Genomic DNA, 230,686 nt, shown 5'->3' with positions numbered 1-230,686 from the left:
GGGCGGGCCGTGGAGACCGGCTTCCTGGAGGACATCTGGAACGCGCCGATCGAGGACGTCTACGAGTACACCGAGAACCCCGCCACTCCGCGGGAGGCCGACGAGGTCGTCATCACCTTCAAGGAAGGCGTGCCGGTCGCCCTGGACGGCAGGCCCGTCACCGTCCTCCAGGCCATCCAGCAGCTCAACGAGCGGGCCGGCGCCCAGGGCGTCGGCCGGATCGACATGGTCGAGGACCGGCTGGTCGGCATCAAGTCCCGCGAGGTGTACGAGGCGCCCGGCGCCCTCGCGCTGATCACCGCCCACCAGGAGCTGGAGAACGTCACCGTCGAGCGCGAACTGGCCCGCTACAAGCGGCAGGTCGAGCAGCGCTGGGGCGAACTGGTCTATGACGGCCTGTGGTTCTCACCGCTCAAGCGGGCCCTCGACGGCTTTATCGACGAGGCGAACCAGCAGGTCAGCGGGGACATCCGGATGACGCTGCACGGCGGCCGCGCGGTGGTCACCGGCCGGAAGTCGGACCAGTCGCTGTACGACTTCCACCTCGCCACCTACGACACCGGCGACACCTTCGACCAGTCGCTGTCGAAGGGCTTCATCGAGCTGTTCGGCATGTCGAGCAAGATCGCGGCGCGGCGTGACCTGGGTGCGGAGCACGACGGAGGCCTCGCATGACCGGCACCCAGGGCGGTGACGTCCGGCTCTGGGGCGGCCGGTTCGCCGACGGCCCCGCCGAGGCCCTCGCGAACCTGTCCGCGTCCGTCCACTTCGACTGGCGGCTGGCCCCGTACGACATCGCCGGCTCCCGCGCGCACGCCCGCGTGCTCCACACGGCGGGCCTGCTCACCGCCGGCGAACTGGAGCGCATGCTCGCCGGGCTCGACCAGCTGGAACGGGACGTCGCCGACGGCTCGTTCACCGGCACCGTCGCCGACGAGGATGTGCACACCGCCCTGGAGCGCGGGCTCCTGGAGCGGCTCGGCCCCGACCTCGGCGGCAAACTGCGGGCCGGCCGGTCGCGGAACGACCAGGTGGCGACCCTCTTCCGGATGTACCTGCGGGATCACGCGCGGATCATCGGCGGCCTGATCGCCGACCTCCAGGAGGCGCTGACCGGGCTGGCCGAGGCGCACCCGGACGTGGCGATGCCGGGCCGCACGCATCTCCAGCACGCCCAGCCGGTGCTCTTCGCCCACCATGTCCTGGCCCATGTGCAGTCGCTGTCGCGGGACGCGGAGCGGCTGCGGCAGTGGGACGCGCGGACGGCGGTGTCGCCGTACGGCTCGGGCGCGCTGGCCGGCTCCTCCCTCGGGCTCGACCCGGAGGCGGTCGCGCGGGACCTCGGCTTCGAGCACGGCTCGTCGGGCAACTCCATCGACGGCACCGCCTCGCGTGACTTCGTCGCGGAGTTCGCCTTCATCACGGCGATGATCGGGGTCGACCTCTCCCGTATCGCCGAGGAGGTCATCCTCTGGAACACGAAGGAGTTCTCCTTCGTGACCCTGCACGACGCCTTCTCCACCGGCTCGTCGATCATGCCGCAGAAGAAGAATCCGGACATCGCGGAGCTGGCCCGGGGCAAGTCGGGGCGGCTGATCGGCAATCTGACGGGGCTGCTGGCGACGCTCAAGGCGCTGCCGCTCGCGTACAACCGCGATCTGCAGGAGGACAAGGAGCCGGTCTTCGACTCCTGCGATCAGCTGGAGGTGCTGCTCCCGGCGTTCACCGGGATGATGGCCACGCTCACGGTCCACCGCGAGCGCATGGAGGAGCTGGCCCCCGCCGGGTTCTCCCTCGCCACCGACATCGCGGAGTGGCTGGTCAGGCAGGGCGTGCCGTTCCGGGTGGCGCACGAGGTCGCGGGCGGGTGCGTCAAGGAGTGCGAGGCGCACGGCATCGAGCTGGACGAGCTGACCGACGAGCAGTTCGCGAAGATCTCGCCGCATCTGACGCCGGAGGTCCGCAGCGTCCTGAACGTCCCGGGGGCGCTCGCCTCCCGCAGCGGCCGGGGCGGCACGGCTCCCTCAGCGGTGGCGGTCCAGCTCGCCGAGGTGCGGGCCGATCTGGTGCGGCAGCAGGAGTGGGCGGCGGCCGAGCGGCCGCACGCGGTGGCGCGGCGGTAGCCCGGCATCGGCGGTATCCGACGGCGGCCCGTACCCGGTCTCTCCGGGTGCGGGCCGCCGTCGTGCGGAGCGGGCGCGAGGGGCGCGCCAGATGTCGCGCATGAGACATGAACGTCTCATTCCGCTATCCTGTGTCTCATGGCCTTGGATCGTGAACGCGTGCTCAGAGAAGCCGCCGCGCTGCTCAGCCGCCGGGCGACGGCGTCGATGGACGAGATCGCCCGGACCGCCGGCATCAGCCGCGCCACCCTCCACCGGCACTTCGCCGGCCGGGACGCCCTGATCAGAGCGCTGGAGCAACACGGGATCGCCCGGTTCGGGCAGGCCATGGACGCCGCCCGGCTGGACGAGGGGGACGCGCCGGACGCGCTGCGCCGGCTGATCGAGGAGTCCGGACCGGTCGCCGCCGTGCTGGCCTTCCTCTTCACCGAGAACCAGCTCTTCGAGGGCGGCGAGATCAACGCCGGCTGGTCCGAGCTGGACGCCCGGATCACCGCGCTCTTCCGCCGCGGCCAGGAAGAGGGCCACTTCCGGATCGACCTGAGCCCCGCCTGGCTCACCGAAGCGCTCTACGGCCTGCTGGGCGCCGGCGCCTGGGCCGTCCACGAAGGGCGCGTCGCCCGCAACGACCTCAACCACTCGATCGCCGAGCTGCTGCTCGGCGGCGTTCGACGGAGCATGGAGAAATGACCGAGACCATAGCGTCGGGACGGGCCGGTGCGGCCCATGCGGACGACCAGCCCCGCCCGGGCCGCTGGCTCGCGCTCGCCGTCCTCGTCCTGGCCGTCCTGCTGGTCGGTGTCGATGCCACCGTCCTCGGCCTCGCCACCCCCTTCCTCAGCGAGGACCTGCGCCCCTCGGGCCCCCAGCTGCTGTGGATCGGTGACATCTACTCCTTCGTCATCGCCGGTCTCCTGGTCGCCATGGGCGGCCTCGGCGACCGCATCGGCCGGAAGAAGCTGCTGCTGCTGGGCTCCGTCGCGTTCGGCGCGATGTCGGCGCTCGCCGCGTACGCCACCAGCCCGGAGATGATGATCCTGGCCCGTGCGCTGCAGGGCGTGGCCGGTGCGACGCTGATGCCGTCCACCCTCGCGCTGATCCGCAACCTCTTCCACGACCCCAGGGAACGCAGCCTGGCCATCGGCATCTGGGGCGCGATGGCCTCGGCCGGTATGGCGGTCGGCCCGGTGCTCGGCGGCTTCCTGCTGGGGCACTTCTGGTGGGGGTCGGTGTTCCTGATCAACCTGCCGGTGATGGCGCTGCTGGTGGCCGTCGGCGCCAAGGTGATCCCGGAGTCCCGCAACCCGGACCCCGGCCCCTGGGACATCCCCAGCGTCCTGCTGGCCCTGGTGGGCATCGTCGGCGTCGTCTACGCCATCAAGGAAGCGGCGGTGGAGGGCTACCGCTGGGACATCGCGGCGGCCGCCGTCCTCGGTGTGCTGGCGCTGACCGTGTTCGTCCGCCGGCAGCTCACCCTGGACTCCCCGCTGCTGAACATGAAGCTCTTCCAGCACCGGGGCTTCAGTGGTGCGGTGCTGGCCGACCTGCTGACCATCCTCGGACTGTCCGGTCTGGTCTTCTTCCTCTCCCAGTTCCTCCAGATGGTGCAGCTGCGCTCGCCGCTCAACGCCGGGCTGGTCGAACTCCCGGCCGCGATCGGCGCGGTGGGTGCCGGCCTGGCCGCCGGCTGGGTCGCCCGCCGGCTCTCGGTACGGCTCGTGGTGGCCGGCGGCCTCGCCGTCGTCGGCCTCGCGCTCGTCGGCTGCACCACCCTGACCCGGGACACCGGCACCGCCGCGCTCGGCGTCATCCTCTTCGTCGTCGGGGTCGGCGCCGGCTTCGCGTTCACCGTCACCGCCGACGTGATCCTCTCCAGCGTGCCCAAGGAAGAGGCGGGCGCCGCCTCCGCGGTCTCCGAGACGGCCTACGAACTGGGCGCCGCACTCGGCATCGCCCTGCTCGGCTCCATCGTCACCGGCATCTACCGCGGGTTCGGCACACCGGCCGGCGTGCCCGAGCAGACCGCGGCCGCCGCCCGCGAATCGCTCGGCGGCGCGGTCGACGCGGCCGGCGGGCTCCCCGCCGACCGGGCCGCGGCACTGCTGACGTCCGCTCAGGACTCCTTCGTGGCCGGCCTGGAGGTCGCGGCCGGGGTGGGCGCCGCGGTGCTGCTCGCCGCGGCCGTCGCGTCCTGGTTCCTGCTGCGCGGTCAGTCCCTGGCCCACAGCCCGGCCCCGGCACCCGATACGACGTACCGCTGATACGCCGGACGGCGGGCGCACCGCCGTCCCAGGGCGTGTCCTGTGGAACGCCCCGGCCGCGAAGCGCCATGATCCACACGACACGCCCTGGGGGCGACTGTCCCCCGCCTGTACACGCCCGGTACCCGCTCCGGTGACCGGCCGTTCCGCGCGGCGCGTTTGACTCTCCGTCGTCCCCCCACGGACGGCCCGCTCAGGAGAGTGACGCAGTGCGCGACATCGGACGACGTTCCTTCTTCACCGCCGCAGGGGCCCTGGCCACCACGAGCGCCATCGGAAGCAACGCCTACGCCACGGGCCATGCCCGTGACGCCGCCACCGCCGACGAATACGTCGACGTCCAGCTCCTCAACATCACCGATCTGCACGGCTATCTGCAGGGCGCACCCGGCGCCCACTCCCAGATCACCGGCGCCGGCGGCAAGACCTACACCGTCGGCGGCGTCGCGTATCTGGCCGCCCATCTGGAGCGGCTGCGCGACGGCCGCCGCAACTCGGTCTTCTTCGCCCCCGGCGACCTCTTCTCCGGCTGGGAGTTCGACGCCGCCGCCTTCGCCGACGAACCCACCATCGAAGCCCTCAACGCCATGGGCATGGACTTCGCCTCGGCCGGCAACCACGAATTCGACAAGTCGGTCCGCTTCCTGACCGAGCACATGGAGAACGGTGACGGATATCCCGTCGTCGGATGGGACAACGACTTCGAGGACTCGGCCGGCCGCCAGTTCCGGGGCGCGGAATTCCCCTACTACAGCGCCAACATGGTGTGGGACTCGACCGGCGAACTCGTCCTCCCGCCCTACAACATCGTGTCGGTGGACGCCGGACGGGGCCGCCGGCTGCCGGTCGGCTTCATCCATCTGACCGCCATCGGCAGCGAGTCCTTCCCCGGCTCCTACCAGCCGGGCCTGCGCACCGTGGACGAGCTGGAGACCGCCAACCGCTGCGCCAAGGAGCTGAAGTCACGCGGCGTCAACGCGATCGTGCTCAGCATGCACGACGGCGCGGTGGCCGGCAGCGACTTCACCAGCGGAAAGAACCCCTCCGGACCGGCGTACGAACTGGCGCTGCGCGCCTCGCCGGACATCGACGCCATCGTCACCGGCCACTGGCACAAGGCCTTCACGATGATGCTGCCCGACCCCGCCGGAAGACCCCGCCCGTTCGTCGAGGCCGGCTGCTACGGCCAGCTCGTCAACGAGATCAGTCTGCGGCTCGACCCGGACACCGGAGCCGTCGTCCGGGAGCTGACCACCTCCGTCAACCACCCCAACACCCGGGACGTGGCGCCGCACCGGGAGCTGAAGTCGATCGCCGCCTACTGGGCCGACTACGGCTCCCGGCGCGCCCGCACCCGGATCGGGACCCAGACCGCCTCCTTCACCCGGCAGCGCAACGCGAGGGGGGAGAGCACCATGGGCAACCTCGTCGCCGACTGGGCCCTGTGGGCCGGCCGGCAGCCGGCCGGGCCGATGGACGACCCCGCGGACCACCCCGACAGTCCCGCGGAGCTCGCGGTGATCGCGGTCGCCCCGCGCGTCGGACAGGCGGTCATCGCCGGCGACCTGATCCACGACGCGTCCACGGGCGGCGCCGTCACCTTCGCCCAGGCCTGGAACGCCGTCGGCTTCGGCGACCCGATCATGACCGTCACCGTCACCGGCCGGCAGATCCACGACGCGCTGGAGGAGCAGTGGGCGCCGGCCCCCGGGGGCGGCCTCGGCTTCGCCCCGCTGGCGGTCTCCGGCAACGTCCGCTACACCTTCGACGCGGCCGGCCCGGTCGGCCGGCGAGTGGAACCCGCCGATGTGCTCATCGACGGCACCGCGCTCGACCTCGCACGCCCCTACCGCCTGGCAGCCCCCTCGTACACCCTCATCAACCAGGACGGTTTCAGCGCCTTCACCGGATTCACCGCGCCGGTCCGGCACGCCCGCGACTACGAGAGCTTCATCGCCTTCGTCCAGGCCACGAAGGAGCTGGTGCCGGCCCAGCTGAACCGGGTGGCGGTCAAGAACGCCAGCCTGCGCGGCGCCCGCACCGGCACCGTCATGCCGCGTCAGCAACTGCTCCAGGACAGCAACGGCATGGTGCCCCGGCCCGAGGTGGCACTGCGGACGGCACGGACCGGCGGCGCCGAGGGCCAGCGCGCGCCGGGCGGCTTCCGGGTCCCCTGCTGAGGGGAGCAGGCGGCCGTTGCCGAGGGGGTCAGGCGGCTGTCCGGGCCTTGGTGGCGTAGATGTCGACGTACTCCTGGCCGGACAGCTCCATCACCTCGCTCATCACCTCGTCGGTGACGGCCCGCAGGACGTAGCGGTCGCGGTCCATGCCCTCGTAGCGGGAGAAGTCCAGGGCCTCGCCGAAGCGGACGGTGACCGGTGCGATACGGGGGCGGCCCTTGCCGCCGGGCTGCACCTTGTCCGTACCGATCATGGCGAACGGGACGACCGGAGCCCCGGTCATCAGGGCGAGCCGGGCGATACCGGTCCGGCCGCGGTAGAGCCGGCCGTCGGGGGAGCGGGTGCCCTCCGGGTAGATGCCGAAGGCCTTGCCCTCCTCCAGGACCCGGCGGCCGGTCATCAGCGCCGCGACCCCGCCGTGACCTCCGTCACGGTCCACCGGGATCATGCCGGCGCTGGTGAAGAACCAGGCCATCAGGCGGCCCTTGACGCCGGTGCCGGTGACGTACTCGTCCTTGCCGATGAAGTACACCGGGCGCTTGACGATCAGACTCAGGAACAGCGAGTCGATGAACGTGACGTGGTTGCCGGCCAGGATCACCGCCCCGGTCGCCGGAATGCGCTCGGCGCCCTCGACCTTCGGACGGTAGAGGACACGCATGACGAATCCGAGAATCGCCTTCAGCACAATGCGGGACAACGGGCCCTCCGGGTCGTGACGGATCAACGTCGAGCGGGCGCAGCAGAACTCTGCAGCCCAGGACGATACTCGCGGGTCACTGCCGCGCGCACACCGGGTTGACATGATCGATACGCACCGTTGTGGTGCGTTACCTCCATGTTCCCCGGGTTGTCGTCGGGCGTCTCCCCGGCATGAGCCGTCCGTGCTTACCATCGGCGAGGTTCCTGGGGCAGGTGCGCAACACGCTGTGGCGCACCCGGGAAAACACCCGAAAGCACCTGGAAATACGGGGAAAGTCTCCGGAACACCTGGAAGACGCACACAAGGAGCAGAGGTATGCACAACGGGCAGCAGCCGGGACGACGGACGGTGCTGGGGGCCGCGGCCCTCGGCGCGGGAGCGGTGGTCCTCGGCGGGGCCGGCCAGGCGAGCGCCCGGGAGCGCGGCGGGGCGGACCGGCGGCTGCCGGTGCCGCTGGTCGTCGGCCACCGCGGCGCCAGCGGCTACCGTCCCGAGCACACCCTCGGCTCGTACCAACTCGCCCTCGACATGGGCGCGGACATCATCGAGCAGGACGTCGTCCCCACCAAGGACGGGCACCTGGTGTGCCGGCACGAGAACGACATCACCGGCACCACCGATGTCGCCGACCACCCCGAGTTCGCCGGCCGCAAGACCACCAAGACCGTCGACGGCAAGAAGCTCACCGGCTGGTTCACCGAGGACTTCACGCTCGCCGAGCTGAAGACCCTGCGCGCCACGGAGCGCATCCCCGACGTCCGCCGGCACAACACGCTCTACAACGGCCGCTGGGAGGTGCCCACCTTCGAAGAGGTCCTTAAGTGGGCCGAGCGCGAGGGGCGCAAGCGCGGCCGCCGGGTGTGGCTCTACATCGAGACCAAGCACCCCACCTACTTCCGCAAGCTGGGCCTGGGCACCGAGGAGACGCTCGCCAAGCTGCTGCGCCGGTACGGCCGGGACAAGGCGCACTCCCCGACCTTCCTGCAGTCCTTCGAGCCCAGCAGCCTCCAGCGGCTCGGCCGGCTGGGCCTGCGGTGCCCGAAGGTCGTCCTGCTCGACGAGCCCTCCGTCCGGCCCTGGGACTTCGTGGAGGCCGGCGACCCGCGCACCACGGCCGACCTGCTCAAGCCCGCGGGGCTCAAGTGGATCTCCGGCTTCGCCCAGGGCATCGGCCCCTGGACGCCGCAGGTCATCGCGGAGGACGACAAGGGGAAGCTCGGCGAGCCCACCAGCCTCGTCCGCGACGCGCACGCCGAGGGGCTGCTCGTCCACCCGTACACCCTGCGCAACGAGAACAGCTTCCTGCCGCTGGACTTCCGGGTCGGTGACGACCCCGCCGGGTACGGCGATGTCTTCGGCGCCCTGAAGGCGTACTTCGCCACCGGCATCGACGGGATCTTCTCCGACAACCCGGACACCGCGCTGCTGGCCGCCGCGGACTTCCGCAAGCGCTGAGCGGGTCCTGCCGCACGCGCTGAGCGGGCTCCGCCCCGAGCGCTGAGCGGTCTGCCGCACGGACCGGCCGCCGGCTCCTCCGGACACTCACCAGCCACTCATCTGAGTTGGGAATGTCACAGAAGAGCCGGCGGCCGGTCCGTTCCGTTTGTCCCGACCGCCTGCGCAGAATGCCCGTCGGCGGAGATTGCCTCCGCCGCATTCCGGGGAGTCCGGAAGTCAGGGCACCACGTCACTAGGGGAGGCATGCACGCATGGGCACGAGTGTGACCATCTCTGCGGCGACCGACCAGGATGCCGAGCAGATCCTCAAGCTGCAGTACCTCTGTTACCAGGAGGAGGCCGCGCGGTACGACGACTACGGCATCGAGCCCCTCACCCAGACCCTGGAGTCGCTCCGCGCCGAACTGGCGGAAGGCTGTGCGGTGGTGGCCAGACTCGGTGCGGAGGTGGTCGGTTCGGTACGCGGCACGGCCGAGGCCGACGGCACCGGGTGGATCGCCAAGCTCATCGTGCACCCGCGGCTGCAGCGGCACGGCCTGGGCGGCCGGCTGCTGACCGCTGTCGAGGACCGGCTGGCGGCCGAGCGGTCGGTCGAGCGCTTCCGGCTGCTCGCCGACCATCGCGGCGAAGGCCTGCCGCTCTACCGCAGCCACGGCTACGCGCCGGTGGGCACCGAGCGGAGCGGCACGCGGCTGAGCCTGGTGGCGCTGGAGAAGGGGCCGGCGAGCGAGCCGCGGGAGACGGCTACGCCGTGCGCGCCCGGCGCAGCCACAGCAGGCCGGTGACCGGCAGGAGCACCGGGATGAAGAGGTAGCCCATGCCGTAGTCCGACCAGACGGTGGCGTCCGGGAACGCGGCGGGCTCCACCCACGTCCAGGTGCCCACGGCCAGCACGCCCACCAGCTCGGCGGCGCAGCACACCAGGGCCGCCTTGCGGGCGGTCTCCCCGCCGCGGACGAGGGAGTAGGTGATGAAGCCGTAGACGACGCCCGCGAGCGCGGACAGGGTGTAGGCGAGCGGGGCCCGGCCGAAGTCCGTGGCGATCTGGACGACGGAGCGCGACACGGCGCCGACGACCATCACGCCGTACAGCCAGACCAGCAGGATGCCCGGGCCGCCGATCAGCCGCCGGCGGTCGCGCGGCGCACGTGCTCCGGCGGACTTCCCGGTCGTCGTCACCTCAGCCTCCCCAGATGTCGAACAGGCGCACTTCGAGGACGGCCAGCACCACACCGCCCGCGGAGACCGTCAGCGAACCCCAACGGGTGCGCTCCGAAAGGGACATGAAGCCCGCCGCGGGGAGACAGGCGAACGCGCCGAGCAGGTACGCCACGAAGATCATGGTGCCCTGCTCCGGCCGCTCGCCGCCCGCCAGCCGGACGATGCCGATGAGCAGCTGGACCAGTCCCAGCACCGCCACCACGCCCATACCGATGAAGTGCCAGTCCTTGGTCGGCTGGTTCCGGTAGGCGGCGAAACCGCACCAGGCGGCGAGCGCGAGCGCGGTGACGCCGATCGCGACCGTCAGGGCATCAAACATGCGGCAGACCCTATTACGGGCCAAAAGGCCCGATGCGCGCGGCCCCGGGCCCCGGCGCCCTCGTGCCCGGCAGGGCCGGCGGCGCCGGCGGCGGGCAAGGGGAGGGCGTGGCGTTGGCCACAACGCGGCGGTCCGGCGGGCGGTCCGCCGCGCTCCCCGCCCCGCTCCGCCGACGCCCGGCCGGCGGTATCCGCGCAGGCCACGGGTGCGGCGGTGGAGAGCACCGGGGCCGGCGGAGGCGCCGTCCACGAGCCGGCCGGCCATGTCCGGCATCCGGACAGGCTTGATCCGGCCGTACCGCTGTCTGGTTTACTGGCCGCCATGACCACGACGAGCTGCCGCACCCCTGCGACCGAGGCGAACCTCACGCCCGGTGCTCGTCGCATGTGTCGAATGTGTGACAGCTGAGGGCCCCCGACCGAGCCTCGCGCCCCGAAGCGAGCCTCCCCCGAGCTCTCCAGAGCAGGGGGACCCGCCATGAGCCGTACGCCGTCCCCCGGCACCCTCGGCCGCCCCGCGTCACCGGAACCCGGAGCCGGGCCCGCGCGTCCGCCGCCCCTCCCCGTTCCCCTCATGCCGCACTCGCAAAGAATGCCCCGTGCCCGGCGGGCGAGCCGCCGAGTACTCGACAGTGACGGAATTCCCTGTGATCACCACAACGGGCCTGACCAAGGTCTACCGCTCAGGAGACCGCCAAGTCACCGCCCTGGACGGCGTCGACCTGCACGTCCGGGAGGGCGAGGTCTACGGCGTCCTCGGACAGAGCGGCGCCGGCAAGTCCACCCTCATCCGCTGCCTCAACCTCCTGGAGCGCCCCACCTCCGGCACGGTCACCGTCGCCGGCCAGGACCTGACCGCCCTCGCCGGGCGGAGCCAGCGCGCCAACGCCGCGCTGCGCGCCGCCCGCAGCCACATCGGCATGGTCTTCCAGCACTTCAACCTGCTGTCCTCACGCACCGTCCAGGACAACGTCGAACTGCCGCTGGAGATCCTCAAGGTCGACCGGCGCGAGCGCTCCCGCAAGGCGCTGGAACTGCTGGACCTGGTCGGCCTCGCCGACAAGGCCAAGGCGTACCCCGCCCAGCTCTCCGGCGGTCAGAAGCAGCGGGTCGGCATCGCCCGCGCGCTGGCCGGCGACCCCAAGGTGCTGCTCTCCGACGAGGCCACCAGCGCCCTGGACCCGGAGACCACCCGCTCCATCCTGACGCTGTTGCGCGACCTCAACCGCCAGCTCGGCCTGACCATCGTGCTCATCACGCACGAGATGGACGTCGTCAAGACGATCTGCGACTCGGCCGCGCTGATGAAGAACGGCCGCGTGGTCGAACAGGGCACGGTCTCCGGACTGCTCGCCACGCCCGGCTCCGAGCTGGCCCGCGAGCTCTTCCCGGTCGGCGGCGAGCCCTCGTCCGACGACCACACCGTCGTCGACGTCACCTTCCACGGTGAGGCTGCCACCCGCCCGGTGATCTCCGAGCTGGCGCGCACCTACAACGTCGACATCTCGATCCTCGGGGCCGCCATGGACACCGTCGGCGGCAAGCAGATCGGCCGGATGCGGATCGAGCTGCCCGGCCGCTTCGAGGAGAACGTCGTGCCCATCGGCTTCCTGCGCGAGCAGGGACTCCAGGTCGACGTGGCCGCCGTCGCGGACGCGGCCGGAGCCGCCGACGCCACCGCCCCCGCCCCACGTCCGGAGACCCCGGCGCCCGCCGCCCCGCTGCAGAAGGAAAGTGCCCAGTGACCTGGAACGAGATGCGGCCGCTGCTGTACGACAACACCCTCGACACCCTCTTCATGGTGTGGTGGTCGACGTTCTACGCGGTCCTCATCGGCATCCCCGTCGGCATCCTGCTGCACCTCACGGGCCGCGGCGCCATGCTGCAGAACGCCGTGGTGTTCAAGGCCCTCGGCACGCTCGTGAACGTCGGACGGTCCTTCCCGTTCCTGATCCTGATCGTGGTGCTGATCCCCTTCACCCGGCTCGTGGTCGGGGTCTCCATCGGCCCGACCGGCGCGGTCGTCCCGCTGGTCATCGCCGCGATCCCGTTCTTCGCCCGGCTCGTCGAGTCCGCGCTCCGCGAGGTCGACCACGGTCTGGTCGAGGCCGCCCAGGCGATGGGCGGCGGCACCTGGACCATCGTCTTCAAGGTGCTGCTGCCGCAGGCGCTGCCCGCGCTGGTCGCGGCCGTCACCACCACCGTCATCACCCTGGTCGGCTACTCCGCGATCGCCGGCGCGGTCGGCGGCGGCGGGCTGGGCAACCTCGCCTACACCTACGGCTACCAGCAGTACGAGACCACCCTGATGATCACCACCGTGGTGGAGCTGATCGTCCTGGTGACCCTCGTCCAGCTCCTCGGCGACCTGGTCGTCCGCCGGCTCACCCGCCGCGGCACCCGCACCTCCTCCCCGCGCGTCGGCCTGCGCCGTGCCCGTACGGAGGAGCCGGCCGCCGCCACCGAGGCGGCCTGACCCCGGAGCCACCGGCTCCGCCATGAAGCCCGGACCCTTTGCCGGGCGGACACCACACGGGACCCCCGTGTGCACAGGAAAGAGGCACTCTTCGTGCGTAACACCGTCAAGATCACCGTGGCCGTCGCCGCCGCCTCCGCCGTCGTGCTCGGCGCGAGCGCCTGCTCGGCCCCCTCCGACGTCACCGCCGGCAGCGGCAAGGGCGACAAGGACGCGCCCCTCGTCGTCGCCGCGAGCCCCACTCCGCACGGCGTCATCCTGAACTTCGTCAAGAACGAGCTGGCCGCGAAGGCGGGCCTCAAGCTCGTGGTGAAGGAGTTCAACGACTACAAGATCCCCAACAAGGTCACCGACGACGGCCAGGTCGACGCGAACTTCTTCCAGCACAAGCCGTTCCTCGACACCTTCAACAAGGAGAACGGCACCCACGTCGTGCCCGTCCGGAACGTGCTCATCGAGCCGCTGGGCGTCTACTCCAAGAAGATCGACAAGCTCTCCCAGCTCAAGGCCGGCAGCACCGTCTCCGTCCCCAACGACCCGTCCAACGAGGGCCGCGCGCTCAAGCTGCTCGCCGACCACGGCGTGATCACCCTCAAGCCCGGCGTGGGCTCGGACGCCAAGCTGACCGACGTGGAGGACACCAAGGGCGTCAAGATCACCGAGCTGGAGGCCGCCCAGACCGCGCCGCGCCTCGCCGACGTCGACGCCGCCGTCATCAACGGCAACTTCGCCATCGGCGCCAAGCTCAAGCCCTCCGAGGACGCCCTGGCCCTGGAGAACGCCGAGAACAACCCCTACGCGAACTTTCTCGCCGTCAAGAAGGGCAACGAGGACGACCCGCGGATCAAGAAGCTCGCCGAGCTCCTGAACTCCCCCGAGGTCAAGAAGTTCCTCGAGGAGAAGTACCAGGACGGCTCGGTCATCCCCGCCTTCGGACCGGCGAAGGGCTGACCCCTCCGGAGCCGACGCCTCCAGAAGCCGCCCCGGGCCCCGGCCGAGCGCACCGCGCGGCCGGGGCCCGGCGCGTGGCACACCCACCGGCCCATGCTGCATGCTGGTGCATTCAAGACGGTCAAGATGCCCCTGACCTCCGGGTGTAACAGCCTGCGACGTCCTGGGCACCACGGTCAACGGCGTGGGAGCAGCGGTATGACATCCACCTTTCCGGACATCTCCATCAGCACGGACCGGTTGGTGCTGCGCCCCTTCGAGGAGGCCGACGTGCCCGCCCTCGCCGAGATGATGGCCGACGAACTGGTCACCGCCTGGACGGCGCTGCCGCACCCGTACACCACCGCCGACGCCCGCGCCTGGGCCACCGGCAAGGCCGCCGCCGTACGCACCGAAGGCCGCGGCATCGCACTGGCCGTCACCGAATTCCTCACCCAGCGCCTGGTCGGCAGCGTCCACCTCGACCACACCGACTGGCGGATCCGCAGCACCGAGCTCCGCTATGTCACCGCCTCCTGGGCCCGCGGCGAGGGGTACGCCTGCGAATCCGTTCTCGCGGTCGCGCAATGGCTCTTCCAGGACCAGAAGTTCGAACGCATCGAGCTGCGCACCGCCGCCGACAACACCGCCTCCCAGCAGGTCGCCCAGAAGGTCGGCGGCATCAGCGAGGGCGTCCTGCGCAACGCCTGGATAGCCCGCAGCCGCACGGAGGACGGCGGCTGGACCGACATCCGCACCGACCTGATCGTGTGGAGCCTGCTCCCCGAGGACCTCGACGGCCTCCCCGGCCCACCGGCCGACACCCACGGATTCGCCTACCCCGAGTGGAACTAGGGCCTGTCTCTCCGATCTCCGTGGGCCGCACAGGCCGGGTCTTCCGGGCCCAAGGCCGGGGCCACGCCGAGTGCCACAGGCGCCGGTCCGCCGTCGGGGCCGTACCTCGCGCGGTACTCTCGGCCTGCCGCGCCTGCCCGCGCGACCAGCGCCCACTCCGTACCCCGGCGGCACCACCACCGGCCCGCCGGCGCCCCGCAGCCAGGGGCACCTCCCGCTTGCCGGGGACACCCCGTCCGCGTATCCACAGCAGCCCCAGGAGACTGACGAGCATGGCCGACCGGGTCACGGTGATCGGATGGGACGGCTCCCCGCTGACCGACGCCGCCCGCTCCGCCCTCGGCGCCGCCACACTGGTGGCCGGCGCCGCCCACCACCTCGCGCTGCCCGAGGTCCCGCCGCACGCCGAGCGGATCCGGCTCGGCAGCGTGACCCTGGCCGCCCGCCGGATCGCCCAGCACCGCGGCACCGCCGTCGTACTCGCCGACGGCGACCCCGGCTTCTTCGGCGTGGTACGCACCCTGCGCGCGCCCGAGCACGGCCTGGAAGTCGAAGTGGTACCGGCCGTCTCGTCCGTCGCCGCTGCCTTCGCCCGGGCCGGTATGCCCTGGGACGACGCCCAGATCGTCGTCGCCCACAGCCGTGACCTGCGCCGCGCGGTCAACGTCTGCCGCGCCCACACCAAGGTCGCGGTGCTCACCTCGCCCGGCGCCGGCCCCGCCGAACTCGCCCTGCTGCTCGGTGGCGTCCACCGCACCTTCGTCATCTGCGAGGACCTCGGCACCGACCGGGAGCGGGTGACCGTCCTCACCTCCGACAAGGTCGCCGACCACGTCTGGCGCGACCCCAATGTCGTCATCGTCGTCGGCGGTTCACCGGGCGGCGCCGCGGCCCAGGAGACCGGCTGGATCGCCGGCCACGAGGTCGGGCACCCGGCCGGCCCGCGTGGCTGGGGACTTCCGGCCCGCGCCTACGGCGGTGCCCTGGGCGAAGGCGAGTCCGTCACCCTGCGCACCGCCCAACTCGCCCGCCTCGGGCCGCGGGTGGGCGACCTGGTCTGGGACATCGGCACGGGCAGCGGAGCCGCCGCGGCGGAGGCCGCGCGCTTCGGTGCCGCGGTCATCGCCGTGGACGCCGACCCGGACGCCTGCGAGCGCGCCGCCGCCGTCGCCCGCCGCCAGGGCGTCCAGCTCCAGGTCGTCCCCGGCCGGGCCCCGCAGATCCTGGAGGACCTGCCGGAGCCCGACGTGGTGCGGGTCGGTGGCGGGGGAGCCGAGGTGGTCACCGCCTGCGCGGCCCGTCGCCCCGAACGGATCGTCACCCATGCCGCGACCCGCGACGAGGCCGAAGCCCTCGGCCGGGCGCTGGCAGACGGCGGATACGACGTCGAGTGCGCCCTGCTGCAGTCGGTCGACCTCGATACCTCCGTCTGGGTCGAACGCGAGCGGTCCGTGGTCTTTCTGCTCAGCGGGTACCGGCTTTCTCACCCATGACCTGCCCTGCCGCACGCGCGAGGTAGGCTGGCGGATCGTTGCGCCGCCGTTCCGCATTCGGCTTCGTACGCCAATATCCGGAAAATGCCCTGGTTTTGGACGAGTATGAAGCTCTGGAGAGCGGACGTGCCGCGAGGCGTGCTCGCTCGTTCTAGCTATCGGGGCGTCGGCGCGCCCCGGTCGCGCGTGTCGCACGAGCGGTTGGAAGGAGCACTACCGATGGGCGAGGGGTACGCATGACCGACACCGGCCGGGTCCCGGGCGAGGGACAGCCGGAGAACGCAGGCGGACATCCCGGGCAGCCTCAGCAGGCCGCCTCCCCCAAGCTCGAAGGAGCAGGGGGGACCCCCACCGCCGCCGACGCCGGACCGACGGAACCGCCGGGCATGGTGCCTCCTCCGGGCGAATACCTTTACGTCGACCAGGCTCACGGGGTCGACCAGGCCCACCAGGCGGAACAGGCCCATCAGGTCGAACCGGCCGACGGCATCGTCGAGGACGACGATCTGCTGTTGATGCCGGGCGCCCAGGGTGCCTGGAGCGAGCAGCCCGCGCCGCCGCAGCCGCTGCCCCCGGCGCAGGAGGCCCACCAGGGCCCGGCCCAGCAGCCCCGGCCCGGTGCGCAGTTCGAGGCCCCGGCCCCGGCCGCCGGCTTCGAGCCGATGCCCGCACACGCCGGTGACCACGAGAGCGGCGGCCGGGACTCCGGTTCCGTCGACCTCAGCGCGGTACGCATCCCCCAGCCCGCGGCACCGCAGCCGCCCGAGCGCGCCCGGGCCGCCGCGCCGTCCCCCGCTCGCCGTCCGCTGCACCTCGGCCCGCCGGTACCCGACGCGACCGGCGGCGTCGTCCGTTCGCTCGCCGACCGCGGTCCCTCCCCGACGCCCGAACGGCGCGGGGGGACCCCCGTCGCCCCGACGCAGACCCCCTCGCGGCCCGTCGGCCCGCCGACCGGCAACCCCGAATACTTCGACGTTCCGGCCGATGTCCCGGTCGACGTTCCGGTCGACGTCCCGGTGGGGGCCGCGGCCGGTGCTCCGGCCGAAGGCGCCCAGGGCCCGGAAGCCGTGACGCCGGGACAGCCCGTGACGCCGGGACAGCCCGCGGTGTCCGGACCGCACATGACGCCTGACACGACGCCTGGACAGCCGGTGGCGGGTGCGCAGCCCCCTGCCGAGCAGCCTGCCGGTGACCCCGCGGTGGTCGCGCAGGCCTTCGCGACGTACGGGGAGCAGGCCTACGGCGGGCAGTTGTCCGCCGAGCAGGCCTACGGGGCCGCGGGCCAGGGTCCGTTGCCGGGCCCGCAGCTCGGTGAGATCCCGTCGCAGCAGCCGACGTGGGGTGCGCCCCCGGCCCAGGAGGCACCGGAAGCGGCTCCGGAATCGGTTCCGGCTCCGGAACCGGGATCGGCTCCGGGATCGGTGGCGGAGACGGAGGTGCCGGGCGAGCCCGACACCGAGCCCGCCGAGGCGGATGCGCAGGATGGCGCCGAGCCCGTGGCGCCTGAGCAGGAGCCCGTGGCGCAGAGTCAGGACGCTCCCGTGGCGCAGGATCAGGACGCGGCGGAGGCCGTCGCGGAGGCCGGGGACGGGGACGCCGCCGGTACCGCCACGGGTGCCGCGGCGGCCGTCGCTGGGCCCGAGGACGCCCCGGACGCGCCGGTTGACGCGGAGGCGCCCCGCGCCGAAGCGGTCGCTGCCGAGGCACCCGCGACGGAGCCCGTGGCCGCCCCGGCCCCCGAAGCCGCCTCGGAAGCGGACGCGGTCGAGGCCGCCGAGGCGGAGCCCGCTGTGGACGCCCCGTCGCCGGACGCCCCCGTCGCCGAGGTCCCCGAAGCCGCTCAGCCGGATGCGCCCGTCGCCGAGGAGCCCCGGCAGCAGCAGCCTGCGGCTCCGGCAACAGAGGCCGCCCCGGCCGAGCAGCCCGTACCGGCCGAGCAGCCCGCCACGGCCACCGTCCCGGAAGCCGCCGACGCGGCCCCGGCGCCGCAGGACCCGTCGGCCGCCGACCAGCCGCAACGTCAGCCGCAGCCGCAGTCCGCCCCGGCTGCCCCGGCTGCCCCGGCCGAGACCGTCGAGCCGCCCGCCGCAGAGCAGTCGGCCGCAGAGGGGCCGCAACCCGTCGAACCAGCCGCGTCCGCCGCCCCCGACGACGATGAGCGGCCGGAGACCGAGGCCGCCGCCCTGGCACCCGTGCCCGCCCCGCAGGGCCCGGTCGCCATGCCCCCGGCCGAGAGCGGCGGGCCCCAGGAGCAGGCCGTCATAGAGCCGTCCGCGGCACAGCAGCCGTCCGCCGAGCAGCCGCGGCCCGACGCCGCAGCGGAGACGGGGGAGGCCGCAGAGCCGGGGGAACCTCCCGCGCACGGGGAACAGCCCGCCGAGGCCGGCGACAACACCCCCGCGCCAGGGGATACCGGCGCCGCAGCGGACACCCAGGCGTCAGCGGACACGCAGGCGTCAGGGGACACGCAGGCGTCAGGGGACACCCCCACGTCAGGGGATGCCCCCGCCACAGTGGACACCCCCGCCCCGGCGGACACCCCTGCCACGCCGGACACCCCCGCCGCCGCAGCGAACCCGGACACCACGCCCACGCCCACCCCCGCGCCCGTCCCGCCCGCCGCGGACCACACGCCCGCCGAGCCGGAGCCGCACGCCGCCACGCCGGATCCGGCGTCGGCCGCCACCACGCCCGAACCGGCGCCGGACGCCGGTCCCGGCCCGGCCCAAGCCGCCGCCGAGCAGCCCGCCGAAGCACAGACCGTCGCCATCCACATCCCGGCCCAGGCGGCCGGCGACCGGCCCGTCGCCGAGCCCGCCAAGGAGCCGGCCGCCCCGTCGGCGGACTCCGCCGACAAGGCCGCCCAGCAGTCCGGCGAGACTGCCCAGCAGGCCGACGAGGCCCCCCAGCAGCAGGACGCCGCCGCACTCGTCCAGCTCGGCGAGGGGCATGAGGAGGACGAGCCGCAGGCCGAGGAGCCGCCGCGGGGCACGGACGGACCGCGGCCCACGGAGGAGGCCGAGGCCGCCGACGCGGCAGGCCTCCCGGTCGCCTCCCCGGCCACCGGGTACGACGACTCCGAGCGCGCCGCCGTCCACCGCGTGATGCGCGAGCGCCGCGACATCCGCAACGGCTTCCGCGGCGACCCGATCCCCCACGACGTGCTGCTGCGCGTCCTGGAGGCGGCCCACACCGCCCCCAGCGTCGGGCACTCCCAGCCCTGGGACTTCGTCGTGATCCGGTCGGCCGAGACCCGCGAGAAGATGCACCAGCTCGCCATGCAGCAGCGCGACGCGTACGCCAAGTCGCTGCCCAAGGCGCGGGCCAAGCAGTTCCGTGAGCTGAAGATCGAGGCGATCCTCGAAACCCCGGTCAACATCGTCGTCACCGCCGACGCCACCCGTGGCGGCCGGCACACCCTCGGACGGCACACCCAGCCGCAGATGGCCCCGTACTCCTCCGCGCTCGCCGTCGAGAACCTCTGGCTCGCGGCCCGTGCCGAGGGCCTGGGCGTCGGCTGGGTCAGCTTCTTCGACGAGCGGGAGATGGTCCGCGAGCTGGGCCTGCCCGAGCATCTCGAAGTCGTCGCGTACCTGTGCATCGGCTATGTCGACGAGTTCCCGGACGAGCCGGAGCTGCTGCAGGCCGGCTGGTCCAGGCGCCGGCCGCTGTCCTGGGTCGTCCACGAGGAGACGTACGGCCGCCGCGCACTGCCCGGGGAGAGCCCGCACGACCTCCTCCAGGAGACCCTGCAGGGCATCCGCCCGCTGGACGCCAAGGCGCTCGGCGAGGCCTGGGAGCGGCAGAAGCGGATGACCAAGCCCGCCGGGGCGCTGGGCATGCTGGAGATCATCTCCGCGCAGCTGTGCGGACTGTCCCGCAAGTGCCCGCCGCCGATCCCGGAGCCCGCCGCGGTCGCGATCTTCGCCGGTGACCACGGTGTGCACGCCCAGGGCGTGACCCCCTGGTCCCAGGAGGTCACCGGCCAGATGGTCGCCAACTTCCTGGGCGGCGGCGCGGTCTGCAACGCCTTCGCCAACCAGGTCGGCGCCGAGGTCTGTGTGGTGGACGTCGGCGTGGCCGGAGAACTCCCCGCCACCCCGGGGCTGCTGCCCCGCAAGGTCCGCGCCGGCACCGCCGACTTCACCACCGGCCCGGCGATGACCGAGGACGAGGTGCGGGCGGCGATCGAGGTGGGCATCGAGACCGCCCGCGACCTCGTGGCGGCCGGCAACAAGGCGCTGCTCACGGGCGAGATGGGCATCGCCAACACCACCACCTCCGCGGCGCTGATCGCCGTCTACACCGGCGCCGACCCGGTCGAGGTGACCGGCCGGGGCACCGGTATCAACGATGAGACCCACGCCCGCAAGGTCGAGGTGGTCCGCCGCGCCCTGGAGCTCCACCAGCCCGACCCGGCCGACCCGATCGGCGTGCTCGCCGCGGTCGGCGGCCTGGAGCACGCGGCCATGGCCGGTCTGATCCTCGGCGGCGCCTCGCTGCGTACGCCGGTGATCCTGGACGGGGTCAGCGCCGGCGCCGCCGCCCTGGTGGCCCGGGCCATCGCCCCCGAGGCGCTGGCCGCCTGTATCGCCGGTCACCGCAGCGCCGAGCCCGGCCATGTCGCGGCCCTCAACAAGCTCGGCCTGCGCCCGCTGGTCGACCTCGATCTGCGCCTCGGCGAGGGCACCGGCGCGCTGCTCGCCCTGCCCGTGGTGCAGAGCGCCGCCCGCGCCATGCACGAGGTCGCCACCTTCGACTCCGCCGGAGTCACGGAGAAGGGCTGACCGGTGGCGATGGGGGTCCCCCCTGCTCCTTCGAGCTTTGGGGGGCCGCCCCGTATGATCCCCGGCCCGCAGCCCCATAGGCTGTGGGCCGAGGCCGTACCGCCCCACGGTTCGTACCCCCTCATCAGCTCTCATCAGCCGCTCCGGAGCCGCAGCGGACTGAGCCGGTCGTCGCATCGCACCCCCGCCCTCGCCCCATCCGCACAAGGAGCCGTACCGCCATGGCCGATCACGTCGCCGAACACCCCGCCTACCCCGTCGGACTGCGGCTGTCCGGCCGCCGGGTGGTCGTCCTGGGTGCCGGGCAGGTCGCCCAGCGCCGGCTCCCCTCGCTCGTCGCCGCCGGCGCCGACGTCCTGCTGATCTCGCCGTCCGCCACCCCGTCCGTCGAGGCGATGGCCGACGCCGGCGAGATCCGCTGGGAGCGCCGCCGCTACCGGGACGGTGACCTCGCCGACGCCTGGTACGCGCTGATCTCCACCGATGACGCCGCGGCCAACGCCGCCGCCTCCCAGGAGGCCGAGGACCGCCGGGTGTGGTGCGTACGCGCCGACGACGCCGAGGCGGCCACCGCCTGGACCCCGGCCACCGGCCGCAGCGAGGGCGTCACCGTCGCCGTGCTGACCGGCCGGGACCCGCGCCGCTCCGCCGCCGTCCGCGACGCCATCGTCGAGGGCCTCCGGGACGGCAGCATCGCCGCCCCGCACCACCGGCGTTCGCGCACCGCGGGCGCCGTCGCGCTGGTCGGCGGCGGCCCGGGCGACCCCGACCTGATCACCGTCCGGGGACGGCGCCTGCTCGCCGAGGCGGATGTCGTCATCGCCGACCGGCTGGGCCCCCGCGACCTGCTCGCCGAACTCCCGCCGCACGTCGAGGTCATCGACGCCGCCAAGATCCCCTACGGGCGCTTCATGGCCCAGGAGGCGATCAACAACGCCCTCATCGAACACGCCAGGGCCGGCAAGGCGGTGGTCCGCCTCAAGGGCGGCGACCCGTTCGTCTTCGGCCGCGGCATGGAGGAGGCCCAGGCGCTCGCCGAGGCCGGCATCCCCTGCACGGTCGTCCCCGGCATCTCCAGCACCATCAGCGTTCCCGCCGCCGCGGGCATCCCCGTCACCCACCGCGGCGTCGCCCACGAATTCACCGTCATCAGCGGCCATGTCGCCCCCGACGACGACCGCTCCCTGGTCGACTGGCCGGCGCTGGCCAGGCTCCGCGGCACCCTCGTCGTCCTCATGGGCGTGGAGAACAGCGGCGCGATCGCCGCCGAGCTCATCGCGCACGGCCGCCCCGCCGACACCCCGGCCGCGGTCATCCAGGAGGGCACCACCGCCACCCAGCGCCGGGTCGACGCCACCCTCGCGACCCTCGGCGAGACCGTACGGAACGAAGGCGTCCGCCCGCCGGCGGTCATCGTCATCGGCGACGTGGTCGGCCTCTCCACCGCTCCCACCCCCAGGTAACCGATCCCCAGGCAACCGCCCACCAGGTAACCGGTCCCGTACGCGGCATGGGAACCCCGACACCGACAAGGCACGATCTCCCCGTGGCAGACATCATCACCATCGACGACCCGGACGACCCCCGGCTGGCCGACTACACCGGTCTCACCGACGTCGAACTGCGCCGCCGGCGCGAGCCCGCCGAAGGACTCTTCATCGCCGAGGGCGAGAAGGTCATCCGGCGCGCCCGCCACGCCGGTTACGAGATGCGCTCCATGCTCCTCTCTGCCAAGTGGGTCGACGTCATGCGCGACGTCATCGACGAGGTCCCGGCGCCGGTCTACGCCGTCAGCCCGGCCCTCGCCGAGCGGGTGACGGGCTATCACGTACACCGCGGCGCGCTCGCCTCCATGCAGCGCAAACCGCTGCCGGCGGCCACCGAACTCCTCGCCGACGCCCGCCGTGTCGTCGTCATGGAGGCCGTCAACGACCACACCAACATCGGCGCGATCTTCCGCAGCGCCGCCGCCCTCGGCATGGACGCGGTCCTGCTCTCCCCGGACTGCGCCGATCCGCTCTACCGACGCTCGGTGAAGGTCTCCATGGGTGCGGTGTTCTCCGTGCCGTACGCCCGCCTGGAGAGCTGGCCCCGCGACCTGGCCGCCGTACGGGAGGCCGGCTTCAAGCTGCTCGCGCTCACCCCGGCGGAACAGGCCACCCCCGTCGACGAGGCCGCCCCGCACACGCTGGAACGTGTCGCGCTCATGCTGGGCGCCGAGGGCGGCGGCCTCACCACCGGCGCCCTCCGTGCCGCCGACGAATGGATCCGCATTCCCATGGCCCACGGCGTCGACTCCCTCAATGTGGGTGCCGCCGCCGCGGTGGCCTTCTACGCGGCGACGACGGGCACGCGGTGATGGCCGGCGGGCACGCCGTGACCTGACGCCCGTACCTAACGCCCCTGCGTGTCCCCGTACGGAGCGACCGGATCGAGCGGGGCGGCCGGAGCGGCCGGAGCGACGAGAGTGAGCGGGGCGACCGGAACGTGTCGTTCCACTGCCCGCCCGCGGGCCGGTCCCTGGCAGCCCTGTGCCGCCGCGATGCCCAGCGCCACCAGCAGCGTCACCACGACGAAGACGATGACCCGCTGGCGGAGCAGCCGCCGGTCGGGGCCGGGCCGCCGGGCGCCCGCTGCCGGCCGCGCCGGGCCACGTGAACCGTTTCGCCCGGTGGGCCGTGACGCCGGTGCCGGGTGCGGAGCACGTCGCCCCCCATCGGTACGCGGGTGTGGACGTTTCCCCGCACCCGCACCTGAGGCCGGGCCGGCCGGCCGGGCCCCGGAGCCCCGGGGCGCCGGTGGACGGGACGGGTGCGGACGCGGCGCGGACGTGCCGGCCGTCCGCCGCTCGGTGCGCTGCCGCGCGTACTCCTCGGCCCGCTGCCCGGTCGGCCGCTCCGCGGGACGGCGCTCCGCGCGGCCCCAACCCGCCCCGGCTCCGGCCCCGTTCTCCGGCGGCCCGTCCGACAGGCCGTGCACCTCACGGGCCGCGATCTCCTTGAGCCGCAGCGACAGCGACAGGGTGCTGGGGCGGTCCGCCGGGTCCTTGGACAGACAGGTGGCGAGCAGCGGGGCGAGCGCGTCCGGTACGCCGGCGAGCTGTGCCTCCTCGTGGACCACCCGGTAGAGCATCACCTCCGAACTGCCCTGACCGAAGGGGGAGTCCGCGGTGCAGGCGTACGCCAGGGTGGCGCCCAGCGCGAAGATGTCGGTCGCCGGTGTCACCGCGGCCCCGCGCACCTGCTCGGGCGCCAGGAAGCCCGGCGAGCCGACCGCCGTACCGACATGCGTCAGCGTGCTGGCGCCGGTCGCCCAGGCGATACCGAAGTCGATGATCCGCGGGCCCTTGGGCGACAGCAGGATGTTGGACGGCTTGAGGTCGCGGTGCACCACGCCCGCGTCATGGACGGCCAGCAGCCCCTCGGACAGCGCGGCGCCGATGGCGGCGACCTGCGCCGGGGACAGCGGCCCCTCGTCGTTGACCTTGTCGTGCAGCGAGGGCCCCGGTACGTACTGCGTCGCGAACCAGGGGCGGTCCGCGTCCAGATCGGCGGCCACCAGCCGCGCCGTACAGCCGCCGCGGATGCGGCGGGCCGCCGAGACCTCGCGCGCGAACCGCGAGCGGAACTCCTGGTCCTCGGCCAGATCCGGCCGGATGACCTTCAGCGCCACCCGCTGCCCGCGCTTGTCCGAGCCGAGATAGACCACGCCCATCCCGCCCGCGCCGAGCCGGCGGTGCAGCCGGAACGTCCCGACGACACGCGGGTCCTCGCGTCGGAGCCGCATCATCGCCATGTCCGTCCCCTACCTGCGGTGGGGAGGCCCCTCCGCTGCCAACCGTCTGACGTGGCACAGCTTACGGATTGACGGCTCGGTGTGCTGAGAGGCCGCGCATGCGTCGGCGACCGGATGTCAGCGGAGGCTGCGATGCCCGGGACACGGGCCGGAATCGGCCGTCGTACGGGCCGACTTCCCGTTCCCGGGCCCAATGTTCCGCCGGGGAACGGGGATTGACGGGGCGGAAGACGGGTGCCGTCGGCCGGGCGAGGGCGGCGGGGGCCCGTCCCGGGCGCGGGCGAGGGGGAAATGGGGGCCGGCGGAAGGCGTCGCGGGGGCGGCGCGGGTTCCGCGGGGGGCGGGTTGACGTGAGCGAGGTCACTCCGAGAGGCCGTGGAGCGGTGGCCGGACGGCTTTTCTCGGGGATGTCCCCAGGTCTTCGGCGCCCTGTCTCCACCCAGGGGAGTAGACGGGGCTCCGCCCCGTCATCCTCCTGGAGGCCGACCAATCGGTACGACGGCATGACGCCCGGTGCCCGCCGGTTGCCTACTGTTGTTCTCAAGCGGCGGGTGCAGCACTCGTCCCCCGAGGTCAGACACCCGCCGCGCCAAGACGACAGGAGCGGGGCGATGGACCGGGTGCCAGGACGGACGGCCCTTCGGCCGCGGTGGCGCCGGCTCGACTCGGCGTTCGGCGGCCGGCCGTCCTCGGGTACCCGCCATCCGCTGGTCGCGGTGGCCATGGTGCTGCCGCTGGCCATCGTGCTCGCGGTGGTCTTCGGCGGCTTGGAAGCCGTCGTCACACAGGCGTCGTCCGTGGCCGGAATGCTGGGGCGCTGAATGGCACCCCAGGCCCGGGAGAGCGGCCCGGGAGGGACCTCCGGCTGAACCCCGTGGGGACGGGGGTGCGGCGGACGGCACGAAAGGCCGGGCATCTGGGGAGATGCCCGGCCTTCGAGCTCTTCACGAAGCGCAACTCGCACAAAGCCCGAGGGCCGGAGCGTAAGACTCCGGCCCTCGGGCTTCAGTGTGGACGATACTGGGATTGAACCAGTGACCTCTTCCGTGTCAGGGAAGCGCTCTCCCGCTGAGCTAATCGTCCTCGGGACCGCGGGCCACAAGGACCCGCAGCTGCGTGCGCGATACTGGGATTGAACCAGTGACCTCTTCCGTGTCAGGGAAGCGCTCTCCCGCTGAGCTAATCGCGCGGGGATCCGGAAGAACCGGATCAGTGGACGATACTGGGATTGAACCAGTGACCTCTTCCGTGTCAGGGAAGCGCTCTCCCGCTGAGCTAATCGTCCTTGGAGGTGGAGACGGGATTTGAACCCGTGTAGACGGCTTTGCAGGCCGTTGCCTCGCCTCTCGGCCACTCCACCAGGAGTGCGGGGGTTCGGGAAGATCCCCCACTTCGAGCGGACGACGAGACTCGAACTCGCGACATCCACCTTGGCAAGGTGGTGCTCTACCAACTGAGCTACGTCCGCAGTGTCTCTCCCAGACTACGTCCGGAAGCGACCCGGCCTCCGGGGCGCTTCCGCGTCCCGGCGACGTGTTGAACTTTAGCGGATTCCGGGGCCAGTACAAAAACGTGTTTGTGCAGCGTGCTGCGCCGCTCGCTCGGCACAGGCGGCCGAGGGGCCGCCGCCATAGACTCACTGACGTGCACGACTTCGCTCCTATGGCCCGCTTCGGTGGCCTGATAGCCACCGATCTGCGCGATGTGACCACCGATCCCGCGGCCCTGGACTCCACGGGCTGGTGGGCGGTGGCCGCCGACTTCGAGGGCTCGGTGGTCTGCGCCCGCTTCGGCGACGTACGCCCCGCCACCGCGGCGGACGCGCCCGTTCCCGACGGCTGGCGGGGCCCGGCGCGGGGCGCCTGGACCAGCTCCCTGGACCGCGCGGCCTATACCGCCGGCGTACGGCGGGTCCGCGAACACATCGCGGCGGGCGACGTGTACCAGGTGAATCTGTGCCGGGTGCTGACCGCACCGCTGCCCGACCCCGCCCGCGCCGACGTGGACGCGCTCTCCGCGGTGCTGGCCCACGGCAACCCGGCCCCGTACGCCGGCACGATCCGGCTGCCCGGCCAGGGCGTCGAGATCGCCAGTGCTTCCCCGGAGCTCTTCCTGCGGCGCGACGGCCGCACCGTCTCGTCCGGCCCGATCAAGGGCACCGGCCGGACCGCGGCCGACCTCTCGGAGAAGGACCGGGCGGAGAACGTGATGATCGTGGACCTGGTCCGCAACGACCTCGGCCGGGTCTGCGCCACCGGCACGGTCACCGTCCCGGCACTGTGCGCCGTCGAGGAGCACCCCGGCCTGGTCCACCTCGTCTCCACGGTGAGCGGGGAACTGGACCCGGCCGGCGAGAAGAGCGCCTGGGCGGACCTGCTGGACGCGACCTTCCCGCCCGGCTCGGTCTCCGGCGCCCCCAAGTCCAGCGCGCTGCGGATCATCGACGAGCTGGAGACCGCGCCCCGCGGCCCGTACTGCGGCGGCATCGGCTGGGTCGACGCCGACCGCCGCACCGGTGAGCTCAACGTCGGCATAAGGACGTTCTGGATCGACCGCACCCCGCCCGGGGGACCGGTGCTCCGCTTCGGCGCCGGCGCCGGGATCATCTGGGACTCCGATCCGGAGCGGGAGTGGGCGGAGACCGAGCTGAAGGCGAGCCGGCTGCTGGCGGTAGCGTCGGGGCCGTACGAGGAGAGCGGAGGAGAGCGATGAGGATCTGGCTCGACGGGGCACTGCGGGACACCGAGAGCGCCCGGGTCTCGGTCTTCGATCACGGCCTGACCGTCGGCGACGGGGTCTTCGAGACCGTCAAGGCCGTCCACGGACGCGCCTTCGCCCTCACCCGTCACCTCGAGCGCCTCACCACCTCGGCCCGCGGCCTCGGCCTGCCCGCCCCCGACCTCGACGAGGTACGGCGTGGCTGCGCGGCCGTCCTCGACGCCGTCCCGATGGCCCTCGGCCGGCTGCGGATCACCTACACCGGCGGCGTCTCCCCGCTCGGCTCGGACCGCGGCGAGGCCGGACCCACGCTGGTCGTCGCACTCTCCGAGACCTCCCGCCGCCCCGACACCACGGCCGCGGTCACCGTCCCCTGGACCCGTAACGAACGTGGTGCGCTGGCCGGCCTGAAGTCCACGTCGTACGGCGAGAACGTCGTCGCCCTGGCCCGGGCCCGTGAACGGGGCGCCTCCGAGGCGCTGTTCGGCAACTCCGTCGGCGCGCTCTGCGAGGGCACCGGCTCCAACGTCTTCGTCGTCCTGGACGGCGAACTGCACACCCCGCCGCTGCACTCGGGCTGCCTGGCGGGCATCACCCGCGCGCTGACCCTCGCCTGGGCCGGCGCCAAGGAGACCGATCTGCCGCTGGACGCCCTGGAGCGGGCCGAGGAGATCTTCCTGACCTCCTCGCTGCGCGACATCCAGGCGGTGACCCGGATCGACGGCCGCCAACTGGCCGACGCCCCGGGCCCGGTGACCGCCGAAGCCATGCGGATCTTCGCCGAGCGGGCCGCCGCCGACTTCGATCCGCGGTAAGGGAACGCGCTCCGCGGGATGTGATGCGCGGTCGATCCGCCGTGGGTGGTGCGCGGTCGATCCGGGGCAGGGCATCCGAGGTGATGACGGTGTCGCGCGGGCGGGTAGAGAGTCCTAGTGACCACTACGCTGCGCCCCGCCGGACCGGAAGAACGCCACGACGACGGCACCCGGGCCCGCCGGTACGACGTCTGTGACAACAGCCGCCGCGTCGGCGGGGTCCGGCTGGCGACCGACAGCCGGTCCGGCCCGGCCGCCGGCCGGATCGCCGATCTGCGCATCGACCCCGCGGACCGGCGGCGCGGCCGTGCCACGGTCGCCGCGCTCGCCGCCGAGGAGGTGCTGCGCGGCTGGGGCTGCCGGCGGATCGAGCTGACCGTCCCGGCCGAGGCCGCGGCCGCCGTACGGCTCGCGGCCGCGCTGGGCTACACCGAGCGCGGCAGGCTGCTGAGCAAGCCCCTGACCGAGGCGCCCCGCCTGCCCGAAGGCAGCGCGGACCGCCCGTTGAGCGCCGCGGAGTACCCGGCCTGGCGGGACGCGGCGGTCGCCGAGTACGTCCGGGCGCAGACGGCGCAGGGGATGTCCGGGGACCACGCGGAGAAGACCGCCCGGGCCGAGCACCGTGAGCTGCTGCCGGACGGCGCCGCGACGCCCGGCCAGGCGCTGCGCTTCCTGGTGCACGACGGTACGGACGTCGGCCACCTGTGGGTGGCCCTGCGCCGGCCCGGGCAGCCGGGCGGCTATGTCGTCGATGTGTGGGTGGCGCCGGACCACCGCGGGCGCGGCCACGGCCGCACCCTGATGCTGGTCGCCGAGCGGATCAGCCTCGCCGCGGGCCGTGCCGCCCTCGGGCTGAGCGTCCACGCGGACAACACGCCGGCGCGCCGCCTGTACGACTCACTGGGCTACCGGACCGCCGCGTACCGGCTGTGGAAGCCGATCCTCTGAACCGGCCGTGACGCCCCCTCCCGGGTCCGGCCGTGACGTCCCCGGGTCCGGCCGTGACGTCCCCGGGTCCGGCCGTGTCGTCACCGGGGCGGGGTGTGGCGGGTCCGGGGCGGGCTCAGCCCTGCTCGGCCAGCAGCCGGTCGGCGATCTCCTCGATGCGGGCGCGCAGTCCCTCCTGGCTCCTGCCGCCGTCGAGCCGCTCACCGCCGATCACATACGTCGGCGTGCCGGTCACCCCGATCGCCTTGCCCTCGGCCTGGTCCGCGTCGACGACCAGCAGATGCCGCCCGTCGATCAGCGCGGTGTCCAGCTCCTCGGCATCGAGGCCCAGCTCCCCGGCGATGTCCAGCAGCAGCTGCTCGCCGCGCCGGCCGAGCTCCTCGGTGCGCGCCAGCACCGCCTCGGCGTACGGCCGGCCCCGGCCCTGTTCGGCGGCCTCCTCGGCGGCCTGTGCGGCCGCGTAGGCGTGCTTGTTCTTCGGCAGCGGGAAGTGGCGCAGCCGGATCTCCAGCCGGTCGCCGTAGCGTTCCCGCAGCGCCCGCAGGTCCTCCTGGGCGGTGTGGCAGTCCGGGCACTGCAGGTCGCACCACACGTCCAGAACAGGACGGACGGGACGGGCGGCGGCGGGCGTGGTGGCGTCGTTCATGGGGCCAGTCTCCCAGTACCCCGTCGGCCGGCGCCGGGAGGTGCCCCGGCCCGGGGCCCTGCCCGGCACCCGGCCCGGCGCCCGAACCGGCGCCCGGACCGGGACCCGGGGAGGATCCCGACCCTGAGGCGACCCGGAGATGTCCCTGATCCCGTACCGGAACATGGCCTGCACGGGGCTGGACAGGGCAGGATGGAAGAGAGCAGCGCGCCGCCTGCTCGCCCCTCGACCGGCAGGAGGACCGGATGCTGACCTCGACTGTCTGTGCCGCACTGTCGGCAGCGGGCCTGGGCATCGCCGCGCTGACGGCGTACCGCAAGAAGTTTCTGGCCGCGACCCGTATCGCCGCCTACTCGCTGATTCCGGTCGGCCTGGTGATGACGGGCGTCATCGACTGGGTGACCAGTGTCGTCTTCAAGCCGACGGTCTGGGCCGGCTTCGGGCTGCTGGCGCTCTCCGCCGTGCTGTTCATGGTCAGCCGGGGTGTGGAGCGCCGCCGGGGGATCGGCGGCCGTAGGGAGCGCAAGGCCGCACGGGCCACCGCCGCGTCCGGCGCGGTGGCGCCGGCCGCCTCGGCACCGTCGCTCGGCGCGGGCCGGCCGGCCGCCGGGGGGAAGGCCCCGCAGGCCGCGGAGAGCGCACCGAAGGATGACTTCTCGGACATCGAAGCGATCCTGAAAAAGCACGGGATCTGATGAACTCCCGCTGCTGAGGGGCTATTTGGGCGTACTCGGACGATCATCTGCGTCATGATGCGCGCGAGATGAACGATGAGTGCGCCCTCACCCAGGACGACGCCCCGTCCCCCGAACCACGCGGTTGCCTGTTCGCGCTGTCCCAGCCGCCGCTGATGCTCTTCCTCGCCGTGATCGGCCTGCTGCTGCTCCTCGGGGCAGTACACGACCTCTTCATCCTGTGAGCCCGGTATGCGGCGCCGCCGCTCCGCGTCCTTCCGGCACGGGCCCTAGCCGGTGGCCTCCCGCCGCCGGGCCCGGTAGGCGGCGACATGCAGCCGGTTCCCGCAGGTGCGGCTGTCGCAGTAGCGCCGGGAGCGGTTGCGGGAGAGGTCGACGAAGGCGTGCCGGCAGTCGGGCGCCTCGCAGCGGCGCAGCCGCTCGCGCTCCCCGGCCACGACGAGGAAGGCCAGCGCCATCCCGCCGTCCGCGGCCAGATGGTCGGCGGCCGAGGCGCCGGGCGCGAAGTAGTGGACGTGCCAGTCGTAGTCGTCGTGATCGGTCAGCCGTGGTGTGGTGCCCGCGGAGGCGACCAGCGCGTTGAGCCGCTCGGCCGCGGTGCGGTCGTCCCCGGCCGAGAAGACCTCGGCGAACCGCTCGCGCACGGACCGCACCGCCGCCAGATCACCGGGGCCGAGCACGCCGAGATCGCTGAAGCTGTGCCGCCGTACGAAATCCTCCAGTGCCGCGACATCGGCCAGGCGGTCCGGGGCGTCGGGCGATCCGCCGCCCGGAGCCGTGTTCAGCAGGTCGACGACCACGTCCAGCGCGTACCGGGTGTCATGGGTGATCATCACGGTTCCGCTCCCTGGCCGGGTGGGGTCGGACGGGCGCCGCCCCGGTGTCGTTGCCGAATGGTCGCCGACTCTAGCGCGTCCCACGAGCTCCGGCGCCGTCTGTCGCGGGAGATACCGCGACGACGACGCCGAAGTGTGCCGTATGGACTTGTCGGTCCTGCGCCGTCTCCCCGAGTCGGACGGTCGCAAGTGAGCGGGTGGGTGCTTTCGGTAACCGGTCTGCGTCTCAGCTCTCCGCGAGAATGTGGGAAAGCTCGGTGTCGAGATCGAAATGCCGGTGCTCCGTACCGGGCGGTACGGCGGCGTCGGTCCTCTTGAGGAACGACTCGAGGGCCCGCGCGGGGGCCTCGAGCAGGGCTTCTCCTTCCGGGGAGCTCAGGGCGATGCAGACCACGCCCTGTCCGTGGCTCCGGGACGGCCATACCCGGACGTCTCCGGTGCCGGTGGGACGGTGCAGCCCCTCGGCGAGGAGATCGCGGGCGAAAACCCACTCGACGGTCTCCTCGGCTCCGGTGTGGAAGGTGGCGTGCACGGCATAGGGATCGGCCGTGTCATACCGCAGGCCCGCGGGTACAGGCAGTGAGGACTCGCTCGACACAACGAGGCGCAGGTGCAGCTCGCAGCTGACCGTGGTGTTCATAAGCGCCAGGGCCTTTCGCTCAGTGTGCGCTCGGGGATTCGCACGTCGGCGAAATCGACATGCCACCTACGGTGCCGTTGTAAACCCCTCTGACGGTTTTGGGTGGCTTCAGGTACCTCTTACGGCGGATTGCGAGATCGTCCTCACCGGTAATTCCGTGGACCCATCCCGTCCGGTAAGTTTGACGGTATGAATACGCAGAGTAACGGGGGGCCGGGAGTCGTCGAGGAGGACGCCGTGCCGCCTCCTGAGCAGCCCCTCGGTTCCCGGGCGCCGCGCTTCATCAAGCGTTCCCGGCCCCTGCACATGAGCTGGCAGGTCGGCGTCTTCGTGGTCGGCCTCGCGGTGGTGGTCACGGGCGTGATCATGCTGCCGCTGCCCGGCCCCGGCTGGTTGGTGATCTTCGCCGGTATGGCGATCTGGGCGACCGAATTCGTCTGGGCCCAGCTGGTGCTGCGCTGGACCAAACGCAAGGTCACCGAAGCGGCCCAGAAGGCACTCGACCCCCGGGTGCGGCGCCGCAACATCATTCTCACCACCATCGGCGTGGTCGTCATCGCGGTGGCCCTGGCGGTCTATGTGTGGAAGTTCGGCTTCGCGATGCCCTGGAACGTCACCGAGTGACCGCAGGTGGTCAACGTGCCCGCCGACGTGCGGTAATGTTGGCGGTGCGCCCGGGCGATTAGCTCAGCGGGAGAGCGCTTCGTTCACACCGAAGAGGTCACTGGTTCGATCCCAGTATCGCCCACCCGGACGACGGCCCGGAGACTCCAAGTCTCCGGGCCGTCGCGGTTGTTGGGCATTTCCGCGGCCGTGGGCGCACACTCGGAACATGCCCGACTGGCCGCGCCGACCGCACCACTACCGCTTCCGCAGCGTCTGGCTGCTGCCCGCCCCGCCGGCCGCCGTCTACGCCGCCCTGGCGGACGCCGAGGCCTACCCCCGATGGTGGCCACAGGTCCGCGAGGTGACCCCGTTCGACGACCGCAGCGGCACGGCCCGCTTCCGCTCGCTGCTGCCGTACGACCTGGAGGTCGTGGCGGCCGAGCGGGTACGGGACCCGGGCGCGGGGGTCCTGGAGATCGCGATGCGCGGGGACCTGGCGGGCTGGGCGCGCTGGACGGTCGGGCCCGCGCCCGGCGGCAGCCGCGCCGTGTTCGATCAGGAGGTCGAGGTGTGCAAGCCGCTGCTGCGGCGGTTCGCGCTGGTGGGCCGCCCGCTGTTCGTGGCCAATCACGCGCTGATGATGCGGTCCGGCCGGCGCGGGCTCGTCGCCTGGCTGGTTCGCGACTGAGCGAATTTGATGGATGGCCCGCGCGACCTGTATTGTTCAGGTCGTTCGCGAGGGAAACCTCGCCGACAACCCGGGCGATTAGCTCAGTGGGAGAGCGCTTCGTTCACACCGAAGAGGTCACTGGTTCGAACCCAGTATCGCCCACCGGGATCAAGGGCCGGGCCGCTGAAAGGCGGTCCGGCCCTTATTCGTTGCCGGATTCGTCGCCGTTCGTTACCGGCCGCGCCCCCGGCCGTCGTGCGGATAACCGGTGCGTTGCCGGGTTGCCGTACGGGGATTTGCCGGGAATTCCTCTCGCGCCGCGGCTTTGCCGGTGGTTTCCCGGCGGTCCGGAATTCCTGAGGGAACATCAGGCGGCGGCCGGGAGTTCCGGACGTATCGGCCAGTGCGGATCGACCGGCTCGGAACTGCCGGAACGGGCGAACCACGCCTCCAGCCCGCGGGCCTGGGCGGCGTGCCACACCGCCTGGCGGGTGTGCAGCTGCGCCGGGCGCAGCCCCCGCAGCCGGTCGGCGAAGCGCTGCCCCAGGGCCCGTACGACGTGCAGCGCGGCGAGCGCGTCGGCAGCCGCCTCGTGCGCGTCGGCCAGCTGGACCTCGTACTGCGCGCACAGATCGGTGAGCGTGCGGCGGCCCTTGCGGTAGCGGTCCAGATGCTTGTCCAGCACCCGGGGGTCCAGTACGCACAGCGGATGCGCGCCCAGGTAGGCGGCGAGCGAGCTGGCGCGGTGCCGCTTCAACTCGCGCTCCAGCAAGGTCAGATCGAACGGGGCGTTCATCACCACCAGCGGCCGCCCGGCCGCCGACTGGGCGGCCAGAGCCCGCCCGACCTCCTCCAGCACCGGCGCCGGCCAGCGGCCGTGCAGCGCGAGGTGGTCCGCCGTCAGCCCGTGCACCGCGGTCGCGGCCGGGGGGATCTCCACGCCCGGGTTGATCAGCCAGCGGGTGACGCGGGGCGTCGAGCGCGGGGTCTCCTGGACGACCAGGGCCGCGGAGACGATGCGGTCCCGCTCGACGTCGATGCCCGTCGTCTCGGTGTCGAAGGCGGCAAGTGGACCGTCGTACCAGCACGGCATCATCCCAACTCCTCCCGGCCGTAAGGGGGATGGCGCGGCGAACTATCCGACCTGGTGATACCCGGGCCGCCCGGTGGCCGAACCGCCCTTGTTTGCGGACCACTTGACGCGGAGACAACCACAGGGACGGGCGCGATCCGCCGCCTCCCGTCACCCCCTGTCCCTGCACGCACGGCAACTGGCACAGCCCGGAAGGCAGCTCCGCGATGACGCTCGCGCAGCCCGGACGGGGCGGGCTGTCCCCCGCGAGCGGGCGGGACCCCCGGCCCCCGCCGATCACCCCGCAGCGCGGTGGACTCGCCACCACGGCCTGCATGGAGACCCTCCAGGTGGCGTACCTGCACGCGGTCGCCGCCGCCTCCGGATGCTCACTGGCGCAGCCCTTCCCGGACAACGGGATCGACTGGCACGTCAGCCATGGCGCGCCCGGTCACACCGCCGACGACGAGGTCACCATCAAGGTGCAGCTCAAGTGCACCTACCAGACCGCCCCGCGCCCGCCGGGCCCCACCTTCGCCTTCACCCTCGACAACGACCACCTGGTGAAGCTGGCCCGTACACCGGTCGCCGTGCACAAGATCCTGGTCGTGATGCTGGTCCCGCGGACCCAGGAGGACTGGCTGCGGGCCTCCCACGACCGCCTCGAACTGCGGCACTGCTGCTACTGGACGAATCTGGCCGGCCATCCGGTGACCGGCCGGCGCAGGACCACTGTGCGGATCCCGACCTCGCGGATCTTCGACGACCGAGCGCTCTGCGAGATCATGACGCGGGTCGGGGCGGGAGGGAGACCCTGATGTACCGGCCGACCGACGAACCAGACGCGCGGCCCCCGGACCCCGCGCAGCTCGACCCGGCGGTGCTCGGCGCGCTGCTGGCCCGGCACGGCTGGCGGCGCCGGGGCGCGGCCACCGGCCCCTACGCCCGGTGGACGCCGCCCGGCGGGACGTACGGCACCAGCCTGCTGGTGCCCTGCGACCGCCGCTTCCCCGACAGCACCGAGCTGCTCGCCGAGGCGCTGGCGGCGCTCGACCGGAGCGCCGCGCCCTCCGCCCGCGAGGTGCTGACGGGGCTTGCGGTGCCCAGCGACGAGGTCCGCTGGGAGCGCGAGGTCCCCGACGGCGGCTCCGGCGCGGCCCGCTGGGTGGCGCAGGAACAGCTGCGCGGCGCCGCCCGCGCGATGCTGGTCGCCGGCGCCCTGGGCACGTACGGCCGGGCCGGCTACTACGGCGCCCGGCACAAACGGCGGGCCGAGGACTTCCTGAACGAGGTGCTGGTCGGCCCGGCGGCGGCCGGCCGCCGGCTGACCGCGTTCGTTCCGGTACGCGGCGGCCGCACGGCGGTCGCCGGGCTCCAGCAGGCACTGCACGCCGCCCGCGACGCCACCGACTACCAGCGGGCCACCGGCGGCATGGAAGCCTTCGACGCGGCCGTGGGACTGGGCGTCTGCCACGAGCTGACCCAGGCGCTGATCGCGCTCGTACGGGAGGCGGAGGGGGTACGGATCGCGATCGGGTGGTCACCGGCGGCGGGGACCCCGGCCGGCTGCCCGGCCCGGCCCGAACCGGTGGAGTTCTCGCCCGGCGACCTGCCCGCACTGCAGCGGGCGGCCCAGCGCTACGTCCGCGCCGAACCCTCGCTGCCGGTGCAGGTGACCGGCGCGGTCGTCCGGCTGCGCCGGGAGCGGCCGGACGGGCGCGGCACGGTGCGGCTGCGGGTGCTCGCCGGGGCCGACGTGGTGCGGGTACGGGTCGCGCTGGGGGAGGAGGACTACCGGATCGCCGGGCACGCCCACCTGGCCGGCCTGCCGATACGGGTCAGCGGACGGCTGGAGAGCCGGGGCGGCTTCCGGCGGATCACCGGCGGCCACGACGTCACCCCCGTACACGTCGACGAGGCGGAGCGGGACCGGCTGCTGAAGTCGCTGCAGGAGAACCCCGGCTTCTTCGAGGAGGCCTGCGGGGAGCCACTGGACGAGGAGTAGGACCGGCAGCGCTCCGGAGGAGGAACCCGCGGAGGCGGCACAGGGGCGGAACGACGGGGGCGGGGCAAACCGTTTCGCGGTCGGGCGCCGTGGCTCGGTACGATTCGGCTGCGCAGCAATCGCTGACGTGAGAGAGACATGAGTCAGGAGAGTCCGGTGTCAGACGTCCGTGTGACCATCCCACGCGATTCCGAGCGGGAAGAACGCGTGGTGACCACGGGCACTACGGCCGCCGACCTCTTCCAGGGCGACCGCGCCGTCGTCGCCGCGCGGGTGGCCGGGGAGCTCAAGGACCTGGCGTACGAGGTCGCCGACGGCGACACCGTCGAGCCCGTGGAGATCACCTCCGAGGACGGCCTGAACATTCTGCGGCACTCCACCGCGCATGTGATGGCGCAGGCCGTGCAGGAGCTGTTCCCGGAGGCGAAGCTGGGCATCGGCCCGCCCATCAAGGACGGCTTCTACTACGACTTCGACGTCGAGACCCCCTTCCACCCGGATGATCTCAAGCGCATCGAGAAGAAGATGCAGGAGATCCAGAAGCGCGGGCAGAAGTTCGTGCGCCGGGCGGTCAGCGACGACGCCGCGCGCGAGGAGCTGGCCGACGAGCCGTACAAGCTCGAGCTGATCGGGCTCAAGGGCTCCGCCGCGGACGCCGCCGAGGGTGCCTCCGCCGAGGTCGGCGCCGGCCAGCTGACCATGTACGACAACGTCGACGCCAAGACCGGCGACCTGTGCTGGAAGGACCTCTGCCGCGGTCCGCACCTGCCCAGCACCCGCGTCATCCCCGCGTTCAAGCTGATGCGCTCGGCCGCCGCGTACTGGCGCGGCAGCGAGAAGAACCCGCAGCTCCAGCGGATCTACGGCACCGCCTGGCCGACCAAGGACGAGCTCAAGGCGTATCTGGAGTTCCTCGCCGAGGCCGAGAAGCGCGACCACCGCAAGCTCGGCGCCGAGCTGGACCTCTTCTCCTTCCCCGAGGAGCTGGGCCCCGGCCTCGCGGTCTTCCACCCCAAGGGCGGCGTCGTCCGCAAGGTCATGGAGGACTACTCCCGCAAGCGGCACGAGGACGCGGACTACGAGTTCGTGAACACCCCGCACATCACCAAGGAGCAGCTCTTCGAGACGTCGGGGCACCTGCCCCACTACGCCGAGGGCATGTTCCCGCCCCTGGAGTTCGACGGGCAGAACTACCGCCTCAAGGCGATGAACTGCCCGATGCACAACCTGGTCTTCAAGTCGCGCGGCCGCTCGTACCGCGAACTGCCCCTGAGGCTGTTCGAGTTCGGCACGGTCTACCGGTACGAGAAGTCCGGTGTCGTGCACGGCCTGACCCGTTCGCGCGGTTTCACCCAGGACGACTCGCACATCTACTGCACCAAGGAGCAGATGCCGCAGGAGCTCGACACGCTCCTGACCTTCGTGCTCGACCTGCTGCGCGACTACGGCCTGCACGAGTTCGAGCTGGAGCTGTCCACCCGCGACGACTCCGACAAGTTCATCGGCTCGGACGAGGACTGGGAGGAGGCCACCGAGGCGCTGCGCCAGGCCGCCGAGAAGCAGGGCCTGCCGCTGGTCCCGGACCCGGGCGGCGCCGCGTACTACGGCCCGAAGATCTCGGTGCAGGCGCGCGACGCGATCGGCCGGTCCTGGCAGATGTCGACGCTCCAGGTGGACTTCAACCAGCCCAAGCGGTTCGGCCTGGAGTACACCGCGGCGGACGGCTCCAAGCAGCAGCCCGTGATGCTGCACCGCGCGCTCTTCGGCTCGATCGAGCGGTTCTTCGGTGTGCTTCTGGAGCACTACGCGGGCGCGTTCCCGGCGTGGCTGGCGCCGGTGCAGGCGACCTGCATCCCGATCGGCGACGCGCACGTCCCGTACCTGGAGGAGTTCGCCGCGCAGGCGAAGGCCAAGGGGCTGCGGGTCGAGGTGGACGCGTCGTCGGACCGGATGCAGAAGAAGATCCGCAACGCCCAGAAGTCCAAGGTCCCGTTCATGATCCTCGCTGGTGATGAGGACATGGCGAACGGTGCGGTGTCCTTCCGGTACCGGGACGGGTCGCAGGAGAACGGGATCGGCCGTGACGAGGCGATCGCCAAGCTCGTTGATGTGGTGGAGCGCCGCGTGCAGGTGTGATGCGGTCCCCGCACGTGCGGGGGTGCGAGGGGCGGCCCCGATCGGGGTCGCCCCTCGTCTCATCCGTTCTCCGGCCGGGGAATATGCTGGCCATCATGACGAGTGAGCCGGAGCAGCAGATCGGAGTCGGGACGCAGGACGCCTTTCAGCGCCTGTGGACGCCTCACCGGATGGCCTACATCCAGGGGGAGAACAAGCCGACCGGTCCGGGGGCCGACGGATGTCCGTTCTGCGTGATCCAGGCCAAGAGCGACGAGGACGGCCTGATCATCGCGCGCGGTGAGAAGGTCTACGCGGTGCTCAACCTGTACCCGTACAACGGCGGACACCTGATGGTCGTCCCTTACCGCCACATCGCCGACTACACCGAGCTGGACCCGGGGGAGACCTCGGAGCTCGCCGAGTTCACCAAGCAGGCGATGACTGCGCTGCGCAGCGCCTCCGGGGCGCATGGCTTCAACATCGGCCTCAACCAGGGCAGCGTGGCAGGCGCCGGGATCGCGGCGCATCTGCATCAGCACATCGTGCCCCGCTGGGGCGGGGACACCAATTTCCTTCCCGTCATCGGCCACACCAAGGTGCTGCCCCAGCTGCTCGCCGACACCCGGGCCATGCTCGCCGAGGCCTGGCCCGCGTAGGCGACACGAAACCGAACGAATCGGATATATCGCCGTTATTTGGGTGGGTTGCCTCTCTAATGGGGAGGTGACTTCGCTGGATCGCCGCTGTGTGCTGCGCGCGGCCACCTCGGCCGCGGCGGCCGGTGCGCTGGCGGCGGGCTGCGCCCCGCACCGGGACGAGGGCTCCGGCACCGTACGCACCACCGGCGGACCGAGCCCCTCCGGTGCCGCGCGGCGCCCGCCCGCCCCGGCGCGCGCCGCCCGGCCGCCCACCCGGGTGCCCGGCCTTCCCGTACAGATCGAGCACGGGCCCCGGGGCCGCCGCGCGGTCGCCCTGACCTTCCACGGCGCGGGCGACCCGAAACTGGCGACCGCGCTCCTGGGCGAGGCCGAGCGGGCCGGCGCCCACGTCACCGTGCTCGCCGTCGGCGCATGGCTCGACGCACAGCCCGCGATGGCCCGTCGGATCCTCGACGGCGGCCATGAGCTGGGCAATCACACCATGCACCACCGCGCCGTCTGCGCCCTGCCGGCCGCCGAGGCGTACGCCGAGATCAGGCGGTGCGCGGACCGGCTGCGCCGGCTCACCGGGACCATCGGCAGCTGGTTCCGCCCGTCGCGGACCCGGCGGGCCACGGACCTGGTGGTCCGGCTGGCCGGTGAGGCCGGCTATCCGCACGTCCTGTCGTACGACGTGGACTCCCTCGACGCGACCGACCCCGGCGCCCCGGCCGTCCAGCGCACGGTCCTGGACGCGGTCCGGCCCGGCTCGGTCGTGAGCCTCCATCTCGGGCACGCCGGCACGGTGGCCGCGCTGCCCCCGATCCTCGACGGCCTCCGCCGGCGCGGCCTGCGCGCGGTGACGACAACGGAGCTAGTGACCTGATGGCTGACCGGAACCGTTCCCACTCCCCGAGCCGCGCCGTTCCCCTGCCACGCGCCGCGGGCCGGAGCCTCGGCCGCCGGGCGGCCGCGCTGCTGGCCATGGCCTGTGCGCTGGCCGCGGCGGGCTGCGGTGGCGGCGGCACCGAGCCCGCCGGGCAGAGCCCGCGGCCGGTCGAGCGCGGGCCGGTCAAGGCGGCCAAGCCGGGACTGCCCGGAATGCCGCCGCTGCTCGACGCGCGCGATGTGTACGCGGCGGACCGGCCCGGGAAGCTGGTGCCCCAGGTCAGGAGCTACCCCGCGCGGATCTATGTGCCCAACACCGGCTCCGACACGGTCAGCGTGATCGACCCGAAGACGTACAAGGTCACCGAGACCATCCCCGTGGGCGTCCAGCCGCAGCATGTCGTGCCGTCCTGGGACATGAAGACGCTCTGGGTCAACAACAACCGCGGCCATGACCTCACCCCGATCGACCCCGCCACCGGCAAGGCCGGCAAGCGGGTCCAGGTCCACGACCCGTACAACCTCTACTTCACACCCAACGGGAAGTACGCGGTGGTGATGGCCTCGATGGACCGGCAGCTGGTCTTCCGGGACCCCCACACCATGGAGGTCCGCAAGACCGTCCCGGTCAGCTGCGCCGGGGTGAACCACGCGGACTTCTCGGCGGACGGCCGGTACTTCATCGTCTCCTGTGAGTTCTCCGGCGAGCTGCTGAAGGTCGACACCGCGCAGATGAAGGTCGTCGGGCAGCAGCGGCTGCCGTTCGACGGGGCGATGCCGCAGGACGTGAAGGTCTCCCCGGACGGCAGGACCTGGTACATCGCCGACATGATGGCCGACGGTGTCTGGGTCCTGAACGGCGACCGGTTCGGCCGGCCGAAGCTGATGCCGACCGGCAAGGGAGCCCACGGCCTCTACGTCAGCCGTGACTCGAAGGTTATGTACATCTCCAACCGCGGCGAGGGCACCATCTCGCTCCTCGACTTCAGGACCGGCAAGCTCGTCGACCGATGGCACATCCCGGGCGGCGGCAGTCCCGACATGGGCGGACTGTCCGCCGACGGCAAGGTGCTGTGGCTGTCCGGCCGGTACCACTCCGAGGTCTACGCACTCGACACCCGTACCGGCAAAACCCTGGCCAAGATCCCGGTCGGCCAGGGCCCGCACGGCCTGGCCGTCTACCCGCAGCCGGGCCGGTACTCCCTGGGCCACACGGGCATCTTCCGCTAGCGCCTGCAGGGCCTGCGCCGGCAGCCTTTGCTCTGCTTTCCCCCGAAGGAAGTAACGACGGTAGTGGCCCTGCGACTTGCAGCAATACGGCCGATACGACCCGATCAAGCCCCTTGGTGCCGGCCCTCTGCCCGCCGATGACATCGTGCGCGCCGTCCGCGAAACCTGCCTCCAGATCACCGGCGAGGACGCCGCCGCGTTCGTCGCGGCTGCCGACACCGACGGGGACCAACTCATCTCCCAGGTCGAGTTCGACGCCGTTCGCACCCAGGAGGTGCCGCAGGATGCGGATGAGTACGCGGACGCGTTCGCCGCGTTCGACGTGGACGAGAGCGGCTTCCTCTCGCTCGACGAGATGGAACGATTCGCGGCCCTGTGCGGGTGCCCCGAGGACAGCGCGGCCGAGCTGATGGCCGAGGCCGACAACGATGGCGACAGGAAGCTGTCGCGCACCGAGTTCACGGCGCTGATGAAGGCCCTCAACAACTAGTCCGCGTCGGCCATCGACACGTCCACCACATGAACAGGAGCTAGGACATGGCGTCCAGTACTGCGCTCAAGAACGTCAACGCGGTGGTCAACACGGCCAATGCGATCGGGGCAAAGGCGTCGAAACGACCGTTGAACGAGGTCGTGTTCCTGACGGTCGCGGAGGTCGCCGCTGTCATGCGGGTGTCGAAGATGACGGCCTATCGCCTGGTGCACAGCGGCCATCTGCCCGCGATCCGCGTGGGTCGGAGCTTCCGGGTCCCGGAGGCGGCCGTGCATGAGTACTTGAGGGAGTCGTTCGTCGGCGTCGAGACCGCTTGACACCGTACGGACGCCTGATCTGGACTCCCTCGCGACTGCACTCTACGTGGCAACCGATGACCTGCTGAAAAAATCGCCGCATCTGGTTCCGTGGCGGCCGGAGATCGGCATCGCGCCCAAGCTGAGCGACGCCGAGCTGGTCACGCTCGCGGTGATGCAAGCCTTGCTCGGCCACGTCTCCGAACGCCGCTGGATCCGCTACGCCCGCTCCCACCTGCGGCACCTGTTCCCGTACCTGCCCGGACAGTCCGGCTACAACCGGCGCCTGCGCAAGGCCGCCGACCTCATCGCCACAATGCGCGGCGAGGGGGCCGTATTCCGCGCGGCAATGGGGGCCGTATTCCCGTGACGCGTGCCTTGTTCGTGTGACGCAATGCGTGCCCAGTTCCTGTGGCTCGTGGTTATGCGCTGTACTCGTCGGCCTTCTGGGGTTCCACGCTCTGGATCATGCCGCTGAGGAACAGCGAGCGGTTGGTGAAGCGCTCGGTGTTCACGCCGTTGTCCTTGAGGACGCTCACCGCGGCGGTGTGGACCGCGCGCAGCACCGGGGTCGCGGTGCGCAGCGCGTCGTCGGCCATGAAGCGGTGCCGCCAGGGCTTGTCGGCCCAGACGTGCCGCAGGCCGAACGGCTCGGGGAGGGTCAGCTTGCCGCCGAGGAAGTCCAGGAGCGGCGGGAACCACGTCAGCGGCGCGCGGGCGGCGAGCCGGACCACCTCCCGCGGTTCGATCAGCGGCAGGGTCTGGGTCCTGGTCTCCCAGAACTTGACGACTTTGGCGACATCCTTGGTCTTCGGCTCGGGCTTCGTCGTGAACAGGCCGTTGACCGGGCCGAGGGCGTGGCCGGTCACCTCGATGCGCAGCGTCTCGTGCAGCACCGTGACCGTGATCATCAGGGTGATCACCAGCTGGCCGTCCCACAGGACGAACTGCACGCCGAGGTAGTGGCGGTTGCCGCTGCCGAACTGCTGCTCGTTGCAGATCCGCTCCATCTCGTGCCCGCGGATCTGGTACGCGTCCACATGGGTGCCCTCCGGGCGGCTGACGGCGGCGGCCTTCTCGCCGACCGGCGAGACGATCCAGTGGCGTACCGAGGGTGTGGGGAAGCCGCCGGTGTGCAGCGGGCTGCGCTCCAGCAGCCGCAGCCGGTCGTGGATCGCCCGGATCACGTCCCAGCTGCGGAACGGGTTGATCTCGGTGCCCTCCTGCGCGGGCGTCAGCTCCTCGGCGAGCTGCCAGCTGCCCCAGCGGGTGCCCATGCCGAGTATGCCCTTGGGGCCGGCGTAGAAGACGACGTTGCTGTTCTGCTCGGCGGAGACCTTCGCGAGGTTCTTCCGGAGGGTTTCGGCGGCGGTCTGGTTCGGGTCCTGCGGCACCGCCTCGGGGATCTTCGCGGCCACCCCGCCGCCCTCCAGCAGCCCCTTCCAGGCCCCCCGCATGGCCACCGCGGTCCGCTCACAGATCTGCTTGGCCCACCACCAGCCGATCACCGGCGCGACGACCATGGCCCGGGCGTACAGCGGCCAGAAGCCGTTCACCGGCAGCTTGACCATGAAGACCAGGGCGACGCCGGCGAGCACGGTCAGCAGCACCGCACCGGGCAACGAGACGCCCTTGCCGTCACCGCCCTTGGCGAACGTCCTGCGCAGCTGGAAGGCGCCCAGCCACAGCAGCACACCGGGCAGGAACAGCAGCCCGAACAGCACCATCAGCAGCGTCAGCCGGACATCCCGCTGCTTGCGGACGCGGCTGGCCGACAGGCAGTGCTCCACGACGGTCTGCGGTTCCGTACCGAAGGACTGGATCAGCGCCTTACGGCCGCCGCCGAGCATCCGTACCTGTACGGCGCGCGCGAACGCCTCGCCGAGATTGGGCTCGAACAGCGACAGTTTGGGCTTCTTGATCTCCGACTTGCCGGAGTCGGAGTCCGCCTTGGAGATGTCGGAGAGCGGGCTGTCGCGATAGGCGGCCGAGGCCAGTGCCTGGGTCGCCGCCGTCTGCCCGGCGCTCCCCGAGAGCGGCACCTGCGCCCCGGGACTGAAGTCAAAGCCGTCTGCCACTACCGCCCCCCACCCCTCGCATCCGATGATGCGGCTCTTCCCGACTTCCGCCGCCGGCACACCTGTTGAGCCCGGTGCGCCGGCGCCTCGCCGTCGCACAGCGTGTAACGGTGAGGACCTCAGCGTACAGCCGCCTTCCGGCCCAAGGGAGTTGGACCGGAAGGCGGGACGGTCCGGCGGGCGGCCGGGCGCCGGCTATCCGCCGTTGCCGTCCTGTTCGCGCAGCTTCCCGGCGAGCTGTGGCGGCATCGCCTCATGCCGCAGGTGACGGCGGGAGAACCGGCCGCTGCCGTGCGAGAGGGACCGCAGGTCGACCGCGTACCGGCCGATCTCGATCTCGGGCACCTCGGCGCGCACCACGGTGCGGCCCGCACCCGACTGTTCGGTGCCCACGACCCGGCCGCGGCGCCCCGACAGATCGCTCATCACCGGGCCGACGAATTCGTCCGGAACCATCACGCTGACCTCGCAGACCGGTTCGAGCAGATCGATCCGGACGTCCGCGGCCGCCTCGCGCAGCGCCAGCGCGCCCGCCGTCTGGAACGCGGCGTCCGACGAGTCGACCGAGTGCGCCTTCCCGTCGAGCAGGGTGACGCGGATGTCGACGAGCGGGTACCCGGCGGCGACCCCGCGTGCGGCCTGGGCGCGTACGCCCTTCTCGACGGACGGGATGAACTGCCGGGGCACCGCGCCGCCCACGACCTTGTCGACGAACTCGATGCCGGAGCCGCCGGGCAGCGGTTCCACCTCGATCTCGCAGATCGCGAACTGGCCGTGGCCACCGGACTGTTTGACATGCCGTCCGCGGCCCGCGGCGGCCTCACCGAAGGTCTCCCGCAGCGACACCTTGTGCGGGACGGTGTCGACCTGCACGCCGTACCGCGAGCGCAGCCGCTCCAGCGCCACCTCGACATGCGCCTCGCCCAGGCACCACAGCACCACCTGGCGGGTGTCCTGATTGTGCTCCAGCCGCATCGTCGGGTCCTCCGCCACCAGGCGGGACAGGCCCTGTGAGAGCTTGTCCTCGTCGGCCTTGCTGTGGGCCCGGATGGCGACCGGCAGCAGCGGATCCGGCATCGACCAGGGCTCCATCAGCAGCGGCGCGTCCTTGGCGGAGAGGGTGTCGCCCGTCTCGGCGCGGGTCAGCTTCGCCACACAGGCCAGATCGCCGGCGACCGCCTGGGACAGCGGGCGCTGCTGTTTGCCGAACGGGGTGGACAGCGCGCCGACCCGCTCGTCGACGTCATGGTCCTCATGGCCCCGGTCCGCCAGGCCGTGTCCCGACACGTGCACCGTCTCGTCGGGCCGCAGCGTGCCGGAGAACATCCGGACCAGCGAGATCCTGCCGACGTACGGGTCGGAGGAGGTCTTGACCACCTCGGCCGCCAGGGGGCCGGCCGGGTCGCAGCTCAGCGCCGCGCGCGGGGCGCCGTCCGGGCTGGTCACCTCGGGTGCCTCGCGCTCCGCCGGAGTGGGGAAACCACCGGTGATCAGCTCCAGCAGCTCGACGGTGCCCAGGCCCTGCCGGGCGCCGTCGGGGGGCGGGGCCGCGGCCAGGACGGGGTGGAAGGAACCGCGGGCGACCGCCGTCTCCAGGTCTCCGATCAGCGTCTTGATGTCGATGTCCTCGCCGCCGAGATAGCGGTCCATCAGGGTCTCGTCCTCGCTCTCGGCGATGATCCCCTCGATGAGGCGGTTCCGGGCCTCCGCGATCCGCGGCAGCTCCTCGGCGGCCGGGTCGCGTTCGGTGCGCTCACCGGAGGAGTAGTCGACGACCCGCTGGGAGAGCAGGCCGATCAGGCCGTGGACGGGGGAGTGGCCGTCGGCGCCCGGCCGCCCGTACAGGGGGAGGTAGAGCGGCAGCACCGCGTCGGGGTTCTCGCCGCCGAAGGCGGAGCGGCACACCTCGGTCATCTCGTCGAAGTCGGCGCGGGATGCCTCCAGGTGGGTGACGACCAGCGCCCGCGGCATCCCGACGGCCGCGCACTCGTCCCAGATCATCCGGGTCGCGCCGGCCACCCCGTCGGCCGCCGAGACGACGAAAAGAGCCGCGTCCGCGGCGCGCAGACCGGCTCTGAGTTCCCCGACGAAATCGGCGTATCCGGGGGTGTCCAGGATATTGATCTTGATTCCGCCCCAGTCCACCGGGACCAGGGAGAGCTGTACGGAGCGCTGCTGGCGGTGCTCGATCTCGTCGTAGTCCGACAGACAGCCGCCGTCCTCGACCCGTCCGGCCCGGTTGACCGCGCCGGACGCCAGTGCGAGGGCCTCCACCAGCGTGGTCTTGCCCGATCCGCTGTGGCCGACCAGCACCACATTGCGCAGGGCGGTGGGCTGGCCGGCCGCTGGAGCCCTGCCGGCGGCTCCCGGGTGGGTCGTCGTCTTCTCGCTCATGTGTCTCGCCTCCAGGTCGACACTTTGCGGTGATTCGAGCTTTCCACCGAGGTCATGCCGCGTCCATACATGGCGCACGCCCGGATCCCCCCAACGGCTCCCCGGCCGCCCCGCGCGCCGGGCGGCGCCGACCGCCGCGACCGGCCCTAGGGCGCTTCTGACGGATCTCCGCGGCGTCGCGGGGCCTGGCACGCACGCTCGCGGCGTTGCCGGGATGTCCCCATAGCTCCGCTATGAAGACATCCCGGCGCCTTGCGATCGCACGCACCAGGCCCCGCTCCTTCCTCCACGGAGATCCGTCAGAAGCGCCCTAGCCGCCGTACGCACCCCGTGCCGCGGTGCGTACGCTGAGGCCCGTGGCCCCGTGGCTACGATGGGCCAGCCGGTGGCCCCATGACCGCGCGGCCCGTTTCGACCCTCCGGGAAGGCCATGCTGAACAAGTACGCGCGTGCGTTCTTCACGCGTGTTCTCACGCCGTTCGCCGCCCTGCTCATCCGTCTCGGCGTCAGCCCGGACGCGGTCACCCTCGTCGGGACCGGAGGCGTGGTGGCCGGCGCCCTGGTCTTCTACCCGCGCGGCGAGTTCTTCTGGGGCACCCTCGTCATCACCCTGTTCGTCTTCTCCGACCTGGTCGACGGCAACATGGCACGGCAGCTGGGCCGCTCCAGCCGCTGGGGGGCCTTCCTCGACTCCACCCTCGACCGGGTCGCCGACTCGGCGATCTTCGGTGGACTGGCCCTCTGGTACGCGGGGCGCGGCGAGAGCCTGGTGCTCTGCGCCATCGCGATCTTCTGCCTCGCCAGCGGCCAGGTGGTCTCGTACACCAAGGCCCGCGGTGAGGCCATCGGCCTGCCGGTCGACGTCAACGGCCTGGTCGAACGCGCCGAGCGCCTGGTGATCACGCTCGTCGCCTGCGGTTTCTCCGGCCTGTCCGCGTTCGGTGTGCCCGGGATCGAGGTCCTGCTGCCGATCGCCCTGTGGATCGTCGCCATCGGCAGCGCCGTCACGCTCGGCCAGCGCGTGGTGACGGTACGCCGGGAGTCGGCCGAGGCCGACGCCGCTATCGCACAAGGGGGGAACCACGCATGATCCGCCTGCCGGAGATCAACACCGACAAACTCACCGACACGCTCTACGCACTGGGCTGGAGCACCGTCAAGAAACTGCCCGAAGGGGCCGCCACGGCCCTCGGCCGGTCTCTCGCCGACACCGCCTGGAAACGCCGCGGCACGGGCGTCCGCCAGCTGGAGGCGAACCTCGCCCGCGTCGTCCCCGACGCCTCCCCCCGGCGCCTGGCCGCACTGTCCCGGGCCGGTATGCGCTCGTACATGCGCTACTGGATGGAGTCCTTCCGCCTGCCCGCCTGGTCCCAGGAGCGGATAAGGACCGCCTTCGCCCCCGAGGACGTCCACCACCTCACCGACGGCCTCAAGAGCGACCGCGGCCTCATCCTCGCCCTGCCCCACATGGGCAACTACGACCTCGCCGGCGTCTGGGTCACCACCGCGCTGAACACCCCCTTCACCACCGTCGCCCAGCGCCTCAAGCCGGAGTCCCTCTACGACCGCTTCGTCGCCTACCGCGAGGGCCTGGGCATGGAGGTACTGCCGCACACCGGCGGCGCCGCCTTCGGCACCCTCGCCCGCCGGCTCCGGGCCGGCGGCCTGGTCTGCCTGGTCGCCGACCGCGACCTCTCCAGCTCCGGCATCCCCGTGAAGTTCTTCGGCGAGGAGACGAAGATGCCGGCCGGCCCCGCCATGCTCGCCGTCCAGACCGGTGCCATGCTGCTCCCCGTCACCCTCTGGTACGACGACACGCCCGTCATGCGCGGCCGGGTGTACCCGGAGATCGAGGTCCCCGAGACCGGCACCCGCGCCGAGAAGGCCGCCCGGATGACCCAGGAGCTCGCCGACGCCTTCGCCTCCGGCATCGCCGACCACCCCCAGGACTGGCACATGCTCCAGCGCCTGTGGCTGGCCGACCTCGAACGACCACGGGAGACGCCGTGAAGATCGGCATCGTCTGTCCCTACGCCTGGGACGTCCCCGGCGGCGTCCAGTTCCACATCCGTGACCTGGCCGACCACCTGATCCGTCGCGGCCACCAGGTCTCCGTCCTGGCTCCCGCCGACGACGAGACACCCGTGCCGCCCTACGTCGTCCCGGCCGGCCGCGCCGTCCCCGTCCCCTACAACGGCTCGGTGGCCCGTCTCAACTTCGGCTTCCTCTCCGCCGCCCGGGTACGCCGCTGGCTGCAGAACGGCGCCTTCGACGTCATCCACATCCACGAACCGGCCTCCCCGTCCCTCGGCCTGCTCTCCTGCTGGGCCGCCCAGGGCCCCATCGTGGCCACCTTCCACACCTCCAACCCCCGCTCCCGCGCCATGATCGCGGCCTATCCGATCCTCCAGCCCGCCCTGGAGAAGATCAGCGCCCGCATCGCGGTCAGCGAGTACGCCCGCCGCACGCTCGTCGAACACCTCGGCGGCGACGCGGTGGTCATCCCCAACGGCGTGGACGTCGACTTCTTCGCCCGGGCCGAGCCCAAGGCCGCCTGGCAGGGCCGGACCATCGGGTTCGTCGGCCGCATCGACGAACCCCGCAAGGGCCTGCCGGTCCTGATGAAGGCGCTGCCCAGGATCCTCGCCGAGGTCCCCGACGCCCGCCTCCTGGTCGCCGGCCGCGGCGACGAGCGGGAAGCCGTCGCCGGCCTCCCCGCCGACCTGCGCTCCCGGGTCGAATTCCTCGGCATGGTCAGCGACGAGGACAAGGCGCGCCTGCTCCGCAGCGTCGACCTCTACATCGCCCCCAACACGGGCGGCGAGTCCTTCGGCATCGTCCTCGTGGAGGCCATGTCGGCCGGCGCACCCGTACTCGCCAGCGACCTCGACGCGTTCGCCCAGGTCCTCGGCCAGGGCGAGGCCGGCGAACTCTTCACCAACGAGGACGCCGACGCCCTGGCCACCGCCGCCGTCCGCCTCCTGGGCGACCCCGCCCGCCTCGCGGAACTCCGCGCACGCGGCAGCCGTCACGTCCGCCGCTTCGACTGGTCGACGGTCGGCGCCGACATCCTCGCCGTCTACGAGACCGTCACCGCCGGCGCCGCCTCCGTGGCCACCGACGAACGCGTGGGCCTACGCACCCGCCGCCGCCTGGCAAAGGACTGACCGCCGCCCCCGTGGGGAACCACTCACACCCGCCCCCACCGGCCTGTTCTCCTCCCACCCACGGGAGGGGACGGGCCGGAGGGGCAGGGTGCCTGGACGTAAAGCGAAGCAGTCCAGGCACCCTGCCCCGGAGGACCGTCACCGCAGCCGACAAACTCACGCCCGCCGCAGGCGAAACAGCGGAACGGAAGGTACGGCGCCGCACCCGACAAACTCACGCCCGCCGCTGGGGGTACCTCCCACGCCTTTAGGGCAGTGGGGGAGCAACGGCGAAACGGAAGGTACGGCGCCGCACCCGACAACGTGGGAAACAAGCCAAGCGCAGCGGACCGGTAGCGTTCCTCCGCGTGACCACGTTCCTCTCCCTCGCCACCGCCCTCGTCCTCATCGCCCTCTACCTGAGCTGGACCGCCGGCCGTCTGGACCGCCTGCACGCGCGCATCGACGCGGCCAGGGCGGCTCTCGACGCCCAGCTCCTGCGGCGGGCCTCCGTCGCCCAGGAGATCGGTACGTCGGGCGTCCTGGATCCGGCCGCCTCGATCGTCCTATACCAGGCCGCGCACGAGGCCCGGCAGGCCGAGGAGGAGCACCGTGAGGTCGCGGAGAGCGAGCTGAGCCAGGCCCTGCGGGCCATCTTCGCCGAGGAGGCGCAGCTGGAGGCCGTACGGGAGGCACCGGGCGGTGAGCGCACGGTCACCGAACTCACCGCCGCGGTCCGCCGCGTCCCGATGGCCCGCCGCTTCCACAACGACGCCGTACGGGCCGCGCGGGCGGTCCGCCGCCACCGGGTGGTGCGGTACTTCCGGCTCGCCGGTCACGCGCCGTTCCCGCTGGCCTTCGAGATGGACGACGAGCCGCCGGCCGTGCTGGACGACCGTTCGGCCGGAGCCTGACGTCCGGTACCGGGACCCGGTGATCCGGGGCCCGATGATCCGGCCGGTACCGGGGCCCGATGATCCGGTGGGTCCGGTGCGGAGGCGGACACCCGCCACCTCCCGGCCCCGACGATCCACCGGCCTCGAATTGGCCCTTTTCCCGGACCGCCGGCGGACGGTTGGCTGGGCGTCACGCACCACCACCCCGCATCGAGTGAGGTCTAACCGTGTCCAGCACGCCCACCACGCCCCAGCACCCCGAGACCGGAACCGCCCGCGTCAAGCGCGGTATGGCCGAACAGCTCAAGGGCGGCGTGATCATGGACGTCGTCACGCCGGAAGAGGCGAAGATCGCCGAGGACGCCGGCGCCGTCGCCGTCATGGCCCTGGAGCGGGTCCCCGCCGACATCCGCAAGGACGGCGGCGTGGCCCGTATGTCGGACCCCGACATGATCGACGGCATCATCGACGCCGTCTCCATCCCGGTCATGGCCAAGTCCCGGATCGGCCACTTCGTCGAGGCCCAGGTCCTGCAGTCGCTCGGCGTCGACTACATCGACGAGTCCGAGGTCCTCACCCCCGCCGACGAGGTCAACCACTCCGACAAGTGGGCCTTCACCACCCCCTTCGTCTGCGGCGCCACCAACCTGGGCGAGGCGCTGCGCCGGATCGCCGAGGGCGCCGCGATGATCCGCTCCAAGGGCGAGGCCGGCACCGGCAACGTCGTCGAGGCGGTCCGTCACCTGCGCCAGATCAAGGGCGAGATCGCCAAGCTGCGCGGCTGCGACCACAACGAGCTGTACGCCGCCGCCAAGGAGCTGCGTGCCCCGTTCGAGCTGGTCAAGGAGGTCGCCGAGCTCGGCAAGCTGCCGGTGGTGCTGTTCTCCGCCGGCGGTGTGGCCACCCCGGCCGACGCGGCGCTGATGCGTCAGCTCGGCGCCGAGGGCGTGTTCGTCGGCTCCGGCATCTTCAAGTCCGGTGACCCGGCCAAGCGCGCCGCCGCGATCGTGAAGGCCACCACCTTCTACGACGACCCCAAGGTCATCGCGGACGTCTCCCGCAACCTGGGCGAGGCCATGGTCGGCATCAACTGCGACACCCTCCCCGAGGCCGAGCGCTACGCCAACCGCGGCTGGTGACGTAAGAGCATGACGGGCACCCCCACCATCGGTGTGCTGGCCCTCCAGGGCGACGTCCGCGAGCACCTCCGGGCGCTCGCGGACGCCGGTGCCCAGGCGCGGCCGGTACGCCGTCCCGAGGAGCTGGCCGAGATCTCCGGCCTGGTCATACCGGGCGGCGAATCCACGACCATGTCCAAGCTGGCGGTCGTCTTCGGCATGCTGGAGCCGCTGCGCGCCTTCGTCCGGGCCGGGAAGCCGGTCTACGGCACCTGCGCCGGCATGATCATGGTCGCGGACAAGCTGCTGGACGGCCGTGCGGACCAGGAGACGCTCGGCGGTATCGACATGATCGTGCGCCGTAACGCCTTCGGGCGGCAGAACGAGTCCTTCGAGGCGGCCATCGACGTCGCCGGGGTCCCCGGCGGGCCGGTCGAGGGCGTCTTCATCCGGGCGCCCTGGGTCGAGTCGGTCGGCGGCGGCGTCGAGGTCCTGGCGACGTACGACGGTCACACGGTGGCCGTGCGGCAGCGTAACGTCCTGGCCACCTCCTTCCACCCGGAGCTCACCGGTGACCACCGGGTCCACGCCCTGTTCGTGGACATGGTGCGCGCCTCGGGCCCCGGACAGGGGGCGGCCCCGGCGGAGTAACACCGGGTGATCCGGTCCCGGTAGGATCGAGGGCGTTCGTTTCGGAAAATTGGTGACGCGAAGGAGACAGGCGGATGTCCGGCCACTCTAAATGGGCTACGACGAAGCACAAGAAGGCCGTGATCGATGCCAAGCGCGGCAAGCTCTTCGCGAAGCTGATCAAGAACATCGAGGTCGCGGCCCGTATGGGCGGTGCCGACATCGACGGCAACCCGACCCTCTTCGACGCCATCCAGAAGGCGAAGAAGCAGTCGGTGCCGAACAAGAACATCGACTCCGCGGTCAAGCGCGGTGCCGGCCTGGAGGCCGGTGGCGCCGACTACGAGACGATCATGTACGAGGGTTACGGCCCGAACGGTGTCGCGGTGCTCATCGAGTGCCTCACCGACAACCGCAACCGCGCCGCCTCGGACGTCCGCGTGGCCATGACCCGCAACGGCGGTTCGATGGCCGACCCGGGCTCGGTGTCGTACCTCTTCAACCGCAAGGGCGTGGTGATCGTCCCCAAGGGTGAGCTGACCGAGGACGACGTGCTCGGCGCGGTCCTGGACGCGGGCGCCGAGGAGGTCAACGACCTGGGCGAGTCCTTCGAGGTGCTCAGTGAGGCGACGGACCTGGTCGCGGTCCGTACCGCCCTCCAGGAGGCCGGGATCGACTACGACTCGGCCGAGGCCAACTTCGTGCCGACCATGCAGGTCGAGCTGGAGGAAGAGGGCGCGCGCAAGATCTTCAAACTGATCGACGCGCTGGAGGACAGCGACGACGTGCAGAACGTCTTCGCCAACTTCGACGTGCCGGACGCGGTCATGGAGAAGGTCGACGCCTGAGCCGGACGGCCACCGCCGACACAGGACGGGCCGACGGGGAACACCCCCGTCGGCCCGTCGCGTTGCCGGTGCCGCGTTGTCAGTGGCACCGGATACTGTGCTGAGCAGGGGATCTCCGCTCCCCCCATGGGGAAGAGCCGGGCGAAACGGTCCGGCTGACACCCCCTCACGACAGGCAGACGCGCTACGGCGCACGACGCGCTACGGCACACGACACGGCAGAGGGAGGGGCGCCCGTGAAGGTGCTCGGGGTGGACCCGGGGCTGACGCGCTGCGGCGTCGGCGTGGTCGAAGGGGTGGCCGGCCGCCCGCTGACGATGGCCGGCGTCGGCGTCGTCCGCACGCCCGCGGACGCCGACATCGCCCACCGCCTCGTCCTCATCGAGCGCGGCATCGAGGAGTGGCTGGACGCCCACCGCCCCGAATACGTCGCCGTGGAGCGGGTGTTCAGTCAGCACAACGTCCGTACGGTCATGGGCACCGCCCAGGCCAGCGCGGTCGCCATGCTCTGTGCCGCCCGCCGCGGACTGCCGGTCGCCCTGCACACCCCCAGCGAGGTCAAGGCCGCCGTCACCGGCTCAGGACGGGCCGACAAGGCCCAGGTCGGCGCGATGGTCACCCGCCTGCTCCGGCTCGGCGCACCGCCGAAGCCGGCGGACGCCGCCGACGCCCTCGCCCTCGCCATCTGCCACATCTGGCGCGCGCCCGCGGTCAACCGCCTCCAGCAGGCGCAGGCCGCCGCCCGCCGCACCTCCGCTCCCGTCCGCACGCTGAAGGGCACCCGATGATCGCCTTTGTCTCCGGCCCGGTCGCGGCCCTGGCCCCCGATACCGCCGTCGTCGAGGTCGGCGGTGTCGGCATGGCCGTCCAGTGCACACCGAACACGCTCTCCGCGCTGCGCGTCGGACAGCAGGCCAGGCTCGCCACCTCCCTCGTCGTCCGAGAGGACTCGCTGACGCTCTACGGCTTCGCGGACGACGACGAACGGCAGACCTTCGAGCTGCTGCAGACCGCCAGCGGTGTCGGCCCCCGGCTCGCCCAGGCGATGCTCGCGGTGCACTCCCCGGACGCGCTCCGGCTGGCCGTCGCCACCGGCGACGAGAAGGCCCTCACGGCCGTGCCCGGCATCGGCAAGAAGGGCGCCCAGAAGCTGCTGCTGGAGCTCAAGGACCGGCTCGGCGAGCCGGTGGGCGGCAGCCGCGCGGGCGTCGGCAGCGCCGTCACGGCCGGCTGGCGCGATCAGCTGCAAGCCGCCCTGATCGGACTGGGCTACGCCACCCGCGAGGCGGACGAGGCGGTCGCCGCGGTCACCCCGCAGGCCGAGGCGGCCCTCGCCGCGGGCGGCGCGCCCCAGGTGCCGCAGCTGCTCAAGGCCGCCCTGCAGACCCTCAACCGCGCGCGGTGACCGCCGCCGCCCGGGCGCCCCGCCCCCGACCGAACGACCATGACGGCGGCCCGGCCGCCCCGACCCCGCGAGGCAATCCGCAGTGAACTGGGACGACACCGCACCGCCCACCGAGGACGCCGCCCCCGGCGGCCCCGACCGGCTGGTCGGCGCCGCCGCGGACGGCGAGGACACCGCCGTCGAGGCCGCGCTGCGGCCCAAGGACCTCGCCGAATTCGTGGGCCAGGAGCGGGTGCGCGAGCAGCTCGACCTGGTGCTGCGGGCCGCCCGGGCCCGCGGTGCCACCGCCGACCACGTCCTGCTGTCCGGCGCGCCCGGCCTCGGCAAGACCACCCTCTCGATGATCATCGCCGCCGAGATGGGCGCCCCGATCCGGATCACCTCCGGCCCCGCCATCCAGCACGCCGGCGACCTCGCCGCGATCCTCTCCTCCCTCCAGGAGGGCGAGGTCCTCTTCCTCGACGAGATCCACCGCATGTCCCGGCCCGCCGAGGAGATGCTGTACATGGCGATGGAGGACTTCCGCGTCGACGTGATCGTCGGCAAGGGCCCGGGCGCCACCGCCATCCCGCTGGAGCTGCCCCCGTTCACCCTGGTCGGCGCCACCACGCGCGCGGGCCTGCTGCCGCCCCCGCTGCGCGACCGCTTCGGCTTCACCGCCCATATGGAGTTCTACGGACCGGATGAGCTGCAGCGGGTGATCCACCGGTCGGCCGGGCTGCTGGAGGTGGAGGTGGAAGCGGACGGCGCCGCCGAGATCGCCGGCCGGTCCCGGGGGACGCCCCGTATCGCCAACCGCCTGCTGCGCCGGGTCCGCGACTACGCCCAGGTCAAGGCCGACGGCGTGATCACCCGCGAGGTCGCAGCCCGGGCCCTCGGGGTCTACGAGGTCGACGCCCGGGGCCTGGACCGCCTCGACCGGGCGGTGCTCACGGCGCTGCTCAAACTGTTCGGCGGCGGGCCGGTGGGCCTGTCCACCCTCGCGGTCGCGGTGGGGGAGGAGCGTGAGACGGTCGAGGAGGTCGCCGAGCCGTTCCTCGTACGGGAGGGACTGCTGGCCAGGACTCCCCGGGGACGGATCGCGACGCCGGCCGCCTGGACGCATCTGGGCCTGGTCCCGCCGCAGCACCAGGCGGGCGGCAGCGGGCAGCAGGGCCTGTTCGGACCCTGACGGCGCGGGGACTCGCCCGGGCAGGAACTGCGGTGGGATGCTGTGCGTTGTTCCACTGGTGGGGACTCGCTTAGACTCCGCCGATGCCGTCCGTAGGGGTCGGCATACCCACCCCCGTATATGAGGCCGCGGTTGCGCGGTCGTGTGAAGGATCTCCGTCCCGTGAAACAACTCGTGACCCTCCTCCCGTTCATCGTCCTCATCGGGGCCATGTTCCTGATGACCCGCTCCGCCAAGAAGAAGCAGCAGGCGGCCGCGGACATGCGCAACCAGATGCAGTCGGGCGCCGGCGTGCGCACCATCGGCGGCATGTACGCCACCGTCAAGGAGGTCCACGAGGACACCGTCCTCCTTGAGGTCGCCCCCGGCGTGCACGCCCTCTACGCCAAGAACGCGATCGGCGCGGTGCTCGCGGACGAGGAGTACAACCGCATCCTGGACGGTGCCGAGGCCGCGCACGGCGCCGGGCCGGTCGTCCCGGACGACGCCTCGTCGCTGACCGGCGAGGGCGCCGGCGCGGCCGACAAGATCGACCTGGGCAAGACCGAGGGCAAGACCGAGGGCGAGACCGGCAAGGACAGCGGGGACGCCACGGACGCCGCCAAGGCCGAGACGGAAGCCGCCGCGGACGAGAAGAAGACCGGCGGCGACGCGAAGTAATCCATCCCACGGAACCGCGGAGCACGCGTCGTGTCGTGCACCGCGGTTCCGGGACGGTTTAGGCTCCGGCGGGGGCAGTCCCCACAACATTCGTGGCCGCCCGGCCGATCACCCCGGGCCGAGGCGGTTGGACAGGGAGAAACGAGAAGGTGGCAGCACCGAAAAAGGGCCGCAGGGCGCCCACGGGCCAAGGGCATCCGGGCCGCACCCTGGTCCTGATTCTGGTCGTGATGGTGGGACTGATCGGAGGGATGTTCGCCTCCGGCACGCTGACGCCCCGCCTGGGCATCGACCTGGCGGGCGGTACGAGCTTCACGCTCCAGGCCCAGAACATGCCGGGCAAGCCCAACGCGATCAACGAGACCAACATGAAGACCGCCGCCGGGATCATGGAGCGGCGGGTCAACGGTCTGGGTGTGTCCGAGGCCGAGGTCCAGACCCAGGGCACGAACCACATCATCGTGAACATCCCGCGGGGGACGGACGCGAAGCAGGCCCGCCAGCAGGTCGGCACGACCGCCCAGCTCGGCTTCCGCCCGGTGCTGACCACGACCGTCGGTACCAAGAGCCCCGAGCCGGCGCCCAGCGCCTCGAAGGGCGCGAACGACAAGGACAAGGGCGACAAGGCCGACAAGGGCAAGGACGCCGAGGACAAGAGCGGCGACAAGGGGGACGGCAAGCCGAAGGGCGGCGAGGAGAACGAGGGCAAGAACGCCTCCTCGGACCCCAGCGCCACGCCCACGGCGCAGGGCCGCGCCGTCACCGACGCCCTGAAGAAGGCACCGTCCGACAAGCCCAGCCCGTCCGGCTCGAAGAAGCCGTCCGTGCCCCCGGCGCCGTCGCCCGGCGAGGGCGCGGGGATCGCGCCCGCCCTCCAGAAGCAGCTGGCCGCGCTCGACTGCTCCACGGACCGCAGCCGCGCCCTGGCCAGTGAGAAGGCCGCCGGCGCCAAGCCCTCCGACCCCGTGGTGGCCTGCAACGAGGACGGCTCGCAGAAGTACGTGCTCGGCCCGATCGCCGTCGAGGGCACCGACGTCAAGGGTGCCAAGGCGGTCTTCGAGAGCCAGCAGGGCCAGGGCTGGATCGTCCAGCTGGACTTCACCTCCGCTGGCGGCAAGAAGTTCGCCGATATCACCGGCAAGCTCGCCGGCAAGGTCCAGCCGCAGAACCAGTTCGCGATCGTCCTGGACGGCCACGTCGTCTCCGACCCGCGGGTCAACGAGCGGATCAACGGCGGCAACGCCACCATCTCCGGCGGCTTCACCCAGCAGACCGCCGAGGACCTGGCGAACATGCTGTCCTACGGCGCCCTGCCGCTCTCCTTCAAGATCGACGACGAGACCACGGTCACCGCGGCGCTCGGCGGCGAGCAGCTGCAGGGCGGTCTGATCGCCGGCGCCATCGGCCTCGCCCTCGTCGTGATCTACCTCGTCGCCTACTACCGGGGGCTGGCGCTGGTCGCGCTGGCGAGCCTCTGCGTCTCGGGCATCCTGACGTACGCGATCATGACGCTGCTGGGCCCGGCCATCCAGTTCGCCCTGAACCTCCCGGCGGTCTGCGGCGCCATCGTCGCCATCGGTATCACCGCCGACTCGTTCATCGTCTACTTCGAACGCATCCGGGACGAGATCCGCGAGGGACGCACCCTGCGCCCGTCCGTCGAGCGCGGCTGGCCGCGGGCCCGCCGGACGATCCTGGTCTCCGACTTCGTGTCGTTCCTGGCCGCCGCGGTGCTGTTCATCGTCACCGTCGGCAAGGTGCAGGGCTTCGCGTTCACGCTCGGCCTGACCACGCTCCTCGACGTCGTCGTGGTGTTCTTCTTCACCAAGCCCCTGATGACACTGCTGGCCCGGCGGAAGTTCTTCGCCGACGGCCACCCCTGGTCCGGACTCGACCCCAAGCGCCTGGGCGCCAAGCCGCCGCTGCGCCGCCGTCGTACCGCCCCCACCCAGACGAAGGAGGCGTGAGATGTCCAAGCTCGGAAACCTCGGCGCCCGGCTCTACCGCGGTGAGGTCGGCTACGACTTCATCGGCAAGCGGAAGATCTGGTACGGCATCTCGATCCTCATCACCATCACGGCCATCGTCGGCCTGGCGGTGCGCGGCCTGAACATGGGCATCGAGTTCTCCGGCGGTGCGGTCTTCAGCACCCCGAAGACCTCGGTGACCACGGCCCAGGCGCAGGAGTACGCCGAGTCGGCGTCCGGCGGCCATCAGGCGGTCGTCCAGCAGCTCGGCAACGGCGCGCTGCGCATCCAGATCTCCGATCTCGACACCAAGCAGGCGGTGCCGGTCCAGGAAGAGCTCGCCAAGGACCTGAAGATCCCGGCCAAGGATGTCAACACCCAGCTGGTCGGCCCGAGTTGGGGTGAGCAGATCGCCAACAAGGCCTGGCTGGGCCTGGGGATCTTCATGGTCCTCGTGGTGCTCTATCTGGCCATCGCCTTCGAGTGGCGGATGGCGCTGGCCGCGCTGATCGCCCTGATCCACGACCTCACGATCACCGTCGGCGTCTACGCCCTGGTCGGCTTCGAGGTCACCCCCGGCACGGTCATCGGTCTGCTGACGATCCTCGGCTACTCGCTGTACGACACGGTCGTCGTCTTCGACAGCCTCAAGGAATCCTCGAAGGACATCACCAAGCAGTCCCGCTTCACCTACAGCGAGATCGCCAACCGTTCGATCAACGGCACCCTGGTGCGGTCGATCAACACCACGGTCGTGGCGCTGCTCCCGGTCGCGGGTCTGCTGTTCGTCGGCGGCGGTGTGCTGGGCGCGGGCATGCTCAACGACATCTCGCTGGCCCTGTTCGTGGGCCTCGCCGCCGGTGCGTACTCGTCGATCTTCATCGCCACCCCGCTGGTGGCCGACTTCAAGAACCGTGAGCCGGAGATGAAGGCGCTGGCCAAGCGGGTGAAGGCGAAGCGCACCGCGGCCGCGGCCAAGGCCGCGAGCCAGGAGTCCGAGGACGTACCGGACGCGGCGGAGGCCGAGGACGCCGAGGACGGTGCCGAGGCCGGCGCCGCGGTCGTCGGCCAGCGCCGGCAGCCCGCCGCCCGCCCCCGCGGACGCGGCCGTACGTCGGGCAAGCGCCGATGAGCGGCGGCGCGGCTCTGCGCGAGCTGCTGCTCAGCCGGATCGCCGACGTCCCCGACTATCCCCAGCCGGGAGTGATGTTCAAGGACATCACCCCGCTCCTGGCCGACCCGGCCGCGTTCGGCGCGCTCACCGACGCCTTCGCCGAGCTGTGCGCGCGCCACCGCGCGGACAAGGTCGTCGGCCTGGAGGCGCGCGGCTTCATACTCGCCGCCCCGGTCGCGGTCCGCGCCGGTATCGGTTTCGTGCCCGTGCGCAAGGCCGGCAAGCTGCCCGGTGCCACCCTCGGCCAGGCGTACGAGCTGGAGTACGGCACCGCCGAGATCGAGATCCACGCCGACGCGCTGGGCCCGGGCGACCGGGTGCTGGTGATCGACGACGTCCTGGCCACCGGCGGCACGGCCGATGCGTCGATGCAGCTCATCCGGCGGGCGGGCGCCGAGGTCGCGGGCCTGGCGGTGCTGCTGGAGCTGAGCGTCCTCAACGGCCGGCAGCGGCTGGAGCCGGGGCTGGCGGGCGCTCCGCTGGAGGCCCTGATCACGGTCTGAGCCGCGGCGCGGGCCGGTCCGGCCCGGCCGTACGCACCCTCGTCGCAGCAGGGGTATCCGGAACAATCCGGGTGCCCCTGCTGCTGTGTCATGTACGGCCCATGGCCGCGCGGCAGCCGCGGCCCCAAGGTCGATACCATGGCACCCCGACCCGTTCGAGGTCCCGGGGTCCGGAACCGCTTGAGGAGTGCTCTTGCCAGACGAGGCCCAGCCGCTCTCCCCCGGACTGCGTCCGACGGGGTCCGATGCCGCGCGCCCGGACCAGCCGAAGCCGGCGGACACGGCGTCCTCGCCCGCGCCCGGGCCCGAGCGGAACGGCGCGTCCGACCGGACGGACACCTCCCCGTCGCCGGCCAGGACCCCCGCCGCGCCCCCGGCGGCCGGCGACCGCTCCCGTCCGGCGCCCGCGCCAGGGCCCGCCGCCTCCTCGCCCTCGCCCGCAGCCGCCCCGGCCCGCGCGCCCAAGCCGCCCGCCAAGGCCGACCAGCCCGCCGCGCCCCGACCGCTGCCGCCGGCCCCCGCCGGCCGCTCCGGCTCCCCCAACCGGGTACGGGCCCGCCTCGCCCGGCTGGGTGTCCAGCGCTCCAGCCCGTACAACCCGGTCCTGGAGCCGCTGCTGCGGGCCGTCCGCGGCAACGACCCCAAGATCGAGACCGCGACGCTGCGCCAGGTCGAGCGGGCCTACCAGGTCGCCGAGCGCTGGCACCGCGGCCAGAAGCGCAAGAGCGGCGACCCGTACATCACCCACCCGCTCGCGGTCACCACCATCCTCGCCGAGTTGGGCATGGACCCGGCCACGCTGATGGCCGGGCTGCTGCACGACACCGTCGAGGACACCGAGTACGGCCTGGAGCAGCTGCGCCGCGACTTCGGCGACCAGGTCGCGCTGCTCGTCGACGGCGTCACCAAACTCGACAAGGTCAAGTTCGGCGAGGCCGCGCAGGCCGAGACGGTCCGCAAGATGGTCGTCGCCATGGCCAAGGACCCGCGGGTGCTGGTCATCAAGCTCGCCGACCGCCTGCACAACATGCGCACCATGCGCTACCTCAAGCGGGAGAAGCAGGAGAAGAAGGCCCGCGAGACGCTGGAGATCTACGCCCCGCTCGCCCACCGGCTGGGCATGAACACCATCAAGTGGGAGCTGGAGGACCTCGCCTTCGCGATCCTCTACCCCAAGATGTACGACGAGATCGTGCGGCTGGTCGCCGAGCGGGCGCCCAAACGGGACGAGTACCTGGCGATAGTGACCGACGAGGTCCAGGCCGATCTGCGCGCCGCCCGGATCAAGGCCACCGTCACCGGCCGCCCCAAGCACTACTACAGCGTCTACCAGAAGATGATCGTGCGCGGCCGCGACTTCGCCGAGATCTACGACCTGGTGGGCATCCGCGTCCTGGTCGACACGGTCCGCGACTGCTACGCCGCCCTCGGCACCATCCACGCGCGGTGGAACCCGGTCCCCGGCCGGTTCAAGGACTACATCGCGATGCCGAAGTTCAACATGTACCAGTCGCTGCACACGACGGTCATCGGGCCCAACGGCAAGCCGGTGGAACTCCAGATCCGCACCTTCGACATGCACCGCCGGGCCGAGTACGGCATCGCCGCCCACTGGAAGTACAAGCAGGAAGCGGTGGCCGGCGCCTCCAAGATCCGTACGGACGTGCCGAAGAGCGCCGCCGGGAAGGCCGGCAAGGACAGCGCCGCCGTCAACGACATGGCCTGGCTGCGGCAGCTGCTCGACTGGCAGAAGGAGACCGAGGACCCGGGCGAGTTCCTGGAGTCGCTCCGCTTCGACCTGTCCCGCAACGAGGTCTTCGTCTTCACGCCGAAGGGCGATGTGATAGCGCTGCCGGCCGGCGCCACCCCCGTCGACTTCGCGTACGCGGTGCACACCGAGGTCGGCCACCGCACGATAGGGGCCCGGGTCAACGGACGTCTCGTACCGCTCGAATCGACCCTGGACAACGGCGACCTGGTGGAGGTCTTCACCTCCAAGGCGCCGGGCGCCGGACCGTCCCGCGACTGGCTCGGCTTCGTCAAGTCCCCCCGCGCCCGCAACAAGATCCGCGGCTGGTTCTCCAAGGAGCGCCGCGACGAGGCGATCGAGCAGGGCAAGGACGCCATCGCCCGGGCGATGCGCAAGCAGAACCTGCCGATCCAGCGGATCCTGACCGGCGACTCCCTGGTGACGCTGGCGCACGAGATGCGCTACCCCGACATCTCCTCCCTCTACGCGGCCATCGGCGAGGGCCATGTCGCGGCGCAGGGCGTCGTCCAGAAGCTGGTGCAGGCGCTCGGCGGCCAGGACGAGGCCACCGAGGACATCGCCGAGTCCACCCCGATCCGGCCGCGCTCCAAGCGCCGCTCCAGCGCGGACCCCGGTGTGGTCGTCAAGGGCGTCGACGACGTCTGGGTCAAGCTCGCCCGCTGCTGTACGCCGGTGCCGGGGGACCCGATCATCGGCTTCGTCACCCGCGGCAGCGGTGTCTCGGTGCACCGCGCCGACTGCGTCAACGTCGACTCGCTGTCCCGGCAGCCGGAGCGGATCCTGGACGTCGAGTGGGCACCCACCCAGTCCTCGGTGTTCCTGGTCGCCATCCAGGTCGAGGCGCTGGACCGCTCCCGGCTGCTGTCGGATGTCACCCGGGTCCTGTCCGACCAGCACGTCAACATCCTGTCCGCCGCCGTCCAGACCTCCCGCGACCGCGTGGCCACCTCCCGCTTCACCTTCGAGATGGGTGACCCGAAGCATCTGGGGCACGTCCTGAAGGCGGTGCGGGGTGTGGAGGGCGTGTACGACGTCTACCGGGTCACGTCGGCGCGCAGGCCGTAGCAGGCAGCCGAAGGGCCCGGTACGGATCCCCCCGTACCGGGCCCCTCACACTTCTCAGCCGCCGAACTCCTCCAGGCCCTTCAGCGCCTGGTCCAGCAGCGCCTTGCGGCCCTCCAGCTCGCGGCCGAGCTTGTCGGCCTTGGCGTCGTTGCCGGCCGCCCGGGCCGCGTCGATCTGCTTCTGCAGCTTGTCGACGGCGTCCTGGAGCTGGCCGGTCAGCCCCGCGGCGCGGGCCCGCGCCTCAGGGTTGGTACGCCGCCACTCGGCCTCCTCGGCCTCCTGGATGGCGCGCTCGACGGCGTGCATCCGGCCCTCGATCTTGGGGCGGGCGTCCCGCGGGACGTGGCCGATGGCCTCCCACCGCTCGTTGACCGACCGGAACGCGGCCCGTGCGGCCTTCAGGTCCGTGACCGGGAGGAGCTTCTCGGCCTCGATGACCAGCTCCTCCTTACGGGTCAGGTTCTCCCGCTGCTCGGCGTCGCGCTCCGCGAAGACCTCGCCGCGCGCCTGGAAGAAGACGTCCTGGGCGCCGCGGAAGCGGTTCCACAGGTCGTCCTCGTGCTCGCGCTGGGCGCGGCCCGCGGCCTTCCAGTCCGCCATCAGCTCGCGGTAGCGCGCCGCGGTGGCACCCCAGTCCGTCGAGCGCGACAGCGACTCGGCCTCGGCGACCAGCTTCTCCTTGGCCTTACGGGACTCCTCGCGCTGGGCGTCCAGCGACGCGAAGTGCGCCTTGCGCCGCTTGGAGAACGCCGAGCGGGCGTGCGAGAAGCGGTGCCACAGCTCGTCGTCCGTCTTGCGGTCCAGCCGCGGCAGGCCCTTCCAGGTGTCGACCAGGGACCGCAGCCGTTCGCCGGCCGCCCGCCACTGCTCACTGGCCGCCAGCTCCTCGGCCTCGGCGACCAGCTTCTCCTTGGCCTGCCGGGCCTGGTCGGCCTGCTTGGCCTTCTGCGCCCTGCGTTCCTCGCGGCGTGCCTCGACGGTCGCGACGAGCGCGTCCAGCCGCTTCCTCAGGGCGTCCAGGTCGCCGACCGCGTGGTGCTCGTCGACCTGCTGGCGCAGATGGTCGATCGCGGTCGTGGCGTCCTTCGTCGACAGGTCGGTGGTCCTGACCCGGCGCTCGAGGAGGCCGATCTCGACGACCAGGCCCTCATACTTGCGCTCGAAGTAGGCGAGGGCCTCCTCGGGAGTTCCCGCCTGCCACGATCCGACGACCTGCTCGCCGTCGGCGGTACGCACGTACACGGTCCCCGTCTCGTCGACGCGGCCCCATGGGTCGCTGCTCACAGCGCCTCCTCCACATGATGCCGACGAGGGCGTGCGGCCCCCCGGCATCGTCCACAGTTTCTGTCCGGCAGGGCCGCGCCCTGGCCGGTCCGACGGGCCGTTATGCCGTTATGCGGGTGAGGGTGGCAGCCGTCGGATCAGGCACCCTACACAACGCCAATCTAGGCGACCGGCGGGTCGGCTGTCCGCATCCAGCACGACCGAAATTCCGCGGTTCGCACGCGGGGGCGAACACCGCCGGCCCCGCGTGCCGGGCAGGTCAGGACTTCTTCACGGCCGCCTTGTCGATCACGACGGTGGCGTTCGGCGGGGTGTTGCGGGTCCGCGGGTCCGGCGGTGCGGCACCGGCGTCGGCGATCTTGCGCAGTACGTCCATCCCGCTGGTGATGGTGCCGAACGGCGTGTAGTTCGGGGGCAGCTCGCTGTCCTCGAAGACGAGGAAGAACTGACTGCCGCCGGTGTCGCGGGTCTTGTCGTCGCTGCCGTCGTACCTGTTGGCCATCGCGACGGTGCCCGCCGGGTAGACGTTGCCCTTGAGGCGCGGGTCCTTGAGGTTCTCGTCCGGGATCGTGTAGCCGGGCGTCCCGCTGCCGGTGGCCGTCGGGTCGCCGCACTGAAGGACATGGATGCCCTGGTCCACCAGACGGTGGCACCTGCTGTGGTCGAAGTAGCCCTGGTCGGCCAGGAAGGCGAAGGAGTTGACCGTGCGCGGCGCCTTCGCCGCGTCCAGCTTCAGGCCGATCGTGCCGCAGGTCGTGCTCAGCGTGGCGGAGTAGGAGGCCTTGGTGTCGACCGCCATCGCCGGCTCCTTCTTCCAGGTCTTCTTCGACGGGCTGCCCGGCGCGGGCTTGCCGCAGGGGTCCGTCACCTTGCGCGCGTCGGTCCGCTCGTCGCCGTCACCGCCGCCGGCGAGCCCGATGCCGGCGTAGGCGGCGGCGCCGGCGGCCAGGGCGACGGCGACCGCGGACGCGATGATCACGTTGCGGCGCTTGGCCTTGCGCCGCGTCTCGGCCCGCCGCTGCCGCTGCCGTTCGAACTTCTGCCGGGCGAGCTGCCGCCGCCGCTGATCCTTGCTGACCACCGGTCGTCTCCTTGTCCGATCGTCCGTTCGTCCGTCGCTGTCACCGTGGGCGTACCGTATACGGTCACCCGATACGGGTTCGCCCTGCGGGGAGTCCCGCCGGTAGGCTCTGGAGCTGCTGCGATGTCCGGGAGCGGTCCCGCGGACCGACCCTCCACACCGACCTTTAAGGACGAACGTGCTGATTGCCGGGTTCCCCGCCGGGGCCTGGGGCACCAACTGCTACCTGGTTGCCCCCGCCGCCGGCGAGGAGTGCGTCATCATCGACCCGGGCCACCAGGCGGCCCAGGGAGTCGAGGACGCGGTCAGGAAGCATCGGCTCAAGCCCGTCGCGGTCGTCCTCACACATGGTCATATCGACCATGTCGCCTCGGTCGTGCCGGTGTGCGGCGCACACGACGTACCGGCCTGGATCCACCCCGAGGACCGCTACATGATGAGCGACCCGGAGCGGGCCCTCGGCCGCTCCATCGGGCAGCAGCTCATGGGCGAACTGACGGTGGGGGAGCCGGACGACGTCAAGGAGCTGAGCGACGGCACCGCCCTGGAACTCGCCGGGATGGAGTTCTCCGTCGCGCACGCACCGGGCCATACCAAGGGGTCGGTGACGTTCCGGATGCCCGAGCAGGCGGACATTCCGCCCGTTTTCTTCTCGGGCGACCTGCTGTTCGCCGGCTCCATCGGACGCACCGACCTGCCCGGCGGTGACCACGCCGAGATCCTCCGGTCGCTGGAGCGCGTATGCCTCCCGCTGGACGACTCGACCGTGGTCCTCTCCGGCCACGGCCCCCAGACCACCATCGGCCGCGAGCGCGCCACCAACCCCTTCCTGCGGGAGGTGGCCGCCGGCCTCGGAGACGGCTTCAGTGCCGCTCCACGACGAGGAATGTGACGAGAAGCTTCCGTGAGCACCTTCAAGGCCCCCAAGGGCACGTACGACCTGACCCCGCCGCAGTCGGCCACCTACCTCGCGGTGCGCGAGGCGATCGCCGCGCCGCTGAAGAACTCCGGGTACGGCTACATCGAGACGCCCGGCTTCGAGAACGTCGAGCTGTTCGCGCGCGGTGTCGGTGAGTCCACCGACATCGTGACCAAGGAGATGTACGCCTTCGAGACCAAGGGCGGCGACCGGCTGGCGCTGCGCCCCGAGGGCACCGCGTCCGTCCTGCGCGCCGCACTGGAGGCCAACCTCCACAAGGCCGGCAACCTCCCGGTCAAGCTCTGGTACTCGGGCTCGTACTACCGCTACGAGCGTCCGCAGAAGGGCCGCTACCGCCACTTCTCCCAGGTGGGCGCCGAGGCCATCGGCTCCGAGGACCCGGCGCTGGACGCCGAGCTGATCATCCTGGCCGACCAGGCCTACCGCTCGCTGGGGCTCAGCGACTTCCGCATCCTGCTGAACTCCCTGGGCGACAAGGAGTGCCGCCCCGTCTACCGGGCCGCGCTCCAGGACTTCCTGCGCGGGCTGGAGCTGGACGAGGACACCCGCCGCCGGATCGAGATCAACCCGCTGCGGGTCCTGGACGACAAGCGCGAGTCGGTCCAGGAGCAGCTCATCGGCGCGCCGAAGCTGCGCGACTACCTCTGCGAGGCCTGCAAGGCGTACCACGAGCAGGTGCGCGAGCTGCTGACCGCGGCGGGCGTGGCCTTCGAGGACGACGAGAAGCTGGTCCGCGGCCTGGACTACTACACCCGCACCACCTTCGAGTTCGTCCACGACGGTCTCGGCTCGCAGTCCGCGGTGGGCGGCGGCGGCCGCTACGACGGCCTCTCGGAGATGATCGGCGGCCCCGCGCTGCCGTCCGTGGGCTGGGCGCTGGGCGTCGACCGCACGGTGCTGGCGCTGGAGGCGGAGGGCATCACGCTCGACCTGCCGGCCACCACCGCCGTGTACGCGGTCCCGCTGGGCGAGGAGGCCCGCCGGGTGCTGTTCGGCGTGGTCACCGAGCTGCGCCGGTCCGGTGTCGCCACCGACTTCGCCTACGGCGGCAAGGGGCTGAAGAACGCCATGAAGTCCGCCAACCGCTCCGGTGCGCGGCTCGCCGTGGTGGCCGGTGAGCGGGACCTGGCCGAGGGCGTCGTCCAGGTCAAGGACCTGGAGAGCGGCGAACAGACCCCGGTCGCGGTGGACGCGGTCGCCGACGAGGTCCGGCGGCGGCTGGGCTGAGGGCCGCCGTCAACGGGCGGCACGGGGATTCCCCCGCTTCGGTCGCCTGTCCTTATGCGCAGCGAACGGAGGCCGGACGGGGAGTTGGGGCACAATGAAGGGCGCGCTCGCCATCCCGCGGGCGCGCCCGGCTTCATCTCCCACCGACCGACGGAACGGCTCATGACGACGACAGCGGTTGACGACGTGTCCCTCGATGACGAGCAGGCGGGCGGCGCGGGCACCATCGGCGCGGGCCGCGGCTTCGCTCTGCTCCTGGTGATCACGGGTGCGCTCGGCGCGCTGGCGTCCTGGGTCATCACGCTGGACAAGATCGAGCTGCTGAAGGACCCGAACTTCAAGCCGGCCTGCAGCTTCAACCCGATCATCTCCTGCGGCAGCGTCATGCAGAGCAAGCAGGCGGAGGTCTTCGGCTTCCCCAATCCGATGGCGGGGCTGGTCGGCTTCGGCGTGGTCATCGCGATCGGTGTCGCCCTGCTGGCGGGTGCCCGATTCCGCGGCTGGTACTGGATCGGGCTGAACATCGGCACCGGCCTCGCCTCGGTGTTCTGCATGTGGCTGATGAGCCAGTCGCTGTACGAGATCAACGCGCTGTGCCTGTGGTGCACGCTGACCTGGTGCGTCACGATCCTGATGTTCTGGTACACCACCGTGCACAACATCAAGCACGGCATCATCCCGTCCCCCGCGGGGCTGCGGACGGCCGTGCTGGAGTTCCACTGGGTCGTGCCGGTGCTCTGGTACGGCGTGATCGCGCTGCTGATCCTCACCCGGTGGTGGTCGACGTACTGGAGCACGCTGCTCTGAGGCCCCGTGCGGTCCGGAGGCCCGGCACCGCCGCCCGGCGGCCGGACTCCCGAGGTCTTCCGACGCCCCTGGTCACCGCGGTGGCCGGGGGCGTTGTCAGTGGGGTGGCATAGGCTCGTGATCGTGGAACCCGACCTGTTCACCGCCGCTGCCGAAGACCGCCAGGAGAAGGACCCCGTGGGGTCCCCGCTCGCCGTGCGGATGCGTCCGCGCACCCTCGACGAAGTCGTGGGCCAGCAGCATCTGCTCAAGCCCGGCTCGCCGCTGCGGCGTCTGGTGGGGGAGGGCGCGGGAGGGCCGGCGGGGCCGTCCTCGGTGTTCCTGTGGGGGCCGCCCGGCATCGGCAAGACGACCCTCGCGTACGTCGTCAGCCAGGCGACGAACAAGCGCTTCGTCGAGCTCTCGGCGATCACCGCCGGGGTCAAAGAGGTCCGCGCGGTCATCGACGGCGCCCGGCGGGCCTCCGGCGGCTTCGGCAAGGAGACCGTCCTCTTCCTCGACGAGATCCACCGCTTCAGCAAGGCGCAGCAGGACTCCCTGCTGCCCGCCGTGGAGAACCGCTGGGTCACCCTGATCGCCGCGACGACCGAGAACCCGTACTTCTCGGTGATCTCCCCGCTGCTCTCCCGCTCACTGCTGCTCACCCTCGAACCGCTCACGGACGACGACCTGCGCGGTCTGCTGCGCCGTGCGCTCACGGACGCCCGCGGGCTGGCCGGGGCGGTCACCCTCCCCGAGGACGCCGAGGCGCATCTGCTCCGGATCGCCGGCGGTGACGCCCGGCGCGCGCTCACGGCCCTGGAGGCCGGGGCCGGGTCGGCGATAGCCAAGGGGGAGAAGGAGATCACCCTGGCGACGCTGGAGGAGTCCGTCGACCGGGCCGCGGTGAAGTACGACCGCAGCGGCGACCAGCACTACGACGTCGCCAGCGCGCTGATCAAGTCCATCCGCGGCTCGGACGTCGATGCCGCGCTGCACTACCTCGCGCGCATGATCGAGGCGGGGGAGGATCCGAGGTTCATCGCCCGCCGGCTGATGATCTCGGCGAGCGAGGACATCGGCCTGGCCGATCCGACGGCCCTGCCGACGGCGGTGGCGGCTGCCCAGGCCGTCGCGCTGATCGGCTTCCCGGAGGCGGCCCTCACCCTCAGCCACGCCACCATCGCGCTGGCCCTCGCGCCCAAGTCCAACTCCGCCACCACGGCCATCGGCGCCGCGCTGGAGGACGTCCGCAAGGGGCTCGCCGGACCGGTCCCGCCGCATCTGCGCGACGGCCACTACCAGGGAGCCAAGAAGCTCGGCCACGCCCAGGGCTATCTGTATCCGCACGACCTGCCCGGCGGCATCGCGGCCCAGCAGTACGCCCCGGACGCGCTGCACGGCAGGCAGTACTACACCCCCACCCGCTACGGCGCCGAGGCGAGGTACGCCGAGGTCGTCGAGCGGGTGCGCGCCCGGCTGCGCGGCGCCTCCGGCGAGGCCGCTGCGGAGTAGCGGGCCCACGCGGACCCATCGGACAGGCCCTAGCCGTCCGCCGCCTCGAACAGCACATGCATCGCCCGCCGCAGCTCCGCCACGTCCCCCACGGGCTCGGGGAAGTCGAAGCGGGCGTCGAAGGTCTGTCTGCGGGCGTCGGTGCCGTGGTCTCCCGGGGCACGCTCCCCGGACCCCGGGACGAAGCGCACGCGCAGGCCGAAGCGGTCCAGGGCCACCGGCACGGCGCGGTCGCGCAGCCCGCAGAGCCGACCGCGCTCGCCCAGCAGGGCGCACAGCCCGCGCACCTGCTCGCTGTGCGCCGCGTCCAGATGCTGGAGCAGCTCCGCCTCGTGGGCCACCAGCGGGTCGGGGGCCGCGGCGGCGAAGGCGTCCGGCTCGACGGCCTCGGCGCCCCACAGGTCGTCGACCGCGCCCTCGCCGACCTCCAGGCGCAGCATCATCCAGGCGGCCCGCCCGCACGGCCCGGTGCCCGGCTCCGGCTGGAGCGCCTCGCCGATGCCGAGCAGCTCGCCCACGGGGTGCCGCTCGGCGAGCAGCATCGCCGCCTGGGCGCGCTGCTCGTTGCGTACGGGGGTCAGCCAGCCGGCCACCCAGGCCCGTCCGCGGATGCGATGGGGCACCGAAACCGGCGCGACGTCCGTGATTTCCATCACGGCGGTGAGGTCGTCATCCTGGGCGTAGGCGGCCGCCCGGGCGGCCGCGGAGTCCCCAGGAACCAGCAACAGCACGTCTCCGTCGGGTGTGACGGTCCGGCAGACGGGTGCCGAGAGCCCCGTCTCGTCGGGGTCCTCGATTCCGGGCAGGTTCAGGGACGCCATACCATGGGACTCGACGAGGGTTCGTACGCGCTCGGCGGCACTGGGCCGCTGGGCGTTTTCCTTGGGACGCGGCTGACCCGCTTCGGTGCTCTGACCAGCACCGGGCAGGGGGATCCCAGGTCGAAACATGCGTTCTCCTCGCGCTAAGGTAAGCCTCACCTAACTTACATGGAGGAACGTTCCACGTGAACCAGTCGCGCCCCAAGGTCAAGAAGTCCCGTGCGCTCGGCATCGCGCTGACGCCCAAGGCCGTCAAGTACTTCGAGGCCCGCCCCTACCCGCCCGGCGAGCACGGCCGTGGCCGCAAGCAGAACAGTGACTACAAGGTCCGTCTGCTGGAGAAGCAGCGTCTGCGCGCTCAGTACGACATCAGCGAGCGCCAGATGGCCCGTGCCTACGACCGCGCTCGGAAGGTCGAAGGCAAGACGGGCGAGGCCCTGATCGTCGAGCTTGAGCGCCGTCTGGACGCGCTCGTCCTGCGTTCGGGCATCGCCCGGACCATCTACCAGGCCCGCCAGATGGTCGTCCACGGCCACATCGCGGTCAACGACCGCAAGGTCGACAAGCCGTCCTTCCGCGTCCGTCCCGGCGATGTCGTGATGGTCCGCGAGCGCAGCCGCGAGAAGCACCCCTTCCAGGTCGCGCGTGAGGGCGGCTACGCCCCCGACGGCGAGACCCCCCGCTACCTGGAGGTCAACCTGCAGGCTCTGGCGTTCCGCCTCGACCGGGACCCGAACCGCAAGGAGATCCCGGTGATCTGCGACGAGCAGCTCGTCGTCGAGTACTACGCCCGCTGATCACCAGCAGGCGCAGCACCACCCCGGCCCGCCGTCTCCCCACCGTTCGCGGTGGGGAGACGGCGGGCCTGCTCGTGCCCGTACCGGCCGTCCCCGGGCCGCTCCCGCACCGCGCATGAGGCCGGCACCGGGAACGGGGTACGGACGGACAGTCACGGCGCGATAAGGTCAAGGTTGCCGTCCGAGCAGGACGAGAGCAGATCAGAGCAGAGCAGCCAGACCAGTCAAGGGGTAGGTGCCATCGTGTCCGGTGGAGAGGTGGCCGGGATCCTCGTGGCCGTCTTCTGGGCGATTCTCGTATCGTTCCTCGCCCTTGTGCTGGTGAGGCTCGCGCAGACGCTGAAGGCGACCACGAAGCTGGTGGCCGAGGTGTCCGAGCAGGCCGTGCCGCTGCTCTCCGACGCCTCCGCGACGGTCCGCTCCGCGCACACCCAGCTCGCCCGCGTCGACGCCATCGCCGCCGATGTGCAGGAGGTCACCGCCAATGCCTCCGCGCTCTCCTCGACCGTCTCCTCCGCCTTCGGCGGACCGCTGGTCAAGGTGGCCGCGTTCGGCTACGGCGTGCGCCGCGCGATCGGCAAGAAGGGCGAACCGGGGCCGAAGCACACCGTCGTCGTCGGCCGTACCCTGCCCGGCGCCCGCCGCGGCGGGCGCCGCAACCGCCGCTCCAAGGACTGATCACCGCGATGTTCCGCCGCGCATTCTGGTTCACCACCGGCGCCGCCGCCGGGGTGTGGGCCACCAACAAGGTCCACCAAAAGCTGCGCAAGCTGCAGCCCGACAGCCTCGCCGCCCAGGCGGCGGAGAAGGCCGTCGAGACCGGCAACCGGCTGCGCCAATTTGCATTGGACGTACGGACCGGAATGGCGGACCGTGAAGAGCAGCTGCACGACGCCCTCGGGCTGGCTGCGCCGGACGAGGTGCGCCGGCTGCCCGCGCCGCGCCGCGCGGTGCTCGAACCGCAGAACCGAAGCACGAGAAGAACCGGACCGAACGGCCTGACCGGATCGGACGGTCCGGCCGGACCGACTGGAAAAGAGGACCACTGATGGAGTCGGCTGAAATCCGCCGCCGCTGGCTGCGCTTCTTCGAGGAGCGCGGGCACACCGTCGTGCCGTCGGCGTCGCTCATCGCGGACGACCCGACGCTGCTGCTCGTCAACGCGGGCATGGTCCCCTTCAAGCCGTACTTCCTCGGCGAGGTCAAGCCGCCCTACAAGACGGCCACCAGCGTCCAGAAGTGCGTCCGTACACCGGACATCGAAGAGGTCGGCAAGACCACCCGGCACGGCACGTTCTTCCAGATGTGCGGCAACTTCTCCTTCGGCGACTACTTCAAGGAAGGCGCCATCAAGCACGCCTGGGAGCTGCTGACCAGCTCGCAGGACGACGGCGGCTACGGCCTCGACCCCGAGCGCCTGTGGATCACCGTCTACCTCGACGACGACGAGGCCGAGCGCATCTGGCACGAGGTCGTCGGCGTGCCCAAGGAGCGCATCCAGCGCCTGGGCAAGAAGGAGAACTACTGGTCCATGGGCGTCCCGGGCCCCTGCGGCCCGTGCTCCGAGATCAACTACGACCGCGGCCCCGAGTTCGGCGTCGAGGGCGGCCCGGCCGTCAACGACGAGCGGTACGTGGAGATCTGGAACCTGGTCTTCATGCAGTACGAGCGCGGTGCGGGCACCGGCAAGGAGGACTTCGAGATCCTCGGCGAGCTGCCCAGCAAGAACATCGACACCGGCCTCGGCCTGGAGCGCCTGGCGATGATCCTCCAGGGTGTCCGGAACATGTACGAGACGGACACCCTCCGCGTCGTCATCGACAAGGCCACCGAGCTCACCGGCGTCCGCTACGGCGCCGACGCCGACTCCGACGTCTCGCTGCGCGTGGTCGCCGACCACCTCCGTACCTCGACGATGCTCATCGGCGACGGCGTCACCCCCGGCAACGAGGGCCGCGGCTACGTCCTGCGCCGCATCATGCGCCGCGCCATCCGCAACATGCGGCTGCTCGGCGCCACCGGCCCGGTCGTCGGCGAGCTGCTCGACGTGGTCATCCGGACCATGGGCCAGCAGTACCCCGAACTGCTGGCGGACCGCAGCCGCATCGAGACGGTCGCCCTCGCCGAGGAGGCCGCCTTCCTCAAGACGCTCAAGGCCGGCACCACCATCCTCGACACCGCGGTCACGGAGACCAAGGCCGCCGGTGGCACGGTCCTCGCCGGCGACAAGGCCTTCCTGCTCCACGACACCTGGGGCTTCCCGATCGACCTCACCCTCGAAATGGCCGCCGAGCAGGGCCTGTCGGTGGACGAGTCGGGCTTCCGCCGGCTGATGACGGAGCAGCGCGAGCGCGCCAAGGCCGACTCCCTGGCCAAGAAGACCGGCCACGCCGACCTCGGCGCCTACCGCGAGATCGCCGACGCCTCCGGCGCGACCGACTTCATCGGCTACGCCCGGACCGAGGGCGAGTCCCGCGTCGTGGGCATCCTCGTCAACGGCGGGTCCGCGCCCGCGGCCTCCGAGGGCGACGAGGTCGAGATCGTCCTCGACCGCACCCCGTTCTACGCCGAGGGCGGCGGCCAGATCGGCGACACCGGCCGGATCAGGCTGGACTCCGGAGCCGTCGTCGAGGTCCGCGACTGCCAGAAGCCGGTCCCGGGCGTGTACGTGCACAAGGGCGTCGTCCAGGTCGGCGAGGTCACCGTGGGCGCCGCCGCGCACGCCTCGATCGACGTGCGCCGCCGCAAGGCCATCGCCCGCGCCCACTCGGCCACCCACCTCACGCACCAGGCGCTGCGCGACGCTCTCGGCCCGACCGCCGCCCAGGCCGGTTCGGAGAACCAGCCCGGCCGCTTCCGCTTCGACTTCGGCTCCCCGTCCGCCGTACCGCAGACGGTCATGACCGACGTCGAGCAGAAGATCAACGAGGTGCTCGCCCGCGACCTGGACGTCCAGGCCGAGGTCATGAGCCTCGACGAGGCCAAGAAGCAGGGCGCCATCGCCGAGTTCGGCGAGAAGTACGGCGACCGGGTGCGGGTCGTCACCATCGGTGACTTCTCCAAGGAGCTCTGCGGCGGTACGCATGTGCACAACACCGCCCAGCTGGGCCTGGTGAAGCTGCTCGGCGAGTCCTCCATCGGCTCGGGCGTGCGCCGTATCGAGGCCCTGGTCGGGGTCGACGCGTACGGCTTCCTCGCCAAGGAGCACACGGTCGTCGCCCAGCTCCAGGAGCTGCTCAAGGGCCGCCCGGAGGAGCTGCCGGAGAAGGTCTCCGCGATGCTCGGCAAGCTGAAGGACGCCGAGAAGGAGATCGAGAAGTTCCGCGCCGAGAAGGTGCTCCAGGCCGCCGCCGGGCTCGCCGAGGGCGCCAAGGACGTGCGTGGCGTGGCGCTGGCCTCCGGCCAGGTCCCGGACGGCACCTCCGCCGACGACCTGCGCAAGCTCGTCCTCGACGTCCGCGGCCGGATCCAGGGCGGCCGCCCCGCCGTGGTGGCGCTCTTCTCGGTCGCCAACGGCCGCCCGGTGACCGTCATCGCCACCAACGAGGCCGCCCGCGAACGCGGCATCAAGGCCGGAGACCTGGTCCGTACGGCGGCCAAGACGCTCGGCGGCGGTGGCGGCGGCAAGCCGGACGTCGCCCAGGGCGGCGGCCAGAACCCGGCCGCGGTGCCCGAGGCCATCGAGGCTGTCGAGCGCCTGGTGGCCGAGGCGGTCTGAAGCGGTGAGTGAGATGCGACGCGGCCGGCGCATCGCGGTGGATGTCGGGGACGCCCGGATCGGGGTCGCCTCGTGCGACCCCGACGGGATCCTCGCCACCCCCGTCGAGACCGTCCCGGGACGTGACGTCCCGTCAGCTCACCGCCGGCTCAAGGCGATCGTCGAGGAGTACGAGCCGCTCGAAGTCGTGGTCGGCCTGCCCCGCTCCCTCCGTGGGGGAGAGGGGCCGGCCGCGGCCAAGGCCCGGGCCTTCGCCCAGGAACTGGCGAGGAACATCTCACCCGTAGGGGTCCGGCTGGTCGACGAGCGGATGTCGACGGTCACCGCGACCCACGGCCTGCGGGCCTCCGGAGTGCGCAGCAAGAAGGGCCGTTCGGTGGTCGACCAGGCCGCCGCGGTGGTCATTCTGCAGAGCGCGCTGGAGACCGAGCGCGTCTCGGGGGAGCCTCCGGGCGAGAGCGTCGAAGTGGTCATCTGATCGCGATACGGTAACGTGCCGCGCGATGCGGCGGCGGTTCGAACAGCCGCGCGTGCAAGAAGAGGCGGATCGGTACAGCAAGCGCGCTGCCGGAACGGAGCGCACCGTCTCTCGGCTCTAGGGGATCGATGACCGAGTATGGCCGGGGCTACGGCTCCGAACCGTGGCATCCCGACGACCCGCTCTACGGAGACCAGGGGTCCTACGGAAGCCAGGCGCAGCAGCCTCAGTGGGGCGGGCAGCCGTCCGTCCCGCAGCAGTACCGCGATCCCCAGCGGCATCCGCAGCAGCAGTACCACGGGGGCGGCGGCTGGGACGGCTCCCAGGGCGGGCACCCGACGCAGGGCGGGCAGCCGCCGTACGGCGGCCCGTACGACGCCTACGGCCGTCAGGTGCCGGCCGACCCGTACGCGGGAGCCGGCCAGGACTACCCGGGTCAGGGGTACGCCGGCCAGGACTACCCGGGCCAGGACTACTACGGTCACGGCCACCAGGACCCCTACCCGCCGCAGCACGCGCAGTCGGTGCCGCAGCAGATGCCGCCGCACCCGCGGCACGAGCAGCCGTACCCGCCGCAGCAGTACGAACAGCCCGCCCCCCCCTCGCCGCCGCACCAGCAGGACGCCATGGGCGACGACTGGCGGGACGGGCCGGAGCGCCCGCGGGATCCCGAACGCCCGCGGGAGCCGGGGCCGGAGCACGCGTTCTTCGCCGACGACGACGAGGACGGCCGCCCCGACGGCGATCCGCGCGAGCGGCGCGGCAAGCGGAACGGCACGGACCGCGAAGACGGCAAGGGCGGCAGGAAGACCGGCAGGGCCGGCAAGGGCGGCAAGAAGAAACGCCGCAGCGGCACCGCCTGTCTGATCGTGACGCTGCTCCTCGCCGGCACGGTCGGCGCCGTCGGCTATTTCGGCTACGACTTCCTCAAGGCCCGCTTCGGATCGGCGCCCGACTACGAGGGAGCGGGATCGGGCGATATCCAGATCGAGATCCCGAAGGATTCGCCGCTGGTGAAAATGGGGCAGATCCTCGCGGAAAAGGGCGTCATCAAGAGCGCCGGCGCCTTCACCGAGGCAGCCGAGGAGAACAGCAAGGCGAAGTCCCTGCAGCCCGGAACGTATTCGCTGCGCAAAGCGATGTCGGCGGCCGCGGCTATCGAGCTGATGCTGGACCCCAAGAGCCGTAACGGCCTCACGATCCGCGAGGGACTGCGGGCCGGCGCGGTCTACGAGCTCATCGACAAAAAGCTCAAGCTCAAGCCGGGCACGACCAAGGACGTGGCCAAGAGCGAGGTCAAGAGCTTCGGGCTGCCCGCGTGGGCCGTCGACGCCGCCAAGGTAAAGGACCCGCTGGAGGGCTTCCTCTACCCGTCCACGTACAGCGTGGGTGCGAACGCGAAGCCGGCGGCGGTCCTCACGGAGATGGTGGCGCGGGCGAAGCAGGTGTACGGGAGGTACGACCTGGAGGCGAACGCCCGCAAGCTCCGTCTCGACTCGCCGATACAGCTCCTCACCGTCGCCAGCCTCACGCAGGCCGAAGGCAAGTACAAGCACGACTTCGACAAGGTCGCGCGCGTCGTCTACAACCGTCTCAAGCCGGACAACACCGAGACGTACGGCCTGCTCGACTTCGACTCGACCGTCAATTACGCCAAGGCGCAGAGCACGCTGGACACCGGATCCGTCGATGATCTGCGGAAGTTCAACGACCCTTACAACACCTACAAGTTCAAGGGTCTGCCGCCGGGGCCGATAGGCAACCCGGGCGAGGAGGCCCTCAAGTCGGCCATCAACCCGGCCGAGGGCAACTGGTATTACTTCGTCTCGATCAATCCGGAGAAGACGCTCTTCGCCGCGACCAACGAAGAGCATGAGCGTAATCGGCGCATTTACGAACGGGAACGCGAGAAGGCCAAACAATGAGCCCCACCCATCGAGCCGCGGTACTCGGCTCCCCGATCGCTCATTCGCTCTCTCCGGATCTGCATCGCGCGGCATATGCGGAGTTCGGCCTGACCGACTGGACGTACGACCGCTTCGAGGTCGATGAAGCGGCCCTGCCCGGTTTCGTGGAAAAGCTCGGCCCCGAATGGGCGGGGCTCTCCCTGACCATGCCGCTCAAGCGCGCGGTGATCCCGCTGCTCGACGAGATCACCGACACCGCGGCCTCGGTCGAGGCGGTCAACACCGTCGTCTTCACGGCCGACGGGCGGCGCATCGGCGACAACACCGATATCCCGGGCATGCTCGCCGCGCTGCGCGAGCGCGGGGTCGAACGGGTCGAGCGGGCGTCCATCCTGGGCGCCGGCGCCACCGCCTCCTCCGCGCTGGCCGCGCTCTCGCGGATCTGCACCGGTGAGGTCACCGCGTACGTCCGCAGCGCCGCCCGCGCCGCCGAGATGCGCGGCTGGGGCGAGCGGCTGGGCGTCGCGGTCCGCACCGCCGCCTGGGAGGACGCGGCCGGGGCGTTCGACGCGCCGCTGACCGTCGCCACCACCCCGGCGGGCACCACCGACGCGCTCGCCGCCGCCGTCCCCGACCGCCCCGGCACCCTCTTCGACGTCCTCTACGAGCCCTGGCCGACGGCGCTGGCCGCCGCCTGGGCGGACCGCGGCGGCGCAGTGGTCGGCGGCCTCGATCTGCTGGTCCACCAGGCCGTTCTCCAGGTGGAGCGGATGACCGGCCGCGCGCCGGCCCCGCTGGCCGCGATGCGCCGGGCCGGTGCGGCGGCCCTGGCCGCCCGCTGAGCCGGCCGTCGCACCGCGGCGCTCCGGCCGGCCGCCGATCCGAGGGGCGGGCCGGGCGGTCCGCTCTGCGGACGGGGCGCCCGGCCCGCCCGTGTGACGTGGGAGGATCAGGGGGAGACCGTACGCGGATGAGCAGTACTGAGGAGCACCGTTGAGCAGGTTGCGCTGGCTGACGGCGGGGGAGTCGCACGGCCCCGCACTCGTGGCGACGCTGGAGGGCCTCCCGGCCGGCGTCCCGATCACCACCGACCTGGTGGCGGACGCGCTGGCCCGCCGTCGCCTGGGCTATGGCCGCGGCGCCCGGATGAAGTTCGAGCGGGACGAGGTCACGTTCCTGGGCGGCGTACGGCACGGCCGGTCGCTGGGCTCCCCGGTGGCGGTCATGGTCGGCAACACCGAGTGGCCCAAGTGGGAGCAGGTGATGGCGGCCGACCCCGTGGACGAGGCGGAGCTGGCCCAGCTGGCCCGTAACGCGCCGCTGACCCGCCCCCGTCCCGGCCACGCCGACCTGGCCGGCATGCAGAAGTACGGCTTCGACGAGGCCCGTCCGGTCCTGGAGCGCGCCTCGGCCCGGGAGACCGCGGCCCGGGTCGCGCTGGGCGCGGTGGCCCGCTCCTTCCTCAAGGAGACCGCCGGTATCGAGATCGTCTCGCACGTCGTGGAGCTGGCGTCGGCCAAGGCGCCGTACGGCGTGTACCCCACGCCGTCCGACGTGGCGCAGCTGGACGCGGACCCGGTCCGCTGCCTGGACGCGGACGCGTCGAAGGCGATGGTCGCGGAGATCGACCAGGCACACAAGGACGGTGACACCCTCGGCGGTGTGGTCGAGGTCCTGGCCTACGGCGTACCGGTGGGCCTGGGCTCGCACGTCCACTGGGACCGCCGCCTGGACGCCCGCCTGGCCGCCGCCCTGATGGGCATCCAGGCGATCAAGGGCGTCGAGGTCGGCGACGGCTTCGACCTGGCCCGGGTGCCCGGCTCGCAGGCGCATGACGAGATCGTCGCCACGAAGGACGGAGTCCGGCGCAGCACGGGCCGGTCCGGCGGCACCGAGGGCGGGCTGAGCACGGGTGAACTGCTGCGCGTCCGCGCGGCGATGAAGCCGATCGCGACGGTGCCGAAGGCGCTGGCCACGGTGGATGTGACCACCGGCGAGGCGGCCCGGGCGCACCACCAGCGCTCGGACGTCTGCGCGGTCCCGGCGGCCGGCATCGTCGCCGAGGCCATGGTGGCGCTGGTGCTCGCGGACGCCGTGCTGGAGAAGTTCGGCGGCGACAGCGTGGCCGAGACCCGCCGCAACGTCCAGGGCTTCCTCGACAACCTGGCGATCACGTGAGGTCCCCGGTCGTCGTCCTGATCGGCCCGCCCGGGGCCGGCAAGTCCACGGTGGGCGCGCTGCTTGCCGAGCGGCTGGGCGTCGGCTACCGGGACACCGACGCCGATGTCGTCGCCACGGCCGGCCGGCCGATCGCCGAGATCTTCATCGACCAGGGCGAGCCGCACTTCCGCGCGCTGGAGCGCGAGGCGGTGCGCGCCGCGCTCGACGAGCACCCCGGTGTGCTCTCGCTCGGCGGCGGGGCGATCCTGGACGAGGGCACCCGCACGCTGCTGACCGGGCTGCCGGTGGTCTTCCTCGACGTCGAACTCGCCGACGCCGTCAAGCGGGTGGGCCTGGATGCCCCCCGCCCGCTGCTGGCCGTCAACCCGCGCAGGCAGTGGCGCGATCTGATGGAGCACCGCCGCCCGCTGTACACGGAGGTGGCGCGCGCGGTGATCGCCACCGGGGAGCGCACCCCCGCCCAGGTCGCCGAGGCGGTCCTGGAGGCACTGGAGCTACACCCGGCGGCGGGCGGTGCCCCGCGCGCCGCCCACAGGGAGGAACAGGCATGACGGAGCAGGTCACCCGTATCCAGGTCGGCGGTACGGCGGGTACCGACCCGTACGAGGTGCTCGTCGGGCGGCAGCTGCTCGGGGAGCTGCCGGGGCTGATCGGTGACGGTGTGCAGCGGATCGCGGTGCTGCACCCGGAGGCGCTGGCCGCCACCGGGGAGGCGCTGCGCGCGGATCTGGCCTCCCAGGGCTACGAGGCGATCGCGATCCAGCTGCCGAACGCGGAAGAGGCCAAGACCGCCGAGGTGGCGGCGTACTGCTGGAAGGCGCTGGGGCAGTCCGGCTTCACCCGCAGTGACGTGATCGTCGGGGTCGGCGGGGGCGCCACCACCGACCTGGCCGGCTTCGTCGCCGCGACCTGGCTGCGCGGGGTCCGCTGGATCGCCGTGCCCACCACTGTGCTCGGCATGGTCGACGCCGCGGTCGGCGGCAAGACCGGCATCAACACCGCCGAGGGCAAGAACCTGGTCGGCGCCTTCCACCCGCCGGCCGGTGTGCTGTGCGATCTGGCCGCCCTCGACACCCTGCCCGTCCACGACTACGTGTCCGGCCTGGCCGAGGTGATCAAGGCGGGCTTCATCGCCGACCCGGCGATCCTCGATCTGATCGAGGCCGATCCGGAGGGCGCCCGGACGCCGGCCGGCCCGCACACCGCGGAGCTGATCGAGCGCGCCATCCGGGTCAAGGCCGAGGTGGTGTCCGCGGACCTCAAGGAGTCCGGTCTGCGGGAGATCCTCAACTACGGCCACACCCTGGCCCACGCGATCGAGAAGAACGAGCGGTACAAGTGGCGGCACGGCGCGGCGGTCTCCGTCGGGATGGTCTTCGCCGCCGAACTCGGGCGGATCGCCGGGCGCCTGGACGATGCCACCGCCGACCGGCACCGTGCCGTCCTGGAGTCCGTCGGGCTGCCGCTGACCTACCGCGGTGACCAGTGGCCCAAGCTGCTGGAGACCATGAAGGTCGACAAGAAGTCCCGGGGGGACCGGCTGCGCTTCATCGTCCTGGACGGCCTGGCCAGGCCGACCGTCCTGGAGGGCCCGGACCCGGCCATGCTGCTGGCCGCCCATGCGGAGATCGCCGCATGAGCCGCCGGGTGTTCGTGCTCAACGGGCCGAACCTGGGCCGCCTCGGCTCCCGCGAGCCGGACGTCTACGGCGCCACCTCGTACGCCGGGCTGGTCGAGGAGTGCACCCGGCTCGGCGGCGAGCTGGGTTTCACGGCCGAGGTGCGGGAGACCAACGACGAGGGGGAGATGGTCCGCTGGCTGCACGAGGCGGCCGACGGGGCGATCCCGGTCGTCATCAACCCCGGTGCCTTCACGCACTATTCGTACGCCGTGCGGGACGCGGCCGCCCAGCGCACCGCCCCGCTGATCGAGGTGCACATCTCCAATCCGTACGCGCGTGAGGAATTCCGCCACAATTCGGTCATCGCGGCCGTCGCCAGCGGGACGGTCGCCGGCTTCGGCATCGGCTCGTACCGGCTGGCACTCCGGGCGCTGGCCGAGGAGCTGGGCAACTGACGTAGCATCAGGCGCACTTCGGGGCCGTCTCCGGGCGTCCTCGCGGTGTGCGCCGGTGCCAGGGCGCGTCTTCGCCGGTCTCCCGGCCTTCCCGGTCTCCCGGTCTCCGTGAAGACGCCCCCTGGCGCCCCTCCGGCCGGGTCCGGGAGGGTACCGTTCGCAGCAGTACCACCCCGCCGGTGTCCGAGGGACGCAACGGCCCTTCGAGGCCGGCGGGTTATCGCACCACGTCGACCGCACGAGACGGAGAGCCGCCTGATGCAGTACGCAGTGGGGGCTCCGCTGCCGCCGCCCCGCGGGCAGGCATCAGGAACCGGGGCCGCCATGAACTGGTCGCCCCACCCGGGACAGCCCGTTCCGCCCGGGCCCCCGCCGGCCCCCGCGGCCCCGCCGCCCGGCTGGCACGGACCCGCGCCCCAGCAGGCGCCGCCCCCCGCCGGCCACAGCACCGCGGACCTCACCGGCCATGTACGGCTGCCCGCGGGCGCCCCGGTGCCGCTGCCCAGCCCGCCGGCCGGTGCCGCGGCGCCGGACGCCGCGCACGCGGCCGTCGCGGTGCTGCTGATCGGCCCGGCCGGCGCCGGCAAGACCAGCGTGGCGCGCCACTGGGCCGACACCCGGCGGGTGCCGACCGCGCACATCAGCCTCGACGACGTCCGCGAATGGGTCCGGGCCGGTTTCGCCGATCCGCAGTCCGGCTGGAACGACCACTCCGAGGCCCAGTACCGCCTCGCCCGCCGCACCTGCGGCTTCGCGGCCCGTAACTTCCTCGCCAACGGCATCTCCTGCATCCTCGACGACGCCGTCTTCCCGGACCGTCCGGTGGTCGGCCTGGGTGGCTGGAAGCGCCATGTGGGGCCCGGCCTGCTGCCGATCGTGCTGCTGCCCGGCCTGGAGATCGTCCTGGAGCGGAACGCCCGGCGGACCGGCAACCGCCGGCTCTCCGACGAGGAGGTCGCCAGGATCCACGGCCGGATGGCCGGCTGGTACGGCTCGGGACTGCCGATCATCGACAACTCCCAGCATGATGTCGCCACCACGGTCCAGGTCCTGGACGAGGTCGTGGCCCGTTCTCTCGCCAGCCCGCCCAGCTGGTAGCTCCGGCGGTCCCCCGGGCGGGGGCGCTCGACCGGCCGCCCCGGGGGAGCGGCCGTACGCTGACGATATGTCCGAGTTGTACGCGGTCCGTCGCACGCGGCTGCGCGACCGCGTAGCCGGAGCCGGAAGCGCCGGTGCCCTGATCTCGCGCCCGGCGAACGTCCGTTACCTCACCGGCTGCGCACCGCCGGGCGCCGCCCTGCTGATGAGCCCGGGCGAGGACGTGCTGCTGTGCGGCGGCCCGCTGAGCGGTGACCCGTCCGAGGGCCGGCCGGTCGACGACGTACGGATCTCGGTGCTGCCCGCCCGCGGCGGTGACCCGGTCGTGGCCGGCGCCGATCTGGCCGTACGGGCCGGCGCCGACACCCTGGCCGTCGAGGAGCACCATCTCACCGTCACCCGGCACCGGGCGCTCTCCCAGGTCGCTCCGCGGCTGCGGCTGACCGACCTGGCGTGCGCGGTCGAGGCGCAGCGGCTGGTCAAGGACGACGACGAGATCGCCTGCCTGCGGATCGCCGCCGAGATCGCCGACCAGGCGCTGGGCGAGCTGCTGGAGTCGATCCTGGTCGGCCGGACCGAGCGGCATCTCGCGCTGGAGCTGGAGCGCCGCCTGGTCGATCACGGCGCGGACGGCCCGGCCTTCCCCACCTCCGTGGCGACCGGGCCGAACGCCGGCCGCCCCGGGCATCTGCCCACCGACCGGCGGGTCGAGGAGGGCGATTTCCTCAGCGTCGGCCTGGGCGCGAACTACCGCGGCTACCGCTGCGAGATCGGCCGGACGTTCGTCATCGGGACCACTCCCTCGGACTGGCAGATCGAGCTGTACGACCTCGTCTTCGCAGCCCAGCGGGCCGGGCGGGAGGCGCTCGCGCCGGGTGTGGAGTGCCGCGAGGTGGACCGGGTGGCCCGCCATGTGCTGGACGCCGCGGGGTACGGTGAGCGGCTCGGCGCGTGGACCGGGCACGGCGTGGGACTCGAAATCGACGAGGACCCGCAGTTGTCCCCGGCCGCCATGGGTAAACTGGACGCTTGCGTGCCGGTCACCGTCGAGCCGGGGGTTCACATCCCGGGCCGTGGGGGTGTCCGGATCGACGACACACTCGTCGTCCGTCCCGATGCGGACGGCGGGCCCGAGCTACTCACGATCACGACCAAGGAGCTGCTCGCACTCTGAGCCTGAGCGGCTCGGTGGGCGTCGCCTCCCGGTCCCACCACCTGCAGTCCAGGAGATTCCGCAACCGTGGCATCCACGAACGACCTCAAGAACGGCATGGTGCTCAAGCTCGAAGGCGGCCAGCTGTGGTCCGTCGTCGAGTTCCAGCACGTCAAGCCCGGCAAGGGCCCGGCCTTCGTCCGCACCAAGCTCAAGAACGTGCTCTCCGGCAAGGTGGTGGACAAGACCTTCAACGCCGGCGTGAAGGTCGAGACGGCCACCGTCGACAAGCGCGACATGCAGTTCTCCTACATGGACGGCGACTACTTCGTCTTCATGGACATGGAGACCTACGACCAGCTGCACATCGACCGCAAGACGGTCGGCGACGCCGCCAACTTCCTGATCGAGGGCTTCGAGGCGACCGTCGCGCAGCACGAGGGCGCGGTCCTCTTCGTCGAGCTGCCCGCCGCCGTCGAGCTGACCATCCAGGAGACCGAGCCGGGCGTCCAGGGCGACCGCTCCACCGGCGGCACCAAGCCCGCCACCCTGGAGACCGGCTACCAGATCCAGGTGCCGCTCTTCATCACCACGGGCGAGAAGATCAAGGTCGACACCCGTACGAGCGACTACCTCGGCCGGGTGACCAGCTAACCGTGTCAGCCCGTAGCAAGGCCCGTAAGCGCGCCTTCCAGATCCTCTTCGAGGCTGATCAGCGCGGCGCCGACGTGCAGTCCGTGCTCGCGGACTGGATGCGTCACGCCCGGACCGACCCCCGGCAGCCGCCGGTGAACAAGTACACCCTCCAGCTGGTCGAGGGCTATGCGGAGCACATCGCCCGCATCGACGAGCTGATCTCCACCTACGCCGTCGACTGGGACCTGGACCGGATGCCGGCGGCCGACCGCTCGATCCTGCGGCTGGGTGCCTATGAGCTGATCTGGGTGGACGCCACACCGGACGCGGTGGCGATCGACGAGGCCGTGCAGCTCGCCAAGGAGTTCTCCACGGACGACTCCCCGGCGTTCGTCAACGGCCTCCTCGGCCGGCTCAAGGAGCTGAAGCCCGGTCTGCGGCGCGAGCCCGAAACGCGGTAGACGCCCGGCAGAGCGTGCGAACGGGCCCGGAGCGAGTTGTTCGCTCCGGGCCCGTTCGTATGCCCGCAGAGAGCCGCCGAGGGCCGTTGCGGTCCCTCCGTGCGTCCTCGCGCCCCTCGCGTGACGCCGTCCGCTCTTGACGTCCGCTCGTGACGGAGAGGGGTTGCCCGGGGGTGGCGGAGAAGTCCGTGGCAGGCGCAGCAGGTGAAGCAGACGAAACCGCCGCCCCGGAAGTCCGGGGCGGCGGTACGTTTCTGCAGTGATCTGCAGGCGGTCTTCAGCTGTTCCGCCGGTGCGGCGGGAGACCGGTCAGATCTCCTCGTGCGTCACCGCGCGGCGGGCGTCGGCGTCCAGCACGCCCCAGCTGATGAGCTGCTCGGTCAGCACCGAGGGCGACTGGTCGTAGATCACGGCCAGGGTGCGCAGGTCGTCCTGGCGGATCGACAGCACCTTGCCGTTGTAGTCACCGCGCTGGCTCTGGATCGTGGCGGCGTAGCGCTGCAGCGGGCCGGCCTTCTCCTGCGGGACGGTGGCCAGGCGCTCCAGGTCGAGCACCAGCTTCGGCGGCGGCTCGGCCGCACCACCAGGTGTCGTGCCCGGAAGCAGTTCCTGCACCGGAACGCCGTAGAAGTCAGCGAGCTCGGCGAGGCGCTGCACGGTCACGGCGCGGTCGCCGCGCTCGTACGAACCCACCACCACGGCCTTCCAGCGGCCCTGGGACTTCTCCTCGACGCCATGGAGGGAAAGGCCCTGCTGGGTGCGGATGGCGCGGAGCTTGGCCCCGAGCTGTTTGGCGTATTCGCTGGACATAAGGCTCCCCGGACGCTGTGTCGATAATGCGGCTCAGCCGCGGGCTGGTAACTCACTGTGAGGTTACGCAGCGTAATCTGACTTCGTCAAGCGGAATGGGCCAGACCCTCACCCGTCAGGGGTGCGGACGGGTCCTGACGGGGCTCCTGGTAACCTGACTGCGTAATTCCGACGTCCTTTAAGACCGTCCCGTGAGGCGGAGAAGGAGGTCCGTTCCGTATGGACACGAACAGTCCCAGCGGTTCCGACACGAGCGTTCAGCTCCCCCCGCGACCGGTGCTCGAGGGCCCGGATATCGCGCGCATGCTCACCCGGATCGCCCACGAGATCGTCGAGCGCGCCAAGGGCGCGGACGATGTGGTGCTCCTGGGGATCCCCACCCGCGGCGTCTTCCTCGCCCGGCGGCTGGCCGCCAAGCTGGCGGAGATCACCGGCCGTACGGTCCCGGTCGGCTCGCTCGACATCACCATGTACCGCGATGACCTGCGGCTGGGCCCGGCCCGTGCGCTCGCCCGCACGGAGATCCCCAGCGACGGCATCGAGGGCCGGCTCGTCCTGCTCGTCGACGACGTCCTGTTCTCCGGCCGCACGATCCGCGCCGCACTCGACGCCCTGAACGACATCGGCCGGCCGCGCGCCGTCCAGCTCGCCGTCCTCGTCGACCGGGGCCACCGCGAACTGCCGATCCGTGCCGACTACGTCGGCAAGAACCTCCCCACGTCGCTGCGGGAGGCGGTCAAGGTCCAGCTCACCGAGGAGGACGGCCGGGACGCCGTGCTGCTCGGCCACAGCTCCGCCGCGCTCCGCCCCGGCTCCGCGCCCGAGTCCTCGGCAGCCGAGCGGACCCGCTCCTCGGCCGACGGGCGCTAGCGCACACCCGGCGGACCCGGTGACCCCGGGCCCGCAGGCACGCCCGCCCGGCGGACAGCCCACCCCTCCTTCACCCTCGGAACCTTCACCCACGGAGAAAACCGGATGAAGCGTCATCTCATCTCGGCCGCCGACCTCACCCGTGACGACGCCGTCCTGATCCTCGACACCGCCGAGGAGATGGCCCGGGTCGCGGACCGGCCGATCAAGAAGCTCCCCACCCTGCGCGGACGCACCGTCTGCAACCTGTTCTTCGAGGACTCGACCCGGACCCGGATCTCGTTCGAGGCCGCCGAGAAGCGCCTGTCGGCGGACGTGATCAACTTCGCCGCCAAGGGGTCCAGCGTCTCCAAGGGCGAGTCCCTCAAGGACACCGCCCAGACCCTGGAGGCGATGGGCGTCGACGCCGTCGTCATCCGGCACGGCGCCTCCGGGGCCCCCTACCGGCTGGCCACCTCCGGCTGGATCGACGCCCCCGTCATCAACGCCGGCGACGGCACCCACCAGCACCCCACCCAGGCCCTGCTCGACGCCTTCACCATGCGCCGCCGCCTGATCGGCCCGGACGCCGGCCTCGGCCAGGACCTCGGCGGCCGGCGCATCACCGTGGTCGGCGATGTGCTCCACAGCCGCGTCGCCCGCTCCAACGTCGACCTGCTGCACACCCTCGGCGCCGAGGTCACCCTCGTCGCGCCGCCCACCCTGGTACCGGTCGGGGTGGAGACCTGGCCGTGCGAGGTGTCGTACGACCTCGACAGCGTGCTGCCCAAGTCCGACGCCGTGATGATGCTGCGGGTGCAGCGCGAGCGGATGAACGCCGCGTTCTTCCCCACCGAGCGCGAGTACTCGCGCCGCTACGGCCTGGACGGCGACCGGATGGCGCGGATGCCCGGGCACGCCGTGGTGATGCACCCCGGCCCGATGGTCCGCGGTATGGAGATCACCGCCGAGGTCGCCGACTCCGGCCGCTGCACGGCCGTCGAGCAGGTGGCCAACGGGGTGTCCATCCGGATGGCCGTCCTCTACCTGCTCCTGGGCGGCAACGAGCCCGCCGCCTCCCACCCCCGTACCGAGGAGAAGTAAAGAACCGATGAGCAAGATTCTGATCCGCGGTGCGAAGGTGCTCGGCGGCGAGCCGCAGGACGTACTGATCGACGGCGAGACGATCGACCGGGTCGGTACGGGGATCGAGGCCGGTGACGCGACCGTCGTCGAGGCCGATGGGAAGATCCTGCTGCCCGGGCTCGTCGACCTGCACACCCACCTGCGCGAGCCCGGCCGCGAGGACTCCGAGACCGTCCTCACCGGCACCCGCGCCGCGGCGAGCGGCGGCTACACCGCCGTGTTCGCCATGGCCAACACCTTCCCGGTCGCCGACACCGCGGGCGTCGTCGAGCAGGTCTACCGGCTCGGCAAGGAGTCCGGCTACTGCGATGTGCAGCCCATCGGCGCGGTGACGGTCGGCCTGGAGGGCAGGAAGCTCGCCGAACTGGGCGCCATGCACGAGTCCGCCGCCGGGGTCACCGTCTTCTCCGACGACGGCAAGTGCGTCGACGACGCCGTGATCATGCGCCGCGCCCTGGAGTACGTGAAGGCCTTCGGCGGTGTCGTCGCCCAGCACGCCCAGGAGCCGCGGCTCACCGAGGGCGCCCAGATGAACGAGGGCGTGGTCTCCGCCGAGCTGGGCCTGGGCGGCTGGCCGGCCGTCGCCGAGGAGTCGGTCATCGCCCGCGATGTGCTGCTCGCCGAGCATGTCGGCTCGCGGGTGCACATCTGCCACCTGTCCACCGCCGGCTCCGTCGAGATCGTCCGCTGGGCCAAGTCCCGCGGGATCGACGTGACCGCCGAGGCCACCCCGCACCACCTCCTCCTGACCGACGAGATGGTGCGCACCTACAACCCCGTCTACAAGGTCAACCCGCCGCTGCGCACCGAGCGCGACGTCATGGCCCTGCGCGAGGCGCTCGCCGACGGCACGATCGACATCGTCGCCACCGACCACGCCCCGCACCCGCACGAGGACAAGGACTGCGAGTGGGCCGCGGCCGCCATGGGCATGGTCGGCCTGGAGACCGCGCTGTCCGTCGTGCAGGCGACGATGGTCGAGACCGGCCTGCTGACCTGGGCGGACGTCGCCGACCGGATGTCCGTCAAGCCCGCGGAGATCGGCCGGGCCACCGGACACGGCCGTCCCGTCGCGGCCGGTGAGCCGGCCAACCTCACCCTGGTCGATTCCGCTTACCGTGGAGAGGTGGACCCCGCGGGCTTCGCCTCGCGCAGCCGCAACACCCCCTACGAGGGCCGTGAGCTGCCGGGCCGGGTCACCCACACCTTCCTGCGGGGCCGGGCAACGCTCGTCGACGGGAAGCTGGCGTGACGTCTCCACTCATCCTTCTGGCCGAAGCGCCGCAGTCCGCACCGGTCACCGACTGGGCCGCCCGCCTCGGCTGGGTCGCCGGCCTCCTGGTCTTCGTCGCCTTCGTCTACTGGCTGATGCGCCAGGGCTGGAAGTGGCGCGGCACCCTCCAGGGCGATCTGCCCGAGCTGCCCTCCACCCCCGATGACCCGGGCGAGCCCCGGCTCCGGCTCAGCGGCCGCTACCACGGCTCCACCACCGCCGGGCAGTGGCTCGACCGGATCGTCGCCCGCGGCCTGGGCATCCGCAGCCGCGTCGAGCTCACCCTCACCGACCAGGGCCTGGACGTGGTCCGGCCGGGCGCGGCCGACTTCTTCGTACCGGCCGCGCAGCTGCGCGAGGCGCGGCTCGACAAGGGCATCGCCGGCAAGGTCCTCACCGAGGGCGGCCTGCTGGTCGTGACCTGGGCGCACGGCGACAAGCTGATCGACTCCGGGTTCCGCTCCGACCGCGCGGCCGACCACACCGCATGGGCCGACGCCCTGAACCAGCTGATCCACACGACGGAAGGCGCACGATGACGACCTCCACCAGGGGAGCCGCCAGGGTTCCCGCCGTACTCGTCCTGGAGGACGGCCGGACCTTCCGCGGCCGCGCCTACGGGGCCACGGGCGTGACCTTCGGCGAGGCCGTGTTCAACACCGGCATGACCGGCTACCAGGAGACCCTCACCGACCCGTCGTACCACCGCCAGGTCGTGGTGATGACCGCCCCGCACATCGGCAACACCGGTGTGAACGACGAGGACCCCGAGTCGCGGCGGATCTGGGTCGCCGGCTACGTCGTCCGCGACCCCGCACGGGTGTCCTCCAACTGGCGCGCCGAGCGCTCGCTGGACGACGAGCTGCGCCACCAGGGCGTCGTCGGGATCTCCGGCATCGACACCCGGGCGCTCACCCGCCACCTGCGGGAACAGGGCGCCATGCGGGTCGGCATCTTCTCCGGCAACGCCCTGCCCGACGAGGGCACCATGCTCGCCGAGGTGCGCCAGGCCCCCGAGATGAAGGGCGCCGACCTCTCCGCCGAGGTGGCCACCGAGGAGGCGTACGTCGTCCCGGCGATCGGTACGAAGAAGTTCACCGTCGCCGCGATCGACCTGGGCATCAAGGGCATGACGCCGCACCGGATGGCGGAGCGCGGCATCGAGGTGCACGTGCTCCCCGCGACGGCGACCGCCGAGGAGGTCTACGCGGTCAACCCCGACGGCGTGTTCTTCTCCAACGGCCCGGGCGACCCGGCCACCGCCGATCACCCCGTCTCCGTCATGCGCGAGGTCCTCTCCCGCAGGACCCCGCTGTTCGGCATCTGCTTCGGCAACCAGATCCTGGGCCGCGCGCTGGGCTTCGGCACGTACAAGCTCAAGTACGGGCACCGGGGGATCAACCAGCCGGTGCAGGACCGCACCACCGGCAAGGTCGAGATCACCGCGCACAACCACGGCTTCGCCGTGGACGCCCCGCTCGACACGGTCTCCGAAACCCCCTACGGCCGCGCCGAGGTCTCCCACGTCTGCCTCAACGACGACGTGGTGGAGGGCCTCCAGCTGCTCGACCAGCCGGCCTTCAGCGTCCAGTACCACCCCGAGGCGGCCGCCGGCCCGCACGACGCCGCGTACCTCTTCGACCGCTTCGTACAGCTCATGGAGGGCCAGCGTGCCTAAGCGCACCGATATCCAGTCCGTCCTGGTCATCGGCTCCGGCCCGATCGTCATCGGGCAGGCCGCCGAGTTCGACTACTCCGGTACCCAGGCCTGCCGGGTCCTCAAGTCCGAGGGCCTGCGCGTCATCCTGGTGAACTCCAACCCGGCGACGATCATGACCGACCCGGAGATCGCCGACGCCACGTACGTCGAGCCGATCACTCCCGAGTTCGTCGAGAAGATCATCGCCAAGGAGCGCCCGGACGCGCTCCTGCCCACCCTCGGCGGTCAGACGGCCCTGAACACGGCCATTTCGCTGCACGAGGCCGGCACTCTCGCCAAGTACGGCGTGGAGCTGATCGGCGCCAATGTCGAGGCGATCCACAAGGGCGAGGACCGCGACCTGTTCAAGGAGGTCGTGGCGGCCGTCAACGCGCGCACCGGGCACGGTGAGTCCGCCCGCTCGGTGATCTGCCACTCCATGGACGACGTCCTCAAGGGCGTCGCGGAGCTCGGCGGCTACCCGGTCGTCGTCCGCCCGTCCTTCACGATGGGCGGCGCCGGTTCCGGCTTCGCCCACGACGAGGAGGAGCTGCGCCGGATCGCCGGCCAGGGCCTGACGCTCTCGCCGACCACCGAGGTGCTCCTGGAGGAGTCCATCCTCGGCTGGAAGGAGTACGAGCTGGAGCTGATGCGCGACAAGCACGACAACGTCGTGGTCGTCTGCTCCATCGAGAACTTCGACCCGATGGGCGTGCACACCGGCGACTCGATCACCGTCGCACCGGCCATGACGCTCACCGACCGTGAGTACCAGATCCTGCGGGACATCGGCATCGAGGTGATCCGCGAGGTCGGGGTGGACACCGGCGGCTGCAACATCCAGTTCGCGGTCAACCCCGAGGACGGCCGGGTCATCGTCATCGAGATGAACCCGCGTGTCTCGCGCTCCTCGGCGCTCGCCTCCAAGGCCACCGGCTTCCCGATCGCGAAGATCGCCGCCCGGCTCGCCATCGGCTACACCCTCGACGAGATCCCCAACGACATCACCGAGCAGACCCCGGCGTCCTTCGAGCCGACCCTCGACTACGTCGTCGTCAAGGTGCCGCGCTTCGCCTTCGAGAAGTTCCCGGCGGCCGACGCCACCCTCACCACCACCATGAAGTCGGTGGGCGAGGCGATGGCCATCGGCCGGAACTTCCCCGAGGCGCTGCAGAAGGCGCTGCGCTCGGTGGAGAAGAAGGGCAGCCAGTTCGACTTCGACGCCGCCCCGGGCGACAAGGCGGAGCTGCTGGAGCTCGCCCAGGTTCCCACCGACGGCCGGATCAACACCGTGATGCGGGCGATCCGGGCCGGCGCCACCCCGCAGGAGGTCTTCGCCGCCACGAAGATCGACCCGTGGTTCGTCGACCAGCTCTTCCTGATCAAGGAGATCGCCGACGAGATCGCCGGTGTCGACAAGCTCGGCCCGGAGATCCTTGCGGACGCAAAGCGCTACGGCTTCTCCGACGCCCAGATCGCGGCGATCCGGGGCCTGCGCGAGGACGTCGTCCGCGAGGTCCGGCACGCGCTGGGCATCCGCCCCGTCTACAAGACCGTCGACACCTGCGCCGCCGAGTTCGCCGCCCGCACCCCGTACTTCTACTCGTCGTACGACGAGGAGACCGAGGTCGCCCCGCGCGAGAAGCCGGCCGTGATCATCCTCGGCTCCGGCCCCAACCGCATCGGCCAGGGCATCGAGTTCGACTACTCCTGCGTCCATGCCTCGTTCGCGCTGAGCGATGCCGGCTACGAGACGGTGATGGTCAACTGCAACCCGGAGACCGTCTCCACCGACTACGACACCTCCGACCGGCTCTACTTCGAGCCGCTCACCCTGGAGGACGTCCTGGAGATCGTGCACGCCGAGACTCAGGCGGGCCCGGTCGCCGGCGTCATCGTCCAGCTCGGCGGGCAGACCCCGCTGGGCCTGGCGCAGGCGCTCAAGGACAACGGCGTACCGATCGTGGGCACCTCGCCCGAGGCGATCGACCTCGCCGAGGAGCGCGGCGCGTTCGGCCGGGTGCTGACCGAGGCCGGGCTGCCCGCCCCCAAGTACGGCACCGCCTTCTCCTTCGACGAGGCCAAGGCCATCGCCGCCGGGATCGGCTATCCGGTCATGGTCCGCCCGTCGTATGTGCTCGGCGGCCGCGGTATGGAGATCGTCTACGACGAGCCGTCGCTGGGGGAGTACCTCGAGCGGCACGCGGGGCTGATCTCCGAGCATCCGGTCCTGATCGACCGGTTCCTCGACGACGCCATCGAGATCGACGTGGACGCGCTCTACGACGGCCACGAGCTCTACCTCGGCGGCGTCATGGAGCACATCGAGGAGGCCGGCATCCACTCCGGCGACTCCGCCTGCGCGCTGCCCCCGATCACCCTCGGCGGCTTCGACATCAAGCGGCTGCGGGCCTCGACGGAGGCCATCGCCAAGGGCGTCGGCGTCCGCGGACTGATCAACATCCAGTTCGCGATGGCCGGCGACATCCTCTACGTCCTGGAGGCCAACCCGCGCGCCTCCCGCACGGTGCCCTTCACCTCCAAGGCCACCGCGGTGCCGCTGGCCAAGGCCGCCGCCCGGATCTCGCTCGGCGCCACCATCGCCGAGCTGCGCGCCGAGGGCCTGCTGCCGAAGACCGGCGACGGCGGCACGCTGCCGCTGGACGCGCCGATCTCGGTCAAGGAAGCCGTGCTGCCCTGGTCGCGGTTCCGCGACGCCTCCGGCCGCGGGGTCGACACCGTCCTCGGCCCGGAGATGCGCTCCACCGGCGAGGTCATGGGCATCGACTCGGTCTTCGGCACCGCCTACGCCAAGTCGCAGTCCGGCGCCTACGGGGCGCTGCCCACCAAGGGCCGCGCGTTCGTCTCCGTCGCCAACCGCGACAAGCGCTCGATGATCTTCCCGGCCCGGGAGCTGGTCGCGCACGGCTTCGAGCTGCTCGCCACCTCCGGCACCGCCGAGGTCCTGCGCCGCAACGGCATCAACGCCACCGTGGTGCGCAAGCAGTCCGAGGGCGAGGGCCCGAACGGCGAGAAGACCATCGTCCAGCTGATCCACGACGGTCAGGTCGACCTGATCGTCAACACCCCCTACGGCACCGGCGGCCGGCTGGACGGCTACGACATCCGCACCGCGGCGGTGGCCCGCTCCGTGCCCTGCCTGACCACGGTCCAGGCCCTCGCGGCCGCCGTGCAGGGCATCGAGGCCATGAACCGCGGCGATGTGGGCGTCCGGTCCCTCCAGGAACACGCGGAACACCTGACCGCGGCCCGCGACTAGCAGCCCACGAGCAGCCCACGAGAGAGGGGGACACCGGCACCGGTGTCCCCCTCCTCATGAGGACCGACCGAGGACCCACCGAGGACCCATCTATGTACCAGCTCTTCTTCCGGCTCGTCTTCCGGCGCATGGACCCCGAGCGCGCCCACCACCTGGCCTTCCGCTGGATCCGCCGCGCCGCCCGCGTCCCCGTGCTCCGCACGTTCCTCGCGGCGGTGCTCGCCCCCCGCCACCGCGCACTGCGCACCGAGGCACTCGGCCTGCGGATGCACGGCCCGTTCGGCCTGGCCGCCGGCTTCGACAAGAACGCCGCCGCGGTCGACGGGATGGCGATGCTCGGCTTCGACCACGTCGAGATCGGCACGGTCACCGGCGAACCGCAGCCCGGCAACCCCAAGAAGCGCCTCTTCCGGCTCGTACCGGACCGCGCGCTGATCAACCGCATGGGCTTCAACAACGAGGGCTCGGCCTCGGTCGCGGCCCGGCTGGCGGTCCGCAACCCGGTGTTCCGGACCGTCGTCGGGGTCAACATCGGCAAGACCAAGGTCGTCCCGGAGGCCGAGGCCGCCGCCGACTACGTGAAGTCCACCGAGCGGCTGGCCCGGCACGCCGACTACCTGGTCGTGAACGTCTCGTCGCCGAACACCCCCGGCCTGCGCAACCTCCAGGCCACCGAGGCGCTGCGGCCGCTGCTCACCGCCGTACGCGAGGCCGCCGACCGGACCGTCACCGACCGCCGCGTCCCGCTGCTGGTCAAGATCGCCCCCGACCTGGCCGACGAGGACGTGGACGCGGTCGCCGACCTCGCCGTCGAGCTCGGCCTGGACGGCATCATCGCCACCAACACCACCATCGCCCGCGACGGCCTCGGCCTGGTCTCCGGCCCGGAGCTGACCGCCGAGACCGGCGGCCTGTCCGGCGCGCCCCTCAAGGAGCGCTCCCTGGAGGTGCTGCGCCGCCTCTACGCCCGCGTCGGCGACCGGATCACCCTGATCGGCGTGGGCGGCATCGAGACCGCCGAGGACGCCTGGCAGCGCATCCTGGCCGGCGCCACCCTCGTCCAGGGCTACAGCGCCTTCATCTACCAGGGGCCGTTCTGGTGCCGGACGATCCATAAGGGCCTCGCCGCCCGGCTGCGCGACAGCCCGTACGCCACCCTCGCCGACGCGGTCGGTGCCGAGCACCGGAAGGTGACCCGATGACCCCTGTGGAGCCCTTCGGGGCGCGCCTGCGCCGCGCCATGGACGAGCGCGGCCCGCTCTGCGTCGGCATCGACCCGCACGCCTCGCTGCTGGCCGACTGGGGCCTGAACGACGACATCGCCGGCCTGGCCCGCTTCACCCGCACCGTCGTCGAGACGCTCGGCGAGCGGGTCGCGGTCTTCAAACCGCAGGCGGCGTTCTTCGAGCGCTTCGGCTCGCGCGGCCTGGCCGTCCTGGAGACCGCCGTCGCCGAGGCCCGCGAGCGCGGCGCCCTGATCGTGATGGACGCCAAGCGCGGCGACATCGGCTCGACCATGGCCGCGTACGCCGAGGCCTTCCTGCGCCCGGACTCCCCGCTGTTCTCGGACGCCCTGACGGTCTCCCCGTACCTCGGCTACGGCTCCCTGCGCCCGGCCGTCGAGCTGGCCCGGGAGAGCGGCGCCGGGCTGTTCGTCCTCGCCCTCACCTCCAACCCGGAGGGCGCGGAGGTGCAGCGGGCGGTGCGCGAGGACGGCCGGACCATCGGGGCGACCATGCTGGGCCACCTCGCCGCCGAGAACGCCGGCGCCGAGCCGCTGGGCTCCTTCGGCGCGGTCGTCGGCGCGACGCTCGGCGATCTCTCGTCGTTCGACCTGGCGATCAACGGCCCGCTGCTGGCACCCGGCATCGGCGCCCAGGGCGCCACCCCCGCCGACCTCCCCACCGTCTTCGGGAACGCCGTGCGCAACGTCGTCCCGAGCGTCAGCCGGGGGGTGCTGCGGCACGGTCCGGACGCCGCGGCGCTCCGTTCCGCGGCGGACCGATTCACCGCGGAGGTGCGCACCGCACTGGATCAGGCACCGTAAGGCGGGGCGTTTGGTCCCGAATTGTCCTGGTCAGCAGAGTCTGACCAGGACTTTTCCGCTGTTCTCGCTGACTCTGGCGCGATCGGCCGCTAGTCTCCGACGAGAGCACCGCGTGCAAGCGCGTTGCTCGTTGCTCCGCAGGTGTGGGGCGACTAGGTTCCACAACCGGTCCGTAATCCGACAGTTCGACATCCGAGGTGACGTAGGCGTGGCTCTTCCGCCCCTTACCCCTGAACAGCGCGCAGCCGCGCTCGAGAAGGCCGCCGCGGCTCGCCGGGAGCGCGCCGAGGTCAAGAATCGGCTCAAGCACTCCGGTGCCTCCCTGCACGAGGTCATCCAGCAGGGCCAGAAGAACGACGTCATCGGCAAGATGAAGGTCTCCGCCCTGCTGGAGTCCCTGCCGGGCGTCGGCAAGGTCCGCGCCAAGCAGATCATGGAGCGGCTCGGGATCTCCGAGAGCCGCCGCGTCCGGGGCCTCGGCTCCAACCAGATCGCGTCGCTGGAGAAGGAGTTCGGCAGCACAGGTTCCTGAATTTTCCGGCATCGCCGGGAAGCTGGAATAATCGCTGCATGAGTTCAGCAGTCTCCCGGGGGACGACCCCCGCGCCCCCGGCCAGACGACCGCGACTGACCGTGCTCTCCGGCCCCTCCGGGGTCGGCAAGAGCACGGTCGTCGCGCATATGCGCAAGGTCCACCCCGAGGTCTGGCTCTCGGTCTCGGCGACCACCCGCAAGCCGCGGCCCGGGGAGCGGCACGGCGTCCAGTACTTCTTCGTCGACGACGAGGAGTTCGACAAGCTCGTCGCCAACGGTGAGCTGCTCGAATGGGCCGAGTTCGCGGGCAACCGCTACGGCACGCCCCGCAAGGCGGTGCTGGACCGGCTGGAGGCCGGCGAGCCCGTCCTGCTGGAGATCGACCTGCAGGGTGCCCGTCAGGTCCGTGAGTCCATGGACGACGCCCACCTGGTCTTCCTCGCGCCGCCGAGCTGGGAGGAGCTGGTCCGCCGGCTCACCGGCCGGGGCACCGAGGCGCCCGAGGTCATCGAGCGCCGTCTGGAGGCCGCCCGGGTCGAGCTGGCCGCGGAGAAGGAGTTCGACGTGACACTCGTCAACACCTCCGTCGAGGACGTCAGCCGTGAACTGCTAGCCTTGATGCTGGATCGGTCTGGGGGCCAGGACATCAGCGGCTGACGCGGCGACGTCCCCCACGGCTCCCGGATCTTCGACGACCGACGCGCATCGGCGCGTCGTCGTGGGATCACAACGGATCACAACGATCGCGAGATCGCAACGGAAGGCAGAGAGTGTCCTCTTCCATCACCGCGCCTGAGGGCATCATCAACCCGCCCATTGATGAGCTTCTCGAGGCCACCGACTCGAAGTACAGCCTTGTGATCTACGCCGCCAAGCGCGCGCGCCAGATCAACGCGTACTACTCGCAGCTCGGCGAGGGCCTGCTCGAGTACGTCGGTCCGCTCGTCGACACCCACGTCCACGAGAAGCCCCTCTCGATCGCGCTCCGCGAGATCAACGCGGGCCTGCTGACCTCCGAGTCCATCGAGGGCCCGGCTCACTGACCGGTACGGCATGCATCAAGGGCCCGGCGGAGCTTCCGCCGGGCCCTTGGTGTGTCATAGGGGCAGGCGTGCCATCGGGGCACACCGGCGTACGGACCTGAGCTCGGGGAGCGGGGAAGCGATGGACAAGCGGGAACAGGAGCGGGACCGGCGGCCCAGGGTCGTCCTGGGGGTCAGCGGCGGTATCGCCGCGTACAAGGCATGCGAGCTGCTGCGCCGGCTGACCGAGTCCGGGCACGACGTACGGGTCGTCCCCACCGCCGCCGCCCTCCACTTCGTCGGCGAGGCCACCTGGTCGGCGCTGTCCGGCAACCCGGCCGGCACCGAGGTCTGGGAGTCCGTCCACGAGGTTCCGCACGTCCGTATCGGCCAGGCCGCCGACCTGGTGGTCGTGGCCCCGGCCACCGCCGACATCCTGGCGAAGGCCGCCCACGGCCTCGCCGACGACCTGCTGACCAACACCCTGCTCACCGCGCGCTGTCCGGTGGTCTTCGCCCCCGCGATGCACACCGAGATGTGGGAGCACCCGGCCACTCAGGAGAACGTGGCCACCGTGCGCCGCCGCGGCGCGATCGTCGTCGAGCCCGCGGTCGGCCGGCTGACCGGCGCCGACACCGGCAAGGGCCGCTTCCCCGACCCCGTCGGGATCTTCGCGCTCTGCCGCCACATCCTGCGGAGAAGCGACCCGGCCGGTGGCGCCGCGGGGGCCCTGGTACCGGACCTCGCCGGCCGTCATGTCGTGGTCACCGCCGGCGGCACCCGTGAACCGCTGGATCCCGTGCGCTACCTGGGCAACCGCTCCTCCGGCCGACAGGGCTACGCGCTCGCCGCCACCGCGGCCGCGCGCGGCGCCCGGGTCACCCTGATCGCGGGCAACACCGAGCTGCCCGACCCGGCCGGCGTGGACGTGGTCCCGGTCGGCACCGCCCGGCAGCTCCGGGAGGCCGTGCTGAAGGCCGCCGCGGACGCGGACGCGGTGGTCATGGCCGCGGCCGTGGCCGACTTCCGGCCCGCCGTCTACACCGCCGGCAAGATCAAGAAGATCGACGGGCAGGAGCCCGAGCCGATCATGCTCGTCCGGAATCCGGACATCCTCGCCGAGCTCTCCGCCGACCGGGCCCGCCCCGGGCAGGTCGTGGTGGGCTTCGCCGCCGAGACCGACGACGTGCTCGCCAACGGCCGGGCCAAACTCGCCCGCAAGGGCTGCGACCTGCTGGTCGTCAACGAGGTCGGCGAGCACAAGGCGTTCGGCTCGGCCGAGAACGAGGCGGTCGTCCTGGCGGCCGACGGCACCGAGACGCCAGTCCCGTACGGCCCCAAGGACGCGCTCGCCGACCGGGTGTGGGACCTGGTGGTGCCCCGTATGGCCGAGACTCGCCCCTGAACCTCGTCGTCCCGCGCCCATTTCACCCGGACGGCGCCGTAAAAAGCGGCGCGCCCCCTTGACCCCGTCCCATGATCAAGGTGATCGTCCTACCGTAACGCGTGGTGTCCCAGGTCACGGGGGGTCGATAAATCGAGACCGTGTGCCCGAATGCCACAGACGACCGATAAACTGGCGAGTGGATCGGGCCGAGCGCAGCTCTCGGCCCTTCCGTCAATGATCAGCCAGCAGCCGCTGCAACCCCAGGGAGCGATGTGTCCCGCCGCCTGTTCACCTCGGAGTCCGTCACCGAGGGCCACCCCGACAAGATCGCTGACCAGATCAGCGACACCATTCTCGACGCGCTCCTGAAGGAGGACCCGACGTCCCGGGTCGCCGTCGAGACGCTGATCACCACCGGCCTGGTCCATGTGGCCGGTGAGGTGACGACCAAGGCATACGCCGACATCCCCAACCTCGTCCGTAACAAGATCCTGGAGATCGGTTACGACTCGTCCAAGAAGGGCTTCGACGGCGCGTCCTGCGGTGTCTCGGTCTCCATCGGTGCGCAGTCCCCGGACATCGCCCAGGGCGTCGACACCGCCCACGAGTACCGCGTCGACGGTGCCGCCGCAGGTGAGGACGCGGACGAGCTCGACCGGCAGGGCGCGGGCGACCAGGGCCTGATGTTCGGCTACGCGTGCGACGAGACCCCGGAGCTGATGCCGCTCCCGATCAACCTCGCGCACCGGCTCTCCCGCCGCCTCTCCGAGGTCCGGAAGAACGGCACCATCCCCTACCTCCGCCCCGACGGCAAGACCCAGGTCACCATCGAGTACGACGGCCACAAGGCCGTCCGCCTCGACACCGTCGTCGTCTCGTCGCAGCACGCCTCCGACATCGACCTCGACTCCCTGCTCGCGCCCGACATCCGCGAGTTCGTCGTCGAGCACGTCCTCAACCAGCTCGTCGAGGACGGCATCAAGCTGGACACCGACGGCTACCGCCTGCTGGTCAACCCGACCGGACGCTTCGAGATCGGCGGCCCGATGGGCGACGCCGGCCTCACCGGCCGCAAGATCATCATCGACACCTACGGCGGTATGGCCCGCCACGGCGGCGGCGCCTTCTCCGGCAAGGACCCGTCCAAGGTCGACCGCTCGGCCGCCTACGCCATGCGCTGGGTCGCCAAGAACGTCGTCGCGGCCGGCCTCGCCTCGCGCTGCGAGGTCCAGGTCGCCTACGCGATCGGCAAGGCCGAGCCGGTCGGCCTCTTCGTCGAGACCTTCGGCACCAACGCCGTCGACACCGACAAGATCGAGCAGGCCATCTCCGAGGTCTTCGACCTCCGCCCGGCCGCGATCATCCGCGACCTCGACCTGCTCCGCCCGATCTACGCCCAGACCGCCGCCTACGGCCACTTCGGCCGCGAGCTGGAGGACTTCACCTGGGAGCGCACCGACCGCGTGGACGCCCTGAAGAAGGCCGCGGGGCTGTAAGCAGCCGCGTACCGCCGCCTGATCCGACCCGGCCCCGGACCGCTCGACGGTCCGGGGCCGTGGGCTGTCCACAGCGCCCCGGCCGCTGTCAGTCCCGTCTGCTAAGACTGAAGCTGTGAGCAGGGAGAACGGGCGGGCGGAGGCATCGGAGGCCGGGGAGCAGCTGGCGCTGATCCGGGAGGCCGTGCGGGAACGGAAGGAGGACCGGGCCAGACCGCGGACGTGGCGGGGCGCGGAGCTGGCGGCGGAGCTGCCGGTGGCGCGGGTGCTGGTGGACAAGGGCCTGGTGCACCTGGACCGGTTCTTCGACTACGCCGTGCCCGCGGCGATGGACGCCGAGGCGCAGCCCGGGGTGCGGGTGCGGGTGCGGTTCGGGGCCGGGGAGAAGGGGGGCCGGCGGGAAGGGGGCAAGCTGGTCAGCGGGTTCATCGTGGAGCGGGCGGCACGGAGCGACTACCGGGGAGTGCTGGCGCCGGTCGCGCAGGTGCTGTCGCCGGAGCGGGTGCTGTCGCCGGAGCTGCTGGCGCTGTGCCGGGCGGTGGCGGACCGCTATGCCGGGACGTTGGCCGATGTGGTGCAGCTGGCGGTGCCGCCGCGCCGGGCGCGCGCCGAGGCCAAGCCGTCACCGGCCCCGTTGCCGCCCAACCCGCCCCCCGAAGCGGGGAGTTGGGCGCGTTACGGGGCGGGGGCCGGATTCCTGGCGGCGCTGACGCGCGGGGACGCGCCACGGGCGGTGTGGACGGCGCTGCCGGGGCCGACCTGGCCGCAGGAGCTGGCGCGGGCGGCGGCCGCGGCGCTGGCGGGCGGCCGCGGGGCGCTGGTGGTGGTGCCGGACGGCCGGGCCGCGGCACGCGTCGACACCGCGCTCCGCGAGCTGATCGGGGAGGGCCGCCATGTGCTGCTGACCGCCGATGCCGGGCCCGAGGAGCGGTACCGGCGCTGGCTGGCGGTGAGCCGGGGTGCGGTGCGCGGCGTCGTCGGGACCCGGGCGGCGATGTTCGCGCCGGTCGCCGGCCTCGGACTGGTGGCGCTGTGGGACGACGGCGACGCCAGCCACAGCGATCCGCACGCACCGCAGCCGCATGCCAGAGAAGTGCTCATCCAGCGGGCGGTGACCGAGCGGTCCGGGTTCCTGCTCGGCGGACTGAGCTGCACGGTCGAGGCGGCCCAGCTGGTCGAGTCGGGCTGGGCGCGCCCGCTGGCGGCGGACCGGGAACAGGTCCGGGCCGCCGCCCCGCTGGTCCGTACGGTCGGCGACGGCGACGAGGCACGGGACGCCGCCGCGCGGGCCGCCCGGCTGCCGACGATGGCCTGGCAGACGGTGCGGGACGGGCTCCGGCGCGGGCCGGTCCTGGTCCAGGTGCCGCGCCGTGGCTATGCGCCCCGGCTGGCGTGCGAGCGGTGCCGTACGCCGGCCCGCTGCCGGGCCTGCGCCGGACCGCTCCAGGCGCCGGCGGCGGGCGAGTTGAGCTGTGTGTGGTGCGGACGGCCGGAGCCCGGCTGGCACTGCGCCGAGTGCGGCGGCGGGCGGCTGCGGGCCCAGGTCGTGGGCGCCCGGCGGACGGCGGAGGAGCTGGGCCGGGCGTTCCCGGCGGTCCCGGTGCGCACGTCGGGGCGGGACCATGTCCTGACGACGGTGCCCGACGCGCCCGCCCTCGTGGTGAGCACGCCCGGAGCCGAGCCGGTGGCCGAGGGCGAGGGCTACGCGGCCGCGCTGCTGCTGGACGGCTGGGCGCTGCTCGGACGGCCGGACCTGCGGGCCGGGGAGGAGGCGCTGCGCCGCTGGCTGGCCGCCGCGGCGCTGGTCCGGGGCCAGCCGGCGGGCGGCGCGGTCGCGGTGATCGCGGAACCGACACTCCGTCCGGTGCAGGCGCTGGTGCGCTGGGATCCGGCCGGCCACGCGGTCCGCGAACTGGCCGAGCGGGCCGAGCTGGGGTTCCCCCCGGTGTCCCGGATGGCGTCGGTGGCCGGCCGCGGCGAGGACGTGGCCGAGCTGTTGCGGACCGCGGAACTCCCGGCCGGAGCAGAGGTGCTGGGGCCGGTTCCGCTGCCGGCCCCCGACCCCGGGCGGCCGCGCCGTCCGGGCGACCCTGCCCCGGCCTCCGGCCGGGGGCACCCCCGGCCCGGCGAGGAGTGGGAACGCGCGCTCGTACGGGTCCGCCCCGGCCAGGGGGCGGCCCTTGCCGCGGCGCTCAAGGCGGCACGCGTGGCGCGGCTGGTCAAGCGGGAGGGGGAGGCGGTACGGGTACGGATCGATCCGCTGGATCTGGGCTGAGCCCGCGGGCGCCGGGCAGCGGGTACGGCGCAGCGGGCACGGCGCCGCCCCGGGCCCGGAACGGCAAAGCGGTCCCGGGGCGCTGGCGAGCGGTGCGAGGAGCCGCGCCCGGCAGGCCGGTGCGAGGAGCCGTGCGCGGTAGGCCGTGTGAGGGGCCGCGGCCAGTGGGGGAGTGGTCAGCCGTGGCGGGGGCCGGGGAAGGCGCCCGGGCGGGCCGGTTCGTCGCGGGACGCCCCCGAGGGCTGGGTGGGCATGGAACGGGCGGCGGGCACGGACGGGGTGCCCGGCAGCCCCGAGGCCATGGTCACCGCGCGGGGCGAGGGCGAGGCCGAGGAGGCGGGAGGTTCCGCTGTCCGTACCGCCGACTCGCCGCCGCTGTTGTCGGCAGCCGGCTGCGCGGCCGCCCTGCGGGCACCGTAACGGCGGTGCACCGCCTGCTTCGTGACGCCGAGCGCCGAGCCCACCGCGTCCCAGGAGAACCCCAGCGAGCGGTCGAAGTCGACCGCGGCGGTGACGAGCGTCTCGACGCTGTCCCGTAGCTCCTGGGCAAGACGCACGGTCGGCGCGGGCGCGCGCCCGTAGACGACGAAGCCCGCGGAGGGGCCCGTACGCCGCGGCCGGTAGACGTTGCCGAGCTGAGCGGTCAGTGTGCGCAGCGCGTCCACCTGCCGGCGGACCCGCTCGATGTCCCGCACCAGGAGATGCAGGCTGGCGCGCGCCTGGGCGTCGTGGGTTGCGTGGTCGGCCATGAGCAAGCCTCTCGAACCGGCGTGGAAAAGGTATCGGTGAAAGCGAGCGGGCCGCCAAAGCGGCCCGGTCGTAGGTCAATGCTGTTTGACCAACGCGACAGCAGCGGCTCTGGTCACGGTATGGGGGCGTGCGAGATCCCATACGGGGCGCGGGAATTCTCGTACGCCCCCTGGGCGCACCGCCGGAGCCTGGACCGAGGACCCTAGACTGGTCCGTCGTTCCGCTGCGTGTGAGAGGTAGACCGCCACCCATGAGGCTTGTCTTCGCCGGCACCCCCGAGGTCGCCGTACCCGCCCTCGATGCCCTGATCGCCTCCGACCGGCACGAGGTCGTGGCCGTCGTGACCCGGCCCGACGCGCCCGCCGGGCGTGGCCGGCGGCTGGTCGCCAGCCCCGTCGCGGAGCGCGCCGAGGAGGCCGGCATCGAGGTGCTCAAGCCCGCCCGGCCGCGCGACGAGGACTTCCTCGACCGGCTGCGGGAGATCGCGCCGGACTGCTGCCCGGTGGTCGCCTACGGCGCGCTGCTGCCGAAGGCCGCGCTCGACATCCCCGCGAAGGGGTGGGTGAATCTGCACTTCTCGCTGCTGCCCGCGTGGCGGGGCGCGGCGCCCGTGCAGCACTCGGTGCTCGCGGGCGACGAGGTGACCGGAGCCTCGACCTTCCGGATCGAGGAGGGGCTGGACTCCGGCCCGGTCTACGGGGTGTTGACGGAGGAGGTCCGGCCGACGGACACCAGCGGCGATCTGCTCACCCGGCTGGCGTTCGCCGGCTCCGGGCTGCTCGTCGCGACGATGGACGGCATCGAGGACGGCACCCTTGAGGCCGTCCCGCAGCCGGCCGACGGCGTCACCCTCGCACCGAAGATCGAGGTCGAGGACGCCAAGGTGGACTGGACGGCGCCGGCGCTCCGCGTCGACCGGCTGATCCGCGCCTGCGCGCCCGCGCCCGGCGCCTGGACGCTCTTCCGTGGCGAGCGCCTCAAGCTGATGTCCGCCACCCCCGCCGCCGGCCACACCGGACCCGACCTCGCGCCCGGCGAACTCGCCGTCACGAAGAAGGCGGTGTACGTCGGCACCGGCAGCCACCCGGTCGAACCGCTCTGGGTCCAGCCGCAGGGCAAGAAGCCGATGAAGGCGGCGGACTGGGCACGCGGCGTCCGCATCACGGCGGGGGAGCGGCTGGGCGACCAGGGCGCGTGAGAAGTGCCGCCCGCTCCTCGCCGGGCCCCGGGCGCTCGCGTCTCCCGGCCCGCGTAGGCTGGGACGGAACCCCCCTCTCGTATCCGGAGCACCTTTTCTGTGAGCCAGCAGCCGCCCCGCCGTCACGGCACCCGTAAGCCCTATCGCCGCCCCAAGAAGGACCCGGTACGGATCCTCGCGTTCGAGGCGTTGCGGGCCGTCGACGAGCGGGACGCCTATGCGAACCTCGTCCTGCCGCCGCTGCTGCGCAAGGCGCGCGAGGGCGGCGACTTCGACAGCCGGGACGCCGCGCTGGCCACGGAGCTGGTGTACGGGTCGCTGCGGCGCCAGGGGACGTACGACGCGATCCTCGCGCGGTGCGTGGACCGGCCGTTGCGCGAGGTGGACCCGCCGGTCCTGGACGTGCTGACGCTCGGCGCGCACCAGCTGCTCGGCACCCGGATCCCCACCCACGCCGCGGTCAGCGCGACCGTCGAGCTGGCCCGGGTGGTGCTGGGCGACGGGCGGGCCAAGTTCGTCAACGCGGTGCTGCGCAAGGTCGCGGCCGAGGACCTGGACGGCTGGCTGGCGCGGGTCGCCCCGGACTACGACGAGGACCCCGAAGAGCACCTCGGCATCGTGCACGCCCACCCCCGCTGGATCGTCTCGGCGCTGTGGGACGCGCTCGGCGGCGGCCGGGCCGGGATCGAGGACCTGCTGGCGGCGGACAACGAGCGGCCCGAGGTGACCCTGGTGGCGCGCCCCGGCCGGGCCACCGCGCAGGAGCTGCTGGCCGCGGCCGGCGAGGACGGCGCGCTGCCCGGCAACTGGTCGCCGTACGCGGTGCGGCTCGCGGAGGGCGGCGAGCCCGGCGCGCTGGACGCGGTCCGTGAGGGGCGCGCCGGGGTCCAGGACGAGGGCAGCCAGCTGGTCGCGCTCGCGCTGGCGAACGCGCCCGTCGAGGGCCCGGACCGCACCTGGCTCGACGGCTGCGCGGGCCCCGGCGGCAAGGCGGCCCTGCTGGCCGCCCTCGCGGCGGAGCGCGGTGCCGCGCTGCTGGCGTCCGAGAAGCAGCCGCACCGGGCCCGGCTGGTGGCGCGGGCGCTGGCCGGCAACCCCGGCCCGTACGCGGTGATCGCCGCCGACGGCACCCGCCCCGCCTGGCGCCCCGCTGCCTTCGACCGGGTTCTGGTGGATGTGCCGTGCACCGGGCTGGGCGCGCTGCGCCGGCGGCCGGAGGCGCGCTGGCGCCGCCGCCCCGAGGACCTCGACGGCTTCGCCCCGCTGCAGCGCGCGCTGCTGCGGGAGGCGCTCGCCGCCGTACGGGTCGGCGGCGTGGTCGGCTATGCGACCTGCTCGCCGCACCCGGCCGAGACCCGGGCCGTGGTGGAGGACGTCGTCAAGGGCCGCGGCGGGCCGGCGGTGGACGTGGAGTGGGTCGACGCCCGGCCGCTGCTGCCCGGCGTGCCGGACCTCGGCGAAGGACCGGACGTCCAGCTGTGGCCGCATCTGCACGGCACCGACGCGATGTACCTGGCACTGCTGCGCCGCACCGGCTGAGTACGGCCGGCGCACCGGCTCCCGTCCTGGTCCCCTCCCGCCTCCGGCGGCGCCGGACCGGGACGCCATACTGGTGGCATGGCCTTGATCAACCCCAGCATCCTGTCCGCGGACTTCGCCCGCCTCGCCGAGGAGGCGAAGGCCGTCGAGGGCGCCGACTGGCTCCACGTCGACGTCATGGACAACCACTTCGTCCCCAACCTCACCCTCGGCGTGCCGGTCGTCGAATCGCTGAGCAGGGCGACGGACACCCCGCTCGATCTGCATCTGATGATCGAGGACCCGGACCGCTGGGCGCCGCAGTACATCGAGGCCGGGGCCGGGTCGGTGACCTTTCACGCGGAGGCGGCGGCCGCGCCGGTGCGGCTGGCGCGGGAGATCCGGGCCAAGGGCGCGCGGGCGTCGATGGCGCTCAAGCCGGCCACGCCGATCGAGCCGTACGAGGACCTGCTGCCCGAGCTCGACATGCTGCTGATCATGACGGTGGAGCCCGGCTTCGGCGGCCAGGCGTTCCTGGACATCATGCTGCCCAAGATCCGCCGCACCCGTGAGCTGATCTCCAAGCACGGCCTGGAGCTGTGGCTCCAGGTGGACGGCGGGGTCTCCGACGCCACCATCGAGCGGTGCGCCGAGGCGGGCGCCGATGTGTTCGTGGCCGGCTCCGCGGTCTACGGCGCGGACGACCCGGCCAAGGCGGTCCGCGACCTTCGTGCGAAGGCCGAATCGGCGACCGCGGCGGCGGGCTGGGGCTGCGCGCACTGATCCCGGGATCCGGGGCGGTGGAAACCAGGGGTGGCGGGTCGGCCGGGTCCGGCCACCGGTGGTCCTCTCGTGGCGGGGCCGTGCCACGGATTGTCCGTGGCGCCACCCAGTGTTCACGAGCGTCGGGGCGCCGTTGGTCCCCGTTGCCCTCGGGTTTCTGAAAGGATGAGCAAAGACTCGATCAGGTGCGCAAAAGGGGAGAATTTCGTGGTAGCCAGCCGCCCGCAGTCGGGTATGGGCCCTGCCGAGCTGGTGCAGGCTGCGGCCATGGCCCGCCGCTTCTATCTCGAGGGCAAGTCGAAGATCCAGATCGCGGAGGAGTTCGGCGTCAGCCGGTTCAAGGTCGCGCGGGTGCTGGAGACGGCGCTGGAGCGTGATCTCGTACGGATCGAGATCCGGGTGCCCTCCGAACTGGACGCCGAGCGCTCCGACGCCCTGCGGGCCCGCTACGGCCTGCGGCACGCCGTGGTCGTCGAATCGCCCGCGGACGCTCCCCCCGCCTTCGGCGGCCAGACGCCGCCCGAGGACGCCGCCGACCCCGAGAACCTCGGTGAGGTCGCCGCCGACCTGCTCGGCGAGCTGGTCACCGAGGGCGATGTGCTCGGGCTCGCCTGGGGCCGTTCGACCATCCACATGGCGGCCGCGCTGCACCGGCTGCCGCCGTGCACGGTCGTGCAGCTGACCGGCGTGTACGACGCCGGCACCGCCGACCGCGGCTCGGTCGAGGCGGTGCGCCGCGCCGCCGATGTCTCCGGAGGCGAGGCGCACCCGATCTACGCGCCGATGCTGCTGCCCGACCCGGCGACCGCCGAGGCGCTGCGCCGGCAGACCGGGATCGCCCGCGCCTTCGAGTACTTCGACAAGGTCACCGTCGCCTGTGTCTCCATCGGCTCCTGGGAGCCGGGCGTCTCGACCGTCTACGACATGCTGACGGAGGAGGAGCGGGAGCACTACGCCTCGCTGGGCGCCGCCGCCGAGATGTCCGCGCACCTCTTCGACGCCGAGGGCCGCCGGATCGGACGGGACCTGGGCGAGCGGTGCATCACCGTCGAAGCGGACCGGCTGCGCCGGATCCCCGAGGTCGTCGCCATCGCGGGCGGCCGGCGCAAGGCCGCGGCGATCGGCGCGGTGCTCCGCTCCGGCCTGGTGACGAGCCTGGTCACGGACACCGCGGCGGCCGATCACCTGCTGCTGGAGACCGGCCCCGGGCCGCGTCCCGCCCTGGACCGCGCGGACCCGGACGGATCGTGACGCCCGGGTGGCCGGGGCCGCCGCCCGGCCACCCCTCAGGCGCCCACCGGCGGGCAGCCGCCGCGGGCCTGTGACAGCATCGGCCCATGATGATCCACTCCGCCCCGCGGCGCACCGCCGCCGTCCTCGCCGCGCTGCTCGCCGGACTGCTCCTCGTCCTGAGCGGATGCACCACCGGCGGTGCGGACAAGGGGAGTTCGCCCCGGCCGCCGCGGGCCACCGCCACCGGCGGCAGCGCCGCGCCGGGCACCTCCGGTGTGCCGGACTGGGCGCGCGGCATACCGGTCATCCAGGCCGACCGGCTGCCCGTCCAGGCCCGCGAGACCCTCCGGCTGATCGATGCCAACGGGCCCTTTCCGTACCGGCAGGACGGGACCGTCTTCGGCAACCACGAGCGGCTGTTGCCCCGTCAGCCGCGCGGCTACTACCACGAGTACACGGTCCCCACGCCCGGCTCCCGGGACCGCGGCGCCCGCCGCCTCGTCACCGGCAAGAGCCACGAGACCTACTACACCGACGACCACTACCGATCGTTCAGGGCGGTGCTGCGATGACGGAGTCCGTTCCCCGGCCGCTGGCCGCGGTGCTGGCCGGGCGTACGCCGCCGGGCGTGCTGACCTGGCCCGCCGGCCGGCCGGTGGCGGATGCGCTGCAGGCCGCGCGGGACGCCGGCTGGCGCGGCGCGGCCCTGGATCTGGCGGGGACGGCCGACAAGGCCGCGTTCATGGAACGGTGCGCCCGCTCGCTGCGGCTGCCGGACTGGTTCGGCCGCAACTGGGACGCGCTCGCCGACTGCCTCACGGATCTGTCCTGGTGCCCGGCCGGCCGCGGCCGGCTGCTGGTCGTCACGGGCTGGCAGGACTACGCGGCCGCCGCACCCGACGACTGGAGCATCGTGGAGTCCGTACTGGCCGACGCGGTGGGCTACTGGCGCGACACCGACACCGGACTGGCCGTGATCATGGCCAGGGGAGGGGGCCGCCGGGGGGCGTAGGGCCTGTCCGATGGGCCCACGCGGACCCATCGGACAGGCCCTAGGGCCCTCCGGCCGCCCGGCCCCGGTGCCGGAGGCCCGCGTACCTCCTTGGCGGATCGCACACACGCCCCCGGGGCGGCTCGGACAATCGTATGAGCCCAAGGCAGGGCCCGTATCCTGGCCTTATGCGATTCCTCAATCCGAAGAACGGCGCGCTCGAAGAGAGTTCTTCGGTGCCCTACGACTTGACCTACGACGATGTGTTCATGGTGCCCAGCCGCTCCGCCGTGGGCTCCCGCCAGGGTGTGGACCTCTCCGCGCCCGACGGCACCGGCACCACCATCCCCCTCGTGGTCGCCAACATGACGGCGATCGCCGGCCGGCGGATGGCCGAGACCGTCGCCCGCCGTGGTGGCCTGGTCGTCATCCCGCAGGACATTCCGCTCGATGTCGTCACCGACGTCGTGACCTGGGTCAAGCGCCGTCACCTGGTACTGGACACGCCGATCGTGCTCTCCCCGGTCGCGACGGTCGCCGACGCGCTGGCGCTGCTGCCCAAGCGGGCACACGGCGCGGGCATCGTCGTGGAGGGCGGCCGCCCGGTCGGTGTCGTCACCGAGCACGACCTGGCCGGGGTGGACCGCTTCACCCAGGTCTCCGAGGTCATGTCGAAGGACCTGCTGGTCCTGGACGCGGACATCGACCCGCGTGAGGCGTTCAACCGCCTCGACGCCGCCAACCGCAAGCTCGCGCCCGCGGTCGACGAGAACGGCATGCTGGTCGGCATCCTCACCCGCAAGGGCGCCCTGCGCGCCACCCTGTACACCCCCGCCGTGGACGCCAACGGCAAGCTGCGGATCGCCGCCGCCGTCGGCATCAACGGCGATGTGGCCGGCAAGGCCCAGGCGCTGCTGGACGCCGGCGTGGACACCCTCGTCATCGACACCGCGCACGGTCATCAGGAGACGATGATCGAGGCGATCAAGAAGGTGCGGGCGCTGGACCCGCAGGTGCCGATCGTGGCCGGCAACATCGTCGCCGCCGAGGGCGTCCGCGACCTGATCGAAGCCGGTGCGGACATCATCAAGGTCGGCGTCGGACCGGGCGCGATGTGCACCACCCGCATGATGACCGGCGTCGGCCGGCCGCAGTTCTCCGCGGTGCTGGAGTGCGCCGCCGAGGCCAGGAAGTACGGCAAGCACGTCTGGGCCGACGGTGGGGTGCGCCACCCGCGCGACGTCGCCATGGCGCTGGCCGCCGGTGCGTCCAACGTCATGATCGGCTCCTGGTTCGCCGGCACGCTGGAGTCGCCCGGCGACCTCCAGCACACCGCCGACGGCCGCCCGTACAAGGAGAGCTTCGGTATGGCCTCCGCCCGTGCGGTGCAGCGCCGGACGAGCGAGGAGTCGGCGTACGACCGGGCCCGCAAGGCGCTGTTCGAGGAGGGCATCTCCACCTCGCGGATGTTCGTCGACCAGGCGCGCCCCGGCGTCGAGGACCTGATCGACTCGATCATCGCCGGTGTCCGCAGCTCCTGCACCTACGCGGGCGCGGCCTCCCTGGAGGAGTTCGCCGAGAAGGCCGTCGTCGGCGTGCAGAGCGCCGCCGGCTACGCCGAGGGCAAGCCGCTGCACGACAGCTGGAGCTAGTACTCCGACAGGCAGCAGCTGCCCCGGCAGGCAGCGCCCGCCCCGCCGGCCCCGCACCGACCACTCGGTGCGGGGCCGGTCGCGTATCCGGTCGTGTATCCGGTCCCGGACGCCGGGTGACCATGGCGTCCACCCCTTGGACGCGCCATCCGGGGGCCGTCCGGGCTCCGCCCGACCGGTGCCCGAAACGCAACGAACATCCGCTCTTCGCGCTGGTGCGCAACGATCGTCCGTGGTTGCGCAAGGAACCTGCATTACGGCAGCTCAGCGGCGCCCCGTAAGGTCTGCGCTAAGTACGTGGAGTGGCGGCGACCGCCTGCTCGGCGGTCATCGGCGTAGGCTGCCCCGGCATGCCCGCGTACGGATCGCTGCCGGTGGCCGTCATCCGACTGGCAGCGATTAAGGAGCCACCTCAGTGTTGGAGCACGGCGCAGCCCCGCCCCCAGGGGACACCAACACCGAACCGCCCGCCCCCGGAGCCGTCGGCACCGGGCTGATGCGGCGCAAGCCGGTCGAGCGGCTGGTCGCCGAGAGCGGCAAGGGGCAGGGGGGCTCGCTCCGCCGCACGATGGGCGTCTGGCAGCTGACCATGATCAGCATCGGCGCCACCCTCGGCACCGGAATCTTCGTCGTGCTCGGCAATGCCGTCCCGGTCGCCGGTCCCGCCGTCGTCATCTCCTTCGTCCTGGCCGGCGTCACCGCGCTGTTCTCGGCGCTGTCGTACGCGGAGCTGGCCGGCACCATCCCGGTCTCCGGATCCTCGTACTCCTACGCCTACGCCACCCTCGGTGAGCTGGTCGCCTGGGTCTGCGGCTGGTGTCTGATCCTCGAGTACGGCGTCTCGGTCGCGGCCGTCGCGGTGGGCTGGGGCGAGTACCTCAACGAGCTGCTGGACGGCGTCTTCGGCTTCACCATCCCCGATGCGCTGGCCGCGCCGCCCGGTGGCGGCGGCATCTTCAACCTGCCGGCGCTGCTGGTGGTGCTGCTGGCGATGGTCTTCCTGCTGGGCGGGGCCAAGGAGAGCGCCCGGGCCAACACGATCATGGTGGTCGTCAAGATCGCCGCGCTGCTGCTGTTCTGCGGCGTCGCCGTGCAGGGCGTGCGCTCCGGGAACTACGCCAACTTCATGCCGCTGGGCATCATGGGGGTCAGCGGCGCGGCCGCGACCCTGTTCTTCTCGTACATCGGCTTCGACGCGGCGTCCACGGCCGGCGAGGAGGCCAAGAACCCGCAGCGTGACCTGCCGCGCGCGATCATGCTGTCGCTGGTCATCGTCACCGCGCTGTACTGCCTGGTCGCGGCGGTGGCCGTGGGGGCGATGCCGTGGCAGAAGTTCGAGGGCTCGGAGGCCGCGCTCGCCGGGATCCTGAAGGCGGTCACCGGCCAGAGCTGGTGGGCGGTGCTGCTCGCGTTCGGTGCGGTGATCGCCATCGCCAGCGTCGTCCTCACCGTGCTCTACGGCCAGACCCGCATCCTCTTCGCGATGTCCCGGGACGGTCTGGTGCCCAGGGTGTTCTCCAAGGTGCACGCCAGGACCGGGGTGCCGCGCGTCAACACCGTGCTCGTCTCGCTGTTCTGCGGTGTGCTGGCCGCGGCGGTGCCGCTGGGCGAGCTGGCGGACGCCACCAGCATCGGTACGCTCTTCGCCTTCGCGCTGGTCAATGTGGCGGTCATCGTGCTGCGCCGCACCCGCCCCGACATGCCGCGGAGCTTCCGCACCCCGCTCGCCCCGCTCTTCCCGGCGGTCGGCTTCCTGCTCTGCCTCTACATGATGAGCAGCCTGCGCGTGGTCACCTGGGTGGTCTTCGGTGTCTGGATGGCGGTGGGCCTTGTGATCTACTTCGGTTACGGCTCGCGCCGCTCCCGATTGGCCACATCAGAGAAGTGATCCACCCGCAGTGCGACTGAACGATCTCGACGAACGCATCGTCCACGCCCTCGCCGAGGACGCCCGCCGCAGCTACGCCGACATCGGCCAGGAGGTCGGGCTCTCCGCCCCGGCCGTCAAACGGCGGGTGGACCGGCTGCGGGCCGACGGTGCCATCACCGGCTTCACCGTACGGGTGGACCCGGCGGCCCTCGGCTGGGAGACCGAGGGGTACATCGAGGTCTACTGCCGCCGCAACACCTCGCCCGAGGCGATCCACCGCGGCCTGTCGCGCTACCCGGAAGTGGCGTCCGCCTCCACCGTGACCGGTGAGGCGGACGCCCTCGTCCAGGTCTTCGCCTCCGATATGCGGCACTTCGAGCGGGTGCTGGAGCGGATCGCGGGCGAGCCGTTCGTCGAACGGACCAAGTCCGTCCTGGTGCTGTCGCCGCTGCTCCGCCGCTTCAGCTCGGGCGCGCCGGGCTGACCTCTCCGCCGCGCCCGGCCCGGCCGTCCGGCTCAGTCGGCCGGGCCCAGGCCGGCCGGCAGCCGCGGCGGTGTCCCCTGCGTCCAGACGATGCGCAGCGACGAGGCGGCGATCCGCCAGCCGTCCGCGGTCCGCACCAGCTCGTGATCGACGTGGCCGGCGGACACGAAGACCTCCCCGGATCCCCCCGTCCGCCTGGATCCTCCGGATCCCCCCGTCCGCCCGGATCCCCCGGATCCCCCGGAGCCGTCGGCGAGGACATGGGTGCTCAGCTGGGCGCCGCGGGCGGTGGCCCGGTCGCCGTCGATCTCGATGACCGCGTTGGTGCCCAGGTGGACGGTCCGGTCGAACAGGGCCATCCCCCGCCGGACGTGGTCCAGCAGGGCGTTGCGCCCGCGGACGGTACCGATCGGCATCTCGGCGGTGACGTCCTCCGTGTGGAAGGCGCGGGCCCAGCTCTCGTCGAACCGCCCCTCGTCCAGGGAGCGCAGATAGCGGTCCAGCAGATCGGCGATCTCGGCCCGGTCGGTCAGGTACCGCAGCTGGAGCCGCGTCGTTTCGGTGGTCATGGCGTTCATGGCGGAGAGCCTGCTGCCTCAAGCGCGCTTGAGGTCAAGGCCGGGTTCTGCGGATGAGGCCGGTGACCACGACGGTGCCCAGGACGAGCACCACGCCCGCCGCGATCCGGTAGCCCAGCGCCGCGGCGTCGGCGAAGGCGGCCGCCGCCGCGGTGCCGTCGCCGGTGCCCGCGGTGAAGCGCACGGACAGCACCGTGCCGACGACCGCGATCCCCAGCGCCGCGCCCAGCTCCCGGGCCGCGCCCTGGAGTCCGGACCCCATGCCCGCGCGCCGGGGCGGCACGGAGGCCACGATCGCCTGCGACAGGATCGGCATCGCCAGCCCCGCCCCGGCCGACAGCATCAGGAGGAACACCAGATAGCGCGGGTACGGGGTGCCGGCGTCGGCGGTCGACAGGAGCAGCAGTCCGGCCGCGATCAGCACCAGCCCCGCCCCCACGGCCGGGGCTTCACCGGCCCGCTGCGCCCAGCGCAGCCCGTACCGCGTCATCGCCATCATCCCGAAGGCCAGCGGCACGATCGCCCACCCGGTCTGCAGCGGTGAGTAGCCCTTGACGTACTGGAGGAACTGGGCGTTGACGTAGAACAGCGCGAACATCCCGAAGAACGTCACGGCGATACCGAGGGCGCCGGCCCGCAGCCGCGGCAGCCGGAACAGCCGGGGGTCGAGCACCGGGTGCGCGGCCCGCAGTCCGTGCCGTACGAACACCGCGAAGAGCACCAGGGCGAGGGCGAAGGCGCCGGTCACCGCGGCCGAGGTCCAGCCCAGGCCCGGGCCTTCGATGATGCCGAAGAGCAGCGCCCCCGCCCCGAGGACCAGCAGCGCCGAACCGGGCAGGTCGAGCACCGCCGTCTGCCGCGGCACCCGCGGCGCGGCCGAGGCGACCCAGACCAGCAGGACCGGACCGAGCAGGACGTACGCCCAGAACAGCCCCTGCCAGGGCAGGTACTGGAGGATCAGCGCACCGCCCGCGTTGCCCGCCATTCCGCCGATGCCCAGCGCCGCGCTCCAGGCGGCCACCGCCCCGGCCCTGCGGTCCGGCGGTGTGGTGTGCAGAAGGACGGACATGGTCGCCGGGACCAGCAGGGCGGCGCCCGCACCGGAGAGCGCGCGGCCCGCCAGCAGCACCGGAAGCGCCGGTGCCAGCGCGCTCAGCAGCGCACCTGCCGCGAAGACGCCGAGGCCGGTCAGCAGGACGCCCTTCCGCCCGAACCGGTCGCCGAGGGCGCCGGCCGGGATCAGCAGCCCCGCGAAGACCAGGACATAGCTGTCGACGATCCACAGCAGCTGGGAGGCGGACGGATGCAGTCCGCTCGCGGCGATCTTGGGTATCGCCAGGTTCATCGCGGCCACCAGCGACTGGGCGACCAGCACACAGGCGCACATCGCCGCCGTCACCGAGCGGCGTCCGGCGCGCGGGCCGGCGGCCAGGGCGGGGGAGGGAGTCATGGTCGAGGTCATGGCCGGGACGCTAGAGTCCGGGTTGAATAACCTCAAATGCAAGGTGTGCACTCCATGATTGCGCGAAACGCAAACATCGACCTCAACCTGCTGACGGCGCTGGACGCCCTGCTCGAGGAGGAGAGCGTGACCGCGGCGGCCGACCGGCTCGGGCTCTCCGGCCCGGCCATGAGCCGCGCCCTCGGCCGGATCCGCCGCACGGTCGGCGACCCGGTCCTGGTCCGTGCCGGCCGCCGGATGGTGCCCACCCCGCGCGCCCGGGAGATCCGGGCCGAGGTCCGCCGGCTGGTGGAAGCGGCACACGGCGTGCTGGCCCCCGCGGCGCCCGCCGACCCGGCCCGGCTGGCCCGGACCTTCACCCTCACCGCCAACGACCTCCTGGTCACCTCCCTCGGCCCGCGGCTGGTGGCCCTCGCCGCAGAGGAAGCGCCGCAGGTCGTCCTGCGCTTCCTCGGCGAGAGCCACGTCGATGTGCCGATGCTCCGCGAGGGCGCCGCGGACCTGGAGCTGGGCGTCATCGACAGCCCCGAACCGGAGATCCGCAGGGAGCTGCTGTTCACCGACCGCCCGGTGGCGGTGGTGCGCGCCGGCCACCCGCTGACCACGGGCAGGCTCACCCCGCGGCGCTACGCCGACGCCCCGCACATCAACTCCAGCCGCCGCGGCCGGCTGACCGGGCCCATCGACACCGCGCTCGGCGAACTCGGACTGCGCCGCAAGGTCATCGCCACCGCTGCCACGTTCGCCGCCGCCCTGCTGATGGTCCGCGACAGCGACGCGGTCGGCATGGCGAACGAGGTGACCGCGGCCACCACCGTCCGCAGCCTGGGCCTGTGCGTCCTGCCGATCCCGCTCGACCTGCCGCCGATGCCCATGGAGATGGCCTGGCACCCGCGTCAGGAGGCCGACGCCGGGCACCGCTGGCTGCGCGAGCTGGTCCGGCGGGCCGTCACCGAGCTGACGGGTGCCCGCCCGACCTGCGAGAACGCCGCGCGCAATGAATCGCCGCGGAGCCGCTTGAACGCGCAATGAATCGGCCGTCGGCACGCAACGGTGGCGCCTTGTCCGGCATCGGCGGCGCCCCGTACCGTCAATGCGTCCCGCCGCCCGCACCTGTTCCGCCGAGGGGTCCCATGACGTCGCTGCACACCGCCCTGCTCCAGAGTTCGGGGCAGCCCGGCGACGTCGCACACAATCTTCGGGTGCTCGACGACGCGGCCCGCACGGCCGCCGCGCACGGCGCCGGACTGCTGGTCACGCCCGAGATGTTCCTCACCGGGTACGCCATCGGCGACGACGTCCCCCGGCTCGCCGAGCCCGCCGACGGTGACGCGGCGCGCGCCGTCGCCGAGATCGCGGTACGCCACGGCCTCGCCGTCGCCTACGGCTTCCCCGAGCGCGACGGGGCGACGGTGTACAACGCGGTCCAGCTGATCGGCCCGGACGGGCAGCGCCTGGCCACGTACCGCAAGACGCACCTCTTCGGCTGCTTCGAGCGCGAGTGGTTCACCCCGGGCGACCGGCCCGTCGTCCAGGCCGAGCTGGGCGGCCTCCGCATCGGCCTGATGATCTGCTACGACGTGGAGTTCCCGGAGAACGTCCGCGCGCACGCCCTCGCCGGCACCGACCTGCTGCTGGTGCCCACCGCGCAGATGCACCCGTTCCAGTTCGTCGCCGAATCGCTGGTGCCGGTCCGCGCCTTCGAGAACCAGATGTACATCGCGTACGTCAACCGCACCGGCCCGGAAGGGGAGTTCGAGTTCGTCGGTCTCTCCACACTGGCCGGCCCGGACGGCGTCGCCCGGGCCCGGGCCGGCCGCGGCGAGGAACTCGTCTACGCCGACGCCGACCCCGAGTACCTCGCCGCCTCGCGCGCGCACAACCCCTACCTGCGCGACCGCCGCCCCGGCCTGTACGCGTCCCTCGCCTGACCCCTCCCCGCTCCCCGCCCCGCCTCCCCCTCTCCACGTCCCTCCCCCTCCCCACCAGCTCCACCGTCAGCTTCCCGCGCAAGGAGTCCCTGCCCCATGACGTCCACGGTGCCCCCCGCCGTCCCGCACACCGACGGCCAGCCGCCGATCACCATGTTCGGCCCGGACTTCCCCTACGCGTACGACGACTTCCTCGCCCACCCGGCGGGCCTCGGCCAGATACCGGCGACCGAGCACGGCGCCGAGGTGGCGGTCGTCGGCGGCGGCCTCTCCGGCATCATCACCGCGTACGAGCTGATGAAGATGGGCCTGAAGCCCGTCGTCTACGAGGCCGACCGGATCGGCGGCCGGCTGCGCACCGTCGGCTTCGACGGCTGTGCCGCCGCGGGTGACGAAACCGAGCTCAACTGCGAGCTGGGCGCGATGCGCTTCCCGCCGTCCTCCACCGCTCTCCAGCACTACATCGACCTGGTCGGCCTGGAGACGAAGCCCTTCCCCAACCCCCTTGCCGAGGCGACGCCTTCGACCGTCGTCGACCTCAAGGGCGAGTCGCACTACGCCGAGACCATCGACGACCTGCCGCAGGTCTACCGGGACGTCGCCGACGCGTGGAACAAGTGCCTCGACGAGGGCGCCGACTTCTCCGACATGAACCGGGCCATGCGCGAGCGCGACGTCCCGCGCATCCGGGAGATCTGGGCGAAGCTCGTCGAGAAGCTGGACAACCAGACCTTCTACGGCTTCCTCTGTGAATCCGAGGCCTTCACGTCCTTCCGGCACCGCGAGATCTTCGGCCAGGTCGGCTTCGGCACCGGCGGCTGGGACACCGACTTCCCCAACTCGATCCTGGAGATCCTGCGGGTCGTCTACACCGAGGCCGATGACCACCACCGCGGTATCGTCGGCGGCTCCCAGCAGCTGCCGCAGCGCCTGTGGGAGCGGGAGCCGCGGAAGATCGTGCACTGGGCGCCGGGCACCTCGCTGTCGTCGCTGCACGGCGGCGCGCCCCGCCCGGCCGTGACCCGGCTGCACCGCACCGCCGGCAACCGCGTCACCGTCACGGACGCCTCCGGCGACATCCGCTCGTACCGCGCGGTGGTCTTCACCGCCCAGTCGTGGATGCTGCTGTCCAAGATCGACTGCGATGACGAGCTGTTCCCGATCGACCACTGGACGGCGATCGAGCGCACCCACTACATGGAGTCCAGCAAGCTCTTCGTGCCGGTCGACCGGCCGTTCTGGCTGGACAAGTCCGTCGACGACAAGGGGGAGCCAACCGGGCGGGACGTCATGTCGATGACGCTGACCGACCGGATGACCCGCGGCACCTATCTGCTGGACAACGGACCGGACCGGCCCGCCGTCATCTGCCTGTCGTACACCTGGTGCGACGACAGCCTCAAGTGGCTTCCGCTGGACGCGAACGAGCGGATGGAGGTGATGCTGAAGTCGCTGGGCGAGATCTATCCGAAGGTCGACATCCGCAAGCACATCATCGGCAACCCGGTCACCGTGTCCTGGGAGAACGAGCCCTACTTCATGGGCGCGTTCAAGGCCAACCTGCCGGGCCACTACCGCTACCAGCGGCGCCTGTTCACCCACTTCATGCAGGACCGCCTCCCCGAGGACAAGCGCGGCATCTTCCTCGCCGGTGACGACATCTCCTGGACCGCGGGCTGGGCCGAGGGCGCCGTGCAGACCGCGCTCAACGCCGTATGGGGCGTGATGCACCAGCTCGGCGGCGCCACCGACCCGACCAACCCGGGTCCCGGCGATGTCTACGACGAGATCGCCCCGGTCGAGCTGCCCGAGGACTGAGCCCCGGAGAGATCAGACCCCGGCCGCCCGGGCCGCCGTGTACACCTCCGCCGCGAGATCCGTCAGCTCCGCGGCGTCCCGGGCCCGGCCCTGCAGATCGATGAGGATCTCCTCCACGCCCACCGCGGCGTGCGTGGCCAGGTCCTCGGAGATCTGCTCGGCACTGCCCTGGAACGGGCGGCGGCTGCCGCCCCGGTACGGGGCGTGGGTGTGCTGGGCGTTGGCCCGCACCACACACCGCACCGGCTCCTCGCGGCCCCGTTCGGCGGCCAGCTCCCGCAGCCGCCGCCACTGCTCGGCGAGCTGCTCGGCGCCAGCGCCGACCGGCATCCAGCCGTCCGCCCGGTCGACCAGGCGGCGCCGCGCCCGCGCGCTGGTGGCGGGCAGCAGGATGGGGATCGGCCGCTTCGGCTTGGGGCCGACGACGGACGGGGCGATGGCCGTCAGCGCCCCCTCGTACGCGACCGGGTCCGGGCCCCACACCGCGCGGCAGACGTCGATCACCTCGTCGAGGACCGCGCCGCGCCGCTCGAACGGGGCGACCGCGGCGGCCGCGTACTCGTCCAGCGACCAGCCCGTGCCCAGGCCCGCGACCACCCGGCCGCCGCTCGCCGCGTCCAGCGAGGCGAGGCCGCGGGCCAGCTGGAACGGGACATGCAGCGGGGCGATCAGGACGCTGGTGCCGAGCTGGGCCCGCTCGGTGGCCGTGGCGGCCAGCGCCAGCGTCACCAGCGGGTCGGCGACCGCGCGGTACTGGTCGGGCCAGGGCAGGCCCGGAATCCCGAACAGCCCCTGGGTGGCGGGCTCGGGGAACAGGATCCGCTCGAAGACCCAGAGGCTCTCGTAGCCGGTCCGCTCCGCGGCCCGCGCCACCTCGGGAACGTCCCGTCCGATGTCGTACTGCCGCGTCTGCGGAAGGCTCAGACCGAGTCGGATGGCCACGCCGCACTCCTTCGTCTCAGGTTTCCCCGGCTGTCCAGGGTGCCCTCTCCCTCGTCCGAGGTTCCCCTCGGCTGTCTCCGGCACCTCCAGGGCAACGTACCCTCGGCGTAGGGAAGTTCAGAGGTGACATGTCGGGGCGGCGGGCCGCACGGCGGCCCTGGTCACCCGGGCAGCGGCGTCAGCAGCATCCGGCCCACCAGGCCCACCCCGGCGTCCAGCCGCTCGGTGAACTCCTCCGTCACCTTCGGCAGGCCGCGCACGCACCACAGCGCCCGGGCCGCCACCCAGGCACCGTCCCGGGCCTTGTCCAGGCTCCAGGACCCGATCAGATGCGTCAGCGGATCGGCGACTTCCAGCACGTCGGGGCCGGGCATCAGCTGCTCGCGGATCCGCTCCTCCAGGCCGGTCAGTACCCCGCCCACCCGGTCGAAGTCGGTCTCCAGCGCGTCCGGTTCGCACTCCAGCGCCCGGCAGGTGTCCAGCACCGCCAGCGCCAGGTCATGGCCGATGTGGGCGTTGATCCCGGCCAGCGCGAACTGCAGCGGACGCACCCCCGGGTGGCGGCGCAGCTGGAACAGCGGCCGCCAGCAGGCGGGCGGCCGCCGCCCCGCCGTCGCGGCGTCCACCGCGTCGAAGTAGCGCCGCCCGAACCGGACGTCCAGCTCACCGGCGGCCCGCGCGTCCTCGAAGGCGCCGCGCTCGACGCGCCGCGCCACCTCCTCGGTGACGGTCAGATAGACGCTGTTGAAGACGGCCACTCCGTCCCCGGCGGGCAGCGCCGCGTCCAGCGCCCGCATCCGCGCCAGTACGTCCGCGATGCCGCGAGCGGGGGGAGAGGCGGGAGAGGGGGGAGCGGCAGCAGCGGCCATGGTGTCCGCCGGCCCGTGGCCGCCGTCGTCGTCACCGCGTTCCCGGTCCGTCGATTCCTGAGATGTCGTCATCCGCCCAGCGTGTCAGCGGGACGACGGGCATCCGCCGGTGGCCGGACGGCGTTGACCGGAACGGGGTAATGTCCGGCGTGCCCTCTTGTGGCCCGGAGTCCGTCAGAAGCGCCCTACGCCTTGTCGTACGACGAGGTGCCCTCGTCCAGCAGCGGCGGCTGGGTCTTCAGGTGCGCGGGGGCCAGGGCGCGCAGGACGTGGTAGCCGGTGAGCACCACGATCGTGCCGAGCGCGATACCGCTCAGCTCGAAGTGGTCGCCGAGGCGCAGGCTGACGCCGCCGATGCCGATGATGATGCCGGCGGCGACCGGGACGAGGTGCACCGGATTGCGCAGATCCACCTTGTTGTGCACCCAGATCTGGGCACCGAGGAGGCCGATCATGCCGTACAGGATGACGGTGATACCGCCCAGCACCCCGCCGGGTATCGCGGCCACCACCGCGCCGAACTTCGGGCACAGTCCGAAGAGCAGGGCGAAGCCGGCCGCCGCCCAGTAGGCCGCGGTGGAGTAGACCCGGGTCGCCGCCATCACGCCGATGTTCTCGGAGTAGGTGGTGTTGGGCGGGCCGCCGAGCGCCGTGGAGAGCACCGAGGCCGCACCGTCCGCGGAGATCGCGGTGCCGAGCTTGCCGTCCAGCCGGTCACCGGTCATCTCCCCGACCGCCTTGACGTGCCCGGCGTTCTCCGCGACCAGCGCGATCACCACGGGCAGTGCGACCAGGACCGCCGACCACTGGAAGCTCGGACCGTGGAGGTGCGGCAGGCCGATCCAGTCGGCCTGGCCGACGGCGGAGAAGTCCAGCCGCCAGTGGTCGGTGACCTTCCCCGCCCCGTCCACCGAGTGGATCATGCCGAAGACCCGGTCGAAGAGCCAGGAGACGGCGTAGCCGAAGACCAGTCCGAGGAAGATCGCGACACGGGACCAGAAACCGCGCAGACACACCACGGCACCCCCGGTGACCAGCATGGTCAGCAGCGCCACCCACTGGTCCTGCGGCCAGTACGTCCGCGCCGTCACCGGCGCCAGGTTGAAGCCGATCAGCATCACCACCGCGCCGGTGACCACCGGCGGCATCGCGGCGTGGATGATCCGCGCCCCGAACCGCTGCACGGCCAGCCCGACCAGGAACAGCGCCACACCGACCGCCAGCACCGCACCGGTCACCGTCGCACTGGTGCCGCCCTGCGCCCGGATCACCGCGGCGACCCCCACGAACGACAGCGAACAGCCCAGGTACGAGGGCACCCGGCCGCGCGTCGCCAGCAGGAAGATGACCGTCGCGACACCGGACATCATGATCGCGAGGTTGGGGTCGAGCCCCATCAGCACCGGGGCGACGAAGCTCGCGCCGAACATGGCCACGACATGCTGGGCGCCCAGGCCCACCGTCCGCGGCCACGACAGCCGCTCATCCGGTCTGACCACGGCCCCCGGGGCCGGGTTGCGCCCGTCGCCGTGCACGGTCCAGCGCACACCGAGGCCCATGACTGCTCCAGTTCTCCATGACGGTTGTCCAGGACGGCGGTGATCCGTCCGCACGAGGTATGACCGTCCACACGGGATGACCGGACACACGGGGATGACCGGGCAATGTTAGAGCGACGTCAGAACGCACTCGCGAGCTGTGAGGCAGCCCACAGCGGCTCGCTCGCATGGGCCGCGATCGGCCGTGGCAGACTGAGGCTGTACTGACATAAGAGCAGCAGCGCACTCCGGGGTCGGTGTAATTCCGAACCGGCGGTAACAGTCCGCGACCCGTCCGCCGCCAGCGGCCGGTTGAGCAGGTGGAATTCCTGCACCGACGGTGAAAGTCCGGATGGGAGGCAGTGCGCGGCGGGCGAGCTTCGGTACACCGCCGTCGGCGGCGCGTCCGGTCGTTCTCCGGGCGGGCCTCGCCGTACACCCGTGGTGTCCCCGTCGCTCCGTTTCCGCTTCTGTCGTATCCGACAGCCCCGGAGTCCGTGCCCGAAGAGGCAGGAGGACCCGGTGGCCGCCCGAGCCCCCGTCGAGACCGCGGCGATGCGCCGAGCCATCGAGCTCGCCGCGCGCGGCCTGGGACACACCAGCCCCAACCCCGTGGTCGGCTGTGTCGTCCTGGACCCCGGTGGCCGTACCGTCGGCGAGGGCTGGCACCAGCGCGCCGGCGGCCCGCACGCCGAGGTCCACGCCCTGCGTGCCGCGGGCGAACGCGCCCGGGGCGGCACCGCGGTGGTCACCCTCGAACCCTGCAACCACACCGGCCGCACCGGCCCCTGCGCCCGGGCGCTGATCGACGCCGGGATCGCCCGCGTCGTCTACGCCGTCTCCGACCCCACCCCGGCCGCCACCGGCGGCGCCGTCACCCTCGCCGAGGCCGGTGTCGACGTCGAGGGCGGACTGCTCGCCGACGAGGCGGCGGCCGGCAACGAGGCCTGGCTGACCGCCGTCCTGCGCCGCCGCCCCTTCGTGCTGTGGAAGTACGCCGCCACCCTCGACGGCCGGATCGCCGCCGCCGACGGCACCAGCCGCTGGATCTCCTCGCCCGAGTCACGCGCCGACGTGCACCGGCTGCGGGCCGCCGCGGACGCCGTGATCGTCGGCTCCGGCACCGCCCGCGCCGACGATCCGCAGCTCGGCGCCCGCATCAGCGGGCTGTCCGACGACGAGATCAGCCAGCCGCTGCGGGTCGTCGTCGACTCCGGCGCCACCGCCGTCAAGGCCGGCGCCCGCGTCCTGGACGGCACCGCGCCGACCCTCATCGCGGTCGCCGAGGACGCCGACGCCGCCCACCTCGAAGGCCTCGCCCCGCTGCTGCGGCTGCCGCGCGCCGCCGACGGGCGCGGCCTGTCCATCCCCGCCCTCCTCCAGGCCCTGTACGAGCGCGACGTCCGCTCCGTGCTCCTCGAAGGCGGGCCCACGCTCGCCGGGGCCTTCCTCGCCGCCCAGGCCGTCGACAAGGTCGTCGGCTACCTCGCGCCGGTGCTGCTCGGCGCCGGACCGGCCGCCGTCGGCGACGCCGGAATCACCACCATCGCCCAGGCGTTGCGGCTCGAAGTGACCGGCACCGAACGGCTCGGCCCCGATCTCCGCATCACCGCCACGCCTCTCCGCCACTCCCGCCACGAGGAGAACTGAAGTGTTCACCGGAATCGTCGAAGAACTGGGTGAGGTCGTCGCCGTCGAGAACCTCGGCGACAGCTCCCGGTTCCGGCTCCGCGGCCCCGTCGTCACCGAAGGCGCCAAGCACGGCGACTCGATCGCCGTCAACGGCGTCTGTCTGACCGTCGTGGACACCGCCGACGGGGAGTTCACCGCCGATGTGATGGCCGAGACCCTCAACCGCTCCAGCCTCGGCGCGCTGACCACCGGCTCGCGGGTCAACCTGGAGCGCCCCATGGCGCTCGGCGGGCGGCTCGGCGGCCACCTCGTCCAGGGCCACGTCGACGGCACCGGCACCCTCGTCGAACGGACCCCCGGCGAACACTGGGAGATCGTGAAGATCGCCCTGCCGGCCGCGCTGTCCCGCTACGTCGTCGAGAAGGGTTCCATCACCGTCGACGGGGTCAGCCTCACCGTCGTCGACGCCGGCGACGCCCACTTCACCGTCAGCCTCATCCCGACCACCCTCGCGCTCACCACCCTCGGCATCAAGAAGGCCGGCGACCCCGTGAACCTGGAGGTCGACGTCCTCGCCAAGTACGTCGAGCGGCTGCTGGGCCGGGGCGCCGAGGACCGCAAGGACCTCGACGAGATCACGGAGATGGACCGGTGAGCCTGCTCGCCCCGCTCAACGGGGTGGCCTTCACGGCCTTCGGGCAGCACGTCATCTGGTCGGACATGATCGGCAACACCGTCGGTCTGGCCGCCCTGGCGCTCGGCTGGCGGCGCTCGATCTGGACCTGGCCGGCCCAGCTCCTCTCCGGCCTGATCCTCGTCGCCGCGTACGCCTCCGCCCACCTCAGCGGCGGCGTCGGCAAGCAACTCCTGGTCATCGGCGTGGCGTTGTGGGGCTGGCGGCAGTGGCAGCGCGGCCGGCAGCAGGCGCAGGACGGCTCGATCGCCGTCCGCTTCGCGAGCTGGGGCGAGCGCGGTGTGCTGCTCGCCGGCACGGCCCTGGGCACCGTCGCCGTCGGCACGCTCTTCACGCTGCTCCCGCAGCTGTCCTGGAACCCCTGGCCGGACGCCTACATCTTCGTCGGCACGCTCGCCGCGATGGTGGCCCAGGCCCGCGGCCTGGTCGAGTTCTGGTTCGCCTGGCTGCTGGTCGACCTGGTCGGCGTCCCGCTCGCCTTCAGCAGCGGGCTCGCCTTCTCCGGTCTCGTCTACGTCGTCTACTTCGCCCTCGTCGTATGGGGCCTGCGCGACTGGTGGCTGCGCTCGCGCCGCGCCGCGGCCGCCGAGAGCCGGCCCGTCCTGGAAGGAGCAGCGGCATGACCGCACTGCAGAGCTGGTACGACGCGGGGGACACCGCATCCCTCGCGCTGGACCCCGTCGAGCAGGCCATCGCCGATATCGCCGCCGGCCGCCCCGTCGTGGTCGTGGACGACGAGAACCGCGAGAACGAGGGTGACCTCATCGTCGCCGCGGAGAAGGCCACCCCCGAGATCGTCGCCTTCATGATGAGCGAGTGCCGCGGCCTGATCTGCGCCCCCATGGCGGGCCCCGACCTGGACCGGCTCGAACTCCCGCAGATGGTCGAGCAGAACACCGAGTCGATGCGGACCGCCTTCACGGTCTCCGTCGACGCCTCCGCCGCGCACGGCGTGACCACCGGCATCTCCGCCGCCGACCGCGCCACCACCCTGCGGCTGCTCGCCTCCGGCGACACCGCCCCCGGCGACTTCGTCCGGCCCGGCCACATCTTCCCGCTGCGCGCCAGGCCCGGCGGCGTCCTCGTCCGCAACGGCCACACCGAGGCCGGCGTCGACCTCGCCCGGCTCGCCGGACTGCGCCCGGCCGCCGCCATCGTGGAGATCGCCGGCGAGGACGGCACCATGCTGCGGCTGCCCGAGCTGGTGCCGTTCGCCCGCAAGCACGGCTTGTCGATCATCTCCATCGAGGACCTGATCGCCTACCGGCGGTCGGCCGAACCGACCGTCCGCCGCGAGGCCGCCACCCGCCTGCCCACCGCGCACGGCGAATTCACCGCGTACGGCTACCGCTCCACGGCCGACGGCGTCGAGCACATCGCGCTGGTCGCCGGTGACCTCGGGGACGGCGAGGACGTCCTGGTCAGGGTCCACTCCGAGTGCCTGACCGGCGATATCTTCCACTCCCTGCGCTGCGACTGCGGCCCCCAGCTGGAGGCCTCGCTGCGGCGGATCAGCGAGGCCGGCCGCGGGGTGGTGATCTACCTCCGCGGCCACGAGGGACGCGGCATCGGGCTGCTGTCCAAACTGCGCGCCTACGAGCTCCAGGAGCGCGGCCGCGACACCCTCGACGCCAACCTCGAACTGGGGCTGCCGGCCGACTCCCGCGACTACGCGGCGGGCGCGCAGATGCTCCGGGACCTCGGCGTCCGCTCGCTGCGCCTGATGACCAACAACCCCGACAAGACCGCCGCCCTGGTGCGGCACGGCCTCGCGGTCACCGGCCGCGAACCGATGCCCGTCCAGGCGGGCGAGCACAATCTGCGCTACCTGCGCACCAAGCGGGACCGGATGGGCCACGACCTGCCGTGGCTCGACGGCGAGCACGCCACCACCTGCGGCAACCAGTAGCCACGACCGCAGGCATTCGGCCACCGGTACGGAAGAGCCGGTCCACCCACCACCCCACCATCACCCGTACGAGACGAGGAGAACCGTGAGCGGTAAGGGCGCACCCGAACTGACCGTGAAGAACTGTGGCGACCTGCGGGTGGCCGTGATCGCGGCGCAGTGGCACACCGAAGTCATGGACGGCCTGGTGAACGGCGCGCTGCGCGCCCTGGCCGACCTGGGCATCGACGAGCCGACCGTACTCCGGGTCCCCGGCAGCTTCGAGCTGCCGGTGGCCGCCAAGGTCCTCGCGGGCCGCGGCTACCACGCGGTGGTCGCCCTCGGCGTGGTCATCCGCGGCGGCACCCCGCACTTCGACTACGTCTGCCAGGGCGTCACCCAGGGCCTGACACAGGTCAGCGTGGACACCGGCGTCCCGGTCGGCTTCGGCGTGCTGACCTGCGACAACGATGAGCAGGCAAGGGACCGCGCCGGCCTTGAGGGCTCGACCGAGGACAAGGGGCACGAGGCGGTCACCGCCGCCGTCGCCACCGCCGTCACCCTCCGCTCGCTGTCCGAGCCCTGGCACTGAGCGGGCGGGGTGAGCGCGTAGGGTGGTGACCATCATGTCCAAGAAGACGTTCGAGGAGCTGTTCGCCGAGCTCCAGCAGAAGGCCGCCACCGGCGACCCCGCCACCTCCCGCACCGCCGAGCTGGTGCAGGCCGGCGTCCATACGATCGGCAAGAAGGTCGTCGAGGAGGCCGCCGAGGTCTGGATGGCCGCCGAGTACGAGTCCCACGAGGCGGCCGCGGAGGAGATCTCCCAGCTCCTCTACCACCTCCAGGTGATGATGGTCGCCAAGGGCATCTCCCTCGACGACGTCTACGCCCACCTCTGAGCCACCCCTCACCCCCACCCTCCCCAGCTCCTCATCCCTGCTTCAACTCGCCTCAGTCGCAAAGGAATTCGCTCTCATGCTGCGCATCGCTGTCCCCAACAAGGGTTCTCTGTCCGAGCCTGCGTCGGCGATGCTCCATGAGGCCGGCTACCGCCAGCGCAAGGACCGCCGGGAACTGGTCCTGGTCGACGCCGGGAACGAGGTCGAGTTCTTCTTCCTGCGTCCGCGCGACATCGCCGTCTACGTCGGCTCCGGCAAGCTCGACATCGGCATCACCGGCCGTGACCTGCTGCTGGATTCCGGAGCCGACGCCGAGGAGATCCTCCAGCTGGGCTTCGCCGGCTCGACCTTCCGCTACGCCACCCGCCCGGGCACGGCCAAGGACGTCACCGACTTCGGCGGGATGACCATCGCCACCTCCTTCTCCGGGCTGGTCGGCAAGCACCTCGCCGACAACGGCGTCGACGCCTCCGTCGTCCGCCTCGACGGCGCCGTGGAGACCGCGATCCAGCTCGGCGTCGCCGAGATCATCGCGGATGTCGTCGAGACCGGCACCACCCTGCGCAACGCCGGCCTGGAGATCATCGGCGAGCCCATCCTCAAGTCCGAGGCCGTCGTCATCCGCCGTACCGGCGCCCCGCAGGACGACCCGAAGGTGCGCCAGTTCCTCCGCCGAATGCAGGGCGTCCTGGTGGCCCGCCGGTACGTGATGATGGACTACGACATCCGGGTCGAGCACGTCGAGAAGGCCGTCGCCCTCACCCCCGGCCTGGAGTCGCCGACCGTCTCCCCGCTGCACCACGAGGGCTGGGTCGCGGTCCGCTCCATGGTCCCGTCCAAGGACGCCCAGCGCATCATGGACGAGCTCTACGAACTCGGCGCCCGCGCGATCCTCACCACCGGTATCCACGCCTGCCGGCTCTGACCGGCCGGCCCCTTCCGGCTCCGCCCGCTCCTGCTCCTTCTCCTCCGGGCCCCTCCGGCACTCCCTACGTACGACGGAAGGCGACGACGTGTCCGCGGTACCCCAGGCTTCGCTGCCCAGCCTCCCGGTGACCTTCCGGCCGACCCGTACCCGGGTGGTCCTCTACGCCGTCGCCCTCGCCCAGCTGGCCGCCCTCACGGCGATCGCGCTGGCGCTGCCGGAGCTGAGCGGCGGCGAGCGGCTCAGCTTCATCGTCACCGGACTGCTGGTGGGGGCCGTCCTCCTGCTGCTCAGCCGCCCCAAGGTGGTCGCGCGCCAGGACGGGGTCACCGTGGTCAACCTCACCACCAAGCGCGAGCTCGCCTGGGCCCAGGTCGTCCGGGTCAACCTCCGGCCCGGCGACCCCTGGGTCCACCTCGACCTCGCCGACGGCACCAGCCTGCCCGCCATGGGCATCCAGCCCGGGATCGCCCGGGACCAGGCCATCCGCGACGCCCGCGCGCTGCGCGACCTCACCGAGAAGCATGGTGTGCTGGACCACACGGCCCGGTGAGCCTGCCGTATCCCGGACCCTGATGTTTACTCTGTTCTCCGGGGCGCGCTCGTGTGCCCCGCCCCTCAGTGGGCCCACCGCGACCCGAGGAGTGAATCCCTCCGGCAATGGACGGATCGTCCTGTAGTACCTGCGCCGCCCCTCCGCATACGACGGGGGCGGCGGCATGACCGGCCCTCTGCTGCTGCTCGCGGCGGCCCTTGTGCTGATCCTGGCCAACGGTTTCTTCGTCGCCGCCGAGTTCGGCCTCGTCACCGTCGAGAAGGCGGACGCCGAACGCGCCGCGGCCGGCGGCGACCGCCGCGCCCGCACCGTCGTCTCCGCGCTGCGCGAACTCTCCTTCCAGCTCTCCGGCACCCAACTCGGCATCACGATCACCTCTTTGGTCGTCGGCATGCTCGCCGAGCCCGCGCTGGCCGAGCTGCTGTCCGGCCCGCTGCACGCGGCCGGTCTGCCCGCGGCCGTGGTGCCGGGCGTCGCCGTCGCGATCGGGATGCTGCTGGCGTCCGCCGTCCAGATGGTCATCGGCGAGCTGGTGCCCAAGAACTGGGCGGTCTCCCGGCCGCTGCCGGTCGCCCGCTTCGTGGCCGGCCCGCAGCGGGTCTTCTCCGGCTTCTTCCGCCCGGTGATCACCCTGCTGAACACCGTCGCCAACCGGCTCGTCCGCATGCTGGGCGTGCAGCCGACCGATGAGCTGGCCTCCGCCCGCACCCCCGGCGAACTGGTCTCGCTGGCCCGGCACTCGGCCCGGGCCGGCGCCATCGAGCAGGACACCGCCGACCTCTTCGTCCGCACCCTCTCGCTGGGCGAGCTGACCGCGGAGAACGTGATGACGCCCCGGGTACGGGTCAGCGCCCTGCAGGACACCGCGACCGCCGAGGACGTGGTGAACCTCACCCGCGCCACCGGCCTGTCCCGCTTCCCCGTCTACCGCACCCGCCTCGACGAGGTCGTCGGCATGGTGCACCTCAAGGACGCGCTGGCCGTCCCGGCGCACGACCGGCTGCGCACCCCGGCGGCCCGGATCGCGGTGCCGCCGCTGCTGGTGCCCGAGACGCTGCCGGTGCAGCCGCTGCTGGAACGGCTGCGCAGCGAACAGCCGATAGCGGTGGTCGTCGACGAGTACGGCGGCACCGCCGGTGTGGTCACGCTGGAGGACATCATCGAGGAACTGGTCGGTGAGGTCCGTGACGAGCACGACGGTGTGGACCTGCCGGAACTGGGCCAGGCCCCGCCCGAGGAAGGCCGCCCCGCCTGGGACGCCGACGGCGGCTGCCGGGTGGACACCCTGCGGAGGATCGGCCTGCAGGCCCCGGACGGGCCGTACGAGACGGTGGCCGGGCTGGTGGCCCACATACTCGGCCGGATCCCGGCCCCCGGCGACACCGCGGAACTCGACGGCTGGCGGCTGCGGGTGCGGCTGGTCTCGCACCACCGCGCCGAGCGGATAAGGCTCGTCCGGACCGCGACGGTCACCCCGTCCGCGCTGCGCGAGCCCGCCGCGGCCGCTGCGGAGGTGTCCCGATGACCCTGGCCCAGCTGCTCTTCGCAATACTCCTGGTCCTCGTCAACGGCTTCTTCGTCGGCGCCGAGTTCGCGCTGGTCTCGGTCCGCCGTTCGCAGATCGAACCGCTGGCGACGGAGGGTTCCGCCCGGGCCCGGCAGGTGCTGCACGGGCTGGAGAACCTCCCGCAGATGATGGCGGCCGCCCAGTTCGGCATCACCGTCTGCTCCCTGACACTGGGCGCGGTGGCCGAACCGACCGTCGCCCGCCTCCTGGAACCGCTCTTCGAGGCGGTGAGCCTGCCCGCCCCGCTGATCCACCCGCTCGGCTATGTCATCGCCCTGGCGCTGGTGGTCTTCCTCCACCTCCTCATCGGCGAGATGGTCCCCAAGAACCTGGCGATGGCCGCGCCGGAGAAAACCGCCCTGTGGTTCAGCCCGGGCCTGGTCGCCTTCGCCCGGCTGTGCCGCCCGGTCACGGCCCTGCTCGGGGCCTGCGCCCACGGGGTGCTGCGGCTCTTCCGCGTCGAACCGAAGGACGAGGTCGAGGCGGTCTTCACCAGCGAGCAGCTGACCCACCTCGTCGAGGACGCGGGGCAGGCGGGCCTGCTCGAACCGGCCGCCCAGGAGCGCCTCGCCGACGCCCTGGTGCTGGGCAGCCGCCCCGTCACCGACGTCCTCCTCGACCCGGCGGGCCTGATCACCGTCGAGCCGACGGTGACGCCCCGCCAGGTGGAGGAGCTGACCGTACGGACCGGCTACTCGCGCTTCCCGGTGTGTGCGCCCGGCGGGGCGTACATGGGCTATCTGCACGTCAAGGACGTCCTCGACCTCGAGGACCGGGACCGTGCGGTGCCCCAGCGGATCTGGCACCCGATGGCCACGCTGCGCGCCGAGCTCCCCCTGGACGACGCCCTGACGGCGATGCGCCGGGCCGCCTCCCACCTGGCGGCGGTCGCCGACGGGTCGGGCCGGGTGCTCGGGCTGGTCGCCCTGGAGGACGTGCTGGAGATGCTGGTCGGCGAGGTCCGCGATCCGTCCCACCGCCGGACGCCGGCCGTCCGCAGGGAGCGGCGGGGCCCGGGGGAGCGGATCACCGAGCCGCGCGGGGAGGCCATGCGCCCGGCGGAGGACCGCGCACTGGCCGGCTGAGATCGTGAACTACGGGGCCGCGGCAGCCCGAGGCGTCACCGCCCCGGGCTGTCCGGCCCCCGGCCCGACAGGACCTCGCCGTAGGCCTGTATCAGGTCCGGCAGCCGCAGGGTGGCCAGGTCGTCACGGGCCGGTGTGCCCCGCCAGGTGGACAGGCGCAGGTCGCGGTAGGCGCAGCTCTTTTCATAGAGGGTGCGCAGGAAGCGGCCGTTGCCGAGCTCGTCGATCCAGCCCTCCTCGACGACATGGGCGCTGATGCTGGCGAGTTCCTCCAGGGCCTCCTCGTCCCAGCGGTCGCCGTTCTCGGCGGCCAGTACCTCACCGATGGCGGTCAGCTCCGGCGGCCGGTAACTGGGGAAGTCCACCCGGCTGGTGAAGCGGGAGGACAGTCCGGGGTTGGCGGCCAGCAGCCGGTCCATTCCCTCCGGATAGCCCGCCAGGATCACCACCAGCCGGTCGCGGTTGTCCTCGGCGCGCTTGAGCAGCACCTGGAGCGCCTCGTCGCCGTACGCGTCGCCCTTGCTGTAGCCGGAGTTGGACAGGCTGTACGCCTCGTCGACGAAGAGCACCCCGCCCAGCGCGGAGTCGATCAGCTCATTCGCCTTCACCGCGGTCTGGCCGAGGAACTCGCCGACCAGGTCCGACCGTTGGGCCTCCACGAGATGGTCGCCGCCGAGCAGCCCCAGCGCGTAGAAGACCCGCCCCAATATCCTGGCCACGGTCGTCTTGCCGGTGCCGGACGGCCCGGAGAAGACGAAGTGCCGTTTCGGCGGCTGCACCGGCAGCCCCTGGCCCGCCCGCAGCCGTGCCATCCGCAACTGCGCCGACAGCGCCCGCACCTGACGCTTGACCGGCTCCATGCCGACCATCCGCTCCAGCTCCGCGAGCGCCTTCTCCAGCAGGACCGGGTCGGCGGGCCCGGCGGGCAGCCGCTCGGTGCCCCGCGGCCCCGGGACCGCGGCTCTGGCCCGGACCGTGGGGTCGCCGCAGGCCGGTGCGCCGCCGCTCGCCTCGGCGTTCGGCCCCTCCGCCTCGCCGGACGCCAGCAGCTCCCGGCCGTCGACCGGGTCGAGCGGTGCCAGCGGGTCCGGATCGCCGCCGGCCTCCTGGCCGAGCCCGGACGCGGAGACCGTCGCGAGGCCCGCGCCCTCGTCCAGCCCGTCCACGTCGGCGATCGCGGCGAGCCGGGCCGCGGTGTCCATGAAGGCCGGGTCCACGCGGTGCACCGCCCGGTAGAGGGGGAGGGCCGCGGCGCTGCGCCCCGTCCCCTCGTGCGCCCGGGCGAGCCAGTACCGCAGCTCCTTGCGCTGCGGCTGCTCGCTGCGGCACCGCATCAGCGCGGCCGACAGCAGCGGCTCGGCCTGCCCGTACATCTCCAGCCGCACCCGCGCCATCCCGCCGAACAGCCCGGCCTCGATGCCCAGTACGGGGTCGTTCAGCAGCGGCTCGGTGTGCCGTACGAGCTGCTCCCAGTCCTTGACGAGGTAGGCCCGGCAGGCGTGCAGAAAGCGCACCTGGGGGTCGGTGTCGACCGGCGGGCAGCCGGCCAGCGCCTGGTCCAGTTCGGCGACATGGCGGCCGTCGAGCCAGTGCGAGGCGTGCGCCAGCAGCAGGTCGCGGGGGGTCTCCAGCACCGGCTGGACCCACCAGCCCAGCCAGTACCAGGAATTGAGGGACCGTCGGTGGCGGGTGCGCATCTCGCCGAAGCGGTCGCGGTGCCGGTGCATCCGCAGCAGCGCGGTGGCGGTGTCGGCGCGCAGGGCGTGCAGCCCGAGCCAGGCGTCGGCCATCGACGGGTCGAGCCGCACCGCGGCCCGGAACTCCTCCTCCGCCTGCGGATACGCGCCGACCGTGTAGGCGTCGAGCGCACGCAGCCAGGCGAGCTCGGCCGGGGCGGGCGAACCCTGAGTTCCGAATTCCATCCGTCCCCCCACAACCGTCCCCCGTGTGTGCCGCCGGGCGCGCGCCGGCCGCGCCTTGGGAACGGGCGTGCGGCGTACGGGAGTTGACCTCGCCGCGCATGGGAGTCCCCTGGCCTGCGGTGGCACAGACTCGCATGGTACCCGCGGGATCGCCGCAGGCCGTAGAGGGCGGCACGGGGCAAGAGTGGACCGGGAGCAGATGTTTTGACGCAGCGCCACGGCGCGAAGAGTGCGGTGACCCAGGGTGAGGGGGAAGCGGCACGAGGCGGCGGCGCGAGATGGTTTTACACAGAACGAAGCCCCCGATCACGGGGGAACAACCGGGGGCTTCGCATCTGCGGGCGGTCCGTTGAACCGCACATTGAGAACGTAAGTCCTGTACGCCCCCCAGGTCAAGCCGAGTTGGAGCACTCGGCGGGTCCCTGTCGTCCGCAAGCGGGGTACTGGCCACTCTCTGCTACGGAGCGTGAACTGTGGGGCCGATCATGGCGTCGCGGAAGGCCTCATGCGTACCTCGTACCCCATCCGCCCCTGGCGCACCAGGAAATCGGCGTACGGGCGCGAAGGATCCACCGCGAAGTGCGCGCGCTCCGCCGGAATCCAGCCACTCCAGAACGCGGAGAGGTCCGGTCCATCCCGGAGTTGACCCCTTTCCCAGGAATGTTCGCGCGCCAGTTCCATCCACAACAGGCAGGCCAGATAGGGCCGGATGGCCCGCCGGCCCGTGCCGACGCCCTCGACCAGCACGACCGGCGCGGGCGCCAGCTCACGCGCCTCGTTGAACTCCCCGCGCGCCCAGTCGTAGATCTCGTACCGCGCGGTCTCCCCCCGGGACAGCGGCTCCAGCACCTGCGCCCCGAACCGGCCGCTCCACGCGAACAGCTCCTCATGGGTGGCGAGGTCATCGGTGTGCACCACCGGGGCGCCGCCCAGCGCCTCCGCCAGCCGCCCGGCGAAGGTGCTCTTGCCCGACCCGGCATGCCCGTCCACGGCGATCAGCCGCACCGGCCCGCAGGAGGGCGGCAGCGCGCGCAGCCGCGCGGCGAGCCAGGCCAGGTCACCCGTCATCCCGCCAGTCATCCCGCCAGCGTACGCCGCCGCCCCGCACCCCCGGCCGCGCGAGTGGCCCACACCCATCCACACCCCGCCACGCCGCTGTCACCGCGATACCGCCGCCGCGATCGCCGCGATACCGCCGTAGCGATCACCGTGATACCGCCGTCGGGATCAGCGCGATATTGCCGCCGCGACGCGCGCCGCACCCGCTTCCGAAGCACACCCCGACCGGCGATAGTTGACCCACGGCCCCTCCCACCCCTCTCCCGCCCCCGCCCCGCCCCTCGTCCCGCCATTCCCCTCCGCCGCCCACCCCGACCCCTCGCACCCGCCCCTCGCACCCGCCCCTCACACCCGATCACACGCATCCGACTGGGGGACTCCACCATGACCAGCTCCGCGCCCCGGCGCACCGTCCTGGCCGCCGCGCTCGCCGCCGCGGCGGGCGCCGCCGCACCGGCCTCCGCGGCCGCACCGGCCGCCACCGCACCCCACCCGAGCCGCCCGAGCCGCCCGGAGGGCCCCGTGGACCACGTGGACCAGCACACCTGGACCACCGCGGCCGACTGGACCAAGGGCACCGCCCGGGGCACCCGGGTCACCCACGGCCCCCGCCCCGGCGTCGTCCTCGCCCGGCCCGTGGGCACCACCACCTACCGGGACCCGCACACCGGCCGCACCACCACCTGGGAGTACGCCACCTGGACCTCCCCGGCCCACCGCCTCGGGGTCCCGTCCACCGAGGCCGTCGCCTCCTGGAACGCGCACACGCCGCCCGGTACCTGGATCACCGTCGAACTGCGCGGCAGGTACAGCGACGGCACCCGCACCCCCTGGTACGTCATGGGCCGCTGGACCGCCGACGACACCGACGCCGACATCCGCCGCACCTCCGTCGACAACCAGAAGGACGGCAAGAGCAGCATCTCCACCGACACCTTCGCCATCGACACCCCCTCCAGCGGCCTCCGCCTGACCTCGTACACCCTCCGCCTCACTCTCCACCGCAAGCCCGGCACCAGCCTCACCCCCACCGTCTGGCGGCTCGGCGCCATGGCCTCCGACGTCCCCGACCGCTTCGAGGTCCCGGCCTCCAAGCCCGCCCTGGTGGGCCGTGAACTGACCGTCCCCCGCTACTCGCAGGAGATCCACAAGGGCCAGTACCCGGAGTACGACAACGGCGGCGAGGCCTGGTGCAGCCCCACCTCGTCCCAGATGGTCATCGAGTACTGGGGCCGCAGGCCCACCCCCGCCGACCTCGCCTGGGTCAACCCCTCCTACGCCGACCCCCAGGTCTGCCACGCCGCCCGCCGCACCTTCGACTACCAGTACGACGGCTGCGGCAACTGGTCCTTCAACGCCGCCTACGCCGCCACCTACCGGGACCTCCAGGGCGTCGTCACCCGCCTGGCCTCCCTCAACGACGCCGAGCGCCTCATCCACGCCGGCATCCCGGTGATAACGTCCCAGTCCTTCCTCAAGACCGAACTCGACGGAGCCGGCTACGGTACCGCCGGCCACCTGATGGCCGTCATCGGCTTCACCTCCGCCGGCGACGTCATCGCCAACGACCCGGCCTCCCCCGACAACCACGCGGTCCGCCGTGTGTACCCCCGCCACCAATTCGAGAACATCTGGCTGCGCACCAAGCGCTACGACGCGGAAGGCAAGGTCAAGAGCGGTTCGGGAGGTGTCTGCTACCTCTACTTCCCGGTGCGGCCGGGGCCGGCTCGGCAGCGGGTTCTGAAGGAGCTCGGAATCCGGTAGCGGCTCACGCGGCCGATCCGGCCGGCAGCTCCTCCGGGAGGCAGTCGGCCCGTACTGTGCGCCGGCTGTGTCCGTAGTCCGCCAGGAGCCCGCGCGGGCGCGGGTGGTGCCCCTACGATGAGAAATGCCATGCCATGGACCAGGGTCGACGGTGGGGGGATCAGGGCGGATGGAGATTCGGCTGACGCTCGGGAGCAGTGCCGGCGAGGCGGGCGGGGGCGTCGACGGCCGCGACGGCGCCGAGGGGACGGCGTCGCTGTACCGCTGGCTGGTCGCGGATCCGGAACTGCGCGGCCGGGCCGAGGTATCCGCCGGGGCCGCCCCCACGGGCCAGGGAGAAATGGGCGGGGCGCTGGAGGTGGTGAACGTCGTGTTCGGCGACGTCATCGCCCTGGGGAATCTGCTGGTCGCCGTGGCGGCCTGGCGTGGATCGCGCCCCCGCCCGCCGCAAGTGCGGATCGAACGCGACGGCGTGTCGATCACCGTGCAGGACGGCTCGCCCGAGACGGTGGAGCGGATTCTCAAGGTCTGGGGAATGGGCGGTTCCGGTGACACCCCAGGGCCGGACCGCGAGGACACGGAGTAGCCGGTGGCCATGCTGGCGGACCCGGACCGTTCGGAAGCACTGCTGTTAGGGGTGCACTCCTATACAACTCTGCCGGATCTCCCCGCCGTTGCCCGCAATCTGGCCGGTCTGGAGAAGGTCCTGAACGACCCCGCGGTGTGGGGACTGCCCTCCGGCCGGTGCACGGTGCTCTCCCAGCCGCAGACCGGCGAGGAGGTCCTGGACACCGTCCAACAGGTCGCCCGCCGGGCCGAGGACACCTTGCTGGTCTATTACGCCGGCCACGGCCTGACCGACCCGCACACCGACGAGCTGTACCTGGCCCTGCCGGATTCGGACCGCGAACGCGAGTACACCGCGTTGCGGTACGAGTACCTGCGCCGGGCGGTGCTGGACCCGCGGGCCGGTGCCCGGCGCACCGTGGTGATCCTGGACTGCTGCTTCAGCGGGCGCGCACTGGTCGGCCGGATGAGCGCGGGTGATTACCTCGCCGACCACGCGATGGTCGAGGGTACGTGTCTGCTCACGGCCTCCGCCGAGACCCGCATGGCGCTCTCGCCACCGGGAGAGAAGTACACCGCGTTTACCGGGGCGTTGGTCACCGCGCTGGACGAAGGTATTCCGGACGGGCCCGATCCGATCGACATGAATACGCTGTACCGGCATCTGCACCGCACGTTGGCGGCCGGTTCGCGGCCGCTGCCCCAGCAGCGCAACCGCAACACGGGCGGCCTCATCGCCCTCGCCCGCAACCGCGCCACCGCCACCGCCCCCGAGCCCACGCCCACCCCCTCCACACCCACCTCTGCACCTGTACCGCCACCCACACCCGCCCCCACACCGGATCCGGCACTCACACCCACTCCCACAGCGGATCCGCCACCCACGCCCACACCGGGTCCGGCACCGGAGCCGGAGCCGGAGCCGAGTGCGGGACAGCGGTTCGAGCGGGCGCAGGCCGGCGCCGCCGTCCCGTCGGGAGGTCCGGAGCCGCTCGCCCGTCGCCTGGCCCGCAACAGTGTGGTCCGGTCATCGGCAGCACTCGGCGTCGCCGCCGCCTCGGCCGCGCTGTGGATCGCGCTCTCGTCCGACGGAGGGGACCCCCGCACACCAGGCGGCGGCGGAAACCCATCCGGCAGCCAGGTCGTCACCCTCGGTGTGGACGCCCCGCTCACCGGCGACGCCTCCGGCATCGGTGCCGGCATCAGAAACTCGGCCGACCTCGCCGTCAGACAGGCGAACCAGCAGAAGGTCGTCGACGGTGTCACCTTCAAGATCGCGGGGTTCGACGACCGTGCCCAGCCGTCTGCCGGCCGGCGGAACGCGGCCGCGTTGGCCGCCGACCGCAGCGTCCTGGGCGTTGTCGGCCCGCTGAACTCCGGCGTCGCCCAGGCGATGCAGAAGGTGTTCGACGACGCGAGGCTGGCCGTGGTCTCCCCCGGCGTCACCAGCCCCGTCCTGACCCAGGGCGACGGCTGGCAGAGCGGCCGGAAGTCCCGTCCGTTCACGTCGTCCTTCCGCACCATCCCCACGGATGTCGCGCAGGGCCGGCTCGCCGCGCGGTACCTCTACGACAGCGCCAAGAAGAAGCGGGTCTTCCTGATCGACGACAAGACGGCCTACGGTGCGGGACTCGTCAGCGTCTTCAAGGCCGAGTTCACCAAGCGCGGTGGCAAGGTTGTGGGCACCGAACATGTCACTCCCCTCGACAGGGACTTCTCCGCCGTCGCGCGCGAAGTACGAAGCTCCGGCGCCGATCTCGTCTACTACGGCGGCGATCTCGTCTACGACGGTGGTCCTCGCCTCGCGGCCGGCCAGCTCAGCGCACAGCTGAAGCAGGCCGGGGCCGCCATCCCGCTCGCCGGCGGTGACGGCATCCACAGCGACGCGTACATCAAGCAGGCGGGAGAGGCGGGCGAGGGGGCCTTCACCACCTCGTTCCCGTCGACGGAAGAACTCGCCTCCGCCAAGGAGTTCATCCGGAACTACCGGAAAGCCGGTTACAAAAACGCCTCCACCCTGTACGGCGGATACTCCTACGACGCGGCCTGGGCGATCATCCAGGCGGTCAAGAAGGTCGTCGACGCCCATGACGGCACGCTGCCGAAGGATGCCCGCGCCAAGGTCGTCAAGGCGCTCCAGCGCACGTCGTTCCACGGCGTGACAGGGAACGTCGCCTTCGACCCGTACGGAGACGCGGTCAACCAGCGGCTCGCCATGTACCGGGTCAAGGACGGCAAGTGGGTGCCCGTCAGCAATGACAGCAATGACAGCAAGGGCGGCACGGGCGGTAGGGACAGCAACGGCGCTTGAAGTGCGAAGACTCCAGGCGTCACGCGCTCACGCGCTCACGGCCTTACGCCCTCACGCCTTCACGAGCTCGAAGAGGCGGTGTTCGACGTGGGCGTCGGGCTCGCCCCGGGAGGCGGCGACCAGCTGCACCTGCCACCCGTGCTCCGCGGCGGCCTGCTCCATGGCGTCGCGGTCCCCGATGTCGCCGAGGCCGAGGAACAGCCGCCCGCCCGGTGCCAGTACCCGCGCGGCCCCGGCCACGTAGGCGCGACAGCCGGCCATCCCGGCGTCGAACACGGACCGGGTGAGCTGGTCCGGGTAGTGGTAGTCGGTGGAGATGGCCACGTACGGCAGGTTCCAGAAGACGCAGTCGAACCGGTCATGGCCGTCGAGCCCGTCGAAGACGTCGCTGACCACGGCGGTCACGCCGGACGTGCCATGCCGCTCGGCGTTGCGCGCGGTGTTGTCGACGGCCTGGGAGTTGACATCGGTCGCCGTCACCGTCGCGCACCCGGACAGGGCCGCGTGGACGGCCGTGACGCCGGCACCACACCCGATCTCGAGGAACGAGCCGTCCGGCGGGTACGGCAGATGCGTGGTGTAGAACTCGGTGGAATACGAGAGGGTCGGCAACCACACCTCCGGCAGCAGCTCCCAGGTGCGCCCGAGGAGCTGGAACTCGCCGGCGCCGTGCCGACGTGTCCGGTCCACCAGCGCCATGCTCTCGTCGTATCCGTCAACGGGCAACGGTTTCTCCTTGCTTCGACCGAACCTCAGGATCACCATCCGGTGGGCGCTGTTCAAGCAACGTGACCCGGCGCGCCTCGTCGGAGGGTGCGCCATTCGTGTTGATTGCGCTGTGCGACCTAGTGGGGCATGGTCACGGCCGTGTGGGGGACGACTACCGGGGCGCCGTCGCCGGGGGCCTGGAGGATGTCGGCGTTCAGCCCGTACAGCTCCTTGACGAGGGGTGCGTCGACCGTTTCGCGGGGAGGGCCCTGGGCGATGACCCGGCCGTCCTTCATGGCGACGATGGTGTCGGCGTAGCGGGCGGCGGCGGCCAGGTCGTGCTGGACCATGACGACGGTGCGGCCCGAGGCGGCGACGTGGCGGACGAGTTCCAGGACCTCGACGACATGGCCGAGGTCGAGGGCGCTGGTGGGTTCGTCGAGCAGGACGACGGGGGTGTGCTGGGCGAGGACCATCGCGAGCCAGCAGCGCTGGCGCTGGCCGCCCGAGAGCCGGTCGAGACGTTCCGTCGCCAGGCCGAGCATGCCGGTGGCCGCCAGCGCCTCGCGCACGGCCGCTTCGTCCTCGCGCGACCACTGGCGCAGCAGCCCCTGGTGGGGGTGGCGGCCGTAGCGGACGAGCCCGGCGACGGTCACGGCCTCGGGGGCGCGCGGCGACTGGGGGAGCAGGGCGATGAGGTGGGCGGCCTGCCGCTGCCGGAGGCGCCAGATGTCGGCGCCGCCGACGCGTACCGTGCCCGACGCGGGCCGGTGCAGGCGGGCGAGGGTGCGCAGCAGGGTCGACTTTCCGCAGCCGTTGGGGCCGACGATTGCCACGACCTGCCCGGCGGGGACCGTGAGGCCGACGTCCTGCACGACGGGGCGGCCGGGGTATCCGGCGTGGAGGGCGCGGACTTCGAGGTCGGGCGAGGGGATGGGGGAGGGGGAGGGGGCGGGCGAAGGGCCGGTCGACGGGGCGGATGCGGGGCCGGTTGAGGGGGCCGCTGTCGGGGCGTCGGTCGATGGGGCGGTCGACGGAGTGGTCAAGGGGGTGGTCGACGGGGCGGTTACGGGTGTGTCGGTCATGGTGGTCATGCCTTTCCGGCGGTCCGGTCCGGGCGGGATTCTCCGCGGAAGAGGACCCAGAGGAGGAAGGGCCCGCCGAGGACGCTGGTGACGACGCCGACGGGGAGTTCTACGGGGGCGACGACGCGGCCCAGCGCATCGGCCGCGGCGATGAGGGCGGCACCGATGAGGGCCGAGCCGGTGATCGGGACGCGGGTGGGTCCGGCCAGCCGCTGGGCCAGGATCGGGGCGGCGAGGGCGACGAACGCGATGGGCCCGCCGACGCCGACGGCGGTCCCGGCGAGGGCGACGGCGAGAGCGAGCGCGGCGGCCCGCACCCGCCGCAGGTCGGTGCCGAGGCAGGCGGCCACATCGTCGTCGAAGCGCAGGAGCTGGAGGCGGTGCCCGGCCGCCAGCGAGAGCGGGACCAGGAGCAGGAGGGCGATCAGCATCGGCGTCCCCGCGCTCCAGTCACGCCCGTTGAGGCTGCCGACGGCCCAGAGGAAGACGCCGCCCGCGGTGTTCTCGTTCTCGCGGGACATGATGAGGTCGCTCACGGCACCGATGAACGTGGAGACGCCGATGCCGACCACGAGCACCCGGTAGCCGCCCGCGCCCGCCCCGCCTGCGCACAGGACGACGAGGACCGCGGCGGCGACGGCGCCGAGCGGGCCGAGCCACCAGTCACCGACCATGCCGGTCGTCGAGCCGGCCGCGGCGGCCACGACGGCGGCGGTGGCACCCTCGTTGACGCCGACGAGGTCGGGAGTGGCGAGCCGGTTGCCGGCGAGGGTCTGGGTGAGGCATCCGGAGATGCCGAGCGCGGCGCCGGCCATCAGGCCCACGACGATGCGCGGCAGCCGGAAGTCCCGTACGACCATCACGGTCCCGGGGTCGCCGGTGCCGAGCAGCCCGGAGACGGTCTGCGGCAGGCTCATCCCGGTCGAACTCGCCACCGCCGCGAGGGCGATGAGGACGGCGAGCAGCGGTACGAGGAGTGCGGCGGCGAGCGCGCCGCGGCGCGGGAAGAGCCAGGAGAGGGCGCCGGTGCGCAGCACGGTGCTGTCGGGCGGGGTGACGTCCGGGGCGGGGGCCGAGGCGGCGTCCGGGGCGGCGTCCGGGGCGGCGTCCATGGCGTACGGCTTCTCCTTCAGGGGTTCGTGCGATGTCTCCTGCGGTTGCGTCCCCTGCGGTTGCGTCTCCTGCGGTTTTGTCTCCTGCGCGTTCTGGTTCGGCGTCCCCTTCATGTCCGCCATATCTGCCATGTCCGCCATATTCGTCCCGCCCGTCCTGTCCTTCATGCCGAGGCCCCCGCCGTGGACAGCCGGGAGGAGCGGGCGATCCAGATGAGCAGCGGTCCGCCCACGAAGGCGAGCAGCACGCTGACCGGGGTCTCCCAGGGGCGGATGACGATGCGGGCGAGGACATCGGCGAGGACCATGACGTCGGCCGCGATCAGCGCGGACAGGGCGAGTTGGGCCGTAAGGCGCGCTCCGGCCAGGGCCCGGGCGGCGTAGGGGGCGAGCAGTCCGAGGAAGGCGATGGGGCCGGCGACGGCGACCGCGCAGCCGGACAGCAGGGAGACGGCCGCCGCGGCGGCGAGCCGGATCCGGCCGGGGTGGTGGCCGAGCGAGCGGGCGCTGTCGTCGCCGAGTCCGAGCGCGGAGAGCGGACGCGCGCAGCCGAACGCGGTGAGCAGGCCGACGGCGGCGGGCGGCAGCAGGGGGAGGAGGTCGGAGGCCTCGACCCCGGCGAGCGAGCCGATCGTCCAGTAGCGGTAGGTGTCGTAGGTCGACTGGGTGCCGAGCAGGACGTACGAGGTGAGGCCGTGGAAGGTGGCGCCGAGCGCGGATCCCGCGAGGACGAGCCGGAGCGGGGATCCGGCGGCGCGCCCGGACCCGGCGAGCAGCAGTACGACCGCGCTCGCGGTCATACCGCCCAGCAGGGCCCACACCAGCAGCGCGGCGGGGGAGGAGGCGCCGAAGAAGGTCAGTCCGAGGACGACGGCGAAGGCGGCGCCGGAGTTGACGCCGAGCAGCCCGGTCTCGGCGAGCGGGTTGCGGGTGGCGGCCTGGAGGAGGCAGCCCGCGGCGCCGAGGCAGACACCGACGAATACCGCGGCCAGGGTGCGCGGCAGGCGTACGTCCTCGACGGCGAGCCGTAGTTGGGCGTCGGCGCGGGCGGCCGGAGCGCCGATGAGGTAGTCCCAGGCTTCGCCGACGGAGCTGGAACCGGTGCCGACGAGGAGGGACAGCAGGGCGAGGCCCAGGAGGAGGACGAGGAGCCCCGCGGCGGGCCGGCGAAGGGGACGGGGCTCCCGCGTGCGGCGTTCGCGTCGGCGGGGGCGGTGCCGCTCCGGCCGATTCGGCCGTTTCGGCCGTTTCGTTGCGCGTGTTGTCGCCATTGTCGTCCGTATCCATTGTGCCAGCATTGGCCATAGGTTAGCCTAACCTAAGTTTAGCGCCGACTCCGGCGATGCTGCGGGTTTCCGCATTCCTTAAATGCGCCCAGTGTCAGGGGTGTTCACGCGTACGATGCTGGAACCCCCTTCTGGGCAGCCCGCAGTCCCACCGACAGAGACAGAAGGTCATGGAGCCGAACCCGTCCCGTCCCTCCTCTCGCTGGGCCCGTGCCACCACCGTGGCCGCCTCCCTCGCCCTCGGCGCGTCGGCGCTCACCGCCTGTGGATCCTCCGCAGGGGGCGGCAGTTCAGCCGGCGCGGACACAGGGCGCACGGCCCAGGTCACCGACGCGACCGGCGCGAAGGTCGAGGTTCCGGTCTCGCCCCGGCGGGTCGTGACCCTCAGTGAGATGGACCTGGACTCGGCGCTCGCTCTCGGCGTGCGGCCGGTGGGGCTGACCGCCGGCCGTGGCCAGAAGGGCGCTCCCGCCTACCTCGCGGACCGGGCGAAGGGGATACCCGTGGTGGGTGCGGTGACCGGTCCGGACGTCGAGAAGGTCGTACAGGCCAAGCCGGATGTGATCCTCGCCGGGCAGCTCGCCGACAAGCAGGTCCTCCAGCAGCTGCGGACCATCGCCCCCACCGTCGTCACGGTCGACCGGACCAAGAACTGGAAGAAGTCCCTTGAGATCACCGGCCGGGTGCTCGGCAGGGGCGACGCCGCCGAGAAGTTCCTCGCCGGCTACGGCACCAAGGTCGCGGCCCTGAAGAAGGACCTCGGCGCCGAGGCCGGGGCCCGGGTGTCCGTGGCCCGTTACTCGGCGAAGGGCACCAACGTCATCCAGCAGGGTGTGTTCATCAGCGACGTCCTGAAGGACATCGGGTTCGCCCGGCCCGGCGTCCAGGCCCGCAAGGGCGAGGGCCACTCCACGCCGATCAGCGAGGAGAACCTCAAGGAGATCGACGGGGACTGGCTGTTCATCGGCACCCTGGACCCGGGCACCTCGCGCTCCGCCCTGCTCGGCAAGCTGGCCGACAAGCCCGCCTACCAGCAGCTGAGCGCCGTACGGGACAAGCACGCGACCGTGACCGACGGCTCCAAGTGGACGAGCCTGGGCGGCGCCGAGGCCGCCGTCTCGGTGCTCGACGACATCCGGAAGGCGATGGTCAAGTGAACGCCCACGGCCTGCCGGGAACTGCGGGAACCGACGGCCCGCTGATCACTGACGGCATTCCGGGAACCAACGGCCCGCTGCTCACCGACCGGCTTCCGGGAACGGACGGCCGGGCGGGCGTCGGCCAGGAGCTCGCCGGACGACTCGCCCTGGTGACCGGGGCGGGCCGGGGCATCGGCGAGGCCGTGGTCGCGGCGCTCGTCGAGCGCGGCGCCCGCGTCCTCGCCACCGACCTGGATCCCGGAGGCATCGACGCGCTCGCCGCCAAGTACGGCGATAGCGGCGAGACCGGGACGAAGGGGCGCGCGGAGCAGGAGAAGTACGGCGACCAGGTCACCGTCCGCTCGCTCGACGTCACGGACGCCGCCGCCGTCGAGGCCCTGATCGCCGAGGCCGAGGACACTCTCGGTCCGCTGGACATCGCGGTCAACGTCGCCGGGATCCTGCGCTGTTCGGACGTGGTGGACCTCACGGACGAGGACTGGGCCGCGGTCTTTGCCGTCAACACCACCGGTGTCTTCCATGTGTCGCGGTCCGCCGCCCGCCGGATGGCCGACCGCGGCCGCGGCAGCATCGTCACCGTCGCCTCGAACGCGGCGGGCATCCCGCGCGCCGGCATGTCCGCGTACGCCGCCTCCAAGGCCGCGGCCGTGATGTTCACCAAGTGCCTGGGCCTGGAGGTGGGTTCGCGGGGCGTACGCTGCAACACGGTCTGCCCCGGTTCCACCCGCACCGAGATGCAGCGCGCCATGTGGGCCGCGGCCGGCCTGCCCGACGAGGAAGGCGCGCGGCGCGTGATCGAGGGGGATCCCGCCACCCACCGCACCGGTATCCCGCTCGGCCGGATCGCCGACCCCGCCGATGTCGCCGACGCCGTCGCCTTCCTGGTCTCCGACCGCGCCCGCCATATCACCCTGCACGACCTGTACGTCGACGGCGGCGCCACCCTCCGGGCCTGAACCGGCGATGAACCGGCCGAGGGCCCAACGGTCCAGGGGCTGAACCGGCCCCGAGGCCGAACCGGCCCGGGGCCCGGACCCGCCCGGAGCCGCACCGCCCCGGAGCGGAACCGGCCCGCCCCGCACCCCACGCCGTCCACCCCACACCCCACACTTCACGCCGCCCACAGCGGCTCGTGCCCACGGGAGACCCCCATGCCACCACGCTGGAGACACTCATGTCCGTCTCGCTGACCGAAGCCACCGCTTCCCTCACCCCGCCCCCGGTCACCCCCGGTGCGGCGACCGCCCTGCTCGACGCCTACCGGCCCGCCACGGACCGGTTCCTCGCCACGCCCCGGCACACCCTGCTGGGCCGCGGCACCGCCGTCGAAATACCCCACGACTCCCGGCCGTTGACGCGACGGGTGCGCGAAGCCCTCGAGGCGCGCCGGTGCGCGGGCGAACCGGCACCGGTCGTCGTGGGCTCGCTGCCCTTCACCCCGGACGCCCCGCCCGCCCTGGCCGTCCCGGAGTCCGTACGGTGGGCGCCGCCGCTGCGCGAGGACCCGCTGATCGCCCTGCCCGGACCCGCCGCCGCGGGGCGGACCGGCTGGCAGGTCGAGGAGGTTCCGGCCCCGGAGGTGTACGGCGCGGCCGTCGCCGCCGCGGTCCGGCGGATGCGGGACGGGGAGTTCGACAAGGTCGTCCTCGCCCGCACACTGGAGCTGACCGCGCCGCGCGAGCCGGACCTGACGGCCATGCTGGGCCGCCTGGCGCGCCGCGACCCGGCCGGGTACACCTTCGCGGTGCCCAGCGGCCCGGGCCGTACCCTCATCGGCGCCAGCCCCGAACTCCTCGTCGCCCGGCACGGCGGCCGCCTGACGGCCAACCCGCTCGCCGGGTCCGCGCCGCGCAGCACTGACCTGGCCGAGGACGTACGGCGCGCCGCCGCACTCCTGGAGTCGGCGAAGGACCTGCACGAGCACGCCGTCGTCGTCGACGCCGTACGGGAGGCGCTCGCACCGTTCTGCACCCGCCTGGAGGTGCCCGGGCGCCCCACGCTGGTGCGCACCGCGGCCATGTGGCACCTGTCCACCACCGTCACCGGCGAGCTGGCCGGCCCGGACACCTCCGCCCTGGACCTGGCGCTGGCGCTGCACCCCACCCCGGCGGTGTGCGGCACCCCGACCGACGTGGCGCGCGCCGTCATCGCCGCGTCGGAACCCTTCGACCGCGGCCCCTACACCGGCATAGTCGGCTGGCAGGACGCGGACGGCGACGGCGAGTGGGTCGTCACGATCCGCTGCGCCGAGGCCGAGGGCCGCACCCTGCGGCTGTTCGCGGGCGCCGGTGTGGTGGCCGCCTCCTCGCCCGAGGCCGAGACCGCCGAGACCGGCGCCAAGTTCCGTACGTTCCTGGACGCCGTGGGAGCCGAGCTGTGAGCGAGCTCGCGAGGACCGCCGATCCCGCCGCCCCGGACGCCGACGCGCCCACCTGGCCCGCCGAGTTCGCCCGGCGCTACCGGGCGGCGGGCCACTGGCGCGGGGAGACCTTCGGCGGCATGCTGCGCGAGCGCGCCGCCGCCCACCCCGACCGGACCGCCCTCGTCGACCCGGCGCCCGAACGGCGCACCTGGACCTACCGCGAACTGGACGAGCGCGCCGACCGGCTGGCCGCCGGATTCACCGCCCGCGGCATCGCCAAGGGCGACCGGGTGGTCGTACAGCTGCCGAACATCGGCGAGTTCGCCGAGGTCGTCTTCGCCCTCTTCCGGATCGGCGCGCTGCCCGTGTACGCGCTGCCCGCCCACCGGGAGACCGAGATCGGGCACTTCTGTTCCCTCACCGAAGCCGTCGCGTACGTGATCCCCGACCGGCATGCGGGGTTCGACCACCGCGCGCTCGCCACCCGGATCGCGGCCCGCACCCCGAGCCTGCGGCACGTCTTCGTGGCCGGCGACCCGGGGGAGCACACCGCGCTCGCGGACGTGCCGTGCGACCCGGCGGAGCCGCTCACCGGCCCCGAACCGCACGAGCTGGCCTTCCTCCAGCTGTCGGGCGGTACGACGGGGGTGCCGAAGCTGATCCCCCGCACCCACGACGACTACCTCTACTCGCTGCGGGGCTCCAACGAGATCTGCGGTGTCGACGCGGACACCCGCTTCCTCGTCGTCCTGCCCGCCGCCCACAACTTCCCGATGAGCTCGCCCGGCTGGCTGGGCGTGCTGTACGCCGGGGGCACGGCCGTCCTCTGCCCGCACCCCGACCCGGAGACCGCCTTCCCCCTCGTCGAGCGGGAACGGATCACCATGACCGGGCTGGTCCCGCCGCTCGCCCTGGTGTGGACGGAGGCCGGTCCGGCGGCGGGCAGCGACCTGTCCAGCCTGGACCTGGTGCTGGTGGGCGGCGCCAAGTACAGCGCGGAGGCGGCGCGCCGCCTCGCCCCCGCCCTGGGCTGCCGCCTGATGCAGGTCTTCGGCATGGCCGAGGGGCTCGTCAACTACACCCGCCTGGACGACGACGAGGAGACCGTCCACACCACGCAGGGCCGGCCGATCTCCCCGGACGACGAGATCCGGGTCGTCGACGACGCCGGGAACGACGTCCCCGAAGGCGGCACCGGCCACCTGCTGACCCGCGGCCCCTACACGATCCGCGGATACTGGCGCGCGCCCGGGCACAACGCGACGGCCTTCACCGAGGACGGCTTCTACCGCACCGGCGACCTGGTGCGCCGTACCGCGACCGGCCACCTCGTCGTCGAGGGCCGGGCCAAGGACCAGATCAACCGCGGCGGCGAGAAGATCGCCCCGGAGGAGGTCGAGAACGTCATCCTCGCCCACCCGTCCGTGCACGACGTCTCCGTCGTCGCGGTGCCCGACGAGTACCTCGGCGAACGGTCCCTCGCCTACGTCGTCCTGCGCGCGGGCGCCGAACCGCTGAAGCCCGTCGCCGTCAAGCGGTTCGTCCGCGAGCGCGGCCTGGCCGCGTACAAGGTCCCCGACCTCGTCGAGTTCGTGACCGCGTTCCCGCGGACCGGCATCGGCAAGACCAGCAAGAAGGGGCTGCGGTCCGCCGCCGCCACCGTCGAGCAGCACTGAAAGGACCTCCCCACCATGGCACTTCCCGCCATCGCCCCGTACCCGCTGCCGGCCCGGGACGAGCTGCCCGCCAACCGCGTCGACTGGACCGTGGACCCCGCCCGCGCGGTGCTGCTCGTCCACGACCTCCAGAACCACTTCCTCGGCGCGTTCCCGGCCGGCGAGCAGCCGCTGACCGGCATGCTCGGCAACACCGCCCGGCTGCTGGCCGGCGCCCGCCGCCTCGGCGTACCGGTCGTCTACTCCACCCAGCGCGGCGGGCAGACGCCCCAGGAGCGCGGACTCCAGCTCGACTTCTGGGGCCCGGGCGTCGCCGACGACCCGCACGCGCTCGCCATCCCGGACCAGGTCGCGCCGCGGCCCGGCGACCGGATGCTGACCAAGTGGAAGTACAGCGCATTCGTCCGCACCCAGCTGGCGGAGCTGCTCCGCGACACCGGCCGCGACCAGCTGGTCGTCGTCGGCGTCTACGCGCACATCGGGGTGCTCATGACCGCCTGCGACGCGTGGATGCGGGACATCCAGGCCTTCGTCGTCGCCGACGCCGTCGCCGACTTCTCCCGCGAGGACCACGACCTGGCCCTCCGCTGGGCCGCCGGCCGCTGCGCGGTCGTGACCACCACCGACTCCCTCTTCCAGGAGGCCTGAGCACCATGGCCCTCACCCTCGACCAGATCCGCACGGACGTCGCCGACTGCCTCGGCGAGGACCCCGCGGACATCCCCGTCGACGACAACCTCGTGGACTGGGGCCTGGACTCGGTCCGGATCATGACGCTGCTCGGACGCTGGCGCCGCGAGCACGGCGTCCAGGCGGACTTCGCCGACCTCGCCGAGCAGCCGGCCATCGAGGCCTGGGCCCCGCTGCTGGGAGCCGGCGCGTGACCGCCCTGCTGACCGCCGGTCCCGGCGGCACCCGCTCCGGGCCCACCGGCACTCCCTCCGGGCCCGGCGGCACTCCCTCCGGGCCCGGCGCGCCGGACGCCGGTGCCGCCGTACTGCCGCTGACCGCGGCCCAGTCGGGCATGTGGTACGCGCAGGCCCTCGATCCGCTCAGCCCCGCACAGAACACCGCGGAGTGCCTGGAGATCGACGGGCCGCTCGACCCGGACCTGTTCGCCGCCGCCCTGCGGCAGGTCACCGCCGAGGCCGACGCCCTGCGCGTCCGGGTCACGGACACCCCGGACGGTCCGCGCCAGCACCTCGCGCCCACCGTCGAACCGCCCCTGACCGTGCACGACCTGACGGCCGCGGACGACGCCGAAGCGCAGGCCGAGGCCTGGATGCGCGCCGACCTCGCCGAGCCCTGCGACCTGGCGGCCGGACCGCCGTTCCGGCATGCCCTGTTCCGCACTGGCGAGCGGCGATGGCTGTGGTACCAGCGCATCCACCACCTCGTCATGGACGGGTACGGCTACTCGCTCCTCGTCCGGCGCACCGCCGAGGTCTACGCGGCGCTGGTACGCGGCGACGAGCCCGGCCCGCGCACCTTCGGGTCGCTCGCGGCCCTCGTCGCCGAGGACGCCGCGTACCGTTCCTCCGACGACTTCGCGGCCGACCGCGCCTACTGGACCGAGGCCTTCGCGGACCGCCCCGAGGCGCCCCGGCTGGCCGGCCGCGGCGCGCTGCCCGCCCGCACCTTCCGCCGCCGCACGGCGTACCTGCCGGAGGCGGACACCGAGCGGCTGCGCGAGCTCGCCGACCGGCTCCGCGCGACCTGGCCGGACGTCCTGATCGCCGCCCAGGCCCTCTACACCTCCCGGGCGACCGCCCGGTCCGAGGTGGTGCTCGGGCTGCCCATGATGGGCCGCATGGGGTCCGTCGCCCTGCGCGTACCGGGCATGGTCATGAACGTGCTGCCGCTGCGGCTGACCGTCACCCCCGACACGACCCTCGCGGGGCTGGTCCGCCAGGTCGTGCTCGGCATCCGCCGGGTGCGCCGCCACCAGCGCTACCGCTACGAGGACATCCGCCGCGAGCTCGGACTGCTCGGCGAGTCCCGGGGCCTGGTCGGCCCGCTCGTCAACGTCATGCCCTTCGACTACGGAGTGGACTTCGCGGGCGCGCCGGCCCGGGCCCGGAACCTGTCCGCCGGCCCGGTCGACGACCTGACGGTCAACATCTACGACCGCGCCGACGGCCGCGGCCTGCGCATCGACCACGACGGCAACCCCGCGCTCTACGAGGACGCCGGCCTCGCCGCACACCAGGAGCGGTTCCTGCACCTGCTGCGGCGGCTCGCCGAGGCCGACCCCGAGCAGCCGCTCGCCGTGCACACCATCGCGACACCCGCCGAACACGCCCTGGTCACCGAGGAGTTCAACCGCACCGGCCGCGTACTACCGCCGACGAACCTCATCGGCCCCATCGAGGCCCAGGCCGCCCGGACTCCGGACGCGACCGCGCTGGTCTTCGGGAACACCTCCCTGACCTACGCCGAGCTGAACGTGCGCGCCAACCGGCTGGCCCGGCACCTGCAGACCCTCGGTGCCCGGCCGGGAGCGCTGGTGGCGGTCTCGGTGCCACGCTCGGCCGACCTGGTCGTCTCCCTGCTCGCGGTGCTCAAGGCGGGAGCCGCGTACCTGCCGCTCGACCCCGACTACCCGGCCGAACGGCTCGCGTACATGCTCCAGGACGCGTCGCCGGTCTGTGCCCTCACCGACCGGGCCGGCCGGCTGCCGGAGGACACCGGCACCCCTGTCGTCGCGCTCGACGGACTCGACCTGTCCGGGTACCTGTGGGTGAACCCGCCGCGCCCGCTGACCCCCGCCCACCCCGCGTACGTCATCTACACCTCCGGCTCCACCGGCCGCCCCAAGGGGGTCGTGGTGTCGCACCGGGCGATCGACAACCGGCTCCGCTGGATGCAGCACACCTACCGGCTCACCCCCGGGGACCGGGTGCTGCAGAAGACCCCGTCCTCGTTCGACGTCTCCGTCTGGGAGTTCTTCTGGCCGCTGCGCGAGGGCGCGGCGCTCGTCGTCGCCGAGCCCGGCGGCCACAAGGACCCGGCCTACCTGGCCCGCCTGATCCGCGAACAGGCCGTCTCCACCTGCCACTTCGTCCCGTCGATGCTCCAGGTCTTCCTCGCCGAGCCGGGCGCCGCCGCCTGCGCGGGCGCGCTGCGCCGGGTCTTCTGCAGCGGTGAGGCCCTGCCCCGCGAGACCGTGAACGCCTTCGGGCGGGCGCTGCCGGGCGTGGAGCTGCACAACCTGTACGGCCCGACCGAGGCCGCCGTCGACGTCACGTACCACGCCTGCGCCCCGGACGGCACCGGCCCGGTACCGATCGGCCGCCCCGTGTGGAACACCCGCCTGTACGTGCTGGACGCCGCGGGCCGGCCCTGCCCGCCCGGCGTGCCCGGCGAGCTGTACCTGGCGGGGCGGCAGCTGGCCGACGGCTACCTCCACCGTGCCGAGCTGACCGCGTCCCGGTTCGTCGCCGACCCGTTCGGCCCGCCGGACACCCGGATGTACCGCACCGGCGACCTGGCGCGCTGGACGGCGGACGGTGAGGTGGAGTACCTGGGCCGCACCGACCACCAGGTGAAGCTGCGCGGCCAGCGCGTCGAACTGGGCGAGATCGAGGCCGCGCTGGCGGCCCAGGACGGGGTGGACGGCGCCTGCGCCGTGGTGTGGGAGGACCGGCTCGTCGGCTATGTGACGGGCCGCGCCGATCCCGCCGCGGTACGCGCCGCGCTCGCCCGCGCACTGCCCGAGCACATGGTCCCGGCGGCGGTCGTCGTCCTCGACGCGTTCCCGCTGAGCCCCAGCGGCAAGCTGGAGCGCCGCGAACTGCCCGACCCGGTGTTCGCGGGCGGCCAGGGCGCCAGGCGCCCGGCCGGCCCCCGCGAGGAGGCGCTGACCCGGCTCTTCGCGGAGGTGCTCGGGGTCGCGCACGCCGGTCCCGACGACGCGTTCTTCGACCTCGGCGGCACCTCGCTGCTCGCCGTGCGGCTGGTGGCACGGGTACGGGAGGAGTTCGGCACCGAGCTGACCATCGGCTCCCTCTTCGAGGCGCCGACCCCGGCCGCGCTCGCCGCCCGCATGGCGGCCGCGGGACCGGCCTCGGGGGACGCCCTCGACGTCGTCCTGCCGCTGCGCGCCGACGGGGACCGGCCGCCGCTGTTCGTGATCCACCCCGCGGGCGGCATCTCCTGGTGCTACGCGGGCCTGGCCGCCCGCCTCGGTCCCGGCCGGCCCGTGTACGGCATCCAGGCCCGCGGCCTGACCGGCGACGAGCCGCTGCCCCGCACCCTGGCCGAGGAGGCCGCCGACTACGCCGCACGCATCCGCGAGGTCCAGCCGCACGGCCCCTACCGGCTCGTGGGCTGGTCCGTCGGCGGCGTCCTCGCGCACACCGTCGCCACCCTCCTCCAGGACGACGCCCAGGAGGTCGGACTCCTCGCGCTGCTGGACGCGTTCCCGGCCGAGCAGTGGCGCGGACGGCCCGCGCCCGAGGAGGGCGACGCGCTCACCGCGGTGCTGCGCATGGCGGGTTTCGACCGCACCGGCGAACGCACCCGCGACGACGTCCTGGCCACCCTGCGCCGGGCGGGCAGCCCGCTGGCCGGACTCACCGACCACACCCTGTCGCGGATCGTCGACATCGTGCCCAACCACGCCCGCATGATGCGCGAGCACCGGCACCGCCGGTACGACGGCGACCTGCTGTTCTTCACCGCCGCCGCGCCGCGCGCCGAGGACTGGCTCACCCACGAGGCGTGGCGCCCCCATGTGACCGGCACGGTCGTCAACCACGACCTCGACTGCACCCACCCGCAGCTGATGCGGGACGGGCACCTGGACCACGTCGCCGCGGTGCTGGCCGCCCGGCTGAAGGAGCTCGACGACGCATAACCGGTACGGCCCGTCCGGCCCCGGGCTCCGGTGTCCTCACCGGAGCCCGGGGCCGGACGGGTGTCAGGCGCCGGACAGCAGGTCCACCAGGCCGTCGGCCAGTTCGGTGCGCCAGCACAGGTAGTCGTGTCCGCCGTTGAACTCGCGGTAGGAGGCGTCGTCGTAGCCGGCGGCCGCGAGGGTCTCGCGCAGGCGGCGGGCGGCGGGGAGATTCGCCCACTCCTGTTCGCCGAAGGAGAGCCAGAAGCGCACCGGCAGCCGCGGGCCGTCGGCGATACGGCCGGTGAGCCACTCCGCGTCCGGACCGACGGGCCACCAGAACGACCCCGACTGCGCCAGGACGTTGCCGAAGCGGTCCGGCGCGGTGAGCGCGGCATAGGCGGCCGTCAGCCCGCCCAGACTCTGCCCGGCGATCACGGTCCGGGCCGGGTCGGCGGTGACCGGCAGCCGCCCGGTCGCCCACGGCAGCAGCTCGTCGGTGAGGAAGGCGACGTACTCCGGACGGCAGGTCAGCTCGGTCCAGCGAGTGGACGCGTCCACGGACTCCGGCAGTACGGCGGCGAGCGGCGGGACGCGGCCGTCCGCGATGAGGTTGTCGAGGAGGCGGGCGAGGCCGAGCCGGGGCTGCCAGTGCTCGCCGTCCAGCAGGACCAGGAGCGGAAGCTCCGCCGGCGCCTCGGCCGCGGCGGCGGGCGGTTCGTACAGCCAGACGCGCCGGGGAGCGCCGAGGTGTCCGCTCGCCACCTCGTGCTCGGTCACGGTGCCGCGCGCGGCACCCGGCCTGGGTTCCCAGTCCACCGCGCGAGGGGCGGCCGGGAGTTCCGCGTACGGGACCGGACCGGCGTCCCAACGTCCGGGAAGCGTACGGGTGTTGAACGGGTCGGCGCGCCGCTGGGTGCGCAGCCACCCCCAGTACGCGGGGCTGCCGGGCGTGGGTCCGCCGGCCTCGGCGCCTTCGTCGACGTAGAGGTCGTACGTGCCGCGCCAGTCGTGGCGCAGCCGGAGCGTCCAGTGCCAGATGTCGGTACCGGGGAGGCGCTCCATGAGGTTGCCCTCGGGGGTCCGCGGGTCGCCGAGCTTGTTGGGCAGGACCATCACGGCGCGGGTGGCGGGGGTGCCGCGCCACAGGAACGTCACGGCCAGGTGGTCGGCGCGGCCCTGGGGGTCGGCCGAGACCAGCGGGGTGCCGCGCCTGCGGACGTCCGCCCAGAACTCGTCGCAGAACCCCTCGGCGGCACCGTCCGCGACGTCCTCCGGAGCGGGCAGGGAATGCCCCGGTTCCGTGAGCCGTGGCACCGCCTGGGGGCGGGCCAGGCGAGGGGGGTGGTGCGGGGCGCCCTCGGGCGGAACGGACACGGGCATGCGGAGAACTCCGATGACGGTGAGATCAACTTAGGCACACCTTACCTGTGGGTCCGGCGCTGGTGCGAAGCCCGGTAGGAGGAGTGATCCGCCCCTGGTCAGGCGGATTCCTGAGCAGGGCGGTCCTTGATCAGGACGGTCGGGGGATTACTGCGGTCCGCCCGTGACACCGGAGATCCTCCGTCCGGAGGGCGCCGGGGCCGGAGCATTCCCGGCGACTTGAACCAGGTCGCCCGGGCGGTGACCATGTGCTTCGGCCCGGCGACCTCGGGCACCGGCACGACGAGAGACGCACGATCCATGCACCGCAGCCCTGCCGCTCAGCACCCCGAGACCGGTCCTGACTCGCACACCCCGGCCAAGGCTCCCTTCCGGATGAGCCTGCTGACCGCCACCTGCCTGGTGATGGGCAACATCATCGGCGGCGGCATCTTCCTGCTCCCGGCCTCGGTGGCCCCGTTCGGCACCGTCAGCCTCGTCGCCTTCGGCGTGCTGACCATCGGCGCCGTGGCCCTCGCCCTGGTCTTCGGCCGGCTCGCCGAACGCCACCCGGACACCGGCGGCCCCTACGTCTACGCGCGCGAGGCGTTCGGCGACTTCGCCGGGTTCCTCTCCGCCTGGTCGTACTGGACCATGACCTGGGTCAGCAACGCGGCCCTCGCGGTCGCCGCCGTCGGCTATGTACACGTCCTCTTCCCCGGCGCCACGTCCGCCGGCACCGACCTCGTGGTGGCCCTGGGCGCGCTCTGGCTGCCGGCCCTCGCCAACCTCGCCGGCACCCGCTACGTGGGCGCCGTCCAGCTGGTCTCCACCGTCCTCAAGTTCGTCCCGCTGCTGTTCATCGCCGTCGTCGGCCTGTTCTTCTTCGACCCGGACAACCTCGGGCCGTTCCACACCGGAGGCGGCGGTACCGCGCTCGGCGGGATGTCAGCGGCCGCCGCAATACTGCTCTACTCGTACGTCGGCGTGGAGTCCGCCGCGATGAGCGCAGGTGAGGTCCGCGACCCGAAGCGCAACGTCGGACGGGCCACCGTCCTCGGCACCGTCGGCGCCGCCGTGGTCTACCTCCTGGGTACCCTCGCGGTCTTCGGCACCGTTGCACACGACAAGCTGGTCGACTCCAAGGCGCCGTTCTCGGACGCGGTCGACGCGATGTTCGGCGGCCACTGGGGCGGCACGATCGTCGCCTGCGCGGCCGTCGTCTCGATCATCGGCGCGCTGAACGGCTGGACCCTGATGAGCGCCCAGTCCCCGTACGCCGCCGCCAAGGACGGCCTGTTCCCCGCCGCGTTCGGCACCAAGCGGCGCGGGGTGCCGACCTTCGGTGTGCTGGCCGCGAGCGTGCTCGCCAGCGCCCTGACCGTGATCAACTACCTCATCGGCAGCGGCGGCGTCTTCGAGATCCTCGTTCTGATCACCACCTTCTCGGTGACCGTGCCGTACCTCCTCGCCGCCGCCGCCCAGGTCTACTTCCTGCTCAGCGGCCGCCGCGACAAGGTCCGCCCGGCCCGCTTCGCCCGCGACCTGACCCTCGCCCTCGTCGCCTTCGGCTTCACCTTCTGGCTCGTCGCGGGCGCCGGTTATGCCGCGATCTACCAGGGCGTGCTCTTCCTGTTCGCCGGCATCCTCGTCTACGCCTGGATGGCGGCCCGGCGCCGGAGCCGCCGGACCCCGGTGGCCGACGGCGCACAGACCGGCCAGGCAGAGGCCGAAGCCGCCCTGGTGGACCAGGAGGAACGCCAGCACCTTGCCGGGTGACAGGACGAGGAACAGCGCGCACAAGTAGAGCGTGAGGTGGGCCAGCAGGAGCGCCGCCTCCGTCCCCCAGTGCCGCAGGGCGGGGGAGCGGAGCGCCCTGATGCCCGCCAGCCGCAGCCGGACACCCTCCCGCAGGCGGCCACCCGGCGGCGGGCACGGCGAAAGGGCCGGCCACCGGCCGGCTCGGCGCCGGGGGCGCTGCTCCCGCCACCAGCCGTGCCCGGGGCGCTGCTCCCGCCACCAGCCGTGCCCGGGGCGCTGCTCCCGCCACCAGCCGTACGACATCCCCACGCCGAGATTGCCGCACAGCCGGCCGGCCGTCCCGCCCGTCCACCGGGCGCGGACCGCCGGCCGGCCCGCCGTCTCCCGGGTGACCAGCGCCGTCCGCCCGTACACCCAGGCCAGGAACCCGGCCACGGCCGGCTGCCACCAGCTGTCACCCAGCACGAAGAAGCCCGCCCAGCCCCCGGCGTACGCCGCACCCACCAGCGCGAACCGCATGACGGCGCGGCCGGCCCCGATCGGAACACCCCTCGTCATACCGTCGAGTCTCCGGGCCCGGCCCGGCCCGCGACAGCCGGTACGCCCCCGGACCGGTCGGGGGGCCGCCGGTGGCGGAGGGTGGGGCCGGCCCCACCCCGGGTACAGCTCACAGGGCACTGGCATCACAGGGCACTGGCACCGGTGAGAGGAGAACGCGATGGCCGCTCAGGCGGAACCGCTCACGGACAAGGAGATCGGCGACCGGCTGGCGGAGCTGCCCGGGTGGACCGCGGCGGACGGCAGGCTGCGCCGCGACTACCGCTTCGGCGGGCACCTCCCGGCCGCAGTGATGGTCATGCACATCGCCCGGATCCAGGAGGAACTCGGACACCACGCCGATCTGACGCTGGGCTACAACCGGCTCTCCGTCGCGGTCTGCACCCACAGCGCCGGCGGGCGGATCACCGACCTCGACTTCGGGCTGGCCCGCCGTATCGAGGAGATCGCGCCGGCGCACGGCGCGCGCTGACCGGGCGGGCCGGCAGCCCGCGCGTGGCCACCCGGCCCGCACACCGAGTGCGCCACGGGCCGGTCCGGCCCGGGCGGCCGCTCAGTCGCCGGTGCGCGGCTTCACCACCCGCCCCGCCCGCGCCAGCTCCACGTTGAACTGGGCGCCGCAGAGCAGCGACAGGTGGGAGAACCACAGCCAGATCAGGAAGACCAGGGGTCCGGCCAGCGAGCCGTACAAGCGGTTGAAGGTGCCGACGTACGACGTGTAGAGGGCGAAGCCCGCGGACGCCACCAGCCACAGGAGCACCGCGACCACTCCGCCGGGGACCATCCGCCGCACCCCGCGGGAGCCGCGCGGCCCGGAGCGGAACAGGACCATCGCCAGCACCGTGGCCAGCAGGAGCAGCAGTGGCCACCGCAGCAGGCTCCAGGTCGTCTCACCGGCGTCGCCCAGCCCCACCTCCCGGCCCGCCCAGGCCGCGATCGGCCCGCTGACCAGCAGCGCCACCGCGCTGCTGAGCAGCAGCGCCATCAGCAGCAGCGCCGTCGCCAGGATCCGCGGTGCCTTGTGCCACGGCGGCCGGTCGTCCTTCGTCCGGTGCATGGCGTGCAGCGCCCGGCGGAACACCGCCAGATAGCTGCACGACGACCACAGCGCGCTGGCCAGGGCACCGCCCACCACCACCCAGGCGGCGGTGCGCTGATGGGACATGGTCACCAGCGCACGGTGCACGGTCGGGGCCGACTCGGCCGGGGCGATCGCACTGATCTGCTCGATCAGCTGCTCGGTGGCCGAGGGGCCGGCGAGACCGATCAGCGAGACGGTCACGATCAGCGACGGCAGCAGCGCCAGCACCGAGTAGTACGTCAGGCTCGCGGCCCAGTCCGTCACATCGTCGCGCCACACGGACAGCGGCGTACGGCGCAGCGCGGTGCGGTAGTGGGCCCAGGCCGACGGCCGGGCGGGCGGCCGGGCGGGCGGCTGCCGGGGGACGGCCGTGCCGTCCGGCCTGGCCGCCCCCGCCTCTGCCGCCCCCGGCCCCGTCTGCGGCCCCGGCGGTCTGCCGCTGTCGCCCATGTCGTAGCTGTCCTCTCCGCCCATACGTCGTGCGTCATCCTCCCCGACGGATCCCCCCGACGGCTTCTCCCGAGCGATTCCCCCGACGGCGGGACCGTCGGCCGAAGGCCGTCAGGTGAACGGCAGCGCCCGCCAGGGAGAGGACGGGTCCTGGGTGAGGATCCGGTGGAGGTGCACGGCCTCCGCGTACTGGGGCCCGAACCAGCCGTTGTCGAACGCCAGCAGCCGGCCCAGCAGATAGCCCGCGGCGTACTCCTCCCACGAGCCGTACACCTCCCGGGCCCGTGCGCCGGCCTGCTGGACGGCGTGCTCGGCCTGCTGCGGAGTGCACAGCCGGGCGCTCAGGCCCCAGCGGACCAGGCCGACGGCGTGTGCGAGGTCCAGCGCGCGCAGGGACACCACCCGGCCGTCGGCCGGCAACAGCCCCTCCGTGCGGAGCCGTTGCTCGTAGGCGGTGACGAGCTCGGGGATCTCCGGGGCGTCTGTGGCGTCCGCCGCGTTCCGCGCGCGGAGCGCCGCCTCCGTGTCCGCCGGGACGAACTGCCCGCCGAACAGCTGGTCCAGACGCTGCTGCCACGTGGCCGGGTCGGTCACCGACCACTGCGCGCGGAGCGTCTCGGCGTCCGTGGCGGGGTCGAGGAAGGCGGTACCGAGCTCGTTCCACGGCACGCTGTGGTGCACCGCGACCGGTGCGCCGCACGCCAGCCCCTGCGCCACCGGGCCGTGCAGGGGGCCGCCGAAGAAGGTGACGAGCAGTCCGCCGGGCCGTACTCCGAACCGGGCGCGGGTCTGCTGCCAGGCGGCGCGCTGCGCGGGGAACGCGGACAGGTACGCCGCGCACGGCGTCCCGGGGTTGACGGCGAGCTTCCACTTGTCGTTGGGCCAGTCCTGCGCCAGCTCCTCCACCGAGACCCGGTCGAAGAACTGCTGTGGCTGCCACGGCGGCAGCATGCCGCGGGTCAGGACCGCGATGCAGGTGCTGCCGACCGCCGGATCGTCGTAGACCGGCAGCGGGTCCTGGCCCGGCAGCGGCGCCGCCAGGTACAGGTCCTCGCCGGCGATCGCCGCGATCTGCCCGTTGACGTCACCACGCGCCGTCGCTTCACACAGCCGCCGCTCGGTATCCGTCGGCGGCATCCAACCCGGAGTAGCCACGGGCCAAGACCCTACGGTGGTTCCGCCGCCGGCCGGAAACCGGGGTGGACGGCGACCGCGCCGGTACGCGCGCCCCGCGTCGGCCCGGCTTCACCCCTGTGCCACCGGCTGGGGACGGATGACGGCGAAGGTGGCCCCCTGGGGGTCGGTCACCACGGCCATCCGGCCGGCCATCATGTCGAACGGCCGCTGGAGCGCCGCACCGCCGGCCGCGGTCACCCTGTCCACGGTCTCGTCGGTGTCCGGCACCGAGAAGTACGGCAGCCAGTGTGACGGTGTATCGGGCGGCATCTGCTCCGACATGGGCTGCATCCCGCCCACCGGCCGGCCGTCCACATGGAGCGCGTAGTAGTGGTCGGCGCCCTCCACGGGGACGCTCTCGATACCGAAGACGGCCTGGTAGAAGGCGGAGGCGGCGGAGCGTTCGGTGGTGTTCAGCTCGTTCCAGATCAGCGCGCTGTGCTCGTTCACGACGCCGGCGCCGGGGAAGTCCACCGGCTGCCAGATGCCGAACACCGCTCCGGTGGGGTCGGCCGCGATGCACATGCGGCCGAGCGTCATCACGTCCATGACGGGCATCAGGACCGTGCCGCCGGCGTCGCGTACCGCCTGGGCGGTGGCGTCCGCGTCGGCGGAGGCCAGATAGGTGGTCCACACCGTCGGGGGCGGGGGCTGGCCGCCCATCGCCATGGCGGCCATGATGCCGGCCACCGGATTGCCGTGCAGCTCGCACACGGAGTAGCCGCCGGTCTCCGGGGGCCCGATCTCGCCGGTCCAACCGAAGACGTCGGAGTAGAAGTCGATGGCGGCCTTCTGGTCGGGGGCTGCGAGATCGACCCAGCAGGGGGTCCCGGGCGGATAGGGCGAGGTGACTTCGGGCATCGTGACCTCCTCGGCGGGGCGGCTCCCCGGCGCTCCTCCCACCCTTCCCGCCGTCCGCGGAGCCCGCCACTCGGGCCGCGGAGCCCGCCACTCGGGCCGGGGACACACCGCGCGGGCCGGGGACCCACCGCGCGGCGGCGCCCGTACGGGCCGGGGCGCCGCCGCGGCAGTGGCCGGACCGGAACGGTCAGGTCACTCGAAGGTGGCCGGGTCCGGGCCGAGGCGCGTACCGGAGTCCAGGCCGGCGAGGGCGGCCAGGTCCGCGTCGTCCAGCTCGAAGCCGAAGACGTCGAAGTTCTCGGCGATGCGCGACGGCGTGGCGGACTTGGGGATGACGACGTTGCCGAGCTGGAGGTGCCAGCGCAGCACCACCTGGGCGGGGGTCCTGCCGTGCTTGGCGGCCAGCTCGGCGATCGCGGGGTCCTCCAGGAGGCCCTTGCCCTGGCCCAGCGGCGACCAGGCCTCGGTGGCGATACCGTGCGAGGCGTGGAAGGCGCGGGCCTCGGCCTGCTGGAGCCGGGGGTGCAGCTCGATCTGGTTGACGGCCGGGACGACGGAGGTCTCACCCAGCAGCCGCTCCAGGTGGGCAGGCTGGAAGTTGGAGACACCGATCGCCTTGGCGCGGCCATCCGTGTAGATCTTCTCGAAGGCCTTGTAGGTGTCGACGTACGTGTCCCGGGCCGGGACCGGCCAGTGGATCAGGTAGAGGTCGACGTACTCCAGGCCGAGCTTGGCCAGCGAGGCGTCGAAGGCGCGCAGTGTGGAGTCGTAGCCCTGCTCGGAGTTCCACAGCTTGGTCGTGACGAAGAGCTCCTCGCGGGGGATGCCGGAGGCGGCCAGCGCCCGGCCGGTGCCCTCTTCGTTGCCGTAGACCGCCGCGGTGTCGATGCTGCGGTACCCGGTGTCCAGGGCGTGACCGATCACGGTCGCCGCCTCGTCATCGGGGATCTGGAAGACGCCGAAGCCGAGCTGGGGCATCGTGACGCCGTTGTTGAGCGTGATGGAAGGAACCTTGCTCACGGGGGATTCGATCCTTATGTCGACGTACGTGTTCGAGACCGTTCAACGATCATCTGCCCCGGCACATTCCCGCGCATCCCGACGGTGAGTTCGCTGAGGGCGAAGGCGCCGGCGCAGAGCACGGTGAGCCCGGCGAACAGCTCCAGCGCGCCGACCAGGCCGGGGAGCCCGGCGGTGGCCGTGGAGGCCCCGGAGGAGAGTCCCGCGGGGACCGCCTGCGCCAGCCACTGCCAGCCCCCGGAGGCGAATGCCGTGGCGCTGCCCGTCCAGGCCGCGGCGAGCGCCGTACGCACCCGTAGCCGGGACGGCGGACCGGGGAGCGCCAGAAGCAGCAGCCCCACGGCCCCGGCCAGCAGGAGCAGCCCCTCCGACCAGGCCGAGGCCGCGCTGACGACCGTCCGGGCGGCCACCTGGGCGGCATCCAGGCCCAGGTCCGAGCCCGCACCCCACAGCACGCAGACCGCCCCGAGCGCGGCCAGCAGCAGCCCGGCCGGCACCAGGAAGATCCGCTGCACCGCCCGGGTGCCGGTGTCCGGGAGCGCCCCCAGCGGGAGCCGCAGCAGGTCCCCCCAGCGCTGGTGGGCGTAGACCGCGAAGGCGCCGAGCAGCGTGACGGCCTCGACGGTGAAGCCGCCGTAGACCACCACGAAGACCCACGGCTGGAGGAAGTTGCCGGAGCCCATCGGGTGCGGGAGGTCGGTGAACACGCCGGCCAGGCTGCCGCCCAGAACGCCGGCGATCAGCGGGATGAGCAGCCCGGACGCCGCCCACAGCGGGAACAGCAGCAGCCAGGCGGGGGTCCGCCGGCCGGCCGGGCGGGTCAGGGTGTGCGCCACCACCGCGGCGATGGCGTCGAGCAGGAAGGTGAAGACATTGGCCGCCACCCAGGTGGTGCGGCTGAAGCGATGGGGGTCGACGACACCGATGTCGAAGCCCAGCACCCACAGCAGTTTGAGGGCGAGGTACGGCAGGCAGGCGAGCATCGCGAGCCGGCCGAGGAGAGTGAGACGACGGCTTTCCATGCCCCGCAGCCTTCCGGGGGCGGCAGCGGTGCACGTCGTGCCGGCGGACGATCCGGCTCCGCCGTACGGGGGAGCCGGTCTCGTGCCTGCGCGCGCTCAGCTCTGGTAGAGCGCGTCCACCTCCACCGAGTACGCCGCCTCGATCGCCTTGCGTTTGAGCTTCAGCGACGGTGTCAGCAGCCCGTGCTCCTCGGTGAACTGGTGGGCCAGTATCCGGAACGTACGGATCGACTCGGCCTGTGAGACCAGGGTGTTGGCGGCGACGACCGCGCGCCGGATCTCGGTCTCCAGATCCGGGTCGTGCACCAGGTCCGACGGCGGCAGCTCCGGCTTGCCGCGCATCGCCAGCCAGTGCGTGACCGCTTCCGGGTCCAGCGTCACCAGCGCGGCGATGAACGGCCGGTCGTTGCCGACGACGATGCACTGGGCGACCAGCGGATGCGCCCGCACCCGCTCCTCCAGCGCCACCGGCGAGACCGTCTTGCCGCCGGAGGTGACGAGGATCTCCTTCTTCCGGCCGGTGATCGTCAGATAGCCGTCCTCGTCGAGGGCGCCCAGGTCACCGGTGGCGAACCAGCCGTCGTGCAGGACGGCATCGGTCGCCTTGGCGTTGTTGTGGTACCCCTCGAAGACCTGGCCTCCGTAGAGCCAGACCTCGCCGTCCTCCGCGATGTGCACGGTGGTGCCGGGGATGGGGGTGCCGACCGTGCCGAAGCGGGTCTGCTCGGGCGGGTTGGCGGTGGCGGCCGCGGTGCTCTCCGTCAGGCCGTAGCCCTCGAAGATCCGCACACCGGCGCCGGCGAAGAACAGCCCCAGCCGGCGCTCCATCGCCGAGCCGCCGGACATCGCGTACCGCACCCGGCCGCCCAGTGCCGTACGGACCTTGCTGTACACCATCTTGTCGAAGACCTGATGCTGCATCCGCAGCGCGGCGCCGGGGCCGGCGCCGGTGCCGAACGCCCTGTTCTCCTGCGCCTCGGCATAACGGACCGCGACCTCCACGGCCTTGTCGAACGGTCCCGCCCTGCCCTCCGCCTCGGCCTTCCGCCGGGACGCGGCGAAGACCTTCTCGAAGATGTACGGCACCGCAAGGATGAAGGTGGGCCGGAAGGACTGCAGATCGGGCAGGAGGGCCTGGGCCGTCAGCGCGGGCTGGTGGCCCAGCTTCACCCGGCCGCGGACCGCGGCGACCTGCACCATGCGCCCGAAGACATGCGCCAGCGGCAGGAACAGCAGGGTCGCCGCCTCGTCACCGGGCTTCGAGGTGAAGACCGTCTCGTAGCGCATGACGACGTTGTCGGCCTCCGCCATGAAGTTGGCGTGGGTGATCACACACCCCTTGGGGCGCCCGGTGGTGCCGGAGGTGTAGATGATCGTCGCGATGGCGTCCGGGGTGACGGCCATCCGGTGACGGTGCACCACCTGGTCGTCGATGTGCGCACCGGCCGAGGTCAGTTCGGCCACCGGATCGGCGTCCAGCTGCCACAGCTTGCGCAGCTGCGGAAGCCGGTCGATGACCGAGCCGACCGTCATCGCGTGGTCCTCGTGCTCGACCAGGCAGGCCGAGACGCCCGAGTCGTGCAGCATCCAGAAGACCTGCTCGGCCGACGAGGTCGGATACAGCGGTACGGACTGGACGCCGATCGACCAGAGTGCGAAGTCGAACAGGGTCCACTCGTAGCGCGTACGGGACATGATGCCGACCCGGTCGCCGAACCGGACGCCCTGCGCGATCAGGCCCTTGGCCAGCGCGAGGACCTCGTCCCGGAACTGGCCGGAGGTGACGTCCCGCCAGTTTCCCGCGTCGTCCTTGCGCGCGAGGGCGACGCGGTCGGGGGCGGTCCGTGCGTGCTCGAAGACCGCATCCGCCAGCCCGCCGACCCGGGGCGCGGTCGCCAACGGTGGGACGGTGAACTCGCGCAATGGCTCAGCTCCTCGTGGTGTTGCTCACAAGGCCGCGACCGTACCCCAAGGCGATGACATCCGGCAGTGCCCTACCACGGCGCGAACGCACCCCCATGGGAACAGGCCAACGGAAGAATTCAGCCGACTCCGGGCGATCACGGACACGATCCGTGGGCCGCGCCGCCGCACGATCACGACGCCGGGACCATATCTGCACCAAATCTCTGCACATGACACCGAATCACGCGCCGGGGCGGACAATCCATCCGGTACCGGGGCATAGGGACCGCCCCTCCCCGGACGAGCCATTCCTCGCCAGAAGCGTCCTGGGTGTTCTATCCGGGAACTAGGTGTTCTGTCCGGGAAGCTGCAGCCGGTCGCCGCCCGCGAGGATCGCCTCGGCCAGGGCCTCCGCCGGGCCGCGCGCCGCGCCGTCGCGCTCCCCGTGGAGGAGGACGAAGTCCACCCCGCCCAGATCCGGCAGCCCGGTCCGCGGCGGAAGCTGGACCAGACCTGGCGGAATCATGCCCCTGGTATGCGCCATCACGCCCAGACCCGCCCGGGTTGCGGCGATCAGTCCGTTCAGGCTCCCGCTGGTACAGGCGATCCGCCACTTCCGGCCCTGCCGCTCCAACGCCGCCAACGCGCGCGCCCGGGTCACCGCCGGCGGCGGATAGACCACCAGCGGGACCGGCCGCTCCGGATCCAGCCGCAGGCGTTCGGTGCCCACCCACACCAGCCGGTCGCGCCACACCAGCCGCCCGTGGAACTCCTCCGGTCCCCGCTTGGCGAGGACGAGATCGAGCCGCCCGGCCGCCAGCAGCTTGTGCAGGGTGCCCGACAGCTCGACGGTCAGCTCCAGATCGACCTCGGGGTGCTCCCGCCGGAACTCCTCCAGGACCTCCGGCAACCGGGTCAGCACGAAGTCCTCGGAGGCGCCGAAGCGGAGTCGGCCGCGCAGCCGGGTGCCCGCGAAGAAACTCGCGGCCCGCTCGTTCGCCTCCAGGATCGAGCGCGCGAAGCCCAGCATCGCCTCCCCGTCCTCGGTCAGTTCCACGCCATGGGTGTCCCGCGCGAACAGCCGCCGCCCGGAGGCCTCCTCCAGCTTCCGTACGTGCTGGCTCACGGTCGACTGCCGCAGCCCCAGCCGCCGGGCGGCCTGCGTGAAGCTCAGGGTCTGCGCCACCGCGAGAAAGGTACGCAGCTGAACGGGCTCGAACACGATCGCCTCCGTACCCCGGCTGCCGGGGTTCATCATGAATGGTGATGACAGTGACCACGGTAAACGGGGTTCCCGATCGCCGCACCGCCCGGCACCCTTGGGAGAAGATCATCGTCCGCACACGCCCCATAGCCACCGACCGAGAGCCACCGACCGAGAGCCACCGACCCCGGATTCGCCGACCCGAGTTCCGCCGACCCAAGAGAGATCAAAGGAGACCATGCGCCGCCGTCCCTTGTTCAAGCTGCCCGCCTGGCTTCCCGTGGACGGCTACCTCCTCGCCCTGGTGGGCACGGTCGCCCTGGCCGCGCTGCTGCCCGCCCGCGCAGCGGCCGCCACCGCCGCCGACGGCGCCGCCACCGGAGCCGTCGCCCTGCTCTTCTTTCTCTACGGCGCCCGGCTCTCCACCCGCGAGGCGATGGCCGGCCTGCGCCACTGGCGGCTCCACCTCACCGTCCTGGCCTGCACCTTCGCCCTCTTCCCGGTGCTCGGGCTGGCGGCCCGGGTACTGGTCCCGCACGTCCTGCCGCCCACCCTCTACACCGGGCTGCTGTTCCTGTGCCTGGTGCCTTCGACGGTCCAGTCCTCGATCGCCTTCACCTCCATCGCCCGGGGCAATGTCGCGGCGGCCATCTGCGCCGGCTCGTTCTCCAGCATCGCCGGGATCGTCCTCACGCCACTGCTGGCCGGGCTCGTCCTGCACGGGGCGGGCGGCGGCTTCTCGGCCGGCTCGCTGCTCTCGATCGGCTGCCAGCTACTGCTGCCGTTCCTCGCCGGGCAGCTGCTGCGCCCCCGGATCGGCAGCCTGGTCGCACGCCACAGGAAGGCCCTCGGGTATGTGGACCGTGGCTCGATACTCCTCGTCGTCTACGCCGCCTTCAGCGCGGGCATGGTCCAGGGCATCTGGCACCAGGTCACCCCGCTGCGGCTGCTGTGCCTGCTGGGCGTGGAGGCCGTCCTCCTCGCCGTCATGCTGACGGCCACGTCCTACGGTTCCCGGCGGCTCGGTTTCCCCCGGGAGGACCGGATCGCCATCACCTTCGCCGGCTCCAAGAAGAGCCTGGCCGCCGGCCTGCCCATGGCCAGTGTCCTCTTCGGCGCCCAGGCCGGGCTGATGGTGCTGCCGCTGATGCTCTTCCACCAGATGCAGTTGATGGTGTGCGCGGTGCTGGCGAAGCGGTACGCGGCACGGACGGCGACGGCGACGGCGACAGTGACGGAAGAGGAAAAGGGAAAGGGGAAGGCTTGGGAGAGGGCGAGCGGGAGTCACCGCACATGGTGACCCCGGCTGTGCCCGCCCAGGCCACTGCTCGCAGCCGGTCCACCGCAGCCACTGCCGAGGGCGGCGGTGAGGGGCTCACCGGCCCGGCCGGCTGACCCGGTCCAGCGGCAGCCCCAGCACCATCGGCGCGCGCACCGTCGCGCCCCGCGTGCGTACACCGGCCAGCTCCTCATCGGTCAGCGACCGCCGGTAGACCCGTACTTCGTCGAGCGCACCGGTGAAATGGGCCCGGCCGTCCGGCCGTTGACCGAGATGGACGCCGAAGACCGAGCCCCGGCTGACCGAGCCGGGGACATCGCGGACCACGGTGGTTCCAGCACCGTCCACCGTGAGCAGCAGCCGGCCGCCCGTGCGGCGCAGTGCGAGGTGGTGCCACCTGCCGTCGTGGTACGCGTCGTGGGTCCCGACCCGGGCGGTGGCGGCTGGCCCGGCGCCGCCGACTGCCGTGACGCGGGCGGTGATCCGGTCGTTGCCGGGGTCCCCCGCCACCACGACCTGCGGAGCCGCGTTCCCCACACCGCCCATCCACAGCAGCGGCTGCTCGCCCGTGCCGGCGTCGTAGCGGAACCACAGACTGCAGGTGAAGTCGTGGCCGCCCAGAGGGAGGGAGGTACGGAACGGGAGGCGTACGGCGTCGTCCCGGCCGTCGAAGGCCAGCGCCTTGCCGAAGCGGCCGCCGGTGGGGCGCGCACCGCCCAGTACGAGGGCCGGCCGGGCCCGGGGCGCGCGGTCACGGGTCGTGGGGTCCGGGCCGCGCCGCGGGCCGAGCCAGTCCTCGGTGAAGCGGACGAAGCGGATCTCGTCCCGTGAGTCGGCCGCACCCCCCTCGTACAGCAGGCCGGTGACCTCGGAGGAGATCGCGACCAGATCCGAGTAGCCGGACCAGTCGGAGGTGACCCGGGCGCCCCGGTCGGCGTCCTCCCAGGTGCGGCCCTCGTCCCAGGAGGAGCGGATGGTCATCGTCCGGCGCCGGTCGGGATCGGCCGGCGCCGCGAGCAGGGTACGGCCGCGGCCGCCGGCGGCGCGCGAGCGTGGCAGTGGCAGGCGGAGCACCGAGGCCTGCACCATCGGGGTGGGGAGAGCGGGGAGGGCGCGGAACGGCGCGGCGAAGGAGTCGCCGCCGTCGCGGCTGACCGCCGCGGTGCGATGGCCCAGGTCGGTGCCGTCCTGCTCGCGGCCGTTGACGTAGACCGAGCCGTCGGAGCGTTCCAGGAGGGTCAGCTCCGAGGGCTTCTGGCGGAAGGTGCCCCCGGCGGCGACGGGCCAGCTGTCCAGCGCACCGATCCGCCAGGTGGCGCCGCCGTCGTCGCTGTGCACCAGGGCGGCGTGCGCGGCGGTGACCCGGTGGTCCGCGTAGCTCTCGGAGTTGACGCCGAAGACCAGCCGGCCCGCGTGCCGCCCGCGAGCGAGCTGGATGCCGTGCCCGGGCCCGGTGGCGTACCACGCGTTCCACCGCGCGGGGCGGATACCGGAGGCCAGGGTGCGGGGCGCGGACCACGTCACGCCGTCGTCGTCGCTGTACCGGAGGTGAGGGGTACGGTCACACGGAACAGCGCAGCCGAGGCCGTCGGTACGGCCTGCGTTGTGGGTCTCGGCGAGGACGATACGGCCGGTGCGGCGGTCCACGACGGGCGCGGGGTTGCCGTGGGTGTCCCCCTTGCCGCGGCTGACGACCTGGAGCGGGCCCCAGGTCCGGCCGCCGTCGGTGGAGCGCTTGAGGACCAGGTCGATATCGCCGGCGTCGCCGCAGTCGTGCCGGCGGCCCTCGGCGAAGGCGAGCAGGGTGCCGCGCGCGGACAACACGACGGCCGGTACCCGAAAGCAGAAGTAGCCCCGTTCCCGCGCGGCCTTGAACAGCACCTGCTGCTCAAAACCACCGGCCGGAGGCGGCGCCTCCGTGACCGCTGCGCGGCCGTCGTCCGACGTACCGTCAGGCATGGCGTGCGCGGGGACGGCGGGCGGCAGCCCGACGACCGCCGAGGCGAGCGCGGTGAGCAGGGCAGCGGCGCGCCGTCGCCGGGGGACGGGCCGGTGGGAACGGGGGCGCACGCGGTGAACTGACCTCATGGTCCGGCCTGCCCTTCGGGGAATCGGCGGTCGGGTCATCAGGACATCCGACGTTCCTGTGCATCCCAGACGGAAGCTACTGTCGCCGCCCCCTCGCACCAAGGAACCGGCCTCACTTCTCCGAGCCCCAGCCGTATTTCACCCACCCGGCCCGCACCTGCCACACAGCCTACCCACCAGACCCGCCACGCAGCCCACCCACCCGCACCTGCCACGCACCCGCACCTGCCACACCTGCCGTGCGCCGCGCACGCACATGCCCACGGTGGGATGGGAGGTGAGGTGCCCCACGAGGCCGATCCTCGACGGGCAAACGTTGTCCTGCCGGGGCGTAAGCGGCCTAGCTCGTGGCGCCGGCTGAGCGCAGCGCGATCCGGTGCTCGCCCGCGTACACGTTCATCGAGGCCCCGCGCAGGAATCCGACCAGGGTCAGCCCGGTCTCCTGGGCCAGATCGACGGCGAGCGAGGACGGCGCGGAGACCGCGGCCAGTACGGGAATGCCCGCCATCACGGCCTTCTGCGCCAGTTCGAACGACGCCCGCCCGGAGACCATCAGCACCGCCGACGAGAGCGGCAGCCGCCCCTGTTGCAGCGCCCGGCCGACGATCTTGTCGACCGCGTTGTGCCGCCCCACGTCCTCCCGGACGTCGAGCAGTTCCCCGTCCGCCGTGAAGAGCGCGGCGGCGTGCAGCCCCCCGGTCCGCTCGAACACCCGCTGAGCGGCGCGCAGCCGGTCGGGCAGGGCGGCGAGCGTCGCGGGCTCGAGACGGACCGGAGCGCCGGGGGAGGCGGCGGTGAGCGGCCAGCGCGTGGTGGCGCGTACCGCGTCCAGACTGGCCTTGCCGCACAGCCCGCACGACGACGTCGTATAGACGTTGCGCTCCAGGGTGATGTCCGGGATCACCACGTCGGGGGCGGTCTTCACGTCCACCACGTTGTACGTGTTGACCCCGTCCTCCGTGGCCCCCGCGCAGTAAAGGATGTTCCGCAGCTCTTCGGCCGCGCCCAGCACACCCTCACTGACCAGGAAGCCCGCGGCGAGTGCGAAGTCGTCACCGGGTGTACGCATCGTGATCGCCAGCGGCTTGCCGTTCAGCCGGATCTCCAGCGGCTCCTCGGCGACCAACGTGTCCGGGCGGGTGGAAACGACCCCGTCCCTGATGCGGATCACCTTGCGTCGTTCCGTGACTCGTCCCATGTCCCGTTCAGTCCCAGATTCGGCAGTCGGCGCTGCTCATGTGCCCGGCAGCTCTCGCGTTCATTGTCCTGCACGTGCGGTGTGCGGTGTGCGGGGCGTGCGGCCGCTGCCCACTCCGCAGCGGCCGTCCGAGCGTGTCATCGAGGCACGTCCTCCGCACGTGTCCGCGCCAGCGCGCGGCCGCCGAAGGCGCCCGAGCCATCGGCCGCCGCCCACGCCTTCGCCACCGCGTCCTGGTCCAGCGAGCGCCAGTCAGGGGTGTCCTGCACCAGGAACCGGCCCAGCCGCCGCCCCAGTTCGACCATCGTGCGACCGGTCGCGCCACGCTCGGCACCGTAATCCACCAGTGCGTCCGGGCGCTGGGGGAGTGAGCGCAGTGCGGTCTCCAGCGCCGCGGCATCCTGCAGCGCCTTGACCGCGCCGGCACCGGTATGCGGACGGACGACTGTGGCCGCGTCGCCCGCCAGCAGCAGCCTGCCCGCCGTGTAGCGCGGCGCCGTGAAGTCGTACATCGGTTGGATGAACCGTTCCTCGGACGGCGTCAGGCGCACCAGACCACCCCAGAAAGGAGGCAGCAACTCCCCGGTGACGTAGTCAAGATGGGCGTGCAGAGCATCGGCGAGGGTGCCCGGTGGCAGACTCGTGGGCGTATCCAGGTCCAGACCGAGACCGGCGGGCGGGGTGGTGTAGAGCACCCAGTTGACGTGATGTCCGCCGTGGCCGTCCGGAATGCGGTAGATGATGACGTGCCCGCCGGGGAAGACACCGTAGATACAGTCCTCCTCCAGCCACGGGTGTGCGGGAAGACCAGGGAAGTCGAGCTCCGCAAGCCGGCCGGCAGGGACCGCGCCGCGCCAGGCCAGGTAGCCGGCGTAGCGCGGCCGGATAGCGGGAAACGCTGCCTCGCGAACCACTGAGCGATAGCCGTCGGCACCGATGACCAGGTCGAAACGCGCCGTACGCGCTCCGTCCCCACCGCCGCCGCCATCCCGCCCCCGGCCCCCCTCCCTGCCACCCTCCCCGCCCCCGTTCCCCTCTCCGTCCCTGCCCACGCCTTCGTCGCTGACGTCCAGCGTGAGCCGCGCGCCATCCGGATCGTCATCGACCGCGCGGACCGTCACCCCGGACCGGAAGGAGGTGCCGGCGGGCAGCCGACGGCGTAACTCCTGCCAGAGTGGGCCCCAGCAGTACGAGCGGAACGGAAAGGGCAGGGCTGCGATCTGCCGGCCGAGCGGCGCGTTGCCGTCGCGGACGTACCAGCGGCGGGTGGTCAGCTGCACCCAAGGCGTGGCCGCGTCCAGGTATCCGGCAGCGGTCAGCTCGGCGTACCGGTCATTGTGCATGGCGAGCCCGACGCCACGGTCGGCGAGGTGACCGGCGGTGCGTTCGTGAACGGTGATCCGTGCGGCACCGGCGCGATGGGCGGCGAGCGCCGTGGCACAGCCGGCGATACTGCCGCCGACGACGGCGACATCGGCTCCCGTGATCGAGATACCGCCCGCGCCCACACCCACGCCCCCGCCCTTCCCCCTACGCCTGCCCATGCCCACGCCCCTGCTCATGCTTGTGTCGCCCCGCATCCGGCCCCTCCCTGTCCGTCTGACCCCTGTCCGTCTGACCGCCCGTCCGGTGGCGGGTGGCCGGCAGCCGTGATCGATGATCGGCCGTCCCAGCTCAACTGACCTCATCCTCCCAGTCGTTGAGGGCTGCGGGGATCTGGCATGGCACGCAAAGCCGCCGATGTGGCATTCGGCACTATGAGGAGTGCGGAGGGATGGATCGGTGGGCACCTGGGTATGGGCCTACGCCGAGGCCGAGCCCCGGGTGCGTGGGCGCGGTCCGCGTCAAGCGGCCCGGTGGTGGGTTCTGTGGGGGAGCCTGCCACCGGGCATCCCGGCCGCAGCTGACACGTCTCCGCCAACCGTCAGATGTCCGGTCCGCGAGACTGTGCCCGCCCGCCGGGCCCGGCCGGGTAGTGTGCACTCGATCACCGAACGAGCACGAATGGCGAGTGGCACATGAGCGAAGGCACAGCACCGGCGGCCGGTGAAGCGGCCTCCGTCGCCGACCAGGAGGCTCGCGAGCGGTTGCTCTACCTGCGCGGCAGCATCGACAATCTCGACGCCGCACTGGTGCATCTGCTCGCCGAGCGCTTCAAGTGCACCCAGCAGGTCGGGGAGCTCAAGGCCCGGCACAGCCTGCCGCCCGCCGACCCCGCCCGGGAGGCCGCCCAGATCGCGCGGCTGCGCCGGCTGGCCGAGGACGCCCGGCTGGACCCGGCATTCGCCGAGAAGTTCCTCAACTTCATCATCGACGAGGTGGTCCGCCACCACCGCGCGATCGCCGATCGTACGCAGGGCCAGGCCTGACCGCTGCGCTTGGCCTGATTCCCACGTTGTCGGCTTTCCCGCCGTGGCGCCTGGCGGCGGGCTGGATTCCGCTGCGCGGGGCTGTACGTCACGGGTGCGCCCCTCCGGACCGCAGGACGGCAGTCCGGAGGGGCGCACCCGCACCCGACAAACCCACGCCCGCCGCAGGCGCCACGGCGAGAAACCCCCGCGGCGGGAAAGCCGAAAACGTGCGGGGGCGCCACGACGGGCGCAACGGCGAAATCCCCCACGGCGGGACGGCCGACAACGTGGGAAGCCAGCCAAGCGCAGCGGACTGGCCCTGCAGCCCACGCCGAGTGACACTCTCTATACCTGCTGTCGCGCAGCCCCGTGCCACCCGGCCCGCCCCCGCTACCGACTGGTAACGGCTCCCCAGGGAGCCGGCCGATTCGTCACCACCCTGCCCTCCCGACCGTGCACCGAGAGTCAGAGCGGAGACACACGATGGCCCCCACCGCAGAAGCCGACGACATCACCCCGGCCGCCCTCACCCTCAAGCCCGGTACGTCCTGGCAGGACGCCTGGCAGCGCAGCCTCGCCGTCGCCCCCGAGGCGTTCCGTGACGATCAGGCCCTCAACCTCTGGGCCGCCGCCTGGCATGCGGACGGCCGCCCGCTGCCCGCCACCAGCCCCGTCGACGGCACCCCCATCGCCGGCCCGCCCCGCCTCGACGCGGATGCCGCCCGGCACGCCGTACGCGCCTCCCTCGATCAGCACCGTGCCTGGCGGCAGACCCCGCTCGCCGAGCGCAAGGCCCGGATCGGCGCCACCCTCGACGCCCTCACCGAACACCGTGAACTGCTCGCTCTCCTCCTCGTCTGGGAGATCGGCAAGCCCTGGAAGCTCGCCCGGGCCGATGTCGACCGCGCGATCGACGGCGTCCGCTGGTACCTCTCCGAGGTCGACCGAATGATCGACGGCCGCACTCCGCTGACCGGCCCGGTCAGCAACATCGCCAGCTGGAACTACCCCATGTCGGTGCTGATCCACGCGATGCTCGTCCAGGCACTGGCCGGCAACGCGGTGATCGCCAAGACGCCCACCGACGGTGGTCTGGCCTGCCTCACCCTCGCCTGCGCCCTGGCGGCCCGCGAGGGCGTCCCCGCCACGCTCGTCAGCGGCAGTGGCGGCGAACTCTCGCCCGCCCTCGTCCGCTCACCCGAGATCGGCTGTGTCTCCTTCGTCGGCGGCCGGGACACCGGCGCCCGCGTCGCCACCGCCGTCGCCGACCTCGGCAAACGCCACATCCTCGAACAAGAGGGCCTCAACACCTGGGGCATCTGGAACTACTCCGACTGGCCGACCCTCACCCCGCTCCTCCGCAAGACCTTCGACTACGCCAAGCAGCGCTGCACCGCCTACCCCCGCTTCGTCGTCCAGCGCGACGCCTTCGCCGACTTCCTCGCCGCCTACCTCCCGGCCGTACGCAGCGTCCGCTTCGGCCACCCCCTGGCCGTCCCCGACCCCGCCGCCCCGCTCCCCGAACTCGACTTCGGGCCCCTGATCAACACGGCCAAGGCCAAGGAGCTCGACGATCTCACCACCGAAGCGGTCTCCCGCGGTGCCGTCCCCCTCCACCGCGGAGCCCTCGCCGACGGCCACTTCCTCCCCGGCCAGGACACCTCCGCCTACCTACCCCCGACCACCCTTCTGGCCCCACCGCCGTCCTCCCCCCTCCACCACGCCGAGCCCTTCGGCCCTGTCGACACCATCGTCCTGGTCGACACCGAGGCGGAGCTGCTCGCCGCCATGAACGCCAGCAACGGTGCCCTGGTCGCCACGCTCTCCACCGACGATCCCGACACCTACGCCCGCCTGGCCCCCCAGATCCGCGCCTTCAAGGTCGGCCACGGCAAGCCCCGCTCCCGCGGCGACCGCGACGAGCTCTTCGGCGGCTTCGGCAATTCCTGGAGCGGCGCCTTCGTCGGCGGTGAGCTCCTCGTCCACGCCGTGACCGAGGGCCCGACCTCCGAACGCCTGCCGGGCAACTTCCCCGACTACCACCTCATGCCGTAGCCACCGGATCGCCTCTCCTCATGCTCCGGCACTACACATCACGACGCTCACCTGATCAACCCCACCTATTGCCCAGGAACGTGAAGCGGCCACAGGCCACCCACCCGTGCTGCGGAGGCACGACCGTCCAGACCCCATGACGCAGAACACCCCGAACGCCACCACCCACCTCGACGGCAACGCGGCCCGGCCACCACGCGAACCGCCCATCCCCGAACACAGCAAGGAACAGCAAGGAACAGCGAGGAACAGCGAGAACAAGCTCAAACTCGCCGCCGAGCGGCCGAGCAACCACCGCATCCGAGTGAACTCGGCCAGCCCCGGCCATATCGACACCGAACGCAGCAATAAGAGTGCATGTACGCATCGCTCCACGCGTTGCAGTAGTAGCTAGGTAGCACACGGCTACAGGCAACACCCTCGCCGGCCCTCGCCGACTCCATGCTCACTCGCGACTCGCTGGCCGCCCTGATCGGCCGCCGGCGAACATCCGCTGTGGGCGTGGCCCTCCGTAGAGCCGCACCCCTGGTGAGCGCGCTGGCCTCGGACGTCATCCTGCTCGGCGCCGTCGTCCGACTCGACCCTGGCGCACTCGTACCGAACTGCCAGGACGAGGGGCCGGCCGGCTTCCCCGCGTACCAGGGCAGCGCCACCAACCTGGCGAACGGCATGAACGCCGGTGCCCCGACCCGCCCGCCGGCCACCCTGCCCACCGAAGCCCGACCCCGTCTCTCCGACTTCGCCATCGACGGATTCCCCGGCTCCGGCAACCAGCGCTGTGGACCGGCGCCGCGATCTGCCTACTCTTCTCCGCGGCGACCCATACCATGCTCACCCGGCCCCACCCCTGGACCAGGTCAGCCCCGCCAACGCCACACAAACACCCCACACAAACACCCCCAGCCCCGGGAACCCCTGCCGCAAACCCCATCACCCCGCCAATGATCACCTCCCCGGAGGGCGGCCGCCCCGCCACTTGCCGGTCAGACCACGCGACGAACCGCCCCCGCACCGCCGGTCCGCCGCACCGCACACTCCACCCCGAGACGCCCCTGCTGCCCCACACGGATACGCAGGTGAAAGGCACTCCAAAACCTTGGTATTGTTATCCATGTCGCCGCGGGGAACACCCCGCGAAGATCACACCTAGTCCGGGTGGCGGAATGGCAGACGCGCTAGCTTGAGGTGCTAGTGCCCTTTATCGGGCGTGGGGGTTCAAGTCCCCCCTCGGACACACACCCTAAAATGCCTGGTCAGTGCGCTGACCAGGCATTTTGCGTGAGGAGGCCAGGTGGGTGGCCGAAATGGGTGTCGTGCGCTCTTGGCGGAGTAGTGTGCTGACCTGGGGTTTCTCCCGAGTGCGGGCGTGGGGGTTCGTGTCGGGTTCATGTGGAGATTGTGTGGATTCAGGGTTTGGTGCACGTAGCGTCAGGGCTGTGACCTGCACTGTTGTCCAAGTGTGGCGTGGGGGTTCATATCGGCTGAAGGGATACGAGTCGGATCCCGTCCTTGTCCTGCCGGGCGTGGTCGGTGCGGTGCACAGTCGCCGCCATGGAGAGATGTCTGCGGACTAAGCACTGTGGGCGCCAGGTGAAATGTGGCTCCAGCGCCAATAGCAATCCAGAGCTACTTTTCAGGCGGCGCCGACATGAGCCTGGCTACAGAGCAACGGGTAGGGATTTGAGGCCGCGCATCAGGCGCGTTTGCCGCCATTCCAGGTCTTCGCCGTTGGCGGCGAGGCGGATGTTGGGGAAGCGCTCGATGATCGCTCGGAGTGCGATCTCCGCCTCGGCTCGGGCGAGCGGCACCCCCAGACACCGGTGGATGCCGTGGCCGAAGGCCAGGTGGGCGCTGGCGTCTCGGCCGAGGTCGAGTTGATCGGGGTCGGGGAAGCGCGCAGGGTCACGGTTGGCGGCTCCGGGGGCGATGAGTACCGGCACGCCGGCGGGGATTTCGGTTCCGCCGAGGGTGAGTGGTTCGGTGCTGTAGCGGAATGTGGCGATGTTCATGGGGGAGTCGAAGCGCAGCAGTTCGTCGAGTGTGGTGCTCATCAGCCCTGGTTCGACTCGTAGTTGTGCGAGCGAGGCTGGGTGCTGGAGAAGTGCCAGGGTGGCGTTGCCGATGAGGTTGGTGGTGGTTTCGTGGCCGGCCACCACCAGGAGCACGGCCAGCGAGACGACTTCGTCCTGGGTGAGGGAGCCGTCGTCGCCGCTGCTGTGTGTGATGAGGTCGTGCAGGAGGCTTTGGTCGGGCCTCTTCTGTTTCGACGTGACGAGTTCGGTCATGTAGGTGGCGAGGGCATGGGAAGCGGCGTCGATGCGTTGGGGCTGTCCGGCGGCGAAGAGGTCGTTCGACCATTGGGACACCAGTGTGCGGTCGTCCTCGGGTACGCCCAGCATCTGGCAGATCACCGTGACGGGCAGAGGTACAGCGAGGTCAGCCACCAGATCCGCCTGCCCGCCCGGCCTCCATGCGTCGAGCAGGTTGCCGACCACTTCGGTGATGTACGGGCGCAGACGTGCGACGGCGCCCGTGGTGAACGCCTTCGCCGTCACCCGCCGCAGCCGCGTGTGCTGCGGCGGGTCGATGGCCAGCATGTTCTGAGCAACGGCGGGGTGCAGGTTGCGCCCCGAGGGCCGAGCAGCGAAGAAACGCGCGGTGTCCTTCGACAGCCGAGGGTCGGCGAACGCCGCCCGTGCCTCCGCGTAGCCGGTGACCAGGTAGCTGCAGCGTCCCTCGGAACCGGTGGATACCTTGTGCACGGGAGCTGTGCTGCGCAACCGGGTGTAGGTGGGGTAGGGGTTGGTGAAGAACTGCGGGTCGGTCAAGGGGTCGTTCATGATTCTGCCAATGAGTCGGTGACGTCGGTGACAGCGCGGCTGACTGTCTCGCTATGTGCATATGCGTGAGCGACGAGCAGGAGCCACTCGGTTTCGGTGCGCAGGCTGCCGTCGCGAGAGGCGCTGCACACGGCGGGCGGAGCCGTGCAGTCGGGCGGTGTCCCCCCGGCGACTCTGGTACGCACGGCTGCTGTGAGCACCGCTGCCTCTACGATCGCGGCGCCTTGAGGGGTGCCGACCTGGCACCTGCTGGCGTCAACCATTCGTTCTGCAGTTTGCTGGACGCGCACGGGCCGGTAGGGACGAAGTGCGAGGATGCCGTCGTTGATTTCGATGACACGACGGTGGAGGAGGAAGTCGAAATCATGTGCGCGCTTCTTCGTGTCCGATGTGCCGACGTCGAGGACGACCTCGGGGGCCGCTGTGGTGATGTCGTGCCACAGCGGCCCGAGCGTGGCGAATGACCGCCTTTCCCATCGGCGGCGGAGGAACTGGCTGACTGGCCAGATGACCGCGGGGAGAGTGAGCCCGACGGTGATGAAGAGTACGGCCAGGGCTGGTGAGGCCACGCTGAACGTGCAGCGAACGGGGGTAACGGGTGTCGTGCAGGAGGCGTGGGCGTGGGCCGGCAAGAGATTCAGGCCGAGCCCAAGGGAGATGGCGCCGAACACCTTGTACGCCGCGTACAGAAGGGCAAAGCCGCATCCCGCGGCCGTGATGCGAAGTCCGGTGCGCTGGCTCGCGCGCCGCGAACGCTTCGACTGTTCCCAGGTCTGCTGTAGGAAGTCCCTGGCGGTGTAGCCCAGGTACGTGATGTAGATCAGCACGTAGAGGGCATGGGGAGTCGGCGAGTGGTGCGTCATCTGTTCTGCGGTGAACAGCGCGGTCATTCCTGCGATCGCGCATGTGAGGAGGATTACGCGGCGACGGATGCGCCGCCGGGCCTCTTCCGCCTCCAGGTTGAGCTGGTACATGAAGGCCAGCACGGAGGTGGCCGCAGCTAGGGCGAATGAGTTGCTCAGTAATCGGGCGACTTGGGGAACGATTCTTTCGACGGTGCTTTGCACGATGGGCACATATGACGCGAAGGCCAAGGCGAAGCAGAGCAGCAGCGCGGCCATCGCCCAAGTGCCGGCCGGTCTGTGACCGCCGCGTCCCCGGATCCAGTATCCGGCGGCGAGGAGCAGGGCTATCGCCACGCCCGAGAAGAGTAAGTTGATCACGGTTGGTGGCGACCCTTCTTACGTGGTGGGGCGAAGAGAGCCTCCCAGCGTTCGGTGCCCCGGGCGGGCTGGCTTGGGGGGAGTTCACGTCCGTGGTAGATGCGCTGGCGGATGACGGTTGCCATCATCTCCGCCTCGCGTTCGTCTTGTGAGGTATAGCTCGTCCGTCCGGACATGCGTTGAACAAGCGTGGGATTGAAGCCGATGGCCCGAACGGCGTCCTGGTCCAGCTCCAGGCTGCCGGGGTGATCACAGATGATGTGGCTCACCTCGTGGGCGAGGATGTGGTTCTGATGAAGGGAGGATGTCCCTTCCTCGTAGAAGAGGAGATCGGCGTCCGGTGTCTCGAGCCGGATCCCGCAGGGGGCATCTATCAGCCCCAGTGTGCTCAGGGGCTTGAGGACGATAGGTCGACCCCGCAGGTCCGCTACGGCATCGCAAAGGTCGCGGGTGGTGAAGCGATGTGGGAGCCGAAGGGCTCGAACGCGTTGTTCGCACACGGCGCGGAGCTGCTCAGGATCCAAGGTCATTCCTGAAGATGCTGGGCCTGGCGCCCTGGACACAGCCGTGATGGCAGTCCAGGGTGGTTGCAGACTCTTCCCCGATTAGTCGAAAGTTTAGGCGATCCCCCGGGGTGATCCAAGAGGTCTCGATCAATCGTGCTGGAGGCGCATAATCGGGTGGCGCTCTAGTCGTCCAAGTCGAGGTTCTCGGTCATCGCGTCGCCCGGCAGTCCTTCGAGGCGCCGTGCCTGCTCGATCACGGTGGACAGCATTTTCAGACTGTCGACGCTCAGCCCATTTGCGCGAAGGGCGACTTTCCGCACGTCCTGGTCCCGCATGGCGGCAAGGAGTCTGATCTCGGCTTTGGCGCGTTCAGTTGTTGCTTCGTCGAAGAAGTAGCCCGCTGGTACACCGAAGAAGTCCGCCAGGGCCTTGATCGTGTGCCGTGTCGGGTTCTTCTTGACTCCGGTACGAAGCTGCTGGATCGCGCTCGCAGTCAGCCCCCTGCTCTCTCCCCCCGATGTCTTCTGGATCGCTTTGGCCACCTCGGCGTACGTATACGGTCCGCGCTCAGGCGGATGGACCTCTTTGAACAGGTGGTCCAGGAGCTCCGCGAAGGTGTGCATTTCTTCGTCTGTCACGTCTGGCGCTTCCTTGTCATGAACGAAAACTCGCCAACTTCAGTGTGTGGCGGGCTGGCGGATGGCGGCCTTCCGGTAACTGTAGTTGACGAAGATTCGCCACTGGGGTGTACGTTGGGGTGAGTGTGGCGCCACCAGAGTGTTCTTGGTGCTCAAGTGGCACAAGGTGGCGCAGGAGGACATGCGAACTGCTCGCGGTCAGGCGATGCCCTGTGTCGCAGGTCGGGGCGCCCATATCGGGCGGGGTGAACGGCATGCATGCGGTGGCGGAGCGGGCGCTCCTGAGGCCGGCCTCCTCTAGGGGCGCTGTCGGGGCTCGCGGGTATCGACATGAAGGGGGAACGCCAATGCCATGCCCGCCCGCGCTGCCTGCCGACCGAGGGTTGCCGCCCTCCTTGTTGAGCATCTGGCGACGCTGCTGCCGAGATTGGCCCATGTTCGAGCCGAAACTTGGCTAGATCGCATGTGCCTGGTATCGCGTCAACTGCCCACTGTGCGGAATGTCGGTGGACCACTGCTACTGCATGGTCTCCCACCGCGGCACTCTCTAGGCGTACCTGAAGGCATCGTCAACACCCTGAGGTGATGCCCGCACTTTCTGAGTACCGCGGCCGAGTCTGTACTGGATGCGCTTGGCGAAACAGAAATAGCCGCCCAGCGACGCGTGTTGCCATGTTGTGCGTCGCGTGAAGTTAGTCGAGGGGAAAATGGGAAGGCCAGAGACGCGTATAAATCCGGCCGATGGGCCATTGCAGAGTTTTGCCTACGAGTTACGGACGCTGAGAAAGTCGGTAGGGAATCCTTCCTACCGGTTACTGGCAAGTCGGGCCAATTACTCGGGGACCACGCTCTCGGAGGCTGCCCGCGGGATCAGCCTCCCCAGCCTGGAAGTTACCCTGGCCTACGTCAGTGCCTGTGGGGGCGACACTATCTCCTGGCGTAGGCGCTGGAAGGAGACCAACGCCGCGCTTCACGCGATTTCCGAAGACAGCGATGGTGACTTTCTTCCGAAGTCAACCGCGTCTCCGGAGTCGACCATGTCACCGCCTGCCACGGCGGACGACCATCCAACCCACGGCGGCGACACCTTTGACGTGCGAGTGAAGAGGGTTCCAGTGCTAACCAGTGCGGCTGGGCTGGTCCACAACAAGCACAAGGTGCTAACGCTCGCCGTTGCTGCCGGGGCCTGTGTCGCTTCGGGCTTCTGGCTCGGGAGAGGCCGCAGAAGTGTCTGACCGAGCCCTGCCCCCGGCACCATGCTGCACACCGTCTGCGCCTCAGCGGACGGCACGCCGGTGCGGATCACGGTTCTCGCGCCGCACGACACGACTCGGCATCCCCGCCCCACCCTCCTCTACGTATACGGCGGGTTCGGCCTGACCTACAAACCCTTGTACCAGCCAGAGGTTGTCGCGTGGGTTGAGGCGGGCGGTGTCTATGCGGTGGCCCATGTGAGGGGTGGGGGTGAGGAAGGGGCTGACTGGCACAGTGCGGGCGCACGCGCTCACAAGCAGAAGTCGATCGACGATCTCCACGCCGCAGCAGCAGCTCTGTGCCAGGAGGGGTGGACCACGCCGTCCCAACTGGTGATCCGTGGCGAGTCGAACGGCGGGCTGCTGGTCGGTGCCGCACTGACGCAGTGCCCCGACCGCTACCGAGCGGTTCTGTGCGCGGGACCGGTCCTGGACATGGTGCGCTACGAGAACTCCGGCCTCGGCGCGTCCTGGACCTCCGAGTACGGCTCAGCGTCAGCCCCTGAAGAACTCGGCTGGCTGCTCGGTTACTCGCCTTACCACCACGTCAGAGAGGGGGTGGACTACCCAGCCGTCCTCTTCACGGTCTCCGAAGGCGACGGCATCGTGGATCCACTCCACGCACGCAAGATGTGCGCGGCTCTTCAGCACGCCGTCGGTCCCGCGCCTGCCGATGATGGGCGGGGGCTTACGCTCCTGCGAGTCGAGCCCGACGTCGGTCACGGAGCACGCGCCATGAGCCGCGCCATCGAGCTGTCGGTAGACCAACTGTCCTTCGCCGTATGGCAGTCGGGTCTACCATTGTGAGACGGACTGCAGCTGCATGCGCCCCACGACCCAAGCTGACGCAGCAATCCCTCGATGGTCTGTGCACGACAAGCGCGGGCAGAGGCCGACCTACCCACAATGGCAACCCTATGCCGAACAAGGGTTTGCGCCTCTCGACAACGGCCGTATCGGCTATCCCGGGCTGCGACGCCGCACCAGTGATCGGAAGTCAGCTGACTCGCGTTTCGGCAGACACGCTGACCTCCTCACAATCGGCGTGTTTCCCAGGCCGCAGAAGGTCTGGTGTTTGTGGCTCGTTCCGAGGATCCGAGACCGCGGCTACGGCAGCCACAATTCGCCCCGCATCACCGGCATGTGTGCAAGGTTCAACTCGGACCTCGGACACTTTCCACTGACCAGCGTCATGCGGGTCGGGAGCAATCTCGACCCGCATGACGCGTTTCGCGGGCTGGTGTGTCATACGCAGCCCCAGCGCCCGGTACAACCGGTTCTTCTTCCCGTTCGCGGCGGTGCGCAGCACGTCTGCCGTGTCGCCTGCTGCTTCGACGAGCTCGGCGATTCGGGTGCGGGGGAGCAGGGCGGGCTTGGCGTCGCAGTAGCGGAGGTCGGCCGTCTGTGCGCGCTTCAGCTGGGTCTGATGCATCCGCTCGATCGTGGCGGCCTTGTGGCCGGGGGCGAACTGCAGAGAGATCCAGCGGTCGAGCCGCGGTACGACGTCCTGCTCGCGGAACAGGATGTTGCGGGGATGGGCGATCTTGTTGGCCAGCGCGTACTCGAGGGGAAGGCGGCACCGGTGGTAGGCCGTCTCGTGCGACCACTGCGTGCCCGTGACGCGCTGGCAGAGCCCGCAGTCGACCAGTCCCTGCAGCTGGTAGTTGTGGCAGCGGCCCCGGCATTCCTTGGTGATGCGGCGGCTGGTGCCGCGCGCGGTCATCACTTCCTGGACGCGGTGGAAGTCGGCGCGGTCGATGACGGGCGGGTGGACGATTTCCTTGGACTGTATCCATGGGTCGGAGCCGTTTCCATCGCATCCGGGTCTCGTAGCCGAGCGCGACGTCGTCGACGTCGAGGGGGATTTCCTGTTTGCGTTGCTTGTTCCAGACCTGGTGGCCGGTGTAGCGGGGGTGACGAGCATGGTGCGGACCGCTGCCTTGGTCCAGGTGAGGCCTTCCCGGTGCCGGTTACGCGCCGGGTCATGTGCGGACGGGCACCGGATGCCGTCGGCGGTCAGCCCTTCGGCGATGGCGTAGAAGCCACGGCCCTCGACATACTGCCTGAAGATGCGCTGGACGATTGGAGCGGCGACGAGATCGATTTCGAGCCGGTGAAGGCGCCTGCCGTCGGCTGCCTTGGCTGGGTTCCGGTGCGGTCCGGCGTCGACGATCCGGTAGCCGTAGGGTGGCCGGCCGCCGAGGAAGCGGCCTTCGAGCACACCGAGACCCGTACCAACCTCCGTAACGGCCACCGTGGGAAGACGCTGCCCACGCAGGCCGGGGATCTGGACCTGGCGATCCTCAAGGTCCGCACCGGCAGTCTCTTCCCCAGCCTGCTCGAACGACGACGCCGGATCGACTGCGCCCTGTACCCCGTTACTGTGGTTTCTGAACGTCGCACGTCGGGTGGAACCTGGAGGTCCAGTCCTCGGGGCACGATGACGCCCAAGAACGATCAAGAGACAGAGAGTCGTTCGCGTACCAGCCGGTGGAATCGCTGCTCGTCGATGAGCTGCCCGTTGTCCGCGTCGAGAGGGAGCGGGGCGCCGTCGAGGGCGAGGGAGGGGAAGCCGGGCGTCTTGGTGTCGTGGGTGCGGATGACCTTGTTCACCCAGGGGAGATAGGTCAGCTCTCGTACGGTCCGGTCGAAGGCGGGGGTACGCAATCCGTCGACCCGGCCGGCGAGGTGCAGCAGGCCTTCGTCCGAGGCCGCGCTGTCGTCCCCGATGAGCAGCGCCCCGAGGTACTGCGCGAACTTTCCGACGTCCGTGTTGGCGGCCGCGCCGAGGGCGTTGAGGGCGTGCCGGTCCTGCTTGTCGCCGACGGCGCCGTCGGGGGAGGCGGCAAGTCGGTATTCGATCTTGTACGTGCCCTGGTCCGCGAGCTGGCGCATGGCCGGGCCCAAGGACCGCTCCGCCTTGCGGCAGCTCCGGCAGTTCAGCGCCGTGCGCACGGTCAGGGTGTGCGGGGCATCCGGCTTGCCGTAGACGATCGAAGTCCGCTGCTCCCCAGCGGTGTTGGCGGGCACGATCAGTGGCTTCCCTTCGGCCTCGTCCTCCGGCGCCCGGTCGGTGAAGTAGACCGCGCCCGCGGCGGCGAGGGCGACGATGGCCCCGGCCAGCAGGCCGCGCTTGCGCAGCCGGGCCCGCTTGGCCGACGCCGCGCGCTCGGCCCGCATCCGCTCACGCGCGCTGGGTCCGTCGGTGGGAGTGACGGCCGGCTCGGCGTCCGTCACTCCCACCGTCCTATTGCCGGTCTCCGCGGTGGTCACGAGGAGGTTCCGGCCGGGGAAGCGGCCACGCAACTGGCCGTGCCGAACCCACCCTTGGCGGTGGCGCGCTTGGCCTCCTTGCCGTTGATGGTGATCACGCAGTCCGCCTGGCCGCCCTTCTCGCCCAGGATGAGGCTGACATTGGGCGAGGTGGCCACGCCCGTCATGGTGATCTCCTTCTTCCACGGCACCTTCGGGTCATCGACCGACTTCGAGGAGAGTTCGCCCTTGCCGCCCTCCTCGTAGGTGATGGTCTGCACGCCGCTGCCGGTCACCTCGTAGACGACCTCGAACTCCTTGGCGTCCAGCTTGTCGAATTCGCTCTTGACGTCGCCGGCGCAACCGGTGAGCCAGGTTGCCGCCAGTCCGGCGGCAGCGGTGATTGAAACGATCTTCGTTGCACGGCGCACGATATGCCCCTTACGGAATGTGGAATTTCTGGGTGAAGGTGGCCTGTGAGCCACAGGAAACCGGTGCGGCGGAACCAAATTCCGCCGCACCGGTGTGAGGGAGGGGCGAACTCTCCTTGGGGAGATACCCAGGCGACTCTTACGGGACGCCGATGATCTCCATGACCTTCTCCTGGATTCTGTCTGAGATCCGGGAGAGTTCCAGTTTCTCCTCTTCGGTCCTGGCCGCGCGGTCGATCTGCCACTCGGTGAACATGGGCGCGAACCAGATGAGTCGTACCAACTCGCTGTCCACCATGCCGTCGAACGGGGCTACTCGTCCGAGGAGTTGTACGTACTCCGCGCCGGCGGCTCGGTCGAAGATGCCGTCCCGCAGTTTACCAAGGAATCCCGTATCGGGATCCCATGCCTCGTCGAGCGCGTGCATGAGTTCGTTGTTCATTATCAGCCTCCTTGCCCGTGACGTGTGATGGCCCGTGCCGGAATGCTCTGGAAGATGAGGACTTCCTGATCCTTCCGGGCCCATGCATTGTGCCGCCTGCTGTGGAAGGGGCTGCCCGAGACATCCGCCGCAAGGGAGTTGATGAGCCGGAGGCCAATGGCTACCACGCCATTTCCCTTTTGTACTTGCCGAACGCGATCGAGGGCAACTTGGACGTCGAGATCCACGGACTCTTCGCCCGCGTCGCCCCACTTCTTCAGGTCCGGGACCCAGAAGAGGTGGCCGTCGGTGGCGATCAGCGCGCCGCAGTTGGCCTGCTGTCCGTGAGGGTGGCCTGGACAGCCGAGGAAGACCGGTGCGGCGGAACAGAATTCCACCGCACCGGTGACCGCTGTGAAGTGCCTGGTTGGTCGCGCTGCCAGGCGAGCTCGTTGATGCCTGCGATGTCGCCCCGAGCGAGGCGGAGGAAGAGCTGGACGATCTCGTCCTGGCTCAGTCCTTCCAGCTCACCTGGTTCGTCGGCGTCTTCGTCCTCGACGTTCTCCCAGATGACGAGCCCGTCCCGGAAGGCGCTCAACGACCATCCGGATTCGTGGTTCAACGACACATCCGGGTGTTCGTCATCGGCCTGCGACAGGCTCTGAACGAGGGCGCGGATCTGGCTTTCATCGGGCTCGTCAATGGACTCACCCATGAGATCGGTCGCATGGTAGCTCACGACAGCTCCTTACCTCCTTGTCCTGTTGGGCGGTGCATCGTTCGGGATTGCCTATTCGGCATAGCCTCCGCTGTTACCGGGGTGCAGGACTTTCCACCACGGCGACCTCGGTGTGTGCTGGGGCCGCTCGGGGCAATGGCGCGGCCGAGGGGGCGAGGCGCGGTATCCGGTTTGTTGGACACCGCGCCTCGCGTGTGCGGCCTCAGGCACCAGGGGTGTTGCTGACGGCACCTGCGGCTCGTGCGTTATGGCTGCTCGCGCAGCCGCTTCCAGGCCGCGATGGTTATGTCCGGAGGTCGTTCACTTCTTCGAGATTGTGGTCGATCATTCCTCTGAAGAAGTCGGAGAACGTCCGGTACCGTTCGACCTCGTATCCGGCGATCCAGATCACAGGTGCTGGATTTCCGCTGGCCGCCTGCGGCATCAGGAACATATCAATACCGGTTCTTGAAGCGCCAATCGGTAGAGCCGATTCTGGAGTGATGTTCGAGGTTTCGAGTACCTCCGGTTCCAGGGTTTCCATCAGTTCTCGTGCCTCGCTGAAAACCTGTGACCCCAGCAGTTCGCCCGTGCCGAACAGATCGATGTCCTGCAGGATTGCCGGCCAGCCGTCAGCCTGCAGCAGGAAGGAGGCGTAGTCGCTGTCAAGTGTGCGGCCGATGCTCCGCTCTACTGCTTGTAGGCGTTCCGGGGTTGCTGGTGTCCTGGGTGCTTCATGCCTCCACAGGCTTTCGGTGTCGTTCTCGCGGAGCAGCTGCTTGGCAGCCGACATCCTGGTCAACTCGACAGTCCAGTCGGTCATTACCCTCTCCGGCCTATGAGAACGAATTTAGTGGGCTTGTAACCGACAGGGTAACGCTGCCCTTGTCCGGAGAGGCTACTGTTGACCCGCTTGGACATGTCGATCCATGTCGGCGGTGTTCCATGCCCCAGCCACATTGCATCTGGAGCATGGCCGGCAACTCCCTGGTACGGAGCGCCTGCACCAGCTGCACGCTTTCGCTCCCTGGCGGCCATACGCGCGGCTTCCCGGCGGATGGAGCCCGCCGTGGATACCCGGCCTGTCGGTGAGAGGTGTCCATTCTTCAGCGCATCGTTTGCAGCGTCCACATAGGCCGCGAACTGTTTGGCTTCTTTATCGGTGGCCCAGTCCGGAACCCTGACCTCTACAGGGCCACTACCACAGTTGTGGGTGAGAAGCCCCTGCCCCGCCCCCGTAGCGGCGTAAAAAGTATGGGTGCTCTCAACAGTGAGGTTGTGGACGGTCGCGTTCTGCGTCCACGCCCGGACCGCGCTGACCTGGACCCACGTGCCGGAGCTGGTCTGGAGCCACATGCCGGGCTCCAGATCGCCGGCGTCGACCCACTTCTTCAGGTCCGGGACCCAGAAGGGGTGGCCGTCGGTGGCTATCAGCGCGCCGTTGGAGGCCTGGCCCCCGTCCTTGTCGCCGTCCGCGCGGACGGTGATCTTGACGAGTTCCTTGCTGCCGTTGCCGATGATCGTGGCGACGATGGACTCGGCCTTGGTCTCACCCGTTTCCGGGTCGGTGGCCAGGACCTTGTCGCCGGTCTTGATGTCCTCGATGGGTTTACGGCTGCCGTCGGCCATCAGGACGGTCGTGCCGGGTACGAAGCTGTTGGCGGTCGGGCAGCCCGACGGCTGTACCGCCTCCCTGACCTGTTCCTTGACCTGCTGTTTGACCTCGTTCTTGACCTCTCGTTTGATCTGGCGGGAGCCCTGTGGGCGGGCCTTCTTCGGCGCCGGCCTGTTCCTGGGACGGTAGGTGGGCTTGGAGCGCGGCTTGGGCCGTTGCTTGGCTACGTAGCGGTACTTCGACGCGCGTTTGGGTGCTGCCCTGTTCGCCGTGCGCTGCTTGGCCTTCGCCCGCTGGCGCAGTGCGTTCGCCTTGGCCCGCTTGGCGCGTTGGGCAGCCTCGCGGATAGCCCGGGCTTCCGCCCGTCGCAGCTGCTGCTGCATGCGCCTCACGGCCTCCCGCTGGCGTGCGATTTCCCGGGCCCGGGCCTTCTGGGCCGCGGAGGGACCCTTGTTGGGCTTGGCGCTCTTCCCCTTGCTGCCCTTGCTGACGCCCTTCTTGCCGCCCTTGAAGAGCTTGGAGGCGATCTTGCCGCCCACGCGGAAGACGAGGCCCCAGATGAGGCCGTCCGGGTCGGATTCGGTGACCGGTGCGTTGTTGGCGTAGGCGTACGGGTTCATCTGCTGCGGATTGCCGAAGTCGATCAGCGGATCCACGGAGATGAAGCGCCCGGTGGTCGGGTCGTACTCGCGGGCGCCGAGTTGGGTGAGCCCGGTGTGTTCGTCCTCGCGTCCGGCGACGAAGCCGCGGTTGCCGGCCCAGGTGCCGGGCTTGGCGCCGCGGTTGGTGCCGAAGGGGGTGAGCAGGCGCCGCTCGACCGGCAGGCCCTCCTGGCCCAGGCCGACCTGGGTGGTGCCGCTGCCGTGGTGGTCGGTCAGCTGCAGGTGGAGTGTGCCCTTGCCGTACGTCCCGTCCCCGTCCTCGACGGTGCGTACGGTGACGGCGCCGTCGGGGTGCTGGTAGTGGCGGGTGGTGGTGAGCTTGCCGTCCTTGTCCGCGGTCAGCTCGGTGTCGCCGAGGTAGAGCGTGGTGCTGCCGTCGGCGGCGCGGTGGATGAGGCGTTCGCCGTCGGCGTCGTAGAGGTTCTCGGTGGTCTTGTCCCCTTCGGTGATCTTGGCGAGGTTGCCCTCGGCGTCGTAGGAGAGCTTCTGGATGCTGCCGCCCACTTGGCGCAGCGTCATGTTGCCTGCGGCGTCGTACGCGTAGGTGCTGGCCGAGGTGCCCTGCGGGCCCTTGGACTCGGCCTTGGTGAGCGTCCGGGGCTGGTCCTTGCCCTTGCCCGGGTAGCTGTAGGTGCGGGTGATGTCGTTGGCGATGTTGCCGCTGGTGTCGTGTTCGACGAGCTTGGTCCGGTTGCCCACCGCGTCGTAGCCGTAGCTGTGCCAGTACGGCTGCGGGCCGCCGACGTTCTCCTTGGACGGGACCTTGGCGCAGGCGTCGGTCGCCGTCCAGGCACCGGTCATCCGGCGCAGTGCGTCGTAGGTGAAGCACTGCGTGTCGGGTCGGCCCCCGTCGGGCATCGACGCACCCGGGATCCGGGCGATCCTGGTGATGTTGCCGACCGGGTCGTAGGTGTAGTTGGTGTCGTCGATCCGGCTGTTCTTGGTGTCCTTGCTGTCGCGGTCGTGGACCGTGCGGGTCAGCTGGCGGGTGTGCTCGTCGTAGAACGAGGTGGTGTACACCTTCTTGCCGAACTCGCCCGCCTCGCTGCGCAGCAGTTCACCGGAGGCGGAGTACTGCAGGTTGGAGGCGTACACCGACAGACCGCCCAGGCCCGTGGGAAGGTCATCGCTGTTGTAGCGGGTGGCCAGCAGCTCCTTCTTCAGCGGACCGACGGCAGGTGCCTTCGTCCACAGCGGAAGTCCGGTTCCCTTGGTGTAGCCGTGTTCGTAGGCGTAGGTGCCCGCGAGCTTCCCCTCGGAGTCGGGGATCACGATCTGGGAACCGGTGGGCTGGTAGGCCTGGTTGTAGCCGGTGACCTCGCTGCGGTACTCCTTGCCGCCGTGGTGGCGGACGGACGCGGCGGGCAGGCCCTTGAGGAGGCTGTCGTACGTCCACTCGGCGAGCTTGGGCCCGTCGGGTCCGCCCTCGCGCAGCGAGGTGGGACGGTCCAGCGCGTCGTAGGTGGCGGAGACCTTCTTGCCGCGGGCGTCGGTGACGGTGACCGGGCGGTCATCCTTGTCGTACGTGGTGGTCGTGGTGCCGGCGTCCGGGTCGGTCGCCTTGATCTGGCGGCCCCGGGCGTCGTACTCGAACGTCCAGTCGTTGCCGTCGGGGTCGGTGACCTTGGTCAGCTGGCCCTTGCGGTTGTAGGCGTAGGAGGTGTCATTCCACTTGCTGCGCTCGGCATTGAGGTACTCGCGCAGTTTGGTGGTGCGGCCCTCGCTGTCGGTGAAGGCCGTGCTGACCGTGCCTCCCTGGGAGGGCACGATCGTGGTGCGTTCTCCGTGGTGTTCGGCGGTGGTGGTGTGCTGGTCGTCGCCGTAGCGCCGGGTCGTCTGCTGGACCGGACGGCCAAGGCCGTCGTAGGCCGTGACGCTCTGGTGAGGCACCTTGTTGTCGCCGACGACGAGGAGCGTCCGGCTCGGGGCTCCTTCGCTGAAGTAGCTGCTGTTCTGCTTGACGGCCCGGCCGTGCGTGTCATGGAAGACGTCGCTGATCAGTCGTTCGCCGCCGACCGCGTCGTCCTGCGTCTGGCGCTCGCGCAGCAGGCCATCGTAGATCTCGATGCCGGTGGCGTAGGAGCCGTTGTCCTTCAGTGTCCGGACCGTGACGGTCGATGGACTCGTCTTGCTGATGTCGTAGCTCAGTTCGGCACTCGGCGAGTCCTTGGCCTTGTCACGGGTGATGTCCCAGAACTTGACCACTCGGCCGAGGCCGTCGTGTTCGGCGTCCGTACGGCGGCCGTTGGTGTCGACGACCGAGGTGACGACCCCGAGCGCGGGATCGGCGGAGGTGGTCTCGGTGTGGCCGAGCGGATTGGTCACCACCGTCTTGGTCGGGTTCGCGCCCTTGGCCGGTGTGTAGGCGGTGGTGGTCTTGTTGCCGTCCACGTCCCAGCCGGCCGTCGGGCGGCCGTGCACGTCGTATTCGGTGCGTTCGGCGACCTGGTAGCCCTTGCCGTCCCCGGTCATCTCCTCTACGGAGGTGATGTCACCCTTCTCCGGCGCCGCGCCGAAGGGCTTGCCGTCGTAGAACGTACGGGTGTCGGAGACGACTTCGCCGCCCGTGGCGTCGCATGCGCCGGTGACGGTCTTCTCCTGGGACTCCAGTTCCAGGATCCACTTGTCGGTGTTGCGGGCGTAGGTGAGGGTCGTGCACGCGTCGTCGTCCGGGTCGGTGATGTCCCCGAGGTCGTGCGTCCGGGTCGGCTGGCCGTACTCGTCGTACGACGTCGTCTCCTTGGTACGCAGCCACGTGCCGTCGGACTGGCGTGCGCGCTCCTCGGTGGAGTGGGGGTTGACGTCCCACGCCTGGGCGGGGGTGGTGCCGGTGCGGTTGCGGGTGGCGACGAGCCTGGACGTGGGGGTCAGCTTGGTGGCTGACTCCACCTGTCCGCCCTCGTCCAGGTACGTCACCTGCTCGCGCGGCCGGCCCGCGTACTGCGGCAGGTCGTCGGCCTTTCCGCCTTCGGAGTCCACCACCTGTGCGGTGCGCTTCTTGCCGTCGGGCAGGTGGTCGCCGTGCATGCCGCGGAAGTACAGCTCCTCGGTCATGGCGCGCTTGCCGTCGCCCTCACGGCCGGTGTATGTGCGGACCTTGCCGTAGCCGCGGTACTGGCTCCAGGTGCGGTGCTTGTCCTCGGTCAGCTCGCTGTCGTCGTACGCCCAGGCCGGGGAGCCCAGGTACTGGTACGACGTCACCTTCGGCAGCGCGTCGGTGACGTTGTCCTCTTCGCGGATCTCGGTGACGACATACTTGTGGAACCAGTCCTGGAGGGGCTTGTCGGCCCACTCCGGGGTCCAGAAGGACGGGTAGCAGCGCATGCCGTTGTCGTGCGGGGACGCGGGCAGCTTCTTGTTGTCCGGCATGGCCGAGCACTCGCGCGGTGAGTAGGTGACGCCGACGGTCGAGCCGTGCTCGGTGTCCACCGCGTGGATGCGGTAGCGGGAGAAGGGCTCCAGACCGTCGAAGCCGTCGACGCGGTTGTCCATCATCTCGCCGCGGAAGGTCACCGGCGGCATGACGGTGTCCTTGCCCCCGGTGTGGCCGGTGTGCGTGATGGCGGCCAGCCACAGCGCCGGGCTGGTGCCGTCGGTCCTGGGGAACTGGTGCTTGAGTTCCCAGCTGTCGGCCTTGACGTAGGCGTCACCGACCAGCGCCTCGGTGGTGATCTTCGTCAGGCGCTTGGTGCTCCAGAAGCTCGGGGAGAGCTTGTTGGTGCACTTGGCTCCCGCGTCGCACTTGAGGTCGAACGGGACGTCCGGCCAGTGCTTGGCGTTCTCCTTGGTGAGCTTGTTGCCCGCGCAGTCGAAGTCCTTCGACGGCAGGCAGCGTTCGGCGGTGGTGAAGTGCACCCGCGCCGCGGCCTTGGCGGAGAACAGGGACTCGGCCCGCTGGCCGTAGTCGATTCGGGTCAGATACCCGGCACGGTCGTAGCGGACCGGCTTGTCGGCCTTGCCCAGCTGGCCGTAGTGGTTGGTGTCCTTGGCCCACCACAGGCTCATCGCGTCGCCGTGCGGGTCGACGACGTAGTCCAGATTCCAGCGGTACGCCTGCGTGCAGCCGGACTTGTCGGAGGTGTCCGCGTGGCAGGGCTCGCCGGGGTGGTTGCCGAAGACCGGCACGGTCAGCGTGGAGTTGGTCTCGGGCTTGCCCGCACTCCAGCCCGGCAGCCGGTTCAGACCGAACCAGTACTGGGTGCCGTCGGTGGTGGTGAGCACCCAGTGCTCACCGTCGTTGTCACCGTTCGCGGCGCCCTTCTTCAGCTCGGTCCGGGCTCCGTCATCACCGGACAGCTTCCAGGTGCCGGTCTTGTCGTCCTTGATCAGCTCGTTGGTTTCGCCGTCCAGGGACAGGATGAGAGAGTCCGCGAACCAGCACAGGTCGCCGGTCTTGGTCTTGTTGTTGGCACCCTTGCCCATGTCCTGGGAGCAGGACTTGTAGCGACGCTCGATGAATCCGGGGTGGTAGTCCCAGCCCTCACCGATCCAGGACGCCTGGTTGTTGGTGGAGGCGGTACGTCCGTCGATGGACTGGGAGGAGTAGCCGAGCTGGATCTCGGGCTCGGGGCCGCCCGGAGCGTCCGGGGCCTCGATCGGGTGGGTCCAGGAGAATCCGCCGGTCATCCCGCCGGCGCTCCAGGAGCCGGACGGTGCCAGGTCGGTGGTGCCGAAGCTGCCGGTGGTGCCTGCGGCGCCGGCCGAGGCGGCGAGCATCATCGGCTGGCTCGCGGAGAGCGCGACCCGCGCCGTCAGACGCTGCTTGGCGGAGTCGTTCCGCGACTCGATCTCGGTGGGCCTGGTGCACTCGGCGCGGCCCGGGTCGGTGGCGGCGCAGTCGGGGAGCTGTACGAGCTTCAGCCGTGAGCCCCAGTCACCCCCGTAGAGCTGGGAGTAGGGCGAGTAGTCGAGGGCGACGTCCACCTTCTGGGATGGGGCGGCCACTTTCTGGGGCGGGGCCCGCTGGCCGTCGGATATCGCCGTGGCCTGGGTGAGGGGCGCGGCACGACCGGTGGCAGGCGAAGAGCCCTTCCGTGCGGCACCACCTGCCTCGCCGGGGCCCTTGGCGTCGGTGTCGTGGGAGCCGCCTTCGCCGCCCTCGGGAGCGTCGCCGTCGTGCTGTTCGGCCTGCTGATGGTTTGTCTTGCCGTCCTGCTCACCGGCCTTACCGTGGGCCTTCGCGTCGTTCGGCTCATCGGAGTTCTCGGCCTTGTCGGCGGTGCCGGTCAGCTTGATGACGGGGCCGTCCGAGCCGAGCTTCGCCGCGCCCTTGGCGTCCAGCATCTCGACGGTGACGCCGTCCAGCGAGCCACCCGGGGCTTCGGTGTCGGCGGAACGCTTCGCCCGCTTGGGGGCGGGCTCGCGTGGGGGGTCGGCCGGAGCCACGGAGACCGGCAGATCGCCTGCCTGAGCATGACCGTCGCGGTCCTTGCGTTCTGCTGCGGTGTCCGGCGCAGGCGCGAAGCCGACCTGCGCGCGGCCACTGGGCAACTCGGCGCCGGGGGCCCGCCAGGGCGTTCCGGCGCCGTTCTTCTGCGCCTTGTGCCGGCCGGTGAAGTTGCGGCCTTCGACCGGCCGCTCCTGCTGGAGCTTGGGCAGGTCCGGTCCCGCCTGTTTGGCCTCGGCAGGCGAGGTGCTGCCTATCAGTGGCACGAGCAAGGACAGGAAGAGCACCGCGACGGTGGCTCTCCATCGCTGACGTCGCGACCAGAAGTCGCGCAAAGTGGACATAGGGCACCCCTAGGGTTGAGTAAAGATCTTGCATGTTTTACACCAAGGGGCAATTGCCTGCAAAAAGCGCTTATTTCAGCCTGCAAGCGCACTCTCGGTTCAGAAGGGCCAATTTTGAGCAAAGATCAGACCAAGTATCCTGCTGCACGCACTTGCCCCAGATGAGAGGAAAGTTCGTGATATTCAGGGGTGGTCGGTCCCGGCCGCACAGATCTCCGCGCAGACGAGCCGGAGCGCTCGCACTCGTCATCGGCGCCGCCGGGTTGGGGCTCGCACCGGCCGCAGACGCCACCGGGACGTCGACCGTCACCAACGCCGCGGACCACCACGACACCCGCACCGAGGCCGACGCGATGGACCAGGCCCGCCGCACCGGCAAACCGGCGGAGGTCACCTCCCTGCGCACGGAGAAGCAGGAGGTCGTGGCCAACCCGTCGGGCACCCTCACCCTGACCCAGCACGCGCAGCCGGTACGCGCCCGTAAGAACGGCAGGCTGGTACCGGTCGACGCCACACTGGAACGCGCGGGCAGCCGTATCGCGCCGAAGGCCACCACCTTGAAGGTGACGTTCTCCGGAGGCGGGGACACCACCCTCGCCACACTCACCGAGCAGGACCGCAAGCTGTCGTTGCAGTGGCCGGAGAAGCTTCCCGAACCGCATCTGAGCGAGAACGAGGCGACCTATCCCGAGGTGCTGCCCGGCGTCGACCTGAAGGTCCGTGCCACCGCCGAGACGGTCGGTCAAGTCCTCGTCGTCAAGAACGCCGAGGCCGCCGAGAACCCCAAGCTCAAGCAGTTCCACCTCGGGATCGAAGCGGAGGGGCTGCGCATCGAGGAGGACAAGGAGGCCGGAACGCTGCGGGCGCTGAACCCGGCCGGCCAGGAGCTGTTCGCCTCGGCCACCCCACGGATGTGGGACTCATCGAAGGAGGGCCAGGGCAATGGAGACGATCAGCGGGACAGGCATGACGGCCTGGCGGGGCCCCGCACCCTTGCGGCCGCCACCGCGCCCTCAGGTGACCTCGAACCCGGTGTGAAGAGCGCCGATGTGGACATGTCGTACGCAGGTGGCAAGCTGACCCTGACCCCCGACCAGTCCCTGCTGACCGCCAAGGACACCACCTTCCCCGTCTATATCGACCCGACCTTCGGCGGCATACGCCAGGCGTGGACCATCGCCTACAAGCCGGCTCCCAACTCCTCCTTCTGGAACGGCAGCGGCTGGGGCGGCTCCGGGAAGAAGACCACCGAGGCCCGCGTCGGCTACGAGCGGGAGACCGGTGGCACCGCCCGCTCCTTCTTCCAGATGGACTCGCGGTCACTGGCGGGTGCGGAGGTGATCAAGGCCCAGTTCACCATCGTCAACACGCACTCGTGGACCTGCACGGCCAAGCCCGTGGAGATCTGGGACACCGGTGGTATCTCCTCCGCGACCACGTGGAACAAACAGCCCAACTGGTCGCGGAAGATCGAGACGAAGAACTTCTCGCACGGCAACGAGAGCGTCGGCTGCGCGGACAAGGGCGTCGACTTCAACGTCACATCCATGGCCAAGGACGCGGCGAAGCACAAGTGGTCCAACATGACGCTCGGCCTGCGCGCGAGCAATGAGTCGGACACCAGCAGCTGGAAGAAGTTCAACAGCAACCCGAAGCTGATCGTCGAGTACAACCGGCCGCCGAACGCCCCGACCGCCTACGGCTCCAACCCGGCCGTCGCCTGCCACGCCGACCCCTACCCGGCCATCGGCAACACCGACGTCCAGCTGCACGCCAAGATCAGCGACCCCGACGGCGGCAGCCTCAAGGCCCGCTTCATCATGTGGCAGACCGGTGTCACCGGCAACGTCTTCGACAAGACGGTCAGCGTGACCAGCGGCAGCATCGCCAAGGTCGCCGTGCCCAAGTCGACCTTCAAGGACCGTACGTCGTACTCCTGGCAGGTGCGTGCCGACGACGGCCGGGCGGTCTCCGCCTGGACCCCGACCCCGCCGTGCCGCTTCACCGTCTACAAGGACCGGCCGAGCACCCCGCCCGCCGTCTCCTCGAAGGAGTACCCCATCGCCGCCGGCGGGGATGACTCCCCGGCCTGGGGCGCCCCCGCCCGTACCACCGGAACCTTCACCCTCTCCAACGGAGGCGCCAAGGACGTCGTCAAGTACGTCTACGGCCTGGACCAGAAGAACCCCACCAGCGTCGCCAAGCCCGCGACGCCCGGCGGCAGCGTGGACGTCAAACTCACCCCGACCCACGCCGGACCCCACGTCGTCCACGCCTACAGCGAGGATCGGGCGGGCAACCGCTCCGACACCGGCGCGTACCTGTTCTACGCCTCCAGCGCCGGAGTCACGGACAAGCCCGGTGACCTCAACGGCGACGGCCACCCCGACAAGTGGGCCACCGACTTCGACGGCAAGCTCTACATGTACCCGGGCACGGGCAATGGCGCGTTCGGGAGCCGGCTGATCGCGGCCCGGAGCGGCTTCAAGGACACGCTCATCACCCGCCGCGGCGATCACACGCGTGACGGGTACGAGGACCTGGTGGCCCGTCACCCCGACGGCAAGCTGTATGTCTACGCCAACACCGGATTCGGCGCCGTCGACACCGAAAACCGCCAGGAAATAGAACAGTTCGACACTCAGCTGGACACCGCCAAGATCGATCAGATCGCCGGTGCCGGCGACGTCTCCGGCGACGGCCACCCCGACCTGCTCGCCCGCGTCGGCGACAGCGTCTGGCTGCTGGTCGGCCACCCGTACGGCTACATCGCCGAGGCGTACCCCATCGCCGACAGCGGCTGGGCCAAGCGCACCCTCATCGCCCCCGGCGACATGACGGGCGACGGCCCGGTCGACCTCATGGCGCGCGACGACGCGGACGGGAAGATCTACCTCTACCGCGGCGAGGCCGACGAGGAAGCCGGCGGCACCAAGGCGGCCAGCCTGGTCAGCGGCACGCCCAGTGTGTACGGGGCCAGCAGCTGGCACAGCACCAACCGGCCGATGCTCATCACCCCCGGCGACGCCAACAGCGACGGCGTGCCCGACCTCTGGGCGGTCACCGCCGACGGCCAGAACGGCGACCTCCTGTACCACCCGACCCGCCCCGGCAGCTTCACCGACGGCGCCCCGGTCAAGGTCGGCTGGGGCTACAAGTCGATCGCCTCTCTCGCATAGGCGGCAGCCGGGCCTGTACGGCCATCCGTACCGCGGGGCCCCGGACCGAAGCGCATGCTGTTGGTCACTTCGGGCTCTGCACGACGTTGGCCTTCGAGACCCGGCTGGAGTCTTGAAGGCCAACGTGCGCTTTCGCCCGAGTGCGCGCGGGCGTCGTTGCAAGCGATGCGGCCGGGAGAAGGACACGGAGTTCGGGTGGTTCAGGGGTTGATGGTGTGTTCGGTGAACTGGTCGCAGGAGCGGAAACCCAGGCGGCGATAGACGGGCTCGGCGTCGGCGGACGCCTGCAACACCGCGATGCGCGAGGAAGGACTCACTCCTCCAGCAACTGCAACTGCAACGGCGACGAGTGGTCGAGCCGGCGCGAACAGGCGACGCGGCGGCTGGCGGGACGGGAGGTGTGGCGGATGGTGCATCTCCTTGCGGCAGGGGCGGACGACGCTTTCGCCGCACCCCTGTCACCGCCCCGCGCCACCCACGGACCGGCCCCGAGCCGGCCACGAGCCGCAGCCGGACCACTGGCTCGATGTGTCCGAGGGCCGGCCAGCGTTCCGCCTCCGGTGACCAGCACTGCTGCTGCCGGAGCCTCGACCGAACGCCCTCCCCACCCCACCGACGCCAATCCCGGTGTCGCCCACAGCGACCTCACAGCGTGTTTCTGAAGGTCTGATGACGGGGTCTGCGGCTTCTGCGGAGGGGGCATGAGGGTGAACGTCGGGATACTGACGGTCAGGGAGCGTCGTGCAGGTGAAGCGTTGTGCTGGACTCCCGATCACCAGGTCGGGGGCCGCGAGAGGAGGCACTGTGACGACTTTGGACGAACGGGAAGTCCAGCTCCACGTCGGCGGGAAGCCCGTCGCGGTGAAGGACGGGAAGGCAGTCGTAGGCGGCGCGGCAGCCGCCCGCTGGAAGCTGGTCCGCGACGAGCGCACCGGCGCGAACCACTTCGCACTGGTCCGCTCCGAGGACATGGCCGTCCCGGTGGACATCACCACGGCTTGAGTCTGTCTCGGGTCTCGCCCGTGCCAGAGGGGTACATGCTCCACAAACGAGTTCTGGTCTGCGGCGACCAGGACCCGGCCTACAACCGCGGCTGACGGGCCGGGTCCTGCCTACCGCTCCCACTCGTAGTCGTCGTCCTGGCTCCATCCGGCGTCACGGTCGTCATCGCTGCGCAGATCACGGTCATCGGTGAAGTCGTCCGGCTCACGCATAGCCTCATCATGCCAACACCACCCGGCCGTTCACGCACGCCGCTCCGGTCGGACTGCGAAGCCGCGGTCCGACCCACCCGAGCGTCTGCTTGAGCATCCGGAACGTGCGCGCCAGGGCGAATCTCCGCAGGAAGGACTGCCGGCAGCGGTTGACGTCGTCGGTGGTGGCGTCGGTGCCCGACCACCACAGCCAGACGGGCTTGTTCACCCGCTGGACGGCAGCCTCTCCACGGCCAGGCGGATGACGGTCCCCTCCGAGCGGAGCCGCCGTGGATCTGCACCGGCAGATCCGCCGGCGGATGCGCGGTGCGGGGCGGTTTCGCGGTGCGGGGCGCGTCGTCTCCGGTGTCCAGGACCATCAGGATCTCCAGGTCGTCCTCCTGTCAGTGACCGGTGGCCGGCGGCGACCAGACGCTGGACCACTTTCCGGATCTGGGCGGTGGTGGTGGCGACAACGTCGGCACCCGGTTGCAGACGGATGACGTCGAGGATCGCTGTCCAGGAGGTCCGGCCGGCACCGGCACCGACGACTGGCTCCGCCACTGACACCGCTGCTCCGACTGCGGCGCACGCGTCACCCTCCCGTTGCCGCACCGCGCCGCGTGGACCGCCCACATAACCTGCCGGTCGCTGCGCCCGACCCACCGCGCCTCCCGCGGGCGTGCAAGCCCTCCGGCATGCTGCGCGTGTCCTGGGCGGGCAGTCGGAATGCGCCCCGTTCCTGCCTGCTCACGGTCGCCGTCGACTTCTGCCCCTCCGGCTAGCACCGCGTCCTGGCGCAAGTCCCTTACCCCAACGTCACCTCGCTCCTGCGTCACCGCTGAGCGCCGGCCCCTACCCCGCTTCGCGCGGCGTCGCTACAGCCACGCGCCTCGCAGTCCGGAACAGCGAACCGGAGCGGAGCAGACCTCATCGACTCCGTAGTACGGCTGGTCGCCAAGGTGTTCGACGGTAGCGTCACGGGAGGTCTCCTCGACGCCCTGACCGGCACTTCCGGTGCCTGACCACCACACCGGTCCTCCATGGGGTCCTCAGTCCTTGCTGAAGCGCAGGAAGCCGAGCCCTGGTCGCGGGCCAGGTAACGGTTGGTGCTGACGTTGTACAGGTTGCCGGTGTCCGAACGTACGCTGACGCCCTGTCAGCTTCCCTGCGCCGTGGTGTAGCTGTTCAGCAGGTGCACCACGTAGCCGGTACGGACCGCCCCGTCCCAGGGGGAAGACGACTCGGCGCAGACCAGCCACTGGCCGCTGCCGCCGTCACGGTCCTGTTTGACCGTCGTGCTGACCGAGTACCGGCCCCCCGCCACCGACCCGGACAGGACCTGGGCCCCGTGGCTCTTGCCGCTCGCGGAGGCGATCCTCCACGAGCCGCTGCCCTGGTCCCGCTGCGGCGTCGAAGCCGTCGAGACCTATCCGGAAACAACCACATTCACGCCGCCCATGGCTCCCTACCGCCGCGGCGGCGCCGGCTGACCCAGCGGCCTTTGGCCCCTCGTGGAGAGGCCCAGGGCTGCCGACCCACCGGACACGCTCCAGGCACAGCCTCGCAGGGCTCCGTCAGGTTGTCCTGCCGGGCCTGTTGAGGAGCATGGCGGGTGTGTGGCCTGGGGGTGAGGCCACCTGCCGTGGTAGCCGACGCCACCTATGGCGCCCACGCGCGTCTTCGGGCGGCTCTTTACGAACGTGCGCGGAGCTCGTTCTCAATCGCACATTGGCCTGGAGTGAGGGGAGCGATTCTCGCCCCTGTGCAGCCCTTTTGCGCCTCGTCGCAGAAAGCGACTGCTTGTTGCCCTGTTGTGGCCGCTGAGAAACCACTCACAAGGAGGAATATTTAACTGCTGAAAGCCCTTTGCGTGCGACAGTGAAAACTCGAAAATTTATTTGCTTCGCCCGGCCGTTGCTTTCAAGTCAAACCGCGAAGGTGGCCTGTACGGTCAGCGGGCCTGTGTGGTTGTGTTTGTTGTGGCGCGTTCCGTGGTGGAGGGGGCGTGAGTCAGTCGGCGCTGGCGTATTTTTCGTAGGCGCTTGTGGGAACCAGAAATCGCCGATTGCCCTTGCCGGCTGTCCATGCTGGTCGTCTTTGGTAACTCCTCCAGCCGGCGCATCGGTATCCGGCACTTCTCTGATTACGCGATTACGCATATCCATCACGTCCGGGGAGAATTCTGTGCCAGCGGAAGTGACATTCTTCAGCGTCGGGCAGGGTGACTGCACGCTCATCGTGTTCTACGGCAGCGATCCGCAGCAGGGGGAAGCGGCTGTCCTGGTGGACTGCGGGTCCAAGAGCGAGATCGACCACAAGTACAACGGCTCCGATCCGAAGAAAGACGTGCGGATGCATGATCACATTACGGATGAAATCGCGGCGCGCCTGGGAAGACTCAAGAACCCGAACACGCTGGACTACCTCATCATCACGCACCCCGACGAAGACCACTACAACTACCTGGGTTACCTCCTCTTTCACGAGGACAGGAAGCGGCTTCTCTACTCTGTCAGGAATGTGCTCCACACCGGCAAAACCACTGACTTCACGGCCGCGTCCCGCGAGAGTTTCCCGGCGATGCGGACTGTCCTGGAGAAGCACGCGGAGTACGAGACGGTGGCCGGCGGACCGGCTTTCCTCAGCCCGCCGCGGCAGATCGTCAGGCAGGTGGTGGCGCCGGAGAAGCTGGTGGAGATGCCGGTCGCCAGCGGCAGTGCGGGTGAAGCGGGGCTCTACCTGATCGCCGCCTGCACCGGGCGGCCGGATCCAGCGCAGGGTGCGAAGAAGCGGAAGACCGGCACCCGGGCCTCCGGCGAACTGTGGCCGCCCTTCGCCAACCGGGGCCGCCGTGAGGTGGCCGCCAAGCGCAAGGCGGCCCCGAGCTATGTCTACGACCCCAACCGCGAAGCCATCGCTCTGCTGTTGCTCGGCCAGTCCGCCGCCGGCAAGGAGCAGCGGGTCTTCCTGATGGCGGACACGGGGGAGGACGTGGAGCGCCTGCTGATCAGCCGTAAGACGGGACCGGGGATGCGCAAGACCTGGATGACCTGGCTGAAGGCCGGACACCACGGCAGCAGGACCTCCACCTCCGACGCATGGCTCGACTTCATCCAGCCGGACGGCATCCTCATCAGCTCGGGGACCTACGCCTTCGGTGGCGACGGGGGAATCCCTCCGCTGTCGAAGATGAACGAGATGCTCAAGACGTGGAAGGCCCTCCCTCGAAAGCCGGTGACCGTACGGCCCAATAAGCAGGATCGGGCGCTCCCCGAAATCGGCTACTTCGCGGACAGGGATGAAGATCTGGAACGTGGCGCCTTCAAGAAGAATTTCCGCACCGAGCCGGGAATCGTCGGCGTCTTCACCAACCTTGTGCACTTCGTGGAGAAGCCGACCAAGAGCGATGCCTCGTACGGATATGACTGGCAACTGAAAATCGACCCGGAAGGCGCCAACACCTACACGCTCACCTACGAGTGAGGACGGGGACCTGCGATGCCGCTGACCGTGGCACAAATCCGTGAGCGTTTGGGGGAGAGTGAAGGCGGTGAACTCCGCCTGACCGCCGCGGAACTGGAGATCGAAGGCGCTGCCGACATGTTCGCCGCGCATCTCGGTGCGGAGATCCTCGTCGTCACCGCGTCCCGGCCGGACGCGGCGGGCCTCGCGGTGGGCGGCGAGGTGGAGCTGCGCGGTCTGTCCAGTGCCGTGCCGGTGTTCGTCGCCTTCCTGCCGGACAGTGACGACCCCGACGATCCGGACTTCGATGCCTCGCCCGTGACCGGCGTGCACCTGGATACCACTCTTCCCGAGTGGTCGCTGCCCCCAGAGCACCTCACGGCGGACCCTCAGGCGCTGAAAGCGCTCGGCTGCGACGTCCTCCACCTCGTGCTGGAGGCGAGCCCGGACGACCTGGGGGAGCCACGGGCACGAGCCGGCCTCGGGGCGGAGCTGCCCCTGCCGGGCAGCACGGAGACGCAACGGGCCTATGTGGCGGGTTTCCCGCCCGAGAGTGAGTCGTACGCCTGGAACCTCACCGGCGAGTTCCCCGGCGTACCGGTCGATGCGCTCGGCTCTCTCGCCGGGCTGCTGCCCGGACTGGTGGCCACGGACTTCCAGCTGCCGGACGCCTTCGCGGGCGGCGGCGAGCTCACCGTCAGCGGACTGTCGGTCTCGTACACCGACGGCCCGGACGGCGAGGTGGTGTCGCTGTGGGTCCGGGTGAGCCTGGACGTGGACTGGGAGCCCTTCCCCGGCCTTCAGGTCACCGGCGTGCGTGCCGAGTTCGTGGTTCTGCCGCTGCCCCCCTCGGGCCCTCGGGTGAAGGCTCTCTTCGGAGGCTTTCTCCAATTGCTGGACGAGCTGACGCTGTTCGCCGGTATCCGGCTGCCCGACCTGGAGATCTCCGCTGAGCTGGTGGAGCCCACCCCACTGGCTCCTGTCGTGGAGCACTTCCTGCCAGGTGTCGACCTTCCGTTGGAGACGCTCACGGCGGAGCGGATCAGGTTCGAAGCGGCCAAGGGCTCGGGCACCGCTGCGTTCTCCGTGGAGCTCGCGGTGAGCGGAGCGTGCGAGCTGGGCCCCGGCATCGGGCTCTCCGGCATCGAGTTGCGGCTGCTCACCGCCGGAAACGAGCGCCGTGGGGCCCTGGCCGCCGACTGGTTCATCGGCGACGGCTCGGCGCGCCTGGTCGCCGAGAGCACCGCGGACGGCTGGCACTTCTCGGGAAAGCTGCACCAGGTCTCCGCCGCCGACCTCTTCGGAGCCTTCGGGGCCGAGCCCCCCGCCCTGCTCGCCGACCTCGAACTCACCTCCCTGTACGTCGCCTTCGACAGCTCCCTCAACGCCGTCGACCTGTCCACCACCCTCGCGTTCCCCCTCGGCGACGCCGACGCCGCCCTCTCCCTCACCGCCGCCCTCACCCGCAAGGACTCCGGCACCGCATACGAGAAGGACATCACCGGCGTCCTTCGCCTCACTCTTCCCCCCGCGGGGAACGAGGAGACCCGGCGCGCGCTCGCCACCCGCGACCGGCTCCTCGGCGAGGAGGCACCCGGCCCCCGCGTCCTGGAGTTCGCCGTCGGCTACGGCGAGTCCGCCGCGGGCGCCACCGTGACCGGAAGCTGGTCGGCCGAGCCCGGGGTACCCCTCGCCGAGCTCGCCGCCGCGCTCGGGATGGAGCTGCCCGAGCTGCCCGAGGCCCTCCAGCCCGTACTCACCGCCCTCGCCGTCCGCTACGACAGTGCCACCGGCGAGACGCTGCTGACCGCCGTGACCGAGTACACCGGCTGGGTGTACGCCACCCGCCGCGGCTCGGGCCAGGCCGGCCCGCGCCGCACAGCCGCCGCCGTCCGGGCCCGGTTGGACGCCCGCGCCTCGGGACTGCCGCTGGTCGGCGACGCGATCCCGCCCGGCGCGGACCTGGCGCTGCCCGGCCTCGCGGTCACCTCCACGCCCGAGGGCTGGAACGATGCGCAGGCGGCCGCGCTCAACGCCCTGCTGGATCAGCTGGACGCCGGGGCCGAACGCCGACTGCCACGCTTCGCGACCGGTCCGGCGGCTCAGCCCGGCGTCGCCGTCCAGGTCGAGCTGAGCATCGGTGGTGTACCGCAGGAGCCACTGGTGCTGCCGGTCACCTCCCCGCCCGGCCGGGCGCTCGCCGCCCGAGGACCGATTGCGGTGCGGACCGCGCAGGACGCTTCCGCCCGGGAACTCGACGTGGTCTTCGGCCCGGTCCGCTTCCACGGGTTGAGCATCGCGGTCGCCGATGGTCGGCTGGGGATCGCCCTGGACGCGACCATGACGGTCGGCCCGCTCACCGTCGAACTGCTCGGGCTCGGCTTCGGCGTGGACGCCGACTGGTCCCTGGCCCCGACGCTGCGCGGCGCGAGCGTGGCGCTGGAGCGCACCGGACCGCCCAAGGTGCTGATCGCCGCCGCCTTCGCCCGGGTGGAGGCGGGCCCGGACTTCGAGCTGGCCTTCGCCGCCACCGGGCGGATCGAGATCCAGGACCTCATCACCCTGCGACTGGCGGGGAGCTGGGCCCGTAACCGGGCCGGCTGGGACTCTGTCTTCGGCTACGCCGAGCTGGTCGCCGGCCGCAACCGGGTCAACGGCCTGTTCACGGTCGGGCCCGTCACCTTCACCGGCGTGGTGCTCGGATTCGGCGTCAACAGCACCGTCCGCCTGCCCGCCACCGATGAGGTGAGCGACTTCCCCTTCGTCCAGCGCCTCGGCGCGGCGCCCGGCGACCCCGGCGGTGAGGTCGAGAAACTCACCCCGAACCAGGCCCTCGACCAGCTCGTCGGACCGGGCGGCTGGGTGACCCCGGCACCCGGCCGGTACTGGGTGGCCGGCGGCATGGAGTTCACCGTCTACCGGTTCATCCAGGCCCGCGCGGTAGCCCTGGTGGAATGGGGCGAGGCCGGCTGGAAGGCCGTGCTGGCAGGACGTACCACCCTGGCCCTGCCACCCACCACCGTTCCCGACGTGAGCGAGGCGTTCGCGCCGGGCACGGGCATCAACCAGTCCCCGGGCGGCCCGCTCGGCAAGGTGATCGTCAACTTCGTCTTCGCCTACGACTCCGCGCTCGGCCGCTTCTCCATGGACACCGTCATCGCGGCCGGTTCCTTCCTCCTGGACCCGGAGGCGAAGCTCACCGGCGGGATCTCCTTCTACGTGTGGGGCAAGGACCTGCCCGCCCAGGGCATCCGCAAGGGATTTGTCCTCACCGCCGGCGGCTACCACCCCCGCTTCCAGCCGCCGGCGTACTACCCGAAGCCGCCGCGCATCGGCTGGGTGTGGGAGCGCGGCCCGGTGTCCATCCGGGCCCAGGCGTACGCGGCGCTGACCGACGGGGCGTTCATGGCCGGCGGTGAGCTGGCCGCCGTCTACGACAACGGGCACGGCATCAACCTGCGGGCCTGGTTCACCGCCTACGTCCACGCGCTGGTCCAGTGGAAGCCGTTCTACGCCGACCTGGCGCTGGGCCTGAGCATCGGCGTCTCCGCCTCCGTCAAGGTGCTGTTCGTACGGGTGCGGGTGTCCCTGGAGGTCGGGGTCGACCTCCAGCTGTGGCTGCCGCCGGTCGGCGGCAAGGCCCGGGTGAAGGTCTGGTTCATCACCTTCACCCTCGGCTTCGGCTCCGACCGCAAGGGCGCGCCCCCTGCGGACTGGGAGGACTTCCACGTCCAGCTGCCCGCGCCCACCCGCACCGTCCTGAAGCAGGGATGCGAGCTGCCGGACGTCACTCAGGAGGAGTCCGAGGCCCGTACGGCGGCCGCCGAACCGGAGCTGGTGCGCATCGACGGGTTCACCGCGGCCGTCGAATCCGCGCTGCCCGCCTCGAAGATCACCCTCAACGACGAGCTGTTCGCCGGCAGCGACGACGCCCGGATCGACATCCGCCCGATGGGGCTGACCGGCGTCGTCTCCGAGCAGGTCGTCCGGATCCTGGACCAGCGCGGCGACCCGTACGACTGGGAACGTGCCGGCTGGACGGTCACCGCCACCCGCGAGGGCCTGCCGCAGGCACTGTGGGGCAAGCCGCTCGCCAACCCCAACCAGGCGCTCAACCAGCCCGGCCTGGTCGATGGCTGTCTGACCGGGCTGGCCATCCAGGTGCCCGGCCCGACCCGCCGGACCGGCGTCGGACCGGTACCCGCCGAGGCCCTGGACGTCGACGGCCTGCCGCCTGGCCGGATGCCGCTGCGTGACGAGACGGTGGCCGGCCGCTCCCCGGTCCCCGACCCCCGCAGCATCGCGCTGATCGGCAACACCCTCGCCGATGCCGGCACCGCGACCCGGCGCACCCGGGCGCACGGCGCGCTGGCCGCACTCGGCCTGGCCCCCGGCAGCGACGGCCCGCTGACCCGCACCGCCCACCTGACCGGCACCACCCTGACCGATGCGCCGCTCCTGACCGAAGCCCCGCTTCTGACCGAAGCCGCGAGGTGACCACCGTGCCCGCCCGCCCCGACCTGGACGTCACGTTCCACGACCACCTCGCACCCGCGACGACTGCCGGCGTCTACGCCATCACGGTGGAACACCGCCTGACCAAGGACGACCGGTGCATCGACGCCACGGCCAAACTGCCCGAAGCCGGGGGCCAATACGAGATCCGCGCGGCCCGGTTCCACCTCGACCCCACCTCCGTCCACGCCACCTACCCCGCGGCCGGCGCAGCGGGCCGTTACACCCACGTCCTGCCGCACATCACGCTCAACCGGGCGATCCTCCCGTGGGAGCGCCAGTTGCCGGGACGGGCGGTTCCCGCGCCCTGGCTGGCGCTGCTGGTCCTCGCCGAGGGCGAGGCCGTCGACGACCCCGACGCCAAGGGCGCGTTCACCACCCGGCCCATCGGCCTTCTCCGCCACCCCGCCGAAGCGGACAACGCCGTCGGACCGGAGCTGTCCGGAGAGATCGACGACGATCTGCCCTGCCGCACGATCGACGTGCCGGTCGACGTCTTCCACGCGGTCGTCCCACGCGAGGACGAGCTCTCCCACCTCACCCACGTGCGCGACGTGCGCACCGTGCCCCAGCTCCGCGACGACGGCGAGGTACTGACCGAAGGCGAGTACGCCGTCGTCGCCGCCAACCGCTTCCCCCGCACCCCCGGTACCTACGCCGTACACCTGGTCTCCCTCGAAGGCCACCTGGGCCGCCTCGCCCCCGGCCGCCTTCAGGGCAGCGAGCACGTACGGCTGTGCAGCCTGTGGTCCTGGTCGTTCACCAACGCCCCCGACGGCACCCTCGACCCCGGCACGCTGCTACGCGGCCTCGTCGACCCCGGCACCGAGGACCCGGAGAACCTCGCGCTGCGCCACGCTCCGGCGTCCGGCCCTGCGGCCACGCCCGAGGAACAGTACGTACGCACCCGGCTGCACCACGGCTACAGCGCCGTCGCCCACCGCACCCTGGCGGGGGAGGCCACCTACGCCTGGTACCGGGGGCCGTTCACCCCGCTCACCGCACCGCCCCTGCCCACCGCGGCCTTCGACGGCCCGCACACCACCGCCGACCACGCGCTCATCTACGACCGCGAGCACGGCGTCTTCGACGTCAGCTACGCGGCGGCGTGGACGCTCGGCCGCACCATCGCGCTCGCCGATCCCGACTACAGCGCCGAGGCGGCCGGAGCGCGGCGCGCACTGTCCGACCGCGCCGCCACTCTGGCCGCGCTCGGCAGCGACCCCGACCGCGCCCGGCACGACCCCGACGCCCGGCCCGCCGCCATGGCACTGAGCGAACTCTCCTCGGCCGGCCTGGGGCGCCGCCTGGTCCAGGCCCTGCGAGCCGACCTGCACCCCGAACCGGCTCCCGTACCGGCGGCGCGCACCGCCCGCGCCGAACCGGCCGCGCTGCTCGCCGACCCGCGTGCCCGGCAGTCGCTCAGCGCGGTGGTCACCGCGAGCGCGACCACCATGTCCGAGTGGCTGGAGCGGCTCGCCCTGCTGCGCGGTGTGCCGTTCCCTCACCTGGTACCCGATCCGCGCCTGCTGCCACCGGAGAGCCTGCGGGCCTTCCGTATCGACCAGGCCTGGATCCAGGCCCTGGTGGCCGGCGCGACCGACGTCGGCGCCCACACCTCCATCGACCGCGACCTCGACCCGCTGCTCCGCGAACGACTGGCCCGCGCGCCCGGCAGCCCCTTTCCGGCGGCCGGGCTGCTGATCAACTCCGCGCTGGTCCGCGCCTGGCCCGTCTTCGAGCTGCTCGCCACCCGGGCCGACGAGCAGGTCGGCGAGCTGCGCCGCGACCATCTGGCCCCCGACATCCTGCTGGTGTTGTGGGACGCCGTCCCGGACAGTGTCACCATTCGCGAGCCCGGTCAGGGCATCCACTTCGGTGTCAACTCCGGACAGCGCGTCAGCCTGCGCCACCTGGACGGCGACGACATCGGCCGCCCCACCGGCACCGAGTTCCCCGACCCGGCGAGCGGGCGCACCGTCCTCGACCACCTGCGCCCCGGCCGTCCCGGTGCCCCGCCGGATGTCCTCGACCTCCACGGTGCGGACGGCTTCGTCGCGGCGCTGTCCGCCGCCTGCGGCGAGGACGGCGAGCTGTCGCCCGGCCGGCTCGCCCTGGAACTCGTCAACGCCCCGCTGGAACAGCTTCTGCTGCCCGCGCGCACCGCCGAGGAGACCGCGTGAGCGACACCGACCTGATCGTGCCCGTCCAGGTCCACGCCCTGCTGGCCAACCGGAAGGTGCGCACCCTGCACCCGTTCGACCGCTACCAGCCGAGCTTCGACCGCATGCTCGGCACCCTGCCGGACGCCGAGGGCCGAGGTGCCGCCGAGCCGGAGGCGTTCAGCGGTGGGAAGGAGGTCGGCGGGGACGAGACCTTCGAGGGCGTGCACGTGCAGTGGCAGCTCCCCGAGGCGCTCGCCGACGGCTTCGTGGCCGAGGGCGACGGGGACACCCACTTCCCCCTGGTGCCCAACCGCTGGCTGGTCGTCCGCTACTCCTGGGTGCGCGGTGTTGCCAAGGCCGTCGGCTGGGTCGTACACAGCGACTACCTGTACTCCGACGACGACGGAGAACTCTGGGACGACAACGATGTGATCAACAGCTTCATCAACCCGCGCAGGACGGACGGCCCCGAGGTCGACTGGCTCGGCCGCTTCCACACACTCGCCGACGGCCCCTGGCAGGAACCTCCGGGGGAGCGGGAGTTGTTCCTGACCGCCGTGGGCGCGGGTCTGCCCAGCTTCGCGGCCTTCGAGCCCTACCACGAGAACGTCTTCTCCTTTCATGACGACCTCCAGGACCTCAAGGACCCCGCGCACGGGGACAGTTACCCGCCCGACGCCACCCTGAGCTACCTGGTCGTCGGCTGGTACAGCGACAGCGACAAGGACATCCTCAACGTCGCGGCGGGCATCCCCGGGCTGTTGCCCCCGGACGCCGACGGCAACGTGGCCGCCGACGTCATCGCCGCCCTCGGCTGGACCGTGGCCGGGCGCACCGCCACCGTCCAGGGCGGCATGGGCACCGCGGCCGGGCACGACGTGGCGAACGCCCTCGACCATCAGGACGACACCTACTACCTGAGCGAGACGGCACCCGCCCGTGAGGACCGCATCACCGTCGACCTCGGCAGCGTCCAGCAGGTCAGCTCGCTGCGCGTGCTGGTGGGCGACCCGGACGACCGGCACCCGCTGCCCGCTGTGCGTGTCCGGACCTCCGTGGACGGTACTGACTGGCCGTCCGTTCACCACCAGGACTACGACGCCGGCACCCCGGTCATCGACTACACGCCCGAGCAGCCGGTCACCGCCCGCTACGTCCAGCTGTGGATGCTCCGGGCCGGGCCCGGGCCCGTCGCCGTGCGGCGCCTCGAGGTCACCGCCGCCCCGGAGACGAGGCGCAGCCTGTACCACGGCACCGCGCTCGGCCTGGAATGGCAGCGCGAAGGCGAAGCCCCCGAGGACGACCGTCCCGATGCCACCCGCATCAAGATCGCGTTCGGGCACAGCACCGGCGAGGCCGCCGCCACCCTGATCGGCCACCAGACCCGCTCGTCACGCACCGCCCAGCTCTTCAGCGCGCTCCACCACGGCACGCTGGACACCTTCGACGGTGCCGACGGTGACCGCGACCTGGCCGAAGTCACCCACCGCAGCTGGTTCTCCGGCAGCGAAGGCGGTCACACCTGGCAGATCGTCCCCCGCGACGACCGGGAGCCCGCCTCCGGCCGCTCGGGTACGGCGGACGACGAGCCGTTCCCGCTGGCCGCACTCAACGAGGCCCAGGCCGAGTACGACCGCGTCCTGCGGCACCTGACGGAGGACCAGTGGCGGGTCTGGGCCCTGCACTGGCTGCGGAACCTGCCCGACCGCGAACGCCCGGACGACCTGCCCCCGGAGTTCGACGCCGAATGCGACCGGCTGCTCGACCCCGCCCACGACGGCCCGGCGCGACAGGCCGACGCGGCCCTGGCACGGCTCGCCGAACTCCGCCGCCACATGCCGCAGGCGGCGGACGGACAGGACTTCCAGGACGCCATCGACGCATGGGCCACGGCGGAGGGCCTGGCCGACCACCTCCAGCTCAAGAGGCTCCCCCAGGAGAGCTTCTACAGGCCGTCCGACCCCGTCGTCCTCATCGAAGGCACCGGCGGCGGCACCGTCCCGCTCACCCGCGACCGCGACAACCCGCTGCCCTGCCGGCTGTCCTCCCGCCTGCTCACCGAGGTCAGGATCGGCGCGGACTGGACGGAACCGCCCGCCGACCCGCCCGACCCCGGCCTCACCGGACTGCCCGCCGCCTGCGCCGACCTGCTCAAGGAGTTCGCCCTCCTCGACCAGGCCGCACGCACCCCCGACAACGGCCACACCGCCCTGCACACCATCACCCAGAACCCCGCCACCCACACCAGGGGCGCACTGGCCGAGTACTGCGCGCCATGGCGCCAACCCTGGCTGCCGATGCTGCTGATGTGGAAGTTGCGCCACTTCCCGACTCCGTACCACACCGCCGAGGGCTACCACTGGACCTTCACCGCGCCCCCGCCCGGCAGCGGACGGGACTCCTACAGCTACCTCTGGAACGGCACCGGCACCCTGGAAGCCGACTTCGAGAGCGAGGGCGACGTCCTCAACCGGCTCTTCCGCTCCCGCGCCTACCTCGCCCCCACCACCGTCTACGTGCTGCGCGAACAACTGGCCCGCTACCGGGCCGATTACCCGGGCGCCGGCACCACGGGCCTGGCCGCACTGCGCGGAGAGCTCGAACAGCTGGACATCCTGTCGCAGACCCTCGACGGCTTCAACGACTGGCTGCTGCAACGCGACGGCGGCGCCCAAGTGCCCACCGAGCCCCGGGTCGCCGCCCTCGCCGGGGAGCAGAACCACGTGCCCGACCCGGCCGGCGGACCTCACGAGAAGCGCTTCCAGCCCGTACGCGCGGGCCAGTTCTTCCTCAGCGACCTGCGCATCGTCGACCGTTTCGGCCGCTGCGCCGACCTGGTCACCTCAGGCGACGACGGCAACTGGTACGACCAGTACCCCCTGAAGACCCCCTCGGTGACCCCGAGCCACGACCTCTACACCGAGCCCCGGCTGGTCAACCCCGAACGGTTCGTCCAGCTCCCGCCCCGTATCCTCCAGGACACCCGACTGGCGATCACCCAGGCGCCGTCCGGCCAGGCAGACGGCCTGGCGGGCCTGCTCCTGGTCAACTACCTCGACCAGACCCTGGGCGTGTACGGCCCGACCGGGCAGGCCCTGGGCGAACTGCGCACCATCACCACGAGCGAGAACACCCGGGTCACCGTCTACACGCCGCTCCCGCACTCCCCGTACACCGGTCGCACCGACCCCCGGTTCACCGCCGACCACCCGCAGCTGGCCGGCTTCCTGACCGGCCTGCTCGACCGCGACGACTCCGCCGGTGCCTTCGAAGCCCTGGTCGCCACCATCGACAAGAGCCTTCGCACCACCGTCGATCCGGCAGCCGAGGACAGCCGGCTGCCCGGCCTGCTCATCGGACGGCCCGTCGCGCTCGTCCACGCCACCCTGGACCTCGAACTGCACCACCAGCTGCCCGCCGACCCGTCCTGGGACACCGTGCTGAACCCGACCGGCGGCACCGAGGACGACGATGAGTGGGCGATCCGGCTGGGCGATCCGCACGCCCTGGACGACGGGCTGATCGGCTACTTCGGCTCCGATCCCGGCCAACCGGTCGATTACGGACTGCTGCGCGCCCTCGATCCCGCCGACGACCACGACTACCTCCAGGCGGCCACCAACGGCAGCGACCTCGCCCTGCCCGTCCGGCCCGCCGCCCGCCCGTGCACGCGTCACGTCACCCTGCTCGCCCACCCCCACCTGCCCGTCCACGCCACCACCGACATCCTGCCGGTCCACTCCCTGCGGCTCGACCCGGAGCGCGTCCACCAGGCACTCGCCGCCGTCCGTGCCTCCTTCCGCCTCAACCCGCTCCTCGCCGTCACCCGCAACCGGCGAAGCCTCCACACCACCATGACCGAAGACCCGGACCACCCGCTGAGCAGCCTCTCCGACAGCGCGCCCCTCGCGGCGGAGTTCCGCAGCCTGGACGTTCCTGCGGCCGGCGGCACCCTCACCCTGGACTTCGGCTCCGCCCAGCTGCTCGCCGGATACTCTCTCCACACCGGAACCGCCGGAAACGGCGACTGGCCGGGCACCCCCGTCCTGGAGTCGTCCGTCACCGGCGACGACGGCGACTGGGAACCACGGGCCTTCGACGCCCGGCAGCCGGTCAACGACCAGGCCCTGGCCACCCCGGTCCCCGCCCGGTACCTGCGTCTGCGGCTCACCACCGACGCCGACGGCACCTTCGGCATGCGGACCTTCCGGGCCACCTGCGCCCCCGACGACGCGGCCCTGGTCATCCCGCCGCTGCCGGCACGCCACGGCACCTGGAGCTGGGCCCAGCCGGAGGCCACCGAGACCGAGCACCTCGACTGGGACGAGCGCCCGCTGACCCCGGCCGACCACCTCGCCCACCCCGACGACGCGATGCCCACCGCGCGCGCCGGCTACCTCCAGCTCCACCCCGCCACGCAGCAGACCGGCCCGGAGCCCACGCCCCAGCCCTGACGAGACATCAGGAGACTGTCACCGCATGACCGAGCCCGCCGTCACGGCACCCCTGCGCTACACGCTGACCACGTTCCCGCCCGTACTGACCCGGGCCGCCCCCGGCCGTCCCCACCAGGGCCGGCTGGAGATCACGGTCACCCGCGACCGCGAAGCCGCCAAGACGAACGCCGTCTGCCGCGGCGTCACCGTCGAGGTCCCGACCGGCAAGGCGCCCGAGGCCCTCACCAACCGGCCCGACCACATCGACGCCACGTATGCCGCCCCGCGCGGCCGTACCTGGCACATCCGCAAGAGCACTTCCCACACCGACCGAACCGTCTTCATCTGCACCCCGGAGAACCCCCGCCACGAAGCCGTCTTCGACGACACCGCGACGTTCACCCTCATCCTCGACCGCATCCCGCTGACCGGCTCACCCGGCACCGTCACCCTGCACATCACCGACGACACCACCACCGGCTCCGGGACGTACACCCGCCGCCGCACCGACCTGCCACTGACCCTTCAGCGGGCGGCCGACGGCCCGTCCTGACCCGTCCGGATGCGGCACCGCCACGAGTTGGTGCCTGCCGTCCGCCTTGCTGCCGTGTGCCTTCCTGCCGTCGACCGATCCTGACTGCCGCGATTCCCAGAGTCCGGACACATCCGCCCGGGAGGACAACCCACTGTGCACCCCACCACCTCCGACGCACCGCTGTCGGTCACTTCACAGACCACCCCGCCCACCCGCTTCACCGTCTCCACGCCCGCCGAGGTCCAGCGCGGCAGCATCTTCCTGACCTTCACCAAACCCGCCGCGGCCCCGGACGTGACCTGCACGGGGATCAGCGTGTCGCTGCCCCGCGGGGACGCGGCCGGGGACCTGGTCAACGACGAACCGCGCGCCGACTACATGCTCATCGACGACTACCCGCGTGACAGCACCGGCGCGACATGGTCCGTCCTCCGGCTGCCCGCCGCCGCCACGCCGGCCGCTCCCGCATGGGGTGAGGCCACCGGCCACGAGTTCGCCAACATCTTCGACCCCCGGGACGACCTCTACTACAAAACCGGCGGTCCGGTCCCGAAGGACTCCGCCCTGGTCGTCGATTACGGGGTCGCCCAGGACATCGTCAACCTGGACATCGGGACCGGGATCGACCACCGCTACAAGGTCCAGATGCTGCGTCTGCAGTCGTCCATGGACGGACTGACCTGGAACAACCTCGACACGGACCCCGTCCAGGACACCTCGCGCATCGAGCGCGTCTTCGATCCGCCACTGCGCGCCCGCTTTCTGCGCATCCTCACCGTCGTCGATCCGTCGAACGAGGGCTTCGCCATCGTCAGGCGCTTCCTGACCAACCAGGGCGCTCAGACGCGCGCCGACGACGACACCGTGACGTTCGTGTGCACCCCGGACGAGGGGGAGGCGGTCTTCGACGACTCCCGCGACTTCACCCTGATCCTGTCCAACATCCCGGTCAACCGGACACCCGGCGCAGCCGCCCTCGGGATCACGCAGACAGTGATCGCCGACGGCGACGAGGACCACCACACCACAAGCCTGGACGGGTTCGAGAAGGCCGACAGCGCCTTCGTCTTCGAGAACTTCTCCGGTGAGCAGACCCGCGTCGGCAACGGCGACCACGTCACCCTGCACTGGACGGGCAGCCCGGAGAACACCGAGTACCACCTCTCCTGGGACGACCGGACCGAGCGGATCGGCGTTCCCGCCGGCCGGGACTGCAGCTTCGACACAGCCGACCTGCCCGGCTTCACCGGGCTCAGCCGTACGACCACGTTCGTCCTGGACGCGCAGACGACCAACTCGTCAGCCCAGACCGTCCACCACTACCAGTCCACCACCGTGACCGTCACCGACCCCGACATCGAGGCCACAAGCCTCACCGCCACCGGCCGGATCGCGGTCCGGGAAGACGGTACCGACACCTTCCTCGCCCGAAGCGACGACGCCGGCACGCAGGCGCTCACCACCTGCGCCGAAGGAGACGTCACCGTCATCGCCTGACCGGCCCCGCACGTCCGCGCGCCACGCCGACTCGCCTCAGGAGTCCCCATGAACTCCCGCAGTATCACCGCAGACCGGCTGCTGGAAGCCGTACCCGACGACCCCGCCCCCCTAGAGGTCTCCACCGCCAGCAAGACCAAACTCGGCGTCATCCGGCTCCGGTTCACCAAGACAGCAGGCCTCCCGGATGTCGAATGCACCCGGATCACCGTCACCCTCCCCGTGGGTGACACCGACACCGACCTCACCAGCAACCCCGGAAACATCGACCACAAGTACTCCAGCAGCGGCCGGAGCTGGAACATCACCCCCAGCGGCGACCGGGCCACCTATGTGTGCACGCCGTCGGGCCCGGGCGGGAAATTCGTCTTCACCGACGCCGCGCACTTCACCCTCATCCTCGACGCCATCCCGGTCGGCCGCCGGCCCGGCGAGGCATCACTGACTCTCACCGCTTCCACCACGACGAACCAGCCCGACGAGGAGGACTGGACCGTGCCGATCACCAAAGCCGTGGACGATTTCTTCTTCTTCCGCGCCTTCTCCTGCGAACAGCCACAGGTCCCCAACAACGGCACCGCGACGCTGCGCTGGGAAGGCAGCGAGCACGAGACCGAGTACTGGCTCTCCTACGGCGGCCGCGACCCCCAGCAGGTGACCGGCCAGAGCGTGCAGATCGAAGGGATCACCGACACCACCACATTCGTCCTCGACGCGCGAACCCTGAACCCGGACACCAAGGAATTCGACCAGCACCACTACCTGTCCACCACGGTCACCGTCGAAGAACCCAGCATCGTGGCCAGGGAACTCACCGCCAAGAAGATCAGCGTTCCCGAGACCCTCACCGCGGACAGCAGCGACAAGACCACCACCCTCCACGGCCGCACCACCTTTGAGGAGGATGTCACCGTCATGGCCCGGCTCATCGTGAACGGCACCATCACCAACGAGGCAGGAACCGTCCAGATCGAGGCCGACTCCGGCAATATCACGTCCCGTGGGGCCGTTCAGGGTGCGAGCCTGAAGGCGGGCACCAGCTACGGGATCGCGAGCAGTGGAGCCATCACCGGCTCCGGCCTCGACGCCGGCAGCGGCAACATCACGACCAGCGGAACTGTTCAGGGTGCGAGCCTGAAGGCCGGTACCAGCTACGGGATCGCGAGCAGTGGAGCCATCACCGGCTCCGGCCTCAACACCGGCTCCGGCAACATCACGACCAGCGGAACTGTTCAGGGTGCCAGTCTGAAGGCCGGCACCAAATACGGGATCGCGAGCGACGGCGCCATCACCGGATCAGGCCTCAACGCCGGCAGCGGCGACATCACCACCACGGGCGCAGTGCGCGACAAGGGCGAGCTCCTGCGCTTCGGCACGATGGTCGTCATCAGGAATCAGCACCACGCGGGCAAGGGCCTGAACGAGGACAACGCGACGAAGGCTTACGTCTCACTCAAGACGATCGAGAACGCAAACATGCGGTGGAGGTGGTACCTGGAGCGGCCCCAGTGAGGTTGTCCTTGTGGGTGGCCCCGCTCCGGCGTCCACGAGGCCCGGAACGGGGCCGGCATGCGTGTCCGGAAAACGGCGTGCCGAGGAGTGCGCTCTTTTTGGCTTCGGGGGTGGCTGTTACGGTCCAGCCGGACCGTCCGGCCTGGAAGGGAGACCATGCCGAAGTCACCCCCACCGCCGTCTGCCTGGACGAACCGTCGCGCCCCGGACCGCCCCTTCGACCCGCCACCCGAGAGGGCCCGGCTGATCGAGGAGGCGCCGGTCTCGCGGGTCACGTTGTGGAACGGAAGCACGGCCTGGCTGGTGGCCCGTCATGCGGACCAGGTGGCGCTGCTCCGGGACAGGCGCATCAGTGCGGACGACACCCGGCCCTCCTACCCGGCCGTCAGCGCCGCCGAGGACGCCACACGCGATCACAACCGCACCTTCATCTCCATGGACGAACCCGAGCACACGGCCAGGCGCCGTAAGTTCATGGGGGAGTTCACCGAGCGGCGATTGGTCGCGTTGCGGCCGCGCATCGAGCGGATCGTCGACGGACTGCTGGACGCCATGGCGGAGGCCGGTCCGCCGGCGGACCTCGTCGCGGCGTTCGCCATGGCCGTGCCGGTCAAGGTGATCTGCGAGCTGCTGGGGGTGCCGTACGAGGACCGGGAATTCTTCCAGGAGGCCAATGCGGTGGTGGTGGACACCCGCAGCACGCCGGAGGCCGCGCTCGACGCCTCGCGTGCGCTGACCGAGTACCTCGGGGGCCTGGTCGAGCGGAAGCTCCACGCTCCGGGGGACGACCTGCTCAGTCGACTGGCGGTCGACTACCTGGCCGTCGGGCGGACCACGCGGGAGGAGTGCGCGCGGGAGGCCAGGCTGCTGTTGGCGGCCGGGCAGGAGACGACCACGAGCATGATCGCGCTGGGTACCTGTGTGCTGCTTCTGCACCCTGACCAGATGGCCGTCGTACGGGACGGCAACCGGGAGCAGGTTGGTGCGGCGGTTGAGGAGTTGTTGCGGTACCTGTCCGTCACACACCTGGGACGGCGCCGGGTGGCGGTCGCCGACATCACCCTCCACGGCCATGTCATCAAGGCCGGTGACGCGGTCATTTGCGCCAACGACCTGGCCAACCGGGATCCCGAGGCGTACGAGGATCCCGACCGGCTGGACGTCCGGCGCTCCAGGACCCGCCGCCACCTCACGTTCGGGCACGGGCCTCATCAGTGCCTGGGGCAACATCTCGCACGTCTCGAACTCCAGGTGGCCTACCCGGCGTTGTTCCGCCGCTTCCCCGGGCTGCGGCCGGACCGGCCGCTGTCGGAGCTTTCCTTCATCACGGAGAAGTTCGTCTACGGCTTGCAGGAGTTGCCGGTTGACTGGTGACGGGGACCGGCCGGCAGGCGGGGGTGAGCCTGGCGGGCAGCGACCTGGCTCGGCGTCCGGGAACAGGCCCGGAATGCTCCGTATGCCTCCTTGCCTCGATGGCAGGTCAGCGGTGGTGACCGGCGGCTCGCGGGGCATCGGGCGAGCGGTGGTGCGCGCGCTCGCGGCTGCTGGTGCCTGTGTGGCGGTGAACTGGGTCAATGACGGGGGCGCCGCCGACGAGGCCGTGGACGAGGTCCAGGCGACTGGTGGGCGGGCCGTAGCCGTGCGTGCGGACGTCGCGCGCGAGGCGGACGTCCGGCGGCTGTTCGACGCGGCCGAGGTCGCGTTCGGCGCTGTGGACATCGTCGTCGCCAATGCTGCGGTGGTGGTCACCAAGCCGCTGACGGCCAGTACGGAGGCGGACTTCGACCAGGTTTTCGGCACCAATGCCAAGGGGGCGTTTCTCACCCTGCGCGAGGCCGGCCGCCGGCTACCGGATGGTGGGCGGATCATCGCGGTGTCATCGGTCGGGACCCGGCTGTACCTGCCCAACACCCCGCTCTACCTGGGCAGCAAGGGGGCAGTGGAGCAGTTCGTCCGTTCGCTGTCGCGGGAACTCGGGCCGCGAGGGATCACGGTGAACGCCGTCTCGCCGGGGTTCACCGAGACTGCGCTCTTTCCCGAGCACGACCGTGCCTGGGCCTCGGGCCTCACCTCGCTGGGACGGGTCGGCGCGCCCGCGGAGGTCGCCGAGGCCGTTGCCTGGCTGGCCGGGCCGTCGGCCTCGTGGGTGACAGGGCAGAACATCAACGTCTGCGGCGGGGTCGGCTGAGGCATGGCGCGGGGGAGGCGGGCCGCCGGACGGTCGTGCCTCCCCTCCGGGCGGTGACCAACCGGCACTCAGCCGAAATAGTCCTCGGCCTCTCCGGCCCGGACGGTATCGAGCGTGAAGCAGTGGAAGCCGCCGCCGAACAGGCGCCGGTGCCGGTGGCGGACCGGGACGACGGTGAAGCCGTTCTTTTCCAGGACCTTGATGAGGTCGGGGAAGAGTGAATTTGCGATCACCGTGTCCTCGTCCACCGACAAGACGTTCATGTCGATGTACCGGGTGGTGAGGACTATGTCATCCTCCTCGTACTGCGGGAAGATGGCGTCGGTCGGCTCCGGCGGGTAGATCCGGTCCCACGAGCGGAGCGGGGCTGGTAATTTCTCGGCCACCTGTGGATTCCGCACCAGCAACGTTCCGGGGCGCAGCGGAAGGACGAGGCTGTCGATGTGGTTGTCCGAGAAGCGGTGCATGACGTGGAACCGGAACTTCCCTTCGAGGTGGCGTTCCAGCCAGCGCACCGCCAGCGCGTGATTCTCCGTCGCGACGTTCACGATCACGTCCCGGCCGAATCTCATGCACTGCGCCGCGTCCAGCAGCATTTCGAACCCGACGTCGAATTCCGAGGGATGCGGGTCGGTGATTTCCTGCAGGGCAGGGGCGTTCTGTCCGGAGACATAGGAAGTATCGAATGAGTTGTCCGTCATCACCGGGCGCGGCATAGTGGTCCATTTCGCACCCTGTGTGAAGTACCGGTAGAAGACCGGCTTCAGGAGGTCGTTCTCGAAGTACCGGGCGCGTACCTGCGGCGGTGTTTCGATGATCTCGTCTCCCAGCACCATGGCCTGGTCCCGGATGTTGAGCGCGGGCACGCAGCTGGCCTGCCAGTACGGCGTCCGGAAATCGACGGACCGGGTGAGCGTTTTCGGGCGGTGCACCGTGACCGACAAGTCCGCCAGGGCTGTTGCCAGCTCCTCCACGTCCTCGTTGAGCTCCTCCACATACTGCTTCTTCAGTTCCTGGCGGCCCGACACCGGAGCTCCGTAGGTGGGGTAGTAGAAGGGGCCGGCCACGTCGTGGAAGAAGAGCCGGAAGGACAACTCCACTTCGTGGGCCTCATAGCGGACGCCGGAGCCCACGATGACCTCTTTGAGGGGCGACCATTCGTCGTAGCTGTGCACGGACATCCCAGATCAGCCCTTCTTGACGGGGGCAGTGCGTGAAAACATGAGTGAACAGTGAACATGCCCATTGCCGGGACAATCCATGGCGCCTGCCGGTATTGGCCGAAACGCAGTGTCTGCGTTTCGCCAGTATCGGCCAGAACAGCTGACGCCCAACGGGGCTGGTTGACAGTGAATCTTCCGGCAGGCAAGCTCTCGCAGGTCCACCTGGATGGTCTTCAGCGCGATCCGGCCAGCCCGCCTAGGAGGCGTAGTGACAGCCGATCAGGTCAACGAAACACAATTCCCGGAGACCGAATCTGCTCTGCCCGATCCGCTGCGTTCCTGGAGCGCGGACAGACTCTCCATGATCCTGTTCGGGCATGCCGCATTCCAATATCTCAACGCGGCGTGCGAGCTGGGGCTCTTCGAGCTGTTGGCGGAAAAGGGGCCGCTGACCGGGACGGAGATCCGCACCGCCCTCGATCTGGAGGAACGCGCCGGCGACGTGCTGCTGCTCGGCTGTGCCGCGCTGGGTCTCATCCACCGCGACGGACCGGTGTGCCGCCTGACGGACGAGATCGGCGCACTGATGGAGCGCGGCGAGTGGACCCACATCGTGAACACCGTCGCCTTCGAGCAGCACATCGTCTACGAGGGCCAGGCCGACTTCACCGAGTCGCTCCGGCGCGACACCAACGTCGGACTGCGCCGCATCCCCGGTGACGAACCGGGGCTCTACCGCCGGCTGGCCCGGAACCCACACCTCGAAGAGGTCTTCTACCGCTACATGCGGTCCTGGTCGCAGCTGGCCAACGCGCACCTGGTGCGCCGTCTCGACCTGTCACACGCCCGTACGCTGCTCGACTGCGGCGGCGGGGACGCAGTCAACGCGATCGCCCTGGCCGAGGCCAACCCGCACCTGCGTGTCACCGTCCTGGACATACCCGCCGCCGTCCCGATGGCCGAGGAGAGCGTCCGGCGGGCGGGCCTGTCGGACCGGATCACCGTACGGGGACACGACCTCTTCACCGACCCCTTCCCGACCGGCTTCGACTGCGTCCTGTTCGCTCACCAACTCGTCATCTGGACACCCGAGGAGAACACCGAGCTGCTGCGCAAGGCCCATACCGCCCTCGAACCCGGCGGCCGGGTGGTGGTGTTCAACTCGATGTCCGACGACACCGGGGACGGCCCGCTGATCGCCGCTCTGGACAGCGTCTACTTCGCCTGCCTGCCGGCCGAGGGCGGCATGATCTACCCGTGGTCGCGGCACGAGGCGTCGCTGGGGGCCGCCGGATTCGTCGACCTGCGCCGGATACCGCTGCCCACCTGGACCCCACACGGCATCCTGATCGGTTCCAAGGCGCTATGACGGACGCCGCGACGGCCCGTCCGGCTCTGCCCGTCGCCCGCACCTGGCCCGTCCTCGGCTGCCTGCCGGAACTGATCCGCCGGAAGGAGTCGTTCTGGGCCGAAGCCCATCGGCGGCACGGTGACATCTTCCGTCTGGACCTCGGAGTCACCGACCTGGTAGCGCTCAACCACCCTCGCCACGCCCAGCACGTCCTGATCGAGAACGCGCGGAACTACCGCGACAAGGGCGGCGCCACGGGCTTCCGGGCCACCCTGCTGCCGCTCACCGGCCAGGGGTTGTCCACCATCGACGTGGAGGACGCGCACTGGCGCAGCCGGCGGGACCTCGTCGGGCCGGCGTTCCGGCAAGGCGCGCTGAAGGCGATGACGGACCACATGGCGCAACTCGTCAGCCTGAGCTGTGATGCCTGGCCGGTGGCCCCCGGCGGCACGGCGACAGGCATCGACGTGGTGCCCCAGGTGAGCTCCGCTGTCACCACGTCGCTCGCCGAGTTGCTCTACGGGGCGCCGATCATGGCCCACGAGATGCGGCGGGTGGCGCGCGCCTTCGACCGGATAATGAACTACATGTGGGTGGGCATGCTCGCCTCCGCCGTTCCCCCGTGGCTGCCTTTCCCGGGGCGGTGGCGGCAGCGACAGGCGATCGAGGTCATCGAGGGCGTCGTCCTCGACGTGGTGGCCCGCCGTGACCGGAGCCGGAGCCGCCCGGAACTCCTCGACATCATGACGGCGGTCGAGGGGGAACTGGACGCGGAAGGGCTCCGGGACGAGGCGGTGTCGCTGTTGCTCGGCGCCGAACCGCTGGCCATCTCGGTGAGTTGGGCGCTACACCTGCTGGCCCGGCACCCGGAAATCCAGCACACCGCCGTAGCCGAACTGGACAGGGTGTTGGCCGGCCGGTGTCCCCGATTCGAGGACCTGGCGGCACTGCCGTATCTGCGGATGGTGCTGAAGGAGGCGCTGCGACTGTGTCCGCCCACGTACTGGGTGCAGCGCCGCGCCGCCCACGAGGATGTCATCGACGGGGTAGCCGTGCCCGCGGGCACCATCGTGGTGGTGTTCATCCACCGCATCCACGCTCACCCGGAGGTATGGGAGGCACCCGGGCGATTCGACCCGGAGCGGTTCGCCCCGCAGCGTTCGGCTTCCCGGCACCGGCAGGCGTGGATTCCGTTCGGCACCGGCCGACGGGGCTGTGTGGCGCGAGAGTTCTCCATGACGCTCGGCCAACTGATCCTGGCCCAGGCGCTCCAGCGCTACACCTTCACCCCGCATCCGCGGCACACCCCCGTGCTGACGGTGGCGGCGAACCTCCGGCCGCGCGCCGGCGTGTGGCTCTCCGCCCGCCGGCGCGCGGCCGCCTGACGGCCGGCGCGGACGCGGCGCCCCGGGCCCGCCCGCCGGGCGCAGGTCAGGCGCCGCCGGCTCGTGCGTGGCTCAGCCGCTCGGCGCAGGCGGACATCCCGTCCTTGAGCCGATCCAGGTCCGTCTCCTCGCCCACCTGCAAGACGATCCGGTGGATGCCCAGGGAGGCCAGGGCGGTGGCCTCCTCCTCCGTCAGCTCCGTCAGGCCGCGATACAGCGACAGTTCCAGGGCGTCGGGGTCACGCCCGTACCGTTCCGCCTCCCGGCGCATGACCGTGATCAGCCGCAGCAGTTCCGGTTCGCCGACTCCCAGCGGCTGGAACCCGTCGCCGTACCGTCCGGCCCGGCGGGCGGCGGCAGTGCTGTGCCCGCCGAAGTGGATCGGGATCCCCGTGGGCCGCCACGGCCGCGGACGGCACACAGCTCCTCGGAACCGGAAGAACTCGCCGTCGTACGAGGCCCCTTCCTGGCCGTACTCCCCCCAGAGCGTGCGCGCCACCTCCACCTGCTCAGCCGCTCGCCGGCCACGGGAGGCGAAGTCCACCCCGCACGCCTCGATCTCCTCCCGGAGCCAGCCGACGCCCACGCACAGCCGAAGCCGGCCACGGGAGAGCCGGTCGAGGGTGGCCGCGCGCTTGGCCAGCACCACCGGGTGGTGGTTGGGAAGGATCAGCGCACCAGTGGCCAGCCCGATCGTGGTGGTGTGTCCGGCGAGGAAGCTCAGGAGTTCCAGCGGGTCGGGGACCGGTGCGTCGGCGCCGATCGGGAACTGCCCGGTGGGGCTGTAGGGATAGGCGCTCGACGTACCGCGCACCATGACGGAATGCTCGGCAGCGACCAGTGACTCATACCCACACGACTCGGCGTGCCGGGCGAATTCGCTCACCCATTCCGGGTCCACCACCCCGGGGCCGCCGAACGGTAATGCGATGGCGTAATCCATGCGAACAGCCTAGGAGGCGTGTCCTGCCCGGCACAGACCGGTTTCTTGCCGACTTCCCCGAAAAACGCATATCGTGCCGCATTCCCTGTCCCCACACCACGGAACGCCGAACAGCGATCACCGGCGTTCCCTCCGTGTATCGAAGGAAGGTGACGTCATGTGGTATCCCGGTCGTGATCCCGGACTGACCGATATGTGGTCACGGAGGCAACACCGCGCGTACGGTATGGGGGTCGGCATCATGCTCGTCGATGACGTTTATCCGGGATTTCCCGGTGATATGCGCAATCCCAGTGCTTATCCCTTTCCCATCCAGTACGACATCGTTCGCGGAATCGGCTTCGACCAGCTGATCTACGAGCGGGACAAGTCGGCCTGTGTGGAGCCCGTCATCGCCTCGGCCCGTCGGCTGGAGCAGCTGGGCTGCCGGGCGATTGCGGCCGAGTGCGGCTACTTCGCGTACTTCCAGCGGGAGGTGGCGAACGCCGTCGACGTGCCGGTGTTCACGTCCAGTCTGCTGCAGGTCCCCCTGGCCAGGGCGGTGGTCGGGGCGCACCGTACGGTGGGCCTCATGGTGGCCGTCGGCGACCACCTCACCGAGGAACACCTGACGGCGGTGGGCATCACACCGGGCGAGGACCTCCCCGTCACCGGCATCCGCGAATCCGGGCACTGCCCCAGCCTCGTCCGGCTGTACCACGAGCCCGACCGCGCTGCCCGCCACGCGGAGTACGCCGTGGTGGAGAACGAAGTGGTCACCCTGGCCCGGGAGTTCGTGGCACAGAACCCGGCGATGGGTGCGTTGGTGCTGGAGTGCGGAGCGGTGCAGCCGTTCGCCCGCGCGATCCAGCGGCACATCGACATGCCGGTGTTCAGCTGGGGAACGCTCCTGGACTTCGCCTACTCGGTGGTGGCGCACCGGGACTACTACGGGCACGTGTGAGCGCGGGCCGCGCTGTGGTCCGGTGAGGCGGTGGTCCACACGACCGGCAGCTTCCGCAGACCGCGTACCACCAGCCCAGTACGCCATTCCAGCTGATCCTCGGGGACGGCGAGGCGCAGTTCCGGGAAGCGCGCCACCAGCCGGCCGACGGCGACCTGGAGTTCCAGCCGTGCCAGGTGCACACCCAGGCAGTGGTGGATCCCGAAACCGAAGGCCAGGTGGGGGTTGTCCGCCCGGTCGAGAACGATCTCGTCGGGGCGTGGGAAGACGGCACGGTCACGGTTGGCCGACGGCCGGGAGACCATGACCGTCTCGCCCGCCCGGATCAGCCGGCCACCGACCTCCACGTCCTCGGTGGCCACCCGGGGCAGTCCCGCGTCCGACCCCAGGGGAACGAAGCGCAGCAGCTCTTCGACGACGCGGGGTACGAGCTCCGGAGCGTCCCGCACCTGACGCCACAGCTCCGGCCGGCTGAGCAGGGTGTAGCTGAAGTTGGTGATCTGGCTGGCCGTCGCCGGGAACCCGGATACCAGCAGGCTCACCCCGAGGTGCACCAGTTCGTCGTCGGAGAGGGGGTCGTCGCCGTCCTGCCGGGGATCGTGGACCAGGGCGGACAGCAGGTCGTCGGTCGGCTCGGCCCGCCGCTGCCGGAGTAGTCCGGACATGTAGGTGTCCAGGCCCGCGCATGCGGCGTCGATCTCTTCCTGGGTGTGGGCCGTCAACGACAGCAGCACCTCCGACCAGGGCTGGAGCCCGGCACGATCCTGGGCGGGCACCCCCAGCAGGTCGCACATCACCGTCAGCGGCAGGGGTTGGGCGAACTGCCCGACGAGGTCTCCCGGTTCCCCCTCTGCCGCCATCGCGTCGAGCAGCGCGTCAGCGACCTGCTCGGACCGTGGACGCAGCTGCTCGATCCGCCGGTGTGTGAACGCGCCGACGGCCCGGCTGCGGATCCGGGACTGCTGCGGCGGGTCCATGTCCAGCATGAAGGTCGGCTCGGTGTCCTTCTCCCGCAGGCCGGTGGCCCGGGTCCGGCTGAAGGCTGGATGAGTGAATACCTGCCGGGTCTCCGCCCATCCCGTGACCAGCCACACCGCGCGCCCGTCCGGGAGCCGGATACGGCTGACGGGCTCCGTGGTGTTCCTCGCCACGAGCGCCGGATCGACCTCCAGACGATCCCCCGGTATCTCCTCCTGGTGCTGCCAGCGTGAATTCGCCACCCTGCCCTCCGGGATTCCCTCGAACCGCCTGCCGCGAGCCATGCGCCCTATGGCCCGGACACCCGGCGGGGTCGCACGTCGGCTCTTCTGCGGTACGGATGCGTCATTTTCCTCTGCCCCAATTTCCTCTGCCCCCGCCCGACAAGACCCAATCGTCGTGCCCCGTACTGTGGAAATCCTTGCCGGATATCGCGTCACCTTGGCTGACATTCGGCCATCCGAAGTTATCTGCCCGCCGCCGGCCGAATGGCAGGTCTACAGTGAGACGGGAGTCATCCGACGTTCTCGACCTCGACGTCACGTCACTTTCCGCCCAGTGAAAAGCACCATCGGATGCGGACGGGAGATCGGCCATGCCCAGCACGTCGACCGTACAGAAGCCCACCCTCGCGGAACAGGGCTACGAGGTGATTCCGGACGCGCTCTCGCCCGAGCAGGTGGCACGGCTCTCCGAGGCGGCGGACCGCGCCCACGAACGGTTCCGGGACCGGGCCCGCGACTACTACACCCCGCGCCGGCGCATGCTGTTCGCCATCCAGGAGCTGGAGCCCGCGTTCCTCGAACCGCTGGCCCTGCCGACCACCCTGCCGGCCGTGTGCCAGGCCCTCGGGCCGAACATCTTCGTCTACCACTCCCACCTGGACCGGAACGAGTCCGTGCCGGACGACCTGGAGTTCCCGTTCAACTGGCATCGCGACCTCCAGGGCATCACCTACACCCTGCCGCATCCACTGCCCCTGCTCTCGGTGAAGGTCTCCTACCCGCTCACCGACATCACCGGTATCGAGGACGGAGGCCCTCTGGTGATCCCCGGCACCCACACCGGCCCGGAGACCACCAGGCCCACCGGGCCGGAACCGCCCGGCGCCGTGCCCATCCTCGCTGCGGCCGGCTCCGCCATCCTCATCGACTCCCGGGTCTGGCACACGGTCGGGGCCAACCGCTCCGGGAACATCCGGATGACCCTGTTCTACGCCTATGCCTACCGCTGGATCCGTCCCATCGAGCCGTATGACCTCACGCCGGAGCGGCTCGCGGGGCTCACCCCCGTACAGCGGCAACTCCTGGGAGCCGGTGACCGCTTGGAGGCGTTCCACCTGCCCAGATCCGACGACGAGCTGCCGCTGCGCCGGATCGTGGAAAGCGGCGACTGGTCGGCACTCTGACCCGGCCGCCGGCGAACCGCCCGCCGACCCGTTCGGACGTCCCCGCCCGCCGCCAACGCAGGAGGACCGTCGATGGCCGACCCGACGGACACCCCGCGAAGACCGACCAGCGCACGGCTACCAGATCGTCGACCGACGCATCCGCAACCCCAAGGGCTGCGAGATCAACGCGGTGCTGCACTGCAATCTGCGGTGCCGCGGATGCAGCCATCTTTCGCCCGTCATGCCCGCCTGGTTCGCCGACCCCGAGCAGGTCGCCCGCGACCTGACCGTCCTCGCCACGGCGTACTCCTGCGCCTTCGTGAAGATCCTCGGCGGTGAACCACTGCTCCACCCCCGCCTTCCCGAAATCGTCGAGGCCGTCCGCGCATCCGGCATCACCGACCACGTGGCGGTGGCGACCAACGGTCTGCTCCTGGAGCGCGCGGAACCACGGCTGTGGTCCGTGGTCGACGAATTCAAGGTCTCCGTGTATCCCGGATCGGCTCCGTCCCCCGAGGTTCTCGAACGACTGCGCCGACGCGCCGAGGAACACGGGGTCCGCCTGGACGTGACACTGGTCCCGGTCTTCCACGAGCCCTACGCCGAACACCTGCCACCGGACGGCGTACCGATCCAGCAGGGAATCCAGCAGGGAGAGGACTTCCTCACACGACTGCACAGCTACCTGACCGCTTCCGAAGGCCCCGCCGCATGCCGCTGGTGTCTGGGCACCGTCGGCCGCCGGCGTGCCCACGCACAGCTGGCCCGGCCGAAGTGGCAGGCCGCGCAGGACGCGACGAGCGAAGAACTCGTCGACCCGCAACTGCTCGCCGATCCGGAGCGTGGCACAGCCCTCGGGACACCGGAGAGGACCGTGCTCGGCACCGACGAATCCGCACCGACGTCGTGGGCACGCCGGCGCCGTCGCGGGGACGCGACAACGTAGGGCCTGTCCGATGGGCCAGGCCCTCACCCCACGCCGCCCGCAGGCCCGTCCCGTCCCGGGCAACCGGTCAGAGTTCGATCTCCTCCGCGAAGTTGAGCAGAACACGCACAGCAGACCGGCCCCGGTTCACGGCCAACCGGCCCAGCCGTAGGTTCTCCCGCCGGCGTTCGAGGTTACGGCGCCGCATCTCCTCCCAGCTCAGCGACTGACCGGTGTGCTGGAGCTTCTCCTGGAGGCTGTTGCAGATGGACGCCCGGCCCGCCTGGGGGAGCCGGACGACGGACAGCCCGTAGGCCCGTGCGCGGTCAATGAGGTCGACGTCCTGCTGCGACATGGGCAGCATCGCCTCGTCATAGCCGCCCAGCGCCATGAAGTGCCGTCGCGGTAGGCCGATTCGCCCGCTGGTCCCATTGCCCTCGGCCGGCAGGCCGTCCCGGGCACCGACCCGCCCCTTGTCGGTCTCGGGCACGAACCCGTGAATGAGGGTGTCGTACTCGCGCGCCCACTGGCCGCGCCAGGCCGGGATGGTCTCACCGATGAAGTTGTCCGCATCGAGGTTGACCAGGAATTCACCGGTGGCACCGAAGTGGGCGAGATTCTTCGCCTTGGACATGTGGAAGTTCGGTTCGGTCCGCTCGTGCAGATACCGCAACACACCACGGTCCATGTACGTCCGGTACGCCCTGACCCAGGCGTCCAGCCCATCCTGCGAGTGGTAGTTGACGAGCACGATCTCGGCATTCCCGTCCGCCTCGACCCGCTCCAGGTTCTCCAGCAGGGTCTCGCGGAGCTGCCAGAGCCGGTCCTTGCAGGTCATGCAGAACGAGATCCTCCCGCGGACCGGACCGGTCATACGCGTACCTCCTCCGCCAGCCGCGAACGGGCTTCGTCGAGCATGGCCGACAGCCCGGCGCGCAGATCCACCCGCGGCGCGTACCCGAAGGCGGAGGCGGAGAGGGTGATGTCCGCTGCCGTGTCCCGCACGTCACCAGGAGCCGTCCCGGCGCGTTCCACCTCCAACGGCCCCGCCAGCGCCTGTACCACCTCGATGGCATGGTTGAGCGGCACCTGGCTGCCGCCACCGACGTTCGCCACCCCGGTGAAGGACGAGCGGCTGGCGCCGTACATCGCCTCCACGACATCGGAGACGAAGGTGAAGTCACGGGTCTGACCGCCGTCGCCGTAGACCGTGAAGCGCTCGCCGCGCAGCGCGGCACGTACCAGCCGGGCGAATGCCATGTCGGGGCGCTGACGGGGCCCGTACACCGTGAACAGCCGCAGCGCGACGGTGGGCACACCGAACGTCTCCCGGTACACCTCGCACAGCTGCTCTCCGGCGAGCTTCGTCACGCCGTACGGCGACATGGGAAGCGGCCGGAGCGACTCACCTGTCGGATACGACTGGGCCTGGCCGTAGACCGACGAGCTGGACGCGTACACCAGCTTGCGCGGGGGGTCGGCATGGACGGCTTCGAGCAGGCGCTGCGTGGTGAGGACGTTGCGCTCGACGTAGGTGGCGAACTCCTCGCCCCACGAGGACCGGACGCCGGGCTGCCCAGCCAGGTGGAAGACGACCTCCGCGCCGTCGAGCACGGGCGCGAGCCGCAGCTGGAGCAAATCCCCGCCGAGGAAGGCGAACGCCGGGCGCAGGCGAAGCCGCTCGACGTTCCGCATCTTGAGTCCGGGGTCGTAGGTATCGGTGAGCGCGTCGATACCGAGGACTTGATGCCCCTCGGCGAGCAGTCGATCGCAGAGGTGAGAGCCGATGAACCCGGCGGCGCCGGTCACCACGGCCCGCATCAACGGGCGCCCGCTCGCGCGTTGTGCCGGTCCTTGACAGTCACACCGATGCCCAGAGACGTCGTACCGTACGTGCCTGACAAGCAGGAGGCAGGGGCAGGGGACACGACAGAACCCTTTCGTCAGAGGCTGATGTCCGAAAGCCAAGCTAGCGGCCCGGGTTGGATGCGGAAGACCGCGCACCGAGAATGGCCGAGGGGGGCACGTGGCGTATCGGCCACGAATCCGCCGCGGGGCCCTCGTACGGAAACCGGGACGACCGGGCCCGGCCGGAGCAGCGTGAGCCGGACCAGCGCCCGGTTCGCCGTGACATGCCCGCCCGCGACGGCCATGGTGGAGAGCACAGCCACGGCGGCGAGCCGGACGAGAAGATCAGCCGAGACGGTCGGGTGTGGTCCGGTTCGGCACCGGCGCGATCCGATGCTCAACGCCGAGGCATACAAGCAGCGCAACGCGGTCGAACGATGCATCAACCGGCTCAAGCAGTGGCGCGGCCTGGCCATGCGAACGGACAAGCTCGCCATCGCCTACCACGCCGCACTCCACCTCGCCGCCATTCTTATCTGGGCCCGGTGACAGCCCCTGTCAGCGATCGCCCACCCATCGCGCGTTCGTCGGCCAGGATCCCGTGCCGACGATGTGCTCCACGAGCCTGAACGCTTCACCGATTGGGACGGTGTCTTCATCCGGGTACTCGTCGTCCTGCTCGTTGGAGAGGACGAAGCCGTCGCTCGATCCCTCAGCCTCCGGGTCCACGGCATGCTCGCCGGGATCGCCTTCTTCTTCGAGCAGCATCACCATCGCGCGCTCGGTATTCGTCACGAAGGCCAGCACTCGTCCGGACGAACTGGCTAGCCACGTCTCGCGCTGCCCCCTGTCGATCCTCGCTCGGAGGGCCTCCAGCACCACCTCGGACGACACAGGGACAGGGCTGTCGTCATTGATCACCCAGGACTCGATCACGAGCACGACGATCTCACGGATGGATCTAAGGGACAGTCCCTAGCTGCTGG

The 230,686-nt window shown here is 71.5% G+C and carries 190 protein-coding genes, 8 tRNA genes, 5 pseudogenes and 1 riboswitch (1 of these 204 running past the window's edge); of the genes and pseudogenes, 141 read left to right on the top strand and 62 right to left on the bottom strand.

The genetic code is table 11. The features are described from left to right. The 5 genes from AZE13_RS07130 to AZE13_RS07110 all read left to right on the top strand — a co-directional run. A protein-coding gene (locus AZE13_RS07130) for an argininosuccinate synthase (RefSeq protein ID WP_066928083.1) crosses the window boundary here: on the top strand, positions 1-675 show its 3' portion. 543 nt of this gene lie to the left of the window's left edge; the window shows 675 of its 1,218 coding nt (coding positions 544-1,218); its start codon lies beyond the left edge, outside the window; its stop codon occupies positions 673-675. After that, complete coding sequence (gene argH / locus AZE13_RS07125; RefSeq protein WP_066928081.1) at positions 672-2,123, top strand: argininosuccinate lyase; 1,452 nt, start codon at positions 672-674, stop codon at positions 2,121-2,123. The genes AZE13_RS07130 and argH overlap by 4 nt, the downstream gene beginning before the upstream one ends. Before the next feature lie 138 nt (positions 2,124-2,261). Then, positions 2,262-2,813, top strand: a complete 552-nt coding sequence (locus AZE13_RS07120; RefSeq protein ID WP_066928079.1) for a TetR/AcrR family transcriptional regulator — start codon at positions 2,262-2,264, stop codon at positions 2,811-2,813. Continuing rightward, positions 2,810-4,384 carry an MFS transporter gene (locus AZE13_RS07115; protein WP_079123768.1) on the top strand — a complete coding sequence of 525 codons (1,575 nt, stop codon included), beginning with the start codon at positions 2,810-2,812 and terminating at the stop codon, positions 4,382-4,384. Before AZE13_RS07120 ends, AZE13_RS07115 begins: the two co-directional genes overlap by 4 nt. 209 nt (positions 4,385-4,593) lie before the next feature. Continuing rightward, entirely contained in the window at positions 4,594-6,564 is a 1,971-nt protein-coding gene (locus AZE13_RS07110; RefSeq protein WP_066928077.1) for a bifunctional metallophosphatase/5'-nucleotidase, read from the top strand. 28 nt (positions 6,565-6,592) lie between these two features. Here AZE13_RS07110 and AZE13_RS07105 read toward each other — a convergent pair whose 3' ends face one another. Beyond that, a complete protein-coding gene (locus AZE13_RS07105; protein WP_066928075.1) occupies positions 6,593-7,264 on the bottom strand; it encodes a lysophospholipid acyltransferase family protein in 672 nt (223 codons plus the stop codon). Positions 7,265-7,582: 318 nt separating this feature from the next. Here AZE13_RS07105 and AZE13_RS07100 point away from each other — a divergent pair, with 318 nt between their 5' ends. Together AZE13_RS07100 and AZE13_RS07095 are read left to right on the top strand one after the other, a co-directional pair. Further along, positions 7,583-8,722 carry a glycerophosphodiester phosphodiesterase gene (locus tag AZE13_RS07100; protein ID WP_066928073.1) on the top strand — a complete coding sequence of 380 codons (1,140 nt, stop codon included), beginning with the start codon at positions 7,583-7,585 and terminating at the stop codon, positions 8,720-8,722. A 254-nt stretch (positions 8,723-8,976) separates the two neighbouring features. Next, positions 8,977-9,510: a GNAT family N-acetyltransferase gene (locus tag AZE13_RS07095; protein ID WP_066928071.1), complete on the top strand. Its 534-nt coding sequence runs from the start codon at positions 8,977-8,979 to the stop codon at positions 9,508-9,510. On the opposite strand, the gene AZE13_RS07090 is transcribed toward AZE13_RS07095, so the two are convergent. Together AZE13_RS07090 and AZE13_RS07085 are read right to left on the bottom strand one after the other, a co-directional pair. Beyond that, positions 9,470-9,904, bottom strand: a complete 435-nt coding sequence (locus tag AZE13_RS07090) for a hypothetical protein (RefSeq protein ID WP_066928069.1) — start codon at positions 9,902-9,904, stop codon at positions 9,470-9,472. The genes AZE13_RS07095 and AZE13_RS07090 overlap by 41 nt on opposite strands. Position 9,905: 1 nt before the next feature. Continuing rightward, a complete protein-coding gene (locus AZE13_RS07085; protein ID WP_066928067.1) occupies positions 9,906-10,265 on the bottom strand; it encodes a DUF2970 domain-containing protein in 360 nt (119 codons plus the stop codon). 646 nt (positions 10,266-10,911) lie between these two features. Here AZE13_RS07085 and AZE13_RS07080 point away from each other — a divergent pair. The 8 genes from AZE13_RS07080 to AZE13_RS07045 all read left to right on the top strand — a co-directional run bounded on the left by AZE13_RS07080 (position 10,912) and on the right by AZE13_RS07045 (position 23,164). Further along, positions 10,912-12,009: a methionine ABC transporter ATP-binding protein gene (locus AZE13_RS07080; RefSeq protein ID WP_066928064.1), complete on the top strand. Its 1,098-nt coding sequence runs from the start codon at positions 10,912-10,914 to the stop codon at positions 12,007-12,009. Then, a complete protein-coding gene (locus AZE13_RS07075; RefSeq protein WP_066928062.1) occupies positions 12,006-12,740 on the top strand; it encodes a methionine ABC transporter permease in 735 nt (244 codons plus the stop codon). The genes AZE13_RS07080 and AZE13_RS07075 overlap by 4 nt, the downstream gene beginning before the upstream one ends. Before the next feature lie 93 nt (positions 12,741-12,833). After that, positions 12,834-13,691, top strand: coding sequence for a MetQ/NlpA family ABC transporter substrate-binding protein (locus tag AZE13_RS07070; protein WP_066928060.1), 858 nt, complete (start codon positions 12,834-12,836; stop codon positions 13,689-13,691). A gap of 198 nt (positions 13,692-13,889) precedes the next feature. Then, positions 13,890-14,525 (top strand): GNAT family N-acetyltransferase, encoded by a 636-nt coding sequence (locus tag AZE13_RS07065; RefSeq protein WP_066928057.1) that lies wholly within the window; start codon positions 13,890-13,892, stop codon positions 14,523-14,525. A 272-nt stretch (positions 14,526-14,797) separates the two neighbouring features. Further along, the gene (gene cbiE / locus AZE13_RS07060) at positions 14,798-16,018 is read left to right on the top strand and encodes a precorrin-6y C5,15-methyltransferase (decarboxylating) subunit CbiE (protein WP_066928055.1); all 1,221 of its coding nucleotides are present in this window, start codon (positions 14,798-14,800) and stop codon (positions 16,016-16,018) included. A 236-nt stretch (positions 16,019-16,254) separates the two neighbouring features. Next, positions 16,255-20,805 carry a nicotinate-nucleotide--dimethylbenzimidazole phosphoribosyltransferase gene (gene cobT, locus AZE13_RS07055; protein ID WP_066928053.1) on the top strand — a complete coding sequence of 1,517 codons (4,551 nt, stop codon included), beginning with the start codon at positions 16,255-16,257 and terminating at the stop codon, positions 20,803-20,805. 221 nt (positions 20,806-21,026) lie between these two features. Beyond that, entirely contained in the window at positions 21,027-22,268 is a 1,242-nt protein-coding gene (cobA, locus tag AZE13_RS07050; protein ID WP_066928051.1) for a uroporphyrinogen-III C-methyltransferase, read from the top strand. A gap of 83 nt (positions 22,269-22,351) precedes the next feature. After that, positions 22,352-23,164 (top strand): TrmH family RNA methyltransferase, encoded by an 813-nt coding sequence (locus tag AZE13_RS07045; protein ID WP_066928050.1) that lies wholly within the window; start codon positions 22,352-22,354, stop codon positions 23,162-23,164. 35 nt (positions 23,165-23,199) lie between these two features. On the opposite strand, the gene AZE13_RS07040 is transcribed toward AZE13_RS07045, so the two are convergent. Beyond that, entirely contained in the window at positions 23,200-24,600 is a 1,401-nt protein-coding gene (locus AZE13_RS07040) for a serine/threonine-protein kinase (RefSeq protein WP_079123765.1), read from the bottom strand. Positions 24,601-25,211: 611 nt separating this feature from the next. On the opposite strand from AZE13_RS07040, the gene AZE13_RS07035 reads away from it, so the two are divergent. Then, positions 25,212-25,421, top strand: coding sequence for a hypothetical protein (locus tag AZE13_RS07035; protein WP_066928048.1), 210 nt, complete (start codon positions 25,212-25,214; stop codon positions 25,419-25,421). 190 nt (positions 25,422-25,611) lie between these two features. On the opposite strand, the gene AZE13_RS07030 is transcribed toward AZE13_RS07035, so the two are convergent. The 5 genes from AZE13_RS07030 to AZE13_RS07010 all read right to left on the bottom strand — a co-directional run bounded on the left by AZE13_RS07030 (position 25,612) and on the right by AZE13_RS07010 (position 26,068). Further along, a tRNA-Val gene (locus tag AZE13_RS07030) sits at positions 25,612-25,683 on the bottom strand. A gap of 34 nt (positions 25,684-25,717) precedes the next feature. Next, positions 25,718-25,789 (bottom strand) — tRNA-Val (locus tag AZE13_RS07025). A 24-nt stretch (positions 25,790-25,813) separates the two neighbouring features. Beyond that, positions 25,814-25,885, bottom strand: a tRNA-Val gene (locus AZE13_RS07020). A gap of 1 nt (position 25,886) precedes the next feature. Next, positions 25,887-25,960, bottom strand: a tRNA-Cys gene (locus tag AZE13_RS07015). A 35-nt stretch (positions 25,961-25,995) separates the two neighbouring features. Further along, positions 25,996-26,068 (bottom strand) — tRNA-Gly (locus AZE13_RS07010). Positions 26,069-26,244: 176 nt separating this feature from the next. On the opposite strand from AZE13_RS07010, the gene AZE13_RS07005 reads away from it, so the two are divergent. From AZE13_RS07005 to AZE13_RS06995, 3 genes are all read left to right on the top strand, one after another. After that, positions 26,245-27,312: a chorismate-binding protein gene (locus AZE13_RS07005; protein ID WP_066928046.1), complete on the top strand. Its 1,068-nt coding sequence runs from the start codon at positions 26,245-26,247 to the stop codon at positions 27,310-27,312. After that, on the top strand, positions 27,309-28,133 hold the full coding sequence (locus AZE13_RS07000) for an aminotransferase class IV (RefSeq protein ID WP_066928043.1): 825 nt from the start codon (positions 27,309-27,311) through the stop codon (positions 28,131-28,133). Before AZE13_RS07005 ends, AZE13_RS07000 begins: the two co-directional genes overlap by 4 nt. Before the next feature lie 117 nt (positions 28,134-28,250). Next, positions 28,251-29,081 carry a GNAT family N-acetyltransferase gene (locus AZE13_RS06995; protein ID WP_066928041.1) on the top strand — a complete coding sequence of 277 codons (831 nt, stop codon included), beginning with the start codon at positions 28,251-28,253 and terminating at the stop codon, positions 29,079-29,081. 115 nt (positions 29,082-29,196) lie between these two features. Here AZE13_RS06995 and AZE13_RS06990 read toward each other — a convergent pair whose 3' ends face one another. Beyond that, positions 29,197-29,727: a DsbA family protein gene (locus tag AZE13_RS06990; protein WP_066928039.1), complete on the bottom strand. Its 531-nt coding sequence runs from the start codon at positions 29,725-29,727 to the stop codon at positions 29,197-29,199. A gap of 245 nt (positions 29,728-29,972) precedes the next feature. Here AZE13_RS06990 and AZE13_RS06985 point away from each other — a divergent pair, with 245 nt between their 5' ends. Both AZE13_RS06985 and AZE13_RS36725 read left to right on the top strand, forming a co-directional pair. Then, positions 29,973-30,422 carry a hypothetical protein gene (locus AZE13_RS06985; RefSeq protein ID WP_066928038.1) on the top strand — a complete coding sequence of 150 codons (450 nt, stop codon included), beginning with the start codon at positions 29,973-29,975 and terminating at the stop codon, positions 30,420-30,422. A gap of 68 nt (positions 30,423-30,490) precedes the next feature. Beyond that, on the top strand, positions 30,491-30,646 hold the full coding sequence (locus AZE13_RS36725; RefSeq protein WP_181690271.1) for a hypothetical protein: 156 nt from the start codon (positions 30,491-30,493) through the stop codon (positions 30,644-30,646). A 45-nt stretch (positions 30,647-30,691) separates the two neighbouring features. Here AZE13_RS36725 and AZE13_RS06980 read toward each other — a convergent pair whose 3' ends face one another. Both AZE13_RS06980 and AZE13_RS06975 read right to left on the bottom strand, forming a co-directional pair. Then, positions 30,692-31,258: a CGNR zinc finger domain-containing protein gene (locus tag AZE13_RS06980; RefSeq protein WP_066928037.1), complete on the bottom strand. Its 567-nt coding sequence runs from the start codon at positions 31,256-31,258 to the stop codon at positions 30,692-30,694. 226 nt (positions 31,259-31,484) lie between these two features. After that, positions 31,485-31,898, bottom strand: a complete 414-nt coding sequence (locus tag AZE13_RS06975) for an SsgA family sporulation/cell division regulator (RefSeq protein ID WP_003959770.1) — start codon at positions 31,896-31,898, stop codon at positions 31,485-31,487. Between the two features lie 189 nt (positions 31,899-32,087). On the opposite strand from AZE13_RS06975, the gene AZE13_RS06970 reads away from it, so the two are divergent. The 4 genes from AZE13_RS06970 (at position 32,088) to AZE13_RS06955 (ending at position 33,336) form a co-directional block, all read left to right on the top strand. Then, on the top strand, positions 32,088-32,522 hold the full coding sequence (locus AZE13_RS06970) for a TIGR02611 family protein (RefSeq protein ID WP_066928035.1): 435 nt from the start codon (positions 32,088-32,090) through the stop codon (positions 32,520-32,522). A 52-nt stretch (positions 32,523-32,574) separates the two neighbouring features. Then, positions 32,575-32,646 (top strand) — tRNA-Val (locus tag AZE13_RS06965). 84 nt (positions 32,647-32,730) lie between these two features. Continuing rightward, complete coding sequence (locus AZE13_RS06960; protein WP_066928033.1) at positions 32,731-33,192, top strand: SRPBCC family protein; 462 nt, start codon at positions 32,731-32,733, stop codon at positions 33,190-33,192. A gap of 72 nt (positions 33,193-33,264) precedes the next feature. Further along, positions 33,265-33,336 (top strand) — tRNA-Val (locus AZE13_RS06955). 205 nt (positions 33,337-33,541) lie between these two features. Here the strand turns inward: AZE13_RS06955 and AZE13_RS06950 are convergent. Then, a complete protein-coding gene (locus AZE13_RS06950) occupies positions 33,542-34,267 on the bottom strand; it encodes an exonuclease domain-containing protein (RefSeq protein WP_066928533.1) in 726 nt (241 codons plus the stop codon). Positions 34,268-34,473: 206 nt separating this feature from the next. On the opposite strand from AZE13_RS06950, the gene AZE13_RS06945 reads away from it, so the two are divergent. The 9 genes and pseudogenes from AZE13_RS06945 to AZE13_RS06905 form a co-directional block, all read left to right on the top strand. After that, positions 34,474-35,064 carry a DUF4365 domain-containing protein gene (locus tag AZE13_RS06945; RefSeq protein WP_066928031.1) on the top strand — a complete coding sequence of 197 codons (591 nt, stop codon included), beginning with the start codon at positions 34,474-34,476 and terminating at the stop codon, positions 35,062-35,064. Further along, entirely contained in the window at positions 35,064-36,251 is a 1,188-nt protein-coding gene (locus tag AZE13_RS06940; RefSeq protein ID WP_066928029.1) for a hypothetical protein, read from the top strand. Before AZE13_RS06945 ends, AZE13_RS06940 begins: the two co-directional genes overlap by 1 nt. A gap of 156 nt (positions 36,252-36,407) precedes the next feature. After that, the gene (thrS, locus tag AZE13_RS06935; protein WP_066928027.1) at positions 36,408-38,387 is read left to right on the top strand and encodes a threonine--tRNA ligase; all 1,980 of its coding nucleotides are present in this window, start codon (positions 36,408-36,410) and stop codon (positions 38,385-38,387) included. A gap of 83 nt (positions 38,388-38,470) precedes the next feature. After that, complete coding sequence (locus AZE13_RS06930; RefSeq protein ID WP_066928025.1) at positions 38,471-39,025, top strand: HIT family protein; 555 nt, start codon at positions 38,471-38,473, stop codon at positions 39,023-39,025. Between the two features lie 67 nt (positions 39,026-39,092). Continuing rightward, a complete protein-coding gene (locus AZE13_RS06925; protein ID WP_066928023.1) occupies positions 39,093-39,893 on the top strand; it encodes a polysaccharide deacetylase family protein in 801 nt (266 codons plus the stop codon). After that, positions 39,893-41,125: a YncE family protein gene (locus tag AZE13_RS06920; protein ID WP_079123762.1), complete on the top strand. Its 1,233-nt coding sequence runs from the start codon at positions 39,893-39,895 to the stop codon at positions 41,123-41,125. Before AZE13_RS06925 ends, AZE13_RS06920 begins: the two co-directional genes overlap by 1 nt. Positions 41,126-41,270: 145 nt before the next feature. After that, positions 41,271-41,615 carry an EF-hand domain-containing protein gene (locus AZE13_RS06915; RefSeq protein WP_181690270.1) on the top strand — a complete coding sequence of 115 codons (345 nt, stop codon included), beginning with the start codon at positions 41,271-41,273 and terminating at the stop codon, positions 41,613-41,615. 104 nt (positions 41,616-41,719) lie between these two features. Beyond that, on the top strand, positions 41,720-41,935 hold the full coding sequence (locus AZE13_RS06910) for a helix-turn-helix domain-containing protein (RefSeq protein ID WP_107288277.1): 216 nt from the start codon (positions 41,720-41,722) through the stop codon (positions 41,933-41,935). Between the two features lie 19 nt (positions 41,936-41,954). Next, positions 41,955-42,227, top strand: a pseudogene (locus AZE13_RS06905) (IS982 family transposase); the annotation flags it as partial. Between the two features lie 109 nt (positions 42,228-42,336). Here the strand turns inward: AZE13_RS06905 and AZE13_RS06900 are convergent. Beyond that, positions 42,337-43,992 carry a hypothetical protein gene (locus tag AZE13_RS06900; RefSeq protein ID WP_066928015.1) on the bottom strand — a complete coding sequence of 552 codons (1,656 nt, stop codon included), beginning with the start codon at positions 43,990-43,992 and terminating at the stop codon, positions 42,337-42,339. Between the two features lie 195 nt (positions 43,993-44,187). Beyond that, positions 44,188-46,386 carry an elongation factor G-like protein EF-G2 gene (locus AZE13_RS06895; RefSeq protein ID WP_066928013.1) on the bottom strand — a complete coding sequence of 733 codons (2,199 nt, stop codon included), beginning with the start codon at positions 46,384-46,386 and terminating at the stop codon, positions 44,188-44,190. Between the two features lie 430 nt (positions 46,387-46,816). Between AZE13_RS06895 and pgsA the strand changes: the two genes are divergently transcribed. The 15 genes from pgsA (at position 46,817) to AZE13_RS06820 (ending at position 62,740) form a co-directional block, all read left to right on the top strand. Next, positions 46,817-47,476, top strand: a complete 660-nt coding sequence (pgsA, locus tag AZE13_RS06890) for a phosphatidylinositol phosphate synthase (RefSeq protein ID WP_066928011.1) — start codon at positions 46,817-46,819, stop codon at positions 47,474-47,476. Further along, positions 47,473-48,396 carry a phosphatidylinositol mannoside acyltransferase gene (locus AZE13_RS06885; RefSeq protein WP_066928009.1) on the top strand — a complete coding sequence of 308 codons (924 nt, stop codon included), beginning with the start codon at positions 47,473-47,475 and terminating at the stop codon, positions 48,394-48,396. Before pgsA ends, AZE13_RS06885 begins: the two co-directional genes overlap by 4 nt. Further along, on the top strand, positions 48,393-49,553 hold the full coding sequence (locus AZE13_RS06880) for a glycosyltransferase family 4 protein (protein WP_066928006.1): 1,161 nt from the start codon (positions 48,393-48,395) through the stop codon (positions 49,551-49,553). The genes AZE13_RS06885 and AZE13_RS06880 overlap by 4 nt, the downstream gene beginning before the upstream one ends. A gap of 347 nt (positions 49,554-49,900) precedes the next feature. Next, positions 49,901-50,446 (top strand): hypothetical protein, encoded by a 546-nt coding sequence (locus AZE13_RS06875; RefSeq protein ID WP_066928004.1) that lies wholly within the window; start codon positions 49,901-49,903, stop codon positions 50,444-50,446. 209 nt (positions 50,447-50,655) lie between these two features. Beyond that, entirely contained in the window at positions 50,656-51,567 is a 912-nt protein-coding gene (gene pdxS, locus AZE13_RS06870) for a pyridoxal 5'-phosphate synthase lyase subunit PdxS (RefSeq protein ID WP_066928002.1), read from the top strand. A gap of 9 nt (positions 51,568-51,576) precedes the next feature. Next, positions 51,577-52,197 (top strand): pyridoxal 5'-phosphate synthase glutaminase subunit PdxT, encoded by a 621-nt coding sequence (gene pdxT / locus AZE13_RS06865; RefSeq protein WP_066928000.1) that lies wholly within the window; start codon positions 51,577-51,579, stop codon positions 52,195-52,197. A 74-nt stretch (positions 52,198-52,271) separates the two neighbouring features. Next, on the top strand, positions 52,272-53,024 hold the full coding sequence (locus tag AZE13_RS06860; RefSeq protein ID WP_066927998.1) for a YebC/PmpR family DNA-binding transcriptional regulator: 753 nt from the start codon (positions 52,272-52,274) through the stop codon (positions 53,022-53,024). Between the two features lie 236 nt (positions 53,025-53,260). Then, positions 53,261-53,812, top strand: coding sequence for a crossover junction endodeoxyribonuclease RuvC (gene ruvC / locus AZE13_RS06855; RefSeq protein WP_066927996.1), 552 nt, complete (start codon positions 53,261-53,263; stop codon positions 53,810-53,812). Beyond that, positions 53,809-54,429 (top strand): Holliday junction branch migration protein RuvA, encoded by a 621-nt coding sequence (gene ruvA / locus AZE13_RS06850; RefSeq protein ID WP_066927994.1) that lies wholly within the window; start codon positions 53,809-53,811, stop codon positions 54,427-54,429. The genes ruvC and ruvA overlap by 4 nt, the downstream gene beginning before the upstream one ends. Positions 54,430-54,511: 82 nt before the next feature. After that, positions 54,512-55,600 carry a Holliday junction branch migration DNA helicase RuvB gene (gene ruvB, locus AZE13_RS06845; RefSeq protein WP_066927992.1) on the top strand — a complete coding sequence of 363 codons (1,089 nt, stop codon included), beginning with the start codon at positions 54,512-54,514 and terminating at the stop codon, positions 55,598-55,600. A gap of 210 nt (positions 55,601-55,810) precedes the next feature. Beyond that, on the top strand, positions 55,811-56,260 hold the full coding sequence (gene yajC, locus AZE13_RS06840; protein ID WP_398780117.1) for a preprotein translocase subunit YajC: 450 nt from the start codon (positions 55,811-55,813) through the stop codon (positions 56,258-56,260). A 149-nt stretch (positions 56,261-56,409) separates the two neighbouring features. Continuing rightward, entirely contained in the window at positions 56,410-58,227 is a 1,818-nt protein-coding gene (secD, locus tag AZE13_RS06835; RefSeq protein WP_066927987.1) for a protein translocase subunit SecD, read from the top strand. A gap of 1 nt (position 58,228) precedes the next feature. Beyond that, positions 58,229-59,359, top strand: a complete 1,131-nt coding sequence (gene secF, locus AZE13_RS06830; protein WP_066927985.1) for a protein translocase subunit SecF — start codon at positions 58,229-58,231, stop codon at positions 59,357-59,359. After that, positions 59,356-59,904, top strand: coding sequence for an adenine phosphoribosyltransferase (locus tag AZE13_RS06825; protein ID WP_066927983.1), 549 nt, complete (start codon positions 59,356-59,358; stop codon positions 59,902-59,904). Before secF ends, AZE13_RS06825 begins: the two co-directional genes overlap by 4 nt. A 193-nt stretch (positions 59,905-60,097) precedes the next feature. Beyond that, positions 60,098-62,740 carry a RelA/SpoT family protein gene (locus AZE13_RS06820; protein WP_066927981.1) on the top strand — a complete coding sequence of 881 codons (2,643 nt, stop codon included), beginning with the start codon at positions 60,098-60,100 and terminating at the stop codon, positions 62,738-62,740. Positions 62,741-62,794: 54 nt separating this feature from the next. Here the strand turns inward: AZE13_RS06820 and AZE13_RS06815 are convergent, their stop codons facing one another. Together AZE13_RS06815 and AZE13_RS06810 are read right to left on the bottom strand one after the other, a co-directional pair. Further along, a complete protein-coding gene (locus AZE13_RS06815) occupies positions 62,795-64,024 on the bottom strand; it encodes a DUF349 domain-containing protein (protein ID WP_066927980.1) in 1,230 nt (409 codons plus the stop codon). A 259-nt stretch (positions 64,025-64,283) separates the two neighbouring features. Then, the gene (locus tag AZE13_RS06810) at positions 64,284-65,105 is read right to left on the bottom strand and encodes a peptidylprolyl isomerase (protein ID WP_066927978.1); all 822 of its coding nucleotides are present in this window, start codon (positions 65,103-65,105) and stop codon (positions 64,284-64,286) included. Positions 65,106-65,283: 178 nt separating this feature from the next. Here AZE13_RS06810 and AZE13_RS06805 point away from each other — a divergent pair, with 178 nt between their 5' ends. From AZE13_RS06805 to AZE13_RS06790, 4 genes are all read left to right on the top strand, one after another. Beyond that, positions 65,284-65,997, top strand: a complete 714-nt coding sequence (locus AZE13_RS06805; RefSeq protein WP_066927976.1) for an MBL fold metallo-hydrolase — start codon at positions 65,284-65,286, stop codon at positions 65,995-65,997. A gap of 12 nt (positions 65,998-66,009) precedes the next feature. After that, positions 66,010-67,272, top strand: coding sequence for a histidine--tRNA ligase (hisS, locus tag AZE13_RS06800; protein WP_066927973.1), 1,263 nt, complete (start codon positions 66,010-66,012; stop codon positions 67,270-67,272). 162 nt (positions 67,273-67,434) lie between these two features. Beyond that, a complete protein-coding gene (locus AZE13_RS06795) occupies positions 67,435-68,079 on the top strand; it encodes a vitamin K epoxide reductase family protein (RefSeq protein ID WP_066927971.1) in 645 nt (214 codons plus the stop codon). A gap of 123 nt (positions 68,080-68,202) precedes the next feature. Then, positions 68,203-69,573: a replication-associated recombination protein A gene (locus AZE13_RS06790; protein ID WP_066928529.1), complete on the top strand. Its 1,371-nt coding sequence runs from the start codon at positions 68,203-68,205 to the stop codon at positions 69,571-69,573. A gap of 29 nt (positions 69,574-69,602) precedes the next feature. Here the strand turns inward: AZE13_RS06790 and AZE13_RS06785 are convergent, their stop codons facing one another. Further along, positions 69,603-70,394: a DUF2470 domain-containing protein gene (locus AZE13_RS06785; RefSeq protein WP_066927969.1), complete on the bottom strand. Its 792-nt coding sequence runs from the start codon at positions 70,392-70,394 to the stop codon at positions 69,603-69,605. Positions 70,395-70,579: 185 nt separating this feature from the next. Between AZE13_RS06785 and rpsD the strand changes: the two genes are divergently transcribed. The 15 genes from rpsD (at position 70,580) to nusB (ending at position 84,899) form a co-directional block, all read left to right on the top strand. After that, entirely contained in the window at positions 70,580-71,191 is a 612-nt protein-coding gene (gene rpsD, locus AZE13_RS06780) for a 30S ribosomal protein S4 (protein ID WP_030278547.1), read from the top strand. Between the two features lie 243 nt (positions 71,192-71,434). Then, on the top strand, positions 71,435-71,869 hold the full coding sequence (locus AZE13_RS06775) for a DUF948 domain-containing protein (RefSeq protein WP_181690269.1): 435 nt from the start codon (positions 71,435-71,437) through the stop codon (positions 71,867-71,869). Between the two features lie 8 nt (positions 71,870-71,877). Continuing rightward, positions 71,878-72,240: a DUF6167 family protein gene (locus tag AZE13_RS06770; protein ID WP_066927965.1), complete on the top strand. Its 363-nt coding sequence runs from the start codon at positions 71,878-71,880 to the stop codon at positions 72,238-72,240. Further along, positions 72,240-74,909, top strand: coding sequence for an alanine--tRNA ligase (alaS, locus tag AZE13_RS06765; protein WP_066927963.1), 2,670 nt, complete (start codon positions 72,240-72,242; stop codon positions 74,907-74,909). Before AZE13_RS06770 ends, alaS begins: the two co-directional genes overlap by 1 nt. A 13-nt stretch (positions 74,910-74,922) precedes the next feature. Next, positions 74,923-75,387, top strand: a complete 465-nt coding sequence (gene ruvX / locus AZE13_RS06760) for a Holliday junction resolvase RuvX (protein ID WP_066927961.1) — start codon at positions 74,923-74,925, stop codon at positions 75,385-75,387. A gap of 128 nt (positions 75,388-75,515) precedes the next feature. Then, on the top strand, positions 75,516-77,312 hold the full coding sequence (gene mltG / locus AZE13_RS06755; protein WP_066927959.1) for an endolytic transglycosylase MltG: 1,797 nt from the start codon (positions 75,516-75,518) through the stop codon (positions 77,310-77,312). Next, positions 77,309-78,136: a shikimate dehydrogenase gene (locus AZE13_RS06750; protein ID WP_066927957.1), complete on the top strand. Its 828-nt coding sequence runs from the start codon at positions 77,309-77,311 to the stop codon at positions 78,134-78,136. Before mltG ends, AZE13_RS06750 begins: the two co-directional genes overlap by 4 nt. 151 nt (positions 78,137-78,287) lie before the next feature. Continuing rightward, on the top strand, positions 78,288-79,472 hold the full coding sequence (gene aroC, locus AZE13_RS06745) for a chorismate synthase (RefSeq protein ID WP_066927955.1): 1,185 nt from the start codon (positions 78,288-78,290) through the stop codon (positions 79,470-79,472). Then, a complete protein-coding gene (locus tag AZE13_RS06740; protein WP_066927954.1) occupies positions 79,469-80,026 on the top strand; it encodes a shikimate kinase in 558 nt (185 codons plus the stop codon). The genes aroC and AZE13_RS06740 overlap by 4 nt, the downstream gene beginning before the upstream one ends. Then, entirely contained in the window at positions 80,023-81,114 is a 1,092-nt protein-coding gene (gene aroB, locus AZE13_RS06735; protein WP_066927952.1) for a 3-dehydroquinate synthase, read from the top strand. The genes AZE13_RS06740 and aroB overlap by 4 nt, the downstream gene beginning before the upstream one ends. Continuing rightward, complete coding sequence (gene aroQ, locus AZE13_RS06730; RefSeq protein WP_066927950.1) at positions 81,111-81,551, top strand: type II 3-dehydroquinate dehydratase; 441 nt, start codon at positions 81,111-81,113, stop codon at positions 81,549-81,551. The genes aroB and aroQ overlap by 4 nt, the downstream gene beginning before the upstream one ends. A gap of 258 nt (positions 81,552-81,809) precedes the next feature. Continuing rightward, positions 81,810-82,649 carry a Pro-rich N-terminal domain-containing protein gene (locus tag AZE13_RS06725; RefSeq protein ID WP_066927948.1) on the top strand — a complete coding sequence of 280 codons (840 nt, stop codon included), beginning with the start codon at positions 81,810-81,812 and terminating at the stop codon, positions 82,647-82,649. 67 nt (positions 82,650-82,716) lie between these two features. Further along, positions 82,717-83,823 carry an aminopeptidase P family protein gene (locus AZE13_RS06720; protein ID WP_066927946.1) on the top strand — a complete coding sequence of 369 codons (1,107 nt, stop codon included), beginning with the start codon at positions 82,717-82,719 and terminating at the stop codon, positions 83,821-83,823. Positions 83,824-83,889: 66 nt separating this feature from the next. Next, a complete protein-coding gene (gene efp, locus AZE13_RS06715; RefSeq protein ID WP_066927944.1) occupies positions 83,890-84,456 on the top strand; it encodes an elongation factor P in 567 nt (188 codons plus the stop codon). A 2-nt stretch (positions 84,457-84,458) separates the two neighbouring features. Beyond that, entirely contained in the window at positions 84,459-84,899 is a 441-nt protein-coding gene (nusB, locus tag AZE13_RS06710) for a transcription antitermination factor NusB (RefSeq protein ID WP_066927942.1), read from the top strand. A 309-nt stretch (positions 84,900-85,208) separates the two neighbouring features. On the opposite strand, the gene bldD is transcribed toward nusB, so the two are convergent. Further along, on the bottom strand, positions 85,209-85,709 hold the full coding sequence (gene bldD, locus AZE13_RS06705) for a transcriptional regulator BldD (RefSeq protein WP_066927940.1): 501 nt from the start codon (positions 85,707-85,709) through the stop codon (positions 85,209-85,211). A gap of 219 nt (positions 85,710-85,928) precedes the next feature. On the opposite strand from bldD, the gene pyrR reads away from it, so the two are divergent. The 14 genes from pyrR to AZE13_RS06635 all read left to right on the top strand — a co-directional run bounded on the left by pyrR (position 85,929) and on the right by AZE13_RS06635 (position 102,717). After that, entirely contained in the window at positions 85,929-86,579 is a 651-nt protein-coding gene (gene pyrR / locus AZE13_RS06700; RefSeq protein WP_066927938.1) for a bifunctional pyr operon transcriptional regulator/uracil phosphoribosyltransferase PyrR, read from the top strand. A 105-nt stretch (positions 86,580-86,684) separates the two neighbouring features. Continuing rightward, a complete protein-coding gene (locus tag AZE13_RS06695; RefSeq protein WP_066927936.1) occupies positions 86,685-87,662 on the top strand; it encodes an aspartate carbamoyltransferase catalytic subunit in 978 nt (325 codons plus the stop codon). Positions 87,663-87,669: 7 nt separating this feature from the next. After that, positions 87,670-88,956, top strand: a complete 1,287-nt coding sequence (locus AZE13_RS06690) for a dihydroorotase (protein ID WP_066927935.1) — start codon at positions 87,670-87,672, stop codon at positions 88,954-88,956. Further along, positions 88,953-89,516 carry a hypothetical protein gene (locus AZE13_RS06685; RefSeq protein ID WP_066927932.1) on the top strand — a complete coding sequence of 188 codons (564 nt, stop codon included), beginning with the start codon at positions 88,953-88,955 and terminating at the stop codon, positions 89,514-89,516. The genes AZE13_RS06690 and AZE13_RS06685 overlap by 4 nt, the downstream gene beginning before the upstream one ends. Next, a complete protein-coding gene (gene carA, locus AZE13_RS06680; protein ID WP_066927930.1) occupies positions 89,513-90,655 on the top strand; it encodes a glutamine-hydrolyzing carbamoyl-phosphate synthase small subunit in 1,143 nt (380 codons plus the stop codon). The genes AZE13_RS06685 and carA overlap by 4 nt, the downstream gene beginning before the upstream one ends. Next, positions 90,648-93,956 carry a carbamoyl-phosphate synthase large subunit gene (gene carB / locus AZE13_RS06675; protein ID WP_066927928.1) on the top strand — a complete coding sequence of 1,103 codons (3,309 nt, stop codon included), beginning with the start codon at positions 90,648-90,650 and terminating at the stop codon, positions 93,954-93,956. The genes carA and carB overlap by 8 nt, the downstream gene beginning before the upstream one ends. Positions 93,957-94,048: 92 nt before the next feature. After that, a complete protein-coding gene (locus AZE13_RS06670) occupies positions 94,049-95,158 on the top strand; it encodes a quinone-dependent dihydroorotate dehydrogenase (RefSeq protein ID WP_066927926.1) in 1,110 nt (369 codons plus the stop codon). Next, the gene (gene pyrF, locus AZE13_RS06665) at positions 95,155-96,003 is read left to right on the top strand and encodes an orotidine-5'-phosphate decarboxylase (protein WP_066927924.1); all 849 of its coding nucleotides are present in this window, start codon (positions 95,155-95,157) and stop codon (positions 96,001-96,003) included. The genes AZE13_RS06670 and pyrF overlap by 4 nt, the downstream gene beginning before the upstream one ends. A 208-nt stretch (positions 96,004-96,211) precedes the next feature. Then, the gene (locus AZE13_RS06660; protein WP_066927922.1) at positions 96,212-96,535 is read left to right on the top strand and encodes an integration host factor; all 324 of its coding nucleotides are present in this window, start codon (positions 96,212-96,214) and stop codon (positions 96,533-96,535) included. A 38-nt stretch (positions 96,536-96,573) separates the two neighbouring features. After that, entirely contained in the window at positions 96,574-97,194 is a 621-nt protein-coding gene (gene gmk, locus AZE13_RS06655) for a guanylate kinase (RefSeq protein WP_079123761.1), read from the top strand. A gap of 113 nt (positions 97,195-97,307) precedes the next feature. Beyond that, complete coding sequence (gene rpoZ, locus AZE13_RS06650; RefSeq protein ID WP_066927919.1) at positions 97,308-97,580, top strand: DNA-directed RNA polymerase subunit omega; 273 nt, start codon at positions 97,308-97,310, stop codon at positions 97,578-97,580. Positions 97,581-97,701: 121 nt separating this feature from the next. Then, complete coding sequence (gene coaBC, locus AZE13_RS06645) at positions 97,702-98,964, top strand: bifunctional phosphopantothenoylcysteine decarboxylase/phosphopantothenate--cysteine ligase CoaBC (RefSeq protein ID WP_066927916.1); 1,263 nt, start codon at positions 97,702-97,704, stop codon at positions 98,962-98,964. Positions 98,965-99,218: 254 nt separating this feature from the next. Next, on the top strand, positions 99,219-100,442 hold the full coding sequence (gene metK / locus AZE13_RS06640; RefSeq protein WP_066927914.1) for a methionine adenosyltransferase: 1,224 nt from the start codon (positions 99,219-99,221) through the stop codon (positions 100,440-100,442). Between the two features lie 115 nt (positions 100,443-100,557). Next, complete coding sequence (locus AZE13_RS06635; protein WP_066927912.1) at positions 100,558-102,717, top strand: primosomal protein N'; 2,160 nt, start codon at positions 100,558-100,560, stop codon at positions 102,715-102,717. 176 nt (positions 102,718-102,893) lie between these two features. Here the strand turns inward: AZE13_RS06635 and AZE13_RS06630 are convergent, their stop codons facing one another. Continuing rightward, positions 102,894-103,466, bottom strand: coding sequence for a hypothetical protein (locus tag AZE13_RS06630; protein ID WP_066927910.1), 573 nt, complete (start codon positions 103,464-103,466; stop codon positions 102,894-102,896). A gap of 251 nt (positions 103,467-103,717) precedes the next feature. On the opposite strand from AZE13_RS06630, the gene fmt reads away from it, so the two are divergent. From fmt to AZE13_RS06585, 9 genes are all read left to right on the top strand, one after another. Beyond that, complete coding sequence (gene fmt, locus AZE13_RS06625; protein ID WP_066927908.1) at positions 103,718-104,665, top strand: methionyl-tRNA formyltransferase; 948 nt, start codon at positions 103,718-103,720, stop codon at positions 104,663-104,665. A gap of 99 nt (positions 104,666-104,764) precedes the next feature. After that, positions 104,765-106,204: an RsmB/NOP family class I SAM-dependent RNA methyltransferase gene (locus AZE13_RS06620; protein WP_066927906.1), complete on the top strand. Its 1,440-nt coding sequence runs from the start codon at positions 104,765-104,767 to the stop codon at positions 106,202-106,204. Positions 106,205-106,282: 78 nt separating this feature from the next. Continuing rightward, entirely contained in the window at positions 106,283-106,966 is a 684-nt protein-coding gene (rpe, locus tag AZE13_RS06615; RefSeq protein WP_066927904.1) for a ribulose-phosphate 3-epimerase, read from the top strand. Positions 106,967-107,200: 234 nt separating this feature from the next. Further along, on the top strand, positions 107,201-108,217 hold the full coding sequence (locus AZE13_RS06610) for a sugar-binding transcriptional regulator (RefSeq protein ID WP_066927903.1): 1,017 nt from the start codon (positions 107,201-107,203) through the stop codon (positions 108,215-108,217). 86 nt (positions 108,218-108,303) lie between these two features. After that, on the top strand, positions 108,304-108,771 hold the full coding sequence (locus AZE13_RS06605) for a ribonuclease domain-containing protein (protein WP_066927901.1): 468 nt from the start codon (positions 108,304-108,306) through the stop codon (positions 108,769-108,771). Beyond that, on the top strand, positions 108,768-109,211 hold the full coding sequence (locus AZE13_RS06600) for a barstar family protein (protein WP_066927899.1): 444 nt from the start codon (positions 108,768-108,770) through the stop codon (positions 109,209-109,211). Before AZE13_RS06605 ends, AZE13_RS06600 begins: the two co-directional genes overlap by 4 nt. A 167-nt stretch (positions 109,212-109,378) precedes the next feature. Next, positions 109,379-110,842 (top strand): GuaB1 family IMP dehydrogenase-related protein, encoded by a 1,464-nt coding sequence (locus tag AZE13_RS06595; protein ID WP_066927898.1) that lies wholly within the window; start codon positions 109,379-109,381, stop codon positions 110,840-110,842. 415 nt (positions 110,843-111,257) lie between these two features. Further along, on the top strand, positions 111,258-112,730 hold the full coding sequence (locus AZE13_RS06590) for an amino acid permease (RefSeq protein WP_066927895.1): 1,473 nt from the start codon (positions 111,258-111,260) through the stop codon (positions 112,728-112,730). A gap of 10 nt (positions 112,731-112,740) precedes the next feature. Further along, positions 112,741-113,196 (top strand): Lrp/AsnC family transcriptional regulator, encoded by a 456-nt coding sequence (locus AZE13_RS06585; protein ID WP_066927893.1) that lies wholly within the window; start codon positions 112,741-112,743, stop codon positions 113,194-113,196. Between the two features lie 32 nt (positions 113,197-113,228). On the opposite strand, the gene AZE13_RS06580 is transcribed toward AZE13_RS06585, so the two are convergent. Together AZE13_RS06580 and AZE13_RS06575 are read right to left on the bottom strand one after the other, a co-directional pair. Next, positions 113,229-113,765: a nuclear transport factor 2 family protein gene (locus tag AZE13_RS06580; RefSeq protein ID WP_066927891.1), complete on the bottom strand. Its 537-nt coding sequence runs from the start codon at positions 113,763-113,765 to the stop codon at positions 113,229-113,231. Positions 113,766-113,808: 43 nt separating this feature from the next. Further along, positions 113,809-115,236, bottom strand: a complete 1,428-nt coding sequence (locus AZE13_RS06575; protein WP_066927889.1) for an MFS transporter — start codon at positions 115,234-115,236, stop codon at positions 113,809-113,811. A gap of 54 nt (positions 115,237-115,290) precedes the next feature. On the opposite strand from AZE13_RS06575, the gene AZE13_RS06570 reads away from it, so the two are divergent. From AZE13_RS06570 to AZE13_RS06560, 3 genes are all read left to right on the top strand, one after another. Then, on the top strand, positions 115,291-116,268 hold the full coding sequence (locus tag AZE13_RS06570) for a LysR family transcriptional regulator (RefSeq protein WP_079123760.1): 978 nt from the start codon (positions 115,291-115,293) through the stop codon (positions 116,266-116,268). A gap of 101 nt (positions 116,269-116,369) precedes the next feature. Next, positions 116,370-117,167 (top strand): carbon-nitrogen hydrolase family protein, encoded by a 798-nt coding sequence (locus tag AZE13_RS06565; protein WP_066927886.1) that lies wholly within the window; start codon positions 116,370-116,372, stop codon positions 117,165-117,167. A gap of 96 nt (positions 117,168-117,263) precedes the next feature. Then, positions 117,264-118,985, top strand: a complete 1,722-nt coding sequence (locus tag AZE13_RS06560; protein WP_066927885.1) for a flavin monoamine oxidase family protein — start codon at positions 117,264-117,266, stop codon at positions 118,983-118,985. 12 nt (positions 118,986-118,997) lie between these two features. On the opposite strand, the gene AZE13_RS06555 is transcribed toward AZE13_RS06560, so the two are convergent. The 3 genes from AZE13_RS06555 to AZE13_RS06545 all read right to left on the bottom strand — a co-directional run bounded on the left by AZE13_RS06555 (position 118,998) and on the right by AZE13_RS06545 (position 122,355). Next, a complete protein-coding gene (locus AZE13_RS06555; protein ID WP_066927883.1) occupies positions 118,998-119,927 on the bottom strand; it encodes an LLM class F420-dependent oxidoreductase in 930 nt (309 codons plus the stop codon). 161 nt (positions 119,928-120,088) lie between these two features. Further along, positions 120,089-120,796 (bottom strand): DUF5995 family protein, encoded by a 708-nt coding sequence (locus AZE13_RS06550; RefSeq protein ID WP_066928527.1) that lies wholly within the window; start codon positions 120,794-120,796, stop codon positions 120,089-120,091. A 185-nt stretch (positions 120,797-120,981) separates the two neighbouring features. After that, the gene (locus AZE13_RS06545; protein ID WP_066927881.1) at positions 120,982-122,355 is read right to left on the bottom strand and encodes a uracil-xanthine permease family protein; all 1,374 of its coding nucleotides are present in this window, start codon (positions 122,353-122,355) and stop codon (positions 120,982-120,984) included. A gap of 218 nt (positions 122,356-122,573) precedes the next feature. After that, positions 122,574-122,704, top strand: a riboswitch (FMN riboswitch). Between the two features lie 152 nt (positions 122,705-122,856). Between AZE13_RS06545 and ribD the strand changes: the two genes are divergently transcribed. From ribD to AZE13_RS06495, 10 genes are all read left to right on the top strand, one after another. Next, positions 122,857-123,984 carry a bifunctional diaminohydroxyphosphoribosylaminopyrimidine deaminase/5-amino-6-(5-phosphoribosylamino)uracil reductase RibD gene (ribD, locus tag AZE13_RS06540; protein ID WP_258527619.1) on the top strand — a complete coding sequence of 376 codons (1,128 nt, stop codon included), beginning with the start codon at positions 122,857-122,859 and terminating at the stop codon, positions 123,982-123,984. Between the two features lies 1 nt (position 123,985). After that, positions 123,986-124,621: a riboflavin synthase gene (locus tag AZE13_RS06535; protein WP_066927879.1), complete on the top strand. Its 636-nt coding sequence runs from the start codon at positions 123,986-123,988 to the stop codon at positions 124,619-124,621. Beyond that, entirely contained in the window at positions 124,618-125,283 is a 666-nt protein-coding gene (locus AZE13_RS06530) for a nicotinamide riboside transporter PnuC (protein ID WP_066927876.1), read from the top strand. The genes AZE13_RS06535 and AZE13_RS06530 overlap by 4 nt, the downstream gene beginning before the upstream one ends. After that, positions 125,280-126,569 (top strand): bifunctional 3,4-dihydroxy-2-butanone-4-phosphate synthase/GTP cyclohydrolase II, encoded by a 1,290-nt coding sequence (locus AZE13_RS06525; protein WP_066927874.1) that lies wholly within the window; start codon positions 125,280-125,282, stop codon positions 126,567-126,569. The genes AZE13_RS06530 and AZE13_RS06525 overlap by 4 nt, the downstream gene beginning before the upstream one ends. An 85-nt stretch (positions 126,570-126,654) precedes the next feature. Continuing rightward, positions 126,655-127,140, top strand: a complete 486-nt coding sequence (ribH, locus tag AZE13_RS06520; RefSeq protein ID WP_066927872.1) for a 6,7-dimethyl-8-ribityllumazine synthase — start codon at positions 126,655-126,657, stop codon at positions 127,138-127,140. 34 nt (positions 127,141-127,174) lie between these two features. Next, positions 127,175-127,447, top strand: coding sequence for a phosphoribosyl-ATP diphosphatase (locus tag AZE13_RS06515; RefSeq protein WP_030412067.1), 273 nt, complete (start codon positions 127,175-127,177; stop codon positions 127,445-127,447). Positions 127,448-127,523: 76 nt separating this feature from the next. Further along, positions 127,524-128,372, top strand: coding sequence for an ATP phosphoribosyltransferase (gene hisG / locus AZE13_RS06510; protein WP_066927870.1), 849 nt, complete (start codon positions 127,524-127,526; stop codon positions 128,370-128,372). 88 nt (positions 128,373-128,460) lie between these two features. Then, on the top strand, positions 128,461-128,925 hold the full coding sequence (locus AZE13_RS06505; RefSeq protein WP_066927868.1) for a PH domain-containing protein: 465 nt from the start codon (positions 128,461-128,463) through the stop codon (positions 128,923-128,925). Positions 128,926-129,091: 166 nt separating this feature from the next. After that, entirely contained in the window at positions 129,092-130,453 is a 1,362-nt protein-coding gene (locus AZE13_RS06500; RefSeq protein ID WP_066927865.1) for a hemolysin family protein, read from the top strand. Further along, entirely contained in the window at positions 130,450-131,580 is a 1,131-nt protein-coding gene (locus AZE13_RS06495) for a hemolysin family protein (RefSeq protein ID WP_066927863.1), read from the top strand. Before AZE13_RS06500 ends, AZE13_RS06495 begins: the two co-directional genes overlap by 4 nt. A 35-nt stretch (positions 131,581-131,615) precedes the next feature. Here AZE13_RS06495 and AZE13_RS06490 read toward each other — a convergent pair whose 3' ends face one another. Together AZE13_RS06490 and AZE13_RS06485 are read right to left on the bottom strand one after the other, a co-directional pair. After that, entirely contained in the window at positions 131,616-133,502 is a 1,887-nt protein-coding gene (locus tag AZE13_RS06490) for an AAA family ATPase (RefSeq protein ID WP_066927861.1), read from the bottom strand. A 483-nt stretch (positions 133,503-133,985) separates the two neighbouring features. After that, positions 133,986-134,582: a uridine kinase gene (locus AZE13_RS06485; RefSeq protein WP_066927859.1), complete on the bottom strand. Its 597-nt coding sequence runs from the start codon at positions 134,580-134,582 to the stop codon at positions 133,986-133,988. Positions 134,583-134,945: 363 nt separating this feature from the next. On the opposite strand from AZE13_RS06485, the gene AZE13_RS06480 reads away from it, so the two are divergent. The 4 genes and pseudogenes from AZE13_RS06480 (at position 134,946) to AZE13_RS39215 (ending at position 139,203) form a co-directional block, all read left to right on the top strand. Beyond that, positions 134,946-136,325, top strand: coding sequence for a peptidase C39 family protein (locus AZE13_RS06480; protein ID WP_066927857.1), 1,380 nt, complete (start codon positions 134,946-134,948; stop codon positions 136,323-136,325). A 169-nt stretch (positions 136,326-136,494) separates the two neighbouring features. Further along, positions 136,495-136,911 (top strand): effector-associated constant component EACC1, encoded by a 417-nt coding sequence (locus AZE13_RS06475; protein WP_066927855.1) that lies wholly within the window; start codon positions 136,495-136,497, stop codon positions 136,909-136,911. Positions 136,912-136,920: 9 nt separating this feature from the next. Next, positions 136,921-137,517: pseudogene (locus AZE13_RS39220) on the top strand (caspase domain-containing protein); the annotation flags it as partial. Positions 137,518-137,910: 393 nt separating this feature from the next. Further along, positions 137,911-139,203, top strand: a complete 1,293-nt coding sequence (locus AZE13_RS39215; protein WP_066928523.1) for a branched-chain amino acid ABC transporter substrate-binding protein — start codon at positions 137,911-137,913, stop codon at positions 139,201-139,203. 51 nt (positions 139,204-139,254) lie between these two features. Here the strand turns inward: AZE13_RS39215 and AZE13_RS06465 are convergent, their stop codons facing one another. The 4 genes from AZE13_RS06465 to AZE13_RS06450 form a co-directional block, all read right to left on the bottom strand. Continuing rightward, positions 139,255-139,929: a methyltransferase gene (locus AZE13_RS06465; RefSeq protein ID WP_181690268.1), complete on the bottom strand. Its 675-nt coding sequence runs from the start codon at positions 139,927-139,929 to the stop codon at positions 139,255-139,257. Between the two features lie 119 nt (positions 139,930-140,048). Then, positions 140,049-140,996 (bottom strand): ABC transporter ATP-binding protein, encoded by a 948-nt coding sequence (locus AZE13_RS06460; protein WP_079123807.1) that lies wholly within the window; start codon positions 140,994-140,996, stop codon positions 140,049-140,051. Between the two features lie 5 nt (positions 140,997-141,001). Continuing rightward, positions 141,002-142,108 carry a FecCD family ABC transporter permease gene (locus AZE13_RS06455; RefSeq protein WP_066928520.1) on the bottom strand — a complete coding sequence of 369 codons (1,107 nt, stop codon included), beginning with the start codon at positions 142,106-142,108 and terminating at the stop codon, positions 141,002-141,004. A 164-nt stretch (positions 142,109-142,272) separates the two neighbouring features. Beyond that, the gene (locus AZE13_RS06450) at positions 142,273-143,379 is read right to left on the bottom strand and encodes a FecCD family ABC transporter permease (protein WP_079123758.1); all 1,107 of its coding nucleotides are present in this window, start codon (positions 143,377-143,379) and stop codon (positions 142,273-142,275) included. 185 nt (positions 143,380-143,564) lie between these two features. Here AZE13_RS06450 and AZE13_RS06445 point away from each other — a divergent pair, with 185 nt between their 5' ends. The 7 genes from AZE13_RS06445 to AZE13_RS06415 all read left to right on the top strand — a co-directional run bounded on the left by AZE13_RS06445 (position 143,565) and on the right by AZE13_RS06415 (position 153,450). Next, positions 143,565-144,551, top strand: coding sequence for an iron-siderophore ABC transporter substrate-binding protein (locus AZE13_RS06445; protein WP_066927851.1), 987 nt, complete (start codon positions 143,565-143,567; stop codon positions 144,549-144,551). A gap of 77 nt (positions 144,552-144,628) precedes the next feature. Next, on the top strand, positions 144,629-145,510 hold the full coding sequence (locus AZE13_RS06440; protein WP_066928512.1) for a 2,3-dihydro-2,3-dihydroxybenzoate dehydrogenase: 882 nt from the start codon (positions 144,629-144,631) through the stop codon (positions 145,508-145,510). Between the two features lie 218 nt (positions 145,511-145,728). Then, entirely contained in the window at positions 145,729-146,934 is a 1,206-nt protein-coding gene (locus tag AZE13_RS06435) for an isochorismate synthase (RefSeq protein WP_066927849.1), read from the top strand. Further along, entirely contained in the window at positions 146,931-148,592 is a 1,662-nt protein-coding gene (locus AZE13_RS06430; RefSeq protein ID WP_066927847.1) for a (2,3-dihydroxybenzoyl)adenylate synthase, read from the top strand. Before AZE13_RS06435 ends, AZE13_RS06430 begins: the two co-directional genes overlap by 4 nt. A gap of 15 nt (positions 148,593-148,607) precedes the next feature. Continuing rightward, complete coding sequence (locus tag AZE13_RS06425) at positions 148,608-149,240, top strand: isochorismatase family protein (protein WP_066927844.1); 633 nt, start codon at positions 148,608-148,610, stop codon at positions 149,238-149,240. A gap of 5 nt (positions 149,241-149,245) precedes the next feature. Next, positions 149,246-149,476, top strand: a complete 231-nt coding sequence (locus AZE13_RS06420) for a phosphopantetheine-binding protein (protein WP_066927842.1) — start codon at positions 149,246-149,248, stop codon at positions 149,474-149,476. 113 nt (positions 149,477-149,589) lie between these two features. Further along, complete coding sequence (locus AZE13_RS06415; protein WP_066928511.1) at positions 149,590-153,450, top strand: non-ribosomal peptide synthetase; 3,861 nt, start codon at positions 149,590-149,592, stop codon at positions 153,448-153,450. Between the two features lie 63 nt (positions 153,451-153,513). Here the strand turns inward: AZE13_RS06415 and fes are convergent, their stop codons facing one another. Then, on the bottom strand, positions 153,514-154,812 hold the full coding sequence (fes, locus tag AZE13_RS06410; RefSeq protein WP_066927841.1) for an enterochelin esterase: 1,299 nt from the start codon (positions 154,810-154,812) through the stop codon (positions 153,514-153,516). Between the two features lie 300 nt (positions 154,813-155,112). Here fes and AZE13_RS06405 point away from each other — a divergent pair, with 300 nt between their 5' ends. Further along, entirely contained in the window at positions 155,113-156,570 is a 1,458-nt protein-coding gene (locus AZE13_RS06405) for an amino acid permease (RefSeq protein WP_398780109.1), read from the top strand. 700 nt (positions 156,571-157,270) lie between these two features. Next, positions 157,271-157,582 (top strand): 4a-hydroxytetrahydrobiopterin dehydratase, encoded by a 312-nt coding sequence (locus AZE13_RS06400; protein WP_066927839.1) that lies wholly within the window; start codon positions 157,271-157,273, stop codon positions 157,580-157,582. Positions 157,583-157,663: 81 nt separating this feature from the next. On the opposite strand, the gene AZE13_RS06395 is transcribed toward AZE13_RS06400, so the two are convergent. The 7 genes from AZE13_RS06395 to AZE13_RS06365 all read right to left on the bottom strand — a co-directional run bounded on the left by AZE13_RS06395 (position 157,664) and on the right by AZE13_RS06365 (position 165,847). Beyond that, positions 157,664-158,665, bottom strand: coding sequence for a YihY/virulence factor BrkB family protein (locus AZE13_RS06395; protein ID WP_258527618.1), 1,002 nt, complete (start codon positions 158,663-158,665; stop codon positions 157,664-157,666). Between the two features lie 87 nt (positions 158,666-158,752). Further along, positions 158,753-159,778 (bottom strand): DUF1266 domain-containing protein, encoded by a 1,026-nt coding sequence (locus AZE13_RS06390; protein ID WP_066927837.1) that lies wholly within the window; start codon positions 159,776-159,778, stop codon positions 158,753-158,755. 108 nt (positions 159,779-159,886) lie between these two features. Further along, complete coding sequence (locus AZE13_RS06385) at positions 159,887-160,678, bottom strand: VOC family protein (RefSeq protein WP_066927835.1); 792 nt, start codon at positions 160,676-160,678, stop codon at positions 159,887-159,889. Between the two features lie 192 nt (positions 160,679-160,870). After that, positions 160,871-161,698, bottom strand: a complete 828-nt coding sequence (locus AZE13_RS06380) for an aldo/keto reductase (RefSeq protein WP_066927833.1) — start codon at positions 161,696-161,698, stop codon at positions 160,871-160,873. Positions 161,699-161,712: 14 nt separating this feature from the next. After that, positions 161,713-162,720 carry a hypothetical protein gene (locus AZE13_RS06375; protein ID WP_181690267.1) on the bottom strand — a complete coding sequence of 336 codons (1,008 nt, stop codon included), beginning with the start codon at positions 162,718-162,720 and terminating at the stop codon, positions 161,713-161,715. Between the two features lie 96 nt (positions 162,721-162,816). Next, the gene (locus AZE13_RS06370) at positions 162,817-164,643 is read right to left on the bottom strand and encodes an AMP-dependent synthetase/ligase (RefSeq protein ID WP_066927831.1); all 1,827 of its coding nucleotides are present in this window, start codon (positions 164,641-164,643) and stop codon (positions 162,817-162,819) included. A gap of 328 nt (positions 164,644-164,971) precedes the next feature. Beyond that, positions 164,972-165,847, bottom strand: a complete 876-nt coding sequence (locus AZE13_RS06365) for a LysR family transcriptional regulator (RefSeq protein WP_066928509.1) — start codon at positions 165,845-165,847, stop codon at positions 164,972-164,974. Positions 165,848-166,067: 220 nt separating this feature from the next. Between AZE13_RS06365 and AZE13_RS06360 the strand changes: the two genes are divergently transcribed. Further along, positions 166,068-167,129, top strand: a complete 1,062-nt coding sequence (locus tag AZE13_RS06360) for a bile acid:sodium symporter family protein (RefSeq protein ID WP_079123755.1) — start codon at positions 166,068-166,070, stop codon at positions 167,127-167,129. 75 nt (positions 167,130-167,204) lie between these two features. Here AZE13_RS06360 and AZE13_RS06355 read toward each other — a convergent pair whose 3' ends face one another. The 3 genes from AZE13_RS06355 to AZE13_RS06345 form a co-directional block, all read right to left on the bottom strand. Continuing rightward, positions 167,205-169,196: a sialidase family protein gene (locus AZE13_RS06355; protein ID WP_066927829.1), complete on the bottom strand. Its 1,992-nt coding sequence runs from the start codon at positions 169,194-169,196 to the stop codon at positions 167,205-167,207. A 340-nt stretch (positions 169,197-169,536) separates the two neighbouring features. Beyond that, positions 169,537-170,394 (bottom strand): formate dehydrogenase accessory sulfurtransferase FdhD, encoded by an 858-nt coding sequence (gene fdhD, locus AZE13_RS06350; RefSeq protein ID WP_066927827.1) that lies wholly within the window; start codon positions 170,392-170,394, stop codon positions 169,537-169,539. Between the two features lie 137 nt (positions 170,395-170,531). Continuing rightward, positions 170,532-171,938 carry an FAD-dependent monooxygenase gene (locus tag AZE13_RS06345; RefSeq protein WP_181690266.1) on the bottom strand — a complete coding sequence of 469 codons (1,407 nt, stop codon included), beginning with the start codon at positions 171,936-171,938 and terminating at the stop codon, positions 170,532-170,534. Between the two features lie 474 nt (positions 171,939-172,412). Here AZE13_RS06345 and AZE13_RS06340 point away from each other — a divergent pair, with 474 nt between their 5' ends. From AZE13_RS06340 to AZE13_RS06330, 4 genes are all read left to right on the top strand, one after another. Then, positions 172,413-172,763, top strand: coding sequence for a chorismate mutase (locus AZE13_RS06340; RefSeq protein ID WP_066927824.1), 351 nt, complete (start codon positions 172,413-172,415; stop codon positions 172,761-172,763). 465 nt (positions 172,764-173,228) lie between these two features. Further along, on the top strand, positions 173,229-174,800 hold the full coding sequence (locus AZE13_RS06335; protein ID WP_066927822.1) for an aldehyde dehydrogenase family protein: 1,572 nt from the start codon (positions 173,229-173,231) through the stop codon (positions 174,798-174,800). A gap of 136 nt (positions 174,801-174,936) precedes the next feature. Next, positions 174,937-175,194, top strand: a complete 258-nt coding sequence (locus tag AZE13_RS36235; RefSeq protein WP_147264618.1) for a hypothetical protein — start codon at positions 174,937-174,939, stop codon at positions 175,192-175,194. 755 nt (positions 175,195-175,949) lie between these two features. Further along, positions 175,950-176,034 (top strand) — tRNA-Leu (locus tag AZE13_RS06330). 424 nt (positions 176,035-176,458) lie between these two features. Here the strand turns inward: AZE13_RS06330 and AZE13_RS06325 are convergent. The 4 genes from AZE13_RS06325 to AZE13_RS06310 all read right to left on the bottom strand — a co-directional run bounded on the left by AZE13_RS06325 (position 176,459) and on the right by AZE13_RS06310 (position 180,007). Further along, positions 176,459-177,640, bottom strand: a complete 1,182-nt coding sequence (locus AZE13_RS06325; protein WP_066927820.1) for a cytochrome P450 family protein — start codon at positions 177,638-177,640, stop codon at positions 176,459-176,461. Beyond that, positions 177,637-178,863: an MAB_1171c family putative transporter gene (locus tag AZE13_RS06320; RefSeq protein WP_258527617.1), complete on the bottom strand. Its 1,227-nt coding sequence runs from the start codon at positions 178,861-178,863 to the stop codon at positions 177,637-177,639. Before AZE13_RS06320 ends, AZE13_RS06325 begins: the two co-directional genes overlap by 4 nt. Continuing rightward, positions 178,860-179,387 (bottom strand): regulator component, encoded by a 528-nt coding sequence (locus AZE13_RS06315; protein WP_079123754.1) that lies wholly within the window; start codon positions 179,385-179,387, stop codon positions 178,860-178,862. Before AZE13_RS06315 ends, AZE13_RS06320 begins: the two co-directional genes overlap by 4 nt. A gap of 164 nt (positions 179,388-179,551) precedes the next feature. After that, on the bottom strand, positions 179,552-180,007 hold the full coding sequence (locus AZE13_RS06310) for a helix-turn-helix domain-containing protein (protein WP_066927818.1): 456 nt from the start codon (positions 180,005-180,007) through the stop codon (positions 179,552-179,554). A gap of 1,256 nt (positions 180,008-181,263) precedes the next feature. On the opposite strand from AZE13_RS06310, the gene AZE13_RS06305 reads away from it, so the two are divergent. Beyond that, positions 181,264-182,067 (top strand): prolyl oligopeptidase family serine peptidase, encoded by an 804-nt coding sequence (locus tag AZE13_RS06305; protein WP_066927816.1) that lies wholly within the window; start codon positions 181,264-181,266, stop codon positions 182,065-182,067. Positions 182,068-182,257: 190 nt separating this feature from the next. Here the strand turns inward: AZE13_RS06305 and AZE13_RS06300 are convergent, their stop codons facing one another. Further along, complete coding sequence (locus AZE13_RS06300; RefSeq protein WP_066927814.1) at positions 182,258-183,481, bottom strand: recombinase family protein; 1,224 nt, start codon at positions 183,479-183,481, stop codon at positions 182,258-182,260. Between AZE13_RS06300 and AZE13_RS36720 the strand changes: the two are divergent. After that, positions 183,473-183,640, top strand: a pseudogene (locus AZE13_RS36720) (transposase); the annotation flags it as partial. The gene AZE13_RS06300 and the pseudogene AZE13_RS36720 overlap by 9 nt on opposite strands. Before the next feature lie 77 nt (positions 183,641-183,717). Here AZE13_RS36720 and AZE13_RS06295 read toward each other — a convergent pair. The 6 genes from AZE13_RS06295 to AZE13_RS06270 form a co-directional block, all read right to left on the bottom strand. After that, positions 183,718-184,533, bottom strand: coding sequence for a thioredoxin domain-containing protein (locus AZE13_RS06295; RefSeq protein ID WP_066927811.1), 816 nt, complete (start codon positions 184,531-184,533; stop codon positions 183,718-183,720). Continuing rightward, the gene (locus tag AZE13_RS06290) at positions 184,530-184,943 is read right to left on the bottom strand and encodes an MmpS family transport accessory protein (RefSeq protein WP_066927809.1); all 414 of its coding nucleotides are present in this window, start codon (positions 184,941-184,943) and stop codon (positions 184,530-184,532) included. The genes AZE13_RS06295 and AZE13_RS06290 overlap by 4 nt, the downstream gene beginning before the upstream one ends. Positions 184,944-185,082: 139 nt before the next feature. Further along, positions 185,083-185,385 carry a hypothetical protein gene (locus AZE13_RS06285; RefSeq protein ID WP_066927807.1) on the bottom strand — a complete coding sequence of 101 codons (303 nt, stop codon included), beginning with the start codon at positions 185,383-185,385 and terminating at the stop codon, positions 185,083-185,085. A gap of 295 nt (positions 185,386-185,680) precedes the next feature. After that, a complete protein-coding gene (locus AZE13_RS06280; RefSeq protein WP_066927805.1) occupies positions 185,681-186,103 on the bottom strand; it encodes a hypothetical protein in 423 nt (140 codons plus the stop codon). Positions 186,104-186,386: 283 nt separating this feature from the next. After that, positions 186,387-186,905 carry an SMI1/KNR4 family protein gene (locus tag AZE13_RS06275; protein WP_066927803.1) on the bottom strand — a complete coding sequence of 173 codons (519 nt, stop codon included), beginning with the start codon at positions 186,903-186,905 and terminating at the stop codon, positions 186,387-186,389. Then, on the bottom strand, positions 186,905-194,089 hold the full coding sequence (locus AZE13_RS06270; protein ID WP_147264617.1) for a polymorphic toxin-type HINT domain-containing protein: 7,185 nt from the start codon (positions 194,087-194,089) through the stop codon (positions 186,905-186,907). Before AZE13_RS06270 ends, AZE13_RS06275 begins: the two co-directional genes overlap by 1 nt. Positions 194,090-194,265: 176 nt before the next feature. On the opposite strand from AZE13_RS06270, the gene AZE13_RS06265 reads away from it, so the two are divergent. Continuing rightward, the gene (locus tag AZE13_RS06265) at positions 194,266-197,268 is read left to right on the top strand and encodes a DNRLRE domain-containing protein (protein ID WP_258527616.1); all 3,003 of its coding nucleotides are present in this window, start codon (positions 194,266-194,268) and stop codon (positions 197,266-197,268) included. Between the two features lie 200 nt (positions 197,269-197,468). Here AZE13_RS06265 and AZE13_RS35465 read toward each other — a convergent pair. Then, positions 197,469-197,570 (bottom strand): annotated as a pseudogene (locus tag AZE13_RS35465) (GNAT family N-acetyltransferase); the annotation flags it as partial. Positions 197,571-198,072: 502 nt separating this feature from the next. Here AZE13_RS35465 and AZE13_RS36230 point away from each other — a divergent pair. Continuing rightward, positions 198,073-198,270, top strand: a complete 198-nt coding sequence (locus tag AZE13_RS36230; RefSeq protein WP_147264616.1) for a hypothetical protein — start codon at positions 198,073-198,075, stop codon at positions 198,268-198,270. Positions 198,271-198,489: 219 nt separating this feature from the next. Here AZE13_RS36230 and AZE13_RS06255 read toward each other — a convergent pair whose 3' ends face one another. After that, positions 198,490-198,690, bottom strand: coding sequence for a hypothetical protein (locus tag AZE13_RS06255; protein WP_066927796.1), 201 nt, complete (start codon positions 198,688-198,690; stop codon positions 198,490-198,492). A 930-nt stretch (positions 198,691-199,620) separates the two neighbouring features. Further along, positions 199,621-199,788, bottom strand: coding sequence for a hypothetical protein (locus tag AZE13_RS36715; RefSeq protein ID WP_181690265.1), 168 nt, complete (start codon positions 199,786-199,788; stop codon positions 199,621-199,623). Positions 199,789-200,561: 773 nt separating this feature from the next. On the opposite strand from AZE13_RS36715, the gene AZE13_RS06250 reads away from it, so the two are divergent. From AZE13_RS06250 to AZE13_RS06210, 9 genes are all read left to right on the top strand, one after another. Further along, positions 200,562-201,947, top strand: coding sequence for a ComEC/Rec2 family competence protein (locus AZE13_RS06250; protein ID WP_181690264.1), 1,386 nt, complete (start codon positions 200,562-200,564; stop codon positions 201,945-201,947). A gap of 48 nt (positions 201,948-201,995) precedes the next feature. Next, positions 201,996-206,423: a DUF6603 domain-containing protein gene (locus AZE13_RS06245; protein ID WP_181690263.1), complete on the top strand. Its 4,428-nt coding sequence runs from the start codon at positions 201,996-201,998 to the stop codon at positions 206,421-206,423. Positions 206,424-206,428: 5 nt separating this feature from the next. Beyond that, positions 206,429-208,624 carry a hypothetical protein gene (locus AZE13_RS35455; protein ID WP_147264613.1) on the top strand — a complete coding sequence of 732 codons (2,196 nt, stop codon included), beginning with the start codon at positions 206,429-206,431 and terminating at the stop codon, positions 208,622-208,624. After that, positions 208,621-213,060, top strand: a complete 4,440-nt coding sequence (locus tag AZE13_RS06235) for a discoidin domain-containing protein (protein ID WP_066927789.1) — start codon at positions 208,621-208,623, stop codon at positions 213,058-213,060. The genes AZE13_RS35455 and AZE13_RS06235 overlap by 4 nt, the downstream gene beginning before the upstream one ends. A gap of 25 nt (positions 213,061-213,085) precedes the next feature. Beyond that, complete coding sequence (locus AZE13_RS06230; protein WP_066927787.1) at positions 213,086-213,595, top strand: hypothetical protein; 510 nt, start codon at positions 213,086-213,088, stop codon at positions 213,593-213,595. A 135-nt stretch (positions 213,596-213,730) separates the two neighbouring features. Continuing rightward, the gene (locus tag AZE13_RS06225; protein ID WP_066927785.1) at positions 213,731-215,074 is read left to right on the top strand and encodes a discoidin domain-containing protein; all 1,344 of its coding nucleotides are present in this window, start codon (positions 213,731-213,733) and stop codon (positions 215,072-215,074) included. A 48-nt stretch (positions 215,075-215,122) separates the two neighbouring features. After that, a complete protein-coding gene (locus AZE13_RS06220) occupies positions 215,123-216,586 on the top strand; it encodes a hypothetical protein (protein WP_066927783.1) in 1,464 nt (487 codons plus the stop codon). A gap of 156 nt (positions 216,587-216,742) precedes the next feature. Next, positions 216,743-217,960 carry a cytochrome P450 gene (locus tag AZE13_RS06215; RefSeq protein ID WP_066927781.1) on the top strand — a complete coding sequence of 406 codons (1,218 nt, stop codon included), beginning with the start codon at positions 216,743-216,745 and terminating at the stop codon, positions 217,958-217,960. 115 nt (positions 217,961-218,075) lie between these two features. After that, on the top strand, positions 218,076-218,774 hold the full coding sequence (locus tag AZE13_RS06210; protein WP_258527615.1) for an SDR family oxidoreductase: 699 nt from the start codon (positions 218,076-218,078) through the stop codon (positions 218,772-218,774). A gap of 68 nt (positions 218,775-218,842) precedes the next feature. Here AZE13_RS06210 and AZE13_RS06205 read toward each other — a convergent pair whose 3' ends face one another. Then, positions 218,843-219,955 carry a glycine amidinotransferase gene (locus AZE13_RS06205; protein ID WP_066927777.1) on the bottom strand — a complete coding sequence of 371 codons (1,113 nt, stop codon included), beginning with the start codon at positions 219,953-219,955 and terminating at the stop codon, positions 218,843-218,845. Positions 219,956-220,298: 343 nt separating this feature from the next. Here AZE13_RS06205 and AZE13_RS06200 point away from each other — a divergent pair, with 343 nt between their 5' ends. Continuing rightward, positions 220,299-221,306, top strand: coding sequence for a methyltransferase (locus AZE13_RS06200; protein WP_066927775.1), 1,008 nt, complete (start codon positions 220,299-220,301; stop codon positions 221,304-221,306). Beyond that, entirely contained in the window at positions 221,303-222,673 is a 1,371-nt protein-coding gene (locus AZE13_RS06195; RefSeq protein ID WP_066927773.1) for a cytochrome P450, read from the top strand. Before AZE13_RS06200 ends, AZE13_RS06195 begins: the two co-directional genes overlap by 4 nt. A 46-nt stretch (positions 222,674-222,719) precedes the next feature. Here AZE13_RS06195 and AZE13_RS06190 read toward each other — a convergent pair whose 3' ends face one another. After that, entirely contained in the window at positions 222,720-223,616 is an 897-nt protein-coding gene (locus AZE13_RS06190) for an LLM class F420-dependent oxidoreductase (protein WP_066927771.1), read from the bottom strand. A gap of 157 nt (positions 223,617-223,773) precedes the next feature. On the opposite strand from AZE13_RS06190, the gene AZE13_RS06185 reads away from it, so the two are divergent. Continuing rightward, on the top strand, positions 223,774-224,559 hold the full coding sequence (locus tag AZE13_RS06185) for an aspartate/glutamate racemase family protein (RefSeq protein ID WP_066927769.1): 786 nt from the start codon (positions 223,774-223,776) through the stop codon (positions 224,557-224,559). Here the strand turns inward: AZE13_RS06185 and AZE13_RS06180 are convergent. Further along, on the bottom strand, positions 224,544-225,779 hold the full coding sequence (locus AZE13_RS06180; RefSeq protein WP_066927767.1) for a cytochrome P450: 1,236 nt from the start codon (positions 225,777-225,779) through the stop codon (positions 224,544-224,546). The genes AZE13_RS06185 and AZE13_RS06180 overlap by 16 nt on opposite strands. Before the next feature lie 353 nt (positions 225,780-226,132). Here AZE13_RS06180 and AZE13_RS06175 point away from each other — a divergent pair, with 353 nt between their 5' ends. Continuing rightward, positions 226,133-226,945, top strand: a complete 813-nt coding sequence (locus AZE13_RS06175) for a phytanoyl-CoA dioxygenase family protein (RefSeq protein WP_066927765.1) — start codon at positions 226,133-226,135, stop codon at positions 226,943-226,945. Beyond that, entirely contained in the window at positions 226,854-227,873 is a 1,020-nt protein-coding gene (locus AZE13_RS33715) for a radical SAM protein (RefSeq protein ID WP_309302171.1), read from the top strand. The genes AZE13_RS06175 and AZE13_RS33715 overlap by 92 nt, the downstream gene beginning before the upstream one ends. 67 nt (positions 227,874-227,940) lie before the next feature. Here the strand turns inward: AZE13_RS33715 and AZE13_RS06165 are convergent, their stop codons facing one another. Together AZE13_RS06165 and AZE13_RS06160 are read right to left on the bottom strand one after the other, a co-directional pair. Continuing rightward, positions 227,941-228,726 carry a glycosyltransferase gene (locus tag AZE13_RS06165; RefSeq protein ID WP_066927761.1) on the bottom strand — a complete coding sequence of 262 codons (786 nt, stop codon included), beginning with the start codon at positions 228,724-228,726 and terminating at the stop codon, positions 227,941-227,943. Continuing rightward, positions 228,723-229,673: an NAD-dependent epimerase/dehydratase family protein gene (locus AZE13_RS06160; protein ID WP_079123747.1), complete on the bottom strand. Its 951-nt coding sequence runs from the start codon at positions 229,671-229,673 to the stop codon at positions 228,723-228,725. The genes AZE13_RS06165 and AZE13_RS06160 overlap by 4 nt, the downstream gene beginning before the upstream one ends. Before the next feature lie 426 nt (positions 229,674-230,099). Here AZE13_RS06160 and AZE13_RS06155 point away from each other — a divergent pair. Further along, positions 230,100-230,249 (top strand): annotated as a pseudogene (locus tag AZE13_RS06155) (IS5/IS1182 family transposase); the annotation flags it as partial. A gap of 9 nt (positions 230,250-230,258) precedes the next feature. Here the strand turns inward: AZE13_RS06155 and AZE13_RS06150 are convergent. Next, positions 230,259-230,636, bottom strand: coding sequence for a hypothetical protein (locus AZE13_RS06150; protein WP_066928499.1), 378 nt, complete (start codon positions 230,634-230,636; stop codon positions 230,259-230,261). Between the last annotated feature and the right edge of the window lie 50 nt (positions 230,637-230,686).

Source organism: Streptomyces sp. NBRC 110611, assembly GCF_001590865.1.
Classification (GTDB): Bacteria; Actinomycetota; Actinomycetes; order Streptomycetales; family Streptomycetaceae; genus Streptomyces.
Note: the sequence above shows the minus strand (reverse complement) of the source record. Positions and strands in the feature narration are given on the sequence as shown.

Bases quoted from the DNA above. Each gene is read 5' to 3' on its own strand.
- AZE13_RS06515 (WP_030412067.1), top strand. From the start codon at position 127,175: ATGTCCAAGAAGACGTTCGAGGAGCTGTTCGCCGAGCTCCAGCAGAAG.
- AZE13_RS06445 (WP_066927851.1), top strand. From the start codon at position 143,565: ATGGAGCCGAACCCGTCCCGTCCCTCCTCTCGCTGGGCCCGTGCCACC.
- aroQ (WP_066927950.1), top strand. From the start codon at position 81,111: ATGAGCCGCCGGGTGTTCGTGCTCAACGGGCCGAACCTGGGCCGCCTC.
- cobA (WP_066928051.1), top strand. From the start codon at position 21,027: ATGGCCGATCACGTCGCCGAACACCCCGCCTACCCCGTCGGACTGCGG.
- pgsA (WP_066928011.1), top strand. From the start codon at position 46,817: ATGCTGAACAAGTACGCGCGTGCGTTCTTCACGCGTGTTCTCACGCCG.
- AZE13_RS06220 (WP_066927783.1), top strand. From the start codon at position 215,123: ATGAACTCCCGCAGTATCACCGCAGACCGGCTGCTGGAAGCCGTACCC.
- AZE13_RS06725 (WP_066927948.1), top strand. From the start codon at position 81,810: ATGCAGTACGCAGTGGGGGCTCCGCTGCCGCCGCCCCGCGGGCAGGCA.
- AZE13_RS06920 (WP_079123762.1), top strand. From the start codon at position 39,893: ATGGCTGACCGGAACCGTTCCCACTCCCCGAGCCGCGCCGTTCCCCTG.
- AZE13_RS06385 (WP_066927835.1), bottom strand. From the start codon at position 160,678: ATGCCCGAAGTCACCTCGCCCTATCCGCCCGGGACCCCCTGCTGGGTC.
- AZE13_RS06595 (WP_066927898.1), top strand. From the start codon at position 109,379: ATGCGATTCCTCAATCCGAAGAACGGCGCGCTCGAAGAGAGTTCTTCG.
- mltG (WP_066927959.1), top strand. From the start codon at position 75,516: ATGACCGAGTATGGCCGGGGCTACGGCTCCGAACCGTGGCATCCCGAC.
- AZE13_RS06895 (WP_066928013.1), bottom strand. From the start codon at position 46,386: ATGAGCGAGAAGACGACGACCCACCCGGGAGCCGCCGGCAGGGCTCCA.
- AZE13_RS07120 (WP_066928079.1), top strand. From the start codon at position 2,262: ATGGCCTTGGATCGTGAACGCGTGCTCAGAGAAGCCGCCGCGCTGCTC.
- AZE13_RS06160 (WP_079123747.1), bottom strand. From the start codon at position 229,673: ATGCGGGCCGTGGTGACCGGCGCCGCCGGGTTCATCGGCTCTCACCTC.
- AZE13_RS06485 (WP_066927859.1), bottom strand. From the start codon at position 134,582: ATGACTGGCGGGATGACGGGTGACCTGGCCTGGCTCGCCGCGCGGCTG.
- AZE13_RS06670 (WP_066927926.1), top strand. From the start codon at position 94,049: ATGTACCAGCTCTTCTTCCGGCTCGTCTTCCGGCGCATGGACCCCGAG.
- AZE13_RS06630 (WP_066927910.1), bottom strand. From the start codon at position 103,466: ATGGCCGACCACGCAACCCACGACGCCCAGGCGCGCGCCAGCCTGCAT.
- AZE13_RS06425 (WP_066927844.1), top strand. From the start codon at position 148,608: ATGGCACTTCCCGCCATCGCCCCGTACCCGCTGCCGGCCCGGGACGAG.
- AZE13_RS06435 (WP_066927849.1), top strand. From the start codon at position 145,729: ATGTCCGTCTCGCTGACCGAAGCCACCGCTTCCCTCACCCCGCCCCCG.
- AZE13_RS06270 (WP_147264617.1), bottom strand. From the start codon at position 194,089: ATGTCCACTTTGCGCGACTTCTGGTCGCGACGTCAGCGATGGAGAGCC.
- AZE13_RS06605 (WP_066927901.1), top strand. From the start codon at position 108,304: ATGATGATCCACTCCGCCCCGCGGCGCACCGCCGCCGTCCTCGCCGCG.
- gmk (WP_079123761.1), top strand. From the start codon at position 96,574: ATGAGTTCAGCAGTCTCCCGGGGGACGACCCCCGCGCCCCCGGCCAGA.
- argH (WP_066928081.1), top strand. From the start codon at position 672: ATGACCGGCACCCAGGGCGGTGACGTCCGGCTCTGGGGCGGCCGGTTC.
- AZE13_RS06940 (WP_066928029.1), top strand. From the start codon at position 35,064: ATGTACCGGCCGACCGACGAACCAGACGCGCGGCCCCCGGACCCCGCG.
- cobT (WP_066928053.1), top strand. From the start codon at position 16,255: ATGACCGACACCGGCCGGGTCCCGGGCGAGGGACAGCCGGAGAACGCA.
- AZE13_RS06785 (WP_066927969.1), bottom strand. From the start codon at position 70,394: ATGGCGTCCCTGAACCTGCCCGGAATCGAGGACCCCGACGAGACGGGG.
- AZE13_RS06930 (WP_066928025.1), top strand. From the start codon at position 38,471: ATGCTGGCCATCATGACGAGTGAGCCGGAGCAGCAGATCGGAGTCGGG.
- AZE13_RS06990 (WP_066928039.1), bottom strand. From the start codon at position 29,727: ATGAACGACGCCACCACGCCCGCCGCCGCCCGTCCCGTCCGTCCTGTT.
- AZE13_RS06360 (WP_079123755.1), top strand. From the start codon at position 166,068: ATGCGCCGCCGTCCCTTGTTCAAGCTGCCCGCCTGGCTTCCCGTGGAC.
- AZE13_RS07000 (WP_066928043.1), top strand. From the start codon at position 27,309: ATGAGGATCTGGCTCGACGGGGCACTGCGGGACACCGAGAGCGCCCGG.
- AZE13_RS06985 (WP_066928038.1), top strand. From the start codon at position 29,973: ATGCTGACCTCGACTGTCTGTGCCGCACTGTCGGCAGCGGGCCTGGGC.
- AZE13_RS06695 (WP_066927936.1), top strand. From the start codon at position 86,685: ATGAAGCGTCATCTCATCTCGGCCGCCGACCTCACCCGTGACGACGCC.
- ruvA (WP_066927994.1), top strand. From the start codon at position 53,809: ATGATCGCCTTTGTCTCCGGCCCGGTCGCGGCCCTGGCCCCCGATACC.
- AZE13_RS06690 (WP_066927935.1), top strand. From the start codon at position 87,670: ATGAGCAAGATTCTGATCCGCGGTGCGAAGGTGCTCGGCGGCGAGCCG.
- fdhD (WP_066927827.1), bottom strand. From the start codon at position 170,394: ATGGGACGAGTCACGGAACGACGCAAGGTGATCCGCATCAGGGACGGG.
- AZE13_RS06545 (WP_066927881.1), bottom strand. From the start codon at position 122,355: ATGGGCCTCGGTGTGCGCTGGACCGTGCACGGCGACGGGCGCAACCCG.
- coaBC (WP_066927916.1), top strand. From the start codon at position 97,702: ATGGACAAGCGGGAACAGGAGCGGGACCGGCGGCCCAGGGTCGTCCTG.
- AZE13_RS06795 (WP_066927971.1), top strand. From the start codon at position 67,435: ATGACGACGACAGCGGTTGACGACGTGTCCCTCGATGACGAGCAGGCG.
- AZE13_RS06770 (WP_066927965.1), top strand. From the start codon at position 71,878: ATGTTCCGCCGCGCATTCTGGTTCACCACCGGCGCCGCCGCCGGGGTG.
- bldD (WP_066927940.1), bottom strand. From the start codon at position 85,709: ATGTCCAGCGAATACGCCAAACAGCTCGGGGCCAAGCTCCGCGCCATC.
- AZE13_RS06345 (WP_181690266.1), bottom strand. From the start codon at position 171,938: ATGGGCAGGCGTAGGGGGAAGGGCGGGGGCGTGGGTGTGGGCGCGGGC.
- AZE13_RS07100 (WP_066928073.1), top strand. From the start codon at position 7,583: ATGCACAACGGGCAGCAGCCGGGACGACGGACGGTGCTGGGGGCCGCG.
- AZE13_RS06390 (WP_066927837.1), bottom strand. From the start codon at position 159,778: ATGCCGCCGACGGATACCGAGCGGCGGCTGTGTGAAGCGACGGCGCGT.
- AZE13_RS06600 (WP_066927899.1), top strand. From the start codon at position 108,768: ATGACGGAGTCCGTTCCCCGGCCGCTGGCCGCGGTGCTGGCCGGGCGT.
- AZE13_RS07065 (WP_066928057.1), top strand. From the start codon at position 13,890: ATGACATCCACCTTTCCGGACATCTCCATCAGCACGGACCGGTTGGTG.
- AZE13_RS06960 (WP_066928033.1), top strand. From the start codon at position 32,731: ATGCCCGACTGGCCGCGCCGACCGCACCACTACCGCTTCCGCAGCGTC.
- secF (WP_066927985.1), top strand. From the start codon at position 58,229: ATGTCCAAGCTCGGAAACCTCGGCGCCCGGCTCTACCGCGGTGAGGTC.
- AZE13_RS06575 (WP_066927889.1), bottom strand. From the start codon at position 115,236: ATGACCTCGACCATGACTCCCTCCCCCGCCCTGGCCGCCGGCCCGCGC.
- fes (WP_066927841.1), bottom strand. From the start codon at position 154,812: ATGCCCGTGTCCGTTCCGCCCGAGGGCGCCCCGCACCACCCCCCTCGC.
- AZE13_RS07035 (WP_066928048.1), top strand. From the start codon at position 25,212: ATGGACCGGGTGCCAGGACGGACGGCCCTTCGGCCGCGGTGGCGCCGG.
- pdxT (WP_066928000.1), top strand. From the start codon at position 51,577: ATGACGGGCACCCCCACCATCGGTGTGCTGGCCCTCCAGGGCGACGTC.
- AZE13_RS07115 (WP_079123768.1), top strand. From the start codon at position 2,810: ATGACCGAGACCATAGCGTCGGGACGGGCCGGTGCGGCCCATGCGGAC.
- AZE13_RS06580 (WP_066927891.1), bottom strand. From the start codon at position 113,765: ATGACCACCGAAACGACGCGGCTCCAGCTGCGGTACCTGACCGACCGG.
- AZE13_RS06230 (WP_066927787.1), top strand. From the start codon at position 213,086: ATGACCGAGCCCGCCGTCACGGCACCCCTGCGCTACACGCTGACCACG.
- AZE13_RS06550 (WP_066928527.1), bottom strand. From the start codon at position 120,796: ATGGCCGCTGCTGCCGCTCCCCCCTCTCCCGCCTCTCCCCCCGCTCGC.
- AZE13_RS06560 (WP_066927885.1), top strand. From the start codon at position 117,264: ATGACGTCCACGGTGCCCCCCGCCGTCCCGCACACCGACGGCCAGCCG.
- AZE13_RS06480 (WP_066927857.1), top strand. From the start codon at position 134,946: ATGACCAGCTCCGCGCCCCGGCGCACCGTCCTGGCCGCCGCGCTCGCC.
- AZE13_RS06405 (WP_398780109.1), top strand. From the start codon at position 155,113: ATGCACCGCAGCCCTGCCGCTCAGCACCCCGAGACCGGTCCTGACTCG.
- AZE13_RS06285 (WP_066927807.1), bottom strand. From the start codon at position 185,385: ATGAACAACGAACTCATGCACGCGCTCGACGAGGCATGGGATCCCGAT.
- fmt (WP_066927908.1), top strand. From the start codon at position 103,718: ATGAGGCTTGTCTTCGCCGGCACCCCCGAGGTCGCCGTACCCGCCCTC.
- AZE13_RS06490 (WP_066927861.1), bottom strand. From the start codon at position 133,502: ATGGAATTCGGAACTCAGGGTTCGCCCGCCCCGGCCGAGCTCGCCTGG.
- AZE13_RS06885 (WP_066928009.1), top strand. From the start codon at position 47,473: ATGATCCGCCTGCCGGAGATCAACACCGACAAACTCACCGACACGCTC.
- AZE13_RS06500 (WP_066927865.1), top strand. From the start codon at position 129,092: ATGACCGGCCCTCTGCTGCTGCTCGCGGCGGCCCTTGTGCTGATCCTG.
- AZE13_RS06375 (WP_181690267.1), bottom strand. From the start codon at position 162,720: ATGGAAAGCCGTCGTCTCACTCTCCTCGGCCGGCTCGCGATGCTCGCC.
- AZE13_RS06325 (WP_066927820.1), bottom strand. From the start codon at position 177,640: ATGAACGACCCCTTGACCGACCCGCAGTTCTTCACCAACCCCTACCCC.
- AZE13_RS06825 (WP_066927983.1), top strand. From the start codon at position 59,356: ATGAGCGGCGGCGCGGCTCTGCGCGAGCTGCTGCTCAGCCGGATCGCC.
- AZE13_RS06165 (WP_066927761.1), bottom strand. From the start codon at position 228,726: ATGACCGGTCCGGTCCGCGGGAGGATCTCGTTCTGCATGACCTGCAAG.
- AZE13_RS06565 (WP_066927886.1), top strand. From the start codon at position 116,370: ATGACGTCGCTGCACACCGCCCTGCTCCAGAGTTCGGGGCAGCCCGGC.
- AZE13_RS06205 (WP_066927777.1), bottom strand. From the start codon at position 219,955: ATGTCCGTGCACAGCTACGACGAATGGTCGCCCCTCAAAGAGGTCATC.
- AZE13_RS06860 (WP_066927998.1), top strand. From the start codon at position 52,272: ATGTCCGGCCACTCTAAATGGGCTACGACGAAGCACAAGAAGGCCGTG.
- AZE13_RS06175 (WP_066927765.1), top strand. From the start codon at position 226,133: ATGCCCAGCACGTCGACCGTACAGAAGCCCACCCTCGCGGAACAGGGC.
- ruvX (WP_066927961.1), top strand. From the start codon at position 74,923: ATGCGACGCGGCCGGCGCATCGCGGTGGATGTCGGGGACGCCCGGATC.
- AZE13_RS07085 (WP_066928067.1), bottom strand. From the start codon at position 10,265: ATGTTTGATGCCCTGACGGTCGCGATCGGCGTCACCGCGCTCGCGCTC.
- AZE13_RS06970 (WP_066928035.1), top strand. From the start codon at position 32,088: ATGAATACGCAGAGTAACGGGGGGCCGGGAGTCGTCGAGGAGGACGCC.
- AZE13_RS06340 (WP_066927824.1), top strand. From the start codon at position 172,413: ATGAGCGAAGGCACAGCACCGGCGGCCGGTGAAGCGGCCTCCGTCGCC.
- AZE13_RS06750 (WP_066927957.1), top strand. From the start codon at position 77,309: ATGAGCCCCACCCATCGAGCCGCGGTACTCGGCTCCCCGATCGCTCAT.
- aroB (WP_066927952.1), top strand. From the start codon at position 80,023: ATGACGGAGCAGGTCACCCGTATCCAGGTCGGCGGTACGGCGGGTACC.
- AZE13_RS06950 (WP_066928533.1), bottom strand. From the start codon at position 34,267: ATGCCGTGCTGGTACGACGGTCCACTTGCCGCCTTCGACACCGAGACG.
- AZE13_RS06195 (WP_066927773.1), top strand. From the start codon at position 221,303: ATGACGGACGCCGCGACGGCCCGTCCGGCTCTGCCCGTCGCCCGCACC.
- AZE13_RS06305 (WP_066927816.1), top strand. From the start codon at position 181,264: ATGCTGCACACCGTCTGCGCCTCAGCGGACGGCACGCCGGTGCGGATC.
- pyrF (WP_066927924.1), top strand. From the start codon at position 95,155: ATGACCCCTGTGGAGCCCTTCGGGGCGCGCCTGCGCCGCGCCATGGAC.
- AZE13_RS06975 (WP_003959770.1), bottom strand. From the start codon at position 31,898: ATGAACACCACGGTCAGCTGCGAGCTGCACCTGCGCCTCGTTGTGTCG.
- AZE13_RS06275 (WP_066927803.1), bottom strand. From the start codon at position 186,905: ATGACCGACTGGACTGTCGAGTTGACCAGGATGTCGGCTGCCAAGCAG.
- AZE13_RS06200 (WP_066927775.1), top strand. From the start codon at position 220,299: ATGATCCTGTTCGGGCATGCCGCATTCCAATATCTCAACGCGGCGTGC.
- AZE13_RS06610 (WP_066927903.1), top strand. From the start codon at position 107,201: ATGGGCCCTGCCGAGCTGGTGCAGGCTGCGGCCATGGCCCGCCGCTTC.
- AZE13_RS06720 (WP_066927946.1), top strand. From the start codon at position 82,717: ATGTCCGAGTTGTACGCGGTCCGTCGCACGCGGCTGCGCGACCGCGTA.
- carA (WP_066927930.1), top strand. From the start codon at position 89,513: ATGACGACCTCCACCAGGGGAGCCGCCAGGGTTCCCGCCGTACTCGTC.
- AZE13_RS06570 (WP_079123760.1), top strand. From the start codon at position 115,291: ATGATTGCGCGAAACGCAAACATCGACCTCAACCTGCTGACGGCGCTG.
- pyrR (WP_066927938.1), top strand. From the start codon at position 85,929: ATGGACACGAACAGTCCCAGCGGTTCCGACACGAGCGTTCAGCTCCCC.
- AZE13_RS06335 (WP_066927822.1), top strand. From the start codon at position 173,229: ATGGCCCCCACCGCAGAAGCCGACGACATCACCCCGGCCGCCCTCACC.
- rpe (WP_066927904.1), top strand. From the start codon at position 106,283: ATGGCCTTGATCAACCCCAGCATCCTGTCCGCGGACTTCGCCCGCCTC.
- AZE13_RS06450 (WP_079123758.1), bottom strand. From the start codon at position 143,379: ATGGCGACAACACGCGCAACGAAACGGCCGAAACGGCCGAATCGGCCG.
- yajC (WP_398780117.1), top strand. From the start codon at position 55,811: ATGTTCCTGATGACCCGCTCCGCCAAGAAGAAGCAGCAGGCGGCCGCG.
- AZE13_RS06455 (WP_066928520.1), bottom strand. From the start codon at position 142,108: ATGGACGCCGCCCCGGACGCCGCCCCGGACGCCGCCTCGGCCCCCGCC.
- hisG (WP_066927870.1), top strand. From the start codon at position 127,524: ATGCTGCGCATCGCTGTCCCCAACAAGGGTTCTCTGTCCGAGCCTGCG.
- AZE13_RS06400 (WP_066927839.1), top strand. From the start codon at position 157,271: ATGGCCGCTCAGGCGGAACCGCTCACGGACAAGGAGATCGGCGACCGG.
- AZE13_RS06185 (WP_066927769.1), top strand. From the start codon at position 223,774: ATGTGGTATCCCGGTCGTGATCCCGGACTGACCGATATGTGGTCACGG.
- AZE13_RS06475 (WP_066927855.1), top strand. From the start codon at position 136,495: ATGGAGATTCGGCTGACGCTCGGGAGCAGTGCCGGCGAGGCGGGCGGG.
- AZE13_RS06460 (WP_079123807.1), bottom strand. From the start codon at position 140,996: ATGACCGACACACCCGTAACCGCCCCGTCGACCACCCCCTTGACCACT.
- AZE13_RS07040 (WP_079123765.1), bottom strand. From the start codon at position 24,600: ATGGCGATGATGCGGCTCCGACGCGAGGACCCGCGTGTCGTCGGGACG.
- AZE13_RS06525 (WP_066927874.1), top strand. From the start codon at position 125,280: ATGACCGCACTGCAGAGCTGGTACGACGCGGGGGACACCGCATCCCTC.
- alaS (WP_066927963.1), top strand. From the start codon at position 72,240: ATGGAGTCGGCTGAAATCCGCCGCCGCTGGCTGCGCTTCTTCGAGGAG.
- AZE13_RS06215 (WP_066927781.1), top strand. From the start codon at position 216,743: ATGCCGAAGTCACCCCCACCGCCGTCTGCCTGGACGAACCGTCGCGCC.
- AZE13_RS06355 (WP_066927829.1), bottom strand. From the start codon at position 169,196: ATGAGGTCAGTTCACCGCGTGCGCCCCCGTTCCCACCGGCCCGTCCCC.
- AZE13_RS36725 (WP_181690271.1), top strand. From the start codon at position 30,491: ATGAACGATGAGTGCGCCCTCACCCAGGACGACGCCCCGTCCCCCGAA.
- AZE13_RS06395 (WP_258527618.1), bottom strand. From the start codon at position 158,665: ATGGGCGGAGAGGACAGCTACGACATGGGCGACAGCGGCAGACCGCCG.
- cbiE (WP_066928055.1), top strand. From the start codon at position 14,798: ATGGCCGACCGGGTCACGGTGATCGGATGGGACGGCTCCCCGCTGACC.
- AZE13_RS07095 (WP_066928071.1), top strand. From the start codon at position 8,977: ATGGGCACGAGTGTGACCATCTCTGCGGCGACCGACCAGGATGCCGAG.
- AZE13_RS36235 (WP_147264618.1), top strand. From the start codon at position 174,937: ATGACGCAGAACACCCCGAACGCCACCACCCACCTCGACGGCAACGCG.
- AZE13_RS06495 (WP_066927863.1), top strand. From the start codon at position 130,450: ATGACCCTGGCCCAGCTGCTCTTCGCAATACTCCTGGTCCTCGTCAAC.
- AZE13_RS06945 (WP_066928031.1), top strand. From the start codon at position 34,474: ATGACGCTCGCGCAGCCCGGACGGGGCGGGCTGTCCCCCGCGAGCGGG.
- AZE13_RS06190 (WP_066927771.1), bottom strand. From the start codon at position 223,616: ATGGATTACGCCATCGCATTACCGTTCGGCGGCCCCGGGGTGGTGGAC.
- AZE13_RS06420 (WP_066927842.1), top strand. From the start codon at position 149,246: ATGGCCCTCACCCTCGACCAGATCCGCACGGACGTCGCCGACTGCCTC.